210 protein-coding genes and 1 other RNA gene (1 of these 211 running past the window's edge) are annotated in these 226,778 nt (G+C 64.8%); 69 read left to right on the top strand and 142 right to left on the bottom strand.

Features of this window, described 5'->3' with window-relative positions; genetic code table 11:
* From fabF to ACZ46Y_RS06620, 10 genes are all read right to left on the bottom strand, one after another.
* A protein-coding gene (fabF, locus tag ACZ46Y_RS06665) for a beta-ketoacyl-ACP synthase II (RefSeq protein WP_311953714.1) crosses the window boundary here: on the bottom strand, positions 1-357 show its 5' end (the start). 882 nt of this gene lie to the left of the window's left edge; only the first 357 of its 1,239 coding nucleotides appear in the window; it begins with the start codon at positions 355-357; its stop codon lies beyond the left edge, outside the window.
* Positions 358-555: 198 nt separating this feature from the next.
* The gene (gene acpP / locus ACZ46Y_RS06660) at positions 556-789 is read right to left on the bottom strand and encodes an acyl carrier protein (RefSeq protein WP_311953708.1); all 234 of its coding nucleotides are present in this window, start codon (positions 787-789) and stop codon (positions 556-558) included.
* A gap of 121 nt (positions 790-910) precedes the next feature.
* Complete coding sequence (gene fabG / locus ACZ46Y_RS06655; RefSeq protein WP_311953704.1) at positions 911-1,669, bottom strand: 3-oxoacyl-ACP reductase FabG; 759 nt, start codon at positions 1,667-1,669, stop codon at positions 911-913.
* Positions 1,670-1,702: 33 nt separating this feature from the next.
* On the bottom strand, positions 1,703-2,662 hold the full coding sequence (fabD, locus tag ACZ46Y_RS06650) for an ACP S-malonyltransferase (RefSeq protein WP_311953699.1): 960 nt from the start codon (positions 2,660-2,662) through the stop codon (positions 1,703-1,705).
* A gap of 77 nt (positions 2,663-2,739) precedes the next feature.
* Positions 2,740-3,768 (bottom strand): phosphate acyltransferase PlsX, encoded by a 1,029-nt coding sequence (plsX, locus tag ACZ46Y_RS06645; RefSeq protein ID WP_311953691.1) that lies wholly within the window; start codon positions 3,766-3,768, stop codon positions 2,740-2,742.
* Between the two features lie 38 nt (positions 3,769-3,806).
* The gene (rpmF, locus tag ACZ46Y_RS06640) at positions 3,807-3,977 is read right to left on the bottom strand and encodes a 50S ribosomal protein L32 (RefSeq protein ID WP_311953686.1); all 171 of its coding nucleotides are present in this window, start codon (positions 3,975-3,977) and stop codon (positions 3,807-3,809) included.
* 31 nt (positions 3,978-4,008) lie between these two features.
* Positions 4,009-4,542 carry a YceD family protein gene (locus tag ACZ46Y_RS06635; protein WP_311953681.1) on the bottom strand — a complete coding sequence of 178 codons (534 nt, stop codon included), beginning with the start codon at positions 4,540-4,542 and terminating at the stop codon, positions 4,009-4,011.
* A gap of 74 nt (positions 4,543-4,616) precedes the next feature.
* Positions 4,617-5,714, bottom strand: a complete 1,098-nt coding sequence (gene sppA / locus ACZ46Y_RS06630) for a signal peptide peptidase SppA (protein WP_311953677.1) — start codon at positions 5,712-5,714, stop codon at positions 4,617-4,619.
* Positions 5,715-5,741: 27 nt separating this feature from the next.
* The gene (locus tag ACZ46Y_RS06625; RefSeq protein ID WP_311953673.1) at positions 5,742-6,437 is read right to left on the bottom strand and encodes an HAD-IA family hydrolase; all 696 of its coding nucleotides are present in this window, start codon (positions 6,435-6,437) and stop codon (positions 5,742-5,744) included.
* Positions 6,438-6,445: 8 nt separating this feature from the next.
* Positions 6,446-7,387, bottom strand: coding sequence for an RluA family pseudouridine synthase (locus ACZ46Y_RS06620; RefSeq protein WP_311953668.1), 942 nt, complete (start codon positions 7,385-7,387; stop codon positions 6,446-6,448).
* A gap of 642 nt (positions 7,388-8,029) precedes the next feature.
* Between ACZ46Y_RS06620 and rne the strand changes: the two genes are divergently transcribed.
* Positions 8,030-10,954, top strand: a complete 2,925-nt coding sequence (gene rne / locus ACZ46Y_RS06615) for a ribonuclease E (RefSeq protein ID WP_311953659.1) — start codon at positions 8,030-8,032, stop codon at positions 10,952-10,954.
* Positions 10,955-11,032: 78 nt separating this feature from the next.
* Here the strand turns inward: rne and murB are convergent, their stop codons facing one another.
* The 7 genes from murB to ACZ46Y_RS06580 are packed head-to-tail and all read right to left on the bottom strand — an operon-like array spanning position 11,033 to position 18,636.
* On the bottom strand, positions 11,033-12,058 hold the full coding sequence (gene murB / locus ACZ46Y_RS06610; RefSeq protein ID WP_311953656.1) for a UDP-N-acetylmuramate dehydrogenase: 1,026 nt from the start codon (positions 12,056-12,058) through the stop codon (positions 11,033-11,035).
* Positions 12,058-12,522 carry a low molecular weight protein-tyrosine-phosphatase gene (locus tag ACZ46Y_RS06605; RefSeq protein WP_311953652.1) on the bottom strand — a complete coding sequence of 155 codons (465 nt, stop codon included), beginning with the start codon at positions 12,520-12,522 and terminating at the stop codon, positions 12,058-12,060. Before ACZ46Y_RS06605 ends, murB begins: the two co-directional genes overlap by 1 nt.
* Positions 12,519-13,313: a 3-deoxy-manno-octulosonate cytidylyltransferase gene (kdsB, locus tag ACZ46Y_RS06600; protein ID WP_311953641.1), complete on the bottom strand. Its 795-nt coding sequence runs from the start codon at positions 13,311-13,313 to the stop codon at positions 12,519-12,521. Before kdsB ends, ACZ46Y_RS06605 begins: the two co-directional genes overlap by 4 nt.
* Positions 13,314-13,523, bottom strand: coding sequence for a Trm112 family protein (locus tag ACZ46Y_RS06595; protein ID WP_311953639.1), 210 nt, complete (start codon positions 13,521-13,523; stop codon positions 13,314-13,316). It lies immediately after the preceding gene.
* Positions 13,516-14,532 (bottom strand): tetraacyldisaccharide 4'-kinase, encoded by a 1,017-nt coding sequence (lpxK, locus tag ACZ46Y_RS06590; protein ID WP_311953636.1) that lies wholly within the window; start codon positions 14,530-14,532, stop codon positions 13,516-13,518. Before lpxK ends, ACZ46Y_RS06595 begins: the two co-directional genes overlap by 8 nt.
* On the bottom strand, positions 14,529-16,265 hold the full coding sequence (gene msbA / locus ACZ46Y_RS06585; RefSeq protein ID WP_311953633.1) for a lipid A export permease/ATP-binding protein MsbA: 1,737 nt from the start codon (positions 16,263-16,265) through the stop codon (positions 14,529-14,531). Before msbA ends, lpxK begins: the two co-directional genes overlap by 4 nt.
* A gap of 55 nt (positions 16,266-16,320) precedes the next feature.
* On the bottom strand, positions 16,321-18,636 hold the full coding sequence (locus tag ACZ46Y_RS06580; protein ID WP_311953630.1) for a DNA internalization-related competence protein ComEC/Rec2: 2,316 nt from the start codon (positions 18,634-18,636) through the stop codon (positions 16,321-16,323).
* Positions 18,637-18,738: 102 nt separating this feature from the next.
* Here ACZ46Y_RS06580 and ACZ46Y_RS06575 point away from each other — a divergent pair, with 102 nt between their 5' ends.
* The gene (locus ACZ46Y_RS06575; RefSeq protein WP_311953627.1) at positions 18,739-19,290 is read left to right on the top strand and encodes a DUF2062 domain-containing protein; all 552 of its coding nucleotides are present in this window, start codon (positions 18,739-18,741) and stop codon (positions 19,288-19,290) included.
* Between the two features lie 15 nt (positions 19,291-19,305).
* Here ACZ46Y_RS06575 and ACZ46Y_RS06570 read toward each other — a convergent pair whose 3' ends face one another.
* The 6 genes from ACZ46Y_RS06570 to ACZ46Y_RS06545 form a co-directional block, all read right to left on the bottom strand.
* The gene (locus tag ACZ46Y_RS06570; RefSeq protein WP_311953623.1) at positions 19,306-20,025 is read right to left on the bottom strand and encodes an ABC transporter ATP-binding protein; all 720 of its coding nucleotides are present in this window, start codon (positions 20,023-20,025) and stop codon (positions 19,306-19,308) included.
* Positions 20,026-20,035: 10 nt separating this feature from the next.
* The gene (locus ACZ46Y_RS06565; RefSeq protein ID WP_311953620.1) at positions 20,036-21,277 is read right to left on the bottom strand and encodes a lipoprotein-releasing ABC transporter permease subunit; all 1,242 of its coding nucleotides are present in this window, start codon (positions 21,275-21,277) and stop codon (positions 20,036-20,038) included.
* A gap of 77 nt (positions 21,278-21,354) precedes the next feature.
* Complete coding sequence (locus tag ACZ46Y_RS06560) at positions 21,355-22,311, bottom strand: Nudix family hydrolase (protein WP_311953617.1); 957 nt, start codon at positions 22,309-22,311, stop codon at positions 21,355-21,357.
* A 96-nt stretch (positions 22,312-22,407) separates the two neighbouring features.
* Positions 22,408-23,637, bottom strand: a complete 1,230-nt coding sequence (gene argJ, locus ACZ46Y_RS06555; protein ID WP_311953614.1) for a bifunctional glutamate N-acetyltransferase/amino-acid acetyltransferase ArgJ — start codon at positions 23,635-23,637, stop codon at positions 22,408-22,410.
* Between the two features lie 64 nt (positions 23,638-23,701).
* A complete protein-coding gene (secA, locus tag ACZ46Y_RS06550; protein WP_311953611.1) occupies positions 23,702-26,443 on the bottom strand; it encodes a preprotein translocase subunit SecA in 2,742 nt (913 codons plus the stop codon).
* A 31-nt stretch (positions 26,444-26,474) separates the two neighbouring features.
* On the bottom strand, positions 26,475-26,903 hold the full coding sequence (locus ACZ46Y_RS06545; protein ID WP_311953608.1) for a hypothetical protein: 429 nt from the start codon (positions 26,901-26,903) through the stop codon (positions 26,475-26,477).
* A 65-nt stretch (positions 26,904-26,968) separates the two neighbouring features.
* On the opposite strand from ACZ46Y_RS06545, the gene ACZ46Y_RS06540 reads away from it, so the two are divergent.
* Positions 26,969-27,427 (top strand): DUF721 domain-containing protein, encoded by a 459-nt coding sequence (locus ACZ46Y_RS06540; RefSeq protein WP_311953605.1) that lies wholly within the window; start codon positions 26,969-26,971, stop codon positions 27,425-27,427.
* 118 nt (positions 27,428-27,545) lie between these two features.
* Here ACZ46Y_RS06540 and lpxC read toward each other — a convergent pair whose 3' ends face one another.
* The 17 genes from lpxC to rsmI all read right to left on the bottom strand — a co-directional run bounded on the left by lpxC (position 27,546) and on the right by rsmI (position 46,641).
* Positions 27,546-28,457 carry a UDP-3-O-acyl-N-acetylglucosamine deacetylase gene (gene lpxC / locus ACZ46Y_RS06535; RefSeq protein ID WP_311953603.1) on the bottom strand — a complete coding sequence of 304 codons (912 nt, stop codon included), beginning with the start codon at positions 28,455-28,457 and terminating at the stop codon, positions 27,546-27,548.
* Between the two features lie 183 nt (positions 28,458-28,640).
* The gene (ftsZ, locus tag ACZ46Y_RS06530; protein WP_311953602.1) at positions 28,641-29,825 is read right to left on the bottom strand and encodes a cell division protein FtsZ; all 1,185 of its coding nucleotides are present in this window, start codon (positions 29,823-29,825) and stop codon (positions 28,641-28,643) included.
* Positions 29,826-29,859: 34 nt separating this feature from the next.
* The gene (gene ftsA, locus ACZ46Y_RS06525) at positions 29,860-31,143 is read right to left on the bottom strand and encodes a cell division protein FtsA (protein WP_311953599.1); all 1,284 of its coding nucleotides are present in this window, start codon (positions 31,141-31,143) and stop codon (positions 29,860-29,862) included.
* Between the two features lie 214 nt (positions 31,144-31,357).
* A complete protein-coding gene (locus ACZ46Y_RS06520; RefSeq protein ID WP_311953596.1) occupies positions 31,358-32,086 on the bottom strand; it encodes a cell division protein FtsQ/DivIB in 729 nt (242 codons plus the stop codon).
* A complete protein-coding gene (locus ACZ46Y_RS06515) occupies positions 32,073-33,035 on the bottom strand; it encodes a D-alanine--D-alanine ligase (RefSeq protein WP_376717572.1) in 963 nt (320 codons plus the stop codon). The genes ACZ46Y_RS06520 and ACZ46Y_RS06515 overlap by 14 nt, the downstream gene beginning before the upstream one ends.
* Positions 33,036-33,043: 8 nt before the next feature.
* Positions 33,044-34,453, bottom strand: coding sequence for a UDP-N-acetylmuramate--L-alanine ligase (gene murC / locus ACZ46Y_RS06510; RefSeq protein WP_311954010.1), 1,410 nt, complete (start codon positions 34,451-34,453; stop codon positions 33,044-33,046).
* Positions 34,454-34,505: 52 nt separating this feature from the next.
* Positions 34,506-35,606: an undecaprenyldiphospho-muramoylpentapeptide beta-N-acetylglucosaminyltransferase gene (gene murG, locus ACZ46Y_RS06505; protein ID WP_311953590.1), complete on the bottom strand. Its 1,101-nt coding sequence runs from the start codon at positions 35,604-35,606 to the stop codon at positions 34,506-34,508.
* A gap of 53 nt (positions 35,607-35,659) precedes the next feature.
* The gene (ftsW, locus tag ACZ46Y_RS06500; protein WP_311953588.1) at positions 35,660-36,841 is read right to left on the bottom strand and encodes a putative lipid II flippase FtsW; all 1,182 of its coding nucleotides are present in this window, start codon (positions 36,839-36,841) and stop codon (positions 35,660-35,662) included.
* Positions 36,838-38,244 (bottom strand): UDP-N-acetylmuramoyl-L-alanine--D-glutamate ligase, encoded by a 1,407-nt coding sequence (gene murD, locus ACZ46Y_RS06495; protein ID WP_311953585.1) that lies wholly within the window; start codon positions 38,242-38,244, stop codon positions 36,838-36,840. The genes ftsW and murD overlap by 4 nt, the downstream gene beginning before the upstream one ends.
* Before the next feature lie 12 nt (positions 38,245-38,256).
* The gene (gene mraY / locus ACZ46Y_RS06490) at positions 38,257-39,339 is read right to left on the bottom strand and encodes a phospho-N-acetylmuramoyl-pentapeptide-transferase (protein ID WP_311953579.1); all 1,083 of its coding nucleotides are present in this window, start codon (positions 39,337-39,339) and stop codon (positions 38,257-38,259) included.
* Between the two features lie 14 nt (positions 39,340-39,353).
* Positions 39,354-40,742, bottom strand: coding sequence for a UDP-N-acetylmuramoyl-tripeptide--D-alanyl-D-alanine ligase (locus tag ACZ46Y_RS06485; protein ID WP_311953576.1), 1,389 nt, complete (start codon positions 40,740-40,742; stop codon positions 39,354-39,356).
* Positions 40,739-42,232 (bottom strand): UDP-N-acetylmuramoyl-L-alanyl-D-glutamate--2,6-diaminopimelate ligase, encoded by a 1,494-nt coding sequence (locus ACZ46Y_RS06480; RefSeq protein ID WP_311953573.1) that lies wholly within the window; start codon positions 42,230-42,232, stop codon positions 40,739-40,741. Before ACZ46Y_RS06480 ends, ACZ46Y_RS06485 begins: the two co-directional genes overlap by 4 nt.
* Before the next feature lie 30 nt (positions 42,233-42,262).
* Positions 42,263-43,975 carry a peptidoglycan D,D-transpeptidase FtsI family protein gene (locus tag ACZ46Y_RS06475; RefSeq protein WP_311953571.1) on the bottom strand — a complete coding sequence of 571 codons (1,713 nt, stop codon included), beginning with the start codon at positions 43,973-43,975 and terminating at the stop codon, positions 42,263-42,265.
* Positions 43,972-44,343: a cell division protein FtsL gene (gene ftsL, locus ACZ46Y_RS06470; RefSeq protein ID WP_376717571.1), complete on the bottom strand. Its 372-nt coding sequence runs from the start codon at positions 44,341-44,343 to the stop codon at positions 43,972-43,974. Before ftsL ends, ACZ46Y_RS06475 begins: the two co-directional genes overlap by 4 nt.
* A complete protein-coding gene (gene rsmH / locus ACZ46Y_RS06465; protein WP_311953565.1) occupies positions 44,343-45,317 on the bottom strand; it encodes a 16S rRNA (cytosine(1402)-N(4))-methyltransferase RsmH in 975 nt (324 codons plus the stop codon). Before rsmH ends, ftsL begins: the two co-directional genes overlap by 1 nt.
* Before the next feature lie 53 nt (positions 45,318-45,370).
* Positions 45,371-45,718, bottom strand: an RNA gene (rnpB, locus tag ACZ46Y_RS06460) — RNase P RNA component class A.
* 68 nt (positions 45,719-45,786) lie between these two features.
* Positions 45,787-46,641 carry a 16S rRNA (cytidine(1402)-2'-O)-methyltransferase gene (gene rsmI, locus ACZ46Y_RS06455; protein WP_311953560.1) on the bottom strand — a complete coding sequence of 285 codons (855 nt, stop codon included), beginning with the start codon at positions 46,639-46,641 and terminating at the stop codon, positions 45,787-45,789.
* 186 nt (positions 46,642-46,827) lie between these two features.
* On the opposite strand from rsmI, the gene ACZ46Y_RS06450 reads away from it, so the two are divergent.
* The 4 genes from ACZ46Y_RS06450 (at position 46,828) to ACZ46Y_RS06435 (ending at position 50,065) form a co-directional block, all read left to right on the top strand.
* Positions 46,828-48,339 (top strand): penicillin-binding protein activator, encoded by a 1,512-nt coding sequence (locus ACZ46Y_RS06450; RefSeq protein ID WP_311953556.1) that lies wholly within the window; start codon positions 46,828-46,830, stop codon positions 48,337-48,339.
* The gene (locus ACZ46Y_RS06445) at positions 48,332-48,703 is read left to right on the top strand and encodes a YraN family protein (protein ID WP_311953552.1); all 372 of its coding nucleotides are present in this window, start codon (positions 48,332-48,334) and stop codon (positions 48,701-48,703) included. The genes ACZ46Y_RS06450 and ACZ46Y_RS06445 overlap by 8 nt, the downstream gene beginning before the upstream one ends.
* Before the next feature lie 46 nt (positions 48,704-48,749).
* Positions 48,750-49,340 (top strand): phosphoheptose isomerase, encoded by a 591-nt coding sequence (locus ACZ46Y_RS06440; RefSeq protein ID WP_311953546.1) that lies wholly within the window; start codon positions 48,750-48,752, stop codon positions 49,338-49,340.
* Positions 49,341-49,447: 107 nt separating this feature from the next.
* On the top strand, positions 49,448-50,065 hold the full coding sequence (locus tag ACZ46Y_RS06435; RefSeq protein WP_311953541.1) for a BON domain-containing protein: 618 nt from the start codon (positions 49,448-49,450) through the stop codon (positions 50,063-50,065).
* Between the two features lie 114 nt (positions 50,066-50,179).
* On the opposite strand, the gene ACZ46Y_RS06430 is transcribed toward ACZ46Y_RS06435, so the two are convergent.
* The 9 genes from ACZ46Y_RS06430 to zapE all read right to left on the bottom strand — a co-directional run bounded on the left by ACZ46Y_RS06430 (position 50,180) and on the right by zapE (position 57,413).
* A protein-coding gene (locus tag ACZ46Y_RS06430; RefSeq protein WP_407650536.1) for an IS5 family transposase occupies positions 50,180-50,931 on the bottom strand; the annotation gives its coding sequence in 2 pieces (ribosomal slippage) (positions 50,180-50,616 and positions 50,616-50,931; 753 coding nt in all).
* Positions 50,932-51,010: 79 nt separating this feature from the next.
* Positions 51,011-51,538 (bottom strand): ClpXP protease specificity-enhancing factor, encoded by a 528-nt coding sequence (locus tag ACZ46Y_RS06425; protein WP_311955132.1) that lies wholly within the window; start codon positions 51,536-51,538, stop codon positions 51,011-51,013.
* A gap of 60 nt (positions 51,539-51,598) precedes the next feature.
* Positions 51,599-52,225, bottom strand: a complete 627-nt coding sequence (sspA, locus tag ACZ46Y_RS06420; RefSeq protein ID WP_311955130.1) for a stringent starvation protein SspA — start codon at positions 52,223-52,225, stop codon at positions 51,599-51,601.
* A gap of 139 nt (positions 52,226-52,364) precedes the next feature.
* On the bottom strand, positions 52,365-53,129 hold the full coding sequence (locus ACZ46Y_RS06415; RefSeq protein WP_311955127.1) for a cytochrome c1: 765 nt from the start codon (positions 53,127-53,129) through the stop codon (positions 52,365-52,367).
* Positions 53,129-54,388, bottom strand: coding sequence for a cytochrome b (locus ACZ46Y_RS06410; RefSeq protein ID WP_311955124.1), 1,260 nt, complete (start codon positions 54,386-54,388; stop codon positions 53,129-53,131). Before ACZ46Y_RS06410 ends, ACZ46Y_RS06415 begins: the two co-directional genes overlap by 1 nt.
* A complete protein-coding gene (gene petA / locus ACZ46Y_RS06405) occupies positions 54,388-54,987 on the bottom strand; it encodes a ubiquinol-cytochrome c reductase iron-sulfur subunit (RefSeq protein ID WP_311955121.1) in 600 nt (199 codons plus the stop codon). The genes ACZ46Y_RS06410 and petA overlap by 1 nt, the downstream gene beginning before the upstream one ends.
* Positions 54,988-55,198: 211 nt before the next feature.
* On the bottom strand, positions 55,199-55,588 hold the full coding sequence (gene rpsI, locus ACZ46Y_RS06400) for a 30S ribosomal protein S9 (protein WP_311955117.1): 390 nt from the start codon (positions 55,586-55,588) through the stop codon (positions 55,199-55,201).
* A 13-nt stretch (positions 55,589-55,601) separates the two neighbouring features.
* Positions 55,602-56,030: a 50S ribosomal protein L13 gene (rplM, locus tag ACZ46Y_RS06395; RefSeq protein ID WP_311955113.1), complete on the bottom strand. Its 429-nt coding sequence runs from the start codon at positions 56,028-56,030 to the stop codon at positions 55,602-55,604.
* Positions 56,031-56,231: 201 nt separating this feature from the next.
* Complete coding sequence (gene zapE, locus ACZ46Y_RS06390; RefSeq protein WP_311955110.1) at positions 56,232-57,413, bottom strand: cell division protein ZapE; 1,182 nt, start codon at positions 57,411-57,413, stop codon at positions 56,232-56,234.
* A gap of 186 nt (positions 57,414-57,599) precedes the next feature.
* Between zapE and ACZ46Y_RS06385 the strand changes: the two genes are divergently transcribed.
* On the top strand, positions 57,600-58,073 hold the full coding sequence (locus ACZ46Y_RS06385; protein ID WP_311955108.1) for a ZapG family protein: 474 nt from the start codon (positions 57,600-57,602) through the stop codon (positions 58,071-58,073).
* Between the two features lie 20 nt (positions 58,074-58,093).
* Here the strand turns inward: ACZ46Y_RS06385 and ACZ46Y_RS06380 are convergent, their stop codons facing one another.
* Positions 58,094-58,855, bottom strand: a complete 762-nt coding sequence (locus ACZ46Y_RS06380) for a Nif3-like dinuclear metal center hexameric protein (protein WP_311955105.1) — start codon at positions 58,853-58,855, stop codon at positions 58,094-58,096.
* Positions 58,856-59,063: 208 nt separating this feature from the next.
* Between ACZ46Y_RS06380 and ACZ46Y_RS06375 the strand changes: the two genes are divergently transcribed.
* Positions 59,064-60,323 (top strand): Do family serine endopeptidase, encoded by a 1,260-nt coding sequence (locus tag ACZ46Y_RS06375; RefSeq protein WP_311955152.1) that lies wholly within the window; start codon positions 59,064-59,066, stop codon positions 60,321-60,323.
* A gap of 29 nt (positions 60,324-60,352) precedes the next feature.
* Here ACZ46Y_RS06375 and hisD read toward each other — a convergent pair whose 3' ends face one another.
* The 9 genes from hisD to ACZ46Y_RS06330 form a co-directional block, all read right to left on the bottom strand.
* Entirely contained in the window at positions 60,353-61,672 is a 1,320-nt protein-coding gene (gene hisD / locus ACZ46Y_RS06370) for a histidinol dehydrogenase (RefSeq protein WP_311955102.1), read from the bottom strand.
* 49 nt (positions 61,673-61,721) lie between these two features.
* Positions 61,722-62,381: an ATP phosphoribosyltransferase gene (gene hisG / locus ACZ46Y_RS06365; protein ID WP_311955101.1), complete on the bottom strand. Its 660-nt coding sequence runs from the start codon at positions 62,379-62,381 to the stop codon at positions 61,722-61,724.
* A 56-nt stretch (positions 62,382-62,437) separates the two neighbouring features.
* The gene (gene murA, locus ACZ46Y_RS06360) at positions 62,438-63,700 is read right to left on the bottom strand and encodes a UDP-N-acetylglucosamine 1-carboxyvinyltransferase (protein WP_311955100.1); all 1,263 of its coding nucleotides are present in this window, start codon (positions 63,698-63,700) and stop codon (positions 62,438-62,440) included.
* 10 nt (positions 63,701-63,710) lie between these two features.
* Positions 63,711-63,962 (bottom strand): BolA family protein, encoded by a 252-nt coding sequence (locus ACZ46Y_RS06355; RefSeq protein WP_311955097.1) that lies wholly within the window; start codon positions 63,960-63,962, stop codon positions 63,711-63,713.
* Positions 63,963-64,055: 93 nt separating this feature from the next.
* On the bottom strand, positions 64,056-64,382 hold the full coding sequence (locus tag ACZ46Y_RS06350) for an STAS domain-containing protein (RefSeq protein WP_311955095.1): 327 nt from the start codon (positions 64,380-64,382) through the stop codon (positions 64,056-64,058).
* Entirely contained in the window at positions 64,379-65,023 is a 645-nt protein-coding gene (locus tag ACZ46Y_RS06345; RefSeq protein WP_376717584.1) for an MlaC/ttg2D family ABC transporter substrate-binding protein, read from the bottom strand. Before ACZ46Y_RS06345 ends, ACZ46Y_RS06350 begins: the two co-directional genes overlap by 4 nt.
* A gap of 38 nt (positions 65,024-65,061) precedes the next feature.
* Positions 65,062-65,526 (bottom strand): outer membrane lipid asymmetry maintenance protein MlaD, encoded by a 465-nt coding sequence (gene mlaD, locus ACZ46Y_RS06340; protein ID WP_311955093.1) that lies wholly within the window; start codon positions 65,524-65,526, stop codon positions 65,062-65,064.
* A gap of 17 nt (positions 65,527-65,543) precedes the next feature.
* A complete protein-coding gene (gene mlaE, locus ACZ46Y_RS06335; RefSeq protein ID WP_311955090.1) occupies positions 65,544-66,356 on the bottom strand; it encodes a lipid asymmetry maintenance ABC transporter permease subunit MlaE in 813 nt (270 codons plus the stop codon).
* Positions 66,357-67,205: an ABC transporter ATP-binding protein gene (locus ACZ46Y_RS06330; protein ID WP_311955083.1), complete on the bottom strand. Its 849-nt coding sequence runs from the start codon at positions 67,203-67,205 to the stop codon at positions 66,357-66,359.
* Positions 67,206-67,443: 238 nt separating this feature from the next.
* Here ACZ46Y_RS06330 and ACZ46Y_RS06325 point away from each other — a divergent pair, with 238 nt between their 5' ends.
* The 10 genes from ACZ46Y_RS06325 (at position 67,444) to ACZ46Y_RS06280 (ending at position 74,590) form a co-directional block, all read left to right on the top strand.
* Positions 67,444-68,430: a KpsF/GutQ family sugar-phosphate isomerase gene (locus tag ACZ46Y_RS06325; RefSeq protein ID WP_311955081.1), complete on the top strand. Its 987-nt coding sequence runs from the start codon at positions 67,444-67,446 to the stop codon at positions 68,428-68,430.
* A 42-nt stretch (positions 68,431-68,472) separates the two neighbouring features.
* Positions 68,473-69,021 (top strand): KdsC family phosphatase, encoded by a 549-nt coding sequence (locus ACZ46Y_RS06320; RefSeq protein ID WP_311955080.1) that lies wholly within the window; start codon positions 68,473-68,475, stop codon positions 69,019-69,021.
* An 8-nt stretch (positions 69,022-69,029) separates the two neighbouring features.
* Positions 69,030-69,650, top strand: coding sequence for an LPS export ABC transporter periplasmic protein LptC (gene lptC, locus ACZ46Y_RS06315; protein WP_311955076.1), 621 nt, complete (start codon positions 69,030-69,032; stop codon positions 69,648-69,650).
* The gene (lptA, locus tag ACZ46Y_RS06310) at positions 69,647-70,153 is read left to right on the top strand and encodes a lipopolysaccharide transport periplasmic protein LptA (protein ID WP_311955073.1); all 507 of its coding nucleotides are present in this window, start codon (positions 69,647-69,649) and stop codon (positions 70,151-70,153) included. The genes lptC and lptA overlap by 4 nt, the downstream gene beginning before the upstream one ends.
* A gap of 95 nt (positions 70,154-70,248) precedes the next feature.
* A complete protein-coding gene (gene lptB / locus ACZ46Y_RS06305) occupies positions 70,249-70,974 on the top strand; it encodes an LPS export ABC transporter ATP-binding protein (RefSeq protein WP_311955142.1) in 726 nt (241 codons plus the stop codon).
* A 78-nt stretch (positions 70,975-71,052) separates the two neighbouring features.
* Complete coding sequence (locus tag ACZ46Y_RS06300; protein WP_311955138.1) at positions 71,053-72,459, top strand: RNA polymerase factor sigma-54; 1,407 nt, start codon at positions 71,053-71,055, stop codon at positions 72,457-72,459.
* A gap of 84 nt (positions 72,460-72,543) precedes the next feature.
* On the top strand, positions 72,544-72,852 hold the full coding sequence (gene hpf / locus ACZ46Y_RS06295; RefSeq protein ID WP_311955070.1) for a ribosome hibernation-promoting factor, HPF/YfiA family: 309 nt from the start codon (positions 72,544-72,546) through the stop codon (positions 72,850-72,852).
* Between the two features lie 6 nt (positions 72,853-72,858).
* Positions 72,859-73,329, top strand: coding sequence for a PTS sugar transporter subunit IIA (locus ACZ46Y_RS06290; RefSeq protein ID WP_311955068.1), 471 nt, complete (start codon positions 72,859-72,861; stop codon positions 73,327-73,329).
* A gap of 53 nt (positions 73,330-73,382) precedes the next feature.
* Complete coding sequence (gene rapZ, locus ACZ46Y_RS06285) at positions 73,383-74,270, top strand: RNase adapter RapZ (RefSeq protein ID WP_311955066.1); 888 nt, start codon at positions 73,383-73,385, stop codon at positions 74,268-74,270.
* Positions 74,271-74,320: 50 nt separating this feature from the next.
* Positions 74,321-74,590, top strand: a complete 270-nt coding sequence (locus ACZ46Y_RS06280) for an HPr family phosphocarrier protein (protein ID WP_311955064.1) — start codon at positions 74,321-74,323, stop codon at positions 74,588-74,590.
* Here the strand turns inward: ACZ46Y_RS06280 and pmbA are convergent.
* Positions 74,587-75,927 carry a metalloprotease PmbA gene (gene pmbA / locus ACZ46Y_RS06275; RefSeq protein ID WP_311955062.1) on the bottom strand — a complete coding sequence of 447 codons (1,341 nt, stop codon included), beginning with the start codon at positions 75,925-75,927 and terminating at the stop codon, positions 74,587-74,589. The two genes, ACZ46Y_RS06280 and pmbA, sit on opposite strands and share 4 nt — an antisense overlap.
* A 41-nt stretch (positions 75,928-75,968) precedes the next feature.
* Here pmbA and yjgA point away from each other — a divergent pair, with 41 nt between their 5' ends.
* Positions 75,969-76,499 (top strand): ribosome biogenesis factor YjgA, encoded by a 531-nt coding sequence (gene yjgA, locus ACZ46Y_RS06270; RefSeq protein WP_311955061.1) that lies wholly within the window; start codon positions 75,969-75,971, stop codon positions 76,497-76,499.
* Here yjgA and tldD read toward each other — a convergent pair.
* The 7 genes from tldD to ACZ46Y_RS06235 are packed head-to-tail and all read right to left on the bottom strand — an operon-like array spanning position 76,490 to position 86,396.
* Positions 76,490-77,929 (bottom strand): metalloprotease TldD, encoded by a 1,440-nt coding sequence (gene tldD / locus ACZ46Y_RS06265; protein WP_311955058.1) that lies wholly within the window; start codon positions 77,927-77,929, stop codon positions 76,490-76,492. The genes yjgA and tldD overlap by 10 nt on opposite strands.
* Positions 77,926-81,798 carry a YhdP family phospholipid transporter gene (locus ACZ46Y_RS06260; RefSeq protein WP_311955057.1) on the bottom strand — a complete coding sequence of 1,291 codons (3,873 nt, stop codon included), beginning with the start codon at positions 81,796-81,798 and terminating at the stop codon, positions 77,926-77,928. The genes tldD and ACZ46Y_RS06260 overlap by 4 nt, the downstream gene beginning before the upstream one ends.
* Before the next feature lie 3 nt (positions 81,799-81,801).
* On the bottom strand, positions 81,802-83,265 hold the full coding sequence (rng, locus tag ACZ46Y_RS06255) for a ribonuclease G (protein WP_311955056.1): 1,464 nt from the start codon (positions 83,263-83,265) through the stop codon (positions 81,802-81,804).
* A gap of 49 nt (positions 83,266-83,314) precedes the next feature.
* Positions 83,315-83,908 (bottom strand): Maf family protein, encoded by a 594-nt coding sequence (locus ACZ46Y_RS06250; protein ID WP_311955055.1) that lies wholly within the window; start codon positions 83,906-83,908, stop codon positions 83,315-83,317.
* Complete coding sequence (gene mreD / locus ACZ46Y_RS06245; RefSeq protein WP_311955053.1) at positions 83,905-84,393, bottom strand: rod shape-determining protein MreD; 489 nt, start codon at positions 84,391-84,393, stop codon at positions 83,905-83,907. The genes ACZ46Y_RS06250 and mreD overlap by 4 nt, the downstream gene beginning before the upstream one ends.
* Complete coding sequence (gene mreC, locus ACZ46Y_RS06240; RefSeq protein ID WP_311955051.1) at positions 84,393-85,334, bottom strand: rod shape-determining protein MreC; 942 nt, start codon at positions 85,332-85,334, stop codon at positions 84,393-84,395. The genes mreD and mreC overlap by 1 nt, the downstream gene beginning before the upstream one ends.
* Positions 85,335-85,358: 24 nt before the next feature.
* Complete coding sequence (locus ACZ46Y_RS06235) at positions 85,359-86,396, bottom strand: rod shape-determining protein (RefSeq protein WP_311885449.1); 1,038 nt, start codon at positions 86,394-86,396, stop codon at positions 85,359-85,361.
* Between the two features lie 175 nt (positions 86,397-86,571).
* Here ACZ46Y_RS06235 and gatC point away from each other — a divergent pair, with 175 nt between their 5' ends.
* The 3 genes from gatC (at position 86,572) to gatB (ending at position 89,876) form a co-directional block, all read left to right on the top strand.
* Positions 86,572-86,859, top strand: coding sequence for an Asp-tRNA(Asn)/Glu-tRNA(Gln) amidotransferase subunit GatC (gatC, locus tag ACZ46Y_RS06230; RefSeq protein WP_311955050.1), 288 nt, complete (start codon positions 86,572-86,574; stop codon positions 86,857-86,859).
* A gap of 63 nt (positions 86,860-86,922) precedes the next feature.
* On the top strand, positions 86,923-88,407 hold the full coding sequence (gatA, locus tag ACZ46Y_RS06225) for an Asp-tRNA(Asn)/Glu-tRNA(Gln) amidotransferase subunit GatA (protein ID WP_311955049.1): 1,485 nt from the start codon (positions 86,923-86,925) through the stop codon (positions 88,405-88,407).
* Positions 88,407-89,876, top strand: coding sequence for an Asp-tRNA(Asn)/Glu-tRNA(Gln) amidotransferase subunit GatB (gene gatB, locus ACZ46Y_RS06220; RefSeq protein ID WP_311955048.1), 1,470 nt, complete (start codon positions 88,407-88,409; stop codon positions 89,874-89,876). Before gatA ends, gatB begins: the two co-directional genes overlap by 1 nt.
* 6 nt (positions 89,877-89,882) lie before the next feature.
* Here gatB and sixA read toward each other — a convergent pair whose 3' ends face one another.
* From sixA to ACZ46Y_RS06200, 4 genes are all read right to left on the bottom strand, one after another.
* Complete coding sequence (sixA, locus tag ACZ46Y_RS06215) at positions 89,883-90,347, bottom strand: phosphohistidine phosphatase SixA (protein WP_311955047.1); 465 nt, start codon at positions 90,345-90,347, stop codon at positions 89,883-89,885.
* Positions 90,344-91,426 (bottom strand): NAD(P)H-dependent glycerol-3-phosphate dehydrogenase, encoded by a 1,083-nt coding sequence (locus ACZ46Y_RS06210; protein ID WP_311955046.1) that lies wholly within the window; start codon positions 91,424-91,426, stop codon positions 90,344-90,346. Before ACZ46Y_RS06210 ends, sixA begins: the two co-directional genes overlap by 4 nt.
* 111 nt (positions 91,427-91,537) lie before the next feature.
* Positions 91,538-93,442 carry a molecular chaperone HtpG gene (htpG, locus tag ACZ46Y_RS06205; protein ID WP_311955045.1) on the bottom strand — a complete coding sequence of 635 codons (1,905 nt, stop codon included), beginning with the start codon at positions 93,440-93,442 and terminating at the stop codon, positions 91,538-91,540.
* Between the two features lie 119 nt (positions 93,443-93,561).
* Positions 93,562-93,879: a YkvA family protein gene (locus ACZ46Y_RS06200; RefSeq protein WP_311955044.1), complete on the bottom strand. Its 318-nt coding sequence runs from the start codon at positions 93,877-93,879 to the stop codon at positions 93,562-93,564.
* 226 nt (positions 93,880-94,105) lie between these two features.
* Here ACZ46Y_RS06200 and ACZ46Y_RS06195 point away from each other — a divergent pair, with 226 nt between their 5' ends.
* Positions 94,106-96,085 carry a transglycosylase SLT domain-containing protein gene (locus tag ACZ46Y_RS06195; protein WP_311955043.1) on the top strand — a complete coding sequence of 660 codons (1,980 nt, stop codon included), beginning with the start codon at positions 94,106-94,108 and terminating at the stop codon, positions 96,083-96,085.
* 38 nt (positions 96,086-96,123) lie between these two features.
* Here the strand turns inward: ACZ46Y_RS06195 and ACZ46Y_RS06190 are convergent, their stop codons facing one another.
* The gene (locus ACZ46Y_RS06190; RefSeq protein ID WP_311955042.1) at positions 96,124-96,777 is read right to left on the bottom strand and encodes a LysE family translocator; all 654 of its coding nucleotides are present in this window, start codon (positions 96,775-96,777) and stop codon (positions 96,124-96,126) included.
* A 131-nt stretch (positions 96,778-96,908) separates the two neighbouring features.
* On the opposite strand from ACZ46Y_RS06190, the gene ACZ46Y_RS06185 reads away from it, so the two are divergent.
* Positions 96,909-97,112 carry a cold-shock protein gene (locus tag ACZ46Y_RS06185; protein ID WP_311885436.1) on the top strand — a complete coding sequence of 68 codons (204 nt, stop codon included), beginning with the start codon at positions 96,909-96,911 and terminating at the stop codon, positions 97,110-97,112.
* A gap of 141 nt (positions 97,113-97,253) precedes the next feature.
* On the opposite strand, the gene ACZ46Y_RS06180 is transcribed toward ACZ46Y_RS06185, so the two are convergent.
* The 4 genes from ACZ46Y_RS06180 to ACZ46Y_RS06165 all read right to left on the bottom strand — a co-directional run bounded on the left by ACZ46Y_RS06180 (position 97,254) and on the right by ACZ46Y_RS06165 (position 102,456).
* Entirely contained in the window at positions 97,254-97,745 is a 492-nt protein-coding gene (locus ACZ46Y_RS06180) for a hypothetical protein (RefSeq protein WP_311955041.1), read from the bottom strand.
* The gene (yegS, locus tag ACZ46Y_RS06175; protein WP_311955040.1) at positions 97,628-99,178 is read right to left on the bottom strand and encodes a lipid kinase YegS; all 1,551 of its coding nucleotides are present in this window, start codon (positions 99,176-99,178) and stop codon (positions 97,628-97,630) included. The genes ACZ46Y_RS06180 and yegS overlap by 118 nt, the downstream gene beginning before the upstream one ends.
* Positions 99,179-99,243: 65 nt before the next feature.
* Entirely contained in the window at positions 99,244-101,874 is a 2,631-nt protein-coding gene (gene pepN, locus ACZ46Y_RS06170; RefSeq protein WP_311955039.1) for an aminopeptidase N, read from the bottom strand.
* Between the two features lie 96 nt (positions 101,875-101,970).
* Entirely contained in the window at positions 101,971-102,456 is a 486-nt protein-coding gene (locus ACZ46Y_RS06165; protein ID WP_311955136.1) for a YajQ family cyclic di-GMP-binding protein, read from the bottom strand.
* Positions 102,457-102,639: 183 nt separating this feature from the next.
* Here ACZ46Y_RS06165 and cobO point away from each other — a divergent pair, with 183 nt between their 5' ends.
* Positions 102,640-103,239 (top strand): cob(I)yrinic acid a,c-diamide adenosyltransferase, encoded by a 600-nt coding sequence (gene cobO / locus ACZ46Y_RS06160; protein ID WP_311955038.1) that lies wholly within the window; start codon positions 102,640-102,642, stop codon positions 103,237-103,239.
* Positions 103,240-103,254: 15 nt separating this feature from the next.
* On the opposite strand, the gene ACZ46Y_RS06155 is transcribed toward cobO, so the two are convergent.
* From ACZ46Y_RS06155 to ACZ46Y_RS06105, 11 genes are all read right to left on the bottom strand, one after another.
* A complete protein-coding gene (locus ACZ46Y_RS06155) occupies positions 103,255-104,550 on the bottom strand; it encodes an adenylosuccinate synthase (RefSeq protein WP_311955037.1) in 1,296 nt (431 codons plus the stop codon).
* Entirely contained in the window at positions 104,550-105,743 is a 1,194-nt protein-coding gene (locus ACZ46Y_RS06150) for an ATP phosphoribosyltransferase regulatory subunit (protein WP_311955036.1), read from the bottom strand. The genes ACZ46Y_RS06155 and ACZ46Y_RS06150 overlap by 1 nt, the downstream gene beginning before the upstream one ends.
* A gap of 161 nt (positions 105,744-105,904) precedes the next feature.
* Complete coding sequence (gene hflC, locus ACZ46Y_RS06145) at positions 105,905-106,795, bottom strand: protease modulator HflC (protein ID WP_311955035.1); 891 nt, start codon at positions 106,793-106,795, stop codon at positions 105,905-105,907.
* The gene (gene hflK / locus ACZ46Y_RS06140) at positions 106,796-108,043 is read right to left on the bottom strand and encodes an FtsH protease activity modulator HflK (RefSeq protein WP_311955034.1); all 1,248 of its coding nucleotides are present in this window, start codon (positions 108,041-108,043) and stop codon (positions 106,796-106,798) included.
* A gap of 168 nt (positions 108,044-108,211) precedes the next feature.
* Positions 108,212-109,522: a ribosome rescue GTPase HflX gene (gene hflX, locus ACZ46Y_RS06135; protein WP_311955033.1), complete on the bottom strand. Its 1,311-nt coding sequence runs from the start codon at positions 109,520-109,522 to the stop codon at positions 108,212-108,214.
* Positions 109,523-109,552: 30 nt separating this feature from the next.
* Positions 109,553-109,795 (bottom strand): RNA chaperone Hfq, encoded by a 243-nt coding sequence (hfq, locus tag ACZ46Y_RS06130; protein WP_311955032.1) that lies wholly within the window; start codon positions 109,793-109,795, stop codon positions 109,553-109,555.
* 166 nt (positions 109,796-109,961) lie between these two features.
* Positions 109,962-110,900, bottom strand: a complete 939-nt coding sequence (gene miaA, locus ACZ46Y_RS06125; protein WP_311955031.1) for a tRNA (adenosine(37)-N6)-dimethylallyltransferase MiaA — start codon at positions 110,898-110,900, stop codon at positions 109,962-109,964.
* Positions 110,901-110,935: 35 nt separating this feature from the next.
* Positions 110,936-112,894, bottom strand: a complete 1,959-nt coding sequence (mutL, locus tag ACZ46Y_RS06120; protein ID WP_311955030.1) for a DNA mismatch repair endonuclease MutL — start codon at positions 112,892-112,894, stop codon at positions 110,936-110,938.
* Positions 112,895-112,918: 24 nt separating this feature from the next.
* Entirely contained in the window at positions 112,919-114,352 is a 1,434-nt protein-coding gene (locus tag ACZ46Y_RS06115; RefSeq protein ID WP_311955029.1) for an N-acetylmuramoyl-L-alanine amidase, read from the bottom strand.
* Between the two features lie 17 nt (positions 114,353-114,369).
* Positions 114,370-114,867 carry a tRNA (adenosine(37)-N6)-threonylcarbamoyltransferase complex ATPase subunit type 1 TsaE gene (tsaE, locus tag ACZ46Y_RS06110; RefSeq protein ID WP_311955028.1) on the bottom strand — a complete coding sequence of 166 codons (498 nt, stop codon included), beginning with the start codon at positions 114,865-114,867 and terminating at the stop codon, positions 114,370-114,372.
* 4 nt (positions 114,868-114,871) lie between these two features.
* Positions 114,872-116,410 (bottom strand): NAD(P)H-hydrate dehydratase, encoded by a 1,539-nt coding sequence (locus ACZ46Y_RS06105; protein ID WP_311955027.1) that lies wholly within the window; start codon positions 116,408-116,410, stop codon positions 114,872-114,874.
* 100 nt (positions 116,411-116,510) lie between these two features.
* Here ACZ46Y_RS06105 and queG point away from each other — a divergent pair, with 100 nt between their 5' ends.
* On the top strand, positions 116,511-117,692 hold the full coding sequence (queG, locus tag ACZ46Y_RS06100) for a tRNA epoxyqueuosine(34) reductase QueG (protein WP_376717583.1): 1,182 nt from the start codon (positions 116,511-116,513) through the stop codon (positions 117,690-117,692).
* A 9-nt stretch (positions 117,693-117,701) separates the two neighbouring features.
* On the opposite strand, the gene orn is transcribed toward queG, so the two are convergent.
* Complete coding sequence (gene orn, locus ACZ46Y_RS06095; protein WP_311955026.1) at positions 117,702-118,292, bottom strand: oligoribonuclease; 591 nt, start codon at positions 118,290-118,292, stop codon at positions 117,702-117,704.
* A 119-nt stretch (positions 118,293-118,411) separates the two neighbouring features.
* Between orn and rsgA the strand changes: the two genes are divergently transcribed.
* The 3 genes from rsgA to asd are packed head-to-tail and all read left to right on the top strand — an operon-like array spanning position 118,412 to position 121,196.
* Positions 118,412-119,431, top strand: a complete 1,020-nt coding sequence (gene rsgA, locus ACZ46Y_RS06090; RefSeq protein WP_311955025.1) for a small ribosomal subunit biogenesis GTPase RsgA — start codon at positions 118,412-118,414, stop codon at positions 119,429-119,431.
* 28 nt (positions 119,432-119,459) lie between these two features.
* On the top strand, positions 119,460-120,302 hold the full coding sequence (locus ACZ46Y_RS06085) for a sulfurtransferase (protein WP_311955024.1): 843 nt from the start codon (positions 119,460-119,462) through the stop codon (positions 120,300-120,302).
* Between the two features lie 30 nt (positions 120,303-120,332).
* Positions 120,333-121,196, top strand: coding sequence for an archaetidylserine decarboxylase (asd, locus tag ACZ46Y_RS06080; RefSeq protein ID WP_311955023.1), 864 nt, complete (start codon positions 120,333-120,335; stop codon positions 121,194-121,196).
* A 64-nt stretch (positions 121,197-121,260) separates the two neighbouring features.
* On the opposite strand, the gene ACZ46Y_RS06075 is transcribed toward asd, so the two are convergent.
* Entirely contained in the window at positions 121,261-122,010 is a 750-nt protein-coding gene (locus tag ACZ46Y_RS06075; RefSeq protein WP_464380033.1) for an IS5 family transposase, read from the bottom strand.
* Positions 122,011-122,272: 262 nt separating this feature from the next.
* On the opposite strand from ACZ46Y_RS06075, the gene ACZ46Y_RS06070 reads away from it, so the two are divergent.
* From ACZ46Y_RS06070 to ACZ46Y_RS06050, 5 genes are read left to right on the top strand one after another with little or no spacing between them, the layout of a single operon-like run.
* The gene (locus ACZ46Y_RS06070; RefSeq protein ID WP_311957681.1) at positions 122,273-123,880 is read left to right on the top strand and encodes a cbb3-type cytochrome c oxidase subunit I; all 1,608 of its coding nucleotides are present in this window, start codon (positions 122,273-122,275) and stop codon (positions 123,878-123,880) included.
* Positions 123,877-124,497: a cbb3-type cytochrome c oxidase subunit II gene (locus ACZ46Y_RS06065; protein ID WP_311957682.1), complete on the top strand. Its 621-nt coding sequence runs from the start codon at positions 123,877-123,879 to the stop codon at positions 124,495-124,497. Before ACZ46Y_RS06070 ends, ACZ46Y_RS06065 begins: the two co-directional genes overlap by 4 nt.
* Positions 124,494-125,150, top strand: a complete 657-nt coding sequence (locus tag ACZ46Y_RS06060; RefSeq protein WP_311957683.1) for a c-type cytochrome — start codon at positions 124,494-124,496, stop codon at positions 125,148-125,150. The genes ACZ46Y_RS06065 and ACZ46Y_RS06060 overlap by 4 nt, the downstream gene beginning before the upstream one ends.
* Positions 125,150-126,022, top strand: a complete 873-nt coding sequence (locus ACZ46Y_RS06055; protein ID WP_311957685.1) for a c-type cytochrome — start codon at positions 125,150-125,152, stop codon at positions 126,020-126,022. Before ACZ46Y_RS06060 ends, ACZ46Y_RS06055 begins: the two co-directional genes overlap by 1 nt.
* Positions 126,015-127,115 (top strand): c-type cytochrome, encoded by a 1,101-nt coding sequence (locus tag ACZ46Y_RS06050; RefSeq protein ID WP_311957687.1) that lies wholly within the window; start codon positions 126,015-126,017, stop codon positions 127,113-127,115. Before ACZ46Y_RS06055 ends, ACZ46Y_RS06050 begins: the two co-directional genes overlap by 8 nt.
* Before the next feature lie 36 nt (positions 127,116-127,151).
* On the opposite strand, the gene ACZ46Y_RS06045 is transcribed toward ACZ46Y_RS06050, so the two are convergent.
* Together ACZ46Y_RS06045 and ACZ46Y_RS06040 are read right to left on the bottom strand one after the other, a co-directional pair.
* On the bottom strand, positions 127,152-129,380 hold the full coding sequence (locus ACZ46Y_RS06045; RefSeq protein WP_311957689.1) for a heavy metal translocating P-type ATPase: 2,229 nt from the start codon (positions 129,378-129,380) through the stop codon (positions 127,152-127,154).
* Positions 129,381-129,439: 59 nt separating this feature from the next.
* Positions 129,440-129,667 (bottom strand): hypothetical protein, encoded by a 228-nt coding sequence (locus ACZ46Y_RS06040; RefSeq protein ID WP_311957690.1) that lies wholly within the window; start codon positions 129,665-129,667, stop codon positions 129,440-129,442.
* 94 nt (positions 129,668-129,761) lie between these two features.
* On the opposite strand from ACZ46Y_RS06040, the gene ACZ46Y_RS06035 reads away from it, so the two are divergent.
* Together ACZ46Y_RS06035 and ltrA are read left to right on the top strand one after the other, a co-directional pair.
* Positions 129,762-130,076 carry a hypothetical protein gene (locus ACZ46Y_RS06035; RefSeq protein ID WP_311957692.1) on the top strand — a complete coding sequence of 105 codons (315 nt, stop codon included), beginning with the start codon at positions 129,762-129,764 and terminating at the stop codon, positions 130,074-130,076.
* A gap of 549 nt (positions 130,077-130,625) precedes the next feature.
* Positions 130,626-132,014 carry a group II intron reverse transcriptase/maturase gene (gene ltrA, locus ACZ46Y_RS06030; protein ID WP_311947021.1) on the top strand — a complete coding sequence of 463 codons (1,389 nt, stop codon included), beginning with the start codon at positions 130,626-130,628 and terminating at the stop codon, positions 132,012-132,014.
* A 209-nt stretch (positions 132,015-132,223) separates the two neighbouring features.
* On the opposite strand, the gene ACZ46Y_RS06025 is transcribed toward ltrA, so the two are convergent.
* Positions 132,224-132,436, bottom strand: a complete 213-nt coding sequence (locus tag ACZ46Y_RS06025) for a hypothetical protein (RefSeq protein WP_311957611.1) — start codon at positions 132,434-132,436, stop codon at positions 132,224-132,226.
* A gap of 218 nt (positions 132,437-132,654) precedes the next feature.
* On the opposite strand from ACZ46Y_RS06025, the gene ACZ46Y_RS06020 reads away from it, so the two are divergent.
* Positions 132,655-133,281, top strand: a complete 627-nt coding sequence (locus ACZ46Y_RS06020; protein ID WP_311957612.1) for a PRC-barrel domain-containing protein — start codon at positions 132,655-132,657, stop codon at positions 133,279-133,281.
* Between the two features lie 146 nt (positions 133,282-133,427).
* On the top strand, positions 133,428-134,528 hold the full coding sequence (locus ACZ46Y_RS06015; RefSeq protein ID WP_311957613.1) for a DUF3541 domain-containing protein: 1,101 nt from the start codon (positions 133,428-133,430) through the stop codon (positions 134,526-134,528).
* 171 nt (positions 134,529-134,699) lie between these two features.
* Here the strand turns inward: ACZ46Y_RS06015 and ACZ46Y_RS06010 are convergent, their stop codons facing one another.
* The 4 genes from ACZ46Y_RS06010 to aptA form a co-directional block, all read right to left on the bottom strand.
* A complete protein-coding gene (locus tag ACZ46Y_RS06010; protein ID WP_311957614.1) occupies positions 134,700-135,209 on the bottom strand; it encodes a hypothetical protein in 510 nt (169 codons plus the stop codon).
* A gap of 62 nt (positions 135,210-135,271) precedes the next feature.
* Positions 135,272-136,816, bottom strand: coding sequence for a sodium/proline symporter (locus ACZ46Y_RS06005; RefSeq protein WP_311957615.1), 1,545 nt, complete (start codon positions 136,814-136,816; stop codon positions 135,272-135,274).
* Between the two features lie 309 nt (positions 136,817-137,125).
* The gene (locus tag ACZ46Y_RS06000) at positions 137,126-138,622 is read right to left on the bottom strand and encodes a CoA-acylating methylmalonate-semialdehyde dehydrogenase (protein ID WP_311957618.1); all 1,497 of its coding nucleotides are present in this window, start codon (positions 138,620-138,622) and stop codon (positions 137,126-137,128) included.
* Between the two features lie 26 nt (positions 138,623-138,648).
* Positions 138,649-139,953, bottom strand: a complete 1,305-nt coding sequence (gene aptA / locus ACZ46Y_RS05995; protein WP_311957620.1) for an omega-aminotransferase AptA — start codon at positions 139,951-139,953, stop codon at positions 138,649-138,651.
* A 489-nt stretch (positions 139,954-140,442) separates the two neighbouring features.
* Between aptA and ACZ46Y_RS05990 the strand changes: the two genes are divergently transcribed.
* The 3 genes from ACZ46Y_RS05990 (at position 140,443) to ACZ46Y_RS05980 (ending at position 144,578) form a co-directional block, all read left to right on the top strand.
* Positions 140,443-141,822, top strand: a complete 1,380-nt coding sequence (locus ACZ46Y_RS05990; protein WP_399590022.1) for an IS1380 family transposase — start codon at positions 140,443-140,445, stop codon at positions 141,820-141,822.
* Positions 141,823-142,315: 493 nt separating this feature from the next.
* Complete coding sequence (locus tag ACZ46Y_RS05985) at positions 142,316-143,512, top strand: IS4 family transposase (RefSeq protein ID WP_311882096.1); 1,197 nt, start codon at positions 142,316-142,318, stop codon at positions 143,510-143,512.
* Positions 143,513-143,563: 51 nt separating this feature from the next.
* Positions 143,564-144,578 (top strand): IS630 family transposase gene (locus ACZ46Y_RS05980; RefSeq protein ID WP_464380082.1). Its coding sequence is split into 2 segments (ribosomal slippage): positions 143,564-143,950 and positions 143,952-144,578, totalling 1,014 coding nucleotides; the frame shifts between segments, so codons are not numbered across the junction.
* Between the two features lie 95 nt (positions 144,579-144,673).
* On the opposite strand, the gene ACZ46Y_RS05975 is transcribed toward ACZ46Y_RS05980, so the two are convergent.
* The 3 genes from ACZ46Y_RS05975 to efp all read right to left on the bottom strand — a co-directional run bounded on the left by ACZ46Y_RS05975 (position 144,674) and on the right by efp (position 147,402).
* Positions 144,674-145,600, bottom strand: a complete 927-nt coding sequence (locus ACZ46Y_RS05975; protein WP_311954765.1) for a LysR family transcriptional regulator — start codon at positions 145,598-145,600, stop codon at positions 144,674-144,676.
* A 213-nt stretch (positions 145,601-145,813) separates the two neighbouring features.
* On the bottom strand, positions 145,814-146,836 hold the full coding sequence (gene epmA, locus ACZ46Y_RS05970) for an EF-P lysine aminoacylase EpmA (protein ID WP_311954764.1): 1,023 nt from the start codon (positions 146,834-146,836) through the stop codon (positions 145,814-145,816).
* The gene (gene efp, locus ACZ46Y_RS05965; protein WP_311954763.1) at positions 146,836-147,402 is read right to left on the bottom strand and encodes an elongation factor P; all 567 of its coding nucleotides are present in this window, start codon (positions 147,400-147,402) and stop codon (positions 146,836-146,838) included. Before efp ends, epmA begins: the two co-directional genes overlap by 1 nt.
* A 95-nt stretch (positions 147,403-147,497) precedes the next feature.
* On the opposite strand from efp, the gene epmB reads away from it, so the two are divergent.
* The gene (gene epmB / locus ACZ46Y_RS05960) at positions 147,498-148,520 is read left to right on the top strand and encodes an EF-P beta-lysylation protein EpmB (protein WP_311954762.1); all 1,023 of its coding nucleotides are present in this window, start codon (positions 147,498-147,500) and stop codon (positions 148,518-148,520) included.
* Between the two features lie 155 nt (positions 148,521-148,675).
* Here the strand turns inward: epmB and ACZ46Y_RS05955 are convergent, their stop codons facing one another.
* The 11 genes from ACZ46Y_RS05955 to ACZ46Y_RS05905 form a co-directional block, all read right to left on the bottom strand.
* Positions 148,676-149,500 carry an alpha/beta hydrolase gene (locus ACZ46Y_RS05955; protein WP_311954761.1) on the bottom strand — a complete coding sequence of 275 codons (825 nt, stop codon included), beginning with the start codon at positions 149,498-149,500 and terminating at the stop codon, positions 148,676-148,678.
* A gap of 2 nt (positions 149,501-149,502) precedes the next feature.
* Positions 149,503-150,306, bottom strand: a complete 804-nt coding sequence (locus ACZ46Y_RS05950) for an ABC transporter ATP-binding protein (RefSeq protein WP_311954760.1) — start codon at positions 150,304-150,306, stop codon at positions 149,503-149,505.
* On the bottom strand, positions 150,303-151,406 hold the full coding sequence (locus ACZ46Y_RS05945; RefSeq protein ID WP_311954759.1) for a FecCD family ABC transporter permease: 1,104 nt from the start codon (positions 151,404-151,406) through the stop codon (positions 150,303-150,305). Before ACZ46Y_RS05945 ends, ACZ46Y_RS05950 begins: the two co-directional genes overlap by 4 nt.
* Before the next feature lie 9 nt (positions 151,407-151,415).
* Positions 151,416-152,579 carry an ABC transporter substrate-binding protein gene (locus ACZ46Y_RS05940; RefSeq protein WP_311954758.1) on the bottom strand — a complete coding sequence of 388 codons (1,164 nt, stop codon included), beginning with the start codon at positions 152,577-152,579 and terminating at the stop codon, positions 151,416-151,418.
* Positions 152,580-152,593: 14 nt separating this feature from the next.
* A complete protein-coding gene (dhbA, locus tag ACZ46Y_RS05935; protein ID WP_311954757.1) occupies positions 152,594-153,343 on the bottom strand; it encodes a 2,3-dihydro-2,3-dihydroxybenzoate dehydrogenase in 750 nt (249 codons plus the stop codon).
* Entirely contained in the window at positions 153,324-157,415 is a 4,092-nt protein-coding gene (locus tag ACZ46Y_RS05930) for an amino acid adenylation domain-containing protein (RefSeq protein WP_311954756.1), read from the bottom strand. Before ACZ46Y_RS05930 ends, dhbA begins: the two co-directional genes overlap by 20 nt.
* Positions 157,416-157,417: 2 nt before the next feature.
* Positions 157,418-157,675 carry a phosphopantetheine-binding protein gene (locus tag ACZ46Y_RS05925; protein WP_311954755.1) on the bottom strand — a complete coding sequence of 86 codons (258 nt, stop codon included), beginning with the start codon at positions 157,673-157,675 and terminating at the stop codon, positions 157,418-157,420.
* On the bottom strand, positions 157,675-158,310 hold the full coding sequence (locus ACZ46Y_RS05920) for an isochorismatase family protein (RefSeq protein WP_311954754.1): 636 nt from the start codon (positions 158,308-158,310) through the stop codon (positions 157,675-157,677). Before ACZ46Y_RS05920 ends, ACZ46Y_RS05925 begins: the two co-directional genes overlap by 1 nt.
* Positions 158,310-160,019, bottom strand: a complete 1,710-nt coding sequence (locus ACZ46Y_RS05915; protein ID WP_311954753.1) for a (2,3-dihydroxybenzoyl)adenylate synthase — start codon at positions 160,017-160,019, stop codon at positions 158,310-158,312. Before ACZ46Y_RS05915 ends, ACZ46Y_RS05920 begins: the two co-directional genes overlap by 1 nt.
* Positions 160,016-161,146 (bottom strand): isochorismate synthase, encoded by a 1,131-nt coding sequence (locus ACZ46Y_RS05910; protein WP_311954752.1) that lies wholly within the window; start codon positions 161,144-161,146, stop codon positions 160,016-160,018. Before ACZ46Y_RS05910 ends, ACZ46Y_RS05915 begins: the two co-directional genes overlap by 4 nt.
* A gap of 74 nt (positions 161,147-161,220) precedes the next feature.
* Positions 161,221-162,465 carry an MFS transporter gene (locus ACZ46Y_RS05905; protein ID WP_311954751.1) on the bottom strand — a complete coding sequence of 415 codons (1,245 nt, stop codon included), beginning with the start codon at positions 162,463-162,465 and terminating at the stop codon, positions 161,221-161,223.
* Between the two features lie 209 nt (positions 162,466-162,674).
* On the opposite strand from ACZ46Y_RS05905, the gene ACZ46Y_RS05900 reads away from it, so the two are divergent.
* Positions 162,675-163,832 carry a YncE family protein gene (locus ACZ46Y_RS05900; protein ID WP_311954750.1) on the top strand — a complete coding sequence of 386 codons (1,158 nt, stop codon included), beginning with the start codon at positions 162,675-162,677 and terminating at the stop codon, positions 163,830-163,832.
* 118 nt (positions 163,833-163,950) lie between these two features.
* On the opposite strand, the gene ACZ46Y_RS05895 is transcribed toward ACZ46Y_RS05900, so the two are convergent.
* From ACZ46Y_RS05895 to ACZ46Y_RS05885, 3 genes are all read right to left on the bottom strand, one after another.
* Positions 163,951-166,113 (bottom strand): TonB-dependent siderophore receptor, encoded by a 2,163-nt coding sequence (locus ACZ46Y_RS05895; protein WP_311954749.1) that lies wholly within the window; start codon positions 166,111-166,113, stop codon positions 163,951-163,953.
* A gap of 257 nt (positions 166,114-166,370) precedes the next feature.
* A complete protein-coding gene (gene leuA / locus ACZ46Y_RS05890; RefSeq protein ID WP_311954748.1) occupies positions 166,371-168,077 on the bottom strand; it encodes a 2-isopropylmalate synthase in 1,707 nt (568 codons plus the stop codon).
* Positions 168,064-168,273 (bottom strand): hypothetical protein, encoded by a 210-nt coding sequence (locus ACZ46Y_RS05885; protein WP_311954747.1) that lies wholly within the window; start codon positions 168,271-168,273, stop codon positions 168,064-168,066. Before ACZ46Y_RS05885 ends, leuA begins: the two co-directional genes overlap by 14 nt.
* A 382-nt stretch (positions 168,274-168,655) precedes the next feature.
* Between ACZ46Y_RS05885 and ACZ46Y_RS05880 the strand changes: the two genes are divergently transcribed.
* From ACZ46Y_RS05880 to ACZ46Y_RS05855, 6 genes are read left to right on the top strand one after another with little or no spacing between them, the layout of a single operon-like run.
* Positions 168,656-171,505, top strand: coding sequence for a monovalent cation/H+ antiporter subunit A (locus ACZ46Y_RS05880; protein ID WP_311954746.1), 2,850 nt, complete (start codon positions 168,656-168,658; stop codon positions 171,503-171,505).
* A complete protein-coding gene (locus ACZ46Y_RS05875; protein ID WP_311954745.1) occupies positions 171,505-171,849 on the top strand; it encodes a Na+/H+ antiporter subunit C in 345 nt (114 codons plus the stop codon). Before ACZ46Y_RS05880 ends, ACZ46Y_RS05875 begins: the two co-directional genes overlap by 1 nt.
* The gene (locus tag ACZ46Y_RS05870; protein WP_311954744.1) at positions 171,846-173,378 is read left to right on the top strand and encodes a monovalent cation/H+ antiporter subunit D; all 1,533 of its coding nucleotides are present in this window, start codon (positions 171,846-171,848) and stop codon (positions 173,376-173,378) included. Before ACZ46Y_RS05875 ends, ACZ46Y_RS05870 begins: the two co-directional genes overlap by 4 nt.
* Complete coding sequence (locus ACZ46Y_RS05865; protein ID WP_311954743.1) at positions 173,375-173,872, top strand: Na+/H+ antiporter subunit E; 498 nt, start codon at positions 173,375-173,377, stop codon at positions 173,870-173,872. The genes ACZ46Y_RS05870 and ACZ46Y_RS05865 overlap by 4 nt, the downstream gene beginning before the upstream one ends.
* On the top strand, positions 173,866-174,135 hold the full coding sequence (locus ACZ46Y_RS05860) for a K+/H+ antiporter subunit F (RefSeq protein ID WP_311954742.1): 270 nt from the start codon (positions 173,866-173,868) through the stop codon (positions 174,133-174,135). Before ACZ46Y_RS05865 ends, ACZ46Y_RS05860 begins: the two co-directional genes overlap by 7 nt.
* On the top strand, positions 174,132-174,533 hold the full coding sequence (locus ACZ46Y_RS05855; protein WP_311954741.1) for a Na+/H+ antiporter subunit G: 402 nt from the start codon (positions 174,132-174,134) through the stop codon (positions 174,531-174,533). Before ACZ46Y_RS05860 ends, ACZ46Y_RS05855 begins: the two co-directional genes overlap by 4 nt.
* Here the strand turns inward: ACZ46Y_RS05855 and serB are convergent.
* From serB to parE, 3 genes are read right to left on the bottom strand one after another with little or no spacing between them, the layout of a single operon-like run.
* Positions 174,530-175,501 (bottom strand): phosphoserine phosphatase SerB, encoded by a 972-nt coding sequence (gene serB, locus ACZ46Y_RS05850; protein WP_311954740.1) that lies wholly within the window; start codon positions 175,499-175,501, stop codon positions 174,530-174,532. The genes ACZ46Y_RS05855 and serB overlap by 4 nt on opposite strands.
* 29 nt (positions 175,502-175,530) lie before the next feature.
* Positions 175,531-177,795: a DNA topoisomerase IV subunit A gene (parC, locus tag ACZ46Y_RS05845; RefSeq protein WP_311954739.1), complete on the bottom strand. Its 2,265-nt coding sequence runs from the start codon at positions 177,793-177,795 to the stop codon at positions 175,531-175,533.
* Positions 177,796-177,832: 37 nt separating this feature from the next.
* Positions 177,833-179,728 carry a DNA topoisomerase IV subunit B gene (gene parE / locus ACZ46Y_RS05840; RefSeq protein ID WP_311954738.1) on the bottom strand — a complete coding sequence of 632 codons (1,896 nt, stop codon included), beginning with the start codon at positions 179,726-179,728 and terminating at the stop codon, positions 177,833-177,835.
* A gap of 259 nt (positions 179,729-179,987) precedes the next feature.
* Between parE and ACZ46Y_RS05835 the strand changes: the two genes are divergently transcribed.
* Entirely contained in the window at positions 179,988-181,457 is a 1,470-nt protein-coding gene (locus ACZ46Y_RS05835; RefSeq protein WP_311954737.1) for an NCS1 family nucleobase:cation symporter-1, read from the top strand.
* A 209-nt stretch (positions 181,458-181,666) separates the two neighbouring features.
* Here the strand turns inward: ACZ46Y_RS05835 and ACZ46Y_RS05830 are convergent, their stop codons facing one another.
* The 6 genes from ACZ46Y_RS05830 to ACZ46Y_RS05805 all read right to left on the bottom strand — a co-directional run bounded on the left by ACZ46Y_RS05830 (position 181,667) and on the right by ACZ46Y_RS05805 (position 188,446).
* Entirely contained in the window at positions 181,667-182,149 is a 483-nt protein-coding gene (locus ACZ46Y_RS05830) for a universal stress protein (protein ID WP_311954736.1), read from the bottom strand.
* 70 nt (positions 182,150-182,219) lie between these two features.
* Positions 182,220-183,782: an AMP-binding protein gene (locus tag ACZ46Y_RS05825; protein WP_311954735.1), complete on the bottom strand. Its 1,563-nt coding sequence runs from the start codon at positions 183,780-183,782 to the stop codon at positions 182,220-182,222.
* A gap of 34 nt (positions 183,783-183,816) precedes the next feature.
* Complete coding sequence (gene sauS, locus ACZ46Y_RS05820) at positions 183,817-185,256, bottom strand: acylating sulfoacetaldehyde dehydrogenase (RefSeq protein ID WP_311954734.1); 1,440 nt, start codon at positions 185,254-185,256, stop codon at positions 183,817-183,819.
* Between the two features lie 129 nt (positions 185,257-185,385).
* Positions 185,386-186,393 (bottom strand): Bug family tripartite tricarboxylate transporter substrate binding protein, encoded by a 1,008-nt coding sequence (locus ACZ46Y_RS05815; RefSeq protein ID WP_311954733.1) that lies wholly within the window; start codon positions 186,391-186,393, stop codon positions 185,386-185,388.
* A 74-nt stretch (positions 186,394-186,467) separates the two neighbouring features.
* Positions 186,468-186,920, bottom strand: coding sequence for a tripartite tricarboxylate transporter TctB family protein (locus ACZ46Y_RS05810; RefSeq protein ID WP_311954732.1), 453 nt, complete (start codon positions 186,918-186,920; stop codon positions 186,468-186,470).
* Positions 186,917-188,446 (bottom strand): tripartite tricarboxylate transporter permease, encoded by a 1,530-nt coding sequence (locus ACZ46Y_RS05805; protein ID WP_311954731.1) that lies wholly within the window; start codon positions 188,444-188,446, stop codon positions 186,917-186,919. Before ACZ46Y_RS05805 ends, ACZ46Y_RS05810 begins: the two co-directional genes overlap by 4 nt.
* A 261-nt stretch (positions 188,447-188,707) precedes the next feature.
* Between ACZ46Y_RS05805 and ACZ46Y_RS05800 the strand changes: the two genes are divergently transcribed.
* The 3 genes from ACZ46Y_RS05800 to ACZ46Y_RS05790 all read left to right on the top strand — a co-directional run bounded on the left by ACZ46Y_RS05800 (position 188,708) and on the right by ACZ46Y_RS05790 (position 192,715).
* Complete coding sequence (locus ACZ46Y_RS05800; RefSeq protein WP_311954730.1) at positions 188,708-189,472, top strand: GntR family transcriptional regulator; 765 nt, start codon at positions 188,708-188,710, stop codon at positions 189,470-189,472.
* A gap of 211 nt (positions 189,473-189,683) precedes the next feature.
* Complete coding sequence (locus tag ACZ46Y_RS05795; protein WP_311954729.1) at positions 189,684-191,255, top strand: Re/Si-specific NAD(P)(+) transhydrogenase subunit alpha; 1,572 nt, start codon at positions 189,684-189,686, stop codon at positions 191,253-191,255.
* Between the two features lie 17 nt (positions 191,256-191,272).
* A complete protein-coding gene (locus tag ACZ46Y_RS05790; RefSeq protein WP_311954728.1) occupies positions 191,273-192,715 on the top strand; it encodes an NAD(P)(+) transhydrogenase (Re/Si-specific) subunit beta in 1,443 nt (480 codons plus the stop codon).
* 107 nt (positions 192,716-192,822) lie between these two features.
* Here ACZ46Y_RS05790 and pgi read toward each other — a convergent pair whose 3' ends face one another.
* Positions 192,823-194,520, bottom strand: a complete 1,698-nt coding sequence (gene pgi, locus ACZ46Y_RS05785) for a glucose-6-phosphate isomerase (protein WP_311954727.1) — start codon at positions 194,518-194,520, stop codon at positions 192,823-192,825.
* 114 nt (positions 194,521-194,634) lie between these two features.
* On the opposite strand from pgi, the gene cmoA reads away from it, so the two are divergent.
* Both cmoA and cmoB read left to right on the top strand, forming a co-directional pair.
* Positions 194,635-195,378: a carboxy-S-adenosyl-L-methionine synthase CmoA gene (gene cmoA / locus ACZ46Y_RS05780; protein WP_311954726.1), complete on the top strand. Its 744-nt coding sequence runs from the start codon at positions 194,635-194,637 to the stop codon at positions 195,376-195,378.
* Between the two features lie 4 nt (positions 195,379-195,382).
* Complete coding sequence (gene cmoB / locus ACZ46Y_RS05775; protein WP_311954725.1) at positions 195,383-196,387, top strand: tRNA 5-methoxyuridine(34)/uridine 5-oxyacetic acid(34) synthase CmoB; 1,005 nt, start codon at positions 195,383-195,385, stop codon at positions 196,385-196,387.
* On the opposite strand, the gene ACZ46Y_RS05770 is transcribed toward cmoB, so the two are convergent.
* The 4 genes from ACZ46Y_RS05770 to ACZ46Y_RS05755 all read right to left on the bottom strand — a co-directional run bounded on the left by ACZ46Y_RS05770 (position 196,384) and on the right by ACZ46Y_RS05755 (position 199,603).
* Entirely contained in the window at positions 196,384-197,535 is a 1,152-nt protein-coding gene (locus ACZ46Y_RS05770) for an App1 family protein (protein WP_311954724.1), read from the bottom strand. The two genes, cmoB and ACZ46Y_RS05770, sit on opposite strands and share 4 nt — an antisense overlap.
* 93 nt (positions 197,536-197,628) lie before the next feature.
* Positions 197,629-198,387 carry a phosphodiesterase gene (locus ACZ46Y_RS05765; protein ID WP_311954723.1) on the bottom strand — a complete coding sequence of 253 codons (759 nt, stop codon included), beginning with the start codon at positions 198,385-198,387 and terminating at the stop codon, positions 197,629-197,631.
* Between the two features lie 47 nt (positions 198,388-198,434).
* Positions 198,435-198,896, bottom strand: coding sequence for a DUF1249 domain-containing protein (locus ACZ46Y_RS05760; RefSeq protein WP_311954722.1), 462 nt, complete (start codon positions 198,894-198,896; stop codon positions 198,435-198,437).
* A 17-nt stretch (positions 198,897-198,913) separates the two neighbouring features.
* The gene (locus tag ACZ46Y_RS05755) at positions 198,914-199,603 is read right to left on the bottom strand and encodes an NUDIX domain-containing protein (RefSeq protein ID WP_311954721.1); all 690 of its coding nucleotides are present in this window, start codon (positions 199,601-199,603) and stop codon (positions 198,914-198,916) included.
* 145 nt (positions 199,604-199,748) lie between these two features.
* Between ACZ46Y_RS05755 and greB the strand changes: the two genes are divergently transcribed.
* The 6 genes from greB to cyoE all read left to right on the top strand — a co-directional run bounded on the left by greB (position 199,749) and on the right by cyoE (position 205,522).
* The gene (gene greB / locus ACZ46Y_RS05750; RefSeq protein ID WP_311954720.1) at positions 199,749-200,285 is read left to right on the top strand and encodes a transcription elongation factor GreB; all 537 of its coding nucleotides are present in this window, start codon (positions 199,749-199,751) and stop codon (positions 200,283-200,285) included.
* A 441-nt stretch (positions 200,286-200,726) separates the two neighbouring features.
* A complete protein-coding gene (gene cyoA, locus ACZ46Y_RS05745) occupies positions 200,727-201,641 on the top strand; it encodes a ubiquinol oxidase subunit II (RefSeq protein WP_311954719.1) in 915 nt (304 codons plus the stop codon).
* Between the two features lie 3 nt (positions 201,642-201,644).
* Positions 201,645-203,663, top strand: coding sequence for a cytochrome o ubiquinol oxidase subunit I (gene cyoB / locus ACZ46Y_RS05740; protein WP_311954718.1), 2,019 nt, complete (start codon positions 201,645-201,647; stop codon positions 203,661-203,663).
* A complete protein-coding gene (locus ACZ46Y_RS05735; RefSeq protein ID WP_311954717.1) occupies positions 203,663-204,289 on the top strand; it encodes a cytochrome o ubiquinol oxidase subunit III in 627 nt (208 codons plus the stop codon). The genes cyoB and ACZ46Y_RS05735 overlap by 1 nt, the downstream gene beginning before the upstream one ends.
* A gap of 1 nt (position 204,290) precedes the next feature.
* Positions 204,291-204,623, top strand: a complete 333-nt coding sequence (locus ACZ46Y_RS05730; protein WP_311954716.1) for a cytochrome o ubiquinol oxidase subunit IV — start codon at positions 204,291-204,293, stop codon at positions 204,621-204,623.
* Positions 204,623-205,522 (top strand): heme o synthase, encoded by a 900-nt coding sequence (gene cyoE, locus ACZ46Y_RS05725; RefSeq protein WP_311954715.1) that lies wholly within the window; start codon positions 204,623-204,625, stop codon positions 205,520-205,522. Before ACZ46Y_RS05730 ends, cyoE begins: the two co-directional genes overlap by 1 nt.
* Positions 205,523-205,745: 223 nt before the next feature.
* Here the strand turns inward: cyoE and ACZ46Y_RS05720 are convergent, their stop codons facing one another.
* Entirely contained in the window at positions 205,746-206,750 is a 1,005-nt protein-coding gene (locus tag ACZ46Y_RS05720) for a methyltransferase (RefSeq protein WP_311954714.1), read from the bottom strand.
* Positions 206,747-207,508: a methyltransferase domain-containing protein gene (locus ACZ46Y_RS05715; RefSeq protein WP_376717578.1), complete on the bottom strand. Its 762-nt coding sequence runs from the start codon at positions 207,506-207,508 to the stop codon at positions 206,747-206,749. The genes ACZ46Y_RS05720 and ACZ46Y_RS05715 overlap by 4 nt, the downstream gene beginning before the upstream one ends.
* Positions 207,509-207,736: 228 nt before the next feature.
* Between ACZ46Y_RS05715 and ACZ46Y_RS05710 the strand changes: the two genes are divergently transcribed.
* The gene (locus ACZ46Y_RS05710; RefSeq protein ID WP_311954712.1) at positions 207,737-208,162 is read left to right on the top strand and encodes a DUF488 domain-containing protein; all 426 of its coding nucleotides are present in this window, start codon (positions 207,737-207,739) and stop codon (positions 208,160-208,162) included.
* Positions 208,163-208,170: 8 nt separating this feature from the next.
* On the opposite strand, the gene ACZ46Y_RS05705 is transcribed toward ACZ46Y_RS05710, so the two are convergent.
* The 10 genes from ACZ46Y_RS05705 to ACZ46Y_RS05660 all read right to left on the bottom strand — a co-directional run bounded on the left by ACZ46Y_RS05705 (position 208,171) and on the right by ACZ46Y_RS05660 (position 217,502).
* Entirely contained in the window at positions 208,171-208,554 is a 384-nt protein-coding gene (locus ACZ46Y_RS05705) for a thiol-disulfide oxidoreductase DCC family protein (protein ID WP_311954711.1), read from the bottom strand.
* 115 nt (positions 208,555-208,669) lie between these two features.
* Entirely contained in the window at positions 208,670-210,484 is a 1,815-nt protein-coding gene (locus ACZ46Y_RS05700; RefSeq protein ID WP_311954710.1) for a monovalent cation:proton antiporter-2 (CPA2) family protein, read from the bottom strand.
* Between the two features lie 61 nt (positions 210,485-210,545).
* Positions 210,546-211,241 carry an extensin-like domain-containing protein gene (locus ACZ46Y_RS05695; protein ID WP_311954709.1) on the bottom strand — a complete coding sequence of 232 codons (696 nt, stop codon included), beginning with the start codon at positions 211,239-211,241 and terminating at the stop codon, positions 210,546-210,548.
* Complete coding sequence (locus ACZ46Y_RS05690) at positions 211,238-212,416, bottom strand: toxic anion resistance protein (RefSeq protein WP_311954708.1); 1,179 nt, start codon at positions 212,414-212,416, stop codon at positions 211,238-211,240. Before ACZ46Y_RS05690 ends, ACZ46Y_RS05695 begins: the two co-directional genes overlap by 4 nt.
* 60 nt (positions 212,417-212,476) lie before the next feature.
* Entirely contained in the window at positions 212,477-213,418 is a 942-nt protein-coding gene (locus tag ACZ46Y_RS05685) for a cobyrinic acid a,c-diamide synthase (RefSeq protein ID WP_311954707.1), read from the bottom strand.
* Positions 213,419-213,678: 260 nt separating this feature from the next.
* Positions 213,679-214,839 carry an ABC transporter substrate-binding protein gene (locus ACZ46Y_RS05680; RefSeq protein WP_311954706.1) on the bottom strand — a complete coding sequence of 387 codons (1,161 nt, stop codon included), beginning with the start codon at positions 214,837-214,839 and terminating at the stop codon, positions 213,679-213,681.
* The gene (locus ACZ46Y_RS05675) at positions 214,803-215,015 is read right to left on the bottom strand and encodes a sensor histidine kinase (RefSeq protein WP_311954705.1); all 213 of its coding nucleotides are present in this window, start codon (positions 215,013-215,015) and stop codon (positions 214,803-214,805) included. The genes ACZ46Y_RS05680 and ACZ46Y_RS05675 overlap by 37 nt, the downstream gene beginning before the upstream one ends.
* Entirely contained in the window at positions 215,005-216,198 is a 1,194-nt protein-coding gene (locus tag ACZ46Y_RS05670; protein WP_311954704.1) for a sensor histidine kinase, read from the bottom strand. Before ACZ46Y_RS05670 ends, ACZ46Y_RS05675 begins: the two co-directional genes overlap by 11 nt.
* A complete protein-coding gene (locus ACZ46Y_RS05665) occupies positions 216,195-216,872 on the bottom strand; it encodes a response regulator transcription factor (RefSeq protein ID WP_311954703.1) in 678 nt (225 codons plus the stop codon). Before ACZ46Y_RS05665 ends, ACZ46Y_RS05670 begins: the two co-directional genes overlap by 4 nt.
* A 21-nt stretch (positions 216,873-216,893) precedes the next feature.
* Positions 216,894-217,502, bottom strand: a complete 609-nt coding sequence (locus tag ACZ46Y_RS05660) for a helix-turn-helix domain-containing protein (protein WP_311954702.1) — start codon at positions 217,500-217,502, stop codon at positions 216,894-216,896.
* 203 nt (positions 217,503-217,705) lie between these two features.
* Between ACZ46Y_RS05660 and ACZ46Y_RS05655 the strand changes: the two genes are divergently transcribed.
* The 6 genes from ACZ46Y_RS05655 to ACZ46Y_RS05630 all read left to right on the top strand — a co-directional run bounded on the left by ACZ46Y_RS05655 (position 217,706) and on the right by ACZ46Y_RS05630 (position 223,172).
* Positions 217,706-218,743, top strand: coding sequence for a Bug family tripartite tricarboxylate transporter substrate binding protein (locus ACZ46Y_RS05655; RefSeq protein ID WP_311954701.1), 1,038 nt, complete (start codon positions 217,706-217,708; stop codon positions 218,741-218,743).
* Complete coding sequence (locus ACZ46Y_RS05650) at positions 218,743-219,195, top strand: tripartite tricarboxylate transporter TctB family protein (RefSeq protein ID WP_311954700.1); 453 nt, start codon at positions 218,743-218,745, stop codon at positions 219,193-219,195. The genes ACZ46Y_RS05655 and ACZ46Y_RS05650 overlap by 1 nt, the downstream gene beginning before the upstream one ends.
* On the top strand, positions 219,195-220,700 hold the full coding sequence (locus ACZ46Y_RS05645; protein WP_311954699.1) for a tripartite tricarboxylate transporter permease: 1,506 nt from the start codon (positions 219,195-219,197) through the stop codon (positions 220,698-220,700). Before ACZ46Y_RS05650 ends, ACZ46Y_RS05645 begins: the two co-directional genes overlap by 1 nt.
* Before the next feature lie 413 nt (positions 220,701-221,113).
* Positions 221,114-222,307, top strand: coding sequence for an NnrS family protein (locus ACZ46Y_RS05640; RefSeq protein ID WP_311954698.1), 1,194 nt, complete (start codon positions 221,114-221,116; stop codon positions 222,305-222,307).
* Between the two features lie 32 nt (positions 222,308-222,339).
* Positions 222,340-222,729, top strand: coding sequence for a SirB2 family protein (locus ACZ46Y_RS05635; RefSeq protein WP_311954697.1), 390 nt, complete (start codon positions 222,340-222,342; stop codon positions 222,727-222,729).
* A 29-nt stretch (positions 222,730-222,758) separates the two neighbouring features.
* Positions 222,759-223,172: a YbaN family protein gene (locus ACZ46Y_RS05630; protein ID WP_311954695.1), complete on the top strand. Its 414-nt coding sequence runs from the start codon at positions 222,759-222,761 to the stop codon at positions 223,170-223,172.
* 22 nt (positions 223,173-223,194) lie between these two features.
* Here ACZ46Y_RS05630 and ACZ46Y_RS05625 read toward each other — a convergent pair whose 3' ends face one another.
* The 3 genes from ACZ46Y_RS05625 to ACZ46Y_RS05615 all read right to left on the bottom strand — a co-directional run bounded on the left by ACZ46Y_RS05625 (position 223,195) and on the right by ACZ46Y_RS05615 (position 226,594).
* The gene (locus tag ACZ46Y_RS05625) at positions 223,195-224,733 is read right to left on the bottom strand and encodes an acetyl-CoA hydrolase/transferase family protein (RefSeq protein ID WP_311954692.1); all 1,539 of its coding nucleotides are present in this window, start codon (positions 224,731-224,733) and stop codon (positions 223,195-223,197) included.
* A 255-nt stretch (positions 224,734-224,988) separates the two neighbouring features.
* Positions 224,989-225,402, bottom strand: coding sequence for a DUF7282 domain-containing protein (locus tag ACZ46Y_RS05620; RefSeq protein ID WP_311954689.1), 414 nt, complete (start codon positions 225,400-225,402; stop codon positions 224,989-224,991).
* 217 nt (positions 225,403-225,619) lie between these two features.
* On the bottom strand, positions 225,620-226,594 hold the full coding sequence (locus tag ACZ46Y_RS05615; protein WP_311954686.1) for a malate dehydrogenase: 975 nt from the start codon (positions 226,592-226,594) through the stop codon (positions 225,620-225,622).
* Between the last annotated feature and the right edge of the window lie 184 nt (positions 226,595-226,778).

The raw sequence follows: 226,778 nt of genomic DNA, 5'->3' as shown, positions 1-226,778 counted from the left end.
GTGGTTGTGCTCGATCATCGGCAGCCCGCCGATGCCGGAGCCGATGGCCACGCCGATGCGCTCGGCGTTGTCCTCGCGGCACTCGATGCCCGAATCGGCGATCGCCTGGGCCCCGGCGACCATGCCGTACTGGATAAAGAGGTCCATCTTGCGAGCGTCCTTGGGGTTGAGATAGGCCGACACGTCAAACTCCTTGATCGACCCCCCAAAGCGCGTGTTGAACCCTTCGGTATCGAAGTGCTCGATGGGAGCGATGCCGCTCTTGCCGGCCACGATGTTGGCCCATGACCGGTCAACGGTATTCCCGACCGGGGTCACCAGGCCTAGCCCGGTTACCACTACCCTTTTTCGTGCCATCAGCTTTCCTCCAGGCATCCTTGGTGACGTAACCCGCTTGGGGGGCACTGGCTGCAGCGTAAACAGCGCAGATATCAAGCGCCACAGTATAACGAAATTTATCTGCTGTATTCAGCCGGCAAACAAAAAGCCGCCCATGACAGGACGGCTTTTATGTGGGCGACTGCACCGCCCCGGTTTGTCACTGCGACACGACCCTTACTGGTGGGTGTTCACGTAGTCGACAGCTTCCTGAACCGTGGTGATCTTTTCCGCTTCTTCATCGGGAATTTCAGTGTCGAATTCCTCCTCCAGCGCCATGACCAGCTCGACGGTGTCCAGCGAGTCCGCGCCCAGATCTTCGGTAAAGGAAGAGCTGCTCTGAATGTCTTCTTCCTTGACGTTCAGACGCTCGGCCACAACTTTCTTTACGCGCTCTTCAATAGTACTCATCAACGTACTCCAGTCATTCTCGTCAGCCGTGTCAGTGCCGGCTATTGGGAAACCGCAAGCCAAAAGCTGCGGGTAGTTTATAGACGCCCTTGAGCTGACGCAACCGCCATTTCAAAGGGCATCAACGCATATTCATACCGCCGTTGACGTGCAGCGTTTCACCGGTGATATAGCCGGCGCCGTCGCTGGTCAAAAAGCCCACGGCCGCGGCAATTTCATCGGGTTCACCCAGGCGCGCCAGCGGAATTTGCGCCAGCAGCGCCTCTTTCTGCACTTCAGGCAGCGACTCGGTCATGTCGGTGGCGACAAACCCCGGCGCCACGGCGTTGACCGTGATCGCCCGCGAGGCCACTTCCCTGGCGAGCGCGCGGCTGAAGCCTTCCATGCCTGCCTTGGCCGCCGCATAGTTGCTCTGCCCCAGGTTGCCCATGGTGGCGACCACCGAGCTGATCGAGACAATGCGCCCGAAACGCGCCTTGGTCATGCCGCGCAGGCAGGCCTTGCTCAGGCGATAGACCGACGTCAGGTTGGTGTCCATCACCTCGCCCCACTGATCCTCTTTCATCCGCATCAGCAGATTGTCCCGGGTAATGCCGGCGTTGTTGATCAGGATAGTCGGCGCGCCGAAGCGCTCGCCAATCGCCTTGAGCACGGCGTCGATGCTTGCCTGGTCGGTAACGTTGAGGCACATACCGGCCCCTTCAATGCCCTGCTCTGCCAGAGCGGCATTGATTTTTTCCGCGCCGGCGTCGCTGGTCGCCGTGCCCACAACGATGCGCCCCTGGCGGCCAAGCTCGTATGCCACGGCACGGCCAATACCCCGGGTGGCCCCGGTTACCAGCGCTACCCGGCGCTGCCGGGTGGTCTCTTCCTGTGTCATTGCACTATGCCCTACTCAAGAATCAGAGGATGGTCAGCCTTCGCCGGCAACGTCGGCGCGGGCCAGCTCCAGCGCGGCATCGAGGCTCTCCGGATCGTTGACCGCAAGCCCTTTGCTGCCGCGCACGATACGCTTGTTAAGGCCGGTCAGCACCTTGCCCGGCCCGCACTCGACGAATACCCCGGCACCCTGCTCCTGCATCGCCAGCACGCACTCGCTCCAGCGCACCGGCTGATAGAGCTGCTCGATCAGGCGGGTGCGCAGCGCGTCGGTGTCGCTATGGGCGCGGGCATCGACGTTCTGGATCACGGTATAGCGCGGCGCCCGCAGCGTGACCTTGCCCAGAGCGTCGGCCAGCTGCTCGGCTGCCGGACGCATCAGCTCGCAGTGCGACGGGACCGATACCGGCAGCGCCAGCGCCCGCTTGGCACCGGCCTGCTGGCAGGCGCCAATGGCACGCTCCACCGCCGCCTTGCTCCCGGCGATAACCACCTGGCCCGGGGCATTATAGTTGACCGCGGACACGACTTCGCCCTGGGCGGCCTCGGCGCAGGCCGCTTCCACCGCCTGGTCGTCAAGGCCCAGAATCGCCGCCATGCCGCCTTCGCCCTGGGGCACGGCTTGCTGCATGGCATCGCCGCGCAGGCGCACCAGGCGCACCCCTTCGGCAAAGCTCATCACGCCGGCGCAGACCATGGCGCTGTATTCGCCCAGGCTGTGCCCGGCCATGACGTCGGGCCGCGGGCCTTCCAGCTCCTGCCACACGCGCCACACCGCCACGCTTGCCGCGAGCAGCGCCGGCTGCGTGCAGGCGGTGGCGTTCAGCGAGGCCTCCGGCCCCTCCTGAACGACCTTCCACAGGTTATAGCCCAGCGCGTCCGACGCTTCGTTAAACGTGGTTCCCACCACGCTGTAGCGTTCCGCCAGCTCTCGCAGCATGCCCAGCTGCTGAGAGCCTTGCCCGGGAAACATGAGGGCAAGGGGTTGAGACATGTCGTTTCACCTTTGCTCTTGTTGGCTTTTCTCGGCATTCGCGCCTGGCGCGTTCCCGCTTGAGCGCAGCGGGTCGGCTAAGGCATCGACTGCCAGCGTTCGGCGAGGCGGCCGGGCAGGTCGTGCTCAACTTCCTGCATCGCCCGCCGTATCGCATAGTAGAAGCCTTCCGCATGGGCACCGCCGTGGCTTTTGACCACAATGCGCGATAGCCCCAGCAGGCTGGCACCGTTATAGCGCACGGGGTCGAGCTCGCGCTTCAGCCGCCTGAGCACCGGCCGGGCCAAAAGGCTAGCCAGCCGGCCGCTGAGCCGGGCTTCGAACGCCTCCTGCACGCGCTCGACCAGCATGCCGGCAAGGCCTTCGCTTGCCTTGAGCACGGCGTTCCCCACCAGGCCGTCGCATACCATGACGTCAAGCGAGCCGCTGTAAAGATCGCCGCCTTCGGCGTAGCCGCGGTAGTCAAACGCCCCGGCGGCGGCGTAGCGGCGCAGGATAGCATCGGCTTCGCGCAGCTCGGCGCTGCCCTTGGTCGCCTCGGCGCCCACGTTCAAAAGAGCGACGCGCGGCCTCTCCAGGTCGTCCACGCTTTGCGCCATGGCGGCCCCCATGAGGGCAAAGTCCGCCAAGCGGCGCGCCGGCGAATCGACGTTGGCGCCCAGATCCAGCAGGTAGCACTGCCGCCGGCGGCGGGCCGGTATGGCCGTGCTGATAGCCGGCCGGCTGACGCCCGGAAGCGTGCCCAGAGAGCGACGCGACAGCGCCACCAGCGCCGCGGTGTTGCCGGCGCTGACGGCGGCATCAAGCCCTTCGCGGCTGTCGCCGAGGGCGTCGAGCATGCAGGCCATACTGGTATCGCGGCCGTGGCGCAGCGCCCAGGCCGCCGTGGCCTCCGCCGGCACGCCGTCGGCGGCATCCCGGGGTATTAAACGCGACGCTGCCGCAGCCAGGGGCTGCGGCAAGCGTGAAAGCTCGGCCTGTATGTGCTGACGAGGGCCGAACAGTTCAAGCACCAGCGCGGGGTCTTCCCGCGCCGCGCGCGCAGCGCCGTGAATGATGGCGCGGGAGCCGTGATCGCCTCCCATGACATCAATGGCTATGCGCACGCGTCGCCGGGCTTTCTTCGCGCATCAGACACTGGATCTTATACCTCGACGACCTTGCGGCCGCGGTAGTAACCGTCAGACGCCACGTGGTGACGCAGGTGCTTGGTGCCGGTTTCCTTGTCCTCGGAAATCGTCGGTGCGCTCAGCGAGTCGTGGCTGCGACGCATGCCGCGGGCGGAACGGGTTTTACGGTTCTTTTGAACTGCCATGGGACATTACTCCAGGAAGGGTAAAAGGGAGTTATTGCTTGTCTTTCAGGGTGCGAAGCACCGCAAAAGGATTCTCGTCAGACGCCGAGGCGTCTTCTTCGGGTTCGTCCGCCTTGCTGACCAGCTGCTCCGCGGGTACAAGGCAGTCGGCTTCATCGTGATAGATCACCTGGGGCAGGCTCAGAATCAGCTCGTCCTCAACCAGCGTCAGCAAGTTAAGCTGCTCGTTTTCTACCAGCACCGGCTCGTGGCTTGCGGGCAGCTCGCCGGCGAGCGCCTCGTCGGCCACCATGCCCAGCAGAAAATCGCTCTCTACCGGCTGCTCGATGGGCGCCAGGCAGCGCCGGCAGGCGAGCATCAGCGCGGCGTCGAGCGAGCCGTGTATTTCGCGGCGACCCTGGGCGTCAATGCCGAACTCAAGCACGACGCGGCAGTCACCCGACTGCGGGCCGGCTTCTTCGGCTAGACGGGCAAGGCCGCTGAGCGCTACCAGGCCTTCGAGTCGTTCGTGGCGGGCAGCAAGCTTGTAAGGCTCTACCCGGCTAGGAAGTCGTGAGGTCAACATAGGCGCGCAATGATAGGCACTCCCCCCGCCGGTGTCAAAGCCTGAGCGGGGGTTCGAGGCCGCAGCGCTTCCCGTCAGCGATCGACGGAGAACTGCAGCGGTGACGGCGAGGTGGAAACGCCGAGCACCCGGGCCGCGGTACGAGCAAAGCGGCGCGACAGCTGGTCAAGCGGGCCAAGCGCCGGGGTGTAATCCTCCCGGTGCACGCCGTCGGTATAGTCGCGCGCCACCTCTTCGATATTGGCCAGGCGGTCGACCAGCCCCAGCTCGATGGCCTGCTCGCCGCTCCACACCAGCCCCGAGAACAGCCGCGGATCCTCGCTCAGGCGCTCGCCGCGGCCGGCCTTCACGTCGGCCACGAACTGCTGATGGGTGGTATTCAGCACCGACTGCCAGAACGCCTCGGTGTCCTCGTCAAGCGGCTGAAACGGATCAAGAAACGCCTTGTTTTCCCCGGCGGTCATTACCCGGCGCTCGACGCCCAGCTTGTTGATGGCCTGCTGCAGGCCAAAACCCGAGTAGATCACGCCGATGGAGCCCACCAGGCTCGCCGGCGACGCCACCACCTCATCGGCGGCCGCGGCAATATAGTAGGCGCCGCTGGCGCCGATATCTTCAATCACCGCGATGATCGGCTTGTTGCCCGCCTCGCGCAGGCGCATGACTTCGGCGAAGACGCGCTGGGACTGCACCGGGCTGCCGCCGGGGCTATTGATGTGCAGCACCACCGCCCTGGCGTTATTCGCCTCCCAGGCGCGATTGAGCCCGCGAATAAGCCGCTCGGCGTTGGCCGGCGAATCGTCGGCAATGGCGCCCTCGACCTCGACCACGCCCAGGTGCGGCTGCGCGCTCACCGCCGTTGCCGACCTGTCGCCGAACAGGCTGTAGACGCTAAGCAGCACCGACGCCAGCACCAGCGCCAGCAGCATAAGTCGCAGGGCGATCTTCCAGCGCCGGCTGCGGCGCTGCTCGGTCAGCACCCCGCCGATCCAGCGGTCCATCATTTCCAGCTGCTGCAAGCGCTGGCGCTCGCGCAGCGTGGCGGCATCATCGCCCGGGTGGCCCGCCTCGGCAGATGCCTTGTCAGACACCGCTTCGTTTTCGGTCCAGGGGTCAGAAGTAGCCCCGCGGGGCCCCTCTCCCCTGCCGTTGCCGGTTGGCTCGTCGCTCATGCTGCCTCCTTTGTCAGGTCGCGGCTGTTACGGCGCCGTCGCGGGCGCTGCCTTTACCGCTGACGCGTCCAGCCAATCAAACAGCCCGTCAATATCGTGGGCAATATGCAGCGGCTCAAAGGCCGCCAGGCGCTCGCTTTCGTGCACGCCGTAGCTCACCCCCACCCGGGGCATATTCAGCGCGCGCGCCATGGCCATGTCGTATTCGGTATCGCCGATCATGAGCGCCCGGCTGGCGGACACGCCGAGCTCGTCGAGCAGCTCGTCAAGCATCAGCGGGTCCGGCTTGGAGCGGGTCTCATCGGCGGTACGGCTTGAGTGAAACCAGCGGGCGCTTCCGGTCTCGGTGAAAATCCGGTCGAGGCCGCGGCGGGTCTTGCCCGTGGCCACGGCAAGCCGAGGAGCCCCCTGGCGATGCAGGCGCTCGAGACGGGCCTCAACGCCGTCGAAAAATGCCATGGGGGTGGCATCGGCGTGAACGAAGTAGTGCGCGTAGCGCTCGCGCAGGCGCGCCGAGTGCGCCGCGGTAATGCCCGGACAAAGGATATCCACCGCTTCGGGCAGCCCCAGCCCGACGATGTTTTCCACGGCTTCGGGGGCAAGCTCGCCCCACTCGGCGTCCCGGGCGGCCGCCTGCATGCTGGAAACAATACGCGGCACCGAGTCCATCAGGGTGCCGTCCCAGTCAAAAATCATCAGGTCAAACGACGGTGTTGTCGACATGTTGTGTCCTATCCACGAAGAGGGGTCAGCACGCTCTCCAGCGCCTCGGGAAGGGGCGCCTTGACCGTGATCATGCGCCCGCTGCCGGGCTCAGGGAAGCTCAGCGAACGGGCGTGCAAAAACAGCCGCCCCGCGCCCAGGCGGCGGGAAACCGCCGTACTTTCCCGGGTGAAATACTTGTCGTCGCCCAGCAGCGGATGCCCGGCATGGGCGGCGTGCACGCGAATCTGGTGGGTGCGCCCGGTGACCGGCTCGGCCTCGATCAGCGTGGCGCGGGCAAAGGCCTCCTCGACGGCAAAGCGCGTCCGCGCAAACTTGCCGTCGGCCGCGACCCGCACGCGACGCTCGCCGTTGCCCGCGTCAAAGCGATCCAGCCGCGCGCTGACAAAAGTCTTGCGCGCCGGCCAGCGGCCGCTGACCAGGGCCAGGTAGCGCTTTTCCATGCCGTGCTCCTTGAGCGCCCGATTGAGCGACAGGAGCGCCTCCCGGGACTTGGCCAGCAGCAAACAGCCCGAGGTGTCGCGGTCCAGCCGATGCACCAGCTCCAGAAAATCAAGGTCGTCACGCACCTGGCGCAGCGCCTCGATCAGACCGATCTTGACGCCGCTGCCGCCGTGCACCGCCAGCCCCGACGGCTTGTTGAGCACCAGCCAGTCGGCGCTTTCGCGCAGCACGCTGCCCAGCAGCAGATCGCGCAGGCTGTCGCTGACTTCCTTGACCGCCTCCTTGGGCGCCAGCCGCAGCGGCGGCACTCGCACCCGGTCACCGGCCTGCACGCGATAGCCGGCCTTGACGCGTTTTTTGTTCACCCGCACTTCGCCCTTGCGCACAATGCGGTAAATCAGCGCCCGGGGGGCGCCCTTCAGCCGGGTCATGAGAAAGTTGTCGATGCGCTGCCCCGCCTGCTCTGGGGCGATGTCCACCCACTGTACGTCTCGCCCTTCGGCCATGGCGGTGTACTCCTTGCGCCGGGAAAAGCGCCATTCTATCGCACACGCCCGGACAATGCGCCCCGGACAGGCGAACCCGGCATCATTTGCCGGCGGGTAAATTGCTGGCCGGTGGCTTTACTGTTATATTCCGGAACGCTCGCCCTCCAAGCGTTTCCACGCTTCTGTGTGCCACGCCTCTGCGCACGATTGACAAGTGCCATAGCGCCAGACCAGCGCCACCACAGAAAGCCCGCAAGGCCGGAAAACGCTTGCCTGGGACAAAGCGCCTGCCCGACCGACACGCAGGCCAGAGCCGGACGACGCCGTGTACGCATGGCCGCCGTCGTCTGCGCGCCACGGCAATGATACCCGCGCGCAGCCGTTGTGATCCGCGCAGCACAGCTGCCGCCGGCGACAAGGTTGCCGGCACAGAACACAGGCGCCCGGGGTTTTCCCCGCGCGTCCGCCGGGCGGCGCTGACGATTCAGCGCCTGCCCAGGCAAGGACAAGACAACACGCTACGCCCGGCGCCGCCGTGCTTTTACGTCACCGGGCACGCCCGGCGGCGGGCGAAAACAAGTTCAACGTTGTGCCGGTAGCGCCCGCGCTTATCCGCACCGTTTTTGACGGGCACCGGCACGCAACGCTATGCGAGACAACATGAAACGGATGCTCATCAATGCGACCCAGCCTGAAGAGCTGCGCGTCGCCCTTGTCGATGGTCAACGCCTTTACGATCTGGATATTGAATCCGGCGCCCGCGAGCAGAAAAAAGCCAACATCTACCGCGGCCGGATCACCCGAGTCGAACCTTCCCTGGAAGCCGCCTTTGTCGATTTCGGCGCCGAGCGCCACGGCTTTCTCCCGCTGAAGGAAATCTCCCGGGAATACTTCGTCAAGGACGTCAGCGGCCGCCCCAGCATCAAGGAAGTGATCAAGGAAGGCCAGGAAGTCACCGTCCAGGTGGACAAGGAAGAGCGCGGCAACAAGGGCGCCGCACTCACCACCTTCATCAGCCTGGCCGGGCGCTTTCTGGTCCTCATGCCCAACAACCCCCGCGCCGGCGGCATTTCCCGGCGCATCGAGGGCGAAGACCGCAGCCAGCTCAAAAGCGCCATGAGCCAGCTCACCGTGCCGGATAAAATGGGCCTGATCGTGCGTACCGCGGGCATCGGCCGCACGCCCGAAGAGCTCCAGTGGGATCTGGACTATCTGGTGCAGGTGTGGGAGTCGATCACCGCGGAAGCCGGCAAGCACGCCACGCCCTTTCTGATTTACCGCGAGTCCAACGTCATCATCCGCGCCATGCGCGACTACCTGCGCCAGGATATCGGCGAGGTGCTGATCGACAGCCCCGAGATCCACGCCGAAGCCCTGGGCTTTATCCGCCAGGTGATGCCCTCCTATCAGCAGAAGATCAAGCTTTACGCTGACGAGGTGCCGCTGTTCTCGCGCTTTCAGATCGAGTCGCAGATCGAGACCGCCTACCAGCGCGAAGTCAAACTGCCCTCGGGCGGCTCGATTGTCATCGACCACACCGAAGCGCTGGTGTCCATCGACATCAACTCGGCCCGAGCGACCCGGGGCAGCGACATCGAGGAAACCGCGCTGCAAACCAACAGCGAAGCCGCCGACGAAATCGCCCGCCAGCTGCGCCTGCGCGACATCGGCGGCCTGGTGGTCATCGACTTCATCGACATGGGCCCGGCGCGCAACCAGCGCGAAGTGGAAAACCGCACCCGGGACGCGCTCAAGATCGACCGCGCCCGGGTGCAGATCGGGCGGATTTCGCGCTTTGGCCTGATGGAAATGTCGCGCCAGCGCCTGCGCCCCTCGCTTGGCGAAACCAGCGGCGTGGTCTGCCCGCGCTGTAACGGCCAGGGCACCATCCGCGACGTGCGCTCGCTGTCGCTTTCGGTGATGCGCCTGCTCGAAGAAGAGGCCATGAAAGAGCGCAGCGCCCAGATCCGCGCCATCCTGCCCGTACCGGTCGCCACCTACCTGCTCAACGAAAAGCGCAGCGTGCTGGCCGATATCGAAGCGCGCCAGGACGTTCGCGTGGTGCTGCTGCCGAATCCGGAAATGGACACCCCGCACTATGACGTCCAGCGCCTGCGCGACGACCATCTGGACGGCGGCGATCTGACCGCGGCTTCAAGCTTCGAGCTGTCCGTAGAAAGCGAAGCCGGCAAGGAATCCGACGCCGGCATGACCCCGCCGGCCCAGCGCGACGTTGCCGCGGTCAAGAGCGTGACGCACAACGCGCCGGCCCCCGCTTCGCTGCAAAGCGACGGCCACAGCGCCCCTCGGATGCCCGCTGAAGCCACCCCCGACGCCTCGTCCGGCGTAGTGGGCCGCTTTATCCGCGGCTTTGCCAAGTTCCTGGGGGCCGAAGAGGCGGAACAGGCGCCGGAAACGGCGCAGAGCCGGCCGACATCGGGCTCGAACGAGCGCCCGTCGCGCCCGGCACCGGCCCGGGACAAGCCGGCCGTCGAGCGCCGCCCCTCCAGCGAACGCAGCACGGGCCAGCAGCAAAGCCGTTCAAACAAGAGCGGCAGCGCCGGCAATAACAGCGCTTCGCGTCAAAGCCCGCGCCAGGACACTCGTCAAGACGCTCGCCAGGACACTCGCCAGAACACTCGCCAGGACAAGGGCTCGGCAAAAGACGCCGGCACCAGCGCCAACAACAAGTCCCGCAGTAGCGCGGGCAGCAGTAACGCGAGCGATAACGCGGCAAAAACCGACGCCGCAAGCAAGAGCGCGTCAAACGACCGGCGTAGCAATGCGCCGCGCAGCGACAAGAGCGATGCCGAGCGCAAGCCCGCCGCCGACGAGGACAGTCAGCGGGCAGGTCCCAGCCGCTCGCGCAGCCGTCGCCGTCACCCCCAGCAGGACGGTCAAGGGCAGCAAGACGCGGCGGCCGCGCCGCAGGCGGACAAACCCGCGGACACGCCCGCGGCTCCGCCAAAAGACGCCGAGCCCCAGGCCGGCAAGCAGCGCGACGAGGCCAAAGCCGATCCGGCGGAAGCAGCGCCGGCCGTCACCATGGACAGCACGCCCAAGCGCACGCGCAACAACCCGCGCAAGCGCAGCCGCAAGCAGGCGCTGAACCCCAAGGCCGAGGCCGAGCAGCTCAGGCTCCAGGCCGAAGCCGAGGCGCCGGCGGCCGAAAAGCCGGCCGAGCCGGAAAAGGCAGCCGAAAAGGCCCCGGAGAAAACCGCGGAAAAGGCGCCGGCCAAGGCAGAGAAAAAAGCCGAGGCCCCGGCAGTCGAAAAGCCGGCGGAGCCGGAAAAGGCAGCCGAGAAGGCCCCGGAGAAAACCGCGGAAAAGGCGCCGGCCAAGGCAGAGGAAAAAGCCGACGCCCCGGTAGCCGAAAAGCCCGCGGAGCCGGAAAAGGCGCCGGCCAAGGCAGCGGAAAAAGCCGACGCCCCGGTAGCCGAAAAGCCGGCGGAGCCGGAAAAGGCGGCCGAGAAGGCCCCGGAGAAAACGGCGGAAAAGGCGCCGGCCAAGCCGCGCCGCCGCCGGGCGCATAACGACCCCCGCGAACAGCGTCGTCGCCAGCAGCAGGACAACAGCGCCGAATAAATAGCGCTCGTCCGCCCATGAAAAAGCCCGGTACCCTGGAAAAGGTATCGGGCTTTTTTTATGACGGCGCCTGTGGCGTCACGCCCGGATCGTACGCGGCTCCACTTCCAGCGCCACGCCAAAGCGTTCCCTGACCGCACCGGCCACCTGCCCGGCAGCGCGCTTGAGCCCGGTGCGATCGCCGCCGCCAAAGTGTACCAGCACCAGCGCCTGACGCTCGTGCACGCCAAAGGCGCCAAAGCGCTGCCCTTTTAATCCGCAGCGATCCACCAGCCAGCCGGCGGCCAGCTTGCAGCCGCCGCCCGCCTGGGGGAAGTGCGGCATGTCGGGATGCTGCTCAAGAAGCCGTCGGGCAACGGCATCCGCCACCACCGGATTCTTGAAAAAGCTGCCGGCGTTGGGCAGGCGCTGGGGGTCCGGCAGCTTTTCCCGGCGGATGGCGCTCACCGTTTGCGCGACCTCAAGGGCCGTGGGATCCGGCCCCACCCGGGCGGCCAGGCCGCCGTACCCGAGCACCGGCCGGGGCTTGCGGCCAAGCTCGAGCACCAGGCGGGTGATCACCACCTCGCCTGCCAGCTCGTGCTTGAAAACGCTGTCGCGATAGCCAAACCGGCACTCGCCGGGGGAAAGCCGGCGGGTGCGCCCGCTGGCCAGGTACATGACGTCGACAGCGCGCAGCGCGTCGGCCAGTTCGACGCCGTAGGCGCCGATGTTCTGCACCGGGGCAGCGCCGCAGTCGCCGGGGATCAGCGCCAGGTTTTCCAGCCCCCAGAGCCCGCGTGCGGCAAGGGTCATCACCAGCTCATGCCAGTTGACGCCGGCGCCCACATGGGCCTGAACTTTATCGCCGTCGCGCTCGAGCCACCACTGGCGAAGCGCCGGGCGCACCACTACCCCACCGAGCCTGGGCGGCAGCAGCACGTTGCTGCCGCCGCCGAGCAAGGTAATGCGGTGCCCCACCCGGCGCGCCTCGCCCAGGCAGTCGCGCAGCGCGGATAGCGTTGCCGGCGCGGCAAAAAACGCCGCCCGGCACGGCAGGCCCAGGGTGTTGGCCCGGATAAGCTCGCAGTCGGGCTGCCACGCAGCGGGGGCCGGCGGGCGCATTACCCGGCTGCCTGAATGTGCTCGACAAGCCCCTGGGAGGCGGCTTCGATCATGTCGAGCACCTCTTCAAAGCCCTGCTCGCCGCCGTAATACGGGTCCGGCACCTCGCCCTGGGGCATGCCGGCAAACGCCAGAAAGAGCTCGATATGCGCGTCGTGCGCGTCCGGCTCCATGGCGCGAATGTCGCGCAGGTTGCCGTAGTCCATGGGCAGGATGTAGTCGAACTCGGCAAAGTCCTCGCGGCCAAGCTGGCGGGCCCGAAGATCGCTGATATCGATTCCCCGACGTTTGGCCGCCGCCTGCGCCCGCTCGTCGGGCGGGTTGCCCGCGTGCCAGTCGCCGATACCGCACGAATCCACGGTGATACGCTGCTCAAGCCCTGCCTGCTCCACCGCCCGGCGAAACACGCCTTCGGCGCTCGGCGAACGGCAGATATTGCCCAGACAGACGAATAGCACCTTCATGGTGACTCCCTATCAGAATGGTGATCGCGGGTTGCCGTCAGCCGGCGCACCCGCTCCAGATCATCCGGCGTATCCACGCCGGGTGGGTTGACCGTGCAGGCCAGCGCCACCTGCACGATATGCCCGCGCTGCAGCGCGCGCAGCTGCTCGAGCTGCTCAAGCTGCTCAAGGACGGCCGGTGGCCAGTCGCGAAAGGCGTGTAGAAAGGCCGCGCGGTAGGCATAGATACCGATATGGCGAAGCCAGGCGTCGGTGGTTAACAGCGCCGGCGGGTCGCTGAAGTGCTCGCGGTCCCAGGGCACCGGCGCCCGGGAAAAATACAGCGCCCGGCCGTCGAAGGCGCGAACCACCTTGACTACGTTGGGGTTGAAAAGCGACTCGACCTCGGTGAGCGGCTCGGCAAGCGTGGCGATCGACGCCTCGGGATCATCGGCCAGCCGCCTGGCCACCTGGTCAATCAGCGCCGGAGGCATCAGCGGCTCGTCCCCCTGGACGTTGACCACCAGCGCCTCATCCTCGAGCGCCAGCGCCTCCGTCACTTCGGCCAGCCGGTCGGTGCCCGTGGCGTGATCGGCCCGGGTCATGACCACTTCGGCCCCGTAGGGGGCCAGCGCTTCGCCAATGCGCGCGTCGTCGGTGGCAACCACCACCCGGACGGCACCGCTTTGCCAGGCGCGCCGCCAGACGTGAGCGATCATCGGCTCGCCGGCAATGGGCAAAAGCGGTTTGCCCGGCAGCCGCGTGGAGGCGTAGCGCGCCGGGATCACCGCGGTAAATTCGGGCACGGCCACCTAGGCGTCTCCCGGGCTGCCGGTTGACGCCGGCAGCTTTTCATCCACGCTCAGCTGGCGCGCCTCGTCGGGCAGCATCACCGGAATGTCGTCTTTTATCGGGTAGGCCAGGCCGTCGTAGCGGCAGTGAAGCTCGCCTTCCTCGCGCACGTAGTCAAGCTTGCCCTGGCACTGGGGGCATACCAGCATCGCCAGCAGTTGTTTATCCATGAGCCTGTCTCCTGCAGGTAAGAGCTGCCAGCCATGCGGCCAGCCAGCGTTCAAAATCGGCGGGCAGGACGGCTTCGACGTCCAGTACCCAGCTATCCGGCGGGGCAAGCGCCGCGCACTTCACCGCGTCCTTGGCGGTCATCACGAGCGCCTGCCCGCGCTCTGTTTCAAGATCCCCGGCGCTGAAGCGGTGGTGATCAGCGTAGCCCTGCCAGGTGCCGTGCACGCCCAGCGCCTCCAGAGTGGCAAAAAACCGCGCCGGCCGGCCGATGCCGGCGATGCCGCGCACCGGCAGAGCAAACGGCAGCGGCTCAAGCGCTGAGGGCTTCCCGGTAGCAAGCCGTCGCCAGCGGGCAGGCGCCAGCCGCATGGCAACGGTATCCACGCCCAGCGGCCGTCGGGCCTCGCCGTTCACCAGCACGGCGTCGACGTCCGCAAGCCGCCGAGGCGGCTCGCGCAGGGGGCCGGCCGGCAGGCACTGGCCGTTGCCCAGGCCGCGGGCGCCGTCCACTACCGCAAGCTCCAGGTCGCGCCCCAGCGCCAGATGCTGCAGCCCGTCGTCGCTTATGATGATGTCGCAGCCGGCTTCCACCAGCGCCCGGGCACCCCGGGCGCGCTCGGGGTCGGCCACCACGGCGACGCCGGTCTGCTGGGCGAGCATCAGCGGCTCGTCGCCGCTTTGCGCAACCGGCGTCGCCGATGTAACTCGCAGCGGGTAGCCCTCGGCGCGGCCGCCGTAGCCCCGAGTGATAATCCCCGGCGTATAGCCCCGCTCGCCAAGCCAGCGCGAAAGCCAGGCTACCAGCGGCGACTTGCCGGTGCCGCCCAGGGTGATGTTGCCTACCACTATCACCGGCACCGGCGCGCGCCACACGGCCTTTTTGCCGCGGGCATACGCCCGTCGGCGCCGCTCCATCGCCAGGCGGTAAAGGGCCGCCAGGGGGCGCAGCGGATAAAGCCAAAGGCTGCCGCGGTAGGCCGCCCGAACCCAGCGTTCGGCCAGGCTCACGCCGCGTCCTGAAACTGCAGCCGGTGCAGCGCGGCGTAGGCGCCGTCGGCGTTCAGCAGCTCGCGGTGAGTGCCCTGCTCGATAATACGGCCCTGCTCCATGACCACGATGCGATCGGCGCGCTCGATGGTGGAAAGCCGGTGGGCAATGACCAGAGTCGTGCGCCCTTCGCACACTCGCTCGAGGGCTTTCTGAATATAGCGCTCAGACTCTGTGTCCAGCGCCGAGGTGGCCTCGTCCAGCACCAGGATCGGCGCATCCTTGAAAATCGCCCGAGCAATGGCCAGCCGCTGGCGCTGCCCGCCCGACAGCATGACGCCGTTATCACCCACCCGGGTAGCGTAGCCGTGGGGCAGCGTGTCGATGAACTCGTGGGCGTAAGCCGCCCGGGCCGCGGCTTCGATGGCGGCCGGATCGGGGTCAACGGAGCCGTAGGCAATGTTGTCGGCAACGCTTGCGTTGAATAGGGTCACCTGCTGGGACACCAGGGCTACCTGGCGGCGCAGCGGGGCCAGCTGGTAGTCGCGCACGTCGACGCCGTCGATGGCGATATGCCCGCCGGTGCAGGTATAAAAGCGCGGCAGCAGGCTGGCTAGGGTCGACTTGCCGCTGCCCGAACGCCCGACGATGGCGATGAGCTCGCCGGCCGCGACGTCAAGGTCAATGCCGTGGAGCACGTCGGGCTGGTCGTCGGCGTAGTGGAAGCTGACGCCACGAAAGGCGATGTCGCCGCGCAGGCGATGGGGCAAGCGCTCGCCGCTGTCCTCTTCGGCGGGCTCGTCCATCAGACCGAACAGTTCGATGGAGGCGGCGATGCCCTTCTGGATCTGGCTGTTGATTTCGGTGAGCTGGCGCACCGGCTTGACCATCAGCGCGGCGGCGGTAATGAAGGCGACAAACTCCCCCGGGGTCATGTCGTTGAGCAGCGAAGGCGCCATGGCTACCCAGACAAGCCCCGCCATGGACACGGCCACCAGCATAAGAATCACCGGCGAGCTTGCCGCCTTGGTTACCGCTTCTTTCATGCTCTGGCGGCGGTTTTCTTCGCTGACGCGCTCAAAGCGGCGCTTCTCGTGGGCCTCGGCGCCGTGGGTGCGCACCACGCGATAGCCGGACAGCGCCTCCGAGGCCACGTGGGTAACATCGCCCATGGAGTGCTGTATACGCTTGGAAATGCGCCGGAAGCGCTTGCTGACGTAGCCCACCACCAGCGCAATCAGCGGCGTCACGGCGAGAAACAGCAGCGTCAAAAGCCAGTTGGTCCACAGCAGATAGCCCAGCAGCCCCACCACAAATAGCCCTTCGCGCAGCAGGATGGTCACCGCCTTGGTCGCGGCCCCCGCCACCTGCTCCACGTGATAGGTCACCCGGGACACCAGATGGCCGCTGGAATGGTGGTCAAAAAACACCCCGGGCAGGTGAAGCATATGGGCAAAAACGTCGCAGCGCAGCGTATGAATAACGTAGCGCCCGACGTAAGCCATGAAGTAGGTGCTCAGAAAAGTCCCCAGCCCCCGGGCGGCGAACATGCCGATCACAAACAGCGGCAGAAATACACGGAAGGCGGCGTCGGGGTTCTGGATACCGTCGATCAGGCGCTTCATCAGCTCGGCCAGGGCCGTGCTCGATGCGGCATAGATGGCAAACCCCGTCACTGCCAGGGAAAAGGCGCGCCAGTGCGGCCTGACATAGCCCAGCAGGCGTTTATAAATGGCCAAACCTGTTTCGTTCACGCGGACTCCCGGCGCTAATACACGATGCGCCGATTCTACCTCAAGCCGGCGCCCATCAACACCGCCCGCCTTGCGGGACATCGCGCTCGGTCTTTACTCTGATCGCCTCGCCCGGGATCAGCCAGAACGTCAGCGCCCCGTCGTGGGCGGTATTCCACAGGCAGCTTGCCTGGCGGCGAAAGCGCCTCACCACCGTATCCACCGGGTGCCCAAAGCGGTTGTCGCGCCCGGCGCTGAACACCGCGTGCCGGGGAGCAGTAGCGCGCACGAACTGCACGCCGGAGCTCGTCGCGCTGCCGTGATGCCCGGCTATCAGTACGCTCACCGGCGCGTCGACGACCGACAGAAGCCGGCGCTCGACCCGGGCGCCCACGTCGCCGGTGATCAGCAGCCGGTGCTCGCCTGCCGCTGCCTGCAGCACGCAGGAGCCGTCGTTGGGCGACAGCTCGCCCTGCGCTTCTGCCGGCGGCCAGAGGTGGGCAAACGCCACGCCGTCCCGCTGCCAGCGCTGGCCGCCGCGGCACGGCTGCTGCCCGGCCACCACGGCGTCCCCGGCCGGCGCCAGCCAGCGGGCCACCCGATGCTCTGCCTGCAAAGCGCGAATGCCGCCGGCGTGGTCGGTATCCCGGTGGCTGACTATCACCCGGTCGAAGCGCTGCCCCGGCGGCCACAGGCCCTCAAGGGGCATGAACCCCGAGCGAAACCGCGGACCGGTATCGTAGAGCGTGCGCGAATGGCGGGTGCGAAGCTCAATCAGCTGCCCCTGCCCCACGTCGTAAACCCGCACCCGCAGCGCGCCCTCGGGCAGCGCCGGCGGCGCGGCGGTCATCACCGCCAGCGGCACCAGCAGCAGGCTCAGGGCCCGCAGCGTCCGGGGCACCGCGGGCAGCCCCCAGCACAGCGCGGCCAGGCCAAGGGCAGCGGCCATGGCCGTGATCTGCCCGGCTTCCGGCTCCCACAGCGGCGCCGCGGCAACGGCAAATTCGAGCAGCCCGCGCAGCAGATCGAGCGCCAGGCCAAACAGCCACCAGATCGCCTGGCTGGCGTAGGGTATCGGCGCTGCCAGCCAGCCAAAAAGCGCCAGCGGCACCATGATCATGCTCACCCAGGGGACGGCCAGCAGGTTGATCAGCGGGGCCAGCGGCGCAACCCGGCCAAAGGCCAGCAGCACCGCTCCGGCCATGGCCGGGGCGAGCAGCAGCTGGGAGCGGCACAGCGCCCGCAGCCAGCCGCGCCAGCCTTCCGGCCGGCGGCGGCCCTGCCAGATCACGATCAGCCAGGCCACGGCGACAAACGAAAGCCAAAAGCCGGGGCGCCACACGGCCAGGGGATCGGCCATCGCGATAATTGCCATGGCCAGCCACCACGCCTGCCAGGCGCCGGGGGCATGGCGCCCGGCCAGGGCCCAGAGCCCCACCAGCGCCATGATCAGCGCCCGGGTCGCCGGCGGCGTCAGCCCGGCGAGCAGCGCATAGGCCAAGGCGCAGCCCGCCGCCACCCACCAGGGCCAGAGGCGCAGCCGCCAGCTAAGCGGCGTCAGCCGGCGGGCCCCCGCCCGGGAAAGCCATAGGCCAAACCCCGCCACCAGGCCCACATGGAGCCCCGAAATCACCACCAGATGCGTAGTGCCGCTGGCGTTTAACAGATTCCAGTCGTCCTGGGTAAGGCGGCCGCTTTCGCCAAGCGTGAGCGCGGCCAGCCAGCGGCGGGTGGCCGCATCGCCTGCGTGGCGGTCAATGAAGGCAAGCGCCCGGGGTTTGAGCGACGGCGCGGCGGCGTCGGTTCGCACCGGCGCCGGGGTCTGGCGCACGTAGCCGGTGGCGTGAATGCCTTCGCGCCACAGCCAGGCCTGGTAGTCGAAGGCGCCGGGGTTGCGAAACCCGTGCGGCGGACGCAGGCGCAGGGTCATTTGCCAGCGCTCGCCCCGACGCATGGGTGCCTCGCCGTAAACGCTGACCCGGACCTTGCCCAGCTCGTCGCAGCGCGGCAGGCCGGGCGGCGACTGGCAGCGCTCAACGCTCAGCAGCAAGCGGGGGATGCCGGCGCTGTCGCTCGTCTCGGTCACCCGGGCGCTCACGCTCAGGTCGGCGCCGCTGAGCCCGGCGGGCAGCCGGCTCGCCCGCTCCTGCAAAACGCCGCTCCAGGTCAAAAGCCACACGGCCAGCAGCACCGGCCATAGCGGTCGTCGCCGGCCGACCAGCCCCGCCAGCAGCAGGGCCGCCCCAGGCACAACCGCGGCGAGCAGCGGGTAGTGGCCCGCCGCCCCCGAAGCCCCCATGCCAGCACCGCCCAGGGCCGCGGCGGCCAGGGGCCAGGCCAGGCCCGCACGCCGGCACTTAACGCTCTTGAGACCCCGCTTTTTCGCCGCCATCGCCTGCCCGCTCCCCGGGCCCGCTGTGCGGCGTCACGCTCGCATAGCCGAAGCCACCCAGTATATGGATAATGGTTAGCTTCAAAGGCCAGAGACATCAACATGCCGCGCCGTTTCCTGCAGCGCTACATGCCTCGACCCGACACCCTGAAGCGCCGGCGCTCGCTGCGTTTCATGGCGCCGCTGATCGCCGATCCGAGGCTTTGGGTGCTCACCCGTCGAAGCGTCGCCAACGCCTTCAGCGTCGGCATATTCTGCGCGCTTTTGCCCATCCCCTTTCAGATGGTAGCCGCTGCCGTGGGCGCGCGCCTGAGCCGCTGCAACCTGGCGCTGGCGGTAGGTCTGGTATGGATCACCAACCCGCTGACCATGCCGCTGATCTTTTACGCCAACTACCGGCTGGGGTCGCTGTTTTTCGACACGCCGGTGCGCGAAGCTCCGGTGCGCCTCTCGACCCGCTGGATCGCCGAACAGATGCACGACATCCTGCCGGCTCTGTTTGTCGGCTCGCTGATCTCCGCCGTCATCCTGGCGGCGCTAGCCAACGTCGCCATTCGCCTCATCTGGCGCTGGCACGTCTCCCGGCACTGGCGGCGCCGGCAGCGCAAACGCCGCCAGCGCCGAGCGCGTATCGAGGCCGAATTCGACGACTGAGCCTGACGCCGAGCTTCAGGCGTCAGCGTCCGCCACCAGGTGCCCGCCGTCCAGGCGCAGCACCCGGTCCTGGTGGGCGGCCAGGTCGGTGTCGTGGGTGACGATGACAAAGGCGCAGGCGCTTTCCCGGGCAAGCTCGTCCATCAGCCCGAGAATGGTAGCCGCCGTGGTCTGATCGAGGTTGCCGGTAGGCTCGTCCATCAGCACCAGGCTGGGGTCGGTGACCAGCGCCCGGGCGATGGCCACGCGCTGGCGCTCGCCGCCGGAAAGCTCGCCCGGCTTGTGGTCAGCGCGGGGGGCCATGCCGACGCGCTCGAGCAGCGCCCGAGCGCGCTTTTCCGCCTCGCGCTTGCGCTGGCCGCGAATAATCAGCGGCAGCGCGGCGTTTTCCAGCGCGGTAAACTCCGCCAGCAGATGGTGGAACTGGTAAACAAAGCCGATATAGCGGTTGCGAAAGCGCCCCAGCGCGGCCTCGTTCAGCCCCGCCAGCGGCTCGTCGGCAATCACGATCTGCCCCTGGCTTGGGCGGTCGAGTCCGCCCAGCAGGTTCAAAAGCGTCGTCTTGCCCGAGCCGGAGCTGCCGACAATGGCAACGCGCTCGCCGGCGCGCACGCTGAGCGAGAGCCCGTCGAGCACGGTCAAGTCTTCCGGCCCTTCGCTATAGGTGCGGGTCACGTCCCGGCACTCCAGCATCACCCGGGCCTCGGCGGCGTTGGCGGTTGTCGCGGTCGTCATGGCGGATTCCTTACTCATAGCGCAGCACGTCGGCGGGCTGCACCCGGGCAGCGCGCCAGGCGGGGTACAGCGTGGATAAAAACGTCAGGCCAAACGCCGCCGCGACGATGTTGAGCACGTCGCTGCCGCGCAGCTGCGAGGGCAGTTCGCTGATGAAATACACGCCGGCATCGAGAAAGTGAATGCCGAACGCGCCTTCCACCCAGCCGATCAGATCGGACACCGTAAGCGCCAGCAGCACGCCCGCGGCCACGCCGATGGCAATACCGATCACCCCGATGGCCATGCCCTGCACGATGAAAATGCCCATGATCGAGCGCGGCGTGGCGCCAATGGTGCGCAGAATGGCGATATCGGCGCGCTTGTCGGTGACCACCATCACCAGGGTGGACACGATATTGAACGCCGCCACCGCAATGATCACCGTCAGCAGCAGGCCGATCATGCGCTTTTCCATCTGGATGGCCTGAAACAGGTTGCCCTGGGTGAAGGTCCAGTCGCGACCGCGGTAGCCCGCGCCCAGCTCGTTGACAATGGCCTGGGTCTCGCTGCTGGCGGCGAAGAGGTCATCCAGCTCCAGACGCAGCCCGCCCACCGTGTCGCCCATCCGGGCCAGGGTCTGCATGTCGGCAATGTTGGCGTAGGCCAGGCGGGCATCGAGCTCGGCGCCGACGCTGAAGATGCCGCTCACGGTAAAGCGCTTGAGCCGCGGGAAGACCCCGGCCGGGGTAATCGAGGCCTCGGGCACCAGCAGAGTCACCCGGTCACCCACGCCAACCCCCAGGTTGCGCGCCAGCGCCGACCCCAGCACCACCTTCCAGGTGCCGGGCTGGAGGTCATCGAGGCTGCCGCGCTCCATGTGCTCGTCGATGATCGAGACCTTGCCTTCCCAGCCGGGCTTGATGCCGGTCACCATGCCGCCCTGGTTGCGCCCGCCGGCGGAAAACATGCCCTGCTGCTCGACGTAGGGCGCCGCGCCCACCACGCGCTCGCGCCCGGTCAGCCGCTCGGCGAGCCCTTCCCAGTCCTTGAGGCCGTCGGTGGCTTCGATCTTGGTATGCGGCACCATGCCCAGGATGCGCGTGCGCAGCTCGTGGTCAAAGCCGTTCATCACCGACAGCACCAGGATCAGCACCGCCACGCCGAGCATCAGGCCCAGCATCGAGGTCAGCGAAATAAACGAAATAAAGTGGTTGCGGCGTTTGGCGCGCACGTAGCGCAGCCCCACCAGAAAAGGTAAGCGGTCAAGCATGACGTGCTCCTTGTCGGCAAGCGCTCAGGCAAGCCCGGCGTGCATAAAAACGCCTGCCGAGGCAGGCGCGCGTTGGCTCAGCGCCAGAAGTCACGGATCGAGGCAATGCCCTGGGCCCCGACCGCACGGGCCCGGTTGGCATGCTGGCGCGTCATCCCACCCAGCGCAAACACCGGCATGCCGGCGTGCTCCACGTGCTGCTGAAAGTCATGCCAGCCCATCAGCACCGCATCCGGGTGCGAAGGCGTGGGCGCCAGCGGCGACAGCGTGACCAGGTCGCAGCCAAGCACCGCGGCCTTGTCCAGCTGCTCGGCGCTGTGGGTCGAGGCGCCCAGCCACTTGCCGGCGGGTATCGGCCGCCGGTCAAGCTGGACCAGCCGCTCGCTGGTCAGGTGAGCGCCGTCGGCATCGACCTGCTCGAGCAAGGCGGGGTCGCCGTTGAGCAGCAGCCGGGCGCCGTATTCCCGGCATAGCGAAAGCGCCCGGCGGGCGCGGGCCAGATACTGCTCGCCGTCCAGTATCTTGGCCCGCAGCTGCACCAGCCGCACGCCGTCTTCCTCCAGCGCCCGGGTCAGGCGCTGGTGAAAGACCTCGTCGTCTTCCTCCTCGGCGGTAATCAGGTATTCGGCGGGCAGCATGACCGCCCGCAAAATGGGCAGGTTGGCCGCCGGAAACGCATAGCCCGAGAGCTCATCCATGGGCACCCAGCGCACCGCCTGGCCTTCGCGGCCGAACGGCTCGCCGGAAAACGCGTGGACCTGCCATACGTCGAGCAGAATATGCTTGTCGGGGTATTCGTGGTGCACGCGGATCAGCGGCTGGGCCCGGGAGATTTCTATCCCCAGCTCTTCGTGCAGCTCACGCTTTAAGCCCTCGAGGCCGGTTTCGTAAGGGGCCAGCTTGCCGCCGGGAAACTCCCACAGGCCGCCCTGATCGAAGCTTGAGGGCCGGCGTGCAATCAGCACCTTCTTCTTGTCGTCGCTGATGATTGCCGCGGCGGCAACGTGAACCCGTCGTTTTACCATTGCTTTCATTGCGTCTTTTTCCACTGTTTTGCTGATCGGCCAGAAGCCGACGCCCTCTTGCTGCACGAATCATTGTCGACGCGGATCTCTGCCCGGTCGGGAGGATCAGCTGCGATAGTCGGCGTTGATGGACACGTACTCGTGGGAAAGATCCGAGGTCCACACTCTGGCGTCGCTATCGCCGCGTCCCAGATCAATATGGATGCCGATTTCCTCGCGCGCCATTACCGCGCTGCCGGCGGCTTCGGTATAGCCCGGCGCGCGGCCGCCGCCTTCTACCAAACGCACTTCGTCAAGGTCAATGGTGACACGCCCGACGTCGAAGTCGGCCACCGGCGCGCGCCCCACCGCTGCCAGGATCCGCCCCCAGTTGGCGTCCGAGGCGTAGAGCGCGGTCTTGACCAGCGGCGAATGGGCCACGGTAAAGGCCACGCCCAGCGCCTCCTGACGATCGGTGGCACCGCTTACGTCGAGGGTGACGAACTTGGTGGCGCCCTCGCCGTCGCGGATGATCGACTGGGCGAGCGCCACCAGCACCTGCTCGAGGCCGTCGGCAAAGGCGCGGATTTCGTCATCGGTGGCAACGTCCGCGCCCTGCCCGGTGGCGGCCAGCAGGCAGGCGTCGTTGGTCGAGGTATCGCTGTCCACGGTGATGCAGTTGAACGAGCGGTCAACCGCCTGGCGCAGAAGCCGCTCAAGCAGCGGCTGCTCGATAGCGGCGTCGGTCACCACGAAGCCGAGCATGGTCGCCATGTCCGGGCGGATCATGCCCGAGCCCTTGGCAATGCCGTTGATCGTTACCCGCCGGTCGCCCAGGGGCACCTTAACGCTTGCCCCCTTGAGCCGCGTATCGGTGGTGAGGATACCGGCCGCCGCCTGCTCCCAGGCCTCGCTCTGACCGTCCCGGGCGGCAAACGCCGGGGCAATGCCGGCAAGCAGGGCCTCCATGGGCAGCGTCTCGCCGATCACGCCGGTGGAAAACGGCAGTATCCGGTGGGGCGCCACCCCGGCCTCGGCGGCCAGCGCGCGGCAGCTTTCCCGGGCATCATTAAGCCCCTGGGCGCCGGTGCCGGCGTTGGCGTTGCCGGTATTGATCAGCCAGTAGCGCGGCGCCTGACCCTGCTGGCGGCAGGCGGCCAGATGCTCTCTGGCGACCTCCACCGGCGCGGCGCAAAAGGCGTTGCGGGTGAAAACGCCGGCTACGCTTGCCGTATCGGGCAGCTCGATGACCACCAGATCCCGCCGGCCGGCCTTGCCGATACCGGCCATGGTGGTGCCCAGGCGTACGCCGTCAAGCGCCGGCATTGCGGGAAAGGGTATATTGCCCACCGCCATAGGATGTCCTCCTCTCATCAGCCCGGGCCGTCAGCCGGGGGTTATCAACCTGGGGCATTGCCGCTCAGTTCAGCTTGCCGCAGCAGTGCTTGTACTTCTTGCCCGAGCCGCAGGGACAGAGGTCGTTACGCCCGACCTTGGGCCCTTCCCGGCGCACCGGCTGATCCTCAGCCGCCGCGGCGTCGGGGGCCTCGGACGCGGCTTCATCGGCGCTGGCCTCGGGCTCGTCGTGGCGGCTGGCGGCGGTGGCCTGTTCGCGCTCGAGGGCTTCGCGGCGCTCGCGCTCCAGCGCATCGACCTCTTCGGGCTGGCGCACCTGAACGTGGCTCAGAATCCGCGTGACGTCGGCCTTGATGTTGGACAGCAGCTGCTGAAACAGATCGAAGGACTCGCGCTTGTATTCCTGCTTGGGGTTCTTCTGGGCGTAGCCGCGCAGGTGAATGCCCCGGCGCAGGTGGTCCATGGACTGCAGGTGCTCTTTCCAGCGGGTATCCAGCACCTGCAGCATAACCTGCTTTTCAAACCGCCGGATCAGAACTTCGCCGGCCGCTTCGATCTTGGCCTCGTAGGCCTCCCGGTGCATGGTCTGCAGCCGCTCGCGGAGCTTTTCCTCGCTCAGCCGCTGGTCTTCCCGGGCCCACTCAACCACCGGCGCTTCCAGGTTAAGCTCGGTCTTGAGGTGGGTTTCAAGCCCTGCCAGGTCCCACTGCTCGGCGAGGCTCTGGGGCGGCACGAAGCTGCTGATCGCCTCGTCCATGACTTCTTCCCGGATGCCCGCCACGGCGTCGGCCACGTCTTCGGACTTGAGGATGTCGTTGCGCTGCTCGTAGATCACCCGGCGCTGGTCGTTGGACACGTCGTCGTATTCCAGCAGCTGCTTGCGGATGTCGAAGTTGCGCCCCTCGACCTTCTTCTGGGCCCGCTCCACGGCGTTGGACACCATCTTGTGCTCGATGGCCTCGCCTTCCTCGAGGCCCAGCGCCTTCATCATCCGCTTGACGCGATCAGAGCCGAACAGCCGCATCAGGCTGTCTTCCAGGGAGAGGAAAAACCGCGTGGAGCCGGGGTCGCCCTGGCGTCCGGAGCGCCCGCGCAGCTGGTTGTCGATACGCCGGGATTCGTGGCGCTCGGAGCCCACCACGTGCAGGCCGCCGGCTTCCAGCACCGCGTCGTGGCGCTTTTGCCATTCGCCCTTGAGCGCCTCGACATCCGCCTCGGCGGGATTCTCAAGCCCCGCGGCCTCGGCTTCCCAGTTGCCGCCGAGCACGATGTCCGTTCCCCGGCCGGCCATGTTGGTGGCAATGGTCACGGCCCCGGGGCGCCCGGCCTGGGCGATGATCTCGGCTTCGCTCTGGTGCTGCTTGGCGTTGAGCACGTTAAAGCGCATGCCCGCCTCGCGCATCAGCCGCGCCAGGTACTCGGAGGTGTCAATGGAGGCGGTACCCACCAGCACCGGGCGACCCGCTTCGGTCTGGGCCTGCACGTCCTTGATGATCGCCCGGTATTTTTCCTCGGCGCTCTGGTAGACCAGGTCGTTTTGGTCCTGGCGCGCCTGGGGCCGGTTGGTGGGAATGACGATGACGTCCAGGCCGTAAATCTGGCGAAACTCGAACGCCTCGGTATCCGCCGTGCCGGTCATGCCGGCAAGCTTTTCGTAAAGGCGGAAATAGTTCTGGAAGGTGGTGGAGGCAAGGGTCTGGCTTTCGCGCTGGACGGTAACGCCTTCCTTGGCCTCTACGGCTTGGTGCAGCCCTTCCGACCAGCGCCGCCCGGGCATTGAGCGCCCGGTGTGTTCGTCGACAATGACCACCTGGTCTTCGGCGATGATGTAGTCGACGTCGCGCTGATAGAGGTGGCGCGCGCGCAGCGCCGAATGCATGTGCTGCAAAAGCCCCAGGTTCTGCGCGGCGTACAGCGACTCTTCCTCGCCCAGCAGCCCCTCGGCGCGCATCAGCTCTTCTACGCGGTTGTGCCCCTGCTCGGTGAGCTCTACCTGCTTTTGCTTTTCGTCGAGCAGAAAATCGCCGGTGACCGGAGCGTCTTCCTCTTCCGGCTCCTCACCCTCTTCCAGGTGCTTGGCCAGGCGGTCGACAACGCCGTAGAGCTCGGTGTTTTCATCCACCGCGCCGGAGATGATCAGCGGCGTACGCGCCTCGTCGATGAGAATCGAGTCCACCTCGTCGACGATGGCGTAGTGCAGCGGGCGCTGCACCTTTTCCTCAAGCGAAAAGGCCATGTTGTCGCGCAGGTAGTCAAAGCCGAACTCGTTGTTGGTGCCGTAGGTGATGTCGCAGGCGTAGGCGTGGCGCTTTTCCTCGTTGGCCTGGCCGGAGAATATCACCCCCACCGAAAGCCCCAGGTACTCGTAAAGCGGGCGCATCCAGTCGGCGTCGCGGCGGGCCAGGTAGTCGTTGACCGTGACCACGTGCACGCCCTTGGACGGCAGGGCGTTGAGGTAAACCGCAAGCGTGGCCACCAGGGTCTTGCCCTCGCCGGTTTTCATCTCGGCGATACGCCCGTCGTTGAGCGTCATGCCGCCGACCATCTGCACGTCGAAATGGCGCATTCCCATGACCCGCTTGCTCGCCTCGCGGACGACGGCGAAGGCCTGGGGCAGCAGGCTGTCCAGGGGCTCGCCGTCATCCAGGCGGGCGCGCAGCTCGCCGGTCTTGCCCTGCAGCTCGGCCTCGCTCAGCGCTTCGAATTCGCTTTCCAGCGCGTTGACGTGCTGCACGCTCTTGTGCATGCGTTTGACTTCGCGCTCGTTTTTGGACCCAACGACTTTGCGCAGTACGTTACTGATCATGACCTTTCCACTATGGCTGCCGGAAACGCTATCAGGCGCCCCCGGTAAAAACAGGAAAATGCGCGGCCACCCGCCGGCAGCTGCCGGCCACCGGATTAACCGCGAAGAAACAAGGCGTTGTGGGCAGAGGCGTTGGCGGCCCCCGGCGCGACACCGCATCGAGCGCGGCGACCAGCCCCGGCACCCGGGCAGGCACATGGGGCAGACGGAAGCGGCGGCGACAGCGGCGCCGGCGAGTGACGGCCTGCCGGCGGCGAACCGCGCGGCGCCGAACGCGCATGATGGCCGGCGCCAGCGCCAGCGCATAGACCTGGCGAACGGGCAGCCGCGCGGCCTGACAGGCGTTCAAACCGACGGGGAGCAGGCAGCTGACCAGAAGCCCGGCCAGCCACCAGCGGGCCACGCCGCGCCGGCGGCAGGGCCGCGATGAATTCGCTTGAGGCATCGGCTGGGCGGGCATGCTGGGGTCGCGCTCCTTGGCGTGCTAGGCTTTCATGAATTGGCGCATCCACGCGAGGCAAGCGCATGAGTATAAAGGTTAAGCGTTCCCGCGCACAGCCCATAGGGCAACTGCTCAGGCCCCGGGGCAGCGTCGGCCGGCTGATGCAGATGTCGCGCCTGATCGAACAGGCCCAGTCCCGGCTGCGCGCTGACCTGCCGGAGCCCATGCGCGACCATGTTTTTGTCGGCGGCGTGAGCGAAGGCCGCCTTACGCTGATCTGCGATCGCGCCGCGCTGGTCACCTGGTTGCGCTTTGAGCAGCCGCGCCTTTTGACCCTGCTCCACGGCATCCCCGGGTTTGAAGGCGTGACCGGCCTGCACTTCAAGGTGCGCCCGGTGCGCCCGGTGAAAACGCCCCGCCGTTACTCCCGCACCCTGCCCGAATCCGCCGGCAAGGTGCTCGCCGAATGCGCCGAGGATACCCGCGACCCCAAGCTCAAGGACGCGCTTGAGCGGCTGGCCTCCCACGCGCCCCGCCGCTGACGCGGCCCGAAAGCTGCCGGCAATCGCCAGCGCCTGAACGGCAAAAGGCACCGCCCCGCCCAGGAGTTCTCCTGGCCAGAAGCAGTGCCTTGCTACCCGCCCCGTCATGCCGGCGGCGTTACGCCATGGCCGGCGCGGCGTAGGAAATCGGCGCCACGGCCCTGTCTTCCTCGAAGGTAACGATCTCGTAGGCCTCCGGCCGGGACAGCAGCTCGCGGCACAGCTGGTTATTCAGCGCATGGCCCGACTTCACCCCGCGAAACTCGCCGATGAGGCTGTGACCCAGCTGGTACAGGTCGCCGATGGCATCCAGCACCTTGTGCTTGACGAACTCGTCGTCGTAGCGCAGCCCGCCGTCGTTGACGATGCGGTAGTCGTCCACCACCACGGCGTTTTCCAGGCTGCCCCCGAGGGCCAGATTGTTGGCGCGCAGATGCTCGATATCGCGCATGAAACCAAAGGTCCGCGCCCGGGAGACGTCCTTGACGAAGGAGGTGGTGGAAAAATCGATCAGCGCCGACTGCTTTTGCTGCTCGAATACCGGGTGCGCGAAATCAATGGAAAACGACACCTTGAAGCCTTCGTGGGGAAGAAACACGGCTTCCTTGTCGTCGTCGCCCACGCTCACCCGCTCCTTGATGCGAATAAACTTCTTGGCTGCGTTCTGCTCGCAGATGCCCGCCGACTGGATCAGGAACACGAACGGGCTGGCGCTGCCGTCCATGATCGGCACTTCCCCGGCGCTCAGGTCAACGTAGGCGTTATCGATCCCCAGGCCGGCAAACGCCGACATCAGGTGCTCAACGGTCGCCACCTTGACGCCCCGGTAGGAAAGCGCCGTGCACAGCATGGTGTCTTCCACCAGGTTGGCCCTGGCGGGGACTTCCACCGCCGGCTGCAAATCCGTCCTCACGAACACGATGCCGGTGTTGATGGGCGCCGGACGCAGCGCCATGTGGACTTTGGCGCCAGAGTGCAGCCCCACTCCGGTAGCACGGATAACGTTTTGCAGTGTGCGTTGTTTGATCATGGGGTGAAGTCAGTGCTCCAGTGATGGCCGTGGTGATGGCATAACGGTGATGGCAAAACACGCCGTCTACAGCGCACGCAACCATCATGAACGGGTTACCCCGGGCGCAAAACGCGCCATGACGGCAGGCCATTGTCGCCCGCCGTCTGCCGCGGCTCTGCCTCAGCAAAGCCGCTTTCGCGACTAGTCAGCCTGGCGGCGCAGAAACGCCGGAATATCCAGGTAGTCGTCCGTCTCGGCGGCGCGGCGCTTGTCGGACCGGGGCCGGCTTTCTTTCTCCGGCGCTTCGGCCCGGGCCGCGGCCTGCTGCTGGCGCATGACCGTCGGCTGCTGGAGCGTACGGTAGTCGGCGCCGGCGTCGGCCTGAGCCGCGCGCCGTGCCGGCTCGCGTGCCGCGGCGCGCGCCTGGCCGCCGTCAAGCCCCGCCGCTACAACGGTCACGCGCAGCTCATCAGACATTTCCATGTCGATGGAAGTTCCCACCACGATGGTCGCTTCGTCGGAGGCGAACTCCTGCACCGTGGCACCGACGTCGTTGAACTCGCCGATGGACAGATCCGGGCCGGCGGTAATGTTGACCAGGATACCCCGGGCGCCGTGCAGGTCGATATCTTCCAGCAGCGGGCTGCGGATGGCCTTTTCCGCCGCTTCGCGGGCGCGGTTCTCGCCGGTGGCGCCGCCGGTGCCCATCATCGCCATGCCCATTTCCGACATCACCGTGCGCACGTCGGCAAAGTCGACGTTGATGATGCCGGGGCTGGTGATCAGCTCGGCGATGCCCTGGACGGCGCCCAGCAGCACGTCGTTGGCCGCGCTGAAGGCGGTCAGCAGCGTCGCGCTCTTGCCCAGCACCGACAACAGCTTCTCGTTGGGAATGGTGATCAGCGAGTCAACGTGCTCGGATAGCTCCCTCATGCCCTCTTCGGCAGAGCGCGAGCGTTTGGGACCTTCAAAGGGGAACGGCCGGGTTACCACAGCGACGGTGAGAATCCCCAGCTCCTTGGCAACCTGGGCCACCACCGGCGCGCCGCCGGTGCCGGTGCCGCCGCCCATGCCGGCGGTAATAAAGACCATGTCGGCACCGTCGAGCAGCTCGGCGATGCGTTCGCGGTCTTCCATGGCCGCCTGGCGGCCGACGTCGGGGTTGGCGCCGGCGCCGAGGCCTTTGGTGATTTCGCTGCCCAGCTGCAGGATCGTCTTGGCGGAGACGCGCTTGAGCGCCTGGGCATCGGTATTGGCGCAGATGAACTCGACGCCTTCGATGTTGCTTTCCACCATGTGGTTGACAGCGTTACCGCCGCCGCCGCCAACGCCCACTACCTTGATGACCGCACTGCTCGAGGGTGCGTTATCTACCAGTTCGAACATAAGCCCCGTCTCCTGAGCCGCGTCTGCGACCCTGTCAGAAATTTCTCTTGAACCAGCCCTTGATTCGCGTAAGCGGTGTTTCGGCGGCGGCGTCCTTGCTCTTGTCGCCGCGTCCGGAAGGCGCGGTAACGACGCCGGCATGCGCCTGCTGGCTGCGGCCGTGCTGCGCTTCCTGCAAAGCGTAGTGCAATAAGCCGACGCCTGTGGCATAAATCGGGTTGCGCACGACGTCGGCCAGCCCTTTCACGTTCTGCGGACAGGCAATGCGCACGGGCATGTGGAAGATCTCTTCGGCAAGCTCGCTTGCCCCTTCCATCCGTGACGTTCCGCCCGTAAGGACAATGCCGGCCGCGACCATGTCCTCGTAGCCGCTGCGACGAAGCTCTTCCCGAACCAGGGTATAGAGCTCTTCGTAGCGCGGCTCGACGACCTCGGCCAGCGCCTGGCGTGACAGGTCCCGGGAGGGGCGATCGCCCACGCTCGGGACCTTGATCATTTCATCGCTGGCCGCCAGTTCGGTCAGGGCGCAGGCGTATTTGACCTTGATTTCTTCGGCGTGCTGGGTCGGCGTACGCAGCGCCATGGCGATGTCGTTGGTGACCTGGTCGCCGGCAATGGGGATCACCGCGGTATGGCGGATGGCGCCTTCGGTAAAGATCGCCATGTCGGTGGTGCCGCCGCCCACATCGACCATGCACACCCCGAGCTCGCGCTCGTCTTCGGTGAGCACGGCCATGCTGGATGCCAGCTGCTCAAGGATGGTGGCGTCCACGTCCAGATGGCAGCGGCGCACGCACTTTTCGATATTTTGTACGGCGTTGGCAGCGGCGGTGACCAGGTGTACCTGAGCTTCAAGGCGCACGCCCGACATGCCCAGCGGCTCGCGGATCCCGCCCTGGGCGTCGATCGAGAACTCCTGGGGCAGCACGTGGAGCACGCGCTGGCCCTCGGACACGGCGCGCGCCCGGGCCGAATCGATCACGCGATCGATATCCGAGGTGCTGACCTCGCGCTCCTTGATGGCAACGACGCCGTCGGAGTTCATGGAGCTGATGTGACTGCCGGCAATCCCCACATAAACCGAGTGTATATCACAACCGGCCATCAGTTCAGCTTCCTCCACGGCGCGCTGGATGGATTGCACCGTGGATTCAATATTGATCACCACGCCGCGCTTCATGCCGTGCGAGGGGTGGGAACCGATCCCGGCAATCTCGATGCCACCGTCGTCGGTGGGCTGGCCGACAATCGCAACGACCTTGGACGTTCCGATGTCCAACCCGACCACCATGCTGGATGCACTGGATGAGCCTGCCATGAGCCGGGTGATCTCCTTGTAACCTTGGAATACGTAAGTAAGCTGTCGTGCCTTGATGACACCGGGTCGCGGGACAGACTTGTCGGACGTTATAATATCGGAATAAAGATGGTATAACGACTATCAGGCGCCACAATACTGAGAACCATACAGAAATTAAACCCCGAGCACAGTATTTGCACCGTTGGCAACCGCTTACCGGTTAAGCCGCCGCTCAGGGCGAATCGTCCGTTTCAGCGTCGTCGGCCTTGGGCGAGTCGCCGTGCCAGGCGACGGCAACGCCGTTGGGATAGCGCAGATCGATATAGCGGATCGCCCCGGCGTACCGCTCTAGCTCGTGCTGCCAGGAGGCCATCAGCCGCGCCAGGCGGGCGTCGTGCTGGCGGCGGCCAAGCATGATCCAGGCGCCGTCATCAAGCTGCAGCCGCCAGGCGCCCCGGGGCTCGAGGCGCAGCTGATCAAGAGCCAGATCAAGCGTGCCCAGGCGCTTGTCCAGCGTGCGGTAATAGGCCAGCACTTCCTTGCTGCTGCCTTCCGGCCCTGCCAGGTCGGGCAGCCCGTCCGGCGCGGCAAGCGGTGCAAAGACGAAGGGCGCCCCTTCGGCGTTGAGCAGCTGGTCATCGTTCCAGCGCGTGACCGGCGTCTGCTCAACCAGCTCGAACGCCAGCGCATCGGGCCACTGGCGCGACACCCGCACCTCCTTGACCCAGCCAATCTCCAGCGCCGCCCGGCGCAGCTCGGCGAGATCCACCGACAGCCAGCGGGTATCGCGCACCAGCGGCGCCAGCTGGCCCCGCAGGTAGTCGGCGTTGGCGTAGTCCCAGTCGCCGCGCACCGAGACGCGCTCGACCGGGGTATCCAGCCACAGCCACAGCGCCCGGCCGCCGGCGCCGAGCATCAGCGCCAGCAGCACAAGGCCAAGCCAGGCGTTACGCTTCTGCATCCTGCCTCACATGCCCGGCGGTTGCCAGAATCTCGAGCACCAGCCGGTCAAAGTCCATGCCCGTGTGGGCCGCGGCCTGGGGCACCAGGCTGTGGTCGGTCATGCCCGGCACGGTGTTGACCTCGATCAGCCAGAAGCGCCCCCGGGCGTCGCGCATGACGTCAACGCGCCCCCAGCCGGCCCCGCCGATCGCCGCAAACGCCTTCTGGCAAAGCCCGGCAAGCTCGGCTTCGCCGGCGTCATCGAGCCCGCAGGGCAGATGATACTGCGTGGTGTCGGACAGGTACTTGGCTTCGTAGTCGTAAAAGCCGCCCGGCACCTCGACCCGGATCGCCGGCAGCGCGCGGTCGCCAAGGATCGATACGGTATATTCGTCGCCCTGGATAAAACGCTCGGCCATGACCCGGGCATCAAAGCGCGCGGCTTCGTGATACGCGGCCTCAAGCTCGGCGACGCTTGCGACGATGCTGATGCCAAGTGTGGAGCCCTCGTGTACCGGCTTGACGATCAGCGGCAGCCCCAGCCGATCGGCCACCGCCTGCCAGTCGGCGGCGCCGTTCAGCATGATGCTTTCCGGCGTGGGCAGGTCGAGCGCCTGCCAGATCTGCTTGGTACGCTCCTTGTCCATGCCCAGCGCCGAGGCCAGCACGCCGCTGCCGGTATAGGGAATGCCCAGTAGCTCGAGCGCACCCTGCAGCGAGCCGTCCTCGCCGCCGCGGCCGTGCAGCGCAATAAACACCGTGGACGGCGCCAGCCGCTCAAGGCCGACAAGGCCGTGGTCGTAGGGGTCGTAGCCCACGGCCTCGACGCCGCTGCGCTTGAGGGCGGCGAGTATCGCCGCCCCGCTTGCAAGCGACACCTCGCGCTCGGCAGAGGTGCCGCCATAGATCACTACCACCGGCGGCGCGGAAGCCGCGGGCGCGCCCGGCGTGGCGGTATCAGACGTCAGGGGTTGATTCACAGTGTCACCTCGTCAAGCAGCAGCTCGGCCCGGGCCAGGCGCTGGGCAATGCCGCCGATGTCCCCGGCCCCTTGGGTTATCAGGATATCGCCGGGGCGCAGCACGTTGGCCAGCAGCCCCGGCAGCTCGCTTTTATGTTCGATAAACAGCGGGTCGACCTCGCCGCGCTGGCGCAGCGAACCCGCCAGCGCTCGGCCGTCGGCTCCGGGGATAACCGCTTCGCCGGCGCTGTAAACGTCCAGCAGCAGCAGCGTGTCCACCCCCGAGAGCACGCGCACGAAGTCGTCGTACAGATCCCGCGTGCGGCTATAGCGGTGCGGCTGATAGAGCATCACCAGCCGCCGTTCGGGCCAGCCGTCGCGCACCGCGCGGATGCCGACCTCCACTTCCCGGGGGTGATGGCCGTAGTCGTCCACCAGCATCACCGGGTCCCCGCCGCCGGGCAGCGGATAGTCGCCGTGCACCTGAAAGCGTCGGCCGACGCCGGCAAAGCCGGCAAGGCCGCGCAGAATCGCCGCGTCGCTGACGCCGGCATCGCTTGCCACCACAATCGCGGCCATGGCGTTTTGCGCGTTGTGTCGCCCGGGCATGGCCAGGCGTATATCCAGCGGCGCGCCTTCCGGGCGCAGCGCGGTAAAGCGCACTTCGCCGGCCTGCTGGACAAAATCCACGATGCGATAGTCGGCGTCGGCGTCAAAGCCGTAGGTGACAAAGTGGCGCTGAAGATGCGGGCTCAGCTCGCGCACCTGGGGGTCGTCCAGGCACAGCACGGCCAGGCCGTAAAACGGCAGGTTGTGCAAAAACTCGAGGAAGGTGCCCTTCAGCTGTTCGAAGTCGTTGCCGTAGGTGGCCATATGGTCGGCGTCGATATTGGTCACAATCGACACCAGCGGCTGCAGATGCAGAAACGAGGCGTCGGACTCGTCCGCTTCGGCCACCAGGTAGTCGCCCTCACCCAGGCGCGCGTTGGTGCCGGCGCTGGTGAGCTTGCCGCCGATGACAAAGGTCGGGTCCAGCCCGCCCTCGGCGAGCAGCGTCGCTGTGAGGCTGGTGGTCGTGGTCTTGCCGTGGGTGCCGGCCACCGCGATACCGTGACGAAAGCGCATCAGTTCGGCGAGCATTTCCGCCCGGCGCACCACCGGCACCCGGTTATCCCGGGCCCAGACGATTTCCGGATTGGCGTCGTCCACGGCGCTGGACACCACCACCACGTCGGCCCCCTCAACGTTTTCTCGGGCGTGGCCCAGGCTCACGCTGACGCCGCATTCGCGCAGGCGCTCCACCACCGGCGTCACCTTGACGTCGCTGCCGCTGACGCAATAGCCCTGGTTGGCCAGCACCTCGGCGATACCGCACATGCCGGCACCGCCGATGCCGATAAAATGCAGGCGCCGGATACGCCGCATACCCGGCCCCCGGGGGCGCTTGCGCGCCTCGGACCCGGCATTGTCTGTCCACTCAGTCACGCACTTTCTCCTTCCGGGCAAGGCGTAGACAGCCTTGCATTAACTGCTCGGTGGCATCCAGATGCGCCGCCTGCCGCGCCCGGGCGGCCATGTCGGCCAGCACCTCAGCGGACAAGAGCTCGGCAAGCGCCTGCGCCAGATTTGTTCGGGTCAGGTCATTCTGAACCATGCAGCGCGCCGCGCCGGCCTCGACCAGCACCTGGGCGTTGTGCCGCTGATGATCGTCGACGGCGTGGGGAAACGGCACGAAAAGCGCCGGCTTCGCCGCCGCGGCGAGCTCGGCCACGGTGAGCGCGCCGGCCCGGCAGACCAGCACATCGGCCCAGTCGTAGGCCGCCGCCATGTCGTCGATGAAGGCGCTGACCCGGGCCTCGACGCCCCGCCGCCGGTAGCCATCGCGCGTGGCCTCGTCGCGGTTTTGCCCGGCCTGGTGCCAAACCTCCGGGCGCGCCGCTTCGTCCAGCTCGGCAAGCGCCTCGGGCAGGCGTTCGTTAAGCGCCACGGCGCCCAGCGAGCCGCCCACGACCAGAAGCCGCAGCCGTCTTGTTTGCATCTCCCGGGCACTGCGCGGCACTTCGCCAAGCGCGGCGATGTCGTCGCGCACCGGGTTACCCACCACTGTGGCCCGCTCGCCAAACGCCTGGGGAAACGCCGCGTAGGTATGCCCGGCAAGGCGCGACAGCACGCGGTTGGTCAACCCGGCGACGGCGTTTTGTTCGTGAATCATCAGCGGCACGCCGCATAGCCTCGCGGCAAGCCCCCCGGGGCCGCTGGCAAAGCCGCCCAGCCCCACCGCCAGCTGGGGGTTAAAGCGGCGCACCACCCGGCGCGCCTGGCAGACCGCCCGGGTCAGGTTGAACGGAGCCTTCAGCCAGCCCGCCAGGCCGTTGCCGCGAAGCCCGCCGATGCGCAGCTGATGCAGCGGGAAGCCCGCCTCGGGCACCAGGCGGTTTTCAATGCCGCGGGGGCTGCCCAGCCACTCCACCGTCACGCCCCGGGCCGCCAGCGCCCGGGCGAGCGACAGCGCAGGAATCACGTGGCCGCCGGTCCCACCGGCCATGATCAAAACACGTTGAGGGGTTGGTTGCGACACGCGCGGCTCCCTGATAATGGCAGGCCCGCAAAAGGCGGGCCGGACGGTCCCTGTTAAAGGCGTGGCTGCCGGCGCTCGCGGGCCGGCGTCGGTGTACGTCGAGGCGAGTGCCGGGTTTCGTGATCGGCACGCAGCAGAAGGCCGATCATCACCCCGGTCACCAGCAGGCTCGAGCCGCCGTAGCTGATCAGCGGCAGCGTCAGCCCCTTGGTTGGCAGCAGCCCCGAGCTCACCGCCATGTTGATAAACGCCTGGGCGGCAATAATGAAGCCGATGCCGTAGCTCATGTAGGCGGCGAACAGGTGACCGGCAAGCTCCGCCCGCCGGCCGACCAGCATGGCGCGCACGATGAGCAGCGTAAACAGCAGCACCACGATCACCGCCCCCAGCATGCCCAGCTCTTCGGCGATCACCGCAAAGATAAAGTCGGTATGCGCCTCGGGCAAAAAGTGCAGCTTCTGGATGCTATTGCCCAGGCCAGTGCCGGTAACGTGGCCGCGGCCGAAGGCAATCAGCGCCTGGGTGAGCTGGTAGCCGGTGGCAAACTGATCGGCCCAGGGGTCAAGAAAGCTCGTCCACCGCGCCAGCCGGTAAGGCTCCATCGCTACCATCAGCGTGGCGCCGGCGGTGAGCAGCCCTCCGGCCCCCACCAGCAGCACCAGCGAGGCGCCGGCCATCATCAGCATGCCCACCACGCAGACCGTATAAACCACCATGCCGCCAAAGTCCGGCGCGGCGAACAAAAGCCCCGCCGGCAGCGCCAGCACCGCCAGCGGGCGTAACAGGGTGAACATCCGCGTGCGCAGGGGCTCGGCAAAGCGCGCCATGAACGCCGCCATGTAGAACACCAGGCCGACCTTACCCACCTCGGACACCTGCAGGCTGGGCAGAGGCCCGGGCAGCGCAATCCAGCGCTTGCTGCCGTTGATGTCCTGGCCCACCAGCAGCACCAGCGCCAGCAATACCAGGCTCAGAGCGAGGATCATGCCGGCATTCTGGCGCCATAGCTCCAGGGGCAGGCTGACCATGAGCGCTGCCGCCAGTATCGCTGCGAGCAAAAACACGCCGTGGCGAAGCGCATAGCGGTAGCTGTCGTCAACAAGCTCGACCGAGGCCGAGCTGACCATCACCCAGCCCAGACCGGCCAGCAATAGCGTCACCAGCAGCAGCCAGACGTCGCACGGCATCTGCCGGGTATCGAGCGCTTCGCGCAGGCGCTTGACGCGGTGTTTCATGGCGCGCTTACTCCGTATCCGGCGTCCTGTTTGAGCTGCTCGGCCAGCCGGCAAAAGGCGTCGCCGCGCGCCCGATAGTCGGTAAACTGGTCAAGGCTTGCGCAGGCCGGCGAAAGCAACACGCAGTCGCCGGGGGCGGCCAGCGCCGCGGCGGCGCGGGTGGCGTCCGCCAGGTCGGCAAAGCGCCTGACCGGCACCCGGTCGCCGAGCGCCTCGGCCAGGCGGCCGGCGTCGGCGCCGTAAAGCATCACGCCGCGCGCATAGGCGGCCAGCGGCTCAGTCAGCGGGGTAAAATCGGCGCCCTTGCCCTCGCCCCCGGCGAGCAGCACAAGCCTGCCGTCAAGGGTGGGCCCCAGGCCGTTCACCGCGGCCAGGGTCGCCCCTACGTTGGTGCCCTTGGAATCGTTCACCCAGAGCACGCCGTTCACCGAAGCCACGGTTTCGCTGCGGTGGGCAAGGCCGGCAAAGCGGCGCAGCACCGCCGTCATGGCCGCCGGGGCCAGCCCCAGTATCTGGCCCATAGCCAGCGCCGCCAGGGCGTTTTGCTGATTGTGCCGCCCGGCAAGACCCATCTCGTCGGCGGCAAGCCAAGGGTCTGCCCCTTGAACCAGCCAGGTGCGGCCCCCGCGCCGGGCAAGGCCCCAGTTCGTTCCTTCCGGCGGCGTAACGCCGAAGCGCACGACCTGGCGATCGGCCAGCGCGTACGGCGCCGCCGGCCAGGTATCGGCGTCGTCGCCGTTGACTACGGCGCGGCGGACGCCGGCAAAAATGCGCTGCTTGGCGGCGCGGTAGGCCGCCATATCGCCGTGGCGGTCGAGGTGGTCTTCGCTTAGGTTGAGAAACGCCGCGCACTCGGCGTTGAGCCGCGGCGTGGTCTCCAGCTGAAAGCTGGAAAGCTCCAGCACGTAAAGCTCGGCCTCGGGGCTTGCGGCCAGCAGGTCCAGCGCCGGCGTGCCCAGGTTGCCGCCCACGGCCACCCGCACGCCGGCCTCGGCGGCCATCTCGCCAAGCAGGGTCACCACCGTGGACTTGGCGTTGGAGCCGGTCACCGCCGCCACTCGCCCGCGCGCGGCGCGGCAGAAAAGCGCTATTTCCCCGATCAGCCGCGGCTTGCCGGTGGCCGGATTGTGCGCTTCAACCAGGCCGGCAAACGCCGGGGCATGCGGGTCAACGCCGGGGCTCAGCACCACTTCCTCGGCCGCGCTCATGTCCAGCGTTTCAAGCGGGCCGCAGTGTACGGCAACGCCCGGGTGCGCCTGGCGAAACGCCTCCAGCCCCGGCGGCGCCCAGCGGGTATCGGCGACCATGAAGGGCGCCCCCAAGCGGGCCAGATGGCGGCAGATCGCGCGGCCGGAAAGCCCCAACCCGACGACCAGCGTTGTGCCGCGCGGAACAGCTGTCATGCATCCCCTCCGTCAGCGGACCTTGAGCGTGGCAAGCCCCAGCAGCACCAGTACTACGGTGATGATCCAGAAGCGCACGATAACGCGCGGCTCCGGCCAGCCCTTGAGCTCGTAATGATGATGAAGCGGCGCCATGCGGAAGATGCGCCGCCCGGTGAGCTTGTAAAAGCCCACCTGGAGGATCACCGAGAGCGTCTCGACGACGAAGATGCCGCCCATGATAAAGAGCACAAACTCCTGGCGTATGACCACCGCCACCGCGCCGAGCGCCGCCCCCAGCGCCAGTGAGCCGACGTCGCCCATGAACACTTGGGCGGGGTAGGTGTTGAACCACAGAAACCCGAGCCCCGCCCCGGCGATGGTGGCGCAAAACACCGCCAGCTCCCCGGTGCCGGCAATAAAGGGCATGTGCAGATAGTCGGCAAATACCGCGTTGCCGCTGGCGTAGGCGAATATCGCCAGGCCCATGGCCACCAGCACGGTAGGCATGATGGCAAGCCCGTCGAGCCCATCGGTCAGGTTAACGGCGTTGGAGCTGCCGACGATGACAAAGTAGCTGAGCACGATAAAAAAGGCGCCCAGGGGCAGCATCACGCCCTTGACCATGGGCAGCAGCAGGCTGATTTCCACCGCGCTTGCCGCGGTGAAATAGAGAATGCAGGCCGCCCCCAGCCCGATCACCGACTGCCAGAAATACTTCCACCTGGCCGGCAGGCCCCGAGGGTTCTTCTCTACCACCTTGCGGTAGTCGTCGATCCAGCCGATGGTGCCAAAGCCCAGGGTGACGCCCAGCACCACCCACACGTAGTGGTTGGTCAGGTCACCCCAGACCAGGGTGCTGATGGCAATTGCTATCAGCATCATCACCCCGCCCATGGTCGGCGTTCCCGCCTTGGACAGGTGCGACTGCGGGCCGTCGTCGCGCACGGCCTGGCCGATCTGGCCCTCTACCAGCCGGCGAATAACCCAGGGGCCCAGCCACAGGCACAGCAGCAAGGCGGTGAGCGCCCCCAGAATGACGCGCAGCGTCAGATAGTTGAAAACCTGAAAGGCGCTTTGATACTGCGCCAGAAAATTCGCCAGATGAAGTAACATGAACGGCGCTTACCTTAGTGTTGGTTCATGCGCAGGGCGGCAACCAGCCGCTCCATGCCTGCGCTCCGAGAGCCCTTGACCAGCAGGCTCGCCCCGTTGGGCAGCGCGCGCCGGAGATGATCTTCCAGCGCGGCGTAATTATCAAAATGCCGGCTGCCGCCATGCCGACTATCTCCGCCGGCGGCGTCGGCAAACGCCGTACTCGCAGGCCTTGCCGCCCCGCCCAGGGTATAAAGGGCCTCAATGCCCAGCTCGGCGGCGTGACAGCCGATTTCGGCGTGCAGCGCGTCGGACGCCTCGCCAAGCTCGCCCATAGCGCCAAGCGCGCACCAGCGCGGCCCGGGGAAGCGCGCCAGGGTATCAAGCGCTGCCTTTACCGCGCCGGGGTTGGCATTGTACGAATCGTCCAGCAGCGCGGTATCGCGCACGCCGGGCAGCACGCTGAGCCTTCCCTCAAGCGCCTGCGCCCGGCACAGCCCGTCCACCACTGCAGAGGCACTGACGCCCAGCGCCAGGGCGGCCGCCGCCGCTGCCAAAGCGTTGCTGACGTTGTGCTGCCCGCAAAGCCTGAGGCGAACCTCGCCGACGGCGCTGCCGCCAACGGCGAGCGTGAAAGCATAACGCCCCTGGGCATCCCAGGAAAGCGCCCGGGCCTGGACGTCGGCCTGGGGATGCAGGCCAAAGCTCGACACCGCCGCCGGCGCGGCGCAGCACGCCCAAAACGCATAGTAGGGATCGTCGCGATTGAGCACCGCCACGCCGTCCGGCGGCAAGCCCTGGAAAATCTCGCTTTTGGCCTGGGCAATCTGCCCCATGCCGCCAAACTCGCCCACGTGGGCCCCGGTGACGTTGGTCACCACGGCAACCGCGGGCATCGCCAGCCGGGTCGTCCAGGCAATTTCACCCAGGTGATTGGCCCCAAGCTCCACCACCGCCGCGCGGTGCTCGGCCTCGAGCCCCAAAAGCGTCAGCGGCGCGCCAATGTCGTTGTTCAGGTTGCCCCGGGTGGCGTGCACCGGCCCCAGCGGCGCCAGCAGCTCGGTCAAAAGCTCCTTGACCGTGGTCTTGCCGCTGTTGCCGGTGACGCCCACCAGCGGGCAGCCAAAGCCGCGCCGCCACGCCCGGGCCAAAAGCCCCAACGCCAGGCGGGTATCGGCGCAGACGATCTGGGGCAGCGCGTCGTCAACGGGACGTTCGACCAGGGCAGCGGCGGCGCCCTGCTCCCGCGCCTCGGCCACAAAGTCGTGACCGTCGAAGCGCTCCCCGGCAAGCGCGACGAACAGAGTCCCCGGCGCCGGGGCGCGGGTATCGGTCACCACGCGGCCAAGGGGCAGGTCCGCTGCCGCCCCGGCAAGCTCGCCGCCCACGGCCCGGGCCACGCGGCCTGCGGTCAGCAGCGTCATGACTGGCTCCGGGCGGCAAGCGCGCGCTCGACTTCGTCGCCGTCCAGGTAGGCATGGCGCACGCCGTCGATTTCCTGGTAGGCCTCGTGCCCCTTGCCGGCTATCAGCACCACGTCATCGGCATCGGCCCGGGCGATCACTTCGGCGATGGCCCGGCGGCGCTCGCCGATATCCAGCACCGCGGACGAATCCTCGAACCCGGCCACGATGCCCTGGCGGATGACCGCCGGAGACTCGCTGCGCGGGTTGTCGTCGGTGACCACGCAGCGGTCCGCCCCCGCCTCGGCCGCCCTAGCCATGGGCGCGCGCTTGCCGCGATCGCGGTCGCCGCCGCAGCCGAACACGCACCACAGCTGCCCGGCGCTGCCCAGGTGGGCGCGCAGCGCCGTCAGCGCGCTCTCAAGCGCCCCCGGCGTATGCGCATAGTCGACCACCACGCTGGGCGCCCCGGCGGTGCGGTAAAGCGCCATGCGCCCGGGCACCGGCTGCAGGCGGGCGGCCGCTTCGACCAGCGCGTCCAGCGGCTTGCCCAGCCCGTAAAGCACGGCCATGGCCAGCAGGACGTTATCCAGGTTGAAGCGCCCCATCAGGCCAAGCGAGAGCACCTTTTCCTCGTCGGGGGTGGCAATCAGCGCCTGCTGCCCGGCGGCGTGGAGCGAGCACTCGAGCACCCGCAGCGTTACCGCCTCGTCCCGGCCGGTGGCCAGCACGCGCACGCCCTCGCCGCAGCCGGCAAGCATCAGCCGCGTCAGGGCGTCGTCGGCGTTGACCACCGCAAGCGCAAGCTCAGGGCGGCGAAACAGCCTGGCCTTGGTCGCGGCGTAGGCGGCCATGCTGCCGTGATAGTCCAGATGGTCTCGGCTCAGGTTAGTGAACACCCCGGCCTTGACGCTGAGGCCGTCGAGGCGCTCTTGATCCAGGGCGTGGGACGACGCCTCCAGCGCGACGCGCTTGACCCCTTGCCGAGCCATGTTGCCAAGTGCGGCCTGTAGCTCGAGCGTCCCCGGCGTGGTCAGCCCGGTATCGGCAAGGGCGCCGATGCGCCCGGCACCCAGGGTGCCGACCACCCCGGCCGGGGTACCCAGCGCTTCGCTCAGCGCGGCCACGTAGTGCGTCACCGAGCTCTTGCCGTTGGTGCCGGTGACGGCGATGACTTCGAGCGTGTCGGGTACGGCATAAAGCTTGCGACCCAGCTCGCCCAGGCGCGATGCCAGATGCGGCAGCGTCAATACGCGCCCGTTAAGCGCCGCCTCTGCGTCGTCGGTGTGGCTGAGCACCAGCGCCGCGCCGGCCTCCAGGGCCCGGTCGACAAAATCCCGGCCGTCGGCCGAGCTGCCGGGCACGGCGACGAACACCTCGCCCGCCGCCACCCGGCGCGAATCGGTGCGCAGCTGCACCGGCTCGGGAAGATGCTGCGCCACGCCTGAGATATCGCTGACGGGCCAGACTTTCTTGAGTGCCTCAATCAGATCGCTTGCGCTAAGCGTCATGCTGTCTCCTTAATCGGTGGCGGCTCGTCCTCATGACGACGACTCATCGGCATCGGGCGGCACGTCCAGCAGCCGCAGCGCGTTGCCGGCAACGTCGGAAAACACCGGCGCGGCCACGGCGCCGCCGTAAAACTCCCCGGCCTTGGGGTGATCAATCATTATCGCGGTGACGATGCGCGGCTCGGAGGCCGGGGCGATGCCCACAAAGACGCTGCGATAGGCGTCCTCGTCGTAGCCGCTCTGGCCGGTCTTGCGCACGGTGCCGGTCTTGCCCGCCACCCGGTAGCCTTCGACCCGGGCGCGGCGGCCGCCGGTACCCGGCGCGACCACCGCTTCCAGCATCTCCATCAGCTCATCCGCGACCGCCGGTTCGATGACCGGCTCGCCGGGCGGCGCTTCGTCGAGCTTCAGCAGCGACGGCGGCATACGCTGGCCGTGATTGGCAATGGCGGTAAAGGCGCTTGCCAGCTGCACGGCCGAGACCGAAAGCCCGTAGCCGTAGGCCAGCGAAGCGCGCTCGCTGCGCGAGAAGTTCACGGTGTCGGGCAGGTTGCCGCCGGCCTCGCCGGGGAAGCCGGTGCTCGGGCTGTGGGAAAAGCCCAGCTGGTTATAGCGCTCCCAGATGGCTGTGTCGTCAAGCTCAAGCGCCAGGCGCGACATGCCGATGTTCGACGACTTGACCAGCACGTTGGTCAGGCTAAGCTCGCCGTAGTTGCGAAAGTCGCGAATGGTATAGCCGTCGATACGCATCCAGCCGGGCGCGGTATCCATCACCGTGTCGGGGGTGAAGCCCGTCTGCTCGAGCACCGTCGACATCGCCAGCGGCTTGACCACCGAGCCGGGTTCGAAGACGTCCACCAGCGCCTGGTTGCGCAGCCCGCCGGGGTCGAGCCCGGCGCGGTTGTTGGGGTTGTAGGAGGGCAGGTTGACCATGGCCAGCACTTCGCCGGTGCGCGAATCGAGCATCACCAGCGAGCCGCCGGTGGCGTCGTTGTCTTCCACCGCGGCGCGCAGCTCGCGGTAGGCCATGTACTGCAGGCGCTGGTCGATGGCGAGCGTCAGGTCACCGCCGGGCTGGGCTTCGCGCACCACGCCGAGCTCGCGCACCAGGCGCCCGCGACGGTCCTGGATAATACGCCGCTGGCCGGGGCGGCCCGAGAGGTACGGCTGGTAGGCAAGCTCGAGCCCCTCCTGCCCGGCATCGTCCACGTCGGTCACGCCGATCAGCTGGGCGGCGACTTCGCCCGCGGGATAGTAGCGCTTGTATTCCTGCTGGGAATAGACCCCGGCCACGCGCAGGTCGAGGACTTCCTGGGCCGCCCGGGGCGTCATCTGACGGCGCAGGTACATGAATTCGTGCTCGCCGTAGCGGGCAATCCGGGCGTCGAGATCAAACAGGCTCATGCCCAGCGCCTGGGCGAGCATCACCCGCCTGACCGGGTCTTCGGGCAGCTCCTGGGGGTTGGCCCAGAGCGTAACCACCGGCGTCGAGATGGCAAGCGGCTCCCCGTAGCGGTCGGTGACCATGCCCCGGTGGGCCGGAATGGCCTCGTGGCGCAGGGTGCGGGCGTCGCCCTGGCTTTGCAAAAACGGCCGGTCAATCACCTGCAGCAGGGTGATCCGCCCGATCAGCACCGCCGCCACCGCGGCGATCCCCAGCAGGACAAAGCCAAAGCGCCACCGGGCGAGCGGCGGCGCTACCGACGCCGAAGCGGGCCGACCGCGCGAATGCCTGGCGCTCACGGGGCAATGACCTCGACATCGTGGACATCGGGGATGCGCATATCCAGTCGCTCCGTGGCAATTTTTTCGATGCGGGCAGGCGTTGACCAGGCGCCGTCTTCCAGGAGCAGCCGGCCCCATTCGGTATTCAGCTGATTTTTTTCCTGCTCCAGGGTCTGCAGCTTGGCGTACTGGGCGCGGGTCTCATGGGTCATGCCCACAACGGCCAGGCCGCTGAGCAGGCACGCCGCCATTAGCCCGGCCACCAGCAGCGTCCCCGGGCGCAGGCAGGCGCGCAGCGAAAACGGCCGCTCGGCGCGCTTCAGCCACTGGCTCGGCCCTTTCCGGCGCCGGACGTGCGGCGGCCTCGGCGTGACCTGCCTGGCCATCATGCCTCTCGCTTGCGCGCGGCACGCATCACCGCGCTGCGCGCTCGCGGGTTGCCGGCCACTTCGTCGGCACCGGCGCGCTGCGCCTTGCCCAGCGACTCGAGGCGGCGGTTGAGCTGGTCGTCGCGCAGCGGCATGCCCCGGGGCACGTGGGTGTCGCCGCGCACGTGGTGGCGGATGAAGCGTTTGACCCGGCGATCTTCCAGCGAGTGAAAGCTGATCACCACCAGGTGGCCTCCCGGCGCCAGCGCCTCGAGGGCGGCGTCCAGAGCGGCGTCGAGCTGATCGAGCTCGCCGTTGAGGTAAATCCGCAGCCCCTGAAAAGCCTTGGTCGCCGGGTGCCGGCCTTTTTCCCAGGCCGGATGGGCGGTTTTCAGCACCTCGGCCAGGTCCACCGTGCGGGTAAACGGCGCCTCCTTGCGCCGGGTGACGACGGCACGCGCCAGGCGTTTGGCAAAGCGCTCTTCGCCGTAGGCCTTGAAGACGTGGGCAATATCCGCCTCCTTTGCCCGGGCGAGAAACTCGGCCGCGCTTTCGCCCCGGGTGGGATCCATGCGCATGTCCAGCGGGCCGTCGCGCATGAAGCTAAAGCCGCGCTCGGGGTCGTCCAGCTGGGGCGACGAGACGCCGATGTCCAGCAGCACGCCGGAGAGCTTGCCGTCAACGCCCTGCTCCCGGGCAAAATCGCCGAGCTCGGCAAACGCCTGGCGGGTGATGTGAAAGCGCGCGTCGTCGATCTCGCCGGCGGCTTCGATGGCCTGGGGGTCGCGGTCCATGGCCAGCAGGCGCCCGGCCGGGCCGAGGCGCTGAAGAATGGCGCGGGAGTGTCCGCCGCGGCCAAAGGTGCCGTCCAGATACACGCCGTCTGCCTTATGCACCAGAGTCTCCACGGCGCCGTCCAGCAAAACGCTTGCATGGCGAAAAGCCTCGGCTTCCGGGGCCGCATCGGGTAAGGACTTGTGACGCTCGCGCATAGAACTGTCAACCGGGTTAGCGGGCAAGGACGCGCTGGCGCCCTGCGCTTGATGGGGGGAGTCGGCCGATAAGCCGGGTTCTGTCGTGGACAGCCATTCCTCTAGGCGCTGCGTCGCCGCAGCGCTCAAGCAACCTACCCGAACCCAGCGCGGGCCACGCCGTCGGGTTCCTATTTGGTTTTGCTCCGAGTGGGGTTTACCGTGCCACGCGCTGTTACCAGCCGTGCGGTGCGCTCTTACCGCACCCTTTCACCCTTACCGGCCTCGCAAGGCCCGGCGGTCTACTCTCTGTTGCACTTTCCGTCGGCTCGCGCCGCCCAGGCGTTACCTGGCACTCTGCCCTGTGGAGCCCGGACTTTCCTCCCCCGCGCAAGCGCGGCAGCGGCTGCCTGGCCAACTCCGCGGGCAAGCATACCAGCGCGCCCGCCCGGCCTCAATCGCCATCTGGCGTTATCCGCCGCCGGCGCGCTCAGGCCTCCTTGAGCGCCTGCAAGCGCGCATACCAGTCCTTCTTGCGCCCGCCCAGCAGACGCGCCGCCAGCGCCGCACCCTGCTTGACGCCCACGCCTTCCGCCAGAAGCGCCGCCAGCAGCGCCCCGGCCGACACTTCCCGGCACTCGTTATCGGTGGCGGGGGCGGCGCCCTCTACCATGATGACAAACTCGCCCCGGGCCTGGTTGGCGTCGCGTTGCAGCCGCTCGCCAAGCTCCGCCGGCGTGCCGGACAAAAACGTCTCGAACGTCTTGGTCAGCTCCCGGGCCAGCACCGTGCGGCGCTCGGGCATCACCTCTCCCAGGGTGTCGAGGGTGTGCCCGATACGGTGCGGCGACTCGTAGAACACCAGCGTCTCGTCGCGCTCGCGAAGCGCCTCGAGCGCCTGCTTGCGGGCGCCGGGCTTGGCCGGCAAAAAGCCGCCGAAGCGAAAGCGGTCCGTGGGTAGCCCAGCAGCGCTCAGCGCGGTAATCAGCGCCGCCGGGCCGGGTATCGGCACCACCGGATAGTCCAGCGCGCGCAGCTCGCGCACCAGCAAAAAGCCGGGATCGCTGATCAGCGGCGTGCCCGCATCGCTGATCAGGGCAATATCCTCGCCGGCGGCCAGGTACTGCGTCAGCTGTGCCACCCGCGCGGCCTCGTTATGCTCGTGCAGGGACAGCATCGGCACGCTGATGCCCAGATGCCCGAGCAGGCGGCTGCTGTGGCGGGTGTCCTCGGCGGCCACCCGGGCGACCTGGCCAAGCACCTGCGTTGCCCGCGCGCTCAGGTCGTCCAAGTTCCCAATGGGTGTAGCTACCACGTACAATATGCCCGTACGCCTCTGTGTCATCGTGACTCCCGGTTCATTATGGCTGACGTATTAGCTGGTTTACCGGCTCGCTCTGGCGATACGCGGCGCGCCATTGTAGCCTTGGGCCTGATATCTCGGGCATCGCATCACGATGACTCTCCGCCGTATCAGCGAGCCAATGCCGCAAGCGACGCATCCGCGCCAATACCAACGAAGGAAGGATACATGAAACCGATATCTCGTGGCCTGCTGGCCACTGCGCTCACGGCATTGCTGCTGGCAGGCTGCGCCACCCAGCAACCGTCCTCCCCGAGCGTGGTAGACCGCGCCTCCGACCGCGACGTCGGCCAGCTGATGGGCGAGGCCGAAAGCCAGTCCCCGGCAGAGGCTGCCCGCACCCGCCTGGAAGCGGCGCACATCGTGGCGCGCCAGGGCAACCGCCAGCGCGCCTACGAGATTACCGACAATCTCGACGAAAGCGCGCTTGCCGAGGACGACCGCGTGCGCTGGGCGATGCTTCACTCGGAGCTCGGCCGGGCGCTTGAGCAGCCCCGCGCCGTTAGCCGGGCGGCCCGGGTGCTGGACGACGAGCTGGCCATGTCGTCGGATCAGCAAAAGACCCTGATCGAGCGGCGCCGCTGGGCGCGCGAGGCGCTTGACCAGCCGGATCTTGAAAGCCTTGCCATCCCCGGGCTCGCCGGCCGCCGGGTCGAGCGCATCGCCGTCTTCCTCCCGGAATCCGGCCCCCTGAGCAGCGTGGCCGACACCCTGAAAGACGCCATCCAGACCCATCAGGACGTCTCCGGAGACAGCACCAGCCTGCGCTTTTTTGACACCTCAGAGGCGTCTCTAAGCGAGCTTTACGACCGCGCCCAGGCCATGGACGCCCAAATCGTCATCGGCCCTCTGTCCAAGGATCGCGTCACTCGGCTCGAGCAGCGCGGAAGCGTGCCGCTGCCCACGCTTGCCCTCAACTACGGCGAGAGCGAACATAACCAGGCCAAGCAGCTGTTTCAGTACGGCCTCTCTGCCGAAGACGAGGCACGCCAGGTAGCCAAACGCGCAAGCGAAGAGGGCCACCGGCAGATGTCGCTGATGGTGCCGGACAACAGCTGGGGCCAGCGCGTCGGCGAGGCCTTCCTTGACGCCTGGCAGAATGAGGGCGGAAGCGTCGCCAACGCCATTCGCTATAACCCCGAGGGCAACGCCAACAACGCGGTGAAAAAGGCGCTCAGCGTCAGCGGCGAACGCGCGCGCCTGGACAGCATCGACGGGCTTTTCCTGCTCGCGGTGCCCGAATACGCCCGCCAGGTGCCGTCGCTGCTGGACTACTACTACGCCTCCGAGCTGCCGACGTATGCCACCTCGCACCTGCACGAAGGCATTGACCAGCCGCGCCAGGACAAGAACCTCGACGGTATCAACTTCGTCGATATCCCCTGGCAGATTCCCGACGCCGCCGTCGGCGGTGAAGAGGCCCTGCCCTTCTACGACAGCTACCGGGCGCTGAGCGACGACGCCGACGCCTCCATGTTCCGGCTGCTGGCCATGGGCGTGGATGCCTACGAAGCCGGCATCCGGCTGGCCGACATCAATGCCCTGCAGAACTTCCAGGGCGCTACCGGGCAGCTTTACCTGACCGCCGACGGGCGCATTTACCGCAGGCTGCCCTGGGCGCAGTTCAAAAACGGCGTGCCCAGCGCCATTCTGTCGTCCGGCCTGTCGGGCGGTGAATAACCGTCCGCAAACGGCGCGGGCGCGCGGTAGCGCCGTCGAAGGCCTGGCCGCCCGCTGGCTCGAACAGCGGGGGCTTTCGCTTGTGGGGCGCAACCAGCATGCCAAAGGCGGCGAGCTGGATCTGGTCATGCGGGACGGCGACACCCTGGTATTTGTCGAGGTAAAACACCGGGAAACCACGCGTTACGGCCATCCGCTGGAAACCGTTACCGCACAGAAACAGCGCCGCCTGATCAAGGCGGCGCGCACGTATCTGGCCCGGGAGCCGCACCCAGGCCCCTGCCGTTTTGATATTCTTGCCGTCCTCGGGACGCCTCCGGCGCTGACTTTTGAATGGGTTCAGGCCGCCTTTGACGCCTTTTGATCCACACCGTTTTCGGCAAAAACGGTCTTCGCAAACAGGACGCCCAATGGATTTTCAGACCCGCATACTCGATCACTTCAACTCAAGTATCGACACCAAGACCTACTCAAGCGAAGTGCTGCCGCCTTTCATCGAGGTCGCAAGCCAGATGATGGTGCAAAGCCTGGTCAACGAGGGCAAGATCGTTGCCTGCGGCAACGGCGGCAGCGCCGGCGACAGCCAGCACTTTTCCTCGGAGCTTTTGAATCGCTTCGAGCGCGAACGCCCGAGCCTGCCGGCGCTGGCCCTGACCACGGACTCGTCAACGCTTACCTCCATTGCCAACGACTATAGCTACAACGAGGTGTTCTCCAAGCAGATTCGCGCGCTGGGCCAGCCCGGCGACATTCTGCTGGCGATTTCCACCAGCGGCAACTCGGCCAATATCGTCCAGGCCATTCAGGCCGCCCACGACCGGGAGATGACCGTGGTGGCGCTCACCGGCCGCGACGGCGGTGACATGGCGGCGCTGCTGAGCCAGGACGACTGCGAAATCCGCGTGCCGGCCACCTCCACCGCGCGCATCCAGGAAGTCCACCTGCTGGCCATTCACTGCCTTTGCGATCTGATCGATGAACAGCTGTTCGGCGGCGCCTGAGCCGCCTTCGGCCGCGCCCGGCTATCGCTCTGCCGCGCAGCGCGGTATTCTCGCTGGGCGAGCGCTTTTCCCCTTGAAACTCTTCTGACTACCGGGAGCCAACACCCATGTTAAACGCCTTTGCCGCCACGCTGCGCTCATTCGCCACGCCGCGCGCCTGCGCCGCGGCACTGCTCACCGGCGGCCTGCTGCTGCTTGGCGGGTGCGCCACCAGCTCAGCCACCAACCAGTCCCAGTACGGCCAGCGCGCAGGCGACGTCAAGGCCGTGGATGCCACCATCGAAGATCAGGTGGAAAAGTCGCTGGACCAGGCTGACGCCCGGCTCGGCGATGCCCGCATTCGCGCCCACAGCTACAACGGCCGGGTGCTGCTGGTCGGCCAGGTGCCAAGCGAAGAGCTGCAGAAAAAGGCCGCCCAGGTGGCCGAGCAGCTGCGAGGCGTGGAGACCGTGCACAACGAGCTCACCGTCGCCGCCCGCCTGCCCGCCAGCCAGCGGCTTACCGATACCTGGCTGACCACCAACGTGGTGAGCCAGCTTGCCACCAACGATCATATCGACTCGTCAAAGCTCAAGGTCACCACGGAAAACGCCAGCGTCTACCTGATGGGCATCGTCTCGCGCCAGGAAGCCGAGCGCATTGTCGCCGCGGTATCCGGGGTGTCCGGCGTGCAGCGTATCGTGAAGGTCTTTGAGTATCTGGATGGAAGTACCGCAGCCAACTAGGCCGGCCTCACGCCACGCAAAAAAAACGCCTCGGCTGCTGCCGAGGCGTTTTGCGTTTCGCCGGGTCTATTTTCGCCGGACCTGTTTTTCGCTGGACCTAGGGGGCGTTAACAATTAGGCCAGCCATATGGCGGCTGACACGAGGCAGAGGAGTGACTGGTAGTTTCTTGCCAGTCGCTCATAGCGTGTAGATAACCGCCGGAACTTCTTGATTTTCTGAAAGAACCTCTCCACCAGATTGCGATCTTGGTAACAGTGCCAGTCTACTTCAATGCGCGCCAAACGATTCTTTTTCGGAGGAATCACCGGCTCGGCACCTGCGGCCTGAATCATGTCCCGCAGAGCAGTGGAGTCATACCCCTTGTCGCCCAGCACCGCTTGCGGGGAAAAACCTTCCAGTAGAGCGGGAGCAGCACCATACTCCGACGCCTGGCCCGGTGTGAGAACCAATCGTACTGGGTTACCTAACGCATCGACTGCGGCATGAATTTTGGTGCTCAATCCGCCTCGAGATTTGCCCATGGCTTCGACGTCTTGCGTGTTTTTTTTGACGCTCCATGCTGGTGCACCCTGACGATGCTACCGTCGATCATCAGCTGCTCTAGATCGGGATCGTCGGCTACTGTGTCAAAAATACGCTGCCAAACGCCCTTTCGTGACCAACGGTTATACCGCATGTAGACGGTGTGCCAGCGCCCAAAAGATTCGGGAAGATCACGCCACGGGGCGCCGGTCCGAGCGATCCAGAGCACGGCTTCCACGAACAGGCGATTGTCCTTGGCAGTTACCCCACAGTCTGAGGCTTTGCCGGGGAGCAGGTGCTCGATTCGCTCCCACTGATCATCGCGTAACTTCAACCGACTCATGGCCCACCAAAATCTATGAATACTAAATCAGTTTAAACGAAACTAATGATTGTTAACACACCCTAGTGTTTCACCAGCGCTATTTAACCACGCGCAGCGAGGGCCGCTTTTTGGCAGCCTCGCCGCTTTTGCTGCCGTTGCCGGCGCGGTCGGACGACTTGTCTTCGTCCTTTTCGCCTTTCTGCGCGTCGTCGCCGCTATCGGTAACCGACGTCAGCGCCGGCGCCTTGGCGTCGCCCTTGGGGGCGTCCTGGCCCGGCTCGTCGGCGGCCTCTTCGTCCAGCGCCGCGAGGTCAGGCTCATGGCCAAACACCATGCCGGCCGCGTTCTCCCGGGCATACACCGCAATCAGCGCCTCCATGGGGATCATGATCTGCATCGGCTCGCCGGAAAAACGCGCGCTAAAGCCGATGGCCTGATTTTCCATGAAGAAGTCACGCACCGCCGTAGGCGAGGCGTTGAGCACGATCTGGCCGTTTTGCACCAGCTGTTCGGGCACTTCCACACCCGGGCGGGTTGCATCCACCACCAGGTAGGGTGTCAGCTCGTTGTCCAGCAGCCATTCATACAGGGCTCTGGCAAGATAGGGGCGGCTGGAACGCGTCATTGTCGCTCTCCTTTCGCGGCATTAGGGGCACATTGCCGGGTTGACGGGGCCGGTGTGCATTCAGGCACGTATTTCTTTTTCACGCTCGTTGAGCGAGGCCTTGAAGGCATCGCGCTCGAACACGCGCGACATGTAGTCCATCAGCGGCTGTACCTGCTTTTCCGGCAGTTCGATATTAAGCTCGGGCAGGCGCCACAGGATCGGGGCCAGGCAGCAGTCCACCAGGGTGAACTCGTCGCTCATGAAAAACGGCATGTCCTCGAAGATGGGCGATATGCCCACCAGGCTTTCGCGCAGCTCCTTGCGCGCCTTGTCCGCTTCCTTCTTGCTGCCGGTACGAATGCGCTCGACCATCGGGCACCACTCGCGCTCGATGCGGTGCATCCACAGCCGGCTTTGCGCCCGCGCCACCGGGTAAACCGGCAGCAGCGGCGGGTGCGGGAAGCGTTCGTCCAGATACTCCATCATCACCTTGGATTCGTAGAGCACCAGGTCGCGGTCCAGAAGCGTCGGCACGCTGTTATAAGGATTGAGCTCGGCAAGCTCCTCCGGTGCCTGCTCGCCGCTTACGTCGACGATATCCACCGCCACGCCCTTCTCGGCCAGCACGATACGTACCCGATGACTGAAATGGTCATCTGTACCGGAATAAAAAATCATCGACGACCGTTTGGCCACAACACCCATGTAGCAATCCTCGCTTCAAGTCAATAGGTCATACTACCATGCCGCGGCGTCTCTGGGGAAAACGCCCGGCAAGCCGGCTCCTGAGACACAAAGGGCACACGACGGTGTCGTGCGCCCTGGTTCACGGGGCTAGCATGGCTTAGTGAATATCACGCCAGTATTCCCGCTTGAGGAAGTAGCAGATAATCCCCAGGATAAAAATGAACAGCAGCACCTTGGGCGCGAGCGCCTGGGCCTTGAGCTTGGACGGCTCACCCACGTAGGCCAGGAAGTTGGTCAGATCATAGACCGCGTCCTCGAACTCGTCCGGCTCCATCTCGCCCGGCTGAGTCACCCTCAGCACGTCGCACGACTGGTACTTGCCGGTGAGCGGATCCGGCGACTGCCCTTCAACGGGTTCGTCCGTGGCCGCACAAATTCTCTCCTGCACCCCCTGCAAGGGCTCCAGCACGTTGGGCATGGCGACCAGCTCGAACACCGCGTTGTTCACTCCGGTCGACTGGCTATCGTCCCGATAGAAGCTCAGCAGGTAGGAGTAGATCCAGTCGGGACCGCGCAGGCGCGATTCCATGGTCAGATCCGGCGGCGGCGCACCGAACCAGTTTTCCCCGTCATCGGCCTGCATGGCGTTATGCATCTGGTCGTTGAACGCCAGATCCGGCGAGAACACCAGGTTGTCTTCTACCAGAGCCTGAGGGATATCCAGATCTTCCGCCGCACGGGAGAACCGCTGGTGCTCAAGCGAGTGGCAGCCCATGCAGTAGTTGACGTAGAGCTTCATGCCGTTTTGCAGCGACGCCTGGTCGTGCAGGTCCGGCTCCATGGAGTACGGCAGCCCCCCGCCGGCTGCCATGGCCGTTACCGGCAGCAGCGCGAAGAGCAGTGCAAACAGTTGCTTTTTCATTAGCCAGTCACCCTTTCCGGAACGGGTTTAGTCTTCTCCAGCCGGGTATAAAGCGGCATCAGCAGGAAGAAGGCAAAGTAGATGACGGTACAGACCTGCGCGAGAATGGTCCGCCCCGCGCTCACCGGCATCACGCCAAGAACGCCAAGTATGATAAAGCTGATGGCAAACAGCGCCAGCATCACCTTGGAGATCCAGCCCTTGTAGCGGATGGAGAGGACCGGACTGCGGTCAAGCCACGGCAGCACGAACAGTACGGCAATGGCACCGCCCATGAAGATCACGCCCAGGAACTTCGCTTCCAGCCCGAAGATCGAGAAGGTGATCGCGCGCAAAATGGCGTAGAACGGCGTGAAGTACCAGACCGGGGCAATGTGGTCCGGGGTCTGCAGCGGGTTGGCCGGCTCGAAGTTGGGCTTTTCGATGAAGTAGCCGCCGCCTTCGGGGAAGTAAAAGATCACCACGCAGAAGACGAACAGGAAGACCGCCACGCCGACCAGGTCCTTGACCGTGTAGTACGGGTGGAAGGGAATGCCGTCTAGGGGCTTTCCGGTCTCGTCTTTCTTCTTCTTGATATCGACGCCGTCGGGATTATTCGAGCCCACCTCGTGCAGCGCGATAATGTGCAGCACGACCAGCGCCAGGATAACGATGGGCAGCGCCACCACGTGCAGGGCAAAGAAGCGGTTGAGGGTAATACCGGAAATCAGGAAGTCACCGCGCACCCACTGCGCCAGATCCGGCCCGATGGCGGGAATCGCGGAGAACAGCGAGATGATGACCTGGGCGCCCCAGTAGGACATCTGGCCCCAGGGCAGCAGGTAGCCCATGAAGGCCTCCGCCATCAGCGCCAGATAGATGGTCATGCCAAAGATCCACACCAGCTCGCGCGGCGCCCGATAGGAGCCGTACAGCATGCCGCGGAACATGTGCAGATAGACCACCACGAAAAACGCCGAGGCGCCGGTGGTGTGCATGTAGCGGATCAGCCAGCCCCACTCGACGTCGCGCATGATGTACTCGACCGAGGCAAACGCGCCCTCGGCCGTAGGGTTGTAGCTCATGGTCAGCCAGACGCCGGTCAGGATCTGGTTGACCAGCACCAGAAGCGCCAGCGAACCGAAGAAATACCAGAAGTTGAAATTCTTCGGCGCATAGTATTTCGACAGATGTTCTTGCCACATCTGCGTGGCGGGAAAGCGGTCATCGACCCAGCGCATGACGCCGCGATCCGCCTTGGCCTTGTGTGGATTACCCATCAGGCAGTCTCCTTGTCCTCGCCGACAACGATAATGTCGTCGCTATCGAAGCGATACGGCGGCACTTCCAGGTTGGTGGGCGCGGGCACGTTGGAAAAAACGCGGCCGGCCAGATCAAAGCGGGAACCGTGGCAAGGGCAGAAGAAGCCGCCCGGCCAGTTGTCGGTGCCGACATCGTCAGCGTCGGGCTCCGGCTTGAACAGGGGCGAACAGCCCAGGTGGGTACAAATACCGACCAGCACGCCGATTTCGGGCTTGATCGAGCGCAGCGCGCCGTCGATATACTCAGGCTGCTGGGGCACGATCGAGTCCGGGTCGGCCAGGCGGTCAGTGCCCAGCGTTTCCGTGCGCTCGATCATTTCCGACGTCCGGTTGATGATCCATACCGGCTTGCCGCGCCACTCCACCGTCATCCGCTGCCCCTTTTCAAGCTTGGAAATATCCGCTTGAACCGGGGCGCCGGCTGCCCTTGCCTTGGCACTAGGCTGCCAAGAAGCCACAAAGGGGACCGCAACCCCGACAGCGCCCACCGCTCCAACTACGGAGGTGGCGCCGACGAGGAAACGGCGCCGGCCCTTGTTTACGCCGTTATCTGCCATTCCAGGTTTCTCCCTTTTGCTCACCCGTACGCCGCAAACGCGCAATATGACGGCGACGAATATAAAATACGCTCTATAGTAAAAAAACACGGCGCTTTGCACAACAATAACCCCTGCGACCAAGGCCAGGCGACTATTGCTAACTTATTGATATTCTAGCAAAAAAAACGCCCAGGCCAATGACCCGGGCGTTTTGCCGCATGCGTTTGCCTTAACGCTTGGAGAACTGCGGGCTGCGACGCGCCTTGCGCAGACCGATCTTCTTACGCTCGACCGCGCGGGCATCGCGGGTGACGTAGCCGGCATCGCGCAGCGCCGGGCGCAGATCTTCGTTGTAGTCCATCAGCGCACGGGTGATGCCGTGACGAATGGCGCCGGCCTGGGCACTGCCGCCGCCGCCGGCAACGGTGACGTAGACGTCAAACTGCTCCAGCGTCTCGGTGAGCTCCAGCGGCTGGCGCACCACCATCTGGCCGGTAACGCGGCCAAAATACTGGTCCAGCTCGCGCTGGTTGACGGTAATCTTGCCGGTGCCCGGCTTGAGGAAAACGCGGGCGGTAGATGTCTTGCGGCGCCCGGTACCGTAATACTGCTGTGTCATGGCGAGAAATCCCTTAGATATTCAGTTCAAGCGGCTGCTGGGCAGCGTGCGGGTGCTCGGCACCGGCGTAGACCTTGAGCTTGGCATACATGGCGCGGCCCAGGGGGCCCTTGGGCAGCATGCCCTTGACCGCCGACTCGATAACGCGCTCCGGGGCGTGACCGATCATTTGCTCAAAGCTCATGGAGCGCAGACCGCCCGGGTAACCCGTGTGGCGGTAATAGTTCTTGTCGCTTGCCTTGTTGCCGGTCACCCGGACCTTTTCGGCGTTGACGACCACGATGTAATCGCCGGTGTCGACGTGGGGCGTGAACTCGGGCTTGTGCTTGCCGCGCAGGCGGCGAGCAATTTCGGTCGACAGACGACCGAGCGTTTTGTCAGTCGCGTCGACAACGTACCAGTCGCGCTGGACGGACTGCGGCTTGGCACTGAACGTCTTCATGGATGAAATCACCAGGTAAAATGTGTTGGGTGCCGTAATGCGCCAGTGAGGCGCGCACCATCCCTATTTTTTTTGGTTGCCGCGACAAAAGCCTTGGACGACAAATGTCTTGGCAACTTAGGTCGAACGGGGCGGGATTCTAACCCAGGCCGGCGCCAAAGTTAAGCGCTCCGGCAGAATTTTTCTGCGCCCGCCGGCCGCTCAGGGCCGATGGGGAAGCGCCAGATAGTCCCGGGACTGCATTTCCTCGAGCCTTGAGAGCGTGCGCCGGAATTCGAAATTCAGCCGCCCCCCGGTGTAAAGCGACGCCGCCGGCACCTCCGCTGCGATCAGCAGGTTGACGCTGCGATCGTAAAACTCGTCGACCAGATTGATAAAGCGCCGCACTCGGTCATCGTGGCGCGCGCCCATCTGGCGCACGTTGGCCAGCAGCACGGTATGAAAGCGGCGCGATAGCTCAATGTAGTCGTTCTGGCTGCGCGGCCCGTCGCACAGCTCGCTGAACTCAAACCACGCCACGCCATCGCCCAGCTGCCTGGCGGTAAGCGTGCGGCCGTTGATCGAAAGCGCCGCCTGCGCCTCCCCCGCCCCGCCGGCAAGCTCCCGGAACTTTTGCGCGAGCGCCTGCTCCGCTGCGGCGTCCAGCGGGGCGTGGAACACCTCGGCCGGGGTCAGCGTGCGCAGGCGATAGTCGATGCCGCTGTCCAGCTGCATGACGTCGCAATGCTGCTTGAGCAGCGCAATCGCCGGCAGAAACCGCGCCCGCTGAAGTCCTTCCCGGTAAAGATCATCCGGCGCCACATTGGACGTGGCCACCAGCACCACCCCGCGCGCAAACAGCGCCTTGAGCAGGTTGGCAAGCATCATGGCATCGCCGATGTCCTCGACGAAAAACTCATCGAAGCAGATGATCCGCGCCTCGGCGGCGAGATCGGCGGCGATCAGCGACAGCGGATTTCTCTCGCCCTTGTAGCGGCCGAGCTCGGCATGAACGTGCTGCATGAAGCGGTGAAAATGGGTGCGTTTTTTATCGCTGAAGGGCAGCGCGGCAAAAAACGCGTTCATCAGGTAGGTTTTGCCGCGCCCCACGCCGCCCCAGAAATACACGCCGGCAATACGCGGGGCGGCGTCAACCGCCTCGTCCTGCGAGCCCCCAAGGCCCGCCAGGCGGCGCAAAAAGCCGCCCCGTGCCGGCCGCGAAGGCGCCGGCGGATCGGCCAGCAGTTCCTCATAGAGCCGCTGCAGGCGCATAACCGCTGCCTGCTGCGCGGCATCGAACACGATCTCGTCGCTGTCCAGATCCGCCTGGTAGCGCGCAAGCGGCGACAAGGGACTGGCAGGGTCCTGTGGCGTGCCCGCCCGCCGGGGGCTCTGTTGTTCCATGGTTATTCTCCCATATTGCCGGACGGCGGAATTGTACGTCCTTGGCCGCCAGGGCGCATGCCCGGACGTGCCGTTACATTGTCGAATTGACCTGCAAGCCCGGCACGCGCCTATAATAGCCACGGAAAAATATCGCCCGGCCCCGTGCACGGCGGCCAGTGACCCGGGAACCAGGGAGACACCAGAGTGGAAGAATCAGGCCTGCAGTTAACGTTTGCGCTTATCGGCATCTTTATTGGCATCGCGATCGGCGCCCTTGGCTACCGTCTCTTGAGCAAAAGCCAGCGCCAGGTATCGAATATTAAGCTTCGGCTCCTCGAAAGCGAGCGCCAGGTTGCCGAGCTCAAAGCCGATATGAGCCGTCATCTGGTGGATACGCATCGCCAGATATACGACGCCCGCGCCGCGCTTGAACAGCTTGAACAGCGCCTCAAGCAGGAAGCCGGCGCTTGGGCCATTGCCAGCGACGCGCTGACCGGCAATGAAGACAGCTCGCTGAAAACCGCCGCCCAGGAGCCTCTCGCCGACGAAGCCAATGCCTCGGAAGGCCACCCGCCACGGGACTATGCCGATGGCCAGAACGGCACTCTCTCCGAAGACTTCGGCCTCAAGGCGACCGACGACGAAGCGGCCCAGGCGCCCCAGCCGCCGCGCTATTGAGTCGGCGCCGCGCCCTGCCGTCAGGCAGGGTTGTCGATGTCCACAAAGCGATGCGTCACGCCGTACTCTGACGCCAGCCATTCGCCCAGCGCCTGGACGCCGTAGCGTTCGGTGGCGTGATGCCCGGCGGCCAGGTAATGAATCCCCAGCTCCCGGGCCAGGTGCGTGGTGCGTTCGGAAATTTCTCCCGAGACAAACGCCTGGGCGCCGCCTTCGTGCGCCGCAGCGATCATGTCCTGAGCCCCGCCGGTACACCAGGCAATACGCTCGATCTCGCCTACCCCGGGCGCCTTGATCATCATGGGCTCGCGCTCGAGCCTGTCGGCCAGCTGGTCGGCCAGCGCTTCCACGCTCAGCGGCGCGGCGGTTCTGCCCCACCACAAAAGCCCTTCTCCCAGCTCGCCGTCCAGACAGCGCTCGACCTGCCAGCCCATAAGCCGGCCAAGCTCGGCGTTGTTGCCAAGCGTCGCGTGGGCATCCAGCGGCAGATGATAGGCCAGCAGGTTGATGTCGTGACTAAGCAACGTCTTGATCCGCCGCTGCTTCATGCCGGTCAGCGCTACGGGCTCGTTTTTCCAGAAGTAGCCGTGGTGCACCAGCACCAGGTCGGCCTGCCACGCCACCGCCTCATCCAGCAGCGCCTGACAGGCGGTCACGCCGCTCATCACCCGAGCGATGCGCGCGCGCCCTTCTACCTGCAGGCCGTTGACGGTGAAATCCTTGAATCCCTGCGCCCCCAGGCGCTGTTCACACGCCGCTACCAGCGTATCCCGATGAAGCATGCTGCCTCCCTGAAAGTTTGCCGCGACCGTTAAGTCAACGGCGTGAACAATGTTACCATGCGCCAATCATAAAGACGGTTCGCTGCCGGCGTGAAGCCTGGTCCCGGGCAGCGCCCGTTTCCGGCCGTTATCGCCCGCCGCTGACACCCCCTCACGCAAGGGATGCACTCGAGTCAAAGGAACGTCGCCGATGCCAAGGAACGTACTGCTGCAACGCTTCCTGCTACCCTATGTCTGGCCGGTCATCGCCGGCGTGCTGATCGCCGCGGCGCTGCTGCTGGCGTTTCCCGAGCGCCTGCCCAACCCCTTTGCCGACTCTTCGCCGCCGGCGTCCGAGGGCAGCGAGGCCGCGCCTGCCGCCGGTGACTCTGCCCCCGAGCGCACCGCGCCGCAGATTCAGGAAGCCGCGCCGCTCGCCAGGGATCAGGGGCCGGCAAGCTATGCCGATGCCGTTAGCCAGGCCGCACCGGCGGTGGTCAACGTCTACTCGTCGCGTATCGTCGAGCGCGACCAGCACCCGCTGATGTCGGACCCGTTTTTCGAGCAGTTTTTCGATAACGACGACACCACCGGCCAGCAGCGCATGCTGTCGAGCCTGGGCTCGGGGGTGATTGTCAGCCAGGACGGCTACGTGTTGACCAACCACCACGTCATCCAGGGCGCCGACCAGATCCAGGTAGCCCTGCGCGACGGCCGCGAGACCCTGGCCAACGTCATCGGCACCGACCCGGAGAGCGACCTGGCGGTGCTGCGCATTCCGCTGGACAACCTGCCGAGCATCAAGCTCAGCGACTCCGAGGCGGTCACCGTGGGCGACGTGGCGCTGGCCATCGGCAACCCCTTCGGCGTGGGCCAAACGGTGACCATGGGCATCATCAGCGCCACCGGGCGGAGCCACCTGGGCCTCAGCGCCTACGAAGACTTCATCCAGACCGACGCGGCCATCAACCCCGGCAACTCCGGCGGCGCGCTGATCAACCCCGACGGCGCGCTGGTGGGGATCAACACGGCGATATTCTCGCGCTCCGGGGGTTCTCAGGGAATCGGCTTTGCCATTCCGGCCAACCTCGCCCACGGCATCATGGATGAGCTGGTGACCCAGGGGCGGGTGATTCGCGGCTGGCTGGGCATCGAAGCCCAGGCGCTGTCCCGGGAGCTTGCGGCCTCCTTCGGGCTGCGCACGCCCCAGGGCATGATCGTCGCCGGCGTGGTCCAGGACGGCCCCGCCGAGCGCGCCGGGCTGCAGCCCGGCGATGTGCTGCTCGCCCTCGGCGATGAGCCGATACTCGATGCCCGCAGCACCATGAGCGACATCGCCGAGCTTACCCCCGGCGCCGAGCTGTCGCTGACCATCGTGCGCAGCGGCGAGAAGAAAGAGCTGGAGCTGACCGTCGGCGAACGCCCCCTCTCCGCCCGCTCCCTGCCGCCCCAACAGTCGCTGCCGTCGCAGCCCACGGCGCCGCGCTAGGGGGACCGGCTAGGCCAGCCGCGCAGCGCTTATCGCTTCAGGCGGTATTCCGCCGAGCGCGCGTGGGCCGTCAGCGACTCGCCCCGGGCCAGCACCGCGGCAATTTCGCCAAGCGTCGAGGCGCCGTCGGCCGAGCAGTTGATCAGCGACGAGCGTTTCTGGAAGTCGTACACCCCAAGCGGCGAGGAAAACCGCGCGGTGCCCGAGGTGGGCAGCACGTGGTTAGGCCCGGCACAGTAGTCACCCAGGGCCTCGGCGGTGTAGCGCCCCATGAAAATCGCCCCGGCGTGACGCACCTCGGGCAGCCAGCGTTCGGGATCGGCCACGGAGAGCTCCAGATGCTCGGGGGCAATGCGGTTGATCAGCGCAACCGCTTCCGCTTCGCTTGCGCAGTGGATCAGCGCGCCGCGGTTGCCAAGCGAGGTGCGCACGATGTCTTCCCGATCGAGGGTCGGCAGCAGCCGCTCGATAGATGCGGCCACGGCGTCGAGTTGGGCCTTGTCCCAGCTGACCATGATGGCCTGGGCGTCCTCGTCGTGTTCGGCCTGGGAGAACAGGTCCATGGCCAGCCAGTCGGGATCGGTGCCGCCGTCGGCGACGATCAAGATTTCCGAGGGCCCGGCGATCATGTCGATCCCCACTTGGCCGAACACCGCGCGCTTGGCCGTGGCCACGTAGATGTTGCCCGGCCCGACGATTTTATCCACCCGGGGCACGGTGTCGGTGCCGTAGGCCAGCGCCGCCACCGCCTGGGCCCCGCCGATGGTGAACACATAGTCCACCCCGGCCAGGTACGCCGCCGCCAGCACCAGCTCGTTGAGCACGCCGTCGGGGGTGGGCACCACCATGACGATTTCCCTGACCCCGGCGACGTGGGCCGGAATCGCGTTCATCAACACCGACGACGGATACGCCGCCTTGCCGCCGGGTACGTAAATCCCCGCCCGGTCCAGCGGCATCACCTGCTGTCCAAGCACCGTGCCGTCGGCCTCGTTGTACTGCCAGGACTCGGGTTTTTGGTGCTGGTGATAGCGGCGGACGCGCTCGGCGGCGGCGGACAGCGCCTCGCGCTGCTCATCCGGCAGGCCGTAGAACGCCTGCTCAAGACGCGCGGGCGCAAGCGTCAGCTCCTGCATGGTGGTAACCGACAGCCGGTCAAAGCGGTTGGTGGCTTCGATGACCGCGGCATCGCCCCGGGTTTTGACCGCCTCCAGAATCTCGTTGACCCGGGCCTGCACCGCCTGATCCGAGACGCCGTCCCAGTCCAGCAGCGCGTCTAGCCGCCGGTCAAAATCGGCCTCTCCGGTAGCAAGCCGGGTAACTTCCGCTGCGCCAGCCGTCGCGTTCATAGCTAACCTCGTGTCTTGGTGTCGTCGTGCAAAGGCGGTGAAGCGGCGTCTAGGCGCTGGCCTCGTCGGCCGGCCGGCGGCTGTCGACGGCGGCTTCCAGACGTTCGATGAGCGGCTTGATGCGGGCGTGCTTCATGGTCATCGAAGCCTTGTTCACCACCAGCCGGGTGCTGATGTGGTCAATCAGCTCCCGGGGCTCCATACCGTTGGCGCGCATGGTATTGCCGGTATCCACGATATCGACGATCTCATCGGCCAGGTTCATGATCGGCGCCAGCTCCATGGCGCCGTAAAGCTTGATCACCTCGGCCTGAATGCCCTGCCTGGCGTAATAGCGCCGGGCGACGTTGACAAACTTGGTGGCCACCCGCCGCCGCGCCCGGCCGGGGCACTCTCCCCGAGTACCGGCGGTCATCAGCTTGCAGCGGGCAATATTGAGGTCAAGGGGCTCGTAAAGGCTGTCGGTGCCGTGCTCGAGCAGCACGTCCTTGCCGGCAATGCCCATGTCGGCCGCGCCCAGCTGCACATAGGTGGGCACGTCGGTGGCGCGGATCACGATCAGCTTGACGTGCTCCAGGTTGGTGTCGAACAGCAGCTTGCGGCTCTTGTCGAGCGCCTCGGCCGGGGTGATGCCCGCATCGGCCAGCAGCGGCAGGGTTTCATCCAGTATGCGCCCCTTGGAAAGCGCCAAAATCAGTTGCTTGCTCATGGTTGTCGCCAGTCGTTATCGCATGGTTGTCGCGCAGGCAGCGCCTGCACGACGGCTCAGCCCGGCACGCGGCGGATACGCGCCCCCAGCTGCTGGAGTTTTTCCTCGATGCACTCGTAGCCGCGGTCGATATGGTAGATGCGATCCACCTGAGACTCGCCGTCAGCCATCATCGCGGCAATCACCAGCGACGCCGAGGCGCGCAGATCGGTCGCCATGACCGGCGCCCCGGAGAGCGTCTCGACGCCGGTAATCAGCGCCGTATTGCCCTCGAGGGCAATGTCCGCGCCCATGCGGTTGAGCTCCTGGACGTGCATGAAGCGGTTTTCGAAGATGGTTTCGACCACCCGTGAACTGCCCTCGGCCACCGCGTTCATGGCCACGAACTGGGCCTGCATATCGGTGGGAAACGCCGGATACGGCGCGGTACGGATATTGACCGCCCGGGGGCGTTTGCCGTGCATGTCGAGGCTGATCCAGTCGTCGCCGCAGGCAATCTCGGCACCTGCCTCCTCGAGCTTGGCAAGCACCGCTTCAAGAATATCCGCCCGGGTGCGGGTTACTTTCACCCGCCCGCCGGTCATGGCGGCGGCGACCAGGAAGGTGCCGGTTTCGATGCGGTCGGGCATGACGTCGTGCTCGCAGCCGTGCAGCCGCTCAACGCCCTCGATAGTAATGGTGTCGGTGCCGTGGCCGCGAATGTTGGCGCCCATTTTGATCAGGCACTCGGCCAGATCAATGATTTCCGGCTCCCGGGCGGCGTTTTCCAGCACCGTGGTGCCTTCGGCCAGGGTCGCCGCCATCAGCAGGTTTTCGGTGCCGGTGACGGTCACGGTATCGAAGAAGATCGTCGCCCCGCGCAGCCTTCCGTCGACCCGAGCGCGGATATAGCCGCCCTCGACGCGGATCTCCGCCCCCATGGCTTCAAGGCCCTGGATGTGAAGGTCCACCGGACGCGAGCCGATGGCGCAGCCGCCGGGAAGCGACACGTCGGCATGGCCGAAGTGGGCTAAAAGCGGCCCCAGCACCAGAATCGAGGCGCGCATTTTCTTCACCAGCTCGTAGGGCGCGTGGCAGTCGGTGACCTGGGAGCCGTCCAGCTGGATGCTGAGCTTTTCGCCCATCACCGGCTCGACCCCCATGCGTCCGAGAAGCTCAAGCGTGGTGGTGATGTCCTGCAGGTGCGGCAGGTTGCCGATAACCACCGGGCCGTCGGCCAGAAGGCTTGAGCACAGAATGGGCAGCGCGGCGTTTTTCGCCCCGCTGGCCCAGACTTCGCCGTCAACCGAGCCGTTGCCGGTAATGATTAACTTGTCCATGCGCCCGGCGTTATCCCACGTTTTCCGGCGCGCTTTCCCACTGCGCCGGCGTGTAGGTCTTGATGCTGATGGCGTGCAGCGCGCCCGAGGCAATCTGATCGCTCAGGGCACCGTACACCAGCTGCTGGCGCTTGACCGGCGAGAGCCCCTCGAACGCCTCGCCCACGGCGATGACCTGGAAATCGCAGCCCTCGCCTTGTACATGAAACGTGCAGTCGTCCAGATGCGACTCGAGCAGCGTTTTTACCTCAGTGGGTTGCATGGACAGAAACTCCTAACCGTCGGAAAAAGAAACGTAGCGGCCATGATAAAGAAAAGCCGGCGCTTTGGCGATCGGCCTGCCGGACCCGTCGAGCTACGCCGCCGGGGGGTCAAACAGGGCGTCAAGCTCCGCCAGGCTGGTCAGCCGGCGCAGCGGCGCGGAAAGCCGAACCTCGTTGACGACGATGCCGCGACGCCGGCAGATCCGCAGCCACTGCAAGAGCACGCTGATGGCCGCGCTGCTGGCGCGCTCGACCCCGCTGAAGTCAAGCGTCAGCGAGGCTGCCTCACCGCGCTCGAACCACTGCTCGCCGGCCTCGGCAAGGGCAGCCGCGACGCTCGTTCCCAGGTCGCCGCTGACCTCAAGCCCGGCATCACCGCTTTCGAGCACCACGCCGCGGTGGGAAAACAGCGTCGTCAAGCGTCGCCCCCCTCTTCCAGCTCGTCAACGCCAACGCCCGGCGACCAGTCGCGAATGACCGCGTCGTAGTCGCGGTTGTGATCGCGCATGGCCTGGTCGAACTGGTTGCGAAACGTAAGCCCCAGATTGATGCCGTTGACGATGACGTTAACCACTCGCCATTCGCCGTCGTTGAGGCGCAGGCTGTAGTTGACCGGGTAGACGTCACCGTTATTGGCGACGATTTCCATTTCCACGCTGGCCTGGTCGTCGTAGCGCTGGGGGCGCTGCTCGTCCACCACGCGCAGCGCGTCGTAATCGAAGGTGACAAGCCCTTTGGTGTAGGTGTCGATCAGCGTCTGGCGGAACACCTCGGCAAAGCGGCGGCGCTGCTCGGGCGATGCGTTGCGGAAATAGCTGCCCATCACGCTGGCGCCGATATAGCGGAAGTCGGCTACCTCGTCGAGGCTTTCGTCGACCAGCTCCTTGAGCTCGTCGATATTGTTGGCGTAGTAGTCTTCCCGGGAATCCAGGTCCGCCATGAAGCCGGTGATGTTGTCCCGGATCAGCGCCTCGGGCGTTTGTTCCTGGGCGTATAGCGGCGCGCCAAGCGCCAGGGAGGCAGCCAGCATGCCGCCGCTCAGCCAGTATTTCAGTTTCATGACGCTTCCTCGCTCTATTCGGTTGTCAGTGATTGCGCTCAGTCCTTGACCATACTCGACACAAACTGCTGTATCAGCTCTTCGAGCACCAGCGCGGACTGGGTGTCGCGAATGGTATCGCCGTCCTCAAGCGTCTCCGGGTCACCGCCCACGCTAAGCCCCACGTACTGCTCGCCGAGCAGGCCTGCAGTGAGGATGGCGGCGGTGGTATCCCGGGAAAGCTGCCCTTCCAGATCGCTTTTCAGGCGCATGGTGACCCGGGCGTCAAACCATTCGGTATCCAGGTCGATGGACTCCACCCGGCCCACGGTGACCCCGGCCATGGTGACACGAGCGCGCGGCTTGAGGCTGCCGATATCGGAAAAGTTGGCGTCCACCTGAAACGTTTCCGACGGCGCGGCAAGCGTCAGACCGCTGACGCGGAGGCCAAGAAAGACCATGCCCAGAATGCCGGCAAGAATGAAAAGGCCCACGCCGAACTCTACGGTTTTACTGCGTTGCATGCATCTGCTCCCGCGTTTTAAAGGCCGCCGAACATGACGGCGGTCAGCACAAAATCCAGCCCCAGGACCGCAAGCGAGGAATACACTACGGTGCGCGTGGTCGCCCGGGAAATCCCTTCGGAGGTAGGAATCAAATCATAGCCCTGAAAGACCGCAATCCAGGTGACGACGAGCGCGAAGACCAGGCTTTTGATCATGCCGTTACCCACGTCGGCGAAAAACGCCACGCTTGACTGCATGTTGCCCCAGAAAGCGCCCTCGGAAACCCCGAGCCACTGCACGCCCACCAGGTAGCCGCCCCAGACGCCCACCACGCTAAAGCCGACGGTCAACAGCGGCAGCGACACAAAGCCCGCCCACAGGCGCGGCGCCACCACCCGACGCAGCGGGTCCACGCCGATCATCTCCATGCTGGTCAGCTGCTCGGTGGCCTTCATCAGGCCGATTTCGGCGGTCAGCGCCGACCCCGCGCGCCCGGCAAACAGCAGCGCAGCGACCACCGGTGCCAGCTCGCGCAGAAGCGAAAGCGACACCATCTGCCCAAGCGCCTGCTCGGCACCGAAGTCGATCAGAATCGTATAGCCCTGAAGCGCCAGCACCATGCCGATAAAAAGCCCCGACACCAGCACAATGGCAAGCGACATGACGCCGACAAAGTGCATCTGCACAAGCCACAGGCGAAGCCCCTCACCCGAGGGTACGCCGGCGACCGAGCGGGCGACGAAAATACTCGCCCGTCCCAGTGCCTCAACGACGCCGAAGGCCCCGCGCCCCAGGCCGGCCACCCGCCCTGCCAGCCGCGAAAACGACCGTCGAATCCCTCCTGCCATCTAGTTTGCTCCCGGGGTGGCGTCCACCTCTGCCTCTTCGGCTGCTGAGTCAGCGCCGAGAATATCGCGATAGAACGGCGGCGCCGGATAGTGAAACGGCACCGGGCCGTCGGGCTCGCCGTGCATGAACTGGCTGACCCGGGCATCGTTGTGGGTATCAAGGCTTGCCGGCGTGCCGTGGGCGACGATACCGCCGTCGGCGATCAGATAAAGGTAGTCGGCAATGCTGATAGTTTCCTTGATGTCGTGGGACACCACCACGGAGGTCAGCGAAAGCGCCTCGCCCAGCCGCTTGATCAGCTGCACCAGCACGCCCATGGCGATGGGGTCCTGGCCCACGAACGGCTCGTCGTAGAGCACCAGCTCGGGGTCCAGCGCCACCGCCCGGGCCAGCGCCACGCGCCTGGCCATGCCGCCGGAAAGCTCGGCCGGGGTCAGCTCGCGGGCGCCGCGCAGCCCCACCGCCTGGAGCTTGAGCAGCACGATATCGCGGACCATGGCGTCGGGCAGGTCGGTGTGGATGCGCAGCGGGAACGCCACGTTCTCAAACACGTCCAGGTCAGAAAACAGCGCGCCGCTCTGAAACAGCATGCCCATACGCCGGCGCAGGGCAAACAGCGCCTTGCGCGACAGTCGGTGCACGTCCTGCCCGTCGATCAGCACGCGGCCCTTGTCCGGCGTCAGCTGGCCGCCGATGAGCTTGAGCAGCGTGGTTTTTCCCGACCCGCTCGGCCCCATGATGCCCGTCATCTTGCCCCGAGGAATGGACAGGTTGACGCCGCGGAAGATAGGGCGTCCTCCGCGGGAAAAATGCAGGTCTTCCACTTCTATAAAGGCCGAATCCGTCATGGCACTCTCGTCTGCTGGACAAATCATCGTCTGATGGACAAACCGCCTGACTCAGGTTATCGAACAGCGTACTTTAACGCCATAGCCCGACAGAATCCATTCGCCGGCGAATAAAATAAAACCCTCGGCAGGCCTGCACGCAATGGTACGATACCCGCACCCGTCGATTAGAGACACATAGTTAAAGACGCATAGTTAAAGACGCATAGTTAAAGACATACAGAGAAAAGAGCCCCGCATGCCCGATTCATCCGCCACCCCTGTCTCCCCACGCGAGAGCGCGCTGCGTACCCTGACCGTAGAGCAGGCCGCCATTGGTGACCTCAAGGCCAAGCTCGACGCTCACTTCGACCGCGCCTGCGAGCTGATACTCGCCTGCCGGGGCCGCGTGGTGGTAACCGGCATGGGCAAGTCCGGCCACATCGGCGGTAAACTTGCCGCGACCCTTGCCAGCACCGGCACCCCGGCGTTTTTCGTACACCCCGGAGAGGCGAGCCACGGGGATCTGGGCATGATCACTCCGACCGATCTGGTGCTGGCGCTGTCCAACTCCGGCGAAACCGGCGAAGTCACCGCGCTGCTGCCGCTGCTCAAGCGTCTGGGCGTGCCGCTGGTGAGCATGACCGGCCGCCCGGACTCCACCCTTGCCCGCCACGCTGACGCCCACCTGGACAGCGGCGTGGCGCGCGAAGCCTGCCCGCTGGACCTGGCCCCGACAAGCTCCACCACCGCCGCCCTGGCGCTGGGTGACGCCCTGGCCGTGGCGCTGCTGGAGGCGCGGGGCTTCACCGCCGAGCAGTTTGCCCTTTCGCACCCCGGCGGCAGCCTGGGCAAGCGCCTGCTGCTGCGCGTCCAGGACATCATGCACAGCGGCGAGCGCCTGCCCCGGGTGGCACTTGGCAGCCCGCTGCGCGACGCGCTTTTGGAAATTACCCGCCAGGGGCTCGGCTTTACCTGCGTAGTTAACGCCGACGGCACCCTGGCCGGGGTATATACCGACGGCGACCTGCGCCGTACCCTGGACCAGCACCGCGACGTGCTGCGCCTGACCGTCGACGAAGTGATGACACGGCCGGGCCGACGCATCGCCCCGGACGTGCTTGCCGCCGAAGCCGTGCGTATCATGGAAGACGGCAAGATCACCGCGCTTGCCGTGGTCGATGACCACCAGCGCCCCATCGGCGCACTGCACATGCACGACCTGCTCGCCAGCGGCGTCATTTAGCCCCGGCGGCGCGCCGGTCCAGCTTTTTTTGACGGAGACAGCATGCCTCAATCGATTGCCCCCAGCGCCGGACTGGCGAACGTACGCCTGCTCGCCCTTGACGTTGACGGCGTCCTGAGCGACGGGCGCCTCTATTTTCAGGCCGACGGCATGGAAACCAAGGCGTTTCACACCCAGGACGGCCACGGCCTCAAACTGCTAAAGCGCATGGGCATTCATGTAGCGCTGATCACCGGGCGCGACTCGGCCATGGTCACCCGCCGCGCCAGGGCGCTGGGGATCACCCACGTTTATCAGGGCTGCGAACACAAGCTGGAAACCCTCAGCGGGCTCTGCGATTCTCTGGACACCACCCTTGAGCAGGTCGCCTACTGCGGCGATGACCTGCCCGACCTTGCCGCCATCCAGGCCGCCGGCGTAGGCATCTGCGTGCCCAACGCACCAACCTATATGCAAAAGCACGCCGACTGGGTCACCGCGCGGGCGGGCGGTCACGGCGCGGTGCGCGAGATCTGCGACGCGCTGCTCGCCGCCCAGGGCCACTGGGACAGCATCATGGCAAGCTACCGGTACCTACCGCCGTCGTCGTGAGACAGCACATGCAGAGGCCTTCTTTTATCCACGCTACCCTGGTTCGGCTTTCCCGGCTGCAAAAGCGGGCCTGGCTGCCGCTGCTCCTCGTCGCGCTCGGCGTGCTGCTGGCCTGGCTCGACCTGCGCGGTACCCGCCAGGCCCCGCCGGACCCTGCCGCCCGGGCCGAGGAGCCCGGCCACGTGATCGAAAACGCCGAGCTCAAGCTCTACGACGACGCCGGCAACCTGACCCAGCGGCTGGCCTCCCCGCATATTACCCATACGCCCCAGCAGGCCATCACCCGCTTCGACATGCCCCACGCCACCCTGATCGACAGCGAGCAGCGCGAGTGGCGCGCCACCGCCAACAGCGGTACGCTCAGCGGCCAGCAGCAGCGGCTGACGCTCGACGGCGATACCCGGCTGACGGCGCCGGATGAAGGCTGGCAGCTCGACACCCGGACGCTTCATTACGACAGCGTCAACCGGCACGCCTGGAGCGACACCCCGGTTCTGCTGCAGCAGCCGCCCCAGCGCATGCGGGCCCAAAAGCTCGATGCCTGGCTGGACACCAGCGAGGTACGCCTGAAAGGCCAGGTTCGCGGCCACCATCCACCAGCGGCGGCATCCGCCAAGGAAACCCCATGAGCACACGCCTTTATTGTTGCATTACCGCGGCTATCCTGGGCATCGGCGTACTGGGCGTCGGCCTCGCCCAGGCAGCGCCCGTCGACCCCGTCGAGGTCGAAGCCAACCAGCTCGATCTCGACCAGCGCGCCGGCACGGCGGTCTATCGCGGCAACGTCCAGATACGCCAGGGCGAGATGCGCCTGCGCGGCGCCCGGGTGGAAATACAGCGCAATGATGAAGGCGAGCTCTCCCGGGCCACGGCCTTCGGCGAGCGCGCCTACCTGCGCCACCGGCCGGACCCGAACAAGCCCCCCATCGAAGGCAATGCGCGCCGGATCATCTACCACGTCGCCGATCGCCGGGTCGAACTGATTGACCAGGCCGAGCTCGATCAGGGCGGCGACCATTTCAAGGGTGGCCGCCTCGAGTACTTCATCGACAGGAAAGTAGTCCAGGCCCGCTCCGACGTCGAAGGCAGCGACAACCAGCGCATTCGCATGACGCTGCAGCCCGAGAAATAGCGCCCGCCGGCGTCCTTGCAAGCGCAGATTACCGATAAAGAGGCCCCACTGTGTCTTTTGACGACATCACCGCCGACACGCCGCCCCCGGCAGCGATCAAGACGCTGCACGCCCGCCATCTGGCCAAAAGCTACAAGCGTCGCCAGGTGGTCAAGGACATCAACCTGGACATCTCCCAGGGCAGCATTGTCGGGCTGCTGGGCCCCAACGGCGCGGGCAAGACCACGTCGTTCTACATGATCGTCGGGCTGGTCAAGGCCGATGCCGGAAGCGTCGGCATCGACGATACCGACCTTTCCCGGGCGCCGATGCACGAGCGCGCCCGGGCCGGTATCGGCTACCTGCCCCAGGAAGCGTCTATCTTTCGCAAGCTCTCGGTGGCCGACAACATCATGGCCATTCTGGAAACCCGCAAGGACCTCAACCGCCAGGCCCGAAAGGCGCGCCTAGAGGCGCTGCTCGACGACTTCCACGTCGGCCATATCCGCGACAACCTGGGCATGAGCCTCTCCGGCGGCGAGCGCCGGCGGGTGGAAATCGCCCGCTCGCTGGCCATCGAGCCGGCGTTCATCCTGCTCGACGAGCCCTTTGCCGGCGTGGACCCGATTTCGGTGGGCGAAATCAAGACCGTCATCCGGGCGTTGAAAGAGCGTCACATCGGCGTGCTGATTACCGACCATAATGTGCGCGAAACCCTGGATATCTGCGATACCGCCTACATCGTCGGCGACGGGCATATCATCGCCAACGGCTCGCCGCACAGCATTCTCGATAACCAGCAGGTACGCGACATCTATCTGGGCAACGAATTCCGCCTGTAGCGCCCCCGCTTGCCGCCGGACAGCAACCGGACTTAGGGTAATCAGAGTAAAGCGTCCCCTGCGATGAGTGTTTCTGCCATGGCCATGAAAGCGTCCCTTCAGCTACGCGTCGGTACCCAACTGACCATGACGCCCCAGCTCAGGCAGGCCATTGGCCTTTTGCAGCTGCCGACGCTGGATCTGCGCCAGGAAATTCAGCAGGCGGTGGAAGCCAACCCTCTGCTTGAGCAGGAAGACGAGTTTGGCGAGCAGGCCGCCGTCGAGCCCGCCGAAGACAGCTGGGCCGAGCAGATACCCGGCGAGCTCGCCGTGGACAGCGACTGGTCCGACACCTACCCCGATACCCAGCAGACCACCGGCGAAGGCCCCGACTTCGAACGTCAGGCGGCCGGCCAGACCCTCCACGGCCATCTGCTCTGGCAGCTGGCGATGCTCGACCTGACCCCCGGCGCCAGGCTCACCGGCGAAGCGCTGATCGACTCGGTCGACGCCAACGGCTATCTGACCCAGCCGCTGGAGGACATAGGCGAGGGCCTCAAGGGCCACGGGGGCGAGCCCATCAGCGCCGACTGCCTTGAGCGCATGCTTGGCCGCCTGCAGCAGTTCGACCCCACCGGCGTCTTTGCCCGGGACCTGGGCGAATGCCTGACGCTGCAGCTTGACGCCATGCCCGGCACTACGCCGCAGCTGATGCCCGCCCGCCGGCTGGCGCGGCAGTTTCTCACCGCCCTTGGCCAAGGCGATACGCGCCTGCTCAAGCGCCGGCTGGGCCTTGACGACGCCGGGCTCGACGCCGTCACCAAACTGATCAAAAGCCTCGACCCGCGCCCCGGCAGCGCTTTTGACAGCGCCGGCAGCGGCCACGTGCTCCCCGACCTTCTCGCCCGGCGCAGCGAAGGCGGCTGGCAGCTCGAGCTCAACCCCGACGCCCTGCCCCAGCTGCGCATCCAGCCCGACTACGCCGCGCTGATCCAAAAAGCCGACAGCAGCCGGGACAACAGCTTTCTCAAAGAGCACCTTCAGGAAGCCCGCTGGCTGATCAAGAGCCTGGCCAGCCGCAACGATACCCTGCTACGCGTCGGCCGCGAGATCCTGGCCCGCCAGCTGGATTTCCTCGACCACGGGGAGGCGGCCATGAAGCCGCTGGTGCTTGCCGATATTGCCGAAGCGGTGGGCATGCACGAATCCACCATCTCCCGGGTGACGACGCAGAAGTTCCTGCATACGCCCCGCGGCGTGTTCGAGCTCAAGTACTTTTTCTCCAGCCAGCTCGCTGGCGACGACGACAGCACCCATTCAAGCACCGCCATCCGCGCACGCATCAAACAGCTGATAGAGCAGGAGCCCCCCGCCAAGCCGCTGTCCGACAGCCGCCTGGCCGCGCTGCTCGACGAAGCCGGTATCCGGGTGGCGCGCCGCACCGTGGCCAAATACCGCGAAGCCCTGGGCATTCCGCCCACCAGCGAACGCCGCCGCCGGGGCTAACCGGCGAAACTTTGGCCGGGGGCTTTGTTTGCCGGCCAAAAGGGTTACAATCAAACGACCATCCCACGGATAAGGAGTACGTCCATGCAGGTCAACATTACCGGTCATCACATCGAACTGACTGACGCCTTGCGTGACTACGTCAATGACAAACTCGCCCGAGTCGAGCGCCACTACGACAACATCACCACCGTGCAAGTGACCCTATCCGTGGAAAAAGAGCGCCAGCAGGCCGCCTGCACCATGAACGTTGCCGGCGCCGAACTGCACGCCGATGCCACAGAAACCGACATGTACGCCGCCATCGACGCGCTGGCCGACAAGATCAACCGCCAGCTGGTCAAACACAAGGAAAAAGCACAGGCCCGCGCCCAGGGCGCCGGCCTGCGTTAAAGCATAATGACGTTGGAAGCGATCCTCCCCCCGGAGCGCGTGCTCTACGACGTTCCCGGGGGCAGCAAAAAAAGGGTGCTGGAGTTTTTCAGCACCTTTATTGCGCAAAACATCCCCAGCCTGGACAGCCAGGAAGTCTTCAGCCGCCTGATCAGCCGGGAAAAACTCGGCAGCACGGGCATCGGCAACGGGGTGGCCATTCCTCACGCCCGCAGCCCGCACTGCCACTCGCCCATCGCCGGCTTCCTCAAGCTGGCCGAAGCCGTCGACTTCGACGCCATCGACGGCGAGCCGGTGGACCTGGTCTTTGTGCTGCTGGTGCCCGAAGAGGCCGACGACAACCACCTGGCGCTGCTGGGCCAGGTGGCGATGATCATGAACGACGCCAACACCCGCCTTGAGCTGCGCCGGGCGCAAAGTCAGCGCCACCTGCTTGATTTGATCATCGACAAGATCCGCGAGCAGCCCGACCCATAGCGCCCCGCTTCCTTCACTACCGGCGGGAGCCGCTCGATACCACGAGAGACGCCATGCAACTGGTCATCATCAGCGGTCGTTCCGGCTCGGGCAAGTCCATTGCCCTGCAAGCGCTGGAAGACCTGGGCTATTACGCCATCGATAATCTGCCGGCCATGCTGCTGGGCTCGCTGGTGGACGAGCTGCGCGACCAGGCCGGGTGCACCCACCTGGCGGTCAGCATCGATGCGCGCAACCTCCCCGGTGCCCTGGCGCTGCTGCCGGGCCTGCTCGAAGGCCTGCGCACCCGGGACATCGGCTTTAACGTGGTCTACCTGACCACCGACGCGCGCATCCTGCTGGAGCGCTACTCCGCCACCCGCCGCCGCCATCCGCTCACCCGAGACACGGACATGACCCTGGAAGAGGCCATCGCCAAGGAAGAAGAGACCCTGAGCGACGTGCGCGACCTGGCCGACCTGACCATCGACACCTCCCGGCTCTCGGTTCACGACCTGCGCCGGCGCATTGCCGACCAGGTAGCCCACCGCCAGCCGGGCAAGCTGACCCTGACCGTGGAATCCTTCGGCTACAAGCGCGGCGTGCCGCTTGACGCCGACCTGGTGTTCGACGTCCGCTGCCTGCCCAACCCCTACTGGGATCCGGCGCTACGTGGCCTTAACGGCCGCGACCCCGACATCGAGGCGTTTTTGCGCGGCTATCCGATGGTTGGCGCCATGTGCGAAGACATCCGCAGCTGGCTTGAGCGCTGGCTGCCGGCCTATCAAAACAGCCAGCGCAGCTACATCACCGTGGCCATCGGCTGTACCGGCGGTCAGCACCGCTCGGTGTATCTGGTCGAACAGCTGGGCCGGCTGCTGCTCGACGCCCGGGACGACATCCACGTGCGCCACCGCGAGCTGTCGGTACAGTACACCCGCTCGGCCGGGGATCAGTCATAGCGAATCACCCATCAGCACGAGAACATCAGCAATAAACAAAAGGACACCGCGTGCCCTGCAAAACCCTGACCCTGACCAACCGCCGCGGGCTCCACGCCCGCGCGGCCACCCGGCTTGTTACCTGCTGCCAGCCGTTTGCGGCCAAGGTTCACGTTCACCGGGGCGAGCAGAAAGCCGACGCCCGCAACATCATGGCGCTGCTGATGCTGGCCGCCCCCTGCGGTACCGAGCTCACCGTGCATGCCGAGGGCGAGGATGCCAACCAGGCCCTCGACGCCGTCGAAGCGCTGTTTGACGCCCGCTTCGACGAGGATCGCTAGTTGCCGGCTATGGTCATATTGTCGATCAGCCAGCTTCCGGTATGGATGCTGCCCCGGGTATCCAGGTCGTCACCGAGCCCCGCGAGGTTGGCAAACATCTGCTCGAGATTGCCGGCAACGGTGAACTCCTCGATGGGGTACTGCACCTCGCCGTTTTCCACCCAGAAGCCGCTGGCGCCCCGAGAATAGTCCCCGGTCACGCCGTTGACGCCCTGCCCCATGAGCTCGGTCACCCAGACGCCGCGGTCCATCCTTTTCAGCAGCGCATCAATCGGCTCGAGCGGCGCGTCAAGGCGCAGGTTGCGCGCACCGCCGGCGTTGCCGGTGGTCTCCATGGAAAGCCGCCGGGCGCTGTAGGCCGAGAGCATGTAGCTTGCGACCTTTCCCCGGTCGATAAAGCGGTTGTTGCGCGTCTGCACGCCGTCGCCGTCAAACGGCGAGCTGGCCGTGGCGCCGCGCTCCATGGGGCGCTCCTCCAGGCTGAACCACTCCGGAAACAGCGGCTTGCCCAGGCTATCACAGAGAAACGACGCCTGGCGGTACAGCGCGCCGCCGGCCAGCGCGCCCATCAGGTGCCCAACCAGCCCGCCGGCCTGGGACGGGTCAAACAGCACCGGGAAAGTGCCGGTCGCCGGACGGCGGGCGCCCAGCCGGCGCAGGGTTTTCCGCGCCGCTTCGCGTCCGACTTCCCCCGGGTCGCGCAGGTCAGCGGGGTTGCGCGCGGTGGTGTAGTCAAAGTCGCGCTGCATGCCGTTTTCGTCTTCGGCGATGAGCAGGCACGAAAGCCCGTGACGGCTGCCTTTCTGAGTGCCGACAAAGCCGTGGCTGTTGGCATAGACGCGCACGCCTTCGCCGGTGGAGAGCGTCGCCCCTTCGGACTGGGTAATGCCCTCGACTTCGCGGCCGGCCCGCTCGCTCTCAAGGGCCAGCTCGATCGCCTGCTCGGTAGAAAGCGCCCAGGGATAATGCACCCCCATATCGGGAATCTCGCTTGCCATGAGCGAGGCGTCGGCAAGCCCCGACGCCGGATCTTCGCCGGTGTAGCGGGCGATCGCCAGCGCCTTTTCCACCGCGGCGCGGATGGAGTCCTCGCCGGCATCGGTGGATGAGGCGCTGCCCTTGCGCTGCCCCACGTAGACCGTCACGGCAACGCCCTGGTCCCGGGAGAGCTCCACGGTTTCCACGTCGCCCAAGCGCACGCTGATCTCCACGCCCTGATCGACGCTGGCGCCGACCTCTGCGGCGTCAGCCCCGAGCTCCTTGGCCAGCGCCAACGCCTGCTCCGCGCGGGATGCCAGCACCGTCTGCTGCGCCTCGGCATCAAATGCCTGTGCCATAATGGCCTCCTGTTTATCTATCACCGTTAACGAGTGGACCCATGTCTAAAAAACATGCCGACCCGGCAAGCGAAACGCCCAGCGAGCGCCCCAGCAAAACCCAGCTGAAACGCGAAATGCACGAGCTGCAGGCGCTGGGCGAAACCCTGATCGCCATGAAGCCCGCCGAGCGCGCCCGCTTTGCGCTGTCCGACGATCTGCAGCACGCCATCGACGAAACCGCGCGGATCCCTTCCCGGGAGGCCCGCCGACGGCACATGCAGTACGTCGGCAAGCTCATGCGCAAGGAAGACCTGCCCGCCATCCGCGCCGAATTTGACGCCATGGAGCAGGAGCGGGTCCAGCGCGACCAGGCCTTTCACCGCCTGGAAAAATGGCGCGACCGCCTGATCGACGAAGGCGACGACGCCGTGGACGGCTTTCTTCGGGAATATCCCGACGCCGACCGCCAGACCCTGCGCCAGCTGATCCGCAATGCCCGGCGCGAACGCGAGCAGCAAAAGCCGCCGTCAAGCGCGCGCAAGCTGTTCAAGCACCTGCGCGAAAGCGCCGCGCTCAAGGCTCAGGACTGAGTCCCGCCCACGGTCAGCTCGTCGAGCTTCAGGGTGGGCTGGCCCACGCCGACCGGCACGCCCTGGCCTTCCTTGCCGCACACGCCGATGCCGCTGTCCAGCGCCATGTCGTGGCCGATCATCGACACCTGACCCATGGCCTCGGGGCCGTTGCCGATCAGCGTGGCGCCCTTCACCGGCGCGGTGATCGCGCCGTCCTCGATGAGGTAGGCTTCACTTGCGGAGAACACGAACTTGCCCGAAGTGATATCCACCTGGCCGCCGCCGAAGCTCACCGCGTAAAGGCCGCGCCGGACACTTTTGATGATGTCGTCGGGCTCGTCCTTGCCGGCCATCATCAGCGTATTGGTCATCCGCGGCATGGGCATATGGGCGTAGGATTCGCGCCGGGCGTTGCCGGTGGGCACCATGCCCATTAGGCGGGCGTTGAGCTTGTCCTGCATGTATCCGGTGAGAATGCCGTCCTCGATCAGCGGCGTGCGCTGCCCCGGCGTGCCCTCGTCGTCCACGCTGAGCGAGCCGCGGCGGTCGGCCAAGGTAGCATCGTCGACCACGGTGACGCCTTTTGACGCCACCCGCTGACCCATCTTGCCGGCAAACGCCGAGCTGCCCTTGCGGTTGAAGTCGCCTTCCAGCCCGTGGCCCACGGCCTCGTGGAGCAGAATGCCCGGCCAGCCAGCGCCCAGCACCACCGGCATCTGCCCGGCCGGGGCGTCTACCGCCTCGAGGTTGACCAGCGCCTGGCGTACGGCTTCTTTAGCGTAGCGCTCGGCCACGCCGGCATCGCGCAGCGCGCCCATGGAGAAACGCCCGCCGCCGCCGGCGCTTCCGCGCTCGCGGCGCCCGCCGCTGGTCGCAATGACGCTGACGTTAAAGCGCACCAGCGGGCGGATATCCGCGGCCAGGGTGCCGTCGCTTGCGCGCACCAGCACCACTTCATAGGTGCCGGAGAGCGACGCGCTGACCTGGTTCACCCGGGGGTCGGCGGCCCGGGCCACGCGATCGGCCAGCTTGAGCATGGCCACCTTGTCATCGGCGCCAAGATCATTCAGCGGGTCAATGCCCGGGTAGCACAGCGCGGCGCTAACCGGGCCGGCCGCCTGGCCGTGGCGCTGGGTGCCGCTGCGCACGATGCCCGAGGCGGTCTTGCCGGTATCCACCAGCGCCTCGGCGGTAATCTGGTTGGAGTAGGCAAAGCCGGTTTTTTCGCCGGCAAGCGAGCGCACGCCGACGCCGCCGTCAATGTTGTAGCTGGCTTCCTTGACCTCGCCGTCTTCCAGCATCCAGCCCTCCTGCCACTGGCGCTGGAAATACAGGTCGGCGTAGTCGATACCCGGGCCCATGGCGTGGGCAAGCCCGGTGTCCAGGCTGTCCAGATCGAGCCCGCCGGGTGTCAGTAATATCGAAGCTGCCTGATCAAGCTGCGTCATTGGGTACCTTCCAGTATGATGTCCGGCGAAGCCCAGGGGCCTTCCAGCCGGTAATGAATCGTTGTGGCGCGCTCGAGGGCATCGCCGAACAGCGTGTGCGCCACGAACAGCGCGCCGCCTACCACCGGCGCACCGGCGACAAAGGCAGCAATGGGGAGACTTTGGCTGATGGGCAGTGTGACGCCCAGACGCTGATCGAGTTCACGCTGCAGCAAATCCACGCTGCCGGTGAGCCGCATGCTCGTCGCCGGCGCGTCAATGGTCAAGGGGCCGCGCAGGCGCAGCACCCCGCCGGCCACGTCGGCCTTGCCCTTGACGCGGTTGAACGCGGTGCCCTTGCCGGTCACGTCGGAAAAGTCCAGTCGCAGCCGGCGCAGGATATTTTCAAAGTTGAGCAGGCCCACCAGCCGCGCCGACGGCGAATCCAGAGTGAGAAAGCGGCCGTCGCGGATATCCGTGGAAAGGCTGCCCCCGGCCCGGCTCAGGGCAAACTGCCAGGGGGCGCCGGGCCACTCAAGCGAGGCGGCCACGCGGGTGCTTTTGCTGCGTATGGCCAGCGGCTGGTCAAGCCGGGCAAAGGCCGTGCCCAGGTCGCCGCCGTCAAGCGTCAGGTCTGCCCGGGTTTGGCTCGAGTGATCGCTGCCCTGCCAGACCAGCTCGCCGCGCGCCGACAGCTCGCCAAGCGTCAGCCCCACCGGCGCCAGCGTGAAATGATGCCGGCCGGCCTGCCAATAGGCGGTCAGCGGGCCAAAGCGCTTGTTGCCCAGGACGATATCGGCGACCCGCAGGCGGCCGGCGGGCAGCTCGGTGAGCCAGTCAGGCATCGCCGCCGGCGCCGGCACCCGAGTTTCGACCGCCTCCATCCAGCTGCCGGGCGCAGGGGCAACGCTGTCCCCTGAGATCTTGTCCGGGGATGAAAGCCCCAGCAGCCGGTCAACCATCAGCTGGTCCACGGTAATATCTATCGGCTCTGCGTCGCCCGGGCGATAGCGCAGATTTCCGGCGAGCACGCTGCCGTCCAGCGCCAGATCCACGCCGCCGCCGGCCAGGCGCTGGCCGGTAGCCGTGACGCTACCCAAACACTCACCGTTATACTTCACGCAGGGGGTCTCAAGCGACAGCGTCAGCGGCCCGCCGGCGGTCAGGCCGCCGGCGCCCTTGCCCGCGTCATCCGCGCGGGAGGAAAGCGCCGACCCCAGCTCGCGCCACGCCAAAGGCTCCACTTCCTGTGCCCCGACAGCGATGCGCCAGCCGCTCTGCGACGGCCAGCGAGGCAGCCGAGCGGCCCGGGTACCGAGATTGAGTTGGCCCGCAAGCTCGCCGTCGACCCCGCGTGCGCGCAGCGTGGCCATGCGGCCAAGCCGGCTTTCCACGCGCCCGGCGCCAAGATCGGCATCCAGGGTCCACGGCAGGCGCGCACCGGCCGCTTTGGCAAAGGGCGCGGGCAGTTTGATGCCAATGCCTTCAAGCCCGCTTTGCAGATGCAGCGTCGGCGTATCGCCCAGCTTGATCGCCCCCTGCCAGCGCGCGCTGCCACCCACCAGTTTCGCTGCCGCCTCCGGCGCTAAATCCGCGGCACCCAGCAGTTCGGCGACGTTGACACTGCCGTCCAGGGCGACATTTCCCGGGGTAAAGTCCGCGCGGATATCGCCGCCGGGCAAATCCGCCTGCGCCTCGCCCAGCAGGTCGCCTTCGCGGCCGCGCTGGCGCCAGGTGATATCGCCCTCCAGCTGGCTCAGGCCGGTCCCGATAGGCGCGTAGGCCAGCCGCTCAAAGCGCGGCTTAACGTGCACGTCCAGGGCCAGCGACTCGGGGTCGTCAAGATCGAGGCGGATATCCAGCTCGCCCCGGGCATCGCCCCGGGCGCGGACGTCTTCCAGCAGACTTTCGGCCTCAAGCGCCGGCGCGGCGAGGAAAAACGCCCTGAGCGCGTCCGCCTCGGCCGCCAGATCGCCCGTTATGCCCAGCTCCCCGCTCGCCACGTCGAGCTCGACCTCGCCGTCCGTGGCGCGTACGCCGTGGCTCTCTGCCCGGGCGACACTTGCCTCAAGGCGCTCGCGGTCGAGCTCGAGCCGGCCCTCGACGTCGCTAAGCGTCGGCCAGCCCTCGGCGATGGGCAGCGCCCCCTGGGTAATGTCCAGCGCCAGGGTGGTTTCGATGTCGTCGGCACTCGTATTTTCACCCAGCGGCGCGGTGATTTGCAGCGACCCCTGCTCCACCCGGCCGCTGACGCCGTCGGCCAGCCACTCCTTGAGGTCATCGCCCAGCACCTTAACCGGCAGCCACGCCATCAGCGGCGTATTCACGGCGTCGACGTCCGTAAAGGCAAGGTCCAGCCCCATCTGCTGACGCTCGCCGCCGTTTGCCAGGCCGAACTCCCCGGTCACCCGGGCGCCGTTCCACACTACCTCCAGCTGGCGGCCGCTGATCAGCGTACTCGGGCCGTCGTGCACCCACTGCACCTGGCCCTTGGCGTGGCCAAGCTCCATGGGCTGGTCGAACACCTGGGGAAAGTACAGCGAGGTATCGTCTCCGCCGGCAAACGTCACCCGGCCGCGCTGATCCCGAGCCCTGACCCAGGCATCCAGCGGCCCGCCCCCGGGCGCCTCGTCCCAGGGCGACACGACGAGGTCGTGGAGGGCCGCATCGACCCGCCACTCGCCGCCTTGCTGGCCTACCTGGAGGCCGCTTACCGTGCCCTCCGGCGCCAGCGCCGCCAGCGGGCGCGTGAGCGACTCGGGCAGCACCACGTAGTCGCTCCAGGCCGCCAGCGAGTCCAGCTCAAAGGCGCTGGTGCGCAGCTCCCAGTCGCTTTGCTGATGGGTCAACTGCCAGTGTCTGGGTAGCGTCGGCGCCTTGCTGCCCGACGTCGCCACGCGCTCGGCATCGGCCACGTCGCCGCTCAGCCAGGCATTGCCGCCGTCGCCGTCCCGGCGCCACTGGCCAAGCGCTTCCAATCCCTTGAGCACCACCTGCTTGTCGGCCTGGGTAAGCTTAAGCTCGGGCAGGTTGAACTGCAGGCGAACGTCTTCCAGCCGGCCCGCCTGCCAGCGCCCCCAAAACGTTGACTCCCCGCCGGAGAGCGCAAGCTGAGGGGCAAAGTCCGGGCGCACCAGCTCGGCAAGCGCCGACAGCTGCTCCAGCTGCATATCCAGCTGCAGGGCGGCGGAGTAGTCCTTGAGCCCCGCGCTTCCCGGGCGCACGTCGGCCTTGAGGCTCGCCGCGGGCAGGTCGGTCGGCGCCTCGGATAGCAGCGACGATGCCACCGCCACCTCCCCAGCCATGCGGATGCGCTTGTCGCTGCCGCTCAGCACCAGCCGGGGGGCGTGCACGGTGGCGCTGCCGTCATTGCCGTGCATCAGCAGCCGGGTATCGGTAATCTGCAGGCGCTGATGGAGTACCAGCCGCGTCCAGGCGTCAACGGTGTCGAGGTCAACCTCGGTATCCGGGGCTAAATAAAGCGGCAGCGTCGCCGGTTCGGGCCAGCCCCAGCCGGCGCCTTCGCCGCGATACAGGTGCAGGGAAAAGCCTTCCATCCGCGTCTGGCGAAAGACCGGCGCCAGCGCCCGAAGCGAGCGCCCGACGTCCAGCCGCAGGCGCAGCGCCCCCAGGGAGAAGAGCGGGGCGTCGGGGAGTTCGGCCTCTACGCCGCGCAGGTCCAGGCGCAGGCCGTCGCGCTCCACGGCAAGCGACAGCGATTCGATGTTCACCGGCGCGCCGAAGTGCGACTGCAAAAAAGCTTCCAGGTGCGGAGTCAGCGCATCGGCCTGGCTTGCCAGCAGGCGCAGTACCAGCAGCAGCACGGCCAGCGTGCCCAGGCACCAGGCCAGCACCAGCAGGCAGCCTTTTCGCAGCGTGGGCAGGGTCATGGGCTACATCAGCACGATGTCGTACTGCTCTTGTGAATAGTGCTGCTCGACCTGGAAGCGAATGGGCTTGTCGATAAAGGCTTCCAGATCGGCTACCGAGGTGGACTCCTCGTCCAGCAGCCGGTCAACCACCGACTGAGCGGCCAGCACCATGTAGGTTTCGGCGTTGTACGCCCTCTCTTCGCGGAGGATCTCGCGAAAAATCTCGTAGCACACCGTTTCCGGCGTCTTGAGCATGCCCCGGCCCTCGCAGGTGGGGCAGGCTTCGCACAGCGTCTGGGCCAGGCTTTCCCGGGTGCGCTTGCGCGTCACCTGCACCAGACCCAGCTCGGTGACCCCGGTGCAGCGGGTTTTAGCATGGTCGCGCTCCAGGGCTTTTTCCAGCAGGCGCAGCACCTGGCGCTGGTGCTCAGCGTCTTCCATGTCGATAAAATCGATGATGATGATGCCGCCCAGGTTGCGCAGCCGCAGCTGGCGGGCAATGGAAGTGGCCGCCTCGAGGTTGGTCTTGAAGATGGTTTCTTCGAGGTTGCGGTGGCCGACAAAGCCACCGGTGTTAACGTCGATGGTGGTCATCGCCTCGGTGGGGTCAATGACCAGGTAGCCCCCGGACTTGAGCTGCACCCGGCGGCTGAGCGCCTTCTGAATCTCATCCTCCACGCTGTAAAGGTCAAACAGCGGGCGCTCGCCGGGATAGTATTCGATGCGCTCGATGGCCGTGGGCATAAACTCCCGGGCAAACTCTTTAAGCCGGGTAAAGTTTTCCCGGGAGTCGATGCGCACCTTCTCGATATCGTCGCGCATGACGTCGCGCAGGGTACGAATGAACAGCGGCAGGTCGTCGTAGATCACCGTCGGCGGCGCGGCGGTGATCTTGCGCTCGCCGACCTTCTGCCACAGGCGCAGCAGAAAGTGGATGTCGCTTGCCAGCTCCTCTTCGCCCACGCTTTCCGCGGCGGTGCGCACTATAAAGCCACCGCCGGCTTCCAGCGGCTGGCCGGCCACGGTGCGGTCCAGCAGCTGGCGAAGACGCTCGCGCTCGCGCTCGTCCTCGATGCGCTGGGAGACGCCGTGGTGCGGCGAGTCCGGCATGTAGACCAGGTAGCGCGAGGGAATCGACAGGTGGGTGGTCAGCCGCGCGCCCTTGGTGCCGATGGGGTCCTTGGTGACCTGCACCACCAGCGCCTGGCCCTCGTGCAACAGCTGACCGATGGACAGCTGCTCGTCGGCGGGCGTGCCCGCGGGCATGACCTCGTGGGCATGAATGAACGCCGCGCGCGCAAGGCCGATGTCGACAAAGGCCGCCTGCATGCCGGGCAGCACGCGCACGACCCTGCCCTTGTAAATGTTGCCCACGATCCCCCGCCGGCACGAGCGTTCGATCAGCGCTTCCTGAAGCACCCCGTTTTCCACCAGCGCCACGCGGGTTTCCATGGGCGTTAAATTGATCAGAACTTCACCACTCATGCAGCCTTCCTTAATGTCGTTGCCGCCACCCGGGGGTTCACGTTCAAAGTTACGGCAAAGCGCCGTGCCAAAGGGCCACGCCCTGCCGGCGCAGCATTGCTGCCGTTTCGTATAGCGGAAGCCCCACCACCGCCGAGTAGCTGCCGTGAATCTCGCTGACAAAGGCGCTGGCGAGCCCCTGGATGGCATAGCCGCCGGCCTTGCCGGCGGGCTCGCCGGTGCGCCAGTAGGCGGCGATTTCCTCGGGGGCAATCTCGCGAAGCGCCACTCTGGTGGCAACGCAGGCGCTTAGCATGCCTTCCGGGCCGTCTACGGCAACGGCGGTGAGCACCCGGTGTTCGCGGCCGGCCAGAGCCGCGAGCATGGCAGCGGCGTGTTCGGCGTCCCGGGGCTTGCCAAGCACGGCGTCGTCAAGGACCACGGCGGTATCCGACCCAAGCGTAGGCAGTGTACTCAATTTCGCCGCCGCCCGGGCCTTATCCCGGGCCAGACGAAGGACGTAGGCGTCCGGCGCCTCGTCCGACCGCGGCGTTTCGTCAACGTCGCACGGCCGCACCCGCACCGGCACGCCTAGCGCTGCCAGCAGCTCCCGGCGGCGCGGCGACGCCGACGCCAGGCACAGCACGGCCTCGGCATGGCTCATGGATTCCCCCGGCGGCCTTCCAGGGCGCGCAGCAGAGTAGCAAGCCAGGGCCACAGCAGGGCGCTTGACAGCGCCGGCAGCAAAAACGCCAGGTGGATGGAAGAGTCGCCCCACAGGGTTCTAACCCACTGCTCCAGCAGCTGCACGATCCCCAGCAGCACCAGCACCAGCACCGCCTGCTGCAAAAGCGAATAGCGGCGAAAGCGCGGGTAGACCAGCGCGCATAAAAACCCCAGCAGCGAAAACACCAGCGCGCTCTGCCCCAGCACGTGGCCCTGGATCAAATCCAGCAGCAGGCCGAGAACAAAGCCGTGGAGCACGCCCACGCGCCCTGGAGCGCGCATGCAGCCGTAAATCAGCATCAGGCCCAGCCAGTCCGGGCGGTACATCTGCCAGCCTTCCGCCAGCGGCATCACCTGCAGGCACAGCGCCAGCAGCAGGGCTAGCCAAACGGCGGGAAGCGGTACGCCGGAAACTCGCGCCATCAGGGACTCCTCGGGGCATCTGCGGCCCGCAGCGCGGCCGCCACCCGCTGGGCGCTGCCAAAGGCCACGTCGCTGATCGAAAGGCTGTCGCCCCAGGGCGTTTGCGCCTCGCGCTTCGGCGGCGGAAACAGCACCAGAAAGTGGCGCGAGCGCTCGAGCTTGGCCAGCGGGCGCGCCGTCACCTGGGCAAACGGCCGGCCGGGATCGTGGTAGACCTCGGTGACCCGCGCCACCGGGTAGCCGCCGGGAAAGCGGCCGGCAAGGCCCGAGGTGGTCAGCAGGTCACCTTCGCGAATATCGGCGGTATCGGGCACGTGCAGCACCTTGACCGTGCCGTAGCGCCCGGTGCCCTGAACGATAAAGCGCAGGCCGTTGCGGTTGACCTGCACCGGCAGCGCGTGGCTGGCGTCGGCCAGCAGGATGACCCGGCTGGAATACGCCGATACTGAGGTCACCTGGCCGACCAGGCCGGAGGCATCGATCACCGGCTGGCCCACGTAGGCGCCGTTGCGCCGCCCGCGGTCGATCACCATGCGGTGGCTGAACGGGTCATTGTCCAGCGAAATGAGCTCGGCGGTGATGTAGCCGATATCGCGCTTTTGCGCCGCCTTGAGAATATCGCGCAGCTCGGCGTTTTCCGCCTGGAGGCTGTCCATGCGCTGGGCGCGGTGGGACAGCGTGAGCATTTTTTCGCGTAGCCGGCGGTTTTCATCCACCAGCGCCTGCTGCTCGGTAAACGCGATCGTGCCCCAGCTCAGCAGATCACTGGGCAGGCTAACCACCCACTGAACGGGCGCCACTACGGTGGAAAGCTGGGCGCGCAGGGTTTCCATGCGCGTGAAGTTCTGGTCGGCAAACATAAGGACGCCTGCCGCCAGTACGCAAAAAAACAGCCGGTAGCCGGGCAGATGCCCGGGGGAAAACAGCGGTTTAATAAGCAACCCTCCGCACAGCCGTCGGCGCGGCTAGTCGCTCGACAGCAGCTCGAAGGTATGCTGATCGATCATTTCCAGCGCCTTGCCGCCGCCCCGGGCCACGCAGGACTGCGGGTCTTCGGCGATGATTACCGGCAGGCCGGTTTCTTCGGCAATCAGCTTGTCCAGGTCGCGCAGCATGGCGCCGCCGCCGGTCAGCACCAGGCCGTGCTCGGCGATGTCCGAGGCAAGCTCCGGCGGCGACTGCTCAAGCGCGCTCTTGATCGCCGAGACAATGGCCACCAGGGTATCCTGGAGCGCGTCGAGGATCTCGTGGGAGTTGAGCGTAAAGCTGCGCGGCACGCCTTCGGCCAGATTGCGGCCGCGAACGTCGATTTCGCGCTGCTCGCTGCCGGGATAGGCGCAGCCGATCTCCTCCTTGATGCGCTCGGCGGTCGCCTCGCCAATCAGGCTGCCGTAGTAGCGGCGCACGTGGCCGGTAATCGCCTCGTCGAAGCGGTCGCCGCCCACGCGGATGGACTCGGAGTAGACCACGCCGTTAAGCGAAATAATCGCGATCTCGGTGGTGCCGCCGCCGACGTCCACCACCATCGAGCCCTGAGCTTCCTCGATGGGCAGCCCGGCGCCGATGGCGGCCGCCATGGGCTCTTCGATGAGAAACACCTCCCGAGCGCCGGCGCCTTCGGCCGACTCGCGGATGGCGCGGCGCTCGACCTGGGTCGACATGCAGGGAACGCAGACCAGCACGCGCGGACTCGGCGTCAAGAACGTACTTTGATGAACCTTGCGAATGAAGTGCTGGAGCATCTGCTCGGTGACGGTAAAATCGGCAATCACGCCGTCCTTCATCGGACGAATCGCGGTAATATTGCCGGGCGTACGCCCCAGCATGCGCTTGGCGTCGGTGCCCACTGAGGCAACGCTGCGCATGGTGCCGGACTGGCGGATGGCGACAACGGAAGGTTCGTCAAGGACGATGCCGCGCCCGCGTACATAAATCAGTGTGTTGGCCGTACCCAGGTCGATCGATAGATCGCTGGAAAACAGCCCCCTCAAACGTTTGAACATGAATGTTATTACCTAGTGCTGGCCGGGAACCCTGTGCGGGGGCAAACGGTATCACCGCATCCGCACGGCGGCAACAGCGCAGCGCACCACCACTGCCCGCAAGCGCCAGGATATGCTACCTTCTGCGCCACTTCGCCTACCCTATTTCACCCTGTTTTGATGAGGACATTTGATCATGGCGCTCGAACAGACCCATGTGCGCCGGGCGGCCCATCTGGCCCGGCTCGACGTAAGCGACGCGCAAGCCCTGGGCTTTGTTGACGACCTGAACCGGATTCTGGAGATGGTCGACCAGCTGCAGGGCGTTGACACCGACGGCGTCGCCCCGCTGATGCACCCTCTCGATGCCACCCAGCGGCTGCGCGCCGATGACGTCACCGAAGGGAACGAGCGCGAGCGTTTTCAGCGCCTGGCCCCGGCCACCGAAGACGGCCTTTACCTGGTACCCCGGGTGGTGGAATAGCCGCAGCGCCGCACCGCCCCTTCTGTTATCCCGCTACTTATTCCTCAACGGAGCCTGTGGGCCATGTCTGACCGCACTGCTGACGACACTTTTGATCACACCGTTACCTCGCTTGCCGCCGCGCTGCAAAAAGGCGACGCCTCCAGCCGCGAGCTGACCACCGACTACCTCAAGCGCATCGAGCGCGCCGAGCCGACGCTCAACAGCTTCATCAGCGTCACCGCCGAGCAGGCGCTGGCCGCCGCCGACGACGCTGACCGGGCCCGGACCGACGGCCGCGCCGGCTTTCTCACCGGCGTGCCGCTGTCGCTCAAGGACAATTTCTGTGTCCGCGACGTCAAGGCCACCAACGGCTCGAAAATGCTGGATAACTTCGTCGCCCCCTACAGCGCCACGGTGGCGGAAAAGCTCGACGCCGCCGGCTGCGTAAGCCTTGGCAAGACCAACATGGACGAATTCGCCATGGGCTCGTCCAACGAGTCGAGCTACTACGGCGCGGTAAAAAACCCCTGGGACCTCTCCGCCGTACCCGGCGGCTCATCCGGGGGCAGCGCCGCCGCCGTGGCGGCGGGCCTGGCGCCGGCCTCCATGGGTAGCGACACCGGCGGCTCGATCCGCCAGCCCGCCGCGTTCTGCGGCATTACCGGGCTCAAGCCCACCTACGGGCGCGTGTCGCGCTACGGCATCATCGCCTACGCCTCGAGCCTGGACCAGGCCGGGCCCATGGCGCGCACCGCCGAAGACTGCGCCCACCTGCTCGGCGCCATCGCCGGCCACGACCTGCGCGACTCCACCAGCGCTGCGCGCTGCGTGCCCGACTACGCCGCCGAGCTCGACGCGCCCCTCGCCGGGCTCAAGATCGGCCTGCCCAAAGAATACTTCGGCGACGGCCTGGACCCGGCGGTGGAAAGCGCGGTGCGCGAGGCGGTCAAGGTGTACGAATCTCTGGGCGCTACCGTGCGCGACGTCAGCCTGCCCCACACCCGCTACGCCACCTCGGCCTACTACGTCATCGCCCCGGCGGAGGCGTCGTCGAACCTGGCGCGGTTTGACGGCGTGCGCTTCGGCCACCGCTGCGACCACCCCGAAGACCTGATCGATCTCTACCAGCGCTCCCGGGCCGAAGGCTTCGGCGAAGAGGTCAAGCGGCGCATTCTCATCGGCACGCACACCCTGTCCGAGGGCTTCTTCGACGCCTACTACACCAAGGCGCAGAAGGTCCGCCGGCTCATTCGCCAGGATTTTCTCGACGCCTTTGACCAGGTCGACGTGCTCATGGGGCCGACCTCGCCGACGCCGGCGTTCGACCTCGGCGCGCAGAAAGACCCGGTGTCGATGTATCTGCAGGACATCTACACCATCGCCGTCAACCTCGCCGGCATCCCCGGCATCAGCGTGCCCGCCGGCTTCTCCGGTGGCCGCCCGGTGGGGCTGCAGATCCTCGGCGCGCACTTCGCCGAAGCCCGGCTGCTGAATGTCGCCCACCAGTTCCAGCAGGCCACCGACTGGCACCAACAACGTCCCGCTTTCGCCAAGGAGATCGCCTGATGCAATGGGAAACCGTGATTGGGCTTGAGGTCCACGTCCAGCTCGCCACACGCTCGAAGATTTTCTCCGGCGCCTCCACCGCCTTCGGCGCCGAGGCCAATACCCAGGCCAGCGCCGTGGATCTGGGAATGCCCGGCACCCTGCCGGTGGTGAACGAGCAGGCGGTGGCCATGGCCGTGCAGTTTGGCCTCGGCGTCAACGCCGAGATCGCCGAAACGTCCGTGTTTGACCGCAAGAACTACTTCTACGCCGACCTGCCCAAGGGCTACCAGACCAGCCAGATGTATTACCCCATCGTCGGGCCCGGGGAGCTTGACATCCGCCTGGACAACGACGTCACCCGGCGCATCCGCATTCACCACGCGCACCTGGAAGAAGACGCCGGCAAGTCGCTCCACGAAAGCTTTACCGACGACGGCGGCCGGGAAATGACCGGCATCGACCTGAACCGCGCCGGCACGCCGCTTCTGGAAATCGTCTCCGAGCCGGACATGCGCTCGGCCAAAGAGGCCTCGGCCTATCTTCGGGCGATCCATTCCATCGTCACCTACCTGGGCATTTCCGACGGCAACATGGCCGAGGGCTCCATGCGCTGCGACGTCAACGTCTCGGTGCGCCCCAAGGGCCAGGCCGAATTTGGCACCCGGGCGGAGATCAAGAACGTCAACTCCTTCCGCTTTGTCGAGCACGCCATCGCCTTTGAGGTCGAGCGCCAGATCGAGCTCATCGAGGACGGCGGCGAGGTGGTCCAGGAAACCCGCCTGTTTGATCCGGACCGCGACGAAACCCGCAGCATGCGCACCAAGGAGGAAGCCAACGACTACCGCTACTTCCCCTGCCCGGACCTGTTGCCCATCGTGCTGGATCAGGCCTACATCGATCATCTGCGCGACGCTCTGCCGGAGCTTCCCGCCGCCAAGCGCGAGCGCTTTGAGGATGAGCTTGGGCTCTCGGCCTACGACGCCTCGGTGATCGCCGCCAGCCGCGACATGGCCGACTACTTTGAAGAGGCCATGAACGTCTGCGGCGACGCCAAGCAGGCGGCCAACTGGGTGCAGGGCGAGCTTTCCGCGGCGCTCAAGCGCGAGCACCTGGAGGTGGGCGAGAGCCCGGTGAGCGCCCGCCAGCTGGGCGAGCTTATTGCCCGGGTCAAGGACGACACCATCAGCGGCAAGGCCGCCAAGCAGGTGTTCCAGGCGCTGTGGGACGGCCAGGGCGATAGCGCCGACGCCGTTATCGAGGCCAAGGGCTTAAAACAGGTCACCGATACCGGCGCCATCGAGGCGATGATCGACGACGTCATTGCCCAGAGCCCCAAACAGGTGGCCCAGTACGTCGAGGCCGAACCCGACAAGCGCGGCAAGATGATCGGCTACTTTGTCGGCCAGGTGATGAAGGCTTCGCGCGGCACGGCCAATCCTCAGCAGGTCAATCAGTTGCTCAAGGAAAAGCTCGACGCGCTGGTATAAAAGCCCCTAAGGCGCGGTAAAGCTTGTAAGCCGGGCGCAGCCGGCGGCCCAGACGTCGGCCTCGAGTTCGGCTATGTCCGCCGTGGGAAACGCCCGGCCCTGGTCTTCGCGGCCGTCGACCAAAAGCCCGGTCAGTCCGCCGACCAGCGGCATATGGCTGACCACCAGCAGGTTACCCGGCTGGTTGACCAGCCAGTCGCAAAACGCCTGGGGCGAATCCTCCGGGGTAATCCCGGAGAGCGTTTCCACGGCCACGCCCAGGGCGTCGCCCATGACGGCGGCGGTTTGCCGGGCGCGAAGGTAGGGGCTGGTCACGATCCGCGTGACCGCCGTGCCGTCCGCCTGACAGCGCTCGGCCAGCCGGCTTGCCATGAGGCTTGCCTGCTGTTCGCCGTCGGCCGTCAACGGCCGGGCGCTGTCCGGCGAGCCGTCAGCGGCCTCGCCGTGGCGCATGATCCAGAGATAACTCATTGCGGGTCTCCTGTTGTCTGGCTGTTCGGGGTATCCCGGTGGGCCTTTTGCACCTCGGCCCGGGGCAGCACAAATTCCACGTCGCTACTCTGCTCGCCGGTCATCAGGCCGCTGGCCATCTGCTTGGCCGGCACGCCCTGGAACAGCACGCGCTCAAGCCCTTCGGCCAGCGGCATGTAGACGCCGATTTCAGAGGCCTTGGCGCACACAAGCTTCACGGTGTTGACCCCTTCGGCTACCTGGCCCAGGGCATCCACCGCCTGCTTGAGGGTGCGGCCTTCGCCCATGGCATAGCCCACGCGGTAGTTGCGCGATAGGCTCGAGGAGCAGGTCACGATCAAATCGCCGACGCCGGAAAGCCCCAGAAAGGTCATGGGGTTGGCGCCCTGGGCCACGGCAAAGCGGCTCATTTCCGCCAGCGCCCGGGTCATCAGCATGCTGCGGGTGTTTTCGCCCATACCGAGGGCGGCCGCCATGCCCGCGGCAATGGCGTAGATATTCTTCAGCGCCCCGCCCAGCTCCACGCCGTGGCGGTCGCTGCTGGCGTAGACGCGAAAATACCCGCAGCTCAGCACCTGCTGCACCCGGGTCCGGGTCTCGGCGTCGGCGCTTGCCACCACCGTGGCGGTGAGCTGCTTGTCGGCGATCTCCGAGGCCAGGTTGGGCCCGGCAATGACGCCGATGTGGGCAAAGCCGGTCTCCTGCTCCAGCACCTGGCTCATGAGCATGAAACTATCGGACTCGATGCCCTTGGTGGTGCTCACCAGGATCTGCTCGGGGCGCAGCCACTGGCGCGCCGCCTGCACCACCTGGCGAAAGGCCTTGGAGGGAATCGCGATCAGCACAAGCTCGACGCCCTCAAGCACCGCCTGCATGTCGGTAGAGGCGTGCACCGCCTCGTTTATGGCATAGTCGGGCAGGTAGCGCCCGTTGCGGTGTTCGCGGTTGATCTGCTCGACCAGCGCGGCGTCTCGCATCCACTGGCGCACCTGGGCGCCGTTGTCCGCGGCGATGCTGGAAAGCGCGGTGCCGAAGCTGCCGCCGCCCAGCACCGCGACCTTGATCTGCTGTTCCGCCATATTAGGGTGTCCTGCCGAAATGGTGATAACTCAATACTTTAGCAAATGCGCCGGCAAAACAAACGGCCCGCCAGGCAAGCCTGACGGGCCGTGGCGCGCGTCGCGGGCGGTTTAGGCGGTCAATACGCCGTTCAGCCGCTTGACATAGGCCGCCGGGTCTTCCAGATGGCCGCCTTCGGCGATGATCGCCTGATCCAGCAGAATGTGGGCCAGATCGCTGAAGCTGGCTTCGTCAGCGCCTTCCAGGCGATTCACCAGCGCGTGCCCGGGGTTGAGCTCAAGAATCGGTTTGACCTCGGGCAGCGGCTGGCCGGCGGCTTCCATGATACGGCGCATCTGAAAGCCCATTTCGTGCTCGGGCAGCACCACGCAGGCCGGCGAGTCGGTCAGACGGTGGGTTACCTTGACTTCCTGAACGCTCTCGCCCAGCGCTTCCTGAACGCGCTTGACCAGGTCTTCCTTGTCCTTGGCGGTTTCTTCCTGGGCCTTTTTCTCTTCCTCGTCTTCGACATCGCCAAGATCCAGCTCGCCCTTGGCCACGTCGGTCAGGGTCTTGCCGTCAAACTCGGTGAGATGGCTCATTAGCCACTCGTCGATGCGATCGGAGAGCAGCAGCACCTCGATGCCCTTCTTGCGGAAGATTTCCAGATGCGGGCTGCTCTTCGCCGCGTTGAAGCCGTCGGCGACGATGTAGTAGATCTTCTGCTGGCCTTCCTTCATGCGCTCGACGTAGTCGGCAAGGGACTGGTCCTGAGTGGCGCTGTCGGTATGGGTGGACGAGAAGCGCAGCAGGCCGGCAATGTTTTCGCGATTGCCGGGATCTTCGCCCGGGCCTTCCTTGAGTACGCTGCCGAAGGTGTTCCAGAACGTCTGGTAGGTCTCGGTGTCCTTGGTCAGCTTTTTCAGCATGTCCAGGCTGCGCTTGGTCAGCGCGCTCTTGATCTTCTCGACCTGAGGGTCCTGCTGGAGAATCTCCCGGGACACGTTGAGCGACAGATCCCGCGTATCCAGCACGCCCTTGATGAAGCGCAGGTACAGCGGCAGGAACTGCTCGGCGTCGTCCATGATGAACACGCGCTGAACGTACAGCTTGACCCCGCGGGCACCGTCGCGCTCGTAAAGGTCGAACGGCGCGCGGCCGGGCACGAACAGCAGGCTAGTGTATTCGAGCTTGCCCTCGACCTTGTTGTGGCTCCAGGTCAGCGGATCGGAGAAGTCGTGGGATACGTGCTTGTAGAACGCCTTGTACTCGTCCGCGGTGATTTCGCTTTTGGGGCGCACCCAGAGCGCGGTGGCTTCGTTAACGGTTTCCCAGGTGGTGACTTCGCTGCCTTCGACGTCGTTGCCGTCATCGTCCTTGGCGGCTTCGGTCCTGGGCATTTTCACCGGCACTTCGATGTGGTCGGAGTACTTGCGCACCAGGTTCTGCAGGCGGGAGTCGTCGGCAAACTCCTTGGCGTCCTCTTTCAGCTGCAGGACGATTTCGGTGCCGTGAGCGTCGCGCTCAAGCTCGCCGATGGTGAACTCGCCCTCGCCCGCCGAACGCCACTCCACGCCTTCGGCCGCGGGAGCGCCGGCCTTGCGGGTGCGGACAGAGACCTCGTCGGCGACGATGAAGCTTGAGTAAAAGCCCACCCCGAACTGGCCGATCAGGTTGGCATCCTTTTGCTGCTCGCCGGAAAGCTGCTGCAGGAACTCGGCGGTGCCGCTCTTGGCAATGGTGCCCAGATTGGCGATGACGTCGTCGCGGCTCATGCCGATGCCGTTGTCCCGCAGCGTAACGGTGCCGGCGTCGCTGTCGTGCTCGATCTCCACGCGCAGCTCGCTGTCGCCCTCGTACAGCGCGTCGTTGTCAAGGGCCGCGTAGCGCAGCTTGTCGCAGGCGTCGGCGGCGTTGGAAATCAGCTCGCGGAGGAAAATTTCGCGGTTGGAGTACAGCGAGTTGATCATCAGGTTCAGCAGCTGCTTGACTTCCGTCTGGAAACCCAGCGTTTCTTCCCTGGTTGCGGTGGTCATTATTTCAGCCCTCGGGTCGTTGTCGTTTCCTACCGGCCGCGCAGAAGGCGATGGGCCCGCGCGGCATGAATATGGCGTGAACGAAATATGGGGCTTGGCCAGCCGTTTTCAAGACACCGTTAGCGCGAGCGGCCGTCCTGCCAGGCTCGGTACGCGTCCAGCTGCTCATCGACGCGCGCCAGCAGCCAGCTAACGATAACGGCATCGTCCAGCAGGCCAAACGGCAGGATGAAATCCGGAATCAGGTCAAACGGCATCACCAGGTAGCCGATGGCCCCTGCCATCAGCGCAAACGCCTTCCACGGCACCGGGCGATAGCGTCCGCCCATGACGTCGCGGGTCATGGGGAAAAACAGCCGCAGCCCGCGGGCTATGCGCGGCAGCGTCCAGGCCCGGGACTTGAGCCGGCGCCACCGTTGACGGGAGTACAGTGCCATATGCCACCTCCTGGCAGCTTATCGGCGGAGACCGGTCTATCGCACTCCGGCGCTTCTCACCGTATGATCGGGACAGCATTTCGGGCAGCATGTGCGGCTGTCCGTTCACATCTGTTCGTTACACATCCTTTGATAGTCAAACAGCCCTTGAGCTTCAAGCCTTTTCGCCCCGCTCTGCTGTGTTCACCCTGACCCGGATGTTTCATCCTGACGCGAGGAGTTCGTCATGCACGCTTTGCGACGCCGCTTTTATCATCGAGCCAAGACCGTGGGACTGGCCGGGGCGCTACTGCTGGGCAGCCTGCCACCGGCGGCGCTTGCCCTGTCTGACACGGCCATGCGCGACGCCCTGGCCGACGCTCGCGAGCAGCGCTGGGCCAGCATCAATGATAGCGCGGTTGCCGGGCATATACTGCACGGCTACGTCGACTATCACCGGCTGCGGGGGGCGCTACCCGAGGCCTCCCCCGGGCGGGTCAATGCCTTTATCACGGAGCACGAGGACTCGCCGCTGTCGGTCTGGATGCGCGGCCAGGCCATCAGCGCCTACGGCGAAGCCGAGCGCTTTGACGACCTGCTGGCCGTGGCCGACGACAAGCCGGCCGGGGCCGAACGCCAGTGCCACTATGCCACTGCCCTGCTGGAACAAAACCCGACCCGGGCCGAGGAGCTGGGCCGCGAGCTGTGGCTTGTGGGCCAGTCGCGCCCCACCGCCTGCGACGCGCTGTTCAACCGTCTGCAAAGCCGCGGAGTGATCGACGCCGACGACGTATGGGACCGCGCCATGCTCGCCTGGGAAGCCAAGCAGACCCGCTTGATGGACTACCTGCTGGATCAGCTGGATGAGCGCTGGCACACCGCCGTCAGCACCGCGGAAAACACCCGCCGTGACCCCGAGAGCCTGAGCCTTGCGCCGGACTGCCTGGGGCCTGAGTGCGCCGCCACCGGCGGCTTTTATCGCGCCGCCATGGAACGCCTGACCCGCGGCGATACCGAGGCCGCCTTCGCCGCCTGGCAGGCCAAGGCCTCGCGCGTTAACCTCTCATCCGCCACCCGCCGCGCCATTGAAGAGGAGCTGGCGTTCTACGCCCTGGTGCGCGACACCCCCGGCACCCTTGACTGGGTCGACGGCGTGCTGCCCACCCTGGACAGCGAGCGGGTGCGGGAGCTCCGGGTCCGCCGGGCCCTGGCCGAGCGCGCCTGGGGAGACGTGCGCCACTGGGTCGGCCAAATGCCCGCCGAAGAGCGGGAAAACAGCCGCTGGCAGTACTGGCTGGCCCGGGCCGACGCCCAGCTGGGCGACGGCGGCGCCGCCCGCCGTCACTACCAGAACGCCGCCGAGGAGCGCGACTTTTACGGCTTCGCCGCCGCCGAGCGTCTGGATCAGCCCTACTCGTTCAACATGGCCCGCTACGGCTTTGACGAGGCCACCCGGGAGCGCATTGCCGCGCTGCCCGAAGTGCGCCGCACCGAGGCGCTGATTCGCATCGGCGAGCCGGGGCTTGCCACCAGCGAATGGCTCCACGCCGTGCGCCGGGCCACGCCCGAGCGCGCCCAGGCGCTTGCCGGCTACGCCGCGCAGCAGGCCGAGACAGGCCACGAAAGCTGGCCCGCCCGGCTGGTGCAAACCACCATTGCCGGCAAGATGTGGGACGCGCTGGAATGGCGCTTTCCCCACGCCTACCGCGACGCCTTCGAGCGCTTTGGCCGCCGCAACGACGTGGACCCCTACCTGCTGATGGCCATTGCCCGGCGGGAAAGCGCCTACAACCCCAAGGCGCGCTCCCCTGCCGGGGCACTGGGGCTGATGCAGCTGATGCCCGGTACCGCGAGCGACGTCAGCCGCTCGCTGGGGCTTGACGCGCCGGGCCGCTACGGCGTGCTCGACCCCGAGCTCAACGTCCGCCTGGGCAGCGCCTACTTCAGCGAAACGCTAAAGCGCTACCGGGGTAATCGCCTGGCGGCGACGGCGGCCTATAACGCCGGCCCCCGCCGGGTCGACCGCTGGCTGGGCGAGCACCGCGCCGAGGACTTCGACCTCTTCGTCGAGCGCATCCCCTTCCGCGAAACCCGCCACTACGTCCAGGCCGTGCTGACCTACCGGGCGATTTTCCAGCACCTGGCCCAGGGCGGCGATGCCGAGGGCGTATCGCTGCTGAGCGAAGCCGAGCGCAACACCCGCTACGATCGTTCGCTGATGCGCTGATGCCGGGCATCGGCTGTCACGGCGCTGGAACGGCCGCCCTACGGCCGCTGCTCCAGCGCCAGCCGAATGCCGAAGGCAATCAGCACGCTGCCGGTCAGCCCGTTGAGCGCGCGCGCCACGCGGGCGCTTGCCAGAAAGCGGCCGGCGCGCCCCACCATCAGCGCCACGGCGATCTGCCAGGCGTTGGCAATGGCAAAGTGCACGCCGGCAAGCCACAGCGACTTCACCAGCGCCGGGTCCTCGGGCGCGATGAACTGCGGCAGAAAGGCCATATAAAACACCACGGTCTTGGGGTTGAGCACGTTGGAGACGAGCCCTTCGCGCGCCGCCTGCAGTCGCCTGGCCTGCCCCCGGGCACCCGCCGTACCCTCCGCGGCCAGCCCCTGCCCCCGGCGCATGGCGCCCAGGCTCTGCACGCCCAGCCAGACCAGATAGGCCGCCCCGGCAAACTTCAGCGCGCCAAACGCCGTCGCCGACTGCAAAAGAATCAGCGAAATGCCCAGCGCCGATACCGCGGCGTGAATAAAAAGCCCGCAGCAAATGGCAAGGCTGGTGGCCACGCCGTCGCCGACGCCGCCCCGGGCGGTGTTGCGGATCACCAGCAGCGTATCCACCCCCGGCGTCAGAGAAAGTAGCGTAATGGCCACCACAAAAGCCCCGAAGTGCCCGTCGATCAAACTCCACTCGGCCATGCTGCCGGCTCCGTTAAGCGGTAAAAATCATTGGCCGAGACTTTACGCCCCGACATTTAACCTCTACATTGAAATTGACGATCAGGCAAAGGTGCCTTCGTCAGATAACCAAGCAAGCAAGGAAATTGATAATGGCAACTGGCACTGTAAAGTGGTTCAACGACACCAAGGGTTACGGCTTCATCTCTCCGGATGACGGCGGTGACGACTTGTTCGCCCACTTTTCCGAAATTCAGGCCGAAGGCTTCAAGTCCCTGCAGGACGGCCAAAAGGTCAGCTTTGAGGTCACCCAGGGCAAGAAAGGCTTACAAGCCTCGAATATCCAGGCCCACTGATTCTCTCAGGGCTAATTTCTTAAGGTATGCTCTTGAGCCAACCCCTGAGCAAGCTCTTGATCAACACCCTGAGGATATAGCGCCTGCGAGCGCCAGGAACATCGCAGAAGCCCGCCGGTCGGCGGGCTTTTTTTATGCCTGTCAGTCGCGCTCCGGCTCGTCCACCGTGGGCGTGGCCGTATCCGAGGCGGTCTCCACGTCCTGCTGCTCAAGCTCCTTGTACTGCTCCTGGAGCTGCTGCTGGGTTTCTTCAAAACGCCGCTCGGCGTCTTCGATCAGCTCGTCGACCTCCGACTTGCCAATCTCGCCGTCGAGCTTGCCGGGCGGGGCGGAAGGTTCAATATCCAGCTCCTCATCCGGCAGCGCGACGTCCTTCTCTGACGGCATGCCGTTTTCCGCTGAGGCGCCCGCATCTCCGGGTAGCGGCTCGGTCGTCGGCGCCTGCTTTTCCGCCTCTTCGAACTGCTCCTTGAGCTCCTGCTCGGCTTCTTCGAAGCGCCGGTCGATATCGCTGATCACGTCGTCCACGTCGGACTTCGTGACCTCGCCGGGCATGGCGGCGTCCTCGTCCTCGAGCACGTCTTCGGGGTCTGCGGAAAGCGTGTCGTCGTCGGCGGTGACCTCTTTGGGCACAGCCCCTTCAGACGTAGCGTCTTCGGCCGTAACGTCTTCAGGCGCCGTATCGTCAGACGCCGAATCGCCGGCGGCGCTATCCGTCTCGCCGGCCGGGGCCGGCGTCTCCGCGTCGGTCTCCGGATCGGCCGTATCCAGATCGGGCGCCTCGTCCGAAGACGCCGACTCGGTGGTGTCTGCCGTCTCAGCCGGCGCGTCTTCGCTCTGCTCGGCGGGGGTGTCGCCGCCTTCCGGGGCCGGTTCTGACGCGTCATCATCGCTGCAGGCGCCAAGCAGCAGCGCCGTGGCCATGAGCGTCGGTATCCAAAAGCGGTTTGACATGGCGGTATTCTCCTTACCGTCGCTGTAAGTAAAACAGGGCTAGGCCGTTGGCCAGGCCGTAGAAGGTCTGGCCGTCTGCGCGACCTTGTCGGGCGCCGGCGTCTTGTCGCCGCGGCCGTCGTTTGGGTTGTCGCGGCTGTCTCGCCGGTAAGCGACTCAGGAGTTGTAGCCACCAGCAGCTCGGAGTCCGCGGGCATGGCCAAGCGCAGCGCCAGGGGGACGACCTCGGCGGAAAAGGCGTCAAAGCGATGCGCTTCGCCGTCCAGGGTCAACGGCCAGGGCGGATGGCTTGGGTCGGTGCTCACCGAGAGTTTGGACACCGGCAGGTAGCGCACAAAGCGCCCCCGGGCCGGAAATTCGCGCAGCTCGCGGATCAGCTGCGGAAGCTCCCTGAAAGAGCCGAAGTCCTTGACCAGCAGCATGTCCAGGTAGCCGTCGTTGATCCTGGCGCTGGGCGCCAGCACCTGGCCGCCGCCGGACTGGCGGGCATTGCCCAGCGCCACCAGCAAAAACGCGGCCTTCTCTTCGCAGTTATCCCAGTTGAGCGTGCCTTCGTAGCTGCGGTGGCGCCAGGTCTTGAGCGCTCCCATCACCGAGTAGGCCGCCCCGCCCAGCAGGCGCTTGAGCAGCTTGGGCGTGGTCGAGGTCACCTCGGCGCCAAAACCGCCGGTAGCCATGTTGAGGTAGTACTCGTCCACGCCCTTGCCCTGCCCGGTGGCGGAAATCCGCACCACGTCCACCGGCTGGGGCTCCCAGCGGCAGATCTTCTGCAGCGCGGCGTAGGGCTCCAGGGGCAGCCCCAGCGAGCGGGCAAAGTCGTTGGCGCTGCCCAGCGGCACAATGCCCAGCGCCGGACGCTTTTCCCGGGGAAGACGCATCAGGCCGTTGACCACTTCGTTGACCGTACCGTCGCCGCCGCCGGCAATCACGTGGGTGGCGCCGTGATCCACGGCCGCTTCGGCAAACATCGCCGCGTCCCCGGCTTCCCAGGTGGCATAGACAATCAGCGCCATACCCGCCCGCCGCTTCTTGGCCACCGCGGCCCGCAGCGCCGGATCGCCGGCAGACTTGCCGTTTACTACCAGTACATAACGCCGATTGATGTCGCTCACCGTATCCGTCCACCTCGTATTGCCGTTGTCCCTATTGTCGCTGTGTCGCCCGAAGCCGTCCGCTTTTAGCCCAGCGCCTTGTCCACCATCTCAAAAACGTTGGCCGACAGCGGCCGGTCGTGGATGCGCTGGAGTTCGGCCTGCATCAGCGCCTGACGGGTATCGTCAAAGCGGCGCCAGCGCGTCAGCGGCGTCATCAGGCCGGCCGCCATTTCCGGGTTTAACCCGTCAAGTTCGATCACCGTATCGGCCAGCAGGGCGTAGCCCGCGCCGTCCAGCCGATGAAAGTTGATGCGGTTTTGCGCGAAGGTACCCAGCAGCGCCCGCACCTTGTTGGGATTGGTCAGCGAAAAGGCCGGGTGCTCCATCAGGTACTTGACGCGATCGAGCACGTCGTCCTGGGGCCGCGATACCTGAATGCTGAACCACTGGTCCATGACCAGAGGGTCGTGAGCCCATTTTTCGCCAAAGGCCCTGAGCGCCGGAGCGGACAGGTCGTCGCGGCTGGAGTGCACCAGCAGGGTCAGCGCCTGGCGCACGTCGGTCATGTTGTGACCGGCGTCAAACTGCGCCTGGCAGTGCTCGATCCCGACCTCGTCTTCGATGGTCATGAGATAGCCCAGCGCTACGTTTTTCAGGCTGCGCCGGCCAATCTGCTCAGGCGTCGGCGCGTAGGGCTCGTCCGCCTGATTGGCCTTGAACAGCGCGAGAAAATCGTCGCGCAGGGCAAAGCCCAGCGACTGGCACACAAACTCTCGGGCGGCGTGGATGGCGTCCACGTCCACCAGCGGCTGATGCTCGGCAATGCAGGCCTCGGACGGCAGCCGCAGCATTTCGGCCATCACCGCCTTGTCTTCGGCCGGCGCGTTGAGCAGCGTCCGGTAAGCCTCCACCACGCGGGTGTCCATGACCTTTTCCACGCCGTTGCGGTGAGCGGCAATGAGATCGTTCAGGGCCAGCATGGCCAGGCGCTGGCTGGCTTCCCAGCGGTTAAAACCGTCGCTGTCCTGGGTGAGCAGAAACGCCAGACCCTCCCGGGAATAGGGGAAGTACAGCTTCACCGGCGCCGAGAAATGGCGTAAAAGCGACGGCGTGGGCGCCTCCGCGACGTCGGTGAAGACGAACGTCTGCTCGGCTTCGCACAGGTTGAGTACGGTATCCTTGCCGCAGGCTTCGCCGTCGAGCGTCAACGTCAAATCGTGCCCCGACTTGGTCCCGATGAGCCCCATGCGCACGGGGATGTGCAGCGGCTCGGGGGCCTGCTGCCCTATCGTTGCCGGGGTGCGCTGACGCAGGGTCAGGCGGTATTCGGCGTTGGCGTAGTCGTACTCGCCGTGGGCGTCGATCTCCGGGGTACCCGCCTGATCATACCAGCGCATGAACTGGGACAAATCCTCGCCCGAGGCTTCCACCATGCAGCCGACGAAGTCCTCGATGGTTACCGCCTGGCCGTCAAAGCGCGCGAAGTAAAGATCGCTGCCCCGGCGGAAGGCGTCCCAGCCCACCAGGTTTTTTAGCATGCGCACCACTTCTGCCCCTTTCTCGTAAACCGTCAGGGTATAGAAGTTGGTGATCTCGATGTAGTGGTCCGGGCGCACCGGGTGCGCCGTGGGGCCGGCGTCCTCGGCAAACTGGGCGGTGCGGAAAAACGTCACGTCCTGAATGCGCTTGAGCGCCGCCGAGTTGGTATCCGCGGTGAAGCTCTGGTCGCGGAACACGGTAAAGCCTTCCTTGAGCGAGAGCTGAAACCAGTCCCGGCAGGTCACGCGGTTGCCCGACCAGTTGTGGAAGTACTCGTGGGCGACGATGCCCTCCACCTGCTGGAAGGCGGCGTCGGTGGCGGTGTCCGGGTGGGTCAGCACCGCCGCCGAGTTGAAGATATTGAGCCCCTTGTTTTCCATGGCGCCCATGTTGAAGTCGTTGACCGCGACGATCATGAAGCGATCAAGATCGTACTCGCGACCGTAGCGCTCCTCGTCCCAGCGCATGGCACGCTTGAGCGAAGCCAGGGCGTGGTCGGTCTTGCCCAGATTTTCTTCCTCGACCCAAATTTGCAGCGTGACGTCGCGGCCGCCCATGGTGGTGAAGCTGTCCTCCACACACGCAAGATCGCCGGCGACCAGGGCAAACAGGTAGGACGGCTTGGGGTGTGGGTCTTCCCAGGTAACGAAGTGGCGCCCGCCGTCAAGCCCGCCGCGCTCGACCGGGTTGCCGTTGGCCAGCAGCACCGGCTCGCGCTCGGCGTCGCCGATCACGGTGACGCGAAATACCGTCATGACGTCCGGACGGTCCGGGTAAAAGGTGATCCGGCGAAAGCCTTCGGCCTCGCACTGGGTGCAGTACATGCCGTTGGACTGGTAGAGCCCTTCCAGCGCGGTGTTGTCCCTGGGCGCCACACGCACCCGGGTTTCCAGAGTAAACGCCGCGGGCACGTCAGCAATGGTCAGCCCTTTGTCGTCGTGGCGATAGGCGCTGTCCGCCAGGGGTTCGCCGTCAACGGCGACGGACTCGAGCGTCAGCTGCTCGCCGTGGAAATAAAGCGGCGCATCGGCGCCGGCGTCCGGGTGGCGCTCGACGGTCAGGCACGCCTCGACGCGGGTATTGGCGGGGTCTAGGTCAAAGGTCAGCTCGGTATGGGTCACCCGATAGGCGGGCGGCTGGTAGTCGCTTAAATAAACCGGCTGCGGTTTTGACATAGCGCATGACTCCTTGTTGGCAGCGGCTCTGATGGGCCGACGGCAAATACAGTAAAAGAAAAAACAGTAAGCCAGGCTCGCCGGCAGCGGCCTGGATCAGTCGCGGAAATTGTCGAATTGCAGCGGCAAATCGGGGCCTTCCTCGCCGCGCAGCAGCGCCATGATGCCCTGCAGGTCGTCGCGTTTTTTCCCGGTCACGCGGACTTTTTCGCCCTGGATCTGCGCCTGCACCTTGGCCTTGCTCGCCTTGATGCGCTTGACGATGTCCTTGGCGTCGGCCTGCTCGAGCCCTTGCTTGAGCGTTACCGTCTGACGCGCCCGAACCCCTGAGAGTTCCGGCTCCTTGACGTCCATGCAGCGTGCGTCGATGCCTCGGGCGATCAGCCGCCCGCGCAGCATCTCAAGCATCTGCTGAAGCTGGAAATCCGCCTCGGCCTCCAGCGCGACGCTGTCGCCCTCCAGGGTAAAGCCGGCGTCGACGCCGCGAAAATCAAAGCGGGTTTGCACTTCGCGGTTGGCCTGGTCAACGGCGTTGGTCGCTTCGTGGCGATCAAATTCGGATACGATATCAAACGAGGGCATGGTCACTTCCTGAAAGTAGACGCTTCCTGACATGGGATGACCCGCTATTCTAGAGCAGCCACCCCGCTGCCCGCCAATTTCATTAGCTGACTAAATAAGACCCACCGCCAGCCATCCAAGCCTTGTCCGACACGCGGGCATGGCCTAGGCTACGGCGCCAATCCAACCACCTCGGGAGATACCATGAGCGATCGCGAGACGCGCCATAAAGCGTCAATGCAAAAACTGAAGGCGCGCGTGGACGAAAAAGTCGCCAACGCCACCGAGCAGCGCGGCCTGATCATCGTCAACACCGGCAACGGCAAGGGCAAGACCACCGCCGCCTGGGGCACCGTGACCCGAGCGCTGGGCTACGGCTACCGGGTCGGCGTGGTGCAGTTCATCAAGGGGCTCTGGGAGTGCGGCGAGCGCAACCGCCTGGAAGACGACCCCAACCTTGACGTCGCCATCATGGCCACGGGCTTTACCTGGGACACCCAGAACCGCGAAGCCGACACCCGGGCCTGCGAGGAAGTCTGGGCCGACGCCGCGCGCATGCTCGCCGACCCGGAGATTTATCTGGTGGTGCTTGACGAAATCACCTACATGCTCAAGTTCGGCTATCTCGATATCGATACCGTCAGGGAGGCGCTGGAGAACCGCCCGCCGGAGCAGACGGTCATTATCACCGGGCGCAATGCCCACCGCGACCTGGTCGCCATGGCGGACACCGTCACCGAGATGCAGGAAGTCCGCCACGCCTTCGCCAGCGGCATTCAGGCCCGCCGCGGCATCGATTTTTAACCCGTCCGCGCGGAATCAGCCGTCAAAGGGGTTACGCAGCACGATGGTTTCCACGCGGTCGGGGCCGGTGGAAATCATGGCGATGCTGGTGCCGATCTGCTCTTCCAGAAAGCTGATGTAGGCTCGGGCGTTGGCCGGCAGGCCGTCGACGCTTTTGACCCCCAGCGTGGACTCCTCCCAGCCCGGCAGGTCCTGGTACAAAGGCTCGATGGCCTCGTAGCCCTCGGAATCCACCGGGTTGTCCAGCACGTCGCCGTCCTTGCTGCGATAGCCCACGCACACGCGGATGGTTTCCAGGCCGTCGAGCACGTCGAGCTTGGTCAGGCAGAGCCCGGAAATCGAGTTGATCTGCACCGAGTGGCGCAGGGCCACGGCGTCAAACCAGCCGCAGCGCCGCGCGCGCCCGGTGGTGGCGCCAAACTCGTGGCCCTTCTCCGCCAGGTGGCGGCCGTGGTCGTCAAACAGCTCGGTGGGGAAAGGCCCGGAGCCCACCCGGGTGGTGTAGGCCTTGGTAATGCCTAGTACGTAGTCGAGGTACAAAGGCCCCACGCCCGACCCGGTGGCAGTACCGCCGGCGGTGGTGTTGGAGCTGGTGACGTAGGGGTAGGTGCCGTGGTCGATGTCCAGAAGCGCCCCCTGCGCGCCTTCAAAGAGGATATTCTCGCCGCGCTGTCGCAGGGAGTGCACCAGGCCCACGGTGTCGCTGACCATGGGGCGCAGCTCGTCGGCCATGGCCATGGCGCTGTCGAGCACCGCCTGGAAATCCACCGCCGGCTCGCCGTGGTAGCGGGTCAGCACGAAGTTGTGGTAGTCGAGCACCTCGCCGAGCTTGGCGGCGAAACGCTCGCGGTGGAGCATGTCGCCCAGGCGCAGCCCGCGGCGCGCGACCTTGTCTTCGTAGGCCGGGCCGATGCCGCGGCCGGTGGTGCCAATCTTGGCCACGCCGCGGGCTTTTTCCCGGGCCTGATCCAGGCGCACGTGGTAGGGCAGGATCAGCGGGCAGGCCGGCGACAACCGCAGCCGCTCGCGCACCGGCACGTCCTTCTGCTCCAGCTCGTGAATTTCATTGAGCAGCGCCTCCGGGGAGAGCACCACGCCGTTGCCGATCACGCAGATCTTGTCGTCGCGCAGAACGCCCGACGGAATCAGGTGCAGCACGGTTTTTTCGCCGTCGATTACCAGCGTGTGGCCGGCGTTATGGCCGCCCTGGAAGCGCACCACCGCCGACGCCGATTCGGTGAGCAGGTCAACGATCTTGCCCTTGCCTTCGTCACCCCACTGGGTGCCCAGTACTACGACATTCTTACCCATTATGCACTCGTCTCTTGTGTCAGGGCCGTTGGCTGCCAACGGCCGTCGATAAGCTCTAGCCGACGGTCGCAGCCGTGCGCCAGCGGCTCGTCGCGCTGCCCCGGCAGCGCTTGGATGACGCGCTCGCCGCGGCGGCGAAGCTCCGCCACGGCGTCGCACAGCGCGTCCTCATCAATGGCCGGCGCCAGAATCGCCCCCGGCGCCGGCGTCGCCTCCGCCAGAGTCGCCAGCTGTTTCAAATCCGTGGAAAACCCGGTGGCCGGGCGGGCGCGGCCGAAGACCCGTCCGGTATCGTCATAGCGGCCGCCCTTGGCCAGGGCATGGCCGTAGCCCGGCACGTAGGCGGCAAACATCATCCCGGTGTGGTACTGATAGCCGCGCAGTTCGGACAGATCAAAATACAGCGAGACGTCAAAGCGCGCGCGCACCCGGCGCTGTAGCGCCAAAAGCTCGTCGAGGGCGGCGGTCACCGTGGCCGGCGCGCCGGCAAAGACATCCCGGGCCCGATCGAGCACGCTCACGTCGCCGTGAAGCTCACCCAGCGCCGTCAGCATGTCGGCCAGCGCCGGGTCGCTCACGGTGCGCTGGACTTCGCGTTCAATGGCGCCGGGAGATTTCAGCGCCAGCGCGGTAAACAGCGCCCGCTCCTGCTCTTCGTTGAGCGCCGCGGCCTCGACCAGGCTGCGATAGATGCCGATGTGGCCAAGCGCCAGGTGCAGCTCGCCGGCGCCGGCCGCGGTCAGGCTTTCCAGCGCCAGCTGGATGATTTCGCTGTCGGCTTCAAGTCCGCTATGGCCAAAAAGCTCAACGCCGACCTGCACCGGGCTGCGCCCGCCCTGATAAGGGTCAGCCGTAGCGCGCATGACGCTGGTGCAGTAGCACAGCCGCACCGGCCCTTCCCGGCGCAGCGAGTGGGCATCCATCCGCGCGACCTGAGGCGTCACGTCGGCGGTAGCGCCCATCATGCGCCCGGTCAGCTGATCGGTGAGCTTGAAGGTTTGTAAATCGAGGTCGGTGCCGGTACCGGTCAAAAGCGAATCGAGAAACTCCGCCGGCGGCGGCATTACCTGGTCGTATCCCCAGCGGTAATAGAGGTCCAGCAGCCCGCGGCGGAGCTCCTCCATGCGGCTTGCCTGCGGCGGCAGCACCTCATCCATGCCGTCGGGCAACAGCCAGCGGTCAGCGATGGTCATGTCAACAATCCTGCGAGACGACGGTGAAAGCCCCCGGGAATTCATCGGCAGCGCGACAAATCCGCTAACGTGAGGCCACAAAAAAACCGGGCAACGCCCGGTTAACGAAGTCTACCATGTTTGGCCGCCGGAGAAACCCCGTTCCTCCGGCGGGCGGCGACTTACTCCGCGTCTTCCGACGCCGGCATGGCGTTGTTCAGATAGCGGAAAAACTCGCTGTCCGGTTCCAGCACCAGGAGGTTGTCGCTGTCGGCAAAGCTCTTGCGGTAGGCGTTGAGGCTACGCCAGAAAGAGAAGAACTCGGCGTCCTGCTCGTAGGCGCTGGAATAAATCTGCGCCGCCTCGGCATCGCCTTCACCGCGCAGCGTTTCCGAACGCTCGCGGGCCTGGGCCAGCAGCACCTGGCGGCGGCGATCGGCGTTAGCCTGGATCCGCTCGGCCTCTTCCTTCCCCTGGGCACGCCACTCGCGGGCCTCGCGCTCACGCTCGGAGCGCATCCGCTCGAACACCGCCGCGGACACGTCTTCGGGCAGGTCAATACGCTTGATACGGATATCGCGGATGGCGACCCCGAGCTCGTCGCGCATCAGGCTATCCAGATCTTTGCGGGGACCGGTCATGAGCTCGTCGCGGTTTTCAGCGATGATCTGCTGCAGCTCCAGCCGGCCAAAGGCGTTACGCAGGCTTTCGTCCACCCGGGGCTGGATCAGCCGCACGGCCATGGTTTCATCCCCCGCCGTGGCCTCGTAGTAAAGCGTCGGATCGACGACTTCCCACTGAACATAGGAGTCGACGATAACGGCTTTCTGCTCTTCGGTCAGATAGCGGCTGGTGTCGGTATCCAGAGTCAGCAGCCGGGTATCGAACTTGCGCACCGTATGGGTGATGGGCACTTTGAAGTGCAGCCCCGGCTCGATGTTCTCTTCCACGACTTCGCCAAATCGAAGCTTCACCGCGCGCTCGGTTTCATCCACGACAAACAGGCTACTGCTGGCAAGCCAAGCGGCAACCGCCAGGCCACCGACGATCAGCAGGGATCGATTATTGATCATTTACCGGCCCTCCCTGCGGGTGGACGTTCTGTTGTTGGAGCGGTTGCCGGCGTTGCTGCCGGAACGGCTTGACGAAGACGACGAGGCCGCCTGCGGCGAGATATTCTCAAGGACACGGGGGTCCAACTGCTTACCGTCGTTGGACATCGTGCCGCCCTTGCCGCCGAGCTTGTCCAGCGGCAGGTACATCAGCGGCGCGTTGTCACCGGTATCCAGCAGCACCTTGGGCGTGGCGCCGAAAACGTCTTCAATGGCTTCGATGTACAGGCGCTCGCGCATGGTTGCCGGCGAGTTCTGGTACTCGGAAAGCAGCGACAGGAAGCGGTTGGCCTGACCCTGGGCCTCGGCCACTACCGATTCGCGATAGCCCTGGCCCTGCTCGATAACCCGCTGGGCCTGCCCCTGGGCCTGGGGAATAATGGCATTGGCATAGGCCACGGCCTGGTTAATTGTCCGCTGGCGGTCCTCTCGAGCGCGGATGACGTCGTCGAAGGCGTCGATCACCGGCTCCGGCGCCGAGGTGGACTCGATGTTGATGGTCTGCAGCTGGATGCCCACGTCGTAGTTGTCCAGGTAGGTCTGCAGACGGCTGGCCACCGAGCTGCCGAGAATCTCACGCCCGGACGTCAGGATATCGATCATGTTGGTGCCGCCAACCACGTGGCGCAGGGACGAATCCAGCGCGTTTTCAATGGTCAGGTTGGGATTGCGCACGTTGAGCATGAAGTTGGACGGATCCGATACCCGGTACTGGGCCGATATCTCGACCTTCACGATGTTTTCATCCTGGGTCAGCATCGACTGGGTCTGGGTCAGCGAGCGCACCCGGGTCACGTTGACCATGCGCACGTCGTCAATCAGCGGCGGATTCCACTGCAGGCCGGGCGTGACGATCTCCTGGAACTTGCCAAAGCGCAGCACCACGCCGCGCTCGGACTGGTCGACCAGGTAAAAGCCCGACGCCGCCCAGATGGCCAGCGCCACGACGATCAAAAGCCCGGGCAGGGTAAAGGCGCTGCGCGACTTGCCGCCGCCGTTGCCACCGCCGCCGCCGTTGCCGCCTTTTTTCTTGCCCAGCATGCCGTTGATCTTCTGCTGAAACTTCTTCAGCGCCTCGTCAAGGTCCGGCGGTCCGCCGCCGTTTCCGCCACCGCCTCCGCGGTTGCCGCCGCTGTCGCCGCCCTTGCGTCGACCGCCCCCGCTCCAGGGGTCGTGCTGGTTGCCACCACCAGGCTCGTTCCAGGCCATACGTTAGTCTCCATCAAGGTGTTCACCGGCACGCCGCGTCGGGGCGCCTAGGCGCGACGCCGTGCCCTGTCATCCTGCTATCTTTATATGTGCTGTTCTTGAGCGTGCTGTTCTTGAGCGTGCTATCGCGGGGTCATCGCCGTCGGGCCGGCGCTCAGGGCCGGGCGCCTACCAGCCGGCCGGCTCCTTGAGGGCCTCGGGCAAATAGGTATCGGCACGCTCGCCAAGTCTTGCCATCAGCTGGTTAAAGTCGCGTCGCTGCAGACGCACGTCAAGTACCGGGCGCCCGTTTTCGTCAAAATATTCGGACTGCACGGCGTTAAGCTCGTGCAGCCCGGCGCGCAGTTTGCCCTGCTCCGGCTTAAGCGTCAGCGAAAAGTCGATGACATCATAGGCCAGACGTTCGCTCAACGCCTGATAGAGCAGATCAATTCCGCGGCCATCCTGGGCCGAGAGCCAGACGGTGTCGGGCACTCCGTCGCCGTCGCGCTCGATGCGCGGGGCGCTGTCCAGCCGGTCGATCTTGTTCATGACCTTGAGCATAGGCACGCGATCCGCGCCGATTTCCTCGAGCACCTCGTCGACCTGTTCGACGTTGAGCTCGCGATCAGGGTCGGCTGCGTCGATCACGTGGACCAGAAGCGAGGCATCCACCGCTTCCTGCAGCGTGGCCTGAAACGCCTCGACCAGCTTGTGCGGCAGGTGGCGGATAAAGCCCACGGTATCGGCCATGATCACCGGCCCCACGTCGTCGATTTCCAGGCGCCGCAGCGTCGGGTCCAGGGTAGCGAACAGCTGGTCGGCCTGATAGACGTGGGCGTCGGTCAGCGCGTTGAACAGCGTCGACTTGCCGGCGTTGGTATAGCCGACCAGCGAAATGCTGCTGATCTCCGCCCGAGCCCGCGCCCGGCGATTTTGCTCGCGCTGCTTGCGCACCTTGTTGAGCTGCTTGTGAATCGCCTTGATCCGGCCGCGCAGCAGCCGGCGGTCGGTCTCCAGCTGGGTTTCCCCCGGGCCGCGCCCGCCGATGCCGCCGGCCTGGCGCTCGAGGTGTGTCCAGCCGCGCACCAGGCGCGTGGAGACATGCTCAAGCTGGGCAAGCTCAACCTGCAGCTTGCCTTCGTGGGTTCGCGCCCGCTGGGCAAAAATATCCAGGATCAAACTGGTGCGGTCCAGCACTCGGCAGTTGAGCTCGCGCTCCAGATTACGCTCCTGGGACGGGCTCAGGCCGTGGTTGAAAAGCACCAGCTCAGCCTCGTGCGCCGCCAGCATGGCACGCAGCTCTTCAAGCTTGCCCGAGCCGATAAAGGTGCGGGTATCCGGGCGGTTGCGGCTGGCGGTCAGCAGCGTGGCCGCCGTCGCGCCGGCGGACCGCACCAGCTCGAGAAATTCGCCCGGGTCCTCCCGGGCGTGCTCGTCGGGAAAATCGACGTGCACGAGTACGGCCGTTTCACCGGCATCGGGGCGCTCAAAAAACAATCAGTACCTCATGGCTTGGTTGGTGCAGCATTAGGCCTCGACGTCGCCGGTGTCCGATGCCGGAAGGCGCACGTTGCGCGACGGCACAACGGTGGAAATCGCGTGCTTGTAGACCATCTGGCTGACGGTGTTGCGCAGCAGAATGACAAACTGGTCGAATGACTCGATCTGACCCTGAAGCTTGATGCCGTTGACCAGGAAAATGGACACCGGAATGCGCTCCTTGCGCAGGATATTCAGGTACGGGTCTTGAAGGGACTGCCCTTTGGACATGATGCTCTCCCAAACTGTCTTGGAGTTGGTTATTAAAAGTGCGCCAGAGGCGCCCTGCAGCAGGGTTACCCGAAAGGCCGGCGCGCGACCGCTCGAAAACGCTAACGATAAAGCGCTCATCTTACGCTAAGCGGCGCGCTCACGCACGGCCTTAAAAGCGCCTATTTCAGCCGGCGCCGTGGCCGGCCAGCGCCATGACGCGCTCAAGCGCCCCGGCGTCCGTGGCATCTACCCAGTGCAGGCCCTGCCAGCGGCGCAGCCAGGTCAGCTGGCGCTTGGCCAGCTGGCGCGTGGCAATGACGCCGCGCTCGACCAGCGCCTCGCGGTCGTACTCGCCGTCCAGATAAGCCCACACCTGGCGGTAACCCACGCTTTTCATCGACGGCAGATCAGCGTGCAGATCACTACGCTTTCTGAGGGCGACGACCTCATCTATCAACCCCTTGTCGAGCATTGCGGCAAAACGAGTGGCGATTCGCCGGTGCAGCACGGCGCGATCGGCGGGCGCCAGGGCTATGGACAGCACCCGCCAGGGAAAGGTTTCCGGGCGCTGCTCGGCCCAAAGCTCGGTGAGCGTGCGCCCGCTCGCCTCGAAAACTTCCAGAGCGCGCAGAATGCGCTGGGGGTCGTTGGGGTGAAGGCGCGCGGCGGCGGCCGGGTCCACCTGCCCCAGGCGGCGGTGCAAGGCCACCAGGCCGTCCCGAGCCTGCTCGGCCTCGAGCCGCGCGCGGATGGCCGAGTCGGACGGCGGCAGGTTATCAACGCCGTCCAGCAGCTGCTTGTAATACAGCATGGTGCCGCCGGTGAGCAGCGGAATCCGGCCCCGGGCGGTGATCTCGCGCATCTCATACAGCGCATCCCGGCGAAAATCCGCCGCCGAATACGGGTCCGCCGGGTCACGGATGTCGATCAGCCGGTGCGGCGCCCGGGCAAGCTCGCAGGCGTCAGGCTTGGCGCTGCCGATATCCAGCCCGCGATAGACCATGGCGGAGTCGACGCTTACGATCTCGCAGCCCAGCCGCTCGTGCAGAGCGATCGCCGCATCGGTCTTGCCCGAGGCGGTGGGCCCCATCAAAAAAATCGCCGGCGGGCGTGAGTCGGTCATGAACCTGGTAGCTCCTGTAACACTCTGCTGGCCGCCTATTGGCCGCGTAAAAACAGCCGGTCCAGCGCCTGCATGTTCATCTGCGTCCAGGTCGGGCGGCCGTGGTTGCACTGGTCGCTGCGCTCGGTGCGCTCCATATCGCGCAGCAGCGCGTTCATCTCGTCGATCGTCAGGCGGCGGTTGGCGCGCACGCTGCCGTGGCAGGCCATGGTCGACAGCAGCTCGTGAATGTGCGCCTCGACCTGGCGGGTGCGGCCGTAGCGCTCGAGCTCCTCGAGCATGGCGCGCACCAGCGCTTCCGGATCGGCGCCTGACAAAAGCGCCGGCAGCTGGCGCACCAGCAGCGTCTCGGGGCCGGCCACGTCCAGGGTGATGCCGAGCTTTTCGATGGCCTCGCGCTCGCTTTCCGCGGCGGCCACCTCGCGACCGCTGGCGGAAAGCGACACCGGCACCAGCAGCGGCTGGGCGTCCACGCCGGCGGCGTCCAGCTGGCGCTTCATGCGCTCGTAGACGATGCGCTCGTGGGCGGCGTGCATATCGACGATCACCAGCCCCCTGGCGTTCTGGGCGAGGATGAACACGCCGTGCAGCTGGCCCAGGGCAAAACCCAGCGGCGGCGCGGCGGCGGGGTCGGCCGCGGGCATGGCGGACGCCTCAGGCGTCGGCGCCTGGCGCACCTCCCGGGCGCTGTCTTCCGGCGCACGCGGCGTCAACAGCGTCTCTTCGTGGTCCGGGTGCAGCGCCTGGTAGCCCTGCATAAAGCGGCGCACCTTGGCGGCCCCCGGGTGGCCGGCGCCGCCGGGCGGGCCCGCCGGCGAAGACGATCCGGCATGGTGGCCGGGCGCGGGCGCAAGCGCCATGCCCTGCTGCTCGAAGCGGCCGTCGTCTGCGCCCACACCGCCCTGCGTCGCTTCCTCCGAGGCGCCAGCGTGGGCCTCCGCGGCGGACGGCTCGGCTACGGCGTCGGGCCGGGTGTCGGCCAGGCAGTGATGCAGGCTGGAAAACAGAAAGTCGTGTACCGTGCGCCCGTCGCGAAAGCGCACTTCGTGCTTGGTCGGGTGGACGTTGACGTCGACCACGTCCGGGTCTACGTCCAGGTAGAGCACAAAGACCGGGTGGCGGCCGCCGTAGAGCACGTCGCGGTAGGCCTGGCGCACGGCGTGGGCCACCAGGCGGTCGCGGACTACCCGGCCGTTGACGAAAAAGTACTGCTGGTCGGCCTGAGCTCGGGAGTGCGTAGGCAGCCCCACCCAGCCGGACAGGCGCAGATCGCCCACCTGGCGCTCGATGTAGCGGGCGTGCTCGATAAAGGTCTTGCCCAGAAGCGAGGCGATACGCCGCTCCCGGGCGGCGGGCGAGTCGCCCGGCGGCAGCTGGTGAACGGTCTTGCGGTTGTGGCGCAGCGTCCAGGCGACGTCGTAGCGCGACAGCGCCTGGCGGCGAAACGCCTCTTCCAGGTGGGCAAACTCGGTTTTTTCGGTGCGCAGGAACTTGCGCCGGGCCGGCGTGTTGAAGAACAGATCGCGCACCTCGACGCTGGTGCCGCGGGGGTGCGGCGCCGGGGTGACCCGGGCCTCCATGCTGCGCCCCTCGGCCACCACGCGAAAGCCTTCGCGGGGGTCGTCTAGGGCATTGGAGGTCAGCGAAAGCCTGGATACCGCGCTGATCGAGGCCAGCGCCTCGCCGCGAAACCCCAGCGAGCTTACGCCCTCCAGGTCGTCGAGGTTTTCAATCTTGCTCGTGGCGTGGCGGGACAGCGCCCGGGCCATGTCGCCTTCGGCGATACCGGTGCCGTCGTCGCGCACCTTGATCAGCCGCGCGCCGCCCTGCTCCACCTCGACTTCGATGCGCCGGGCGGCGGCGTCGATGGCGTTTTCCATCAGCTCCTTGGCCACCGCCGCCGGGCGTTCGACCACTTCGCCAGCGGATATCTGGTTGGCCAGGCGCGGGTCGAGCACGTGGATTCTGGGCGCTGCGGCCGCGTTATCGTCCACTATCTACCTCCAACACTCACCTTGTCAGGATTCGGGAATATGCAGCACCTGGCCGACGCGGATCACGTCGCCGTTGAGCTCGTTGGCCTGGCGCAGGCGGCCCACCGGCACGTTGTGGCGCGAAGCAATGGCCGACAGCGTGTCGCCCTGTTGAATGCGATACTCGTCGCTGCCGGGGCGACGGTCGTGGTCGCGCTGCCAAGCCAGCAGGCTGGCCGGCGGCGGATGGCGCTCAAAGTGCTTGCGGACACCGCCGAATATCGCCTTGGCCAGGCTTTCCTGGTGCGACGGCGTTGCCAGGCGCTCCTCTTCGGTGGGGTTGGAAATAAACCCGGTCTCCACCAGCAGCGACGGAATATCCGGCGACTTGAGCACCACAAAGCCGGCCTGCTCGACCCGGGACTTGTGCAGGTGGTTGATCCGCCCCAGCTGGTCAAGCACCTGGCCGCCGATGGTCAGCGAGTCGTTGAGCGTGGCGGTCATGGTCAGGTCGAGTAGCACCCCGCGCAGCACCTGGTCCTTGTCGCGCAGCGAAAGGTTGCCGTCCACCCCGCCGATCAAATCCGAGCGGTTTTCGCTGTCGGCCAGCCACTGGGCGGTTTCCGACGTTGCCCCGCGCTGGGACAGCGCAAATACCGAGCTGCCCTGGGGCCGCGGGCTAGTAAAGGCGTCGGCGTGGATCGAGACGAAGAAATCCACCTTCTGCTCCCGGGCCAGGCGCGTGCGCTGGCGCAGGCCAAGGTAGTAGTCGCCGTCGCGGATCAATACCGCCTTGAACCCTTCGACGGCGTTGATGCGCGCGGCCAGCCGCTGGCTGATCTCAAGCACCACGTCCTTCTCCCGGGTGCCGCCGGGGCCCACCGCGCCGGTATCCTCGCCGCCGTGGCCGGCATCCACGGCAATGATGATATCGCGCCGCGGGTGCGGTTCGGCCTGCTCGACGACGGACGTCTCCTCGGGCGCTTTGCCCAGCGCCTTGGCTTTGGTACTGGCGCGCTTGGCGGCGATTTCCTGCTCGCGGATCATCGACTCGATGGGGTCGATGGGGTTTTCCACCGCGCTTTCGCCCGGGTATTCCAGATCCACTACCAGCCGGTGACCGTACTCTTCGTTGGGCGCCAGGTTGAAATGGCGCGGCTCGATATCACGGCTGAGCTCGAGCACCACGCGCAGATCGTCGCCCTCGCGCACGCCGGTGCGCACCGCCGAAATTGCGCTGCCCTCCAGGGGCAGATCGTCCATCTTTGCCTGCAGATCGCTGTCCGCCAGGTCGATCACCAGCCTTGACGGCGAGTCCAGCGCAAACACTTCGGCCTTGGCCGGCTCGGACAGATCAAACACCAGCCGGGCGTGGTCCGGCGCCGCCCACAGGCGCACGCTGTCCACCGTTGCCGCCTGCGAGACGGCGGGCAGCGCCAGGCCCAGCGCCATGAGCACCGCCAGCTTCGCTCTGCGCATCCTTTCCCGCGCCGCCATCACACGTCGCCCCGGAAGCCGGCTGCGTCGTCGTCTAACCCGCGAGCGTCTGCCAGCTCGGCAAGCAGCGCCTCGCCCCTGACCGTTGCGCTTTCCAGCCGCGCGCGGCGCCCGGCCCCGGCGACGTCCAGCGTCAGGTCCACATCCGCCGGGGGCAGCCAGCCCGCGCCGCGGCTGGGCCACTCGACTACGCAAAGGGCGTCGTCGGCGAAGACGTCGCGCCCGCCGATGAACTCGAGCTCCTCGGGGTCACCCAGGCGATAAAGATCCAGATGATAGACGCGCTTGCCGTCAAGCGCGTAGGGCTCGACCAGCGTATAGGTGGGGCTTTTCACCGCGCCTTCGTAGCCGTAGGCGCGCAGCACGCCGCGGGTGAGCGTGGTCTTCCCCGCGCCCAGGTCACCGTGTAGATAAAGGCGCCCGCGGCCTTGAAACAGTCGGCCCAGGGTTTCGCCGAACGCGACGTGCGCGCTCTCGTCGGGGAGTTGCACCTGCATGGGGCTAATACCTTGATGATAATGAGTACCTTGATGGCAAACTGTCAGACCCGGGGTTGATCAGCCGGCGCGCACAGGATGCCAGATCGCTCGCCAGCAAACCACGTTCGCCGTGGTCCCGGGCGGCCATATCCGCCGCCAGGGCGTGAATCAGCACGCCGAGCCGGACGCTGTCATCATTCATGCCGCGCTGACCGGCCAGCGCCCCGAGCATCCCCGCCAGGGCATCGCCCATGCCGCCGCTGGCCATGCCCGGGTTGCCGTAGGGGCAGACACCAAGCCCCCCGGGGCCGGCGACCAGGGTGCCGGCGCCCTTGAGGACGATAGTGCCGCCGTAGCGGCGGCGCAGCGCTTCGGCCGCCGCCGGCCGGTCGGCTTCGACCTCGGCGGCGGTGATGCCCAGCAGGCGGCCCGCCTCGCCGGGGTGCGGCGTCAGCACCCAGCTATCGCGGCGCTCAGCGGTAAAGCGCGCGGCCAGCAGGTTCAGCGCGTCGGCGTCCACCACCAGCGGCCTGTCGCTCTCAAGCGCCGCGGCCAGCACGGCCTGGCCAAAGGCGCCCTGACCGATGCCGGGGCCCACCACCAGCACGTCGCTCTGCTCCACCAGCCCGGCCAGGTCCGCCCCGCCGCATACGCCGTGGGCCATGACTTCCGGGCAGCGGATCAAGCTGGCGCCGACGTGCTCCGGCGCGGTGGCCAGGCTTACCTTGCCCGCGCCCAGCCGGGCGGCGGCCTGGGTGGCAATCAGCGCCGCGCCGCCCATACCCGGCGCACCGCCCAGCACCAGCACGTGGCCCATGTCGCCCTTGTGCGCGGTGCGCCGGCGCGGGGCAAAGGCCTCGGCCAGCCGGCTTGCGCTCAGCAACACGCCGCGCGGCACAATGTCATCAAACGCCCGGGCGTCGACGCCCAGCGGGCAAAACATCACCTCGCCGGTATGGTCGGGCGCCCTGCCGGTATAAAGCCCCAGCTTGTCGGCGATGAACGTCACCGTGGCGTCGGCGCGCACCGCCACGCCCAGCAGCGCGCCGGTATCCGCGGCCAGCCCCGAAGGAATATCCACCGCCAGCGTCGGCTTACCGGCGCGGTTGATCGCGTCAATCGCCTGGCGGTAGGCTCCCCTGACGTCGCCGGCAAGGCCGGTCCCCAGCATGGCGTCCACCACCGCCTCGCCGTGCAGCGCAGCGTCATCCTGCCACTCCTCGACCGGCGCGCCCGCTGCCCTTGCCATGGCTGCCGCCCGGGCGGCATCGCCTTCAAGCTCACCCATCGGCTTCAGCGCCAGGCACTGCACGGAAAGCCCGGCCTGGGCGGCCAGAGCGGCAATGACGTAGCCGTCGCCGCCGTTATTGCCGCCGCCGCACAGCACGCTAACGCTGCGCGCCTCGGGCCAGCGGGCGCGCAGGTGTTGCCAGGCGCCGGCGGCGGCGCGCTGCATCAGGGCAAAGCCTTCGATACCGGAAGCGACGGTGCGCCGGTCGATTTCCCCCGTCTGGCCGGCGGTGTACAGCGGGCGCAGGGGCTGCGAGATCACAGAGCTCACGGAGTCTCCTCTTGCCGGGGTTGAATCAAGCGTGCGGCGCGTTTCGCGCCGGCGCGGCTTGTACGTTAGCATAGCGTGACAGTCTGACCGTTGACCCGCCATGGCCGCCTCCGTTCCCACAGACGTTCCCAACGACGTTCCCACCCGCTATGCGCCCGCCGACGAGGCTTCCGACTCGCCGCTGTCTCCGGCCGAGCTTTCCGCCCTTGCCGACGAGATCAAAGCCTGGGGCGACGAGCTGGGCTTTCAGCAGGTGGGAATTACCGATACCGATCTCTCTCAAGGCCCCGGCGGCGACCACGAGGCCCACCTAAACGACTGGCTCGACCAGGGCTACCACGGCGAAATGGGCTTTATGGCCAAGCACGGCACCAAGCGCACCCGCCCCGCCGAGCTTGAGCCCGGCACGCGGCGGGTGATCAGCGTGCGCATGGACTACCTGCCGGCAGATATGGACAGCATCGCCGTACTCAGCCGCCCCGAAAGCGCCTATATCTCGCGCTACGCCCTGGGCCGCGACTACCACAAGCTGATGCGCAAGCGCCTGGCGGCGCTCGCCCAGCGCATCGAGGCGCGGGTCGGCAAGATCGGCTACCGCGCCTTTGTCGACTCCGCCCCGGTGATGGAGCGGGCGCTGGCACAAAAGGCCGGGCTCGGCTGGTTCGGCAAAAACTCCATGTTGCTCAACCCGAAGGCCGGCTCGCTGTTCTTTCTGGGCGAGCTCTACACCGACCTGCCGCTCCCCGTGGACGCCCCTTTCGAGCGCGACCACTGCGGCAGCTGCAACAGCTGCCAGACCGTCTGCCCCACCGGGGCCATCGTCGATGACGGCGTGGTCGATGCGCGCAAGTGCATCTCGTACCTCACCATCGAGCTTCACGGCGCGATCCCCGAACAGTACCGCCGGGCCATGGGCAACCGCATCTACGGCTGCGACGACTGCCAGCTTTACTGCCCCTTCACCCGCTTTGCCCACCCCACTCGGGAAGACGACTTCCAGCCGCGCCACGACCTTGATCGGGCGGAGCTGTTAACGCTGTTTGGCTGGGGCGAGGAAGAGTTTCTCGCCAGGACCGCCGGCAGCGCCATACGGCGCATCGGCTACGAGCGCTGGCTGCGCAACGTTGCCGTGGCGCTGGGCAACGCCCCCTTCAGCCCGGCGGTGGAGGCCGCCCTGATGGCAAGGCGCGCTTACCCCAGCGCGCTGGTACGCGAGCACGTGGCCTGGGCGCTGGCCGAGCAGCGCGATAAAGGCCGGCAGCGCATTGCTACCGCCGGCTAAGCCGCAGCGCTACTCTTCTTCGCCGTAGAGGTCTTCTGCGCTGTTGCCGGTCTGCAAAAACGTGCGGCGGTAGTGCGAAAGCTCCTCGATGGACTCCTTGATATCGTCCATGGCGAGGTGCGCGTTGCGCTTTGTGAAGCCCTTGAGGGCGTCCGGGTTCCAGCGCTTGGCCAGCTCCTTCACCGTGGACACGTCCAGGTTGCGGTAGTGGAAGAATGCCCAGAGCTCGGGCATTTCACGCTCCAGAAAGCGCCGATCCTGGTGGATGCTGTTACCGCACATGGGCGAGGTGCCCGGCTCGACGTAGCGGCGCAGAAATGCAAGCGTCTGCGCCTCCGCCGCGGCGGTATCCGTGGTGCTTTCCTGAACCCGCTTGACCAGGCCGGACTCGCCGTGGGTCTTGCGGTTCCAGTCGTCCATCTGTTCGAGCAGGCTGTCGGGCTGCTTGACCGCAATCACCGGCCCTTCGGCCACGGTGTTCAAGTCGCCGTCGGTGACCAGGGTGGCCACCTCGATAATGCGCTCCCTGTTGGGGTCCAGCCCGGTCATTTCCAGGTCGATCCAGATCAAAAGATCCTTGCGTGGCGTTGTCTCGCTCATGGTGGCTCCCTGATAGATTCAGCGGCGGCGCAGCGGCAGGCCACTCAGCCGCCGCCAAAGCCGTTACAATGCGGAAAAGCGCTAGTGTACCCTTCAACTGTACCGATCAACAGGTGGCCATGAGCAAACGTAAACTGAGCCGTCAGCAGCGCTGGCGAGTGGAAAAGGTCCAGGCCGAACGCGAAAAGCGCGCCGCCAGGCACAGCGCCCGGGAGAACGAACAGCTGGCCGCCGGCGAATACGGCGCCGAGCAAACCGGCCGGGTGCTTGCCCACTTCGGGCGCACGCTTGAAGTACGCGGCGCCGACGGCGCGGCGGTGCGCTGCCACCTGCGCGCCAACCTCCAGGGACTGGTCACCGGCGATGTGGTCATCTGGCGCGAAGGCGAGGACGGCTCCGGCGTGGTGGTCGCCGCCACCGAGCGCGAAAGCGTGCTCTCCCGCCCGGACCCTCAGGGCCGGCTCAAGCCCGTCGCCGCCAACGTCGATCAGATCCTCATCGTTTTTGCCGTGGAACCTAGGCCCCACGCCAACCTCATCGACCGCTACCTGGTGGCCGCCGAGGCCACCAGCATCGCCCCGGTGCTGGTGCTCAACAAGGTCGATCTGCTGCCCGACGACGGCGGGGAGCTTGGCCAGCTGCTCGAGCGCTACCGGGCGCTAGGCTACCCGGTAGTCAGCACCACCACCGAACAAAGCGCCGGGCTCGACGCGCTCAACCGCCAGCTCGCCGGGCGCACCTCGGTGCTGGTGGGCCAGAGCGGCGTGGGAAAGTCCTCGCTGGTAGGCCACCTGCTGCCCGACGAAAGCCTGCGCATCGGTGCGCTGTCCGAAGAGACGCGCAAGGGTACCCACACCACCACCACCGCCAGGCTTTACGCCATGCCCGGGGTAGACGGCGGCGTGCTCATCGACTCCCCGGGCATCCGCGAATTCGGCCTCGCCCACCTGGACGCCGACACCGTCACCGAAGGCTTTGTCGAGTTTCGCCCCTACTTGGGCCACTGCCGCTTTCGCGACTGCCGCCACCGGGCCGAACCCGGCTGCGCTTTACTTGCCGCGGTGGAGGCAGGCAATATTCATCCACAACGCTTTGCCAGCTATCGGCGCATTCTCGCCAGCCTGGACACGCCAAGCTGAATAAGCCACGTCAACGTAAGGAGTTGTCATGAGCACCCCACAGCAAAGCTCGGAAGCCCACCTGCTGCCGTTGATCGTCGAGCCGGAAACGCTCAACGACCACCTTGACGACCCGGAGCTTCTGATCATCGACGTGCCCAAGGACCCCGGCAGCTACGCCCGGGGCCACGTTCCCGGCGCGGTGTTTCTGGAGTGCCGCCGCCTGATGCGCGGCGAAGCGCCGGTCCCCAGCGAGGTGCCGGATATCGACACGCTCTCGGCCATGCTCAGCGAGCTGGGGCTTACCCGGGACACTCATGTGGTGGCCTACGACGACGAAGGCGGCGGCTTTGCCGCGCGGCTGCTGTGGACGCTTGAGCTGATCGGCCACCGGCGCTATTCCTACCTCAACGGCGGCATCACCGCCTGGCGCGCCGAGGGCCTGCCCCAGGAAACCGAGCCCACCAAGCCCACGCCGACCGACTACCGCGCCGAGATTCTCAACCCCGAGGCGCGCATTACCTGCGACGAGATCAAGGAGCGCCTGGGCGAGGCCGACTTTGCCGTCTGGGACGCCCGCTCGCCGGCGGAGTACAACGGCGAAAAGGGCCAGAACAAGCACTTGGGCCATATTCCCGGCGCGGTCAACATGGAGTGGACCAACGCCATGGATCCCGAGCGCGACCTGCGCATTCGCGGCTACGCCGAGCTGATCACCGAGCTTGACGCCATGGGCATTACCCAGGACATGGAGATCGCCACCCACTGCCAGGGCCATCACCGCAGCGCCTTTACCTGGCTTGTTGGCCGCGCGCTGGGCTTCAACATCCGCGGCTATGCCGGCTCCTGGGGCGAATGGGGCAACCGCGACGACACGCCGATTGAAACCTGATCCGATAACACCCGACGGAAACCAACGCCCGTGACGCTTTCCCAAAAAGCCTTTGCGCTCATGCAGTACCCGCTGCCCCACCACGCCATCTCAAGGCTTGCGGGCAGCCTGGCCGAGTGCCGTTCCCCGGGGCTGAAAAACGCCCTGATCAGCGCCTTTATCCGGCGCTTCAAGGTGGATATGCGCGAGGCGCTGGAGCCGGACTACCGCGCCTATACCACCTTCAACGATTTCTTCACCCGGGCGCTCAAGGACGACTCCCGGCCCCTGGGCGAAGGCTTCATCAGCCCCGCCGACGGCACGCTATCGCAGTACGGGCGCATTACCGCCGGCGAACTCGTCCAGGCCAAGGGGCATCGTTTTTCCGCCCGCACCCTGCTCGGCGGCAACGCCGAGCTGGCCGATACCTTCGCCGGCGGCAGCTTCGCCACGGTGTATCTCTCACCCAAGGACTACCACCGCGTGCACATGCCGATGACCGGCACCCTGCGCGAGACGATCTACGTGCCCGGGCGGCTGTTCTCGGTCAACCAGGCCACCGCCGGCTATGTGCCGGGGCTCTTTGCCCGCAACGAGCGGCTGGTATGCGTGTTTGATACCGCGCACGGCCCGCTTGCCGTGGTGCTTGTCGGCGCGATGATCGTGGCCGCCATCGAAACCGTCTGGGCCGGGCAGATCACCCCGCTTGCCGGCACGCCCCAGCGCACCCGTTTGGACGAGTCCGTCACGCTTGAAAAAGGCGCCGAGCTCGGCCGCTTCAAGCTCGGCTCCACGGTGGTGATGTGCACCGTAAACCCGGTAGCATTCGACGACTTTACCCCCGGTGCCAAGGTGGCGATGGGACAAAGTCTGGGACGTATGGAAGCAAGCCGGGAGAACAGGCAAGGCGGCTAAGCGCGGATAATCGGTCCGGTTGAAAACTGATATAAACAAGATAAGCTTAGGGCCTGTTGACGTTTCACATTGGTAGCCATAAAAAGCCGCATGCCAAGGCCACCATGCTTTCGTAATTTCGTTTGAGCTTATCGTAGCGCGTCGCAATGGCGCGATACGGTTTCAATCGAGCAAAGGCATTCTCAACCAGATGCCGGTAGCGATATAACCCTCTGTCCAGATTGGCATTTCCTTTTTTCGAGTTACGCCTGCGTGGAATGACGGCAGCCATTCCTTTGGCTTCGACCTGCTCACGGATACGTTCACTGTCATAGCCTTTGTCAGCCACCAGCGCGTCACCTGCCGGCAAACCGTCAATCAATGCCTGGGCTTCCGTGCTGTCGTGCACTTCACCCCCGGTTATTCTGAAGGCGATCGGCAACCCATAAGCATCCACGGCCAAGTGGATCTTGCTGGTATTGCCTGCACGACTTTTGCCAATGGCTTCTGCGTCTTCCGTGGCAGCTCCAGTGCTGTCTTGGTGAGCCTTGACGTAGGAGCCATCAATGAACAGCCACTCAACATCAGGATCTTCCACCAGAGAGCTGAAAATCCTCATCAGCTTTCCACTCGCTGACCAGGCGTTGAAACGCTTGTAGACCGTGTTCCAAAGGCCAAACACCTCTGGTAGGTCTCGCCACGGGCAGCCAGTGCGCATCCGATAAAGGATGCCTTCCACCGTGGTACGCAAGTCGGCCTTGTCATAAATACCTTGTTGAAGCAGGATAAGTTTCAGCTTCGACCAGTGTTCATCCGTGAGCATTTGTCGGGGCATGGCAGGCTTGCAGTTTGTTGGCGTAGGAACCTTTATTCTGCGAGCTTGCCCCTATCCTGCCAATACCCCTGCCATGAAACGTCAACAGACCCTAATTGTCACTAAATCAGTTTTATCTCACTTTCTTCCACTCTTCGGTGCCGCGCTAAAACCTGCTAGTCTTTTAATCCGAACCACAGCGCAAAACTGGTTTCTTACTCTAAAATGTCACGGGGCAGCGATTCGCCTGGTAGCGAGCACGCCCCAAGCCAACGGAGGTGACATGAACTTCACCATCGGGTCCCTTCTGGCATTCAGCTTTGCCGCCTCGCTGATCGCGGTAATCGCTCTGATCTGGGCCATTTCCACCCAGCAGTTCCGCATTACCGAAAGCGATGCCAGAACCGTCTTCGAAGACGACGATGAGGCCGGCAAACTGGATGACCCCACTTCGCCGTACAGCGACCGACGCGTCATCCAGGATCCGCGGCTGACCCGAGACTGGCACCGTTTGCTGATCGTGATGTTCGTCACCGCCACGATCTGGCTGGTGTTCGGCTCCGTATTCGGCGTCATCGCCTCGCTGAAGCTGCACCTCCCCGACTGGCTGACCGGCAGCGCGCCGCTGACCTTTGGGCGCATGCGCACCCTGCATCTGAACTCGGTTATCTACGGCTTCCTCTCGCTGGGTGGCATCGGCACGGCGATGTGGTTGGTGCCCACGCTGTTCAAGACGCCGCTGCGCAAGCCGCGGCTGGGCATGGTCGGCGCGGTAATCTGGAACATCGGCGTGCTGGGCGGCGTGACCGCCATCGCCAGCGGCTGGACCGACGGCCTGGAGTGGCTCGAGATCCCCTGGCAGTTCGACATCCTGCTGGCCCTCGGCGGCGCCTGTTTCGCCATCCCGCTGCTCTTTACCGCCGCCGCCCGGCGGGTGAACCATATCTATGTGTCCGGCTGGTACTACATGGCCGGCCTGGTGTGGTTTCCTACCCTCTTCATCATCGCCAATCTGCCGGACACGCACGCCGGCGCCCAGCAGGCCACCGCCAACTGGTGGTTCGCCCACAACGTCCTGGGGCTCTGGCTGACCCCGCTGGGACTCGGCGCGGCCTACTATTTCATTCCCAAGATCATCGGCAAGCCGATCTACTCCTATCGCCTGTCGCTGCTGGGTTTCTGGTCCCTGGCCCTGTTCTACAGCCAGGTGGGCATGCACCACCTGGTAGGCGGCCCGATCCCTACCTGGGTGGTATCGCTCTCGATCGTGCAGTCGGTGATGATGGTGGTCCCCGTCATTGCCGTTGCCATCAACCAGCACACGCTGAGTCTTGGCAACCTCTGGGCCTGGCGGGAAAGCCTGCCGCTGCGCTTTGTGGCGCTGGGCGCCATCATGTATACCCTGGCCTCGCTTCAGGGTTCGCTTGAGGCCGTGCGGGCCTTCAGCACCGTAGCCCACTTCACCCACTACACCGTGGGTCACGCGCACCTGGGCGCCTACGCGTTCGTGGCCCTGGTGCTGTTCGGCGGCATCTATTACATGATGCCGCGCATCACCGGGCGCGCCTGGCCGATGCCCTGGGCCATCAGCCTGCACTTCTGGCTGGTCGTCGTCGGCTTTGCGATCTACTTCTTCGCGCTGAGCATCGGCGGCTGGCTCCAGGGGCTGGCCATGGTCGACGCCAGCCGGGAGTGGCTGGAAAGCATGGAGCTCACCGTGCCCTACCTGGCCGGCCGCTCTCTGGGCGGCACCCTGATGACGCTTGGCCACTTGGTCTTTGCCGCCAACCTGGCCGTGCTGTTCCTCAGCCCCCGGCGGCATTTCGAGGAGGCCCCGGAGGCCCGAGAAAACCCGGCCTCCCCGACCACGGTACAGGAGTCTGAAGCATGAATCGCATACTCCCCCTGATCGTCGTTGCCCTGGCACTGCTGGCCTTCGCCACGCTGTTTCTCGTGGCCGGCCCCGCGGCCCAGATCCGCACCATCGAAGCGCCCGACGGGCTTTCGCCCTACAGCGAGGCCGAACAGCGCGGCCGCGATGTCTATGTCAGCATGGGCTGCGTGTACTGTCACACTCAGCAGCCACGCTCCAACGAGCAGGGGCCGGACACGGCCCGCGGCTGGGGGCGGGCCTCCACCGCGGCGGACTACGTCTACGACGAACCGCACCTGCTCGGCACCATGCGCACCGGTCCTGACCTGCTCAACGTTGGAGCTCGCCTGCCCTCCCGGGCGTGGCACCTGACGCACCTTTATCAGCCCCGAGCGATCACGCCGACGAGCATCATGCCGGCCTTCCCCTTCCTCTTCGAAGCCAAGGAAGAGGCAGACAGCGACGACGTGGTGGTGAAGCTTCCCGAACAGCATCGCCCCGAGGGCAAGGTCGTTGTCGCCAAACAGGCCGCCCTCGACTTGGCCGACTACCTGCTCAGCCTCGATCGCACCTATCCGGCTGAACATGATCACCTTCGCGACAACGGCTTTGTGGCCGAGAAGGAGGATTCATGACCCAACGTTCCAGCAAACGTCCTCGTTCGGGGTTCGTAGCCGGCATCCGTTACCGGCACTTCGACCCTTATGAGGCCTACAACCCCATCCCCTGGCAGGTCACCGCCATCCTGCTGGCGCTGGCGGTCTGGGGCATTGTCACCCTGCTCACCGATAGCCAGCTCGCCGAAGCGCCGCCGAAGATTGGCGAAGACGCCGAGCAGGCCGCCGTTGAGGCGGCCTCCGGGAGCGCCGATGGCCAACGGCTATTTACCGCCTACTGCAGCACCTGCCACCAGGCCGACGGCGCTGGCGTCAAGGGTGCCGTGCCGCCGCTAAACGGCTCGCACTACGCCCTGGCCGAGGCGGAAGTCCCGGTAAATATCCTGCTGCACGGCCTGGACGGCGAAATCGAAGTCAGCGGCAGCGTCTACAACGGGCGCATGCCGACTTTCCGGCACCAGCTGGACGACGAGCAAATTGCGGCCATTCTGACCCACGTGCGCAGCGGCTGGGACAACCAGGCCGACGGCATTGAGCCTGAATTCGTGGCCGAGCAGCGCGAACGCTTCTCCGGGCGGGTGAGCCCCTGGGAGGGCGGCAAGGCGCTGGAGGATACGTTCGGTGTCGCCGACACCCTCTCCTCCTCGGCCCCTAGCGAGGAGGACTCCTGATGCGAACCTGGATAACACCCGGCCGGCTGGCCGGCCTCTCGGCGCTGGCCGTCGCCGGGCTTGGCCTTGCGGTGCTGACCTACGGCCAGGGCGAGCCAGGCTCCGCCGAACCGTCCGACGAGCCCACCGAGGCCGCCACCCAAGAGCCCGACAGCGAGAGCATCAGCTCCCCGCTGGCCGCGGTCTATTTCGGCCAGGAGGCGCTACGTGCGAGCATCGAACTCGCCGGACCGCTGGTCGGGATCGGTACCGACCGAGACTGGGCGTGCGGCACCTGCCACGGCTACGGCGCCCAGGGCGCGGAAAACGTGCCGCGCCTGGCCGGGCAGTCGGCGGGCTACATCACCAAACAGCTGCACGACTACGCCAGCGGGCGCCGCCAGAATGACAACATGCGCTATATCGCCGAGGGACTGAGCGCCGAGGAAATGGCCGCGGTCGGCCAGTTTTATTCGAGCATGAACACCTCAAGCACCGCGAAGCCCCAGCTAAACGGCGACCTTGAGCGGGGCCAGGAGCTGGCGCTGGAGGGCGACTGGAACCTCGACGTGCCGGCCTGCTACAGCTGCCACGGCTCCTCCGCCTGGGGCGTGGGGCAAAGCTTTCCTGCCCTGGCGGGTCAGCACCCAAGCTACCTCTATACCCAGCTCGCCGGCTGGAAGGCGGGGCGGCGCAACAACTCGCCGGGCAGGCTGATGCACAGCGTGGCCTCGGCGCTTTCCGACGCCGACATGCGCTCGGTAGCCGATTTCATGGCCACGTTGCCTGCCCCACCGGCCCGGCAGTCGACCCGGCTCGAAACGCCGGCGCCCGAGCGTCTGGCCACCTCCGCCCAAGCCGATAGCCAAGGAGGGAGCGACGAGCATGAGTGATCACAAGACGTCTAAAATGCAAAGATCTACCCGGCGGCGCCTGGCCTATGCCGGCGTCGGCGCGGTGGGGCTGTTTATTGTGGGAACCCTGGTCGCCAACTACGACCTGCTGCCCTACGTCACCGGCCCGGCGCCGCAAACCTCCGAGGCAGAGCGCAGCGCACAGATCGCCCGGGCGGCGCGCACCCAGCTCGACGAACAGCGCAAGGCCTGGCAGGAGGACCTTTCCGCCGGCCCGCCCAAGCTGCCTATCGGCCCGCGGGGCTACTACCAGCCCCCCCATGAAGATGACATCCCCGACGACGAGTTCGGCGATGCCGTGAAGCGCGGCCGAGAGATCTTCCTGAATACCGGGACCAACGCCGGCGAGTTTGCCGGCAACGACCTCGCCTGCGCCAACTGTCACCTCAACACCGGGCGCCGGCCTAACTCGGCACCGATGTGGGCAGCCATTACCAACTACCCGGCGTATCGCGGCAAGAACAAGATGATCAACACCATCGAGGACCGCGTTAACGGCTGCTTCACCTACTCGATGAACGCCCCCGCCTCGCCCAGCGGCGGGCCGCCGCCCCCGGGTCATCAGGTCTACAAGGATCTCGAGAGCTATTTCTCCTGGCTGGCCGACGGTAACGCGCTGCGCGAAGACGTACCCGGGCGCGGCTACCCCGCCCTGGAAGAGCCCGAGCAGGACTACGACCGGGAGCGCGGCGAACAGGTGTTCGCCGACAACTGCGCCGTCTGCCACGGGCTCAACGGCCAGGGCCAGAAAGACCTCAACGGTCGCTATATCTTCCCGCCGCTGTGGGGCCCCCACTCCTACAACTGGGGTGCTGGCATGCACCGAGTCAACACCGCCGCCGGCTTTATCAAGGCCAACATGCCGCTGGGCAGACCCGACAGCCTCAGCAATCAGCAGGCCTGGGACGTCGCCGCCTATATCAATAGTTTCCCGCGCCCGGCGGACCCGCGCCAGGTCGATGAAGGCCTTGATCTGGACGAGGCCAAGGAAGCGTATCACCAGCACAAGGACTACTACGGCGAGGCCCGTAACGGCGCCACCCTTGGCAAGGGCGCTACCCCGCGGAGCTAGCGCGGCGGGGTAGCCAGCCTCAAGGGCTTGGCGCCCCTACCCTTCCCCGGCCAGCCGCGAGGCGTTGGCGGTCACCGTCAGCGAGCTTGCGGCCATGGCGATGACCGCCACCACCGGGGGAATCATGCCAAAGGCGGCAAGGCTCAGGCCCACGGCGTTGTAGATCACGGCGAACACCAGGTTCTGGCGCATCACGCCATAGGCGCGCCGCGCCGCGTCCACGGCGTCGGCCACTCGGGTGACGCCGCCCTCGGCGATCGCCACGCTGGCTGCGGTCATGGCGGGGCCGGCGGCTTCTCTTACCGCGATACCCACTGTCGCCTCGGCCAGCGCCGGGCCGTCGTTGATGCCGTCGCCGACAAAGGCGACGCCGCCCCGGGTGGCGCGAACGATGGCCGCCTTGCCCTCGGGCGAGCAGTTGGCGTAGACCCGCGAATCCGGCAGACCCAGCTGGCGGGCCACGGCCAATGACGGAGGTGCTGCATCGCCGCTGACAATGGCGCACTCGATACCGCCGCGGCGCAGCCGGGCGACCGCCTCGACGGCATCGTCGCGCAGCCGATCCTTGAGCCAGAGCGTTGCCACCCAGAACCCGGCCACGGCGACCTCCACGCCAACGCGGATGGCCGGCGCGGCCTCGTCTGCCGCTTCGCTTTTGCACGTCACGCCCTGGCTTTCGAGAAAATCGGCGCTGCCGACCAGCACCGTGCCGTGCTCGGAGGCGTCCAGGCGGACTCCGCGCTCAAAGCGCTGCGGCGCGCTGGCCTGCCCGCTTGGCGAGGGCACCCCGGCGGTCTGTAAAGCGCGCGCGATAACGTGCTCCACGTCCTGCTCGGCCTGAGCGGCCAGGGCCAGAACCTCGTCTGACGTCAGCGACGTTTCCCCGCGCAGGTGCACCTCGTCAACGGCCAGCTGCCCCTCGGTCAGGGTTCCGGTCTTGTCGAACATCAGGGCATGGATGCCTGCCATGCTTTCCAGCGCCGCGGGATGACGAAACAGAATACCCCGGCGCGCCGCCTGGCTGGCCGCCGCTACGTAGGCCACCGGCACCGCGATGCCCACCGCGCAGGGGCAGGCGATGACCAGCACCGACACGGCCCGCAGCAGCGCTTCCTCCAGAGGGAATCCCACGGCGAGGCTGCCCAGAAGTGTCATCGTCGCCAGCCCGAGCGCTACGGGTACGATGAAGCGGGCGACCCGATCGGCGAGCCGCTGGGTGTCGCCCTTGGCCCCGGCCGCCTCGGCGATGCGCGCGCCGATGCGATCGATGCGCCGTCCGCCGACCGGCTTGTCGACAACCAGCGTCAGCGCGCTGGCCAGGTTGACGCATCCCGCCTCCACGTAATCGCCGCTGGCCACCGGAGCCGGCAGCGACTCCCCGGTGAGCACGCTGCGATCCAGCCGGCTCGCACCCTCGAGCACGATACCGTCAAGCGGAACGCGCTGACCGGCCGCGACCCGGATGCGCTCGCCGCTGGCGACCGTTTCCGCAGCTACGCTGACCGACTGCCCCGCCGCATCGAGGCGCTGCGCCGTTTCCGGCAGGGTATCTTTAAGGGCGTCGATCGCCTGGGTGGCGTGCCGCAGGGTGCGGGTCTCGATAAAGCGCCCCAGGGTCAGCAGGCCAACGAGCATGGTGGCGGTATCAAAGTAGACGTGGCTGCTGCCTTGGCTTAGCTGCCAGACCGATAGCCCCACCGCCGCGGTAACGCCGAGACCGATCAGGGTATCCATGCCGGGGACGCCGGTGCGCAGGGTGCGCCACCCGGCCAGCAGAATCGGCAGGCCGACAAAAAGCAGAACCGGCACGGCAAGAGCGCCGGCAACACAGGCGATCCACCAGCCGGTGGCGCTCGCCGCCACGCCGCCGCTATCGATATAGAGAACCAGCGAAAGCACCAGGGTCCACATGCCAAAGAAGGCGGCGATGGCCAGGCGAATGCCCAGCCGCTCGACGTGCCGGTCAATGCGCGCCAGGGTTTCGGCAGCGCTCAGCGGCGGCCCCAGACGATAGCCCAGGCGAGCCACCCGCCGCGCCAGCTCGCGCAGCCGGAGCTGGCGAGGGTCCCAGCGCACCACGGCGGTGGAGGTGGCAAAGCTCACCCCCGCCTCGGTGACGCCGGGCGTTCGCTGGATGACCTGCTCGGTGGCCGCCGCGCAGCTGGGGCACCAGAGCCCGTCGATGGAAAGCAGCGCCTGGCCGTCGCCCTCAAGCGCGTCGAGCGCCTCAGCGGCTTCCTCCCTGTCACGTCGCCGTTTTGTCATTGCTATACCTGCCCCTCCTCGACTTTGAACTCCGTTCACTACTTTCCGGGGCCATGCACCTAGCCGATGCCGTACCAGATGCCATTGGCGTCATCGTATTCCGCCAGCCCCACGGCCGCCAGCGACAAGAGCCCGTCTTCGATCTTTTGGCGCGGCTTGTTCTTGAACTGGCCGGCCAGGCTTTCCACGCCGTGAGGGCTTTCGGCGAGGGTTTCGCGCAGCGCTTTCAGCTGCTCGGGCGCCGCCTTGGGGAAGGCGCGCTTGGCTTTGGCCGCGGCCAGGCGCATCAGCAGCTCCTCGGCACAGCAAATCAACAATGGCGGATATACTATCATTGTCGCTAAGCTTAAGGTGACAAAGGGTTCCACAAGGAGGAAGCACATGCATCAACATATCGAATGGGACACACCCGGCGCACACAGCGTCGCCGCCTACTATGCCGAACACCCCGAGGGCTACAGCGAGCCGCGCCCCGGCGTCATTGTTTCGGGGCGCTATGAGGGCGTTAACGTGCGCGTTAAGGTAGAGGCCTACAAGGACCGGGTGAGCATCGGCAGCGTCGCTGCCATCATTGATGCCCAAGGCAAGCGCTTAAAGCAGCACGGCAAGATCCAGCTAGGGGATATCGTGCGCCTGCCCGACGACCAGCGGGCCTTTGAGTCCGTAAGCGAACCTCCCCGGGGAGAGGATGACTGACGCCGGCGTAACGCGTTAGACCCACTCTTCTCACTTTCAAGGCGCTTGGTGGCCAGCCGAACGCTCGGCTGTGCCCTCTCGTTGTGCGCCAGGCATGGCGCGTAGCACCGACAGGTGCTGTTCCCGGGGGTAGTGCCCCGGGATGACTTGGGGGTGAGAGTCCCCTACGGACCTTGATAGCGGGAACCGTTAGCCGAACAGCAAGGGTGTCCGTCGCGAGGCGGAATCTGAAGGAAGCTGCAGGCAAACTCCCGGCCCGACGAACAGGAATCGCATATGAGGCAGCCACATCTGGGCGAGAGGGCAATGAGACTCGAAGCCCAATAGCTATCCGGAAGGTGTGGAGGTAAATGCGGCGGGTAGATGGGAGGAAGGTCGCGCGTCTTACCCTGGGAGGTCTGGTGGTCTGCCACAGTGCTACCGGCGTCGAGAGGTGACGGGATGGACCGCCAGACGTCAGCCGAGGCCATAGTAAGTGCCGACTCACCCCGGCACCAAGGGCCGAACATGAAGAACCGCGAGTAGGCGATGACGTCTCGAGGATCGATCATGAAGACAGAAAGTGGCGCTAATACCGTCACCCACCCAGAGGGGCAGGGGCAGTACCCCGAGCTCCAGCCGGTGGGCGTCGAGACGGTCCCGGCGTCGTTATCGTGGACGAAAGCGGAGTCCGCCTCGCTCATGGAAGCGGTGGTCGCCACCGACAACATGCAGCGGGCTTACCGGAGGGTGGTCGCCAACAAGGGGGCACCGGGTGCCGATGGCATGTCGGTGGACCAACTGGCCGACCACCTGAAGCAATACTGGCCGACGCTGCGCGAGCGGCTGCTGGCCGGAGAGTACCACCCCAGCCCGGTCCGAGCCGTCGAGATCCCCAAGCCCAAGGGCGGGACGCGTCAGCTCGGCATCCCCACGGTCAGTGACCGGCTGATCCAACAGGCGCTGCTGCAGGTGCTGACGCCGCTCTTCGATCCGGGCTTCTCCGCATCGAGCTACGGTTACCGCCCCCAACGCAGTGCTCAGCAGGCCGTCTCGGCCATGAAGGACCATGTCGCGGCTGGCCACCGTTGGGTGGTCGATCTCGATCTGGAAGCCTTCTTCGATCGGGTGAACCACGACCTGCTGATGGCGCGGGTCGCGCGTCGCGTCCGCGACAAGCGGGTGCTGCGCCTGATTCGCCGCTACCTGGAGGCCGGCATGTTCCAGGACAGCCTGGTCTCACCACGTCGGCAGGGAACACCTCAGGGCGGACCGCTGAGTCCGCTGATGGCGAATATCCTGCTGGATGACGTGGACAAGGAGCTGGAACGCCGCGGCCACCGCTTCTGCCGTTACGCCGACGACATACAGGTGTATGTCAGGAGTCGGCGAGCGGGCGAGCGCGTCATGGCCAGCCTGAGTGATTTTCTCGAGAATTCGCTCCGGCTGACGGTCAATCGCGACAAAAGTGCGGTGGACCGACCCTGGAGCCGGGGATACCTAGGCTACACGCTGACTCGGCACAAGCTGCCGAAGTTGACGCTGGCCAAGGCCAGCCTGCAGCGCCTGGTGCAATGTGTCCGCGATATCCTCAAACGCGGCAGGGGGCGCAGCATTCGGCGTATCACCAGAGAGCTGGCTCCCGTCCTGCGGGGCTGGGCCAGCTACTTCAGTCTCGTTGACGTGAAGCGACCGCTGGAAGCGCTGGATAGCTGGGTACGTCGCCGACTGCGTTGTGTGATCTGGCGGCAGTGGAAACGTCCAAAGACCCGGCGCCGCAAGCTTCTGGCGCTGGGCTTGGATGGTCAGCGTGCCTGGAAGTCAGCGGGGAATGGGCGAGGTCCCTGGTGGAATGCCGGCGCCTCGCACATGAATCAGGCCCTGCCACGCAAGTGGTTCGACCGGCAGGGCCTGATCTCGGTACTCGATACGGTAAGAGGGCTTAGCCGTTCTTCATGAACCGCCGTATACCGAACGGTACGTACGGTGGTGTGGGAGGGCGCCGGGGGTAACCCCGGCCCCTACCCAATTAAAACGACGAATAGCCAACCAGCTGCGCTGTCAGCAGGAGGAAAAATCCCATGCACAAGAAACCGCTCGCTGTATTCGCCGTTGCTACTATGCTGGCAGCCGGTGGCGCCATGGCCCATCAGAGCGACACTCGGTCTTCAAACAGCCCACAGCGCTACGGCCACGACAGCCAGCACCGCCACCACGATAGCTACCGCGATGACAGCCGGCACGGGCAGCACCATCACCGTGGGCAAGGTCGCGACGACAATCGGTACGAACACCATCGCCGGCATGGTCAGGAAAATCGCCGTGGCGATCGGCAAAGACACCATCGTGACCATCATCGGCAAGAGAACCATCATCAGCACAGGCACCACCGCGACAGCTATCGGTACGACCGCGACTGACGACGGCTCTCTTCATGCGCATTTCCTATTTTTCACTTCCTTGACACTTCAGCGCCCCTAACCTATTAGTTAAAAAGGGAATCGCTGATAGGCGATGGAAGGCTTTGTGAAGGAATCGGGCACGTCTGATTCGGTTTTCATGGCCGATGAGGCGCTGCTGACACTCAAGGAGAAAAACCATGTTAAAAGTTCAGGCATGCATTTTTAGCTTACTGCTGGTGTCGGGGGCTGCGCTTGCGCAGGAGGGCGACAAGGCGCCAGAGAATGACCCGGCACAGGCAGAGCAAGCCGAGGCTCAGCAGTCAAACGCCGATGCTGAAGGCATGAATCAGGAGCAGAAGAGCAAGGAAAAGAAAAAGGCAGAAGAGGATCAGGCTGAAGAGAATCAGGCAGATCAGTCGTCTGCCGATAGCACGGCCTCCAGCGACATGTTCATGGCCAAGCAAGCCGAAGACCAGATTCGCTCGGATCAACTGGTTGGCAGTAATATCGTTAACGCCTCCGATGACAAGATCGGCTCCATTTCCGACCTGATTATGGACCAGGAAGGCCAGGTCGTCGGGATCGTCGTTGGCGTGGGCGGCTTTCTGGGCATGGGAGAAAAGCAGGTTGCCCTTTCCTGGGACGCCGTCGAAATTGCCCCGGCTGAAGACGATGCCAGCTATCAGGTAAAGACCTCAATCGACAAGGAAGATCTCGATAACGCCGAGCCCTACAAGACAGAAGAAAAGCAGCAGCAAGAACAGCAGGAACAGAAGCAGAAAGAACAACAGCAGCAGCAGACCCAGGATCCCGCGCAGGAATAAGCACGAAACGTAAGCACAAAACGTAAGTACAAAACGTAAGTACAAGCAGCTAACGAGAGCTCCCATGGCCCCCAATGTCACGATGGCACTTGGGGGCCATGTTTCATGACCTCCCTAATCGTTTTATGAGCAGGAGGCTTGATGACGTGCGTGGTCTACCTCTTTCCCGATTGACGGGCTTTATCTTCTGGCTACTGCTGACGGTGCCTTGGGCCGCCGGCTGCGCTACGCAGTTTCCGGTACCTGCCAATCCTGACGCCATCGCTTCTGAAGCCACCGCTGAAGCGATCCGGACGCGCTATGAAACCGCCCTAACCGAGCTGCCCCAAAGCAAGCAGCGCCACTACGCCCAGCGGCTTTATCGCACCACCGGAGACGAGCGCTACCTGCCCCTTAACCGCGCCTACGGCCGGCGCCTGATCAAAAAGCTCCGTGAAGAAACCGCAGCGCTGAAAACACCCGGCTATGCCGAACGCCGGGCGCGCGAAGCGATAGCCGACTACCCGACAAGCAGCGAAAAGAAGCAGCGCCGCAAGCGCATGCTCGCCCGGTGGGGTGAGGTCATTTACGCCAAGAGCCTGGCATTTGACCTGGTGCAGGCCAAAACCTACGGTTTGCTGAACGAACACGACCTGCCCGAGTATCAGCAGGCGCTGGCCTACCTGGAAAGCGTCGATTTCCATTCATTTTTGCTCAATGCCGACGTCGTGGCCGTCTACGCCGCCCAGGTCGCCAACCTGACGTACTACCTCTACGACCTGGGCATTGCCGACTGGCGCGCCGAGGTCACGACGGCGTTTCGTGAACAGTATCCGCCGGCTCAGGACGCCGCGCTATCCCGGGCCGAATACCGCAACAAGATCTACGGCATGACCCACTTCGTCATTGCCGCCAGCGGCTACTACCAAAAGCCGGTGGAAGCCGAGGCGTTTCACTGGGCACTAAACGAGTTTGCCGCCGGTCTGGATCCCATCCTCGCGCGCACCAAGGAGGATATCTACACCGAAGTCGGCATCAGCTTCCTGCTCGCCGGCCAAACCGAGCACCCGGCGGTTACGCGCCTGCGCACGGCGCTGCTGCAGGCTTACAACCCCGCCGCCCGCATGATCCCCGCCGAAGACGGCGATACTGATCTCGTCCGGGGCGAGCACCGCAACGTGCTGGCCATCATGCTGCTGGATTGGCCGGATAGCCTGTACCCCGGGCCGGTGCTTCAAAACTTGAAACCTCCTGGTTTCATAGAATAATTGCAGCACTTTGAATCACAGACGTGCATGGATTTGGCTCGTTAATGAAGCTCCTGAGCCATGAATCCTCCTCAGATAGCAGCTCATGTTATAAACCACTATCTCCTGAGATCAGGTATCGATCCCACGGCAGCTTCAGTTCAGGTATTTATGGAACCCAAATATGAAATTTCAATCCGCTCCCTCAAGCAGGTAATAGCCGCCAGAAAGCCCATCGATTAATAGTTTAATTTTATCATAGCCGGGCAGCTCAGCATCGATGCGCCATAGTGGCTTGAGTATATTTTTTTGGTCAACCAATCGCATATCACTGCGGCGGCGTAGTCGCCCTCGCTGCACTTGCATAGCCTGGCGTCTAGCGGTGTGTTCTAAAGTTGAGATGTCAAAAAGTGCTGGAGGGCAAATAATATTAGCTGGAGCTTGAGATAGTGGCGCTGCTTCAAGCGAAGCGCTGACGCCGTGGCAGCGGTCGACCAAACAAAATAGTAATTCGGTATAATGCATTGACCAGTTTCGGTATTCCCATGAGAACTGGAACAAAGCGTAGGGAAAACCAACCGGCTTGATCGATAGAATACTTAGCTCTTTCTGTAATTTCTCAGCACAATATACGGCTTCTTCCTGTGAAAACGATGGGCTTATCCATAGTGGATTCTTTTCTAATAGCAGTTGAAATTCCATAGCCTTCATTATATTAAAGTTAATGGTGAAAAATGCCGACAAAATATGCCGGCAAAAATTATTTAGGTCAATGACATGGCTTCGTGTGCCATAGTGAAATCTTGGTTGGCTCGCAGTCCCTTCGGAAGAGGACGTAACTCAGCGGTCTCCTCCATTGCATGAAGGATATGTTCCGGCACCGGATGGCTACGCTGAGTGACCAAACTGACGGCAATCATTGTCAGACTAGAGAGCACCACTCCAACTAACATAGGATGCATTTCAGTAGGTCCATCAAGACCGAGATATTGCCATAAGAAGGATATGCTTCCTCCTACCACAATCGATGCTAGTGCCCCTGGCGTATTAGCTTTACGCCACCATACTGCTCCCACATAGGCAGGCAGGAAAGCGCTGCCCAAGACCGAAGTGGCGAATATTACGATGGCAAATACCGCTGGCGGTTCGATAAGTGCTGCAAGAATGCCACCTATCCCAATTGCTAGCACGATCAAGCGAGAAACATTAACCATTTGTTTCTCTCCCATGTTCGGGTTGATAAATCGCTCATAAAGATCACGTGCCGCAATCGAGCCAGTCTGCAGCAAGATAGAGTCTGCAGTTGACATAATCGCTGCCATAATCGCTGCCATAACGATGCCTACTACTGCCGATGGTAGTAATGTGCTAGCCATCGTGAAGATAGCTTGTTCTGGATCATCTAAATTAGGCAAAATTATTATTGCTAAAATACCAAGTAAGTAAGGAGAGCTTACAAACATTATATTCCATATTGTAGAATATACACCCGCTCGCCTAGCGGTGTTAGGATTTTTCATCGCCATATGGCGTGTCACTACATGCGGCCAACCCATATAACCAATTGAGAAAATCAATACAGCACCTATGACCATTCCCCATTGCCCTTCATACAATAAATCGCGGCCCCATACCGATAATAATGTTGGATCTATCTCTGCCAAAGTTTCGTTGGCAGCAGTTAAACCACCGACATTCTGCAGCGCCGCAATCAGCACCCACATGATTCCAACTAGCATAATAATGCTCTGCACCATGTCCGTATAAGCCACCGCACTGTAACCACCCATAAGGGTATAGGCAATAATCACAGTCACAGCTATAATTAAAGATGCTTCATAGGGTAATCCTGTAACGAGTTCGAGTCCCTTTCCGCCAGCAATAAATTGAGCCAAAACGTAGAAAGATAAGAAAAATATCGATAAAAAAGCGCCCACCAATCGAACCCACTTTGAGGGATAACGCTTCTCTAGATACTCAATGGAAGTTAAAGCCCCCATTATCTGTGATAGCTTACGCATACGTCGACCAATAACAGAAAGGTTGACTACACCACCTCCAATATCGCCGGCCGCATACCAAAATCCATAGTAGCCTTGAGTATACCCAAGCGATCCAGCCCCCAGAAACATATATCCACTCATTGATGTAGTCTGCATTGTCATGGCCGTAACTAAAGGCCCCACATTACGACCACCGAGGTAATAACCTTCCATACTCTGTCCAGCACCTCGTCGCATAGACCACAGGCCAATCGCAATCATTGCTAAAAAATACAAACCAAGAAAGAAGAGAACCGTCATATTCATGTTGCACTTCCTTAATTTTTTGCTATTGTTTTAATTAAAAATATTACACTGCATGAACAATCTTAACATGGTGTACTTCAGTTATTTATTTCTCATTTCTAGAGGTAGGCCAGTCGCGGGTCATCCAAAGAAACCCGAGTGTATAGAGTATCCAAAACATAGGAATACCTAGGACTAAGAAGGTGGTAGCAGTGGGTAACCCAAACATGGTTTACTCCTATATTTCTATATTTTTATAATAATTAATAGCAATTAATAAACTGCTATACAATGAGCGCCATAAGGCGCTCATTATTCAGCTTATGTTATTCAGCTACCGCTAGAAGGAAAGTTAAACTCGGCGTGAGCCTTCTCGAACGGCGCCGCCCAGCGCTGGGAGACAGCCTTGCGCCGCGTATAGAAGCGCACCGCATCGGGACCATAGGCATGCAAATCGCCAAACAACGAACGCTTCCAACCGCCGAAACTGTGATAGGCCACCGGCACAGGCAGCGGCACGTTGATGCCGACCATGCCGACCTCAATCCGGTCGGCAAAACGGCGCGCCGCTTCACCGTCGCGAGTGAACAGACAGGTACCGTTGCCGTATTCGTGAGCATTGGTCAGTTCGATCGCCTCGTCCAGGTCCTCTACCCGCACTACGCACAGCACTGGGCCGAAGATCTCCTCCTGATAAATGCGCATCTCCGGCGTCACACGATCGAACAGGGTGCCGCCGATGAAGAACCCATCTTCATGGCCGGAAACGCTTAACCCGCGCCCGTCGGCCAAGAGCTCGGCGCCGGCACGAACTCCCTCCTCGATATAGCCCGTGACCTTCTCGCGATGCTCACTTGTGACCAGCGGTCCCATGTCTAGTCCCTTATTAGTTCCGGGACCAATCTTGAGCTCAGCAATCTTGGGCTGCATTGCCTCTATAAGCCGATCGGCGGTCTCGTCGCCTACACATACGGCCACCGAAATCGCCATACAGCGCTCGCCGGCGCTGCCGTAGGCAGCTCCCATCAGGGTGGTGGCAGCGTTGTCGATATCAGCATCCGGCAACACCACGGCGTGATTCTTGGCGCCCCCCAGCGCCTGTACCCGCTTGCCGTTGGCGCAGCCGCGCGCGTAGAGGCTTTCGGCGATGGGGGTGGAGCCGACGAAGGAGATCGCCTTGACGGCGGGCGCGTCGAGCAGCGCTTCCACCGCTTCGCGATCGCCGTGTACCACGTTCATCACACCCTTGGGAGCGCCGGCCTCTTCCAGCAGTTCAGCGATCGCCATTGACGAGCTCGGGTCCTTCTCCGAGGGTTTCAGAATGAAGGTGTTACCGCAGGCGATCGCCATGGGGTACATCCACAACGGCACCATGGCCGGGAAGTTAAACGGCGTGATACCGGCGACTACGCCCAACGGCTGAAAATTGGACCAGGCATCGATATTGGGTCCCGCATTGTGGGAGTACTCACCCTTGATCAGCTCGGGTACACCGCAAGCGTATTCGACGTTCTCGATGCCGCGCCTGAGTTCACCCATGGCATCTTCCACGGTCTTGCCATGCTCTTCGCTGATCAGCTGCACCAGGCGATCGGCATGGGTATCTAGCAGCTGTTTGAAGCGAAACATCACCTGGGCACGCTTGGCCGGCGGCGTATCGCGCCAGGCCGGAAAGGCGGCCTCAGCGGCCGCCACGGCCTGTTCCACGGTAGCACTATCGGCGCAGGATAATTGACGAATCGTCTGTCCGGTCGCCGGGTTGGCCACTTCGAGGGTGCGGCGGCTGGTGAGCCGCTCGCCGCCGATCATATGCGTAACCTGTTCCATCGTTGTCTCCTGTGTGGTGTCTTAAATCAGTCCAATCGATCCAGCGTCGTGGCGACCGCGTCAAACAGCCGCTCGAGCTCTTCGGGAGTCGACGCAAACGGCGGACCGAACTGCAGGGTGTCGCCGCCAAAGCGCACGTAGAAGCCGGCCTCCCATAGCGCCAGGTGGGCATCCCGGGGGCGAATCGTCGGATCGCCGTCGCGAGGTGCCAGCTGGATGGCTCCGGCCAGACCGTAGTTACGGATATCAACGATATGCTGATGGCCCTTCAGCGCATGCAGCTTCTCTTCAAAGGTGGGGGCAATCGCGCGCACCTGGGCGGGGAAGTCTTCACGTTCGAACAGCTCAAGCGCTGCCAGCCCGGCGGCACAGCCTACCGGGTGGCCGCTGTAGGTATAGCCGTGGGAGAACTCGATGGCATGACTCGGCCCGTCAGCGTGCATGAAAGTGTCGAATATCTCGTTCGAGGCAATTACCGCGCCCATCGGCACTGCACCGTTGGTCATCTGCTTGGCTACCGTCATGATATCCGGCGTGACCCCGAAGGCCTCGGCACCGGTGCGCGCACCACAGCGGCCAAAGGCAGTGATAACCTCATCGAAGATGAGCAGGATATCGTGGGCATCGCAAATCTCACGAAGCCGCTCAAGATAACCCTTGGGGGGCACAAGCACTCCGGCCGAACCGGACATGGGTTCGACAATCACTGCCGCAATGCTTGAGGCGTCGTGCAGTGCGATCTGATCAAGCAACGCATCGGCGAGCTCCGCACCAGTCTCGGCCTGGCCGCGGGTGAACGCCAGCTGCGGCTGAAGCGTATGCGGCAAGTGGGTCACATCCATCAGCTGGCCGTAGTGCTTGCGGTTGCTGCCGATGCCGCCGAGGCTGGTACCACCGATATTAACGCCGTGATATCCCTTGGCGCGGCCGATCAGCCGAGTTTTTTCAGGCCTGCCCTTGAGTCGCCAATAAGCCTTGGCCATCTTTGCCGAGGTATCCGCGGCCCCCGACCCAGAGTCGGTGAAGAAGACGTGGTCAAGCCCTTTCGGGGTCAGGCTCGCCATCTTTTCCGCCAGCTGGAAGGCTAACGGATGGCCGACCTGGAAGCCCGGCGCATAGTCCAGACTACCAAGCTGGGCGGCTACCGCCTGCTGGATTTCGCTGCGATTATGGCCAGCGCCGGAACACCAGAGCCCCGACAGCGAATCAAACAGCTTCCGACCCTGGTCATCAATGAAGTAGCGGCCTTCGGCGCCCTTGATCACCCGGGGATTAGCATGAAAATCGCGATGGCTGCTGAAGGGCATCCAGAAGTGCCGGTTGAGCGCCATCGACGGCTGAATGCCGAACCTGTGCTGCGCCTGAATCGCGACCTGGTCTGTCTGCTGAGTCTGAAACATGGACTAAGATCTCCTTTCGTATCTTGCATAATATTTAGCTTGGCTCAGGCCTTACGCAAGAGAAAGGTCTTTTCTGTCACGTTAACGTCAACATTTATTGACGTAACTTAGCTTACCTCGCCGGGTTTCCGCTGGCGCCTTGCTTGCCGATTATGCGGTCTATGCTCCAAGGACTGAGTGTCAGTTAAGACGCTGGTAGAGCCGAGGGCCAACGCTGAGAGATCAAGTAAGGTATTCAAACGACCAAGAGAAAATACGGACTTGGAGAGTTACAAGTTAGGCGCTGAGGAAGCTAGCATCGCCAAATCACCTTATCCCGGCTTATTCATGAGGCCGGCCCGAAAACGAAGATAGCGGATGGTATTCTCTTGTAAATTCAGTGTGTTCCGCCAAGAATCTGAACCAAGAGAGCCATCCGCTATGGGTGAAAGCCTATCCACCTGGACGCCCTCATGCAACGGCGCTGTCCGTGTTGAGCTGAGCGGCCAGCGCACTACCAGCGACAGCGGCGCTCTGCTGTTGCGTGAGGCCCTCGACAACAGCGGCGTGATTGAGGCGCTGGAAGACAATCTGGTCGATCGACGCCACCCGCTGCGCATCCTTCATTCGCTGGCCAGCCAGTTGCGTACCCTGGTGCTGCAGCGTGCGATGGGCTGGATCGACCTCAGCGATACCGACACGCTGCGCCGTGATCCGCTCTGGCAGCTGGCCTGCAGCGATGCGCGCGGGACAACGCCCCTGGCCCAGGACCGGCCCTCTCAAGCCACGCTGTCGCGGCTGCTGACCTGCCTCGGGCGCTGCGACAATATCGATGCCGTGCACGAAGGCCTGCTGCGACTGGTGATCTGGCGCCTGACCGCGCTGAAGAACGGCGAGCGCCCCAAGCAGCTGACGCTGGACATCGACGGCCTGCCGATCGAGGTCCACGGCCACCAGGGCGGCTCGGCCTATCATGGCCTGTACGGCGCGCGGATCTATTCACCGCTGGTCGCCTCGCTGGCAGAAACCGGCGACATGGTGGGCGGCCTACTGCGCGAGGGCAACGCCGGCCCGGCCGAGAACGCCGACACCTGGATCCCGCATCTGGTGCGGCGACTCAACGAGAGCACCGGCGCCCAGGTTCGGGTGCGCATCGACGCCGGTTTCACCGACAACGCGACGCTGGAGGCCCTGGAAGAGTGCGACATCGAGTACCTGGGCCGACTGCGCAGTCACTCCGGCCTGCAGAAACTGGCGGCACCGCACCTGAAGCGGCCACCCGGCCGGCCACCCGAGCAGCCTCGCGAGTGGTGCCACGATCTGGAGTATCAAGCGGGCTCTTGGTCGGCACCGCGTCGCGTGGTGCTGGTGGTGCAGGAACGCCCCGATGACCTGCTGCTGCATGCCTTCTTCCTGGTCACCAACCTCGGCAAGTTCGACTGGCCGCCGGAGAAGGTCCTGGCGCTCTACCGCAAGCGCGGCAGCGCCGAGGCGCACATGGGCGAGGTGAAGTCGGCGCTCGACGTGCACCTCTCGTCGACCGATCGCGGCGCCTCCACCGTTCAGGACGTGATGGCACGCAACGAGGTGAGCCTGCTGCTCAGCCTCTACGCCTACCAGGTCCTGCATGGCCTGCGCTGCCTGCTGGAGCGGCAGACCCGGCAAGGCTGGAGCCTCAGCCGGATGCGCGAGCAGGTGCTGAAGGTCGCCGCCACGCTGAGACTGCACGCTCGGCGAATCACCGTTCATCTGGGTGCCGCCGCCGACAAGTGGTGGCCGACGCTGCTGAAGGGGTTGCCGAAGCTGACCGCACTGAGCTGACGCTCCTGCGAGACCACCACAGCATCAGAAAGCGAGCGACCGGAGCGGCGGTAGGCGATCACGGCTGCTTGGACGGCCGCCATTGATTCCAAAGAGCTATAAGTAAGTAGGAAAAGGGCTGCGTTCTGGCATTACTCAACAGCCACTCGCGCTGAAGAGGCGAATCCTGATAAGCAATGCCAACAGCCAGTACCTTCAGACCGCTCAATCAGCGCCCTCGTGAATAAGGCGGGCTTATTGCTGTTGCCCCATGCTTTGCTGGTGGGGATTTGGCAGGCGAGGCAGCAACAAGCCCTGATGGCAATACATGAGCATACGCTGCAATAGCACATCTTCTAAGTGCCTAGGCAAATATTTTCATGCATAATGTCGGTATAATATCTGAGGAATCCCCATGAAATGGGTAATAAAATCAGCATGATAGGATTGAAAAAGCCTGCATGAGTCATGCATGTTGTGAGTTACGACACACAACAACATGCGAAGGAGACCCATGCAGGCCCCTCGATTCTTGCATAACTTGCTGACGTCTTCACTCTCCGTGATCCATGCCAAGCGGCTACAGACCGTCCTCGATACCGTTGGCGCTCTGCTGGGCGAGCGACGTCTGGGATTAACGGCCATTGGCCGTGCGTTGCCGAGCTCGACGGATGCCAAGCACGCCATCAAACGAGTCGATCGACTATTAGGCAACCCTCACCTTCATCAGGAACGACCGCTGTTCTATTGGCTCATGGCCTCGCTGCTGATCGGCCATACAACGCGCCCACTGATTCTGGTGGACTGGTCGCCGATTGATGACCGCGGCAGGCATTTCCTGCTGCGTGCGGCGGTGCCCTTCGCCGGGCGATCGCTGCCCATCTTCGAGAAGGTTCATCACAAGGAAGGATGCCCATACTGTGAAGCCTATCTGCTGGATGCGCTGGCAAGGATCCTGCCCGACAAGGCCACGCCGATCCTGGTGACCGATGCCGGCTTTCGTAACCCGTGGTTTCGGGCCGTTGAAGCGCGCGGCTGGTATATCGTTGGACGGGTCCGTCAGCCCGCCCGTTACCAGGCGTCAGGCGAAGCATGGCAACCCGTGAAGACCCTGTTTCAACACGCGACATCGGAACCGCAGGCGTGGGGCTCCGTCCGGATCGCCGAAAACCATCCGTTCCGCGCTCAGATGGTGCTCTATTATCGACCGCCACGGGGACGTAAGCATCGCAATAAACAAGGCCGGATCTCTCGGGACGGCGGCAGCCGGACGATCGCCCGGCGTCAGCAGGAGCCCTGGGTGCTGGTCAGCAATCTGCCGGACCGCTCAACGCTGGCGAATAAAGTGGTAACGATCTACCGACAGCGCATGCAGATTGAGGAAGGGTTCCGCGATGTCAAAAGTCCCTTGTTCGGGCTGGGCTTCGGCATGCATCAGTCTCGCCAGGGCAAGCGCATCGAGGTCCTGCTGCTGATCGCCATGTTGGCGAACGTGGCCATGATGGTGGCCGGCCTGGATGTCCGAGCCCGGGGGCAACAGCGGCGCTATCAGAGCAACAGTATCCGGCACCGGAGCGTGCTTTCCGTGTGGCGCCTGGGCTTGGAATGTCTTCGTCGTCATCAACCCGACGCCGTGCCTTGGCCTGCTTGGACAACCCTCCGAGCACGACTTCGCGAGGAAGTCAGGGAGCAGAGCCTATGCGGCGAGTAGCAACATATTCGTGGGGATTCGTCAGGTATAATATCAGCTTAGGACGGCAGCATGGTAAGGCGCTTCATCTCTCCTCTGACAGAAACCGACCGACAGGCGTTGACCCATGTCCATCAGTACGGGCAGAAACGCGCCTCGCGCCGTCGCGCTCATGCGATCCTCTTGAGCGACCAAGGCTACACCATCGCCCAGATCGGCGACATTTTAGTGGTCGGAAGAAATACCTTGACGATCTGGTTCAAGAAGTGGGAAGCCTCCGGTCTCGAAGAGCTCGTTGATAAGCCCCGTAGTGGCCGCACCCCAATTCTTGATGACAGCGATCGAGAGCGGCTACAGACCTTGGTGGAGGAGCATCCTCATCAGCTACGCACCCTGCAGGCTAGGCTTCAGGAGGAAACAGGAAAAACCTTCAGCACGGACACCTTGCGCCGGGCATTGAAAAAAAAATCAAAATAGCTTCAAGCGCATTCGGCACTCACTAAAGGGCCGACGCGATGAGACGGATTTTCGCAATACCCAGGGCCTTCTGAAAGTGCTCCAAGAGCAAGAGGATCGAGGCGAACACGAGCTTTACTACTTCGATGAATCCGGCTTTTCCCAGTCGTCATCGATACCTTATGCATGGAGCTCCGTCGGCAAGCCATGGGAAGTGACGGCGTACTCACATAGCCATAGGCTGAACGTGCTGGGCTTTGTGAGCCGAAAAGGGAAGCTGGTCTACCATACGACCACCAAGTCGGTCACCACGGAGACCGTCATCGAGGCGTTTGATCAATTTGTGGCTCAGAAAGACCCCGAGGCCTTCGCCATCGTCGTGCTGGACAATGCCAGTATGCATCGCTCCAAAGCGTTTAAGCGCAAGATTCTGGAATGGATGTCGCATCGCGTGCATCTGGTTTACCTATCCGCTTACTCGCCAGAGCTGAACTTAATCGAGATCCTTTGGCGGCAGGTCAAATACCACTGGCTGCCCCTCGATGCCTATCTATCATTTGATCGGCTCTGCGATGAAGTCCATCGACTGCTCAAAGGTTACGGGACGGAACACACGATTAATTATGTGTAAGCACTTACCACAGCAGCTCTTTCAATAAGCTGAGGATTACACTACGAAATGGTAGACATTCAATCGACACAACCAACGGCGAGAAAAACATATCATCAGCTGGCAACCTGTCCCTCCAAAGCCTCCAGGAAGGCTTCCAACACACGGTGAAACCGCCGATCACGACGAGTAATAACCACGAAGGGAGTGAGATACTCGCAGCCGGGAATGGCCAGCGGCTTGAGACGTCCGGCGGCTACCCAGGGCGCGGCTAGATGATCCGGCAAATAGCCAATATAGTCGCCGGTAAGGATCAGGAAAGCGGCTCCTTCTCGATCTGAAGCAGAGGCCGTTCCATTGAGCCAGGCATGGGCTTCACGGGCAGCCTCAGGCAAAGGATAGCCGGGAATGACCGCCTCATGTTCAGAAAGGGAGTCTGTGATTAATGATGCTTCTGATGCGGCATATAAGGGGTGCGTATCAGCGCAATAAAGCAGTGAACGCTCCTTATACAGAGAGAGAATCTCAAGGTTGGTTAACAAATTGACTTCGGGCACTACCCCGACATGCAGCCGCGCATCCAGCACTCCCTGAGCAATCGCATCCGAGGGTTCCATATGAATGTTGATACGCACCTCCGGCCCCCGGCTTTTAAGGTCTGCCAAGGCTTGAGTGATACGCATCTCAGGCTTATTCACTAGATTATCGGTGATGCCAATGTTGAGTTCTCCACGCAGCGTCTGATGCAGACCATTGACCTCGGTGCGGAAGGTTTCGAGAGAGGCCAGCAAAGTCAGCCCAGCCGTGAAAACCTCGCGTCCCTCCTCAGTCAACGAGAAGCCGCCACGACCGCGCTGACACAGTCGCAGGCCTAGGCGCTTCTCCAGGTCACCCATGTGCATGCTGATCGCTGAACGGCTGATACCAAGCTCCATCTCGGCAGCAGTGAAGCCGCCGCACTCTACTACCGCTTTGAATACTCTTAGCAGACGGATATCGAAGTCGCTGACCTGGCCCAAAGGGGCAAGCTGACGCTCGGTCATGGAAACCTCCTCAGTCCTGGCAGGCGAAGTCTCGTGGTACCTGCAAGCAACGCCATTGGTTGTTTAATCCATTAAAAACAAAAGGTCCTGGCAGGTTGCTCCAACTCCAATAATAACCAGGATAATCTACAACATCAGCGGACCAACGGGATGATCATCCGGCATCCTACAGTTATACCTAAGTTCAGCCGTTAGCGCACTGGCATCTCTTCCTCAACACCCCGGCGTATCGAAGCTTAAAACGTCGCTCAGGCGGGGTTTGTCCAGCGCCAGCTGGATGAGCCGGTCAAGCCCCAGCGCCACGCCGCTGCCTTCGGGCAGGCCGTGGGCAAGGGCGGCGACCAGCCGGGTATCGACGTCGATCTCGTCAAAGCCGAGCCGGCGGCGCGCGGCGTTGTCGGCGTCAAAGCGGGCCTGCTGCTCGGTGGGATCAACCAGCTCATCGTAGCCGTTGGCAAGCTCCACGCCCTGGAAGTAAAGCTCAAAGCGCGAAGCCACTTCGTCGCCGTAGGCGTCTACATGGCGGCGGGCAAGGGCCGCTTGGCTGGCGGGGTAGTCCACTACCGCGCTGAGTTCGCCCTGCCCTTCCTTTTGATTTTCTTTTGCCCAGCCAAGAGTCGGCTCGATAACCAGACTCATGAGCAGGTCCAGACAGGTTTCCCGGGGCTCGTCGTCAAGCGCGCCCTTGGGCATGAAGCCGCGCTCGGCGGCAAGCCGGCGCAAACGTTCGAGCGATACGTTAAAGGGGTCAATCTCGAGATGCTCGTGAAAGAGCTCGCGGTAGGCGTGGCAGCGCGGCGGCCCCTGCTCGCCGGGTAGCAAGGTGTCGGACAAAAGCTCCCGAATCAGCGCGGCGGTTTCCTCCATCAGCGCCGGAAGGCTAAAGCCCGGCCGGTACCATTCCAGCATGGTGAACTCGACGTTGTGGCGGCGGCCCACCTCGCCGTCGCGGAAGCTTTTGGCCAGCTGGTAAATCGGCCCGCTGCCGGCGGCGAGCAGGCGCTTCATGTGAAACTCCGGCGAGGTGCGCAGCCACAGGCGCTGGCGGCCGGCAGCGGTGCGCGCCCAAGCCGACAGCGACGCCAGATGGATATCGGTGCTGCCGCCCTGGCCCAATATCGGCGTTTCCACTTCGAGCACGTCGCGCTCGGCAAAAAAGGCGCGCACGCGGGCAATGAGCCGGGCGCGATCGCGCAGCGTGGTCATGTCAGCGGTGGGCCACCAGGCGCCGCTCATCAGGCGCGGGACACGTATTCGCCGGTGCGAGTGTCTACCTTCAGCACTTCGCCTTCGTTGATGAACAGCGGCACGCGCACCACGGCGCCGGAGGACAGCGTGGCCGGCTTGGAGCCGCCCTGGGCGGTGTCGCCCTTGAGGCCGGGGTCGGTCTCGGTCACTTCGAGCTCGATGAAGTTCGGCGGCGTGACCTGGATGGCGTTGTCGTTCCACAGCGTCACGGTGTAAGGCACCTGCTCCTTGAGCCACTTTTCATCGTCGCCCAGGGCGCGCTTTTCGACCGCGTACTGCTCGAAGGAGCCGTCGGTGCGCATGAAGTACCACATGTCACCGTCGGTGTAGAGATATTCCATCTCCAGCTCCATGACGTCTGCGCCTTCCAGGGACTCGCCGGACTTGAAGGTGCGCTCCCAGACGCGGCCGGTCATCAGGTTGCGCAGCTTCACGCGGTTGAACGCCTGGCCCTTGCCGGGCTTGACCAGCTCGTTGGAGACGATCGAACACGGATCGCCGTCGAGCATTACCTTTAAACCGCCCTTGAATTCGTTGGTAGAATAGTTGGCCATAGTGCCTCTCAGGTTGCGTCATTGAAAAAAGAGTCAAAACGTCAGCGCGCGTTGGCCTGACCGGTGCGCCGCATTCTAACCCGAAGGAGGGCTTTTTGCAGGACAACACCCTGATTATCCACGACGGCGCCAGCGCGGCGGAAAGCCCCGGCTGGAAGCGCCAGCTGTCCCGGGCGGTGCGCGACCCGGCCGAGCTGTGCCGCCGGCTTGAGCTCGATGAAAGCTGGCTGCCCGGCGCCCGGGGCGGCCATGCGCTGTTCGAGACCTGCGTGCCCGAGGCCTTTCTCACCCGCATGGAGCCTGGCAACCCCGCCGACCCGCTGCTGCGCCAGGTGCTGCCGCTGGGCGAAGAAACCCGCGAGGTATCGGGCTTTATCGACGACCCGTTGGAAGAGGCCGAACAGCGCCCCGCCCGAGGGCTTATCCACAAATACCACGGCCGGGTATTGCTCATCGCAAGCCCCACCTGCGCGGTGAACTGCCGCTACTGCTTCCGCCGCCACTTCCCCTACGCCGATAACGCCCCCTCTCGCGCCCAGTGGCAGGAAGCGCTGGATTACCTGCGCCAAGACGATTCCATCCGCGAGGCAATTTTCTCCGGCGGCGACCCGCTGGCGGCAAACGATAAACAGCTTGCGTGGCTTGTCGGCGAGCTGGAAGGTATCAGCCACCTCAAGCGGCTGCGGATTCACACAAGGCTCCCGGTGGTCATTCCCGACCGGGTGGATGACGCCCTGCTCGCCTGGCTGTCTGCCACGCGCCTGCAAACGGTGATGGTGCTGCATATTAACCACGCCAACGAGATCGACCAGGCGGTGGTCGACGCCTGCGCGAGGCTGCAGCGGGCGGGGGTCACGCTTCTGAACCAGAGCGTTTTGCTTCGCGGGGTGAACGACAGCGTAGCGGCGCTCGAAGCGCTGTCCGAGCGTTTGTTCGAGGCACGTATTCTGCCCTACTACCTGCACGTCCTCGACCCGGTAGCCGGAGCGGCGCACTTTGACGCAAGCGACGACGAGGCCCGCAAGCTAGTGGCAGAACTACGCGAGCGCCTGCCGGGCTTTTTGATGCCGAGACTTGTTCGCGAGATCCCCGGCGAGCCGAGCAAAACGCCGCTGTAGCCTAAGCAGACTGCGTGCAGGTATTGCTAACCGCGCCATCTGCGAGCCGGCATACAGGTTGGCGAGGGGGTTCTACGCCAAGGATGGCGTAGGTAGCGTCCAGGGAAGGATTTACAGCGCCCCCTCGCAGGCCTGTATGCCGGCGGTCATATACTTCAAGCGCCAAACATCAGCCGCAGGCTGCGCTGAATGCCGATCATCACGATGGAGGCGTGGTCTTCCTCGGAGAAGCAGCGCCACTGTACTCGGCGCTCGCCGAGTTTTTGCGTCAGCTGCGCGGCGGTTGCCCGGGCGCGGCCGATCATTTGGCGCTCCCGGCGGCGCTGCATCACGCTTTCAAGCGTAGGCGAGCCGGCAAGCCAGGGGGCGGGCTCGCCTTCCCACTCGCCCACCGCCACCAGCACGCCGCTAATACCCTCGGCGGACGCACGGTCGAGCCCTTCCAGCCGCTCGGCCAGCGCCTCGGGGTGCCACCAGACCGACGGGCTGATGGCGGCGTAGTGGGTGAATACGCAAGGCCGCTGCGCCAGCGCGTTGAGCACGAAATACCCCGCCAGCGAATGGCCGAACAGCATCCGGTGATGATGGCTCAAGCCGTAATCCCGGGTAAGTTCGGGGACCAGTTCATCGGCGATAAACGCCAGAAACGCCGCCCCGCCGCCGCTGGTTTCCACTTCGACCCGCCTGGATGCTTCAAACGTATAGTCGCGATAGCGCGAAGCGACGGCGAGCCGTTCGCCTTCCTCGTTTGGCTCGCAGGGGGCGATGCCCACCACCGCCGCCATGCCGACGCCGGTGGCGTCCGGGCGGCGGCCGCTGCGCTTCACGGCCTCGGCCACGGTGGCAAACATGGCGCCGGCGTCAAGCACGTAGACCGCCGGCCAGCCGCCGGCGGGCGGCGTGCCCGGCGGCAGCCACAGGCTAATACGGTGGGCCGCGCCGCTTTGCGCGCGGCGCGTGAAGGTCTCGCTTGAATGCACGGTCAGGCCTCCGCCAGGTCGTCGATCATTACCTGCAGCGTTCCCCGGGCGCACTGCTCTATACGCGCCTTGACGCCGTACACCTGCGCAAGGGTTGCCGGGGTAATCGCCTCAGCGGGCGTGCCGTAGGCGGCAAGCTCGCCGTGAGAAAGCATGACGATGCCGTCGGACCAGCGCGCGGCGACGTTAAGGTCGTGGAGCACCACCAGCACGATCATCGAGCGCTCCCGGGCAAGCTCATGGACCAGCCGCATTACGCTTAGCTGGTGTTTTAAATCCAGCGCGCTGATGGGTTCGTCGAGCAGCAATACCTGAGGCCTGCGCGCCAGCACCTGGGCAAGCGATACCAGCTGGCGCTGGCCGCCGGAGAGCTCGCCGAGGTTGCGCAGCGCAAGCTCGACAATGCCCACCCGCTGAAGCACCTCCACGGCGTAGGTTTTGACCGCATCGCTGGAATCCAGCCCCTCCATGGGAGTGGCGCGCAGCGCGCTGATCACGCTCTCCAGCACGTTAAGCGACACGCCCTGGGGCAGGCTTTGCGGCATATAGGTCACGCGTTTGGCCCACTCGGCCAGCGGCTGGCCGACCAGCTCATGGCCGTCAAGGGTGACCAACCCACTGGCCGACTGTAGCCCCGCCAGCGCGCGCATCAGCGTGCTTTTCCCTGCCGCGTTGGGGCCAATCAGCGAATACACCCCGCCGCGCTCAAGCAGCGGCAGGCTGACGCTTTTGACAATCGCCCGCTTGCGATACCCGGTCGAGAAGCGCTGGATAGCCAACCCGGCCTTGTTACCGACATCACTCATGAAGCGCCCCCCGGCCGCCAGAAAATCAGCAGCAGAAATACCGGCACGCCGATAATCGAGGTCACGATGCCCACCGGCAGCATCACCCCGGGCACCAGCACCTTGCTCACCGTGGACGCCAGCGACATCACCAGCGCACCGGTCAACAGGCTTGCCGGCAGCAAAAAGCGGTGATCTTCCCCCAGCATCAGCCGGGCGATGTGCGGCCCCACCAGGCCGATAAAACCGATGGTGCCGACAAACGCCACCGAGGTCGCGGCCAGCAGGCTTACCCGCAACAGCGCGAAAAAGCGCAGCCGGCCGACGTTAATCCCGAAGCTGCGCGCGCGGTCTTCGCCCAGCCTGAGCGCGGTCAGCTTGCCCGCCGCGGCCAGCGAAAACGGCGCGACCAGCGCCAACACCACGGCCAGCACGCTGACGTTCTGCCCGTTGGCCCGGGACAGCGAGCCCATGCTCCAGAACACCAGCTGCTGCAGCGCCGCCTGGGACGAGGCGAACTGCACAAAGGCCACCAGCGCGTTGAACACAAACACCAGCGCGATGCCTAAAAGCACCATGGTCTCGACGCTGGTGCTGCGCAGCCTGGCCATCAGCTGCAACAGCATTACCGAGCCCAATGCAAAGCCGAAGGCGTTGAGCGAGACCATCCACTCCCGGGGCAAAAACGGCAGGCTGATGCCCAGCACGATGGCAAGCGCGGCGCCGAACGAGGCCGCCGACGACACGCCCAGGGTAAAGGGGCTGGCCAGGGGGTTATTGAGTATGGCCTGCATTTCCGCGCCGGCAAGGGACAGCGCCGCGCCCACCAGCAGCGCCATCAGCGCGTAGGGCAGGCGCACGTTCCAGATAATCGTGCGCTGGGCGTTGGAGACGCCGTCCGGCGACAGCAGCCCGGCGACAACCTCGCCGGGTGACAGCGTTGACGGGCCGGTCATGATATCCAGCACAAAGGCCGCCACGCACAGCGCGCCCAGCAGCACCAGCGCGCCCACGCGCCAGCGCACACGGCGGCGGTAGGCAGCCAGCACCGCGCGGCCCTGCCCGGCGGCGGTAGCAGCGTTCGCTGAAGAAGCTTTTACGGTATCGGTCAGTGCATTCACGTTAAGCGCCTACTGTGCGGCATTGTCTGATTCAGCAACGTCGTCTGGTTCAGCGTCAGCGCTTGCCTCAAGGCTTACCCAGCCGGTGCCGGTATAGGGCACCGCCAGAAAGCGCTGGTTGATCTGGGCAAGCGTAGCGGCGGGGTCGATCTCGGCAAACAGCGTCGGGTGCAGCCACTGGGCCAGCGCTTCCACCGCGACGATATCCAGCGGCGAGTTCAACAGCTGGTGGGCAAGCCCGTGTACCCGCCCTTCTGCCACCGCGGCAAGCTCGGCGATGCCGTTGCGCTCGGCCATGTTGGCAAGGGCTGCGCGGGCCTCGTCCTCGGCGTAGCCGCCGCCCAGCGTCAGCCCGCCCGAGCGCGCTAGGTCAGGGCCGCCCGTGGCGATGTAGACGTCCGGGTCGGCGGCGATAATGTATTCCAGATTGAGCTTGCCCGAGGCCTTTTCAAGCACGTCGGCGCCGATGTTGTGCCCCCCGGCGAAGTCGATGTAGTCGCCGACGCCGCCCGAACCCGGCGAGAAACAGCAGTCCCGGGTGATACCGGCGTGGGCTTCCATAAATACGCTCGGTTCGGCGGCATTCTCTGCATCCGCGAGCCGCTGAGAAATCCGTGCCAGATGCGCGTCGCGCAGCGCCAGGTAGTCCTGCGCCTGGGCCTGGTTGCCGGTAAGCTCGGCGAGAAGCTCAAGGCTTTTGCCCTGGTGGGCGAACGGGTCGATAAAAAAGTCGATAAACACCACCGGGATACCGGCGCTTTCCAGCGTCGCCACCTGGGCATCGGTAGGCCCCCGGCTGAGCGACACCACGGCGACGTCGGGCTCAGCGGCGAGCATCGACTCCATATCAAAGCTTTCGGCCGAGCTTGCCACCGAGGGCAACGTCTCAAGTGCGGGAAAGGCGTCGATCATGCGTTGGGAGTAGACCTCGCCCAGACGGCTGACGTCGTGGGGCCAGGCCGCCAGCTGGCTAATCGGATCGGGGTCAATCAGCGCAAGCGCGAGCAGGAAGCGCCCGTCGTCGATGGCCACCGTTGCCGGTGCGTCGGGTACCGTGACGGTTCTCCCGCGCAGGTCGGTGACCTCTTTGGCCGCCGCCGTCAGGGGCGAAAGCGCCGCGAGCAGCATGAGTACCGCGCCCAGCATCCGGTTTCGGGGTAAATAGTGGTACATACAAAAGGTCCTGGTTAGCCGCCGTGCAGCGTGGCGCCGCCGTCGACGTAGAGATCGTCCATGACGATATGCCCGGCCTGCTCGGAGAGCAAAAACATCACCGCGCTGGCCACGTCGTCGGGCTTGGCGAGCTTGCCCAGCGGTATGCCGGTTTTGTAATCCTCGGGGATGCCGTCGATCACCCGCTGTTCGCCGCTTGAGTCGGCCCACATGCCGGTTTGCATGGGGGTAAGCGTGGAGCCCGGCGCGACGCTGTTGCAGCGAATGCCCAGCGGCGCGAGCTCCAGGCCCAAACAGCGCATGAACATCGCCGCGGCGGCCTTGGACGCGCCATAAGCGGCCATGGCGTGGCGCGGCACGCCGGCGGCGTTGGAGCCCACGGTCACCATGGCCCCGCGACGGCGCGGGGTCATCACCCGGGCAAGCGCCCGGCACAGATAAAATACGCCGTCGGCGTTGACCGCAAAGGTGCGCCGCCAGGCGTCGTCGTCGATGGTGTCTACGCTTCCGGACTGCAGCACCCCGGCGACGTTGATGCCAAAATCAATCGCGCCGATGTCGCGCTCGATGTCGTCCACCAGCGCGTTAACCGCGGCGGAGTCGGTGACGTCCAGCGCCCGGCCGTCTTCGCCTTCGGGGGCGGCAAGGTCGGTGGCGATAACCCGGCAGCCGCTTTCGCGCAGCAGGCGTACCAGCGCGGCGCCGATGCCGCCGGCCGCTCCCGTGACCAGCGCAAGACGGCCGTCAAATCCGCTCAGCTGCATAGTAAGCCTCTTCGTTCAGGGAATGATCCAACACCGCTTCGCGCTCGGCCATACGCCGGCCAAGCAGCGGCGCGAGATGCTGGGCGGCGTCTGCGCCGGTCATCTCGGCGTGGTAGTACGGTGTTTCCAGCGCCTCCACCTCGGCGGCGTGAGCCTGCCACAGCGCCGCCTTGAGGTGCGGGCGGCTTACGTGGTCGCGCCCCGCGCGCAGGTGCACCAGCGCGGCGTCAAGGTAGCCGTGATGATGGCCGCGCACCAGCCGGTTGGTGCCGGTGACTGCGCGCACCACGCCGTCGAGCGCGGCCTCGGGCAGGTTGCCCAGGGTGCTCTCCCCTCGGCGCAAAAACGCGACGACCTTCTCGCGGGTATCCAGCGCCAGGTGCTGCTCGGGGTCGTAGCCGGCAATCGCCAGCAGCGCGCGCAGCGCGGCCACCGGGTCGGGGTCGGGCTCGGGCTCGGCGCGCCAGCACTCCGCCGGGTAGGCGTCCAGCAGCGCTACCACCCCAACCTCGCGGCCGGCTTCGCGCAGCCGCACGGCCATGGCGTGGGCGATAATCCCGCCCACCGACCAGCCGGCCAGATGCACCGGCCCGGCCGGATGCAGCGCCTGTACGGTGGCCACGTAATCGTCGGCCAGCGCCTCGATGCTTGCCGGCAGCGGCTTGTCGGGGCGTAGCGCCGGCGACTGCAGCCCGTAAACCGTACGCGCCGGGGCAAGCGTTTGGGCAAGCGAGCGGGCCAACGAACGATAGTTCCAGGCGATGCCGCCCGCCGGGTGTACGGCAAACAGCGGCGGCAGGCGTTGCTCGCCCTGCGCCAGCACGACGCTCGGCCCCAGGCCGTCGTCGGCGGCCTTGTCGGGGGCGTCCAGCTGCGCGGCAAGTGCGGCGATGGTGGGCGCGGCAAACAGGGTGCCAAAGCCCGGGTCGCGCAGAAAGTGTTTTTCGATCGCCAGCAGCAGATGCACGGCGGAAAGCGAGTCGCCGCCGAGGCGGAAAAAGTCAGCGTCCGGCCCCAGCGGCCGGTGATTCTCCAGCTTGAGCTCCCGGGCAAACAGCGCGGCAAGCGTACGCTGGGTGTCGGTGGCAAGCTCGCCGCCGCCGGCATCGTCGGCCATCTCCGGCAGCGGCAGCGCGCGGCGGTTGAGCTTGCCGTTGGCGGTCAGCGGCCATTCGTCCACCGCGACATACGCCGCCGGCAGCATATAGTCGGGCAGCTGGCGTGCGAGATGCGGCGTTACGCGCGCGCGCAGTGCGGCAGAGTCTGAAGCAAGGCCAGGCGCGGCGCTGTCGGCGTCGAGCTGCACATAGCCGACCAGCCGCGGCTCGCCGCTGCCCAGCTCACGCAGCAGCACCTCGGCGGCCGCCACGCCCGGGGCATCGGCCAGTGCCGTGGCGATATCGCCAAGCTCGATGCGCAGCCCGCGCAGTTTGACCTGGTCATCGCTGCGGCCGAGGTACTCCACCGCGCCGTCGCGACGAAAGCGCGCCACGTCGCCGCTTTTATACAGCCGCTCGCCGTCGAGGAAACCGTCGTTGATAAAGGGGGCGTCGATAAAGCGCTCGGCGGTGAGCGCGGGCTGGCCTAAATAGCCCCGCGCCAGCTGCACGCCGCCCAGGTATAAATCCCCGGCCACGCCCGGCGGCAGCGGGCGTAGCTGCGCGTCCAGCACGTAAAGCCTTGTGTTCCACACGGGAAAGCCGATGGGCACCGGGTTAGACGTATCGTCGCGGGTGGCCTCCCACACGCTTACGTCCACCGCCGCTTCCGTCGGGCCGTAGAGGTTAAACAGCCGGGTATCGAGCGTCGCATGGAAGCGCTCGCGCAGGCTTGGCGTTAACGCCTCGCCGCTGACGATCACCCGGCGCAGACGCTGGGCGGCAATGCCCGGCGTGGTCAGAAACGCCCCCAGCATCGAGGGCACAAAGTGCAGCGTGGTGATGCCGCGCTCGCGGATCAGCCGGGCGATGGCGCGGGGGTCGCGGTGGGCATCCGCCGGTGCAATGACCAGCCGCGCGCCGGCGATCAGCGGCAGAAAAAACTCCCATACCGAGACGTCGAAGGTCGCCGGGGTTTTTTGCAAAATGCGCTCGCTTTCATCCACGGCGAAGTAGTCGCGCATCCACAAAAGCCGGTTGATAATGGCGCGGTGTTCGACCACCACGCCCTTGGGTTCGCCGGTGGAGCCCGAGGTATAGATCACGTAGGCGGGGTCATCGGGCGCGGGGGCCGTATCGGCCAGCGCCTCACCGGGCGCATCCGTCGGCCAGTCCCGGGGCGCCAATACGCTCTGCCGGGCAAAGCGTTCGACATCAGCGCTTAGCAGGCAGGCCGGTTCGGCGGAGTCGAGAATGCGCTTTAAGCGCGCATCGGGCTGTTCGGCGTCGAGCGGCAGATAGGCCGCGCCGGCGCGCAGCACGGCCACCAGCGCTATCTCCAGCTCAAGCGAGCGCGGCAGCGCCACGGCAACGATGCTGCCCCGATCCACGCCGCGTTGATGCAGCGCTACGGCAAGCGCCCGGCTGCGCCGTTCAAGCTCGGCGTAGGTCAGCGCCTGGCCGCCAAACTCCAGCGCCACGGCGTCCGGCGTGGCGGCCATTTGCGCCTCGATCAGCGCGGCAAGCGTCGCTTCTTCCCCCTTGACCCCGGGCACGGGGTGCGCGGTTTGGTTGACCTCAAACAGGTAGCGCCGGGCCTCGGCGGGCGTGGCCAGCGGGATGGCGGCAAGCGTGTCGTCGGCTTGCCAAGCGGCGATGGCCGCGTCGATAAACGCCGGCAGCCGCGCCAGATGGTCGTCGACGTCGTCCCGGGTATAAAGCGTGGGGTTGGCTTCGATCTCCAGGTCCAGCCGGCCCTGGGCATCGCCGCGAAAGCCGAAGGTCAGGTCGTCCACCGGGCCGGTGCCGAGAATTTCCAGCCGCGCGTCAATGGGTGCCTCAACGCCGGCAAACGCCAGCGGCCGGTAAAACGGCTGCACGTTGATCAGCGGGCCGTGCAGGCGGCGCTGGCTGCCGATCAGCCGCAAGTCCCGGCGCAGCTGTTCGCCGCGATAGCGACCGTGGCGGCGGGTGCGCATCAGGCGCTTGGCCGCGGTGCGGATAAACTCGCCTACCGGCATCGCGGCGGGCGTATCGTCTGCGCGCAGCGCCAGCGGCAGCACGTTCATCACCATCGCCGGTACTCGGGCCGCTTTGCTGCCCAGCCGGCCCATATAGGGCACACCGACCACCGCGTCGGCGCCGTCGCTATGCCGGCGGCAGTATTCGGCGGCAAGCGCGGTAAGCACGTCCGGCCAAGGCTGCTTAAGCGCCTCGGCCAAGGCAAAAAGCCGCGTCGTAAGCGCTGCCTCCAGCGGCGCGATGCGGCGGTGGCAGTCGCTGGCGGCAATCGCGCCGGCGGCGACGTCAGCGCCCAGCGTGGCCGGCGGCGGCGTGTCGGCCAGCGCGTCATGCCACCGGGCGGCGTCGCGCTGGCGTTTGGCGGACGCCTGATACTCGGCGTCTTCCTCAAGCACCGGGGCCAGCGGGGCAAACGGCCGCGCGGCGTCATCGCCGGTGTACAGCGCCGCCGTACGCTCGCCCAACAGCGCCATGGCGTAGCCGTCGGCGGCCAGATGGTGCACGCGCAGGTACCAGACGTAGCGCGGCGTTTGTCCATCACCGCTGCCCAGCACCAACAGCTGCTGGCAGGCCAGCCGCTCGCGGGTGGGGTCGAGCGGGGTCAGGCGGTCGGCGCGCATCATCTCGGCGGCCGTGGCCCGGGGCGCGTCATCGTCGCTCAGGTCGACGACGTCAAGCTCGGGCACACGGGCGGCGTCAAGGTACTGGCGCGGGCCGTCGGCGGTATCGTCAAAGCCAAGCGCCAGGCTGTCGGCCTCGGCTGCGGCCTGGTTGGCCGCTCGGGTAAAGGCGGCGACGTCCAGCTCGCCGTCTATCCATAGCGCATGAGCGGTGTTGAACGACGGGTTATCCGGCGCCAGGCGCTGGGCAAACCAGATGCCCTGCTGGGCTTCGGTTAAGGGAAAAACGCCCCGAAGCGATTCGCTTGATGAAGAAGATGCGGCCTGCTGCATGGTTAGCGTTCGCCCTGCTGGCGCTTAACGATCTGCCACCAGTCGGCAAGGGTCGGCGCTTCGGCCAAATCGGCAAAGCCAAGCTCGACGCCGTACTGGCTCCACTCCACGGTGAGGTTGAAGATGCGCATGGAGTCGAGCCCCCAGTCGAGCAGGTTGTCGTCGTCTTCGAGCTCCTCGGGGGCCTCGTCGACCAGCGCGGCGATATCGGCGCGCATGCGCTCAAGGGTCAAAGCGTTGTGGTGCAGATTAACCGGCATTAGCTCAGGGCCTCCAGCAGCTGATCGGTGGTCATGGGGACAGCGCAGGTGCGCGCCATCCAGCACAGCGCGCTTTCGTGGTCGGCCTGGCTGAAATCGGCGCCGGCATCCGCCGCGACGAACGGCTCGATATCGCGCTGAAACGCTTCAATCGCGGTGGCCGAGCAGCCGATGTGGGTGTACACCCCGGTCACCAGCAGCTGGTCGCGGCCGCGGGCGCGCATCAGCGTTTCCAGATTGCTGCGCTGAAAGGCGCTGTAGCGGTGCTTGACCAGCAGGTGGTCGCCTTCGGCCGGGGCCAGCGGCGGGATGATCGCCTCGTGCTCGGGAATCGCGCGCATCCCCGGCCCCCAAAGGTCGGCCTGCAGGCCGCGATCGCGGTACTCCTGCTGGCCTTGCTGGGCGGTGTAAAACACCGGAATCCCACGGGCGCGGCAGTGCGCGATCAGCCGGGTCAAATTGACCACGGCCTGGGGGATCGGCGCGGCGTGTTGATCAAACGGGGCAAGGAAGTACTCCTGCATATCGTGGACCAGCAGCGCCATGCGCTCGGTTTGCGGCGTCCACTGGGCACGCGCCGCGGGCAGCTCGTCGGCACTCGGCAGCGGGTAGCTTTGAATCTTGGGAAGTCCCATCAGGCGTTCTCCTCGTCGGCTTTTTGCTGCATATCGTCGAGCAGGCGCTGGCGCAGCCGGGCGCGCAGTTCACGGCGGCTGACCTTGCCCACCGCCGTGGTCTCAAACGATTCGGCAAAGACGATCTGGTCGGGCACCTTGAAGTCGGCCAGGCCCTGCTCGCGCACCCACTTTTTCAGCGCCATGGCGCGGGGCTTTTTACCCTCGCCGCCGCCCTGCTGCACCAGAATAAACGCGCAGCTGCGCTCGCCCAGATAGTCGTCGGGGATCGACACCACCGCGGCGTCGAACACCGCCGGGTGTGAGAGCAGGTGGTCTTCGATTTCCTCGGCGGAGATCTTTTCTCCGGCGCGGTTGATGTGGTCGTTGGCCCGCCCCTGGACGATCAGGTTGCCCTCGGGGGTGCGCACGACGATGTCGCCGGTGGTGTAGTAGCCGTCAGCGCTGAAGTTTTTGGCGTTGGCGGCGGCGTCGTTGTGGTACTGGCGAATGGTGTAGGGGCTGCTGACCTGCAGGTGACCCGCCGTGCCGTCCGGTACCTGCCGGCCGTCGTCGTCGACCACGCGCACGTCGTCGTTGGGGCTGATGGGCCGGCCCTGGGTGTTAATCACCATCTCGTCGGGGTCGTCCAGCCGGGTGTAGTTGACCAGCCCTTCGGCCATGCCAAACACCTGCTGCAGCTTGCCGGGAAAGCCATGCATCAGCCGCTTGGCGGCCTCGGGCACAAGCTTGGCCCCGCCCACCTGCATGACCTCAAGGCTCGAGAGGTCGTGGGGCGTATTCCTGGCGGCTTCGACCCACAGAAGTGCCAGCGGCGGCACCAGCCCCAAACAGGTCACGCTCTCGCGCTCGATCAGCGCAAAGGCGGTGGCAGGCTCAGCGGCCGGGCACAGCACTACGCGGGCGCCGGCGTAGAGCGCGCCCAGCCAGCCCGGCGAGCTCATGGGGAAGTTGTGCGCCGCGGGCAGCACGGTCATATAGACGCTTTGGCGGGTGATGCCGCAGATCTCATTGCTCGCGCGGAACGAATAGATGTAGTCGTCGTGGGTACGCGGGATCAGCTTGGAAAGCCCGGTGCTGCCGCCGGAAATCTGCAAAAACGCCACCGACTGCGGGTCGGGGTCCGCCGGCAGCGCGGCCGGGTCGCCGTCGAGCGCGTCAAGCGCGGTAAACTCCTCGGCCTCGGTGGCGGAGCTTTCGCCGGCGATCACCACGTGTTCCACCGCCGGCACTTCTTCTACCAGCGCCCGGGCAAGCGTGCGGTAGTCAAACCCGCCGCGGCGGTCGGCGGTAATGTAGGCGCTGGCTTCGGCCTTGAGCGCGAAGTGGCGGATCTCGGTCAGCCGGTGGGCGGGCAGCGCGTACACCGGAATCAGCCCGGCGTAGAACAGCCCGCAAACCACGGGAATAAACGCCGCTTCGTTGCCCAGCTGCACGATCACCCGGTCGCCGGGCACAAGCCCGCGCGCTAACAGCCCGGCACCGATGCGCTGGGCTTCGCGGCCAAGCTCGGCGTAGGTGTAGCGGGTGTCGCCGGCGACTACGGCCACGTCATCGGCAAAGCGCGCGGCGCGCTCGCGCAAAAACGCGGGAAACGTCTCGCCGCGCCAGTGGCCGGCGGCGCGGTAACGGCTGACCAGTTCGTCGGGCCAGCGCTGCTGCAGCGGCTGGCGGCGGGAAGCGGGGGTCGGGTGGGCAGTAGCGGTCATTTTGCCTCTCGCGTTGTGCTGCTGGCGGGCGCGCGATCAACGCCGAGCGCGTCCAGCAGCGCGGTGAATTTGGCGGCGGTTTCCTCAACCTCAAGCGCGGCTACGGAATCCTTGACGATGCCTGCGCCGGCAAATAGCCGCAGCCGGCGGCCCTGCACTCGGGCGCAGCGAATCGCCACGTACCAGTCGCCATCGCCGTGTTCGTCGACCCAGCCCACCGCGCCGGCGTAAAAGCCGCGGTCCACCGGCTCCAACGACTTGATGACGCCAAGCGCGGCTTCCCGGGGGGTACCGCACACCGCGGGCGTGGGGTGTAAAAGCCCGGCGAGCTCGGCGGCGGAGGTCGCTTCACCGTCAAGCGTGCCGACAATCCGCGTGCCCAAATGCCACATGCTTTGGGTGGCGGTTAGCTCGGGCGTCGCCGGGGCGTCAAGCTCGCTACACAGCGGGCCGAGCGCCTCGACAATGGCGTCGACCACGTAGCGGTGCTCGGCGAGATCCTTGGCGGAGGCTTTAAGCGACGCTGCCGCCTGGCGGTCCTGCTCGGGGTCGTCGCGGCGCGGAATCGAGCCCGCCAGCGGGTGCGACACCACCGTGCGACCGCGGCGGGAAATCAACAGCTCGGGCGTCGCCCCCACCAGCCAGGCGGGCGCCTCGGCCTCATCTACCGGCAGCGGCGCTACGTAGGCGGTGACGCTTGAATCTTGCTCAAGGCGGGCGGCCAGCGCCAGCGGGTCAATCGGCGCGTCTGCCTGCACGCTCAGGCTGCGCGCCAATACGGCCTTCCCAAGCGTGGGCGTGGCGGTTTGCGCCGTGGCCGAGAGCCGAGTCACGCAGCGCTCGACCATGCTGGCGTAGGCCTCGGGCAAAGGCTCGGGCACGGCGGCGTCGGTCAGCACCGGCGGCGCATCAAGCGTACTCGGCGGCGCCGGCTCCAGCCGCTCGGGCTGATAAAGCGCATCCGGCGCGTGAGGGTCAAACGGCAGCGCGCCGACCAGCAGCGCGGGGCCTGCCTGACGCGCGGCAAAAAATTCGCGCACCCGCTGGCCAAGGCTTGCGGTTGCCCCCGCCGGCAGCTGCGCCCGGCAGCCGCTGGCTTCAAGCGCGTGCTGCGGGGCTTTCAGCATAAACCGCTGCGCCGTCGGTGTGCGGGGAGGTGTGGGAGGCGTTGCGGAGGCAGCTGTGAAGTCAGTTAACGTGGTCATGAAACGGCTCCTGACGGCTGCGACGCCGCTGGGGAAACATGGCGGCGCCAAACCATCAGCGCCAGCGCCAACAGCAGGACACCCACCAGCCCATAAGGCACGGCGGGGGCCAGACCGTAGAGCAGCGTGCCCACCAGCGGCCCCAGCGTCATGGCAAAGCCCTGCATGGAGGCGGCGGTGCCGGCGGCCGCGCCCTGCTCGTGGGCCTCAACGCAGTCGGCGGTTAACGCCTGTATCGAGGGGCGCACCAGCCCCATGCCCAGCCCCGCCAGGCCAAAGGCGAGAAAAATAACCCAGCCGGTGCCAAGCCACGCTACCGAGCCAAAGCCTGCGCCTGCCAGCAGCGCGCCCAGCAGCAGCCAGCGCACGGGCGGCCACTGCAGGCGCATCATCACGGTTTGGGCCACTATGAGCCCGATACCCAGCGCGGTCAGCGCATAGCCGGCGGCCTTGGCCCCTTCCGCCGGCGACAGCGACAGTCGGTCGAGCATTAAAAAGCCCACGGTGGACTGGGTGGTGGCCACCGCCATAATGGCGACAAACATGGCCGCCAGCGGCAGGCGTAGGCGCGGGTCGAAAAATCCCGCGCTCGGCTTTTGCTTGGGCGCGACGTTCTCAGGTTCCTTGTCAGGTGCGGCTTCAGGGGGGCGGGTTTCCTGAAGCTTCCACAGGATCATACCGAGGGCGGCCAGCGGCATCAGCGCGGCGGCGTAAAGCGCCAAGGCGATATCGTAGGTGGCGATCCAGCCGGCCACCACGGGGCCTGCAATCAGCCCGGTGGCGTTGGCCGCCCCGAGTCGCGCCATGCTGGATGCGCGCTTGCCCGTGGGCGCCTGGTCGGCCACCGCCGCGGCGGCGACCGTGGGTACGGCGGCGTAAAACAGCCCCACCAGCGCCCGTGCGCCCACCAGTACGGCAAGCGACACGACGAGCGCCGGCGGATGCCCCAGTGCGGCGTCCACCAGCACAGCGAGCAGCAGATAGGTAACGCAGTAGGCGGCAAGAGAAAACACCAGCACGCGCTTGCGCCCGACTCGGTCGCTGAGCTTGCCCCAGCGGCGGGCGGAGAGCGTCCAGAAGACGCCGCCGGCGGTGAGCGCCAGGCCAGCGTGCCAGTCGGCCAGTCCAAACAGGCGGGTAATCGGCCCGACCACGGCCACAAACGACATGATGCCCATGGTGCCGACCAGGGCGACGAAGCTTAGCACCCAGAGACGGGGTGACGGTTGAGGAGAATCCATCGCTGGTGTTTCCGGTTGAACCTGGTAAAGCCGACTTGCTGCCTAGCGTGCTCACGTCTTACGCCCAGTACAGCAAACGATAATAAGATTAGCAGGTTAAGGTTACTGAAAAGCAAAAGCAAATGATTTCTATTTGTGTAGCAGGCCAAAAAATCGCAGACTGCCCACGCACCTTTGCCTATCATTGACTCATCACACAGGAGTCCCAGATGCCTTTTAACGCTGCCCGCACCGGGCTCGCGCCCCACACGCGCCGCTTTTTTACCCTCTCGCTACTGGCCGCATCAATCGGCGTGGTCGCCCAGGCCATGGCCGCCCCGGCCGTCGACCGCTCGGTGAAAGTCGACGAATCCGTCTATGAAATCGCCTTCAACCCGGCCACCGACGCCGTCTACGCCGCCATCACCGGCAGCCGCGACGCCGAGGCGGAAAACGCCGTCAAGCCGGGCATTGTGGCGCTTGACGCCGAGACCCTCGACGAAGTCGACAAAATCCTCACCGGCGACGTTATTCCCTTCGGCATCGCGATCAATCACGCCACGCAAAAGCTCTATGCCGCCGACACCAAAAACGGCCAGGTGGGCGTGTATAACATCGATACCGGTGAGGAAGTCGCGCGGATCGAAAACCCCGGCGAGACTTCTGACCAGCTGCGCCAGGTCGCGGTGGATGAAGATAGCAATACGGTTTACGTAAGCGCCGTTGGCGGCATGTCGCGCGGCGACGAAGAGGGCCCTGAAAGCGCGATCTGGGTCATCGACGGCGAGTCCGACACGCTGGAATCCATCATCGTCGACCCGGTCAAAACGGCCGCCGGCCTGGCGCTCGACGCCGCCAACCAGCGGCTTTACGTCTCCGACATGGCCACCAGCGACATCGCCGAAATCGATCTGGAAAGCCAGGAAGTGCTGCGCACCTTCAGCGCCGTCGAGCTCAATGACAACGACCCCGACGCCAAGCCCGCCCCCTTCGATACCGTGAATCTGGAGCTCGACGCCGACAACGGCATCCTCTACGCCATCAACCAGAAGACCGGCGGCGTGTCGATTATCGACGTCGAAAGCGGCGAGATTGAAACCACCGTCAGCACCGGCGACGGCGCGCTAAGCGCTCGGCTGCATCCGCAAACGGGCGATTTGTACGTGGCCAACCGCGGCGACGGCACGGTGTCAATCATCGACGCCGACAGCCGCTACGTCACCGCCCACCTGGGCACCGGTACGCACCCGCAGACGATTGCCATCGCCCCCGACACCGGCAACGTCTACGTCAGCAACAAGGCCAAGGGCAAAGACCGCCACGGCCCCGCCGACGCGCCCACTCCGGTAGAGCCCGGCGGCAACACCGTGACGCGGATTACGCCGTAAGCTAGCGGCCATACCAAAACGCCCCGGTTTAGCAAACCGGGGCGTTTTTTATGCCTGAGCGCTTATGCCTGAGCATCCCTGCCTGAGCGTTCGTGCCAGGGCGCTATCGCCAGCGACGCTAGAAGTCATAGTTAACCGATGCCATGACGTTGGACGGCGCGCCGGGCATGTTGAAGGTATTCTGCCCGCCGACGCGGTTGTAGTAATGGCGGTCGAGAATGTTGTTGAAGTTAAGCTGGCCGCTAAACGCCGGGGTAAAGTCGTAGCCGAGCATGGCGTCGACTACCGCGTAGCCCGGGGCTTCAACGCCCTGGGAGGACGCAAAGCCGCTCATGGCGGTGACGCCGCCGCCAAGCGTCAGGCCGTCAAGGGTGCCGCCGGCCACGTCGTACTGGGTCCAGAGGTTAACCATGTTATGGGGCATCAGCATAAAGATGCCGTCGTCGCGGCCGGTGGAGGCTTCTTTCACCTCGGTATCCATGTAGGTGTAGCCGGCGCTTACGCCCCACTGCGGGGTTAAATCGCCCGCCACTTCTACTTCGCCGCCCTGAATGCGCATTTTGCCGACCGCTACCGAGTAGCAAGCCTTGGGGTCAGCAGGCGACGCCGCACGGTTTTCATCGTAAAGGCGGAAGGCGCTTAAGCGGGTGTTCAAATCGCCGCCGAAATAGCTGCCTTTAATGCCGACTTCGTACTGCTCGCCTTCGCGCGGTTTGATGATGTCGTTATCCGCGTCAAGCGCCGTTTGCGGCTTGAACACCTGCGAATAGCTGGCGTAGAGCGAGTGGTTGAAGTCCAGGTCGTAGACCGCGCCGGCGTAAGGGGTGAACTCGGTGCCGCTGCGGCGCTGGCTTTGATCTCCGGCGCGATCCTTGTTGCGGGTCTCGTAATGGCTAACGCGGCCGCCGGCAATCAGCGCAAGCGGTTCTACCGGGCGCAGCGTCAGCTTGGAGTAAACGCCGGTTTCCTGCTGGCGGGTATCGTCGTGGCCGTAGCGAAAGCCGCCGGCGCCCTGACGGCCCTGGGCCAGAATATCGGTGTAGGCAAGCTTATTAAGCTCGTTGCGGGTGACGCGGCTGGTGGTCAAACCGCGGGTGCGGCTGGACTCAATGTCGGTGTCGTAGCGTTTGTAGTCGCTGCCCACGACAAACTCGCTGACGTTGCCAAACGCGGAAAACGGCTGGCTGTAGCTGGCGTCAAACGAAAACGCCTCCTGGCTGACGTCGCTGCCGATACCGGCCACGTTCATGGTGTTGTCGTCATCCAGCGCGCTGCCGCCAAAGGCGTAGTTGTAGTCGGCGTTGCGATCGGAGTAGCGCATGCCGATGCGGCCGTAGCCGCCGCTATCAAAGCTGTGGGTCAGATCCACCAGCACGTCGTTGGACTGGCTGTTGAAATCGTTCCAGTCGGCGCCGTAGAACGCCGAGCGGCGCTTATAGGTCAGGTTGCCATCGGCATCCACCGGCTGGCCGTTGTTGACCACGATATCCTTATGGTTGCGCAAAAACGCCAGCCCCAGCGTGGTGTCAGCGCTTAGGTCTACGTCCAGCGCGGCGTAAATATCGTACTGTTCATTGTCGGTGTGGTCGGCAATTTCCGGGTGATCGGTACGGTCGAGCACCAGCCGGCCGCGCACTTTTCCCGCGTCGTCAAGCGGGCCGGAGAGATCGGTCTGCACGTTGCGCTGACCCTGGGTGCCCGCGCCGGCGCCGAGACTCCCTTGAAACTCGTCGGTCGGGCGCTTGCGCACCAGGTTGACGATGCCGCCCATTTCGCTGGTGCTGTTAAACAGTCCCGACGGCCCGCGCATGATTTCCACGCGGTCAAAGGCGGCAAGGGACGGCACCGAGCCGTTGATGCTGGTCATGGGGGCGGGCAGTCCGTCGATGCTGGCTTCGTCATATTCATAGCCCCGGGCGAAGATGGACGAGCGGCCGTTGTCGTTGGAGAGAACGCGTACGCCGGTGGTGCGCCGACCAAGCTCGTCGAGCGTGGTGAAGTTCTGATCGTCGATGGCATCGCGGGTCACTACGCTAACCGATTGGGGAATGTCGCGCAGCGCCGCCGGGGTTTTGGTACCGACCGTTGCCGAATCGACGCTGTAGCCCTCGGTCACTTCGGAAGGCAGCATTTCATAAAGGCGGTTGCCTTCGACAGTCACGGTATCCAGCCGCGTCTCGTCGGCGGTTTGCGCTAGCGCCGCCTGGCTTGCCCCTATCAGGGCGACCACGCTGCCGAAAGTGGCAAACGCCCGCGGTACGCTGTGTTTTCGCCTTCCCATCTTCCCGTCCTTTTCTTTTTTCAGATTTTCTTCGAGACTTTTCACGTGGTACACGCCAAACAGCGGCATCAGACAATGAAAACCAAACTCGGAAGAGAATGAGAACACAGTGCAACAATCATAAGCAATGGAAGCCGCTCCCCGATTTTCCCCACAGCGTTTTTCAGACGCTCAATGTCATCTGACCTATGCACATAAAACCGGCGCCCAAGGGCGCCGGTTTTATCACGGGGTCGCTGGCTCGCTTCAGGCCAGGATTAGGCCAGGGTTTCCGCGGTGACGTTGGCCGCCGGCGCCTGGGTCGAGTGGTGGCGGTTGATGGCGCTGAGCACGCCCTTCATCGAGGCGCTGGTGATGCTTTCGTCGATCCCTACGCCGAAGACCGACTCACCGCCGACGCGAACCTGCACGTAGGCTACGGCTTCGGCGTCGGTGCCCTGCCCGCGAGAATGCTCGTGGTAGTCGATGATTTCCACGTCGTGGCCGGCGCTTGAAAGCGCCTGGACAAAGGCGGCCAGCGGGCCGTTGCCTTCGCCGTGCAGCGTCTTGCGCTCGCCGTCGAGGTCCACCGTGGCTTCCAGGTTCACGGTGGGGCTATCCGGCTCGGAAGACATGCTGTGGCTGGCCAGTGAAAACGGCGTGCTGCGCCCCAGATACTCGTCGCTGAAGGCCTGATAGATCATCTGCGAGGTGATCTCGCGCCCGGTGCGCTCGGCGACTTCCTGCACCACCTGGCTGAACTCCATGGACAGCCGGCGCGGCAGCACCACGCCGTGCTCTTCTTCCAGCAGGTAGGAGACGCCGCCCTTGCCCGACTGGCTGTTGACGCGGATGACCGCTTCGTAGCTGCGGCCCACGTCCAGCGGGTCGATGGGCAGGTACGGCACCTCCCAGACGGCGTCGGGGCTGGCCCGGCGCTCGGTCATGCCCTTCTTGATCGCGTCCTGGTGGGAGCCGGAGAAGGCGGTAAACACCAGATCCCCCACGTAGGGGTGGCGCGGGTGCACCGGCAGCTGGTTGCAGTGCTCCACTTCGCGCATGATCGGCGTGATGTTGGAAAAGTCCAGCCCGGGATGCACGCCCTGGGTGTACATGTTCATCGCCACGGTGACCAGGTCGACGTTGCCGGTGCGCTCGCCGTTGCCAAACAGCGTGCCTTCCACCCGGTCGGCGCCGGCCATCAGGCCAAGCTCGGCGGCGGCGATGCCGGTACCGCGGTCGTTGTGCGGGTGCAGGCTTACGATCAGGGCCTCACGGTTTTTGACGTGGCGGCAGAACCACTCGATCTGGTCGGCGTAGTTGTTGGGCGTGGCGCACTCGACCGTCGCCGGCAGGTTAACGATCATGCGGTGCTCGGCGGTGGGCCGATACTCCTCCATGACCGCTTCGACAATCTCCACGGCGAAATCCATCTCCGTGGTGGTGAAAAGCTCCGGGGAGTACTGGAAGGTCCAGTGGGTCTCCGGCGCGGCGTTAATGGCATCGCGGATCTGGCGAGTCGCCTGCCGGGCGATCTGGATGCAGTTCTCCTTGTCGACGTTGAAGACGATCCGCCGAAACACCGGATCGGTCGCGTTATAGACGTGGACGATGGCGTTTTTGGCGCCCTTGAGCGCCTCAAAGGTGCGCTCGATCAGGTGCGGGCGCGCCGGGGTGAGTACCTGGATCGTCACGTCGTCGGGTACCTTGCCCTCGTCGATCAGCGAGCGGACAAAGTCAAAATCGGTCTGCGAGGCCGAGGGAAAGCCCACCTCGATCTCCTTGAAGCCGATATTGACCAGCATGTCAAAAAGCCGCTGCTTGCGCTCCTGATCCATGGGGTCGATCAGCGACTGGTTGCCGTCGCGCAGGTCGACGCTTGTCCAGATCGGCGGCTGCTCGATGCGCCGGGACGGCCATTGGCGGTCGGGCAAGTCGACGGCGACGAACGGACGATACTTTTGTGCGGGATCAGACAACATCATGGCGGCTCTCCTGGAGGAAAAAAAGGCGGCGGAAGACAGTAGAAAGATCGTCGATGCTTGCAGGCACCAACGCAAAACGCCCCTTCACCGCCGGAGGGCAAAGGGGCGTGCTGAAAAAGCGGCTTTTGTGGGAAAAGCGGCTTTTGCTAAAAAAACGGGGCTGACTGAAAAAACAGTGCGGTTCATTGAATCCCATGACAGTTTACCTTGTAACAGCTAACGACAATGCTTTGAATGCGCGCTCACAGCGCTTGCCCGACCCTGAAGTGTCAGAGGCGAGCGCGTAGTAGTCGTAGGTCTAGTACAAGATGGGTCATGGAAGTTTTCATACCCTTAGAAAATCAGTCTCGACGGCGTTTGTCAACGCCTGGCCAGCGGCACCCCTTCTGGCGGGCGAACAGGGCGCGGTAAAATTCCCCAAAGGCGACTCAGCTGGTACGCTCCAAGGTTTGCGCCGTGCCGCCGGCGTTATTCTGTGACTTTAGACACCGTTCGGACCCTGATGGTTCGACAAGCCGGACAGGTCGCCGAGTCATACGCACGACCACCACGAAGATATTCAACCGCTGGATGACCTCATGACACTGCTGTGGATAGCCTTACTGCCGCTTGCGGGTGTGTTTGCCCCTGTGCTTGGCGCACGCCACGGGCGCGCTACCTGCACGCTGGTCACTGCTGCGCTTCCCGCCATTGCCCTGGCGCTGACGCTTGCGCAGATCCCCGCGCTTGCCGACGGCGAGTCGCTGCGCTTTGGGGTAAGCTGGCTACCCCAGCTGGGGCTGGACCTGGCGCTGCGGCTCGACGGCCTGACGCTTTTGTTCAATCTGCTGATTCTGGGCATCGGGCTGCTGATTCTGCTCTATGCCCACTTTTATCTGGCGGATGACGAACCGGTGAGCCGCTTTTATGCCTTCATGGTGCTGTTCATGGCCTCCATGGTGGGCATTGCCATGGCCGACAACCTGATTTTGCTGTGGCTGTACTGGGAGCTCACCAGCCTGGCCTCGTTTTTGCTTATCGGCTTCTGGACCACCCAGAGTGCGGCGCGCAAGGGCGCGCGCATGGCGCTCACCGTCACCGGCGCCGGCGGGCTTGCCCTGCTGGCCGGCGTTTTGCTGCTGGGCCACATGGCGGGCAGTTTCGACATGAACGTGGTGCTCGCCAGCAGCGACGCCATCACCGCCGACCCGCGCTACCCGGCCATGCTGGTGCTGGTGCTGCTGGGCGCCTTTACCAAGTCGGCGCAGTTCCCGTTCCAGTTCTGGCTGCCCCACGCCATGGCCGCGCCGACCCCGGTATCGGCCTATCTTCACTCGGCGACCATGGTCAAGGCCGGCATCCTTCTCATGGCACGGCTGCACCCCGCCATCGGCGACCATGTGCTGTGGACCGTGCTGGTCTCCCTGACCGGTACGGTCACGCTGCTCTACGGGGCCTGGTTTGCGCTGTTCAAGACCGATCTCAAGGGCATCCTGGCGTTTTCCACCGTCAGCCACCTGGGGCTGATTACCATGCTCCTGGGCATCGGCAGCCCCATGGCGATCCTTGCCGCGCTGTTTCATATCCTCAACCACGCCACCTTCAAGGCGGCGCTGTTCATGAGCGCGGGCATCATCGACCACGAAGCCGGCACCCGGGAGCTCAAGCGCCTGGGCGGGCTGCGCACCAGCATGCCGGTGATGGCGGTGCTGACCTCAGTCGCCGCGGCGGCCATGGCCGGCGTGCCGCTATTGAACGGCTTTCTGTCCAAGGAAATGCTCTTTACCGAAGCGCTCAACACGCCGATCCTCGCCGGCCTGAGCTGGATCATGCCGGTGCTGGCCACGCTGGGCGGCGTGCTCTCGGTGGCCTATTCGCTGCGCCTGGCCCATGCGGTGTTTTTCAAGCCGGCGCGCAAAGCCCCCCCCAAGCCACCCCACGAGCCGCCGCGGCTGATGCGCGCGCCGGTGGAGCTGCTGGTAGCGCTGTGCGTGCTGGTGGGTATCTTTCCGATGTTTTTTGCCGGCGGCCTGCTGGACCTTGCCACCCTGGCCGTCCTCGGCGAGCCGCTGGATTTCCACCTGGCCCTGTGGCACGGCTTTAACCTGCCGCTGGCGATGAGCGTTGTGGCCCTTGCCGGCGGCGCGCTGATGTACAGCTACCACCGCGACATGCGCCGCTTTCTCGGCCATTTCAAGAGCCTCGACGCGCGGTTCGTGTTCGAGCGCGGCGTGCTCGCCTGCAAGCACAGCTCGGAACGTACCGTGACCTGGCTGGAGGGCAACTCGCTACAGCGCTACATGGCGTTTCTGATGCTATCGGCGCTGGTCAGCGGCGTCATCGGCCTGGCCAAAATTGCGCCGCTGACCGGAGCCCAGGGCAACCAGCCGATCGACGGCATGGTGCTTTTCGGCGCGGGCATGCTGATATTCGGCGGTATTGCCACCGCAGCCACCCACCGCTTCCGCCTGATTTCCCTGCTGATGCTCTCCACCGTGGGGCTGTTTGTGGCGCTGACCTTTGCCCGCTACTCGGCGCCGGACCTGGCCCTGACCCAGCTGTCGGTGGAGGTCGTGACCATGATCCTGCTGATGCTGGCGCTGTTTTTCCTGCCCCAGCGTACTCCCCGGGACTCAAGCCCCATGCGCAACGTCCGCGACATTTTGCTGGCAAGCGCGCTGGGGCTAGTGGTCGCCAGCCTCAACTATGCGGTGCTGACCCGGGGCACGGTGTCGATTTCCGACTTTTTCATCAACAACAGCGTACCCGGGGGCGGCGGGCACAACGCCGTCAACGTGATCCTGGTGGACTTCCGTGGGTTTGATACCCTGGGCGAAATCACCGTCCTGGCCCTGGCCGGCCTGGCCATTTTCAAGCTGCTCAACCGCCTGCGCCTGTTCATGCCTCACAGCGACGTGGAGGGGCGGCCCTGGTCACCGGACCGCTATCCGCCAATACTCAAGTCGATCTCCATGGCGCTGCTGCCGCTGGCACTGCTGGTCTCGGCCTTTATCTTCCTGCGCGGCCACAACCAGCCCGGCGGCGGCTTCATTGCCGGGCTGGTTACCGCGGTGGCGCTGATTCTGCTTTACGTGGCGCGCGGGGTGGACTGGGCCCAGCAGCGCCTCGACTTCCCCTTTCAGCCGGTGGCGGTGGTCGGCGTGGCCACGGCGACGCTTACCGGGGTGGGCAGCTGGCTGTTTGGCCATCCGTTTCTCACCTCGGCCTTCGGCCACTTTACGCTGCCGCTGATCGGCGAGGTTGAGCTGGCCACCGCGCTGTTCTTTGACCTGGGCGTCTACCTCGCCGTAGTGGGCGCGACGCTGATGATTCTGGCCAACCTTGGCAAGGTCACCACGCCCCACCGCCCGGTGCCCGATGCACCGCTCAAGCACACCGACGACACCACCCCCGGCAACGGCAACGAAAACGGCAAGGAGTCCACCTGATGGAAGCGCTTTACGCCATCGCGACCGGCATTCTCACTGCCTGCGGGCTTTACCTGACCCTGCGCGGGCGCACCTTCCCCGTGGTCGTGGGGCTGACCCTCCTTTCCTATGCGGTCAACCTTTTCCTGTTTTCCATGGGCGGGCTGACCACCGACGGCGCCGTGCTGATCAACGACGCCGCGGAGCAAGCCGTAGACTATGCCGACCCGCTTCCCCAGGCGTTGGTGCTTACCGCTATCGTGATCGGCTTTGCCATGACGGCGTTTGTCGTGATTCTCGCCATGCGCGCGCGAAGCGAAGTGGGTAACGACCACGTGGACGGCAAGAAGGACGATCACGAATGACCCAGCACCTGATTATTCTGCCCGTCGTGCTACCCATGCTGGCGGGGATTCTGCTGCTCTACCGGCGCCTTGGCCGGCTGAGCGTCAAAAAGCGCGCCATCAGCGTGGCGGCCACGGCGGCGCTGGTCGTCGTTTCCGTGGCGCTTTTGTACCAGGCGGCCAGCGGCGAAGTGACCTACTACGCGCTTGGCAGCTGGCAGCCGCCGTTCGGCATTGTGCTGGTGCTTGACCGCCTCTCGGCGCTGATGGTCGCGGTGACCTCGCTTTTGGCCCTGGGCGCGGTGATCCACTCCTGCGGCGGCGACGACGAAAAGGGCAGCAACTTCCACGGCCTCTTCCAGTGGCAGCTGGTAGGCCTCAACGGCGCCTTTTTGACCGGCGACCTGTTCAACCTCTTCGTCTTCTTTGAGGTGCTGCTGCTGGCCTCCTACGCGCTGCTGCTTCACGGCGGCGGCAAGGCGCGCATTCAGGCAAGCGTGCACTACGTGGTGCTCAACCTCGCCGGCTCGTCGCTGTTTCTAATCGCCGTGGGCATTCTTTACGGGGCTACCGGCACGCTCAACATGGCCGACATGGCCCTGCGCGTAGCTGAGCTACCCGCCGAACGCGAAGGGCTGGTGGTCGCCGGCGCGCTGATGCTGCTGGTCGTTTTCGGGCTGAAAGCCGCCATGCTGCCGCTGTATTTCTGGCTGCCGCGCACCTACGGCTATGCGCCGCCGCCGGTGGCGGCGCTGTTTGCCATTATGACCAAGGTGGGGATTTACTCGATCCTGCGGGTGTATACGCTGATCTTCAGCGACCAGGCCGGCATGCTCGCCGCGCTGGAGCAGCCCTGGGTCTGGTGGCTAGGGCTCGGCACCCTAGTCGTCGCCGCCATGGGCGTACTCGCCACCCGGGATTTGCGCCTGCTGGTGGCCTACCTGGTGCTGGTCTCGGTCGGCACGCTGCTCGCGGGTATCGGCATGCGCACGCCCGAGGCCGTATCGGCGCTGCTTTACTACCTGATTCACACCACGCTGGTAACCGGCGGGCTCTTCCTGCTCGCGGCCATGATCGGTACCCAGCGCGGCAAGGCCGGTACGCGGCTGGTCAAGGGGCGCCCCATGGCCGAAGGCGGCGGGCTGGCGCTGCTGTTTTTCCTTGGCAGCGTCGCCGTTGCCGGGCTGCCTCCGCTTTCCGGCGCGCTGGGCAAGGCGCTGCTGCTCAACGCCGCCGAAGGTAGCGCCCGCCTGTGGCTGTGGCCGCTTTTACTGCTGGCGGGCCTGGCCTCGCTGGTGGCGCTGTCCCGGGCGGGGTCGACCATGTTCTGGGCCAGCCACCTCGGCACCCCCGGCGGTGACGCCCTGCCCCGGGCCCAGTGGCTCGGCGTTATCCTGCTGGTCGCTGTCGCCCCGATAATGCTGGTGGTATTCGCCGGCCCGGTGAGCGAATACACCCAGGCCACCGCCGAGCAGCTGGCCCATCCCGAGGCGCTTATTCAGACGCTGCTGCCCGCAACGGAGCTGTCAACCAGAGGAGATATGCCATGATCAAGCCGTGCCCCTGGCTACCCACGCCGGTACTATCCCTTCTCCTGCTGGCGGTCTGGCTATTGTTGACGCACAGCATTGCTCCGGGGCAAATCCTGCTGGGGAGCCTGCTGGGGATCGCCATACCGCTGGCGACCCACCGCTTCTGGGATGTCCAGCCGCACATTCAGAAACCCTGGCTGCTGGCACGCTACGTGCTTCGCGTGGTCGGTGACATTATCGTCGCCAACTTCGAAGTGGCTTACCTCATCGTCAACCCCTGGCGTAAAACGCACCCCTATTTCGTTGAATATCCGCTGATGCTCGAGGAGCGTTTTACCATCACGCTGCTGGCCAGCACGATTACCCTGACGCCGGGGACGTTATCGGCCAACCTGCGCCTGGACGGCAAGTCGCTGCTGATCCACGCTCTGGACGTGGAGGACCCCGACGCGCTGATAGAGCAGATTCACCGGCGCTACGAAATACCGCTCAAGGAGATTTTCGAATGCTGAGCATCGCGCTGCCGGTGGCCCTTACGCTAGTGGTCATGGCCCTGATGATGAATCTCTACCGCCTGGCCCGGGGGCCACGCCTGCCCGACCGAGTGCTGGCGCTGGACACCATGTACGTCAACTCCATTGCCCTGGTCGTCATGCTCGGTCTGTGGCTCGACAGCAAAACCTATTTTGAAGCCGCCCTGCTGATCGCCATGCTCGGCTTTGTCAGCACCGTGGCCATCTGCAAGTACATTCTGCGCGGAGATATCATCGAATGAATACGCTGATAGAACTGCTGGCATCGATACTGCTGGTAGCCGGCGGTATTTTCGCCTTTATCGGCTCGCTGGGGATGGCGCATCTGAAGGACTTTTACATGCGCCTGCACGGCCCTACCAAGGTCTCTACCCTGGGCGTGGGCTGCATGCTGATAGCTTCCATGGTGTATTTCTTGGGGCTACACGGCAGGCTCAGCATCCAGGAGATGCTGATCACGCTGTTTTTGTTCATCACCGCCCCGGTCAGCGCCCATATGCTCTCCAAGGCCGGCCTGCACATGAAGCTTGAGCGCGCCGACAAGACCGGCGGCAACCCGCGGGAGCTACGCGAAGAAGGCGGCGACAACCCGGCACCGCCGCCGGAAAAAGACGTCGTTCCGGAAAACGACAGCCTCTAGCCCGCGGGCGTATCGGCGGACGCCTCGACGGCAAGCGCGGCTCGGGGGTGGCCCATCAGGTAAAGTACGGCGTCCAGTCCCAGGGTGGTAATCGACTGGCGGGCCTTTTCGCGCACCACCGGCTTGGCGCGAAAGGCGATGCCCAACCCCGCCCGGGACAGCATCTCCAGGTCGTTGGCGCCGTCGCCCACCGCCACGGTCTGGCTCAGGGAAAGCCCCTCGCGCGTCGCCATGTCCTCCAGCAGCCACGCCTTGCGCGCGGCGTCCACAATAGGCTCGCGCACCTCCCCGGTTACCTTGCCGTGCTCATCGATCACCAGCTCGTTGGCGTGAACTTCGTCAAAGCCGAAGCGCGCCTGCAGGTGTCGGGCAAAGTAGCTAAAGCCGCCGGAAAGGATCGCCGTGCGGTAGCCGTGGCGCTTGAGGCCGGCCATCAGCGTTTCCAGGCCGTCCATCAGCGGAAGGTTGACGGCGATGTCTTCAAGCACCGCCTCATCCAGCCCTTCGAGCCGAGCCATGCGCTCGCGAAAGCTCTGCTGAAAGTCCAGCTCGCCGCGCATGGCCCGCTCGGTGACCGCCGCGACCTCGTCGCCCACGCCGTGGCGGCGCGCCAGCTCGTCGATCACTTCGGCCTTGATCAGCGTGGAATCCATATCAAAGCACACCAGCCGACGATGGCCGCGCCACTCGCTGGCCGCCTGTACGGCAGCGTCAACGCCGTGAGCGCTACCCAGCGCCAGCGCCTCTGCGCGCAGCGCTTCAAGATCGATGCTGCCGCTCTCAAGCGGCCTGCCTTCTATTTCCCAGGCCACGCAGGCCGCGTCCGCCGGCGCCGCCGCTTCGCCGGTCAGCCAGCGGCGGCGCGCCACGCTGAGCCCCTGCTCTTCCAGCCAGGCTTCCACCTCGCTAAACAGCGCTGTCGGCAGCGTCTCGCCAAGCAGCGTCAGCACCAGTGCGTTGCGGCTCATATGCTTCCCTCTCCTGATTCCTGATTTCGTCAGCCGTCGCGGCGCTGCGCCTCGATACGGTCCACCCGCTGAAAGCCCCGGGGCAGCTTGCTGCCGCGCCGCCCGCGCTCGCCGCGGTAGTAGCCCAGATCATCGGGCTTGAGCGTTAGCTTGCGCTTGCCGGCGTAAACCACCAGGGCGTCGCTTTCCGCCAGCACGGCGATATCGCGGACGAACTCTTCCCGCCGAGCCGCCCGGGCGCCGGGGATATCGAGCATCTTGTTGCCCTTGCCCCGGGCCATTTCCGGCAGCTGGTCAAGCGTAAACAGCAGCAGCCGCCCCTCGTTGGATATCAATGCCACCCACAGCGCTTCGTCGCCGTCGGGGATAGCCGCCGGCGGCAGCACGCTGCAGCCCTTGGGTAGCGTCAACGCCGCCTTGCCGGCCCGGTTCTTGCCGGTCAGCGTATTAAGTCGGGCAACGAAACCGTAGCCGCCGTCCGAGGCCAGCACAAAGCGCTGCTCCGGCGGCGCCAGCAGAATGCCGGCCATCTGCGCGCCGGCGGCCACGTTGACCCGGCCAGTCACCGGCTCGCCCTGGCCCCGGGCGCCGGGCAGGTTGTGCGCGGCCAGCGTGTAGGCTCGGCCGGTATCGTCGAGCAGCACCAGCGGCTGGTTGGTCTTGCCCCGGGCAGCCAGGGCAAAACTATCGCCGGCCTTGAAGGACAGCCCCGCGGGGTCGATCTCGTGGCCCTTGGCGGCACGAATCCAGCCTTTCTCAGAGAGCACCACGGTGATGGGGTCGGCGCCCAGCAGCTCAACCTCGGACAGCGCCCGGGCCTCCCCACGCTCCACCAGCGGCGAGCGACGCGCGTCGCCGTGTTCCTTGCCCGCGGCGCGGATTTCCTTCTCGATCAAGGTGGTCAGCCTGGCTTCGCTGCCCAAAAGCCCCTGCAGGCGCTTGCGCTCCTTCTCCAGCTCGTCCTGCTCGCCGCGGATCTTCATCTCCTCAAGCTTGGCGAGGTGGCGCAGGCGCAGCTCTAAAATCGCTTCGGCCTGGCGCTCGGACAGCCCGAACGCGGCGACCAGCGCGGGCTTGGGCGCGTCCTCTTCGCGAATGATGCGGATGACTTCGTCCAGGTTGAGGTAGGCGGCCAAAAGCCCTTCCAGCAGGTGCAGGCGCTCTTCCACCTTGCCCAGGCGGTGCTCAAGCCGGCGGCGTACCGTGTCCCGACGAAACTCAAGCCACTGGCCCAAAAGCTCGGGCAGCGCCATCACCTTTGGCCGGCCGTCCAGGCCGATGACGTTGAAGTTGACGCGAACGTTCTTTTCCAGGTCCGTGGTAGCAAACAGGTGCGCCATCAGCGGTTCGACGTCCACCCGGGCGGAGCGCGGCTCGATCACCAGCCGCGTGGGCTCCTCGTGGGTGGATTCGTCGCGCAGGTCGGCGACCATGGGCAGCTTCTTGGCCTGCATCTGGGAAGCGATCTGCTCCAGCACCCGAGCCCCGCTGACCTGGTACGGCAGCGCGGTAATCACGATGTTGGCATCCTCACGGGTAAAGCGCGCGCGCATCTTCACCGAGCCGCGCCCGGCCTCATAGAGCTTGCGCAGGTCTGCCCGCGGGGTAATGATCTCCGCCTCGGTCGGAAAGTCCGGCGCCGGCAGATATTCCACCAGATCGGTGGTGGTGGCGTCGGGGTGGCGCAGCAGGTGGCAAGTGGCTTCGACCACTTCGCTTGCGTTATGCGGCGGGATATCGGTAGCCATACCCACGGCGATGCCGGTGCCGCCGTTGAGCAGTATGTGCGGCAGCCGGGCGGGCAGCACCTCGGGCTCCTGCATGGTGCCGTCAAAGTTGGGCGCCCAGTCCACGGTGCCCTGGCCAAGCTCGGCGAGCAGCACTTCGGCGAATTTCGACAGCCTGGCCTCGGTGTAGCGCATGGCGGCAAACGACTTGGGGTCGTCGGGGCTGCCCCAGTTGCCCTGGCCGTCCACCAGCGGGTAGCGGTAGGAAAACGGCTGGGCCATGAGCACCATAGCTTCATAGCAGGCGCTGTCGCCGTGGGGGTGAAACTTGCCCAGCACGTCGCCCACGGTGCGCGCGGACTTCTTGTGCTTGGCGCTGGCCGACAGCGCAAGCTCGCGCATGGCGTAGATAATGCGCCGCTGCACGGGCTTGAGCCCGTCGCCGATGTTGGGCAGTGCCCGATCCAGAATGACGTACATCGAATAGTCGAGGTAGGCTTTTTCGGTGTAGTCGCGCAGGGAAAGGCGTTCGACGTCGCCTTCCGCCACGGCAATATCCATGCTCATTAATGGGCCTCTTGTCAAAACCGGTCGTCGCCGGTGCTTATACGTCCACTTCGGCGAGGTTGCCGTAGTGTTCCAGCCATTCCTTGCGGTCGGACGCGCGTTTTTTCGCCAGCAGCATGTCCAGCATCTGCTCGCTGCCGTCGCCGTCGCTGCGGGTCAGCTGCACCAGCCGGCGGGTGTCCGAGGCCATGGTGGTCTCGCGCAGCTGCAGGGGGCTCATCTCTCCAAGCCCCTTGAAGCGCTGGACGTTGGGGGTGCCGCGCTTTTTCGCCAGCCGCTTTAAAATCGCATCCTTTTCGCTTTCGTCCAGGGCGTACTGAACCTCCTTGCCAAGATCAATGCGGTAAAGCGGCGGCATGGCGACAAAGATGTGGCCGGCGTCCACCAGGCTCGGGAAGTGGCGCACGAACAGCGCGCACAAGAGCGTAGCAATGTGCAGACCGTCGGAGTCGGCGTCGGCGAGAATACAGATCTTGTGGTAGCGCAGCCGTTCGAGATTGGCGCTGCCGGGGTCGGCGCCGATAGCCACGGCGATATCGTGGACTTCCTGGGAGCCGTAGATGTCATGGGGCTCTACTTCCCAGGTGTTGAGGATTTTCCCGCGCAGGGGGAGAATCGCCTGGGTTTCACGGTTGCGCGCCTGCTTGGCGCTGCCCCCGGCGCTGTCGCCCTCGACCAGAAACAGCTCGCTCTGGGCCGGGTCCTGGCCGGAGCAGTCAGCAAGCTTGCCGGGCAGCGCCGGGCCCGAGGTGACCTTTTTGCGCGCCACCTTTTTGGCCTTTTTCTGGCGGCGCTGGGCCGCGTTAATGACCAGCTCGGCAAGCGCCTCGCCGTCGGCCACGTGGCGGTTGAGCCACAGCGAGAACGCGTCCTTGACCACGCCGGAGACAAACGTCGAGACCGCACGCGACGACAGCCGCTCCTTGGTCTGGCCGGCAAACTGCGGGTCGAGCATCTTGATCGAGAGCACGAACGATACCCGCTCCCAGAGATCGTCGGCGGTGAGCTTGATGCCCCGGGGCAATAGGCTTCTGAACTCGCAGAATTCGCGCAGGGCTTCCAAAAGCCCCGAGCGAAAGCCGTTGATATGGGTGCCGCCCAGGGGCGTGGGGATCAGGTTGACGTAGGACTCCACCAGGGTGTCGCCGCCCTCGGGCAGCCACTGGATGGCCCAGTCGACGCCGTGCTCGTCGTCGCTGAAGTGGCCCAGAAACGGCTCGGCGGGCAGCACCTCATAGCCATCGGTGGCTTCCACCAGATAGTCGCGCAGGCCATCGGCGTACTGCCAGTGGCTTTGAGTGCCGTCGGGCTCAACAAGCGTCACTTCAAGCCCCGGGCACAGCACCGCCTTGGCGCGAAGCAGGTGCTTCATCCGCCCCACCGCCAGCTTGGGGCTGTCAAAGTAGCTCTCGTCCGGCCAGAAACGCAGCAGCGTTCCTCTGGCACGCTTGGGCGCCTTGCCCGCCGGCGCCAGCTCCTCCACCTTTTGACCAAACTCGAAGGCCATGGCGTGGCGCGCGCCGTCTCGGGTGACTTCCACCTCCAGGCGGCGCGACAGCGCGTTGACCACCGACACCCCGACCCCGTGCAGCCCCCCGGAAAAGCGATAGCTGGAAGCGGAAAACTTGCCCCCGGAATGCAGCTTGGTCAGGATCAGCTCGACGCCGGAAACGCCGTGCTCGGGGTGGGTATCAATAGGCATCCCGCGGCCGTCGTCGGACACCTCGATGCCGCCGTCCACCAGCAGTGCCACCCGGACCCTTTTGGCGTATCCGGCCAGCGCCTCGTCGACGCTGTTGTCGATAACCTCCTGGGCCATATGGTTGGGTCGGGAGGTGTCGGTATACATGCCGGGGCGTTTACGCACCGGTTCAAGCCCCGAAAGGACTTCAATCGAGCTGGCACCGTACGAAGAGGCATCGAACTGGGACATGTGGCACTGATTTCCTGATAAGGAGCCAAAAAGGCACAGGATACCCCAAAACCCCTTAAGCTGTATATCCGCACAGATACAGGTCAAGGCTATCGCCGTTAGCCCTGCATATAAGAGAAAGCTCGTTGCGCCAGCGGGGCATTGCTGTCACCCTTCTTTTGTATACAAAAATCTGGAGAGGCATTGAGTCACGGCTCAACTCCCGCGGCTGGAATTTTTACAATAAAATCAACAACTAACAATAGGCACGAGTTTACCAATGCCCGATATTTCTGATAAAGAGCTTGAAATAACTCACGGCTCCAGCCTCCTGTACAACAAAGACCTGGCACCGGTTAAAAAGGCGTCGCGAACCTGGGGCTGGTTTGAAATTTTCAACGTCTGGTCCAACGACATTCAGAGCCTTTTCGGTTATACCCTGGCGGCTTCGCTGTTCATTTCCTACGGGCTGAACGGCTGGCTGGTTATGGCCGCTATCATTCTCGCGGGCTGTGTGGTCATGGTGCTGGTCAATCTCTCCGGGGCACCCAGCGTCAAGTACGGCGTGCCCTTCCCCGTACTGGTACGTGCCAGCATGGGGGTCTTCGGGGCCAACTTCCCCGCCATGCTGCGCGCCATTACCGGTATTTTCTGGTACGGCGTGCAAACCTACTTTGCTTCCACGGCGCTGGCCTTGCTGATTACCGCGCTGGTGGGTGACCCCGGCGGCCAGTGGCTGGGCATGTCGGCCGTCGACTGGCTGTCCTTCGCGCTGGTCTGGCTGTTCCAGGTGATGATGTTCTGGCAGGGCATCGAGCGCATCAAGCACTTCCTGAACTGGGCCGGCCCGCTGGTTTATGTGGTCATGGTAGCCCTGATGATCATCATCTGGTATCAGGCCGGCAGCGACCTGTTGCCCGCTATTGACTCCATTTTCAGCGGTTCGAGCGACTTTGAAGGCAGCTCTCTCAGCGCCTTTCTCGCCATCACCGGCACCATGATTGCGTACTTTGCCGCCGTGGTAATCAACTTTGGCGATTTCACCCGCTTTGTCAAAAATGAGCGGCAAATGAAAATCGGCAACCTGATCGGGCTTCCGCTCAACGTCGCCTTTTTCTCCTTTATCGCCTTGATCATTACCGCCGGCACCCTGGCGCTGTTTGGCGAAACCATGACCAACCCGTCGGATATTATCGCCCACGTTGATTCGCTGCCCCTGACCATTATCGCCGCGATTACCTTCTTCGCTGCGACGGTGGGCATCAACCTGGTGGCCAACTTCATTCCGCCGGCCTATGACCTGGCCAACCTCTTCCCCAAAAGAATCAGCTTCCGCACCGGCGGCCTGATTACCGCCACCATTGCGTTTTTCGTGGGCGGTCTGTGGGTGGCCGTTATCAGCAACATCGGCATTGCCGGCTTCGTCAACGCCATTGGCGCTATCGTGGCTCCCTTCTACGGCATCATCGTGGTGGACTTCTACCTGATCCGTCGCCAGAAGCTCAATATCCAGGACATCTTCTCCCGGGACCCGAACGGTGACTACTACTACGTCAAAGGCTGGAACAAGCGCGCCATCATGGCCTTTGCGCTGGCGGCCGTGTTCTCCATCTCGTCAGTTTGGGTGCCGGCGCTGGAATCGCTCGGCGGCTACGCCTGGCTAATCGGCGCGGCTCTAGGCGGCATTTTCTACCGTTTGCTGATGCTGGGGAAACGCCCGTCGGCCGAGCAGCAGGCACGCGCCCGCTGAGATTCGCCTAAACAACCGATCGCAATACGGTGCCCCAAACTGTATCGCCGAATTGACTTACGCCTTGCCGATCGCCACAGGTGGCGGAATTTCGGAGAAGCGACGACGCAGGGGGCGCAGTCAGCTCGTTCGTGGATGCGCCCCGCGCTCTTCTCGCCGCCGTGGAAGGCGGCAGGCAGGAATATGATAGACCGGCTGAAAAGTGAGGGTCAGACGGGGAAAAGAAAGACCGGTCGCGGCGTCTTGAGCGTGACTTTCCTGGCCACCGAGCCAATGATCATGTCGCTCATCCCCGAATAACGGTGCGATCCCAGTACGATGCAGTCGGCGTCTATGCGCTCCGCCTCGTTCAGAATCGTGCGCCCGGGTCGGCCGGTGAGCACCCTGATTTCAGCCACTCTTGCCCCCTGGGAATCCTCCGCCTCCAGCGCTGACAGGCTAAAGCTCTCCAGCCGCTTTTCTATCTCGCTAACGGCTTCGTCAAAGGCAGTGCCGCGGTAGGTGCCCAACACGGAACTCGAAACGTAACGTTCGGCAACGTTGTTTCGCAGAATGGCAGGATCCTCAATGACATGAAGAACATGAATCGCCGCACCAAATTTTTCGGCAAGCCCTATGGCGCAGCGAAAGACCTTGGGCCCGTGCGGCCCGAGGTCGGTCGCATACAAAATGCGTTGGATATTAAATTGCATAACGGACGCTCCGCATGGCCCGGAAGCCGTGTCCCGGGCCGGTTGAATATCGAGCCTCTATCTCGCCGTATCACTGGTTGTCGGCAATCATATCGGGGCTTTGCTTCAGGTCATCGAGCATGTCTGCAATACTTAGCCGCTGGACCTTCCCAGACGGCCCCTTGGGTAACCACTGTACAAACAGAACCTCCTTCGGCGTTTTGAACTTCCCGATATCCCTCTGGCAGAACTCGGTGAGCTCTTCCCCGCTTACCTCCTTGTTATGCTTGAGGACCACGCTTGCCATGATGTCCTGGCCGTAATGCGCATCGTCGATGGCAAAGGCGGCGGCTTCCAGAATCGCAGGGTGCTTGAGCAAGGTTTCATCAATTTCCCGGGGCGCAATGTTCTCGCCGCCCTTGATGATCAACTCCTTGAGTCGACCCGTAATAAAGAAGAAATCTTCGTCATCCTGGTAGCCAAGGTCTCCGGTATAAAACCAGCCCTTGGCATCCAGCGACTCCTGAGTCGCCTCGGGGTTCTTGTAGTAGCCCTGCATCACGTTATCGCCTTGAACCACAAGCTCCCCGATCTCACCGCGCGTTGCCTCAGCGCCGTCCTCGGAGACGACCTTGACCCTGTTGCGGTAGGCGACGCCCGGTGAGCCGTACCTGGTCTGGAAAGGCGGCAAGGGGTTGGAGAGGATCTGAGCCGCCGTTTCGGTCAGCCCCATGGTTTCTATCAGCGGGATGCCGAAGGCCTCTTCGAATGCCTTGTGCGTGGCGACGGGTAGCGCCGACGACGCCGAACGGCCGAAGCGCACCCGAGAAAAGTCGGGATTGTCCCGAACCCCAGGGTTTTCATTATTCGCCTGCTCCAGCAGATAGGTCACAATGGTGGGCACCACGCTGAACCAGGTGCAGTGCTGTTCGCGAATCAGCTCCCAGAAGGCGCGGGTGCTGAAGCGGTGCGGCATCACCACGCTGCCCCCGCTGATCAGCGGCGCAATCAACGTCACGATCTCGGCATTGATATGATACAGCGGCAGCACGCACAGCCCCCGATCCTCCCGGGAAAGCGTGTGGGCCTCTACCGTATTCATGCCGCCGGCGAGCACGTTGCGATGGCTGAGCATGACGCCCTTGGGCTTGCCGGTGGTGCCCGAGGTATACATCAGCAAGGCGGTGTCGTCGGGATCGACGGCCGGCAAGGTCTGGGCCCCGGCGGCTGCGCCGGCGTCCCATTCCGGCCCGCGGTCCGGGCAGGTGGGAATAACCCGGATCGGGCGTTTGACCCGGCCGGTGAGCTGAGCCGCGCGTTCCTCATGCGCCGGCGAGGCAAACACAAGGTCGGCATCGCAGTGGTCCAGCACGTACTCAAGCTGGCTATCGCCGGCGATGGCGTTGAGCGGTACCGCCACGCGCCCGCTGGCCATTAGCGCCAGCAGCAGCGTGGCCGTCCACTGGCCGTTATCCATAAGAATGGCGACATGCTCGCCCGCCCCGACGCCCATGGCATCAAGCTTAGCTGCGACCTGGGACAGCCGTTCGTCAAGCTGCAGATAAGACAGCGTCTCGTCATGCTCCGGAGACACCAGAAAGGTCCTGTCCCCGCTATCGGAGGCCCAGCGGCGAATCGTATCTTGAATCGTCATAAAGCCAACACTCCTAGCATCATTGTTGTTTACATCAGGAACTGGCAAGCCCATACCGGTTCAGATAGCTGCCGAAGAGCTCATCCATGGACGGCTCATCGACGGGAATAGTACGGGCGATACGAGTGATGTTGAGGTAATGCCGGTAGTTGAGGTTTTCCGAAATGCTGTTTTCTCCCCAGGTGCCACAGCCCATGGATAGCGAAAACGGCAGGCCGTTATCAAAGTTACCGCCGCAGGCAAAGGCATGGGCCTGGTTCACAATGACGCGACAGACCGGCATCTCCAGGCCCAGGCGCTGGATGTGGGATTCATCCTCGGTGTGAATACCGCACGAGTGTCCCTTGCCCTGGTGGTCAAGCAGGCGGTGGGTCTGGGCAAAAGCCGCATCGAAATCCTTGACGCGATACACCGCCAGTACCGGGGAAAGCTTTTCCCCCGAGAACGGATGCTCCTTGCCGACCTGGTCCTCCTCGACCATCAGGAAGTCCGCGTTTTCCAACGCCGGACGCGTCAGCCCCGCGAGCCGGGCAATCTCGGGAGCCGAACGGGCAATGATGTGCCGGCTAAGATTTCCGTCTTCCCACATCGCCGCTTCCAGCTGCTTTGTCTCCTCGGCGGTGAGCATGGCGCCGCCGCTGCGCTCAAGCGCCGTGATGGCCGAATCGTAAATGCCGTCGAGAATCACCAGACTATTTTCCGACGAGCAGCTGGTGGCATTGTCAAAGGTCTTTGAGGCCGCAATCTTGCGCGCCGCATCCTCCGGCTTGGCTGAATCGTCGATGATCACAGGCACGTTACCCGCCCCGACCCCGATCGCCGGCGTGCCGCTGGAATAGGCAGAGCGCACGTTGTTTTGTGAGCCGGTAACGACGACCAGATCCACCTGGTTCATCAGCTCATAGGTGGTCGCCTTGCTGACGGGTGTGGGTAGCTGCTGTATCAGGTCGCGCGGCGCGCCGACTCGGTCAAGCTCGGCGTGCATGTATTCCAGAAGCTCGGTACAAACCTGCTGCCCTTTGGGCGAGGGAGCCAGAATAATGGCGTTGCCACCCTTGAGGGCGTTGATGGTTTTGTTGGTCGGCGTGGCCGCCGGGTTAGTCGACGGCACAACGGCGCCGACCACCCCTACCGGCCGGGCAATTTCGACCAGCCCAAGCTCGGGCAACTCCTGAATCACGCCCACGCTTTTGGCCTGCCTAAGGTCGCGTAGCAAACCTATCGTCTTTCGATGGTTCTTGGTGATTTTATCGCTGACGTTGCCTAACTCCGTGGTCTCGACCGCCATCTGGGAAATGGCTTCGTTGCGCCCGGGATGCACCAGCGCCCAGGCAACGGCGGTCACCACCTCATCAACCTCCTGCTGATCGTACCGGGCAAACTGCTCCTGGGCGGTGCGGGCTCTTTCCATCAGGCCGGAGACGATGCTCTGCGCCTCGGATGACGCCTCTTGCTGGAATTTCATGTTACTCATGGCTATCTCGCTCCATACGGCTCTGCCGATTCAGACAGCGACAGTCACGACGCTGCTATCGCGCTGTCGCTTACGTGTTCCTGTGTGGATATTTAAACGCCAATAGCGTGGCGGGCTTCATGTCGAGTATCAGCTCTCTTCTTTTATCTCTTCGACATCAAAGCCCTCAAACAGCTCGTCCAGATAAGCCTTGCGGTCCTTCCACATCTCTTTTAGCTCTTCACGGTCCATGACTCGCATGGGAGCTCCGCCTTTCTTGAGCTTGGCCTGGATTTCTTCATCATTGAACATTTCCACAAACTTCTCGGAGAGCACATCAAGGCGCTCTTCAGGCACGCCGGATGGCGCCATGACGCCGCGCATGTTGACACTCGAATCGTCGACCTCGTAGCCGGACTCCTGGAAAGTCGGCACGTCGGGGAGGAAGTCGCTGTGCCGCTCCGTATCGGCGACGCCCAGAATTTTCAGACGATCCTGGTTACGATAGGCGTCCGACAGGTTGTTGAAACCCGCCATTACCTGACCGCCAACGACGAGACGCAGGGCATCGACGCCGCCCGAAGTCGGGATATACTGCATATCGATATCGGCCGCGTTTTCCAGCTGCACCGCGGCAATATGGTGACCCACAAAGAGGCCCGCACCGGACACCGTCACCTTACCGGGGTTCTCTTCGGCATAGTTGACCAGCTCATCGATCGTATCGAACTGGCTATCCTTTCCCACAATAAGAACGGCCGGATCAGCACCCCAGTTAGCAACCGGTTCAAGATTATCGATGTTGTAATGCGTGTCATACATCAAGGACTGCGCAATAAAATGGGGCACGTTATACGCCGCTATATCATAGCCATCCTGCTTTCCCTTCTGGACCAGATAGTTCCAGCCTACCTGGCCTCCGGCGCCGGGGCGGTTGACGATCGCAGTCGGCTCGCCCAGGTACTGTTCCGATTTTGAACTAGCAATGCGCGCCTGGAAGTCAGTGGCGCCACCGGCCGAGTAGGAGACGACCATGTTGAGCGGCTGCGTTGGAAAATCCTCGGCGGCGGCGACCATGCTGCCCATCATCAATAGCGAGCTGCCTGAAACGATACCCACGAGGGTTTTCACTGCTTTTAGTTGGCGTTTGATTTTCATTTTATGTTCCTCTCTCGGAGTCAACTATTGTTGTTGTTCCTGCTGAATCTTTCTGGGGTTTGAATCCTATCGTTTTAAATCAGCGCGCCCTTGGGGACCTGCACCTCTAGCAACAGCACGAATACGGCATAAAGCACTCCCATGAAGATGGCCGAAATAGCGCAGCCTCGAATGACGCGGCGCCAGCTCCATGGCCCCTGAGTGTAAAGCACCGCGATTAATGCAAAGGCAATGAAGGAAGTGACGAAGAATCCCAGCCGCTCAGCAATCAACAGAAGGCCGCCGAGAATCAACAGAACAGGGATAACACCGGCCCACGGGATCACGGCTTCCGCAAAATTAGCTTTGTGCGATTTTCGGGTAGCTACCGTCACCAGTAAATGAATGGCTGAAAGAGCGACTAGCACCAGGGCGATAATTTGCGGAAACTCATAGCCGGGCTCCGATGGCCAGTACGATGCTACCGCCAGGCCAACAGCAATGAGTAAAGTAATAAGTGACGTCAGGTGACGCTTTAAGGAAGTCATGACTCCACTCCTACGGTACGGCCAGTTTCCTGACTACGCCTCTTTGCCTTGGCCTTGTACTCGGCAAAGATGCTGTAGCCGATGGATAGGACACAGAGGCTCATCAGCAATATGTTGATATTACCGGTGAGAAAATACTGGGCATTGCCTCCCGTCGCCTGGGCAATCATCTCGCCCTGGAGGAAGTTGGTTTCAGCAATTGGCCCGAGTATAATGCCCAGCACTACCGGCCCAGGGCTAAAGCCAAACCAGGTGGCAAAGTACATCGCCACTCCCATCGTCATCATGATGATCACGTCCGATACGCTGTTCTGTACGCTATAAGTACCAAACACCGCCAGAATCGCCACGGCCGCTGCCATGTAGTGCTTGGGGATCCGGATGATGTACTTGCTGAACCGGCTGATATAAAGGCCGAACACGACCAGCAGCACCTGGCTTACCAGCAACGCCCCCATAAAGGTCCAGGCCACCGGGGCGTGCTCCGTAAACAGGTCGGGCCCTGGAAAAAGCCCCTGAATCAAAAGGCCACCCAGCAGTACCGCAGCGGTCGGACTACCCGGGATCCCCAGCGACAGCATGGGGACCAGCGAAGCCCCGACCATGGAGTTGTTAGCACTTTCCGACGCAATAACGCCTTCCGGCTCACCGTGGCCAAAAGCATCGGAATCCGGAGAAAACTTTTTCGTCTGGTCGTAGGCAATCAGCCCCGCTATCTGCCCCCCTGCCCCGGGAATCAAGCCAACCAGAGTACCGATAACGCTACCGATGCCTAATGCGCGCACCTTTGACAGGTTATAAATGATTGATGTCCAAACCGGCCGCTGTTCCATCCCGAAGGTTTCATCAGCACGACCTTGCCTCGCCATCTCGATCATCTGAAACACTTGAGGAATGGCAAATAGGCCGATCAAAGCCGGGATAATCGTCACGCCGCCCTGTAGATGCTCGGTGAATACGAAACGCTCGGTTCCCGCGACCGGGTTAAAGCCGATCAGCGCAATCCAGATACCAAAAGCCCCGGCAATCAGACCTTTCAGAACCGAACTGCTACCTAATGAGCCGATGACCGTGATACCGAGGATCGCTGTCCAGAAGAGCTCCGAAGGACCAAAGCTCAGCGCGAACCCCACCAGCACTGGCGTAAAGAAAATCAGCACCAGCACGCCGATCACGCCGCCCACGCCGGAGCTAATAAAGCAGTAGTGCAGGGCCTCGGTAGCGCGCCCTTTCTTTGCCATCGGATGGCCGTCGAGCATGGTCGCTATATTAGCCGGAGCCCCTGGAATATTGACCAGAATGGCGCTGACTGCCCCACCTGCCACCGTCGAGGTATACAGAACTCCCAATAGAATAAGCCCAGATGTGGCATCCATCTGGAAAGTGAAGGGGATGAGCAAAGCCACCGCCATAGTCGGACTCAAACCTGGGGTAGCCCCAAGCAGCAGTCCCACCACCGTACCGGCGATGAGAATCACAAGATTCCACCCGCTCAACACCTGGGGTAGGTACTCAAATAATTCCACAGGGCCTTTCCTCCTCGCCTGCCCCGGCTAATGCAGGGCCGGACGTGTGCTTATGCTTGTTATATGAGGCATTATCTGACCGCAAGGTCATATACATAACCTACATCATAGGCTAGACTTGGCTATCATGGGTGTCAAACAAGAAGCATAAAGCCGCCTCAGAACTGCACATAAAGCGCAGAGGCTGGCGGCACCCAGGCTGACGCCGCCAGGCGTTGAGCGAATGAAAAACAAACCAGGTTCCAAGCCAGTGAGGGCAATATGGCAGGAGAAGTTGACCGACTACACTTGTTTTCCGCGACGCCGCTCGAAGCTACGAAAGGCAAGCCGCTCTATCGCGTTGTCGAGGATCACATTCGCCGCCTCATCAATACGGGGCAGCTGGTACCGGGTGACCTGATCCCGTCGGAATCGCAGCTGGCAAAGGCTCTGGGGGTAAGTCCCGGCACCGTTAAAAAGGCCATCACCAATTTGGTCTGGGAGCAGCTGCTGTTCAGACACCAGGGAAAAGGCACCTATATTTCCCGGGTCGACTTCGAGAAGAGTCTCTTCCGCTTTTTCTCCTATGGCGATCCCGAAGGTCGCTCCATTCGCATCCACAAAAAGACCACCGAACGCTGCCGCCAGCCCGGCCCCGCCGATATCTGCCGACGCCTTGGCGTGCCCGAGGGCTCCGATCTGGTCTACATCGAACGCGTGGGCTTAGTCGGCAACCAGCCTATTCTGGTGGAGTACTCCTGGTGGCCAGCTGCCGTTGTGCCGGGCCTTGAGAACAAGAGCCTTCACATTCCCGACTACCTTTACGCCCTCGTGCTAGACCAGTATGGCGTCCCGGTCGTGCGCGCCCAGGAGACGCTCACGGCGGACGCGGCCGACGCCAAGACAGCCGAGATGGTCGGCATCGACGAAGGCACCCCGGTGGTCGTACTCAAGCGGACAACGTACACCAAGGAGGACCATATCATTGAGGTGCGGACCACCAAGGGCCGCGCCGATCGCTTTAGTTACAAAACCGAAATTCGCTAATCTTTCTTCCCGGTGATTACCGTCTACTGCTCTACTGTGGGACGATAAGGAGGCCAGATTGATAATCGATGATCGAGGATATGAAAGCTGACCGACAGTGCAAGTTTGAATAGGCCTTGCCGCGATCAAAGAAGACCGCATAGCGTTTTATGCTTTCTATGGCAACTGGCGATGGCAACTAACGACTGATATTAATAAGGGGGAGTCCAAGGTGAAAACTGGTGCACCCAAAGAGAGTACGGCCGGTGAGGCGCGCGTCGCGCTAACGCCGGATAGTGCGCTCCAGATACAAAAGCTTGGTCACGAATGCTACCTGGAAGCCGGTGCCGGCGAAGCCGCGGGTTTCACCGATGCGGCCTATCGTGAGGCGGGCGTTACACTGGTCGACGGGGCCGAGGCGCTGTGGCAGGCGGTAGATACCGTGATCAAGGTGCGCGAGCCCAACGACACCGAGGCCGGCTACCTGCGCAAGAATCAGACGCTGATCTCGTTTTTCTGGCCGGCCCAGAACGAAGCGATGCTGGAGCGCTGCCAGGCGACCGGCGCTACCGTGATCGCCATGGACATGGTGCCGCGTATCTCGCGCGCCCAGAAGATGGATGCTCTATCGTCCACCGCCAATATCGTCGGCTACCGTGCCGTCATCGAGGCGGGCAATCAGTTTGGCCGCTTCTTTACCGGCCAGGTGACCGCCGCGGGCAAGGTGCCGCCGGCCAAGGTGCTGGTGGTCGGCGCCGGCGTCGCCGGGCTTGCCGCCATCGGCACCGCTACCAGCCTGGGGGCCGTGGTGCGCGCCTTCGACGTGCGCCCGGAAGTGGCCGAGCAGATCGAATCCATGGGCGCCGAGTTCCTGTTCCTCGACTTCGAGGACAGTCAGGACGGCTCGGAGAGCGGTGGCTACGCGGCGCCCTCGAGCCCCGAGTTTCGCGAGAAGCAGCTGGCGCTGTTCCGCGAGCAGGCGCCCGACGTCGATATCGTGATCACCACGGCGCTGATCCCGGGCCGCCCCGCACCCAAGCTGTGGCTCGAGGACATGGTCGCTGCCATGAAGCCGGGCTCGGTGGTGATCGACCTGGCCGCCGAACGCGGCGGCAACTGCGACCTTACCGTGCCCGACCAGCGCATCGTTACCGACAACGGCGTGATCGTTGCTGGCTTCACCGACTTCCCGTCGCGTATGGCAACGCAGGCTTCGCTGCTCTACGGCAATAATATCCGTCACATGCTCACCGACCTGACGCCTGAAAAGGACGGCCAGATCGTACACGACATGGCAGACGACGTGATCCGCGGCGTCACCGTGACCCACCAGGGCGAGATTACTTACCCGCCGCCGCCGCCCAAGGTGAAGGCCATCGCCGCGGCCAAGCCCAAACCCAAGGAAAAGGAGCCAACCCGCGAAGAAAAGCAGGCCGCCGAGACGGCCGCCTTCAAGAAGCAGACCAAAAGCCAGGTGTCCATGCTGGTTGTGGGCGGTGCGCTGATGCTGCTGCTGGGCATGGTGGCGCCGCCCTCCTTCATGCAGCACTTCATCGTCTTTGTGCTGGCCTGCTTCGTCGGCTACCAGGTGATCTGGAACGTCAGCCACTCCCTGCATACGCCGCTGATGGCGGTGACCAACGCGATTTCCAGCATCATCATTCTGGGCGCGATCCTGCAGATCGGCTCCGGCAGCGTACCGGTGGCGTTATTGGCCGGCATTTCGGTGCTGATCGCCTCGATCAACATCTTTGGCGGCTTCCTGGTGACGCGTCGCATGCTCGCCATGTTCCAGAAATCCTGAGCGGTGGAGACTAATAAATGCTAGGACAACAGTTCGTCACTGCCGCCGCCATTGCGGCCAGTGTCTTGTTCATCCTGTCCCTGGGCGGGCTGAGTAATCAGGAAAAAGCCAAGCGCGCGGTATGGTACGGCATCGTCGGCATGGCCATTGCGGTGGTATTCACCGCGCTTGGCCCGGGGGTGGGCGGCTTCGGCTGGCTGGTGCCGCTGGTCATCATCGGCGGCGCTATCGGCGCCTATATCGCCAAGCGGGTCGAGATGACCCAGATGCCGCAGCTGGTCGCAGCGCTGCACTCCTTTGTGGGGCTCGCGGCGGTGTTTGTCGGCTTTAACGCCGACCTTGAGCGGCGGCGGGTGCTGGCCAGCCAGACGCTTCGCAGCGCAAGCGATGAATTCTCCGCCTTTGCCGCCCTGGTCGCGGAAAAGACCCCGGCCGAGCTGACCTTTCTGCAGGTCGAGGTCGTGCTGGGGGTGTTCATCGGCGCGGTGACCTTCACCGGTTCGGTGATCGCCTTTGGCAAGCTTTCCGGCAAGATCGACGGCAAGCCCAGGCAGTTTCCCGGCGGGCACCTGCTCAACGCCGGCGCCGCGGCGCTTTCACTGCTGCTGGCGATTGTCTATATCAACGGCGCGGGATTCTGGACGATTTTGCTGCTGGCGCTGCTGGCCTTCTTCATCGGCTGGCACCTGATCATGGGCATCGGCGGCGCGGACATGCCGGTGGTGGTCTCCATGCTTAACAGCTACTCCGGCTGGGCGGCGGCGGCCATCGGTTTCACGCTCTCAAGCGATTTGCTGATCGTCACCGGTGCGCTGGTGGGGTCGTCGGGTGCAATTCTGTCCTACATCATGTGCAAGGCGATGAACCGCAAGTTCCTCAACGTAATCCTGGGCGGCTTCGGCGGCAGCCAGGGGCCGGCCGCCGAGATCGAGGGCGAACAGATCGCCATCGATTCGGGCGGCGTGGCCAGCGCGCTCAACGATGCCGACAGCGTCATCATCGTGCCGGGCTACGGCATGGCGGTGGCCCAGGCGCAGAACGCGGTGAGCGACCTGGTACGCAAGCTGCGCGATGCCGACAAGGAGGTGCGCTTTGCTATTCACCCGGTGGCAGGACGCCTGCCCGGCCACATGAACGTGCTGCTGGCCGAGGCCAAAGTGCCCTACGATATCGTGCTGGAGATGGACGAGATCAACGACGACTTCGCCTCGACCGACGTGGTGATCGTCATCGGCTCCAACGACATCGTCAACCCGGCAGCCCAGGAGGATCCCAACAGCCCCATTGCCGGCATGCCGGTGCTCAAGGTGTGGGAAGCCAAGAACGTCTTCGTCAGCAAACGCGGCCAGGGAACCGGCTATTCCGGCATCGAGAACCCGCTGTTCTTCAAGGAGAACACGCGAATGTTCTACGGCGACGCCAGGGAAAGCGTGGAGTCGCTGCTGCCACAGCTGGACTAGCGCGCCGGTTAACGGCGAACGCTAACGCCAAGGCCCGAACCGCTATCCGGTTCGGGCCTTTTTTCGTGTCGAGCTCGGCCGTCTCCGCCTGGCGAACGACGAGAAGCTCATTCGGGCGGGCCGCCACCCGCTGCCCAAAAGGCTTCCATCAGCCCCCGGGTGGAGGCATCCATGCCGTCGGGCTCGGCGTCGCCTTCGAGAATTTGCTGGGTCTGCCCGGCGATCTGCTTGCCAAGCTCCACCCCCCACTGATCGAAGGGGTTGATGCCCCAGATCGTTGCCTGAACGAACACCTTGTGCTCGTAAAGGGCAATCAGCGAGCCCAGGATTTCCGGCGTCAGGCGGTCCAGCAGCACCGTGGTCGAGGGCTGGTTGCCGCGATAGCGCTTGTGCGCCGGGCGCGGCGTATCGTCGTCGATGGCCTCGTCGCCCAGCATCAAAAGCCGCGACTGGGCAAAGCAGTTGGCCAGCGTCAAGCGGTGCTGGGACTGGAGCAGCCGGCGGGTTTCGGCGTCCTTTACGTCGTCATAGCGCGTAAGCGGCGCAATAAAATCGCACACCACCGGCTGGGTGCCCTGGTGCAGCAGCTGGTAAAAGGCGTGCTGGGCGTTGGGGCCAAGCTGCCCCCAGAGCACCGGGCAGGTGGAATACTCGGCGGCCTCGCCGTTTCGCGTTACCGATTTGCCGTTGGATTCCATTTCCAGCTGTTCAAGATACGCCGAGAAATACTCCAGGCGGCCGTCGTAGGGCAGAATCGAGTGGGCGCGAATATCCAGAAAATTGACGTTCCAAATGCCGGCAAGGGCGAGCATGACCGGGGCGTTGTCTTCCAGATTGGCCCGGGCGAAATGGTCGTCCATGGCGTGGGCGCCGGCCAGCAGGCGGCGAAAGTTGGCCATGCCGATCACCAGCGCGATGGGCAGCCCAATGGTGCCCCACAGCGAGTAGCGCCCGCCGACCCACTCCCAAAAGCGCAGCTGATGGGCCGGAGCGATTCCCCAGGCGGTCATTTTTTCCGGGCTGGCCGACACCCCGATGAAATGCTGGCGAATGATCAGCTCGGCGCTGATGGGCGCGGCCCCCTTGGGCGTAAGGCGCGAAATCAGCCAGTCCCGGGCGGTACCGGCGTTGGACAGCGTATCCACCGTGGTAAACGACTTCGATGAGAGCACGAACAGCGTGGTTTCCGGGTCCAGGCGGCTGAGATAGTCGACAAGCTGGGAGCCGTCCATGGTCGAGGCAAAGTGGATCTTCAGCCGATGAATATCGTCGGGGCGAAAGTCTGCCAGCGCATGGGTCACCATCTGCGGCCCCAGGTCCGAGCCGCCCACGCCCAGGTTGACCACCCGGCGGATGGGCTTGCCCGTCGCTCCCCGCCACTGCCCGGCGTGCAGCCGCTTGACCAGACTTTCCATCCGCGAAAGGCTTTCCTGTACCGCGCCGACCACGTCTTCGCCTTCCACCTCGAGCGTCGCGCCCGCCGGCAGGCGCAGCGCGGTATGCAGCGCCGGGCGGTTTTCGCTCTGGTTCATCCGCTGGCCGCTGAGCAAGCCTTCGATGGCCTCCGGTACGCCGGCTTCCCGGGCCAGCGCCAGCAGCTGGTTCAGCGTGTCCTCATCCCAACGCTGCTTGGAAAGGTCCAGCGTCAGCCCGGCCACCCGACGGCTGAAGCGGGCAAAGCGGTGCTCTTGCCCCTCCTCGGCAAAAAGCGCGGCCACGTGGCTGTGTTTGTGCGCCTCGGCGTGGCGCAAAAGCGCCTGCCAGGCGGGCAGTCTGTCGGGGGTGGTGGGTTCAACGTTGGCCATCTGGCCCTCTCCTTCTGGCACGCGTTTTTGAAACGGAGTCTGTTCGCGTCATGGCGGGGCGCGTAAACTATGGCCTCATTCTCGACGGATCGTTTTTACGGATCGGCCTGCCCCATGAGTGATGCATCTTACCGTGACGCCATCTTTTCGACACCCCTTGACCGGGTGGCGCGGTTTTCCTTCGACGAGAAAGTCGTGGCGTGCTTTCCCGACATGATCCGCCGCTCGGTGCCCGGCTACGGCCAGGTACTGGGCATGCTGGGACTGATTGCCGAGCGCCACCTGCGCCACGGCGCCCGGGTGTATGACCTGGGCTGCTCGCTCGGCGCCGGCGGGCTGGCGCTTGCCGGTGCCCTGCCCCCGGACGCTTTTGACTACGTGGGCCTTGATCTGTCCCCGGCCATGGTCGAGCGCGCCCGGCAAACCTTTACCGACGAGTGCCCCGAGCACGCCATGCAGGTGGAGGTCGCCGATATCCGCGAGGTGGAATACGCCCCGGCGGGCATGATCATGCTCAACTTCACCCTGCAGTTTCTGCCCCCGGAAGACCGCGACGCCCTGCTGGCAAGGCTCTACCGGGCGCTGGAACCCGGCGGCGTGCTGGTGCTGTCGGAAAAGACCGTCGACGCCGACGAGTACGACAACGCCTGGCGGGTGGAGCGCTACCACGACTTCAAGCGCGCCAACGGCTACAGCGATATGGAAATCAGTCAAAAACGCACCGCGCTTGAGAACGTGCTGGTCCCGGACACCCTGGAGGCGCACCACGCCCGCCTTGCACGCTCGGGCTTTGCCCGCTCGATGACCTGGTTTCAATACCTCAACTTTGCCTCCATGATCGCCTTCAAGGAGGGCTGACGGCATGGCGCAGCCAACGACTCTGACCGACGACCAGCGCGCGCTCTACCAGGCGTTTCTCGACCAGGGGCTCACCGAGTGGCTTTCCCGGCTGCCCGAGCAGCTGGCCGCCGGGCTCGACCGCCGCCGCCACGGCGACCTGCCCAGCTGGGAAAAGGCCGTGGCCAAGCTGCCCGAACTGCCCGACCGGCATCGAGTCACGCTTGATGCCGACACCGTGAGCGTGGAGGTAACGCTTGATGACAGCCGCCGGCGCCAGTGTGAAAATCTGCTGAAGAAACTCGCACCCTGGCGGAAAGGGCCGTATTCGCTCGGCGGGGTCGAGATCGACACCGAATGGCGCTCGGACTGGAAGTGGCAGCGCGTCGTCCCGCACCTGGCCCCGCTCGAGGGCCAAAAAGTGCTCGACGTCGGCGGCGGCAGCGGCTATCACGCCTGGCGCATGGCGGGCGCCGGCGCGGCCTTCGCCCTGGTGATCGACCCCTCGCCGCGGTTCTACTGGCAGTTTCAGGCGGTGCGCCACTTTGTCGGCGACGCCGACGGCGGGCGCACGCACTTTCTGCCCGTAGGCATCGAGGACGTGCCCGAGACGCTTGGGTTCTTCGACACGGTGTTTTCCATGGGCGTGCTCTACCACCGCCCCTCGCCCCTTGAGCATATTCAGCAGCTGAAAGACGCGCTCGCCCCCGGCGGCGAACTGGTGCTGGAAACCCTGGTGGTGGAAGGCGACGAACACACCGTCATGCTGCCCGGCAGCCGCTACGCGGCGATGCCCAACGTCTACTTCCTGCCGTCTTCCCGGGCGCTTTGCCACTGGCTCGAGCGCTGCGGCCTTGAGAACGTCCGCGTGGTCGACGAAGCGGCGACCACGCTTGACGAGCAGCGCTCAACCGAGTGGATGACCTACCAATCGCTTGCCGACTTTCTCGACCCTGACGATATCACCCGCACCGTGGAAGGCTATCCGGCGCCGCGCAGGGCCGTGGTCATCGCCGGCAAACCGCGCTAGCCGCCTTCGCTTTCGGCGTCGTCTGTGCTCTCTGCAGCCTCAGGATGGTCGCGAACGTTGCGCCTTACGGCCTCGCGGCCGTGGGCCGAAATAAACCCGCGGTGGTGGGCGTGGCGGGCCATTTTCAGACTGTCGGCGGCGAGTATCAGCTCGCAGTCGCTGCCCACAAGCTCTTCGCGCAGCCGGTTGATGGCGGCTTCGCGGTCGGGATTATTGTCCACCCGGCGGATATAGATCGCCGCGATGCGCCCCGGGTGGGCCTTGACGATCTCGGTATAGACTTCGGGGTCGTGCTGACCGCTGTCGCCGATCAGCACGCAGGGGACGTCGTCGAACAGCCTGAGCATCCGCTCGATCAGCTCGCGCTTATGATCCTCGGCCTTTCGCGGCCAGGGGTGGCGCCAGGAAAGCCCCCACTCGCGCAGAAATAAAATCGGCCCCACGGGAATACGGTTGATCTGGAAAAACGCCTCGAGCATTTCATAAATCGCCCAGGGCCCCCGGGATACGTAGAGAATCGGCCGCTCCAGCTTGCCGTCCGCTCCCCGATGAAGCGCCTGGTAAAGCGCCGCCACGCCGGGAAACGCCGTGCGCCGCTCGGCGGTTTTCACAAACAGCCGGTAGAGCATCTTGAGCTTCTCAGCCACGCCGGTGAACATCACCGTGTCGTCGATATCGCTGATCACCAGCAGATCGGTTTCCTCGGCGGGAACGTAGACTTCCGTGTGAGTGCGCACCAGGCGGTCAGCCGCGGTGCTCACTTCAATATCGGCGCGGTGCCAGGAGACTTCCACGGGCAGCGGGATTCCCAGCGGCAGGCGCACGTTGAAATAGCCGTCGCGGTCGGTCACCACCTGGCGATGGTTACCCCCCAGGCGCACGTCGACCTCGGCTCGCACCACGCCCCGGCGCAGTATCCGCCGGGCGACGTCGGCGGTATCGCGCAGCGCGCCGCGCCGGGGGATCATCCGCCCCAAGGCCATCTGGCGGTACACCCGCCCCATGACGAACGCCTCTTCCCGGGAGCCGTAGCCGCGATACGGGTGCACCACCGTGCCTCCGCGGCCGTTGTCTCGACGTACGGGCGAGGCCGCCACGTGGGCCAGCCGCCGGAAAAAATACGTGACGCGTCGCAGCCCCTGTTTCATAACGCCCAACTCCCTGCAGAGGACGCTTTACTGCCGCCCAGTGGATTGCATAACGCTTGTATAACTATTACATAAAAGATAAAGCATCACAGGCTACTCGCTGCCAGAACTCGCGGCAAACGCCGCCACGCGCTCTAGCCGAGTGCTGAAACCGCTCTCGCTCAGGGTCATCACCCGGTAGCCGGGGCTAGCTTCGGCGTCCACGGCGAAGCTTACCGCATCGGGCAGAAACTGATCCGCCGCGGCCGGGCAGCCGTAGACCTGAACGCGGTGCTCCGCGCACGCTACGCCGCGGGCAAACGCCTGGTGAGCGTGGCCGAACAGCACCGTTTGCACCTGGGGGTAGTGTGCCAGCGTGCGCCAGAAGGCTTCGCTATCTTCAAGGCCGATGGCGTCCATCCACGCGGCCCCGACCGCCACCGGCGGATGGTGCATGGCGATCAGCACCGGGCGGTCGTTGCCTTCCAGCCAGGCCGCCAGCGCGGCGAGCTTTTCTGCCCCCAGCGCGCCGTGGGGCTTGCCCGGCACCCGGGTATTGAGCAGCAGCATGCGCCAGGTGCCGAGGTCTACGGCGTCGACCAGCTCGCGCTCGGCAGCCATCAAATCCAGCCGGTCGTGGTTGCCGGGAAGCCAATACCAGGGGCACGGCAGCGTACCAAACAGCCGCGCGGCGGCGGCGTAGGAAGCAGGCGTTTCGTCCTGGCTGATATCGCCGGTAACGACCACCGCGTCCGGGCGCTCGGCCCTCACCGCGGCGATCACCGCTTCCAGCTGAGCAAGGGGCACGCCGGTGCGCGAGCGCGCCAGCGGATCGGCGTGAAGGTGAGTATCGGTAATCTGAACCAGTTTCATGGGCGGGCTTTTATCGACGGGAGATACTCGCACTGCGTCAGCCGCGCTCAGGGGGTTTCGGCGACGAAGGCGCTGCGCCCGTGAGCCAAGCCGTGGGCCAGCCATTCGCCCAGAAAGCGGTTGAGCTGGAGCTTTTCGTCGGGCTGATGCATGCGCGGATTGGGGTAGCGGTAGCGCCCGCTGAAGTGGCGCTCGCGCTGAAAGTCGATGACTTCGGCCATGCGCACGTCGTGATAGAGATGCACGCGCATCCTGGGGCGTTCGACCACGCGGTCCAGCGGGCCGGTCTGGCTGATTTCGACCAGGGTGGTGTAAGGCGCGTTTTGCCGCACGTGCAGGCGCAGGGCAAAGGCGCTCTTCACCTCGGCGTCATCGGGTGCGTCGCCCAGACCGATCTCGCGCTGCTGCCCCTGCTCCATGTCGCCGACAAGGCGCAGCAGCCGCAGATAGTTGGCGCTGCATTCGCCCTGCAGCGTTTTCAGATCGGTGACGTAGGCGCTTCGTGCCATGTTCGCTCCTGCTCGAATTATTGCGCGGTCGTCGCGCCGAAGCGGCGCGCGTGCTCGGGAAGGGCGCGCAGCGAGGCGCGCCTGCCGGCAAGCCAGTGCATGCCGATCAGCGTCATGGCGTTATCGAGTCGCCCCGCTTCCATGAGTTCCCAGGCATCGGCGAAGGGTACCACATGCACGCGGATGTCCTCGTGCTCGTCTGCCGCGCCGTGCACGCCGCCCAGATGGGCGGCATCGACCAGCGCGCAGAACAGTGTGACCCGCTCGTTACAGGCACCGGGGCTGGGGTAATAGCGGTGCAGCCGGGTCAGCTCCTGAACCGTGCAGCCGGCCTCTTCCTGCGCTTCCCGACGGACCACTTCCTCTTCGCTTTCATCGCGGTCCTTGAGCCCCGCCACCAGCTCAAGCTTCCACGGCGAGGAAGAATCATCCACCGCGCCGACGCGGAACTGCTCGACAAACACCAGCGAATCCAGCGCCACGTCGTAAAGCAGCACGCCCACCGCGCCATGGCGGCAATGAAGTTCGCGGCGCACGGTGTCGCTCCAGCCGCCCTCGAACAGGCGGTGGCGCAGGGTCAGCGCTTCCACGTGGAAAAAGCCCTGCTGCAGCACCTCGCGCGAGGCGATATCGACGTCCTCGCCGGTAAACGGCGGCGTCAATAACGACCTGGCAGGCAGTCGCGATTCGTCGGATGTGGATATCATTCAACAGCTCCCGGCCCGGTTCAATATCGCCCCATTATCGGCGCTGACGGCTTGAAATGCCAATGGGCACCGGCTTGGCAACGCAGCCCTGCCGGCCTAAAGTGGGCAGCCGCTGACAGCGCGCGACGGTTAACAAGGAGCCTAGATGAAAGGCAGAAACATGACCCGCTGGCGCGACCCGGCCAAGGATCCGCGCCAGGAACCCAAGAGCAACCTGATCACCGCCGAGGGGGCCGAGCGCCTGCGCGGCATTCTCGATCACCTGGCTCGGGTGAAGCGCCCGGCGCTTTCCACCAAGGTGGGCGAAGCCGCCGCCCAGGGCGACCGCTCGGAAAACGCCGACTACACCTACAACAAGAAAGAGCTCGGCCGGGTGCTGGGCCGCATCCGCTACCTGACCAAGCGCCTCGACGAGCTCCAGGTAGTCGATCGCCTGCCGGCGGACACCGACAAGGTATTCTTCGGCGCCTTTGTCGAGCTTGAGGACGACGACGGCGAGACGCTAACCCTGCGCATTGTCGGCCACGACGAGACCGACACCCGCAAGCGCTGGATCAGCGTCGACGCACCGCTGGCCCGGGCGCTTTTGGGCAAGGCCGTGGACGACGACGTCACCGTGGCCGCACCCGGCGGCCAGCAGCACTATATCGTCACCGGCATCGACTACGCACCGATCCCCTGAGCGCTTGCCGCCTTGCCCTGCCGCTGCGGGCCTTGAACGCGAAGGTGAGCGTCTGCCTTGACCCAAATCAATCTCCGGCGCGGCAGGGGTGTGGCAAAACGTCGCTTCACAGCGCGGTTTTTCCTGTTTAATAATGCGCACTCCGCGGTTAAAGCCGCTGCGTTTGCTCCGGTTTTCCCTCCCTTTTACCGGACAGACGCACTGGCTTTACCTGCGGCCTACGCCAGACGGCGCGCCTTCTTACCGTCAGGACCTCGTCAGCCAATACCGACATCCAGCCGTTAAGAGTCAGTCTCACGCAACCCGTTAGCCTGCTAATAACTAGCCTGCCAACGCTGCCGCGAGGACACGACCCCTCTGTCGACGTCCGTCAATCCGTTGGCTCCGGCGCCTGACCGGCCCGAAAGCGCGCTCGTCTCTTCACTCCCACGAGGTCGCAAGATGAGAAGAAAGAGCTTTACGCGCGCCATCGGTACCTTGCTGCTGATCACGCTACCGCTGCTGCTGGCGGGGTGCGGGTCTGCCCTGCTGGACTCCCGGGGGCAGATCGGCCATGAACAAACGTGGCTGATCCTTACCGCTTTCGGCCTGATGCTGCTCGTGGTTATCCCGGTGATCGGCATGACCCTGTGGTTTGCCGTACGCTACCGCCGCAGCAGCAAGACCGCGGTCTATGAGCCGGACTGGGCTCACTCCAACGCCATCGAGGTGGTAGTTTGGCTGATCCCCTGCGTCATTATCGCGATTCTCGCGACGCTGACGTGGAAAACCACCCACAGCCTCGACCCCCACAAGCCGCTGGAAAGCGACGCCGAGCCCATGGAAATCCAGGTCGTTTCGCTGGACTGGAAGTGGCTTTTTATCTATCCCGAAGAAGGCATTGCCACGGTTAACGAAGTGGCCTTCCCCGAGGATGTACCGGTGCGCTTCCGGGTGACGTCGGGGTCGGTGATGAACTCGTTTTTCATTCCGCGCCTGGGCAGCCAGATCTACGCCATGGCGGGCATGGACAACGACGTTCATCTGATCGCCGACGAACAGGGCACCTACCCGGGGCGCTCGACCAACTACAGCGGATCGGGCTTTGCCGGCATGACGTTCGACGCCATTGCCACGTCCCAGGAAGGCTTTGACGACTGGGTCGCCAAGGCGCGCGAGTCCGACAAGACCCTGACGTTCCCCGAGCAGTACGACCATCTGGCGCTCCCCACCCGGGACGTCCCGGTGAAGTATTTCTCCGAGATATCGCCCGGTCTTTATGAAGACATCCTGCAAAGCTTTCATACCGGCCGCGAGGCGGATGGCCCGTCATCAAGCGATGGCAAGGCACTGCTAAACGCGGAGGCAGCGGAGTAAACCATGTTCGGAAAACTGAGTCTGGAGGCGATCCCCGTCCACGAGCCCATCATCATGGGTACCGTTGCGGCTATTGCGGTAGTGGCAGCGCTGCTGCTGGGGGCGATCACCTACTTCAAGAAATGGCAGTACCTGTGGTCGGAGTGGATTACCACCGTCGACCACAAGAAACTCGGCATCATGTATTTCCTCGTCGCTCTGGTCATGCTGGTGCGCGGCTTCTCCGATGCCATCATGATGCGTACCCAGCAGGCCATGGCCGCCGGGGGCGCGACGGGCTATCTGCCGCCCGAGCACTTTGATCAGATATTTACCGCCCACGGCGTGATCATGATCTTCTTTGTCGCCATGGCCATGGTCATCGGCCTGATGAACCTGGTGGTGCCGCTGCAGATCGGCGCGCGCGACGTGGCTTTCCCGTTTCTCAACAACCTGAGCTTCTGGCTGTTTGCCGCCGGCGTGGTGCTGGTCAACCTGTCGCTGTTCATCGGCGAATTTGCCAAGACCGGCTGGCTGGCCTACGCCCCGCTGTCGGAGCTTCAGTACAGCCCCGACGTCGGCGTGGACTACTGGATATGGGCGCTGCAGATATCGGGGATCGGCACGACGCTTACCGGTATCAACTTCTTTGTGACCATCCTCAAGATGCGCACCAAGGGCATGAAGATGTTCCGCATGCCGATCTTCACCTGGACGTCGCTGTGCGCCAACGTGCTGATCATCGCGTCTTTCCCGATCCTCACCGCGACCATTGCGATGCTCACCCTGGATCGCTACTTCGGCATGCACTTCTTCACCAATGACTTTGGCGGCAACATGATGATGTACGTCAATCTCATCTGGGCCTGGGGCCACCCCGAAGTGTATATCCTGGTGCTGCCGGCCTTCGGCGTGTTCTCCGAGGTCACCTCAACGTTCGCCCGCAAGCGGCTGTTCGGCTATACCACCATGGTCTGGGCGACGGTGTGCATCACGGTGCTGTCGTTCATCGTCTGGCTGCACCACTTCTTCACCATGGGAGCCGGTGCCAACGTCAACGCCTTCTTCGGCATTGCTACGATGATCATCGCCATCCCCACCGGGGTGAAGATCTTCAACTGGCTGTTCACCATGTTCCGCGGCAGCCTGCAGTTCACCTCGCCGATCCTTTGGACCCTTGGCTTCATTGTGACCTTTACGCTTGGCGGCATGACCGGCGTGATGCTCGCGGTGCCCGGCGCCAACTTCGTGCTGCACAACAGCCTCTTTGTCATCGCCCACTTCCACAACGTCATCATCGGCGCCGTGGTCTTCGGTATGATGGCGGGTCTCACCTACTGGTTCCCCAAGGCCTTCGGCTTCACGCTCAACGAGAAATGGGGCAAGCGCGCCTTCTGGTGCTGGTTCATCGGCTTCTACACCGCCTTTATGCCGCTTTACGTGCTGAGCTTTTACGGTGCCGCGCGGCGCATGCAGAGCTACGCCAACGCCGACTGGCAGCCGCTGATGATCGTTGCCTGGGTCGGTGCCGTGATCATCATGGCGGGCATTGCCTGCACGGTGATTCAGCTCTACGTCAGCGTCCGCGATCGCCGGCAGAACCTGGACGTTACCGGCGACCCCTGGGACGCGCGGACCTTTGAATGGTCCACCTCGTCTCCGGCGCCGTTCTACAACTATGCCCACCTCCCGGTCGTCACCGGCATCGACAGCTTCTGGGAAGACAAGCAGCAAAACGGCGCCGAGGCGCTGCTCAGCCACGGACCCTACGAGGACATTCACATGCCCAAAAACACCGTGGCCGGCCCGGTCATGGGCATTTTGAGCATTGCGCTGGGCTTTGCCCTGGTGTGGCATATCTGGTGGCTGGCCGCGCTTAGCGGTGCGGGCATCTTTGTGGCCTTTCTGATGCGCGTGTTCAACGACGACATCGACTACTACGTCCCCGCCGCCGAGGTCGAGCGCATCGAGCGCGAACACCGCGAGCGCTTCCAGCGTCGAGACGAACTCGAGCCCACCAACCGAGTGGAGGTGCGGGCATAATGGCAACCCAAACCATGACTAACCAACACGCCCCGGCGGCCGTTCAGGACGACCACGCCGAGCATCACGACGATGGCGGCACCACGGTTTTCGGCTTCTGGGTCTATCTGATGAGCGACCTGGTGATCTTTGGCTCGCTGTTCGCCACCTACGCCGTGCTCTCCGGGGGCACGGCCGGCGGGCCCTCGGGCCGGGAGATCTTCGAGCTGCCCTTTGTGCTGGTCGAGACCTTCCTGCTGCTGTTCTCAAGCTTTACCTACGGCATGGCCGTGCTCGCGATGAACGCCGACCGAGCCGGCCAGATCAAGGCCTGGCTGGGCATTACCTTCCTGCTCGGCGCGGGCTTTGTGGGGATGGAGCTTTACGAGTTTCACCACCTGATTGCGGAAGGTTTCGGGCCGGATCGCAGCGCGTTTCTCACCGGGTTCTTCACCCTGGTGGGCACCCACGGACTGCACGTGTCATTCGGCCTGATCTGGATCCTGGTGATGCTGGTCCAGGTGTCCACCAAGGGGCTTAACGACATGACCCGCCCGCGGATCATGTGCCTGAGCCTGTTCTGGCACTTTCTGGACATCGTCTGGATCTGCGTTTTCTCCTTCGTCTACCTGATGGGAGTGCTGTGATATGAGCGATTCGCATACCGCACCGGGCGGCGCCAGCCACGGCAGCGTCAAGACCTACGTCACGGGGCTGATCCTCTCCATTGTGCTGACGGTGATCCCGTTTGGCACGGTGATGAGCGGCGCCTTCAGTACCGCAACGACGGTGCTCGTTATCGTGGCCATGGCGGTCGCCCAGATTCTGGTGCAGCTGGTGATGTTCATGCACATGAACACCAAGTCCGACGAAGGTTGGAACCTGACGTCGTTTATCTTCACGCTCACTATACTGGCCCTGGTCGTGGGAGGTTCGCTGTGGATCATGCATCACCTGCATCTCAATATGATGATCGGCTAGTGGCGACGCCGAGCCGTTTCCAGGACTTCGTCACCCTGACCAAGCCGGGAATCATCGGCGGCAACGTTATCTCCGTTATGGGCGGCTTTTTCCTCGCCGCCCGGGGCGAGTTCGACGCCTGGCTGTTTCTCGCAACGCTTGTGGGGCTTGGCCTGGTGATTGCGTCGGGGTGCGCGTACAACAACGTCATCGACCGCGATATCGACGCGATCATGCGCCGTACGCAAAGCCGCCCGCTGGTTCAGGGGCGGATCACCCCGGCAGCCACGCTGGTATTCGCGACCCTTCTGGGGCTCGGCGGCTTCGGTCTTTTGGCTCTCGGCACCAACGCCCTGACCGTGGGACTTGCCGCCTTCGGCTTTGCGATTTATGTGGGGGCCTACAGCCTCTACATGAAGCGCCATTCGGAGTTCGGCACCCTGGTCGGCAGCCTCTCCGGCGCAGTCCCGCCGGTGGTGGGCTACTGCGCGGTCACCGGGCAGCTCGATACCGGCGCGCTGACGCTGCTGGCGATCTTCTGCCTGTGGCAGATGCCGCACTCCTACGCCATTGCCATCTTCCGCCGGGAAGACTACCGCGCCGCGTCGATTCCGGTGCTGCCGGTGGTGCGCGGTATCGAAACCGCCAAGCACTACATCCTCGGCTACATTTTGGCCTTTGTGGTGGCCACGCTCACGCTTAGCCTGGCCGGCTACGCCGGGGTAGGCTACTTCGCCGTCGCCCTGGTGATGGGGGTCTACTGGCTCTACCTGGGCCTTGAGGGCTACCGCGCCCGGGACGACGAGAAGTGGGCCAAGCAGGTCTTCGGCTTTTCCATCCTGACCATCACCGCGCTCAGCGTGATGATGTCGGTGGACTCGAGCCTTGCGCCCAACGTCGCGCTCTGGACCGCGCTGTAACGCCCGGCCGGTAGCTGCCAACGCAAAACCGCGCGCCCCTTCAGGGACGCGCGGTTTTTTTATGGGCGCCTATCGACGCCCGTCGCGCGGCATAGCCGCCCTCCTACGAGCTACGCGTCATCGCGAGCGAAGCGTGGCGATCTCATTACTGTGCCAATAGTAAAATCCCGAGATTGCTTCACTGCGTTCGCAACGACGCAAAAACAGGAATGCATCGGTTACCTTATTTACCCCGATACACCCGAAACCGGCGGTTGTCGGCGAGCACCTCAAATTTGCCAATCGCCCGTTCCAGCGGCTCGGCGTAAGGCAAAAAAGCGTTAGCGACCAGCACCAGCTGGCCGCCTCGGTTCAGCCGCTCGGGCGCCTCGGCAATCAGCCTTCCCGCCGGGCCGTAGTCGATATTGCGCTCCTGATGAAACGGCGGGTTGCTCACGATCAGGTCAAAGCGTACGTCTTCCTCAAGCCCGGCGTAGACGTCGCTTGCCAGCACCCGACCTTCCAGGGCGTTTGCGGCCAAAGTGCAGCGGGTTGCCTCCACGGCGAAGTGGTTCACGTCCACCGCCGTGACCCGATGCCCCCGGCGGGCAAGCCAGGCGCTGATAATGCCGTCGCCGCAGCCCACGTCGAGAACGCTGAGCGGAGCGTCGCCAAGCGTGGATTCAAGGGCTTCCAGCAGTAGCGCGGTGCCCTCGTCCACCTTGCCGTGGCCGAAAACGCCGGGGTGGCTTGCAAGCGTGATGTCGCCGGCGCTGAAGCGCTCCCAGGCGGCATCCGTCGGCGCGCCTTCAGGCTTTTGGGTCACGGTGACAAATACCGAACAGCGCCGGGCGCCGTCGCGCTTTTCGCACTCAAGCCCGCGCTCGGCGAGCATTTTCGAAGCTCGGCGAATACCCCCGCCGTGCTCGCCCACTATTGCCAGCGGCGTGCCTTCGGGCAGGGATTGGCTGAGCCAGTCCAGCCACCAGCCGGCAAGCTTCAGCGCCTTGGGCCAGAACAGCACCGCCGCCGGCACCGCCTCAAGGGGCTGACCAAGCGGGGACGCAATAGGCTTATCGGCCAAGCGCCAACGCTCAAGCGTGGCTTCATCGGCGCTGATGGTGCCCCCGGCAGCGCTCACCAGCCAGGGGTCGTCCGGCGGCGCCACCGCCCAGAAGCCGGCAAAGTCCGGGTCATCGAAGAAGGCGTCGCGGGAAAGCAGCTGGCAGCTGGGCGTCTGGGCACTCATGGAAGGGTCTCTTTTGTGGATGGCTTGCGCAGGGTATACAGCAAATAGCGGCCCAGCCGCCAGTGGGGCTCGGTGCGGCAGTAGGCACGCTCAAGGGCCCAAAGCGTCGCCCGGTCGGCGTCATCCGCCACCGGCTCGCGCAGGTAGTCCTGAAAGATACGAACACCCGCCGCGGCCTCGATCTCGAGCTCGGCGGCTTCGGCAAAGCGCTGGATATCGGCGTGGGTAAGCGGGGACACCGGCGTCAGCCGCTTGCCGCGCCCCCAGCCTTCCAGGCGGTCGTCCAGCGCTTTTTGCCGGTTGCCCTTGATCACGTTGGCAAAGCGCAGGGCGTCGCGGTTGAATACCATCAGGCTCAGCTGGCCGCCGGGGGCCAGCAGCCGGCCAAGAGTCAGCACCGCGGACTCGGGGTCGCCCAGCCACTCAAGCACCGCGTGGCAGATCACCAGCGGCCAGGGGCCGGAAGCGCGCGTCTCAAGGGCCTGCAGCGGCGCCTGCAGATACTCAATGCGCTCGGCAAAGGCTTCCCCGGCAAACTCACGGCGGGCGTAATCCAGCATATCCGCAGACGGCTCGGCAAGCGTGACCGAATGGCCGCGCCGGGCAAGCCAGGCGGCCTGCTGGCCAAGGCCGCCGCCGACGTCCAGCGCCGGCTGGCCGTCGAGGTTAAGCATCTCGGGCAGCAGCTCATCGAGCAGCGCCAGGCGCAGCGCGCCCCGCGGGGCGTTATACAGCGAGCGGGCAAACTTCTCCGCCATGCCGTCGAAGTAGCGGTCGCCGTCGGGCGTCAGCTCAGCGGCTGTCTCGGGGGCGTAAGCGATGGGCTTCACGGGTTCAGGGCTCGGCATCAATGGAGGACGGAATAAGGCGCCAGATTATGGTCTCATTGCGCCGCAATCAAGATAGCCGCCCCTCCGGCAGGCGGTAAACGCTCTGCCGGAGGTTTGCTAGACTGTACGTTCAGTGAGGAACAAGGAGGAGGCACAGTGAGCTACTCGATTGCGCTGAAGCGCGTGTATGCCCCCGCCGAGCCGGACGACGGCGCCCGAGTGCTGGTTGACCGCCTGTGGCCCCGGGGCAAAGCGCGGGAGGCGCTTGAGCTAAGCGCCTGGCATCCTGAGGCGGCGCCCTCGAACGCGCTGCGGCGCAAATACCGGCGCGACCGGCGCAGCCAGGCAGCGTTCGATACCCGCTACGGTCTGGAGCTTGCCGACAACGACGACCTGCTGCTGCCGCTGATGCGCTACGCCCGGGCCGGGCGCCTGACGCTTTTAACCGCCAGCCGGCGCATTGAGGACTCGCACCTGCCGGCGCTGCGCGAAAGCGTGCTGCAAGCGCTGGAAAAGGAAGACGCCGCCGACCGCGACCCCGTGGCGTCGCCGCCCTGCTATGCCCACGAGCTGGATCGCTAAGCGCGACGTCAGGAGGGAAGGCGCCCCTCCCGGGCCAGCCGGCGGCGCACCCAGCGCTTGTAGACCGCCGTCAGCACGGGCTTGACGCCCGGAAGCGCCATGGCAAACGCCGCCGGCCGCAGCCGGGGCACCCGCTTCATCAGCAGCACGTAGGCGTCGATGCCTTCGTAAAGGCGCCCTTCGGCGTCTTCCAGATGCAGCGACAGCAGCGCCACGTCGGGATCCACGCCGATAGCGTGCAGGTGCTCGCCGTACTCGCTGAGATCGCACCAGGTAACCGAATCGCCGGTTTCGCCGGCCCACTGCTCGTAGCGAGCGCGGTCGCGTCGGCATATGGGGCAGGCGCCGTCGTAATACACGTAAAGCTGTGTCAACGCCCGTTTCTGGCTCATGTCCACCTCCCGATTGTCATGCCCGCCGCCGGCACAACGCCGGCAGGCATCCTCCTCCCACCATAAGCCTGCACGCCGGCAATGCAAAGCGCCGGCGGGCCGGCAGCAGGCCGGATCAGGGGCGCGGCGGCGGCTCCTCGAGAGTGCCCGGGGTCAGGCTTTCCGCGTCCGCTTCGAAAAGCTCCTGCAGTTCCCGGTTAGCCTGGGCGTGGCTCTGCGGCTGCTGCTGTTCCTCCCGGGACGCCTCCATCTGCCGCGCCAGGGTATGCTCGTCGTGCCGGTGGAAGGTTTCGATGGTGTGCTGGGCAATTTCGTCCTTGACGCCCAGTTCCATCAGTACCCGCCGGGTCATTTCCAGGCTCGACAGCAGCAGCTCGCGAATCACCACGGAAACGCCCAGGCGCATCAGCTGCTGGGCATGGTAGCGATCCCGCGCCCGGGCCAGCAGCCTGGCCCGGGGGAAGCGCCGCCGAATCAGGCCGGCCACGCGCAGCGACATATCCACCTCGCTTACCGCCAGCACCAGCAGATGCGCGCGCCCTGCCCCGGCGGCCTCCAGCAGATCGAGCCGCGAGGCATCGCCGAAATATACCTGGTGGCCGTAGCGGCGGACGAAATCCACCCGCTCGGGGTCGCTGTCCAATACCGTGAAGGGGATTTGCAAACTCTGCAGCACCCGCCCGACCACCTGCCCGAAGCGGCTGAAACCGATGATCAGCACCCGGGGCTCGTGATCCTGGGGCCGGTCGTATTCCCGGGTTGGCTTTTTGTGCGCCAGCAAACCAGAGCGCAGCGCCAGCGCATTGGTCAGGGGCGCCAGCGCAATGGAAAGCGACACGATCAGGATCAGCGTATCGGCCAGCGACGCCTCCAACACGCCGGCGGACAGCGCGGTGGAAAACAGCACGAAACCGAACTCGCCGCCGTGCCCCATGAGCACCCCCAGCCGCAGGGCGACGGCCCAGGGTCGACGAAACAGCCGCGTCGCCACCAGCAGCATAAGAAACTTGACCACCGACAGCCCGAGCACCAGCAGCAGAATGCGCAGGGGCTCTTCCAGCAGCAGCCCAACCTGAGCGGTCATCCCCACCGCCATGAAGAAAAGCCCCAGCAGCAGGCCCTTGAACGGCTGAATATCCGCCTCGATCGCCGGGCGATACTCCGAGCCCGCCAGCAACACCCCGGCAACGAAGGCACCCAGCGCCATGGACAGCCCCGCCTGCTCCATCAGCAGCGCGGCGCCCAACACCACCATCAAGGCAGCGGCGAGGAACATCTCGCGGCTGCGCATTTTGGCGACCTGGTGGAAAAGCGGACGCAGCAGGTAGCGCCCGCAGAGAATCAATAGCGCAAAGGCGCCGAGGCCCAGCACAATATCCCCGAGAACGTCTGACGAGTTGCCGTCAAGGTTCGCCCCGGCGCCGAGAAAAGGAATCAGCGCCAGCACCGGAATGGTGGCCATGTCCTGGAACAGCAGAATGGAAAAGGCATAGCGCCCCTGGCGGCTCTGCATCTCACCGCCCTCGCCGAGCAGCTGCAGCACCAGCGGCGTCGAGCTCAGCCCCAGGCCGAAGCCGACGATCAGCGCCGCCGTGGGCGATAGGCCCAGCAGCCAGGCAATGACGGCGATGGCCAGGCTGGCGGTAAGGAGCTGCAGGCCGCCAAAGACAAACACCGCCCGGCGCATCAGCTTCAGCCGGGAGAGCTTGAGCTCCAGGCCGATGATAAACAGCAGAAACACAATGCCGATCTGGGAAAACCCCAGCACCTGCTCCGGCTCGCGCACCAGGCCGAGCGCGGCCGGGCCGATGGCCACCCCCGCCAGCAGATACCCAAGCACTTCCCCCAGCCCCAGCCGCTTGCACAGCGGTACCACCGCCACCGCCGCGACCAGAAACACCAGGGCGGAATACATCAGTCCAGCTTCCACGGGCGCCTGCTCCAAAATGTCATGATAAATCGGTTAGCCAACGCGGCGTTGCCGGTCGTGCCTAGCGGCACGTGCCGAACCCGCCCATGGCCAAATGAAAATGATTGGCGTGGGCGGCGTTATAGTCCGGCCCCAGCACCGTGGCAAAGTGGCGGCACGCGCCGCGGTGAAGCTCCCGGAGAAACCGGCCGCGTTCGCCCTCGTTCCGCCAGTCGGCAAGCACGCTGGCTCTGCGGCCGTCTTCCAGGGTAAACGCCGCCACGTCCAACGCGTCCGCCGTGGCATGGGCGCTGCGTCGGGCGTTCTGGCGCCCGTAGATGTTGCGGCAGGCAAAGCTGCCGTAGTGCTCAACGCGCCGCACCGGGCTGCCCAGGTGCTCTCTGGCGGCCGGCTGCAGCACGTGATGTTCAAACATCAGCCAGCCAAGCGCCAGCGGGCAGCTGGCGACAAAGCCGCGGTTGAACGACACGCCGCTGGCGTTCAGGCGCACGACATTGGTGAGTGGGCAGTTGGCAACCGGCGCGTAATCCTCGAGCGCCCGATAGTCGAGCGCCTTATCGGGAAAGCTCTCCAGCGCTGCCAGGCAGCCCTCGCGATCCTCCCTGAGCCGTTTGATCTTCCAGCCGGTCACCGGCGTCACCGGGTCCTGAATGCGCAGCGGCGCCAACGGGTTCCACTCCCTGGGGATCTCCCAGAGGCCCTTGTCGAGGGCAACGCCGACGGCGATCAGCACCAGGCAAACGAGTACCCGCTTCACCGAGGTGAGGACTCGTCGCGGCCGCGCTGCATCCGCTCGATGGCGTCACCGCCCCGGCGGGAAAGCGCGTCCAGACGGCTGACCTGTTCCGCCAGCTGGGGCAGCGCTTCCCGGCGATAGCGGGAGACCTCATCGATGGCCGCCATGACGTCGTCAAAGGACTGCTCGAGCTTCTCCATGTCGAGCATCGCCGACCCGGCGCGAGCCTGGATATCCGCGCCCTGGCGGCGCAGCGACTGAGCAGTGCCGGCGATCATGTCCGAAGTGGTGGCGTTGAGCGCCTCGACCTTGTCCAGTACCAGCCGCTGGTTAGCAAGCCCCAGCGCTACGGTCACGGCAACGCTCAGCGCCGATACGGTGACGTTGATCGCCCTGTCCACCCCGCGCATCAGCTCGCGGTTGTTGCGGATGAGCACCTCCAGCGCCAGCACGCCCTGCTGGCTGACCGCCAGCTGCTGCTGGAGATCGACGACGCGCTGGCGCAGCGGAAACAGCAGCTCCTCTTCGATAAAGCGCCGCTCGGGGTCTTCCGCCGGCAGCGCTTCGGCGCTGTGCACCAGGCGCTGATCGATCAGCTGGCCCAGCTCGATCTGCTCCTGGAGCTTTTCCGCGGCGTCTTCCAGCGCCTGCTGGTCGTCCGCCAGGGTGAGATTATCGCGGCCCAGCCGATCCTTTCCCGACTCCAGCTCGTGGATGATCGCGTCCAGCGCCTGCTGGGCACTTTCGTACTTGTGAAAATAGCGCTCCAGGCCGGTGCTCATACCGGGGATGAACTTCAGCACGCGGTCGATCCCCCGCCGAGACAGCCGGTGGCGCTGGGGGTCAAGCTCGCGCATACGGCTGCGCAGCCCGGTCAGCGCCTGGGTCACCGGCCCGCCTTCCTCGCCCTGCTCGGCAAGCGTACGCATGGGCGTCTTGAGCAGTTCGCTCTGGTAGGCGGCCTGGCGCTGGACGTCGCTGCCCAGCTCGTCCACGTGGCGTCGCCGGGACTGGCGCTCGTGCTCCTGAGCCAGCAAGGCGTCCGCAAAGCGCTTCGCCTGCTCGGCCAGACGCTCCCTGGCAGACGAGGCGACGCTCTCGGATGAGGCAAAAGACGGGCGCTCCAGCTCGGCGGCAACGTCCTCCGCCGGCGGCAGGTATAGCGCTTGATGACGTGGATCCTGCGACGTTGACATAAATCGGGCATCCTTTTTACAAAAGGGGAATACTCAACGACTACGGGCAGGCCAGCAAGTTCAGGAATGACGGCTATAGCGATCTGCCCCGGCGACGAAGCGCTGCAGGTCGTCCAGCGCCTGGTCCGCGCTGACGGACGCCTGGGGGCGGCGCGTATCCACCCGGGCCATGGCCACCGCCATGTTATCCAGCGCGGTCAATGCGGTTTCGTTGCGCCCGCCAAGCTCACGGAGCTGCCGGCGGGTATCTTCCACCAGCGCCAGGCGGCGCTCCAGGGCCAGCCGCTCTGCCTGGCTCAGCCGCTCGCCTTCTCCGGCCAGCCGGCGGCGTACGGCGTCGGCGTCCACGCCCGCTACGCCGCTGGCCCGGGACGCCATAGCGGTCAGGTTGTCCACCGCGCCGAAACACACCTCGGCAACCAGCGAGCGAGCGCGCTCGAAGGCCAGCTCTCCTGCCTCGAAGCGCTCCAGCAGCACCGCCATCGCCTTGCGATAGCGGCCGTAAAGGCGGTCCGCCTGCCCGGCAAGCGCCGGCTGCCGGGCCGCCAGCAGACGCTTTTTGGCATCGCAGAGCGCCAGGGTAACGTCGTCCGCATCGGCCGGAGGGTGCTCCGGGTCAAGAATTTCTTCGCCGCTTTCCCGCGCCTGGCGGGCCTGCTCGGCCCGGTGGGCGGCGCTTTTACGCTCGCGCCGGACGTCCGCGCGCCGCTGCCGGCGCTTTTGCCGCCAGCCTCGCCAACGGCGCTCCAGCGGAACCGCGACGGCCACCGCGGCAAGCCCCGCCAGCCAGCCGCCCAGGGACGGCCCAAAACCGCCCCACAGCGAGGTCAGCCACAAAAGCCCGGCCACAAAGGGCACGGCGAGGCCGTAGCGGCCAACCGCCTGCAAGCGCGTGGGCCGCAGGGTGCCCAGAGCGCGGCGCGGGCTCACCAGGCCGATGACCAACCAGGGCAGACAGGAAAGAAATAGCCCGTAGGAGAAACCTTGAAGAAATTCCAGCATGGGGCGTTAAATCCGGTAGACAGGCAAGTCGCCAGTGTAAAGCAAGGACGTCAGGCAGGGAAAAAGACCTCGGCTTTATTTGGGGCTATTTCAGCTAGCCTCAATCAAGCAGTTGAGCCGTCAACAGGTCAGCGAGGGGGCGCTATAAATCCTTCCCTGGACGCTACCTACGCCATCCATGGCGTAGAACCCCCTCTTTGACCTGTCCCCGGCTCCTGTGGACATATAGTCCTCGGCCTTATTCGGGGCTATCGCGGCCGTTATTCCGCGGCCTCCGCCTCGCTTTCCCGGTGAAACTCGCGCCGCCAGCGGGTGAGCAAAGCACGCCGCTTGAGCCGGTCAAGCGCGGCCAGCAGCTGCGGATTAAGCTCTACCGGACGCACGGCAGCGCCCATCTCGGTACGCAGCTTAGCGGCGCTGCCGCTGCCCCTCACCTCGGGATGAATGGCCCCCAGCGTCGTCTCCGTGGCGATGACCTGCTGGCCTTCCTTGCTGACCAGAAAGCCCATGAAAAGCCGGGCAGCCTCCGGGTGCGGCGCCTGCTTCGCCATAAAGGCGAGCCGCTGCACGACCAGGGCATAGTCGTCGGGAATCACCAGCTCAAGCTCAGAGTGCTCGTCAACGAAGGCTCGGGCATAGCTACCCAGGAGGTTATAGCCCAGCCAGTAGCGGCCCTCGGCAAGCCCCCGCAGGGTTTGTGCGGTGGTGGTGTTAAGCTCGGCGTTCACGCTGCCAAGTCCCGCCACCAGCTCCCAATAGCGCGGGGAAAGCCGCGACTCTTCCACCGCATAGCCGTAGCCCGCGCCGCTTTTGGCCGGGTCATAGGTGGCCACGCGCCCCTGCAGGGCGCTTTTCTGCTTGTGTAACAAAGCAAGCAGCTGGGCATGGTTCGCCGGCGGATCGGCCAGCTCCATTAACTTGGGGTGATACACCATCACGATGGGTTCAAAGGTAAAGGCCACCAGCTCCCGGCGCCAGTGCGCCCAGTCAGGCCAGTGCGCCAGCAGGCCCGCCTCCGGCGACTGGGCATAGCCGTCGTTGGCCAGCGAAAACTGCCAGGGCATCGCCGAGGAAATCACCACGTCGGCGCCGCCCGGATCCTCCAGGAAGCGCTCGTACAGGCCCAGCGTCGTCATGTTGCGATAGCGAACCTCAATTTGCGGGTAGCGCCGATGAAACGCCTTGAGCAGCGGCCGGGCCTGGGGCATATCCAGCGCCGCGTGAACGATGAGCGACGACGAGGCCTCTGCCGGCTCGGCGGCCGGCAGATGCAGGGTCTCTGCGGCCGTCCGCTCCCCGCTCGCCTGCCCCGAAGCGGCAGAGCTATTGCCCCAGGCCACCGCCAGCAAGAGCAGCACCAGAAGCCGGCAGATTGCTCGCAGCGTTACTCCGCCGGGTCGGTAAAGGTGAGCGTTACGCACAGGCCAATCCCCCCTTCTCCGTCGCTCAGCGCCAGCCGGGCGCCGTGGTTTCGCGCGATGCTGTCGACGATGGCAAGCCCCAGCCCCGAGCCGTCGCCATCGTCGTGGACGCGATGAAAAGGCCGGAGCACCACCCGCCGCTCTGCCGCCGCGATACCCGCGCCGTTATCTTCCACCCACAGGCGCGGCGGCGCCGGGGCGGCGCCGGGGCGGCGCCGGGGCGGCGCCCAAAGTGACGCGATCGGCGCCGTAGCGCCCAGCGTTATCCAGCAGGTTATTCAGGGCTTCCTCCAGCTGCCACGGCGTTGCGTCCACCATCACCGGCGTCTCGGCGCAGTCCGCGCCCAGGTCAATTTTCGCCTGGCGAAACGCCGGCCAGTGCTCGTGCAGGGCCCGGCGCACATAGCGATTAAGATCGATGCGCTCGGGCGCCGGCTCGTACTCGGGGTTTTCCAGCCGCGTCAGGGATAATAGCTGAGTCGCCAACCGCCCGGTCCGTTCGCTGGACGCATGAATGGCAACCAGCGCGTCATGCCACTGCCCCGGCGATGTCTGGCGCAGCGCCAGCTCGGCGCGGGCGGCAATGCCCGCCAGCGGCGTGCGCAGCTGATGCGAGGCATCGCCGATGAAGCGTTCCTGATTCGCACGTACGCGGCGCATTCGTGCCAGCAGCTGGTTGATCACTTCGCGCAACTCGGCCAGCTCCCGCGGCAAGGTCAGCGCGAGCGGCGACAGCGAGCGCGGATGGCGCGCACGAATGGCGTAGCGCAGCCGAGTCAGTGGGGCGAGCGCGGCGCGCACGGCAAGCAGCAGCATGGCCATCGACAGCAGGCCCATGCCGAGGATTGTGGCGAGACTGCTCCACCACAGGTCGCTGGCGAGCCGTGTGCGCCCTTCCCGGGTATGCGCCACGCGAACGGCAAAGCGCTTGCGGTCGCGCCAGCCGTCCAACCGCGTTCGGCGTATGCCTTCGCGCACGGCCATGCCGCGCCACCGGGTATTCTGATAGAGCAGCGTATCCGCCTCCGGCGAGTCCTCACCGGGATGGGCGGGCAGGCGCGCATTGCCGGTAATATAGCGCCCCTGGCCGTCCACCAGGGTGTAGAAAACGCGCTCCTGGCGCTTCCCCGAGAGCATTTGCAGCGCGGTCGGCGGCAAATCCAGCCACAGCCGGTCATCCTGCCACTGCACCTGTTCGGCTATACTCAGCGTCGCGGCCTGCAGCAAACGGTCAAAAGCGCGATCCGCCGCGGCCTGGGCATCCCGCCAGGCCTGGGTAAACAGCAGGCTTCCCAGCGCGATCAGCGGCAGCGAAAGCCAAACCAAAAGCCGGCCGTAAAGGCTTTTCGCCGGCGTCATTCGCCGATTTCCAGCGCGTAGCCAAGCCCGCGCACGGTGCGCAGCACAAGCGGCGCCGGCAGGCGTTTACGCAGGCGATGAATATACACTTCGATGGCGTTATCGCCGACGCTGTCGGCACCGAACGCCTCTGCCACCAGGTGCGCCTTGTCGACCGGCTGCCCGGCATGCTGCAGCAGACAGGCGAGCAAACGCTGCTCACGGGGTGGCAGCGAAAGCTCCCGGCGGTGGCAGCGAAAGGACAGCGTGGCGGTATCCAGCTCGAGCGGTCCAAAGGCGATCACGCCGCCGCGCCCGCGCCGGCGCAGCAGGGCGCGTACCCGGGCTTCAAGCTCGCTCAGGGCGAAAGGCTTGGCCAGATAGTCATCCGCGCCCAGGTCGAGCCCGTGCACGCGGTCTTCCACTCCGCCGCGCGCCGTCAGTATCAATACCGGCGTTTCGGTATCGTGCTTGCGCAGTGCCTCGAGCACCTCAAGGCCGCCTGGGCCGGGCAAATTCAGATCCAGCACGACAAGGTCCGCCCCGTGGGCGGGTTCGGCGGCATCGCTCGGGGCGAGCAACGCCATGGCCCGATCGCCGTGAGCCAGGTGCGTCAGACGATAGCCTTCGCTGGCAAACAGCTCGCTCAGGGTTTGCGCCAGCATTGTATCGTCTTCAATCAGTACAATATGCATGACAGGGCGTCCTTGAAAACGTCAGGCGGATGACGGCCCACCGCCGTCAGCTTCCTGCTCCCCCAGCGCGGCAGCCGCCTTTTGCAAAAGCGCTAACGCCCGCGCCTTCGGGATCCGCTCCGCAGGCCCGGAGACCGCCAGCCAGCGCAGCGGCGGCGGCCCCGGAAGCGCGACCGTGAGCATCTCGCCTCCCGGGATCGAGGGGCGCGGATCGTCCGGCATCGCGAAGGCCCAGCCCATTCCCGCCTGCAGGTTGTGCCGCAGCGCCTGGGACGGCAGCGCGGCCAGCAGGCACTTGACGCCTTCCGGCGTGCGCTCAAGCAGCGCCGCGGTTTCTTCAAGCTCGGCCGCTAGCTGCTCCAGATAAGGCTCCGCGCGCGCCAGCAGCCCCTGACTGCCGGCGTATCGCCGCGCCAGACGCCCGGGCGTATCTCCCAGCTGCCAGGTACCGTCCTCGGTACGACGCACGTAGTCAAAGCGAGCCAGCGACCCCAGCAGGCGCAGCAGCGTGCTTTTATAAAAGCCGGTGTGGCGAGCGAGATCTGCCAGGCTGAAGCTTTCTGTCGCCGTATCGAACGCTTCCAGCACCGTCAAGGCGCGCTCTACGGCCTCTACTCTGTTGTTAGCCATGAACCCAGCACCCTCAGCATTAACGCTGCCCTGATCAAACTTTAGTCGCAATCGCACGGCACAACGTTGACCGTGCCTTTTACTCTGCCTAAGTTTCTACTCTAAGGAACGGTAATTCTACCTTACAGAACTGTAAGGCAGCCTGCCGGGTTCTGCAACCCCTTGGTAAACCAACAACACAACGTAGCCCGTGAGGACAGATCATGCTCAATAAAACAATGCGTCACCCCTTGATGAACAAGACGTCCGCCGCCCGATTCGGCAAGGCGCCGCTAACGCTGATCGCCACCGCCATGCTCGCGCTTGGCAGCACCGGCGTGTTGGCTTTTGAGCCCGAAGGCAAGGTGGAATGCATTGCGCCCGCCGACCCCGGCGGCGGCTGGGACTTTACCTGCCGCAGCGTGGGCAACGTCATGGAAACCCTGGAGCTGGTGCCGCGCAGCGTGCAGACCATCAACATGGCCGGCGCCGGCGGCGGCGTGGCCTACGCCCATACCGTGAGCAAGCGCGAAGGCGACGAGCAAACGCTGGTTGCCGCCTCCACGGCGACCACCACGCGGCTGGCCCAGGGGCAGTTCCCGGGCATGGATGCCGACATGGTGAACTGGATTGGTGCGCTGGGCGCTGATTATGGGGTCATTGCCGTCGCCGCGGACTCCGAGTACGACGACCTGCCCGCGCTGATGGACGCCCTCAAGGAAGACCCGCGCAGCGTCAAGTTTGCCGGCGGCAGCGCCAAAGGTGGCTGGGACCATCTCAAGGTATTGATTGCCGCCAGGGCAGCTGACGTCGAGGCGCTGCCGCGCATCTCCTACCTGTCGTACAACAACGGCGGCGAAGCCATGACCCAGGTAGTCGGCGGCCACGTCGATGCCTTCACCGGCGATATTTCCGAAGCTCAGGGCTTTATGGAGTCCGGCGACCTGCGCGTACTAGCGGTGCTCGCGGAAGAGCGCCTGCCCGGCGAGTTCAGCGATATTCCCACCGCGCGCGAGCAGGGCATCGATGCGCTGGGGCCCAACTGGCGCGGCTTTTACATGCCGGCTGATATTTCCGCCGATGCCAAGTCCTACTGGGTCGACGCCATGGACACCATCTACTCAAGCGAGGAATGGCAAGACGTCATGACGCAAAACGGCCTGATGCCGTTTCACATGAGCGCCGGCGAATTTGAAAGCTTTGTCCACGATCAGATCGACGAGATCGAACAGCTTTCCCGGGAAATCGGGCTGACCCAGTGATGCGCCTGAACGACCGCGTCTTTGGCATTTTGCTCATCGTCCTGGCCGTGGCTTACGGCTGGGGCGCCACCCAACTTCCGGTGCCTTTCGGCGGTTCGGGGTCGGTTGGCCCCGAAACCTTCCCGCTATTGCTGGCAGGCCTTCTGGGCCTGTCCAGCCTTTATCTGGTGGTGCGCCCGGATCCGGATAACGCCTGGCCGCTGAGCCGTACCGGCATCGAGCTGATCATTGCCGTGGCGGTACTGATCCTCTACGCCATGCTGCTGGCACCGCTTGGCTTCATCATCAGCACCACCCTTGCCGTGGGCACGCTGTGCTGGCGCATGGGCTCAAGACCCCTTCGCGCCTACCTGACCGGCCTTGTTTCCGGCGTCGTGGTGTTTTTGCTGTTCAACTTTGTGCTGGATCTGGCCCTGCCGCTGGGTCTGTTAAGCTTTTTGGAGATAGGCTAATGGAAACCCTCGGCTTTCTCATTGACGGCTTCGGCGTGGCGCTTGCGCCGCACAACCTGATGTTTGCTCTGCTGGGCGCCTTTCTCGGCACCCTGATCGGCGCCCTTCCCGGGTTGGGCCCGGCCAACGGCGTGGCCATTTTGATTCCCCTGGCCTTTTCGCTGGGGCTGCCGCCCGAAACCGCGCTGATCATGTTGACGTCGGTTTACGCCGGGGCCATGTACGGCGGACGCATTTCGTCCATTCTGCTGAATATTCCCGGCGACGAGCCCGCCATGATGACCTGCCTGGACGGCTACCCCATGGCACAAAAGGGCAAGGCCGCCGAAGCCCTGGCCGTGTCGGCGGTGGCTTCGTTCATCGGCAGCCTGGTGGCCACGATCGGGCTGATCCTGCTGGCGCCGCTGCTCGCCAGGTTTGCTCTGACCTTTGGCCCGGCGGAATACTTTGCGCTATTCCTGCTCGCATTTGCCACCCTTGGCGGCATTACCGGCAAAAACCCGGTCAAAACCATTGTCGCGGCCTGTATCGGCCTGATGATCGCGACGATGGGCATTGATAACACCGGCGTTCAGCGCTTCACTTTCGGCGTGCTGGAGCTTTACGAAGGCGTTGACTTCATCATTGCCATTGTCGGCCTCTTTGCCATTTCGGAGCTGTTGTTCTTTATCGAGGCGCGCGCCAGCGGCGGCGCTCCCAAAATGGCGGTCAACAAGCTGTCGCTGTCCTTTGCCGATATCAAAGCGATTATTCCTTCCAGCCTGCGGGGCGGCGCGCTCGGCTTTATCGCCGGCGTGCTGCCCGGCGCCGGCGCTTCGCTGGGCAGCTTTATCGGCTACACCCTGGAAAAGAAGATCGTGGGCAAAAAGGGCTACTTCGGTGAGGGCGATCCGCGCGGCGTAGCCGGCCCCGAGGCCGGCAACAACGGCGCCTCGAGCGGGGCGTTGGTGCCCATGCTGACCCTTGGCGTTCCCGGAAGCGGCACCACGGCCGTGCTGCTGGCGCTGCTGATTTCCCTGAATATTACCCCCGGGCCGCTGATGTTCACGCAAAACGCCGACATCGTCTGGGGCGTGATCGCCGCGCTGCTGATCGGCAACTTTTTGCTGCTGCTGCTGAATATTCCGCTGGTGGGGATTTTCGTCAAGCTGCTTTCGGTGCCGCCGATGTATCTGCTGCCGGTGGTCACCATGGTGGCCTTTGTGGGCATTTACTCGATCAGCAACACCACCTTTGATCTTTATTTCATGGTGGCCTTCGGCGCCGCGGGCTACGTATTGCGCAAGCTGGAAATACCGCTGGTACCGGTTATCCTCGGCCTGCTGCTGGGGCCGGAAATGGAAAAGAACCTGCGCCACGCGCTGGACATTGCCGACGGCGACTGGACGATCCTGTGGAACAGCGGGCTTGCCATCAGCCTCTGGGCGCTTGCCGCTATTGGCTTGGTACTGCCCTATGTGGTCGGTCCTCTGCTGCGTCGCCGCATGCGCTCCAGCGCTCCTTAAACAGTGCGCAGCGACGTGGCAATCCCGCGGCTGTGGGGCACATTTCCCTCTACTGTCGTCGCGAGTCGCGTAGCGACGTGGCGATCTCGTGCTGTGCCGTTAGCGAGAAAAACCGAGATAGCTTCGCTTCGCTCGCTATGACACAGGAAAAATAGGTGCACGCTTCCCACTACTGTCGTCGCGAGGAGCGCAGCGACGTGGCGATCTCGTGGCTGCGGTGGCACGGTAAAGAAACCCCGAGATGGCCACGCTTCGCTCGCCATGACAGGTAAGTAAGTGGGCGCATGCTGCCCGCTACCTGTCATCGCATAGCTCTGGCTAGGCGCTGCAGCACATTGACGCAGATCATGCATTTCGAATGCGTTTTTCGTATGCTGAGACGCATTCCCCAGTAAAACCGTCAGGAATCGTCCATGAAGGAAACCACCTTACTTCGCCGCCTGCCGCTCATGCGCCTGGCGTTTCGCCCCTTTTTCCTGCTCGGTGCCGTGTTCAGCGTGCTGGCCCTGCTCGCCTGGCTGGCTTTCTGGCACGGCAACCTCTGGCTGTCGCCTTACGGCGGCATGTTCTGGTGGCACCCTCACGAAATGCTGTTCGGCTTTGGCAGCGCCATCATCGTCGGGTTTTTGCTCACCGCGGTGCAGAACTGGACCGGCCGGCCGGGCCTTGCCGGCTGGCCGCTTCTCGGGCTTGCCGCGCTGTGGCTTGGCGCGCGCGTGCTTTTAGCCTACGGCGCCTCGCTGCCGCCGGCGCTGCTGTTGGCAGTGGACGTAGCGTTTCTGCCCTGTGCGGCGATAGCCATGGCCCGGCGGGTGATTGCCGTGCGCATGTGGCGCAACCTGGCGTTTGTGCCACTGCTGGTAGCGCTTGCCTGCGCCAACGGCGCCATGCACCTGGGCGCGCAGCAGGGCGACGGCGCGCTGGTTCGCGAAGCCAGCCACTCTGCCATGCTGCTGATCGTTTTGGTTATGACGCTGCTCGGCGGGCGGGTGATTCCGTTCTTTACCTCGCGCAAGCTCGGGGTCGAACAGGCCTCCCGGCTGCGCCCGCTGGAAGCGGCCAGTCTGGGCGGCATTGTCGCCGTGCTGGTACTGCAGATACTCTCCGCTGCGGGGCTGGGGCTGGCTCACGCGCTGCTGGTGCCGGCGCTGCTGGTAGCGGCGACGGCCAACGCCTGGCGGCTGTCGCGCTGGTATCACGTCGGGATCCTGCGCGAGCCGCTGCTGTGGGGGCTGCACGCCAGCTACGCCTTCATTCCGCTGGGGCTTTTCATGTGGGCCATCGAGCACGCCGGCGGCCAACGGATCGAAACGGCGCTGCACGCGCTTGCCATCGGCGGCATGGGCACCATGATGCTGTCGATGATGTCTCGGGTATCGCTTGGGCATACCGGCCGTATCATCCGCACCCTGCCGGGTATCGGCATCGCCCTGGGACTGATGGTCTTCGCAGCGCTGATGCGCTCAGCGTGGCTATGGCTGTATCCGCAAACCAGCCACTGGGTTTATAGCCTGACCATTATCGCGTGGTGCATCAGCTATGTGGCCTTTCTCCTTTATTATGTGGTCCCCTTGGCGAGCCCGCGGCCGGACGGCAAGGCCGGCTAGCGCCGGAACACACTGACAACAGGAACGCCCCCATGGAAAGTTACTCCGCCCTTAAGCACCTGCACGTTACCGCAGCCTATCTGAGCATTATCTTCTTTGTGCTGCGGGCGTTCTGGTCGGTCAACGAAAACAGCGTGCTCAAGGCACGCTGGGTCAAAATTGCGCCGCATGTCATCGACACCGCGCTGCTGGCGTTTGGCGTGGCGCTTGCCGTGCTGCTCAACTTCTGGCCGCTGCCGGGGTGGCTTACAGCGAAGATCGTGGCGCTGGTGACCTATATCCTGCTCGGTACCGTGGCGATCAAGCGCGGCGCTACGCCGGCTAGCCGGGCGCTGTTTGCCGTTGCCGCCGTGGTGGTGTTTGCCTACATTCTGGGAGCCGCCAACCAGCACAGCGCGCTTTCCTGGCTTGCCGCCATGTAGCACGGCTGACCGCTCAAAGGAGGCTCGACATGCGTTTTGCCCCTCTAGCCTGGAGCGCACTGGCCTACCTTTGTATTGGCCTCGGCGCCGCCGGTATCGTGCTGCCGCTGCTGCCCACTACGCCGTTTCTGCTGCTGGCGCTGTGGGCCGCCACCAAAGGCTCGCCGCGGCTTGTCAACTGGCTACTGTACCACCCGCGCTTTGGCCCCTACCTCTATGCCTGGCGCGAACAGCGGGCTATCCCACCCCGGGCCAAGCTCACCGCCTATGCTCTGTTAGCCTTCAGCTTCGTTACGCTCTGGCTGGGCGGCGCCTCTCTCTGGCTGTTGGTTGCGCTGGCGCTTTTCTTCACCGGCGTGGCGATCTTCATCGCCACCCGCCCCGACGCTACTGCCACGCCGTCAAGGCCTACCGCCAACCCGCAGCGGCCGCCGCGCCGCTGAGTTTGCGCTGTTGACGCTCCGTTCAGGAAGCGGCGTCGGCGGTTTCTTCGCTGCGAAAACGGCGCATGTGGCCCTCTTCTTCCATGGCTATATGCCAGCCAAGCGCTTGCTCCAGGCAGTGCGGGGTGTGTCCGCCGCGCTTGCAGGCATCGGCAAAGTAGCGGCGCAGCGCCGGGCGGTAGGAAGGATCGACGCAGCGTTCGATGACCTGCACCGCGCACTCCCGCGGGGCCAGCCCGCGCAGGTCGGCGAGGCCGTGCTCGGTGGCGAGGATATCCACGTCGTGCTCGGTATGGTCGACGTGGCTGACAAAGGGCACGATGCTGGAAATATCGCCACCCTTGGCAAGCGATTTGGTGATAAACACCGACAGCTGGGCGTTACGGGCGAAGTCTCCGGAGCCGCCGATGCCGTTCATCATCCTGGTGCCGCCCACGTGAGTGGAGTTGACGTTGCCGTAGATATCCATCTCGAGCGCTGTGTTGATGGCGATAATGCCCAGCCGGCGGATAATGCCGGGATGGTTGGACAGCTCCTGGGGGCGCAGCACCAGGCGGTCGCGGTAGCGTTCGATATCGTTCCACACCCGCTCGCCGCACTCCTCCGACAGCGTGATAGAGCAGCCCGAGGCAAAGTCCAGCTTGCCGCTGTCGAGCAGGTCAAAGGTCGAGTCCTGGAGCACTTCGGAATACATCGTCAGGTGTTCGAAAGGTCCTTCGGCAAAACCGCTCATCACGGCGTTGGCCATATTACCGATGCCCGCCTGCAGCGGCAGCAGCGACGGCGTCAGGCGGCCAATTTTTACCTCGTCGGCAAAAAACCCGATCAGGTGGTCGGCAATGCGCTGGGTATCGGCATCCGGCGGCAGCACCGTTGAAGGACTGTCCTTGCCGCCGGTAATAACAATGGCGGCGACCTTGTCGGCATTCACGGGAATGTACGACGTGCCAATGCGCGTGTCCGGCGCCACTACGGGAATTGGCGGGCGCGTGGGGCGCATCTGCGGAATATAGATGTCGTGCAGCCCTTCAAGGGCTGCGGGCGCGTCGAGGTTGAGCTCGATCACGAGCTGCCGGGCCTGTTCGACATAGCTTGCCGAGTTACCTACCGACGTCGTCGGCACGATATGCCCGTCTTCGGTGATCGCGCAGGCCTCAATCACCGCCACGTCCATTTCCGCCAGCTGGCGATTGCGCAGAAGCTCCACCGTCTCGGACAGATGCTGGTCCATGAACATGACCCGGCCGTCGTTGATCGCCCGGCGCAGGGTGGCGTCCACCTGAAACGGCATACGCCGGGAAAGCGCGTTGGCCTCGGTCAGCAGCTTGTCCAGGTCGTTGCCAAGCGATGCGCCGGTCATCAGCGTGATGGAAAGCGGCTCGCGACCGGCCCGCTCGGCCAGCGCCCGGGGCACGGCCTTGGCTTCGCCGGCCCGGGTAAAGCCGCTCATTCCCACGGTCATGCCGTCCTCGATCAGCGCCGCGGCTTCCTCGGCGGTGCGCAGCCTGTCGCGCCAGCGGGGCCAGCGGCAGCGCTCATTGGCCAAATCCTCGTCAAACATGGGTTCTCCTTCAGCAGACACGTCGCGACGGCAACCGGGTCTGCCCCGCTGCCGCTTACCGCGGCGCATGATGCCATGCCACAGCGCAAAACGCCGCGTTTCACGACCAAAGTTGCACGGGGGATCGGCGTCTCGGGGCGGCCAAAGGCAGGGTACAAAAAAATGGCCCCGGCGGACCGGAGCCATTGCGTTACGCTGCGTTTACACCGTTTTGTCTACCTAAACCTGCATACGGCGGTGACAAACGCCGGAAAATTACTCGACGTCGACGGGGATAACCACGGGCTCACCGTCAGCCATCATGGGCGGATCCACGTCGGTAGAGCCTTCGCCGAACTCGTACTTGCCTTCTTCACCGGTATCCTCATGCAGCATGGCAAACACTTTATCACCGGACTCAAGCTCGCGGTCCACTTCGACGGTCACTTCATCCTGGCCGTCAATGGCGGCATGGCCGATGGACGCCGGAGCGACGGGCTTGCCTTCCTCGTTACTGTCGTGGATAACCACGAAGCCTTTCTCATCAGCCGTTACGCTGACGGTCACTTCATTGCCCGGCGACTGGGGGTCCGCCTTGAGGGACGGCCCGTCAGCTGCCATTGCCGTGCCTGCGGTGCCGGCGAGACCCAGTGCCAGCATCATCGAGAGGGAGACGTTGCGAAGTGTCATACGGTACCTCCTTGAGTAGCGCCCGAGTGTAAAGCATAAAGGGCGCTAGTTCGGTGCGGCAGGTCATTCTGCCGCTGCGCACTTTTCAAGCTAGACAACAAAGCGCGATCTGTACACGTCATTTTTCCATTTTCATATTGCCTGCTTTTTGCTGCCTCATTCTTACCGCCCCGACGGGGGAGAACCCGGCGAGGCCATCCGCGGCAAAGCCGGCCAATCAGCCCAGCAGGTGCTCTACCGCCGCGCGCTCTTCGCGCAGCTCATTTTCGGTAGCCTGCATTTTTTCCCGGCTGAAGGCGTCGATTTCGAAGCCCTGGACGATTTCATAGCTCCCACCCTTGCAGCGCACCGGGTAGGAATAGATGATGCCTTCCTCGATACCGTAGCTGCCGTCGGCGGGAATCGACATGCTGACGATGCCGTCGCTGCCCAGCGCCCAATCGTGCATGTGGTCAATGGCCGCCGCCGCCGCCGAGGCGGCCGATGAGGCGCCGCGGGCCTTGATGATCGCCGCGCCGCGCTGCTGCACGGTGGGGATGAAGTCGTTTTCGTACCAGTCGCGCTCGACCAGCTCCAGGGCCGGCTTGCCCTCAACCCGACACTGGGAAATATCCGGGTACTGGGTCGCGCTGTGGTTACCCCAGACGATCAGGCTTTCCACGTCGTTGACGTGCTTGCCGGTCTGCTGGGCCAGCTGGGTCATGGCGCGGTTGTGATCAAGGCGGGTCATAGCGGTAAACTGGCCGGCGTCGAGATCCGGCGCGTTGCACGACGCAATCAGCGCGTTGGTGTTGGCCGGGTTACCCACCACCAGCACCTTGACGTCGCGACTGGCATAGTCGTTGAGGGCCTTGCCCTGGACGGAGAAGATCGCCGCGTTGGCTTCCAGCAGGTCCTTGCGCTCCATGCCCGGGCCGCGCGGTTTGGAACCGACCAGCATGCCATAGTCGATGTCCTTGAAGGCGACTTCGGGATCGTCCGTGGCGACGATATCGCGAACCAGCGGGAAGGCACAGTCGTTGATCTCCATCACCACGCCGTTAAGCGCTTCCATGGCCTGGGGGATCTCCAGCAGCTGAAGTATGACGGGCTGATCCGGCCCCAGCATGTCGCCTGCGGCAATGCGGAAAATAAGCGAGTAGCTGATTTGCCCTGCACCGCCGGTAATCGCAATACGTACGGGATCTTTCATCATGACTCCTTGTTTGTTTCGCCTGGGGTGCGCCACGCCAAACGCTGCGACGCCCTGCTTTGATGTTAGGCGTCGCCAAGGCAAAAAACAATCAGTCAAGGGCCAGACCTTGGCCGTACAGAGTTGCGCCGGAGCCCCGCTATCGGGCAGGCTAAAGCGCTTCCTGTGGCGACCGAACAAACGG

It is taken from the genome of Halomonas garicola (genome assembly GCF_055382465.1).
The sequence above is the reverse complement of the archived record's forward strand: the minus strand, read 5'-3'. Positions and strand labels throughout refer to the sequence as shown.

Coding starts and splice junctions, on each gene's coding strand:
- acpP (WP_311953708.1), bottom strand. CDS start 789: ATGAGTACTATTGAAGAGCGCGTAAAGAAAGTTGTGGCCGAGCGTCTG.
- fabG (WP_311953704.1), bottom strand. CDS start 1,669: ATGACACAGGAAGAGACCACCCGGCAGCGCCGGGTAGCGCTGGTAACC.
- fabD (WP_311953699.1), bottom strand. CDS start 2,662: ATGTCTCAACCCCTTGCCCTCATGTTTCCCGGGCAAGGCTCTCAGCAG.
- rpmF (WP_311953686.1), bottom strand. CDS start 3,977: ATGGCAGTTCAAAAGAACCGTAAAACCCGTTCCGCCCGCGGCATGCGT.
- ACZ46Y_RS06635 (WP_311953681.1), bottom strand. CDS start 4,542: ATGTTGACCTCACGACTTCCTAGCCGGGTAGAGCCTTACAAGCTTGCT.
- sppA (WP_311953677.1), bottom strand. CDS start 5,714: ATGAGCGACGAGCCAACCGGCAACGGCAGGGGAGAGGGGCCCCGCGGG.
- ACZ46Y_RS06625 (WP_311953673.1), bottom strand. CDS start 6,437: ATGTCGACAACACCGTCGTTTGACCTGATGATTTTTGACTGGGACGGC.
- ACZ46Y_RS06620 (WP_311953668.1), bottom strand. CDS start 7,387: ATGGCCGAAGGGCGAGACGTACAGTGGGTGGACATCGCCCCAGAGCAG.
- rne (WP_311953659.1), top strand. CDS start 8,030: ATGAAACGGATGCTCATCAATGCGACCCAGCCTGAAGAGCTGCGCGTC.
- murB (WP_311953656.1), bottom strand. CDS start 12,058: ATGCGCCCGCCGGCCCCCGCTGCGTGGCAGCCCGACTGCGAGCTTATC.
- ACZ46Y_RS06605 (WP_311953652.1), bottom strand. CDS start 12,522: ATGAAGGTGCTATTCGTCTGTCTGGGCAATATCTGCCGTTCGCCGAGC.
- ACZ46Y_RS06595 (WP_311953639.1), bottom strand. CDS start 13,523: ATGGATAAACAACTGCTGGCGATGCTGGTATGCCCCCAGTGCCAGGGC.
- ACZ46Y_RS06580 (WP_311953630.1), bottom strand. CDS start 18,636: ATGGCGGCGAAAAAGCGGGGTCTCAAGAGCGTTAAGTGCCGGCGTGCG.
- ACZ46Y_RS06575 (WP_311953627.1), top strand. CDS start 18,739: ATGCCGCGCCGTTTCCTGCAGCGCTACATGCCTCGACCCGACACCCTG.
- ACZ46Y_RS06570 (WP_311953623.1), bottom strand. CDS start 20,025: ATGACGACCGCGACAACCGCCAACGCCGCCGAGGCCCGGGTGATGCTG.
- ACZ46Y_RS06565 (WP_311953620.1), bottom strand. CDS start 21,277: ATGCTTGACCGCTTACCTTTTCTGGTGGGGCTGCGCTACGTGCGCGCC.
- ACZ46Y_RS06560 (WP_311953617.1), bottom strand. CDS start 22,311: ATGAAAGCAATGGTAAAACGACGGGTTCACGTTGCCGCCGCGGCAATC.
- argJ (WP_311953614.1), bottom strand. CDS start 23,637: ATGGCGGTGGGCAATATACCCTTTCCCGCAATGCCGGCGCTTGACGGC.
- secA (WP_311953611.1), bottom strand. CDS start 26,443: ATGATCAGTAACGTACTGCGCAAAGTCGTTGGGTCCAAAAACGAGCGC.
- ACZ46Y_RS06545 (WP_311953608.1), bottom strand. CDS start 26,903: ATGCCCGCCCAGCCGATGCCTCAAGCGAATTCATCGCGGCCCTGCCGC.
- ACZ46Y_RS06540 (WP_311953605.1), top strand. CDS start 26,969: ATGAGTATAAAGGTTAAGCGTTCCCGCGCACAGCCCATAGGGCAACTG.
- lpxC (WP_311953603.1), bottom strand. CDS start 28,457: ATGATCAAACAACGCACACTGCAAAACGTTATCCGTGCTACCGGAGTG.
- ftsZ (WP_311953602.1), bottom strand. CDS start 29,825: ATGTTCGAACTGGTAGATAACGCACCCTCGAGCAGTGCGGTCATCAAG.
- ftsA (WP_311953599.1), bottom strand. CDS start 31,143: ATGGCAGGCTCATCCAGTGCATCCAGCATGGTGGTCGGGTTGGACATC.
- ACZ46Y_RS06520 (WP_311953596.1), bottom strand. CDS start 32,086: ATGCAGAAGCGTAACGCCTGGCTTGGCCTTGTGCTGCTGGCGCTGATG.
- murC (WP_311954010.1), bottom strand. CDS start 34,453: ATGCGGCGTATCCGGCGCCTGCATTTTATCGGCATCGGCGGTGCCGGC.
- ftsW (WP_311953588.1), bottom strand. CDS start 36,841: ATGAAACACCGCGTCAAGCGCCTGCGCGAAGCGCTCGATACCCGGCAG.
- murD (WP_311953585.1), bottom strand. CDS start 38,244: ATGACAGCTGTTCCGCGCGGCACAACGCTGGTCGTCGGGTTGGGGCTT.
- mraY (WP_311953579.1), bottom strand. CDS start 39,339: ATGTTACTTCATCTGGCGAATTTTCTGGCGCAGTATCAAAGCGCCTTT.
- ACZ46Y_RS06485 (WP_311953576.1), bottom strand. CDS start 40,742: ATGACGCTGCTGACCGCAGGCCGCGTGGCCCGGGCCGTGGGCGGCGAG.
- ACZ46Y_RS06480 (WP_311953573.1), bottom strand. CDS start 42,232: ATGACGCTTAGCGCAAGCGATCTGATTGAGGCACTCAAGAAAGTCTGG.
- ftsL (WP_376717571.1), bottom strand. CDS start 44,343: ATGGCCAGGCAGGTCACGCCGAGGCCGCCGCACGTCCGGCGCCGGAAA.
- rsmH (WP_311953565.1), bottom strand. CDS start 45,317: ATGCGCGAGCGTCACAAGTCCTTACCCGATGCGGCCCCGGAAGCCGAG.
- rsmI (WP_311953560.1), bottom strand. CDS start 46,641: ATGACACAGAGGCGTACGGGCATATTGTACGTGGTAGCTACACCCATT.
- ACZ46Y_RS06450 (WP_311953556.1), top strand. CDS start 46,828: ATGAAACCGATATCTCGTGGCCTGCTGGCCACTGCGCTCACGGCATTG.
- ACZ46Y_RS06440 (WP_311953546.1), top strand. CDS start 48,750: ATGGATTTTCAGACCCGCATACTCGATCACTTCAACTCAAGTATCGAC.
- ACZ46Y_RS06435 (WP_311953541.1), top strand. CDS start 49,448: ATGTTAAACGCCTTTGCCGCCACGCTGCGCTCATTCGCCACGCCGCGC.
- ACZ46Y_RS06425 (WP_311955132.1), bottom strand. CDS start 51,538: ATGACGCGTTCCAGCCGCCCCTATCTTGCCAGAGCCCTGTATGAATGG.
- sspA (WP_311955130.1), bottom strand. CDS start 52,225: ATGGGTGTTGTGGCCAAACGGTCGTCGATGATTTTTTATTCCGGTACA.
- ACZ46Y_RS06415 (WP_311955127.1), bottom strand. CDS start 53,129: ATGAAAAAGCAACTGTTTGCACTGCTCTTCGCGCTGCTGCCGGTAACG.
- ACZ46Y_RS06410 (WP_311955124.1), bottom strand. CDS start 54,388: ATGGGTAATCCACACAAGGCCAAGGCGGATCGCGGCGTCATGCGCTGG.
- petA (WP_311955121.1), bottom strand. CDS start 54,987: ATGGCAGATAACGGCGTAAACAAGGGCCGGCGCCGTTTCCTCGTCGGC.
- rpsI (WP_311955117.1), bottom strand. CDS start 55,588: ATGACACAGCAGTATTACGGTACCGGGCGCCGCAAGACATCTACCGCC.
- rplM (WP_311955113.1), bottom strand. CDS start 56,030: ATGAAGACGTTCAGTGCCAAGCCGCAGTCCGTCCAGCGCGACTGGTAC.
- zapE (WP_311955110.1), bottom strand. CDS start 57,413: ATGGAACAACAGAGCCCCCGGCGGGCGGGCACGCCACAGGACCCTGCC.
- ACZ46Y_RS06380 (WP_311955105.1), bottom strand. CDS start 58,855: ATGCTTCATCGGGATACGCTGGTAGCGGCGTGTGAACAGCGCCTGGGG.
- hisD (WP_311955102.1), bottom strand. CDS start 61,672: ATGAACGCGACGGCTGGCGCAGCGGAAGTTACCCGGCTTGCTACCGGA.
- hisG (WP_311955101.1), bottom strand. CDS start 62,381: ATGAGCAAGCAACTGATTTTGGCGCTTTCCAAGGGGCGCATACTGGAT.
- murA (WP_311955100.1), bottom strand. CDS start 63,700: ATGGACAAGTTAATCATTACCGGCAACGGCTCGGTTGACGGCGAAGTC.
- ACZ46Y_RS06355 (WP_311955097.1), bottom strand. CDS start 63,962: ATGCAACCCACTGAGGTAAAAACGCTGCTCGAGTCGCATCTGGACGAC.
- ACZ46Y_RS06345 (WP_376717584.1), bottom strand. CDS start 65,023: ATGAAACTGAAATACTGGCTGAGCGGCGGCATGCTGGCTGCCTCCCTG.
- mlaD (WP_311955093.1), bottom strand. CDS start 65,526: ATGCAACGCAGTAAAACCGTAGAGTTCGGCGTGGGCCTTTTCATTCTT.
- mlaE (WP_311955090.1), bottom strand. CDS start 66,356: ATGGCAGGAGGGATTCGACGGTCGTTTTCGCGGCTGGCAGGGCGGGTG.
- ACZ46Y_RS06330 (WP_311955083.1), bottom strand. CDS start 67,205: ATGACGGATTCGGCCTTTATAGAAGTGGAAGACCTGCATTTTTCCCGC.
- ACZ46Y_RS06325 (WP_311955081.1), top strand. CDS start 67,444: ATGCCCGATTCATCCGCCACCCCTGTCTCCCCACGCGAGAGCGCGCTG.
- ACZ46Y_RS06320 (WP_311955080.1), top strand. CDS start 68,473: ATGCCTCAATCGATTGCCCCCAGCGCCGGACTGGCGAACGTACGCCTG.
- lptC (WP_311955076.1), top strand. CDS start 69,030: ATGCAGAGGCCTTCTTTTATCCACGCTACCCTGGTTCGGCTTTCCCGG.
- lptA (WP_311955073.1), top strand. CDS start 69,647: ATGAGCACACGCCTTTATTGTTGCATTACCGCGGCTATCCTGGGCATC.
- ACZ46Y_RS06300 (WP_311955138.1), top strand. CDS start 71,053: ATGGCCATGAAAGCGTCCCTTCAGCTACGCGTCGGTACCCAACTGACC.
- hpf (WP_311955070.1), top strand. CDS start 72,544: ATGCAGGTCAACATTACCGGTCATCACATCGAACTGACTGACGCCTTG.
- ACZ46Y_RS06290 (WP_311955068.1), top strand. CDS start 72,859: ATGACGTTGGAAGCGATCCTCCCCCCGGAGCGCGTGCTCTACGACGTT.
- rapZ (WP_311955066.1), top strand. CDS start 73,383: ATGCAACTGGTCATCATCAGCGGTCGTTCCGGCTCGGGCAAGTCCATT.
- pmbA (WP_311955062.1), bottom strand. CDS start 75,927: ATGGCACAGGCATTTGATGCCGAGGCGCAGCAGACGGTGCTGGCATCC.
- yjgA (WP_311955061.1), top strand. CDS start 75,969: ATGTCTAAAAAACATGCCGACCCGGCAAGCGAAACGCCCAGCGAGCGC.
- tldD (WP_311955058.1), bottom strand. CDS start 77,929: ATGACGCAGCTTGATCAGGCAGCTTCGATATTACTGACACCCGGCGGG.
- ACZ46Y_RS06260 (WP_311955057.1), bottom strand. CDS start 81,798: ATGACCCTGCCCACGCTGCGAAAAGGCTGCCTGCTGGTGCTGGCCTGG.
- rng (WP_311955056.1), bottom strand. CDS start 83,265: ATGAGTGGTGAAGTTCTGATCAATTTAACGCCCATGGAAACCCGCGTG.
- ACZ46Y_RS06250 (WP_311955055.1), bottom strand. CDS start 83,908: ATGAGCCATGCCGAGGCCGTGCTGTGCCTGGCGTCGGCGTCGCCGCGC.
- mreD (WP_311955053.1), bottom strand. CDS start 84,393: ATGGCGCGAGTTTCCGGCGTACCGCTTCCCGCCGTTTGGCTAGCCCTG.
- ACZ46Y_RS06235 (WP_311885449.1), bottom strand. CDS start 86,396: ATGTTCAAACGTTTGAGGGGGCTGTTTTCCAGCGATCTATCGATCGAC.
- gatC (WP_311955050.1), top strand. CDS start 86,572: ATGGCGCTCGAACAGACCCATGTGCGCCGGGCGGCCCATCTGGCCCGG.
- gatA (WP_311955049.1), top strand. CDS start 86,923: ATGTCTGACCGCACTGCTGACGACACTTTTGATCACACCGTTACCTCG.
- gatB (WP_311955048.1), top strand. CDS start 88,407: ATGCAATGGGAAACCGTGATTGGGCTTGAGGTCCACGTCCAGCTCGCC.
- sixA (WP_311955047.1), bottom strand. CDS start 90,347: ATGAGTTATCTCTGGATCATGCGCCACGGCGAGGCCGCTGACGGCTCG.
- ACZ46Y_RS06210 (WP_311955046.1), bottom strand. CDS start 91,426: ATGGCGGAACAGCAGATCAAGGTCGCGGTGCTGGGCGGCGGCAGCTTC.
- htpG (WP_311955045.1), bottom strand. CDS start 93,442: ATGACCACCGCAACCAGGGAAGAAACGCTGGGTTTCCAGACGGAAGTC.
- ACZ46Y_RS06200 (WP_311955044.1), bottom strand. CDS start 93,879: ATGGCACTGTACTCCCGTCAACGGTGGCGCCGGCTCAAGTCCCGGGCC.
- ACZ46Y_RS06195 (WP_311955043.1), top strand. CDS start 94,106: ATGCACGCTTTGCGACGCCGCTTTTATCATCGAGCCAAGACCGTGGGA.
- ACZ46Y_RS06190 (WP_311955042.1), bottom strand. CDS start 96,777: ATGGCCGAGTGGAGTTTGATCGACGGGCACTTCGGGGCTTTTGTGGTG.
- ACZ46Y_RS06185 (WP_311885436.1), top strand. CDS start 96,909: ATGGCAACTGGCACTGTAAAGTGGTTCAACGACACCAAGGGTTACGGC.
- pepN (WP_311955039.1), bottom strand. CDS start 101,874: ATGTCAAAACCGCAGCCGGTTTATTTAAGCGACTACCAGCCGCCCGCC.
- ACZ46Y_RS06165 (WP_311955136.1), bottom strand. CDS start 102,456: ATGCCCTCGTTTGATATCGTATCCGAATTTGATCGCCACGAAGCGACC.
- cobO (WP_311955038.1), top strand. CDS start 102,640: ATGAGCGATCGCGAGACGCGCCATAAAGCGTCAATGCAAAAACTGAAG.
- ACZ46Y_RS06155 (WP_311955037.1), bottom strand. CDS start 104,550: ATGGGTAAGAATGTCGTAGTACTGGGCACCCAGTGGGGTGACGAAGGC.
- ACZ46Y_RS06150 (WP_311955036.1), bottom strand. CDS start 105,743: ATGACCATCGCTGACCGCTGGCTGTTGCCCGACGGCATGGATGAGGTG.
- hflC (WP_311955035.1), bottom strand. CDS start 106,795: ATGATCAATAATCGATCCCTGCTGATCGTCGGTGGCCTGGCGGTTGCC.
- hflK (WP_311955034.1), bottom strand. CDS start 108,043: ATGGCCTGGAACGAGCCTGGTGGTGGCAACCAGCACGACCCCTGGAGC.
- hfq (WP_311955032.1), bottom strand. CDS start 109,795: ATGTCCAAAGGGCAGTCCCTTCAAGACCCGTACCTGAATATCCTGCGC.
- miaA (WP_311955031.1), bottom strand. CDS start 110,900: ATGACCGACTCACGCCCGCCGGCGATTTTTTTGATGGGGCCCACCGCC.
- ACZ46Y_RS06115 (WP_311955029.1), bottom strand. CDS start 114,352: ATGCGCAGAGCGAAGCTGGCGGTGCTCATGGCGCTGGGCCTGGCGCTG.
- tsaE (WP_311955028.1), bottom strand. CDS start 114,867: ATGCAGGTGCAACTCCCCGACGAGAGCGCGCACGTCGCGTTCGGCGAA.
- queG (WP_376717583.1), top strand. CDS start 116,511: ATGGCCGCCTCCGTTCCCACAGACGTTCCCAACGACGTTCCCACCCGC.
- orn (WP_311955026.1), bottom strand. CDS start 118,292: ATGAGCGAGACAACGCCACGCAAGGATCTTTTGATCTGGATCGACCTG.
- rsgA (WP_311955025.1), top strand. CDS start 118,412: ATGAGCAAACGTAAACTGAGCCGTCAGCAGCGCTGGCGAGTGGAAAAG.
- ACZ46Y_RS06085 (WP_311955024.1), top strand. CDS start 119,460: ATGAGCACCCCACAGCAAAGCTCGGAAGCCCACCTGCTGCCGTTGATC.
- ACZ46Y_RS06075 (WP_464380033.1), bottom strand. CDS start 122,010: ATGCCCCGACAAATGCTCACGGATGAACACTGGTCGAAGCTGAAACTT.
- ACZ46Y_RS06070 (WP_311957681.1), top strand. CDS start 122,273: ATGAACTTCACCATCGGGTCCCTTCTGGCATTCAGCTTTGCCGCCTCG.
- ACZ46Y_RS06065 (WP_311957682.1), top strand. CDS start 123,877: ATGAATCGCATACTCCCCCTGATCGTCGTTGCCCTGGCACTGCTGGCC.
- ACZ46Y_RS06060 (WP_311957683.1), top strand. CDS start 124,494: ATGACCCAACGTTCCAGCAAACGTCCTCGTTCGGGGTTCGTAGCCGGC.
- ACZ46Y_RS06055 (WP_311957685.1), top strand. CDS start 125,150: ATGCGAACCTGGATAACACCCGGCCGGCTGGCCGGCCTCTCGGCGCTG.
- ACZ46Y_RS06050 (WP_311957687.1), top strand. CDS start 126,015: ATGAGTGATCACAAGACGTCTAAAATGCAAAGATCTACCCGGCGGCGC.
- ACZ46Y_RS06045 (WP_311957689.1), bottom strand. CDS start 129,380: ATGACAAAACGGCGACGTGACAGGGAGGAAGCCGCTGAGGCGCTCGAC.
- ACZ46Y_RS06040 (WP_311957690.1), bottom strand. CDS start 129,667: ATGCGCCTGGCCGCGGCCAAAGCCAAGCGCGCCTTCCCCAAGGCGGCG.
- ACZ46Y_RS06035 (WP_311957692.1), top strand. CDS start 129,762: ATGCATCAACATATCGAATGGGACACACCCGGCGCACACAGCGTCGCC.
- ltrA (WP_311947021.1), top strand. CDS start 130,626: ATGAAGACAGAAAGTGGCGCTAATACCGTCACCCACCCAGAGGGGCAG.
- ACZ46Y_RS06020 (WP_311957612.1), top strand. CDS start 132,655: ATGTTAAAAGTTCAGGCATGCATTTTTAGCTTACTGCTGGTGTCGGGG.
- ACZ46Y_RS06010 (WP_311957614.1), bottom strand. CDS start 135,209: ATGGAATTTCAACTGCTATTAGAAAAGAATCCACTATGGATAAGCCCA.
- ACZ46Y_RS06005 (WP_311957615.1), bottom strand. CDS start 136,816: ATGAATATGACGGTTCTCTTCTTTCTTGGTTTGTATTTTTTAGCAATG.
- ACZ46Y_RS06000 (WP_311957618.1), bottom strand. CDS start 138,622: ATGGAACAGGTTACGCATATGATCGGCGGCGAGCGGCTCACCAGCCGC.
- aptA (WP_311957620.1), bottom strand. CDS start 139,953: ATGGCGCTCAACCGGCACTTCTGGATGCCCTTCAGCAGCCATCGCGAT.
- ACZ46Y_RS05990 (WP_399590022.1), top strand. CDS start 140,443: ATGGGTGAAAGCCTATCCACCTGGACGCCCTCATGCAACGGCGCTGTC.
- ACZ46Y_RS05985 (WP_311882096.1), top strand. CDS start 142,316: ATGCAGGCCCCTCGATTCTTGCATAACTTGCTGACGTCTTCACTCTCC.
- ACZ46Y_RS05975 (WP_311954765.1), bottom strand. CDS start 145,600: ATGACCGAGCGTCAGCTTGCCCCTTTGGGCCAGGTCAGCGACTTCGAT.
- epmA (WP_311954764.1), bottom strand. CDS start 146,836: ATGAGCGGCGCCTGGTGGCCCACCGCTGACATGACCACGCTGCGCGAT.
- efp (WP_311954763.1), bottom strand. CDS start 147,402: ATGGCCAACTATTCTACCAACGAATTCAAGGGCGGTTTAAAGGTAATG.
- ACZ46Y_RS05950 (WP_311954760.1), bottom strand. CDS start 150,306: ATGAGTGATGTCGGTAACAAGGCCGGGTTGGCTATCCAGCGCTTCTCG.
- ACZ46Y_RS05940 (WP_311954758.1), bottom strand. CDS start 152,579: ATGTACCACTATTTACCCCGAAACCGGATGCTGGGCGCGGTACTCATG.
- dhbA (WP_311954757.1), bottom strand. CDS start 153,343: ATGCAGCTGAGCGGATTTGACGGCCGTCTTGCGCTGGTCACGGGAGCG.
- ACZ46Y_RS05930 (WP_311954756.1), bottom strand. CDS start 157,415: ATGCAGCAGGCCGCATCTTCTTCATCAAGCGAATCGCTTCGGGGCGTT.
- ACZ46Y_RS05925 (WP_311954755.1), bottom strand. CDS start 157,675: ATGCCGGTTAATCTGCACCACAACGCTTTGACCCTTGAGCGCATGCGC.
- ACZ46Y_RS05920 (WP_311954754.1), bottom strand. CDS start 158,310: ATGGGACTTCCCAAGATTCAAAGCTACCCGCTGCCGAGTGCCGACGAG.
- ACZ46Y_RS05915 (WP_311954753.1), bottom strand. CDS start 160,019: ATGACCGCTACTGCCCACCCGACCCCCGCTTCCCGCCGCCAGCCGCTG.
- ACZ46Y_RS05910 (WP_311954752.1), bottom strand. CDS start 161,146: ATGCTGAAAGCCCCGCAGCACGCGCTTGAAGCCAGCGGCTGCCGGGCG.
- ACZ46Y_RS05905 (WP_311954751.1), bottom strand. CDS start 162,465: ATGGATTCTCCTCAACCGTCACCCCGTCTCTGGGTGCTAAGCTTCGTC.
- ACZ46Y_RS05900 (WP_311954750.1), top strand. CDS start 162,675: ATGCCTTTTAACGCTGCCCGCACCGGGCTCGCGCCCCACACGCGCCGC.
- ACZ46Y_RS05895 (WP_311954749.1), bottom strand. CDS start 166,113: ATGGGAAGGCGAAAACACAGCGTACCGCGGGCGTTTGCCACTTTCGGC.
- leuA (WP_311954748.1), bottom strand. CDS start 168,077: ATGATGTTGTCTGATCCCGCACAAAAGTATCGTCCGTTCGTCGCCGTC.
- ACZ46Y_RS05885 (WP_311954747.1), bottom strand. CDS start 168,273: ATGGGATTCAATGAACCGCACTGTTTTTTCAGTCAGCCCCGTTTTTTT.
- ACZ46Y_RS05880 (WP_311954746.1), top strand. CDS start 168,656: ATGACACTGCTGTGGATAGCCTTACTGCCGCTTGCGGGTGTGTTTGCC.
- ACZ46Y_RS05875 (WP_311954745.1), top strand. CDS start 171,505: ATGGAAGCGCTTTACGCCATCGCGACCGGCATTCTCACTGCCTGCGGG.
- ACZ46Y_RS05870 (WP_311954744.1), top strand. CDS start 171,846: ATGACCCAGCACCTGATTATTCTGCCCGTCGTGCTACCCATGCTGGCG.
- ACZ46Y_RS05865 (WP_311954743.1), top strand. CDS start 173,375: ATGATCAAGCCGTGCCCCTGGCTACCCACGCCGGTACTATCCCTTCTC.
- ACZ46Y_RS05860 (WP_311954742.1), top strand. CDS start 173,866: ATGCTGAGCATCGCGCTGCCGGTGGCCCTTACGCTAGTGGTCATGGCC.
- ACZ46Y_RS05855 (WP_311954741.1), top strand. CDS start 174,132: ATGAATACGCTGATAGAACTGCTGGCATCGATACTGCTGGTAGCCGGC.
- serB (WP_311954740.1), bottom strand. CDS start 175,501: ATGAGCCGCAACGCACTGGTGCTGACGCTGCTTGGCGAGACGCTGCCG.
- parC (WP_311954739.1), bottom strand. CDS start 177,795: ATGAGCATGGATATTGCCGTGGCGGAAGGCGACGTCGAACGCCTTTCC.
- parE (WP_311954738.1), bottom strand. CDS start 179,728: ATGTCCCAGTTCGATGCCTCTTCGTACGGTGCCAGCTCGATTGAAGTC.
- ACZ46Y_RS05835 (WP_311954737.1), top strand. CDS start 179,988: ATGCCCGATATTTCTGATAAAGAGCTTGAAATAACTCACGGCTCCAGC.
- ACZ46Y_RS05830 (WP_311954736.1), bottom strand. CDS start 182,149: ATGCAATTTAATATCCAACGCATTTTGTATGCGACCGACCTCGGGCCG.
- ACZ46Y_RS05825 (WP_311954735.1), bottom strand. CDS start 183,782: ATGACGATTCAAGATACGATTCGCCGCTGGGCCTCCGATAGCGGGGAC.
- sauS (WP_311954734.1), bottom strand. CDS start 185,256: ATGAGTAACATGAAATTCCAGCAAGAGGCGTCATCCGAGGCGCAGAGC.
- ACZ46Y_RS05815 (WP_311954733.1), bottom strand. CDS start 186,393: ATGAAAATCAAACGCCAACTAAAAGCAGTGAAAACCCTCGTGGGTATC.
- ACZ46Y_RS05810 (WP_311954732.1), bottom strand. CDS start 186,920: ATGACTTCCTTAAAGCGTCACCTGACGTCACTTATTACTTTACTCATT.
- ACZ46Y_RS05800 (WP_311954730.1), top strand. CDS start 188,708: ATGGCAGGAGAAGTTGACCGACTACACTTGTTTTCCGCGACGCCGCTC.
- ACZ46Y_RS05790 (WP_311954728.1), top strand. CDS start 191,273: ATGCTAGGACAACAGTTCGTCACTGCCGCCGCCATTGCGGCCAGTGTC.
- pgi (WP_311954727.1), bottom strand. CDS start 194,520: ATGGCCAACGTTGAACCCACCACCCCCGACAGACTGCCCGCCTGGCAG.
- cmoA (WP_311954726.1), top strand. CDS start 194,635: ATGAGTGATGCATCTTACCGTGACGCCATCTTTTCGACACCCCTTGAC.
- cmoB (WP_311954725.1), top strand. CDS start 195,383: ATGGCGCAGCCAACGACTCTGACCGACGACCAGCGCGCGCTCTACCAG.
- ACZ46Y_RS05770 (WP_311954724.1), bottom strand. CDS start 197,535: ATGAAACAGGGGCTGCGACGCGTCACGTATTTTTTCCGGCGGCTGGCC.
- ACZ46Y_RS05765 (WP_311954723.1), bottom strand. CDS start 198,387: ATGAAACTGGTTCAGATTACCGATACTCACCTTCACGCCGATCCGCTG.
- ACZ46Y_RS05760 (WP_311954722.1), bottom strand. CDS start 198,896: ATGGCACGAAGCGCCTACGTCACCGATCTGAAAACGCTGCAGGGCGAA.
- ACZ46Y_RS05755 (WP_311954721.1), bottom strand. CDS start 199,603: ATGATATCCACATCCGACGAATCGCGACTGCCTGCCAGGTCGTTATTG.
- greB (WP_311954720.1), top strand. CDS start 199,749: ATGAAAGGCAGAAACATGACCCGCTGGCGCGACCCGGCCAAGGATCCG.
- cyoA (WP_311954719.1), top strand. CDS start 200,727: ATGAGAAGAAAGAGCTTTACGCGCGCCATCGGTACCTTGCTGCTGATC.
- cyoB (WP_311954718.1), top strand. CDS start 201,645: ATGTTCGGAAAACTGAGTCTGGAGGCGATCCCCGTCCACGAGCCCATC.
- ACZ46Y_RS05735 (WP_311954717.1), top strand. CDS start 203,663: ATGGCAACCCAAACCATGACTAACCAACACGCCCCGGCGGCCGTTCAG.
- ACZ46Y_RS05730 (WP_311954716.1), top strand. CDS start 204,291: ATGAGCGATTCGCATACCGCACCGGGCGGCGCCAGCCACGGCAGCGTC.
- ACZ46Y_RS05720 (WP_311954714.1), bottom strand. CDS start 206,750: ATGAGTGCCCAGACGCCCAGCTGCCAGCTGCTTTCCCGCGACGCCTTC.
- ACZ46Y_RS05715 (WP_376717578.1), bottom strand. CDS start 207,508: ATGGCGGAGAAGTTTGCCCGCTCGCTGTATAACGCCCCGCGGGGCGCG.
- ACZ46Y_RS05705 (WP_311954711.1), bottom strand. CDS start 208,554: ATGAGCCAGAAACGGGCGTTGACACAGCTTTACGTGTATTACGACGGC.
- ACZ46Y_RS05690 (WP_311954708.1), bottom strand. CDS start 212,416: ATGTCAACGTCGCAGGATCCACGTCATCAAGCGCTATACCTGCCGCCG.
- ACZ46Y_RS05685 (WP_311954707.1), bottom strand. CDS start 213,418: ATGCTGGAATTTCTTCAAGGTTTCTCCTACGGGCTATTTCTTTCCTGT.
- ACZ46Y_RS05670 (WP_311954704.1), bottom strand. CDS start 216,198: ATGACGCCGGCGAAAAGCCTTTACGGCCGGCTTTTGGTTTGGCTTTCG.
- ACZ46Y_RS05665 (WP_311954703.1), bottom strand. CDS start 216,872: ATGCATATTGTACTGATTGAAGACGATACAATGCTGGCGCAAACCCTG.
- ACZ46Y_RS05660 (WP_311954702.1), bottom strand. CDS start 217,502: ATGGCTAACAACAGAGTAGAGGCCGTAGAGCGCGCCTTGACGGTGCTG.
- ACZ46Y_RS05655 (WP_311954701.1), top strand. CDS start 217,706: ATGCTCAATAAAACAATGCGTCACCCCTTGATGAACAAGACGTCCGCC.
- ACZ46Y_RS05650 (WP_311954700.1), top strand. CDS start 218,743: ATGCGCCTGAACGACCGCGTCTTTGGCATTTTGCTCATCGTCCTGGCC.
- ACZ46Y_RS05645 (WP_311954699.1), top strand. CDS start 219,195: ATGGAAACCCTCGGCTTTCTCATTGACGGCTTCGGCGTGGCGCTTGCG.
- ACZ46Y_RS05640 (WP_311954698.1), top strand. CDS start 221,114: ATGAAGGAAACCACCTTACTTCGCCGCCTGCCGCTCATGCGCCTGGCG.
- ACZ46Y_RS05635 (WP_311954697.1), top strand. CDS start 222,340: ATGGAAAGTTACTCCGCCCTTAAGCACCTGCACGTTACCGCAGCCTAT.
- ACZ46Y_RS05630 (WP_311954695.1), top strand. CDS start 222,759: ATGCGTTTTGCCCCTCTAGCCTGGAGCGCACTGGCCTACCTTTGTATT.
- ACZ46Y_RS05625 (WP_311954692.1), bottom strand. CDS start 224,733: ATGTTTGACGAGGATTTGGCCAATGAGCGCTGCCGCTGGCCCCGCTGG.
- ACZ46Y_RS05620 (WP_311954689.1), bottom strand. CDS start 225,402: ATGACACTTCGCAACGTCTCCCTCTCGATGATGCTGGCACTGGGTCTC.
- ACZ46Y_RS05615 (WP_311954686.1), bottom strand. CDS start 226,594: ATGAAAGATCCCGTACGTATTGCGATTACCGGCGGTGCAGGGCAAATC.